General features: G+C 66.0%; 197 protein-coding genes, 2 tRNA genes and 30 pseudogenes (2 of these 229 running past the window's edge). 87 read left to right on the top strand and 142 right to left on the bottom strand.

Annotated elements, in window-relative coordinates:
* Both ACQ858_RS03825 and ACQ858_RS03820 read right to left on the bottom strand, forming a co-directional pair.
* Positions 1–394, bottom strand: the 5' portion of a protein-coding gene (locus ACQ858_RS03825; RefSeq protein WP_431275485.1) for a DUF3306 domain-containing protein. The gene continues 230 nt to the left of window position 1, outside the view; 394 of the gene's 624 nt are visible here — the first part of the coding sequence; it begins with the start codon at positions 392–394; its stop codon lies off the left edge, out of view.
* Positions 387–974: a DUF3305 domain-containing protein gene (locus ACQ858_RS03820; RefSeq protein WP_431275484.1), complete on the bottom strand. Its 588-nt coding sequence runs from the start codon at positions 972–974 to the stop codon at positions 387–389. Before ACQ858_RS03820 ends, ACQ858_RS03825 begins: the two co-directional genes overlap by 8 nt.
* 202 nt (positions 975–1,176) lie before the next feature.
* On the opposite strand from ACQ858_RS03820, the gene ACQ858_RS03815 reads away from it, so the two are divergent.
* Positions 1,177–1,701: a hypothetical protein gene (locus ACQ858_RS03815; RefSeq protein WP_431275483.1), complete on the top strand. Its 525-nt coding sequence runs from the start codon at positions 1,177–1,179 to the stop codon at positions 1,699–1,701.
* Here ACQ858_RS03815 and ACQ858_RS03810 read toward each other — a convergent pair whose 3' ends face one another.
* The 7 genes and pseudogenes from ACQ858_RS03810 to apbC all read right to left on the bottom strand — a co-directional run bounded on the left by ACQ858_RS03810 (position 1,702) and on the right by apbC (position 11,810).
* Positions 1,702–2,067 carry an FHA domain-containing protein gene (locus ACQ858_RS03810; RefSeq protein ID WP_431275482.1) on the bottom strand — a complete coding sequence of 122 codons (366 nt, stop codon included), beginning with the start codon at positions 2,065–2,067 and terminating at the stop codon, positions 1,702–1,704.
* A 149-nt stretch (positions 2,068–2,216) separates the two neighbouring features.
* Positions 2,217–3,119 (bottom strand): LysR family transcriptional regulator, encoded by a 903-nt coding sequence (locus ACQ858_RS03805; protein ID WP_431275481.1) that lies wholly within the window; start codon positions 3,117–3,119, stop codon positions 2,217–2,219.
* Positions 3,101–6,016 carry a formate dehydrogenase subunit alpha gene (gene fdhF / locus ACQ858_RS03800; protein ID WP_431275480.1) on the bottom strand — a complete coding sequence of 972 codons (2,916 nt, stop codon included), beginning with the start codon at positions 6,014–6,016 and terminating at the stop codon, positions 3,101–3,103. Before fdhF ends, ACQ858_RS03805 begins: the two co-directional genes overlap by 19 nt.
* Positions 6,013–7,854, bottom strand: a complete 1,842-nt coding sequence (locus ACQ858_RS03795) for an NADH-ubiquinone oxidoreductase-F iron-sulfur binding region domain-containing protein (protein ID WP_431275479.1) — start codon at positions 7,852–7,854, stop codon at positions 6,013–6,015. Before ACQ858_RS03795 ends, fdhF begins: the two co-directional genes overlap by 4 nt.
* Before the next feature lie 42 nt (positions 7,855–7,896).
* Complete coding sequence (locus tag ACQ858_RS03790; protein WP_431275478.1) at positions 7,897–9,591, bottom strand: OFA family MFS transporter; 1,695 nt, start codon at positions 9,589–9,591, stop codon at positions 7,897–7,899.
* 167 nt (positions 9,592–9,758) lie between these two features.
* Positions 9,759–10,703, bottom strand: a complete 945-nt coding sequence (locus ACQ858_RS03785; RefSeq protein WP_431275477.1) for a LysR substrate-binding domain-containing protein — start codon at positions 10,701–10,703, stop codon at positions 9,759–9,761.
* A gap of 16 nt (positions 10,704–10,719) precedes the next feature.
* A pseudogene (gene apbC / locus ACQ858_RS03780) lies at positions 10,720–11,810 on the bottom strand (iron-sulfur cluster carrier protein ApbC).
* Between the two features lie 157 nt (positions 11,811–11,967).
* Between apbC and ACQ858_RS03775 the strand changes: the two are divergent.
* Positions 11,968–12,909, top strand: a complete 942-nt coding sequence (locus ACQ858_RS03775; protein ID WP_431275476.1) for a CysB family HTH-type transcriptional regulator — start codon at positions 11,968–11,970, stop codon at positions 12,907–12,909.
* Positions 12,910–12,942: 33 nt separating this feature from the next.
* On the top strand, positions 12,943–14,208 hold the full coding sequence (locus ACQ858_RS03770) for a patatin-like phospholipase family protein (RefSeq protein WP_431275475.1): 1,266 nt from the start codon (positions 12,943–12,945) through the stop codon (positions 14,206–14,208).
* Here the strand turns inward: ACQ858_RS03770 and ACQ858_RS03765 are convergent.
* Entirely contained in the window at positions 14,183–14,650 is a 468-nt protein-coding gene (locus tag ACQ858_RS03765; protein ID WP_431275474.1) for a GNAT family N-acetyltransferase, read from the bottom strand. The two genes, ACQ858_RS03770 and ACQ858_RS03765, sit on opposite strands and share 26 nt — an antisense overlap.
* A 130-nt stretch (positions 14,651–14,780) precedes the next feature.
* Between ACQ858_RS03765 and metG the strand changes: the two genes are divergently transcribed.
* Together metG and ACQ858_RS03755 are read left to right on the top strand one after the other, a co-directional pair.
* Positions 14,781–16,859, top strand: a complete 2,079-nt coding sequence (gene metG / locus ACQ858_RS03760) for a methionine--tRNA ligase (RefSeq protein WP_431275473.1) — start codon at positions 14,781–14,783, stop codon at positions 16,857–16,859.
* Positions 16,859–17,077 (top strand): hypothetical protein, encoded by a 219-nt coding sequence (locus ACQ858_RS03755; RefSeq protein ID WP_431275472.1) that lies wholly within the window; start codon positions 16,859–16,861, stop codon positions 17,075–17,077. The genes metG and ACQ858_RS03755 overlap by 1 nt, the downstream gene beginning before the upstream one ends.
* An 82-nt stretch (positions 17,078–17,159) precedes the next feature.
* Here the strand turns inward: ACQ858_RS03755 and ACQ858_RS03750 are convergent, their stop codons facing one another.
* Both ACQ858_RS03750 and ACQ858_RS03745 read right to left on the bottom strand, forming a co-directional pair.
* Positions 17,160–17,609, bottom strand: coding sequence for an outer membrane protein assembly factor BamE (locus ACQ858_RS03750; protein ID WP_431275471.1), 450 nt, complete (start codon positions 17,607–17,609; stop codon positions 17,160–17,162).
* Between the two features lie 99 nt (positions 17,610–17,708).
* Positions 17,709–18,382: pseudogene (locus ACQ858_RS03745) on the bottom strand (hypothetical protein).
* A gap of 104 nt (positions 18,383–18,486) precedes the next feature.
* On the opposite strand from ACQ858_RS03745, the gene ACQ858_RS03740 reads away from it, so the two are divergent.
* Positions 18,487–18,693, top strand: coding sequence for a DUF3460 family protein (locus ACQ858_RS03740; protein WP_088955972.1), 207 nt, complete (start codon positions 18,487–18,489; stop codon positions 18,691–18,693).
* 126 nt (positions 18,694–18,819) lie between these two features.
* A complete protein-coding gene (locus ACQ858_RS03735; protein ID WP_431276778.1) occupies positions 18,820–19,617 on the top strand; it encodes a segregation and condensation protein A in 798 nt (265 codons plus the stop codon).
* A 17-nt stretch (positions 19,618–19,634) separates the two neighbouring features.
* On the opposite strand, the gene ACQ858_RS03730 is transcribed toward ACQ858_RS03735, so the two are convergent.
* From ACQ858_RS03730 to ACQ858_RS03715, 4 genes are all read right to left on the bottom strand, one after another.
* Entirely contained in the window at positions 19,635–20,636 is a 1,002-nt protein-coding gene (locus ACQ858_RS03730) for an NAD(P)H-dependent glycerol-3-phosphate dehydrogenase (RefSeq protein ID WP_431275470.1), read from the bottom strand.
* Between the two features lie 22 nt (positions 20,637–20,658).
* Positions 20,659–21,126 carry a protein-export chaperone SecB gene (gene secB, locus ACQ858_RS03725; protein ID WP_431275469.1) on the bottom strand — a complete coding sequence of 156 codons (468 nt, stop codon included), beginning with the start codon at positions 21,124–21,126 and terminating at the stop codon, positions 20,659–20,661.
* A gap of 98 nt (positions 21,127–21,224) precedes the next feature.
* Positions 21,225–21,485, bottom strand: coding sequence for a glutaredoxin 3 (gene grxC, locus ACQ858_RS03720; protein WP_431275468.1), 261 nt, complete (start codon positions 21,483–21,485; stop codon positions 21,225–21,227).
* Between the two features lie 20 nt (positions 21,486–21,505).
* Positions 21,506–21,913 (bottom strand): rhodanese-like domain-containing protein, encoded by a 408-nt coding sequence (locus ACQ858_RS03715; protein ID WP_431275467.1) that lies wholly within the window; start codon positions 21,911–21,913, stop codon positions 21,506–21,508.
* Between the two features lie 72 nt (positions 21,914–21,985).
* On the opposite strand from ACQ858_RS03715, the pseudogene gpmA reads away from it, so the two are divergent.
* The 4 genes and pseudogenes from gpmA to ACQ858_RS03695 all read left to right on the top strand — a co-directional run.
* A pseudogene (gpmA, locus tag ACQ858_RS03710) lies at positions 21,986–22,723 on the top strand (2,3-diphosphoglycerate-dependent phosphoglycerate mutase); the annotation flags it as partial.
* A 107-nt stretch (positions 22,724–22,830) separates the two neighbouring features.
* Positions 22,831–24,272 (top strand): annotated as a pseudogene (locus tag ACQ858_RS03705) (S41 family peptidase).
* Between the two features lie 52 nt (positions 24,273–24,324).
* Entirely contained in the window at positions 24,325–25,083 is a 759-nt protein-coding gene (locus tag ACQ858_RS03700) for a HesA/MoeB/ThiF family protein (protein WP_431275466.1), read from the top strand.
* 181 nt (positions 25,084–25,264) lie between these two features.
* Positions 25,265–25,669 (top strand): response regulator, encoded by a 405-nt coding sequence (locus ACQ858_RS03695; RefSeq protein WP_431275465.1) that lies wholly within the window; start codon positions 25,265–25,267, stop codon positions 25,667–25,669.
* A gap of 20 nt (positions 25,670–25,689) precedes the next feature.
* Here the strand turns inward: ACQ858_RS03695 and ACQ858_RS03690 are convergent, their stop codons facing one another.
* Positions 25,690–26,322: a response regulator gene (locus ACQ858_RS03690; protein ID WP_431275464.1), complete on the bottom strand. Its 633-nt coding sequence runs from the start codon at positions 26,320–26,322 to the stop codon at positions 25,690–25,692.
* 107 nt (positions 26,323–26,429) lie between these two features.
* Between ACQ858_RS03690 and ACQ858_RS03685 the strand changes: the two genes are divergently transcribed.
* From ACQ858_RS03685 to ACQ858_RS03670, 4 genes are all read left to right on the top strand, one after another.
* Positions 26,430–27,788: a CHASE3 domain-containing protein gene (locus ACQ858_RS03685; protein WP_431275463.1), complete on the top strand. Its 1,359-nt coding sequence runs from the start codon at positions 26,430–26,432 to the stop codon at positions 27,786–27,788.
* A 131-nt stretch (positions 27,789–27,919) separates the two neighbouring features.
* A complete protein-coding gene (locus tag ACQ858_RS03680; protein WP_431275462.1) occupies positions 27,920–28,294 on the top strand; it encodes a hypothetical protein in 375 nt (124 codons plus the stop codon).
* A 55-nt stretch (positions 28,295–28,349) separates the two neighbouring features.
* The gene (locus tag ACQ858_RS03675; protein WP_431275461.1) at positions 28,350–28,736 is read left to right on the top strand and encodes a phage holin family protein; all 387 of its coding nucleotides are present in this window, start codon (positions 28,350–28,352) and stop codon (positions 28,734–28,736) included.
* Positions 28,726–29,142: a hypothetical protein gene (locus tag ACQ858_RS03670; protein ID WP_431275460.1), complete on the top strand. Its 417-nt coding sequence runs from the start codon at positions 28,726–28,728 to the stop codon at positions 29,140–29,142. Before ACQ858_RS03675 ends, ACQ858_RS03670 begins: the two co-directional genes overlap by 11 nt.
* A 79-nt stretch (positions 29,143–29,221) precedes the next feature.
* On the opposite strand, the gene ACQ858_RS03665 is transcribed toward ACQ858_RS03670, so the two are convergent.
* The 17 genes from ACQ858_RS03665 to serA form a co-directional block, all read right to left on the bottom strand.
* Positions 29,222–30,046 (bottom strand): DUF429 domain-containing protein, encoded by an 825-nt coding sequence (locus tag ACQ858_RS03665; protein WP_431275459.1) that lies wholly within the window; start codon positions 30,044–30,046, stop codon positions 29,222–29,224.
* A 41-nt stretch (positions 30,047–30,087) separates the two neighbouring features.
* Positions 30,088–30,510, bottom strand: a complete 423-nt coding sequence (locus ACQ858_RS03660; protein ID WP_431275458.1) for a BLUF domain-containing protein — start codon at positions 30,508–30,510, stop codon at positions 30,088–30,090.
* Between the two features lie 5 nt (positions 30,511–30,515).
* A complete protein-coding gene (folE, locus tag ACQ858_RS03655; RefSeq protein ID WP_431275457.1) occupies positions 30,516–31,247 on the bottom strand; it encodes a GTP cyclohydrolase I in 732 nt (243 codons plus the stop codon).
* Between the two features lie 70 nt (positions 31,248–31,317).
* Positions 31,318–32,076, bottom strand: coding sequence for an endonuclease/exonuclease/phosphatase family protein (locus ACQ858_RS03650; RefSeq protein ID WP_431275456.1), 759 nt, complete (start codon positions 32,074–32,076; stop codon positions 31,318–31,320).
* Entirely contained in the window at positions 32,073–32,549 is a 477-nt protein-coding gene (gene nudB, locus ACQ858_RS03645; protein ID WP_431275455.1) for a dihydroneopterin triphosphate diphosphatase, read from the bottom strand. Before nudB ends, ACQ858_RS03650 begins: the two co-directional genes overlap by 4 nt.
* Positions 32,550–32,569: 20 nt before the next feature.
* Positions 32,570–34,375 carry an aspartate--tRNA ligase gene (gene aspS, locus ACQ858_RS03640; RefSeq protein ID WP_431275454.1) on the bottom strand — a complete coding sequence of 602 codons (1,806 nt, stop codon included), beginning with the start codon at positions 34,373–34,375 and terminating at the stop codon, positions 32,570–32,572.
* 29 nt (positions 34,376–34,404) lie between these two features.
* Positions 34,405–35,025: a DUF502 domain-containing protein gene (locus ACQ858_RS03635; protein WP_431275453.1), complete on the bottom strand. Its 621-nt coding sequence runs from the start codon at positions 35,023–35,025 to the stop codon at positions 34,405–34,407.
* 13 nt (positions 35,026–35,038) lie between these two features.
* Positions 35,039–35,353 carry an FmdB family zinc ribbon protein gene (locus tag ACQ858_RS03630; RefSeq protein WP_431275452.1) on the bottom strand — a complete coding sequence of 105 codons (315 nt, stop codon included), beginning with the start codon at positions 35,351–35,353 and terminating at the stop codon, positions 35,039–35,041.
* An 84-nt stretch (positions 35,354–35,437) separates the two neighbouring features.
* The gene (locus ACQ858_RS03625) at positions 35,438–36,886 is read right to left on the bottom strand and encodes a sodium:solute symporter family protein (RefSeq protein ID WP_431275451.1); all 1,449 of its coding nucleotides are present in this window, start codon (positions 36,884–36,886) and stop codon (positions 35,438–35,440) included.
* A 15-nt stretch (positions 36,887–36,901) separates the two neighbouring features.
* Positions 36,902–38,467 carry a ubiquinone biosynthesis regulatory protein kinase UbiB gene (ubiB, locus tag ACQ858_RS03620; protein ID WP_431275450.1) on the bottom strand — a complete coding sequence of 522 codons (1,566 nt, stop codon included), beginning with the start codon at positions 38,465–38,467 and terminating at the stop codon, positions 36,902–36,904.
* The gene (locus tag ACQ858_RS03615) at positions 38,464–39,018 is read right to left on the bottom strand and encodes a ubiquinone biosynthesis accessory factor UbiJ (RefSeq protein ID WP_431275449.1); all 555 of its coding nucleotides are present in this window, start codon (positions 39,016–39,018) and stop codon (positions 38,464–38,466) included. Before ACQ858_RS03615 ends, ubiB begins: the two co-directional genes overlap by 4 nt.
* A gap of 136 nt (positions 39,019–39,154) precedes the next feature.
* Positions 39,155–40,195 (bottom strand): Tim44 domain-containing protein, encoded by a 1,041-nt coding sequence (locus ACQ858_RS03610; RefSeq protein WP_431275448.1) that lies wholly within the window; start codon positions 40,193–40,195, stop codon positions 39,155–39,157.
* 35 nt (positions 40,196–40,230) lie between these two features.
* Positions 40,231–40,962: a bifunctional demethylmenaquinone methyltransferase/2-methoxy-6-polyprenyl-1,4-benzoquinol methylase UbiE gene (gene ubiE / locus ACQ858_RS03605; RefSeq protein WP_431275447.1), complete on the bottom strand. Its 732-nt coding sequence runs from the start codon at positions 40,960–40,962 to the stop codon at positions 40,231–40,233.
* A 74-nt stretch (positions 40,963–41,036) separates the two neighbouring features.
* Entirely contained in the window at positions 41,037–41,450 is a 414-nt protein-coding gene (locus ACQ858_RS03600) for a gamma-butyrobetaine hydroxylase-like domain-containing protein (protein WP_431275446.1), read from the bottom strand.
* Positions 41,450–41,890, bottom strand: a complete 441-nt coding sequence (locus tag ACQ858_RS03595) for an HIT family protein (RefSeq protein ID WP_431275445.1) — start codon at positions 41,888–41,890, stop codon at positions 41,450–41,452. Before ACQ858_RS03595 ends, ACQ858_RS03600 begins: the two co-directional genes overlap by 1 nt.
* A 2-nt stretch (positions 41,891–41,892) precedes the next feature.
* The gene (locus ACQ858_RS03590; RefSeq protein WP_431275444.1) at positions 41,893–45,783 is read right to left on the bottom strand and encodes a DUF3683 domain-containing protein; all 3,891 of its coding nucleotides are present in this window, start codon (positions 45,781–45,783) and stop codon (positions 41,893–41,895) included.
* 86 nt (positions 45,784–45,869) lie between these two features.
* Positions 45,870–47,099: a phosphoglycerate dehydrogenase gene (serA, locus tag ACQ858_RS03585; RefSeq protein ID WP_431275443.1), complete on the bottom strand. Its 1,230-nt coding sequence runs from the start codon at positions 47,097–47,099 to the stop codon at positions 45,870–45,872.
* 161 nt (positions 47,100–47,260) lie between these two features.
* On the opposite strand from serA, the gene ugpB reads away from it, so the two are divergent.
* The 6 genes and pseudogenes from ugpB (at position 47,261) to ACQ858_RS03555 (ending at position 54,711) form a co-directional block, all read left to right on the top strand.
* The gene (ugpB, locus tag ACQ858_RS03580; protein ID WP_431275442.1) at positions 47,261–48,574 is read left to right on the top strand and encodes a sn-glycerol-3-phosphate ABC transporter substrate-binding protein UgpB; all 1,314 of its coding nucleotides are present in this window, start codon (positions 47,261–47,263) and stop codon (positions 48,572–48,574) included.
* Positions 48,575–48,657: 83 nt separating this feature from the next.
* Positions 48,658–49,538, top strand: a pseudogene (ugpA, locus tag ACQ858_RS03575) (sn-glycerol-3-phosphate ABC transporter permease UgpA).
* Between the two features lie 48 nt (positions 49,539–49,586).
* Positions 49,587–50,436, top strand: a pseudogene (gene ugpE / locus ACQ858_RS03570) (sn-glycerol-3-phosphate ABC transporter permease UgpE).
* 22 nt (positions 50,437–50,458) lie between these two features.
* Positions 50,459–51,466 carry a sn-glycerol-3-phosphate ABC transporter ATP-binding protein UgpC gene (gene ugpC, locus ACQ858_RS03565; protein WP_431275441.1) on the top strand — a complete coding sequence of 336 codons (1,008 nt, stop codon included), beginning with the start codon at positions 50,459–50,461 and terminating at the stop codon, positions 51,464–51,466.
* A complete protein-coding gene (ugpQ, locus tag ACQ858_RS03560) occupies positions 51,463–52,251 on the top strand; it encodes a glycerophosphodiester phosphodiesterase (protein WP_431275440.1) in 789 nt (262 codons plus the stop codon). The genes ugpC and ugpQ overlap by 4 nt, the downstream gene beginning before the upstream one ends.
* Positions 52,252–52,290: 39 nt before the next feature.
* Positions 52,291–54,711, top strand: coding sequence for a DUF3772 domain-containing protein (locus ACQ858_RS03555; RefSeq protein WP_431275439.1), 2,421 nt, complete (start codon positions 52,291–52,293; stop codon positions 54,709–54,711).
* Positions 54,712–54,715: 4 nt separating this feature from the next.
* On the opposite strand, the gene ACQ858_RS03550 is transcribed toward ACQ858_RS03555, so the two are convergent.
* Positions 54,716–54,994: a hypothetical protein gene (locus tag ACQ858_RS03550; protein WP_431275438.1), complete on the bottom strand. Its 279-nt coding sequence runs from the start codon at positions 54,992–54,994 to the stop codon at positions 54,716–54,718.
* Between the two features lie 72 nt (positions 54,995–55,066).
* On the opposite strand from ACQ858_RS03550, the pseudogene hemA reads away from it, so the two are divergent.
* The 7 genes and pseudogenes from hemA (at position 55,067) to ACQ858_RS03515 (ending at position 61,743) form a co-directional block, all read left to right on the top strand.
* Positions 55,067–56,352, top strand: a pseudogene (gene hemA / locus ACQ858_RS03545) (glutamyl-tRNA reductase).
* Between the two features lie 82 nt (positions 56,353–56,434).
* Complete coding sequence (prfA, locus tag ACQ858_RS03540) at positions 56,435–57,529, top strand: peptide chain release factor 1 (RefSeq protein ID WP_431276777.1); 1,095 nt, start codon at positions 56,435–56,437, stop codon at positions 57,527–57,529.
* Positions 57,526–58,380 carry a peptide chain release factor N(5)-glutamine methyltransferase gene (prmC, locus tag ACQ858_RS03535; protein WP_431275437.1) on the top strand — a complete coding sequence of 285 codons (855 nt, stop codon included), beginning with the start codon at positions 57,526–57,528 and terminating at the stop codon, positions 58,378–58,380. Before prfA ends, prmC begins: the two co-directional genes overlap by 4 nt.
* 29 nt (positions 58,381–58,409) lie before the next feature.
* Entirely contained in the window at positions 58,410–58,727 is a 318-nt protein-coding gene (grxD, locus tag ACQ858_RS03530) for a Grx4 family monothiol glutaredoxin (RefSeq protein ID WP_431275436.1), read from the top strand.
* A gap of 10 nt (positions 58,728–58,737) precedes the next feature.
* Positions 58,738–59,238, top strand: coding sequence for a cupin domain-containing protein (locus ACQ858_RS03525; protein WP_431275435.1), 501 nt, complete (start codon positions 58,738–58,740; stop codon positions 59,236–59,238).
* A gap of 99 nt (positions 59,239–59,337) precedes the next feature.
* A complete protein-coding gene (locus ACQ858_RS03520) occupies positions 59,338–60,330 on the top strand; it encodes an AAA family ATPase (RefSeq protein ID WP_431275434.1) in 993 nt (330 codons plus the stop codon).
* A gap of 73 nt (positions 60,331–60,403) precedes the next feature.
* A pseudogene (locus tag ACQ858_RS03515) lies at positions 60,404–61,743 on the top strand (hemolysin family protein).
* Here the strand turns inward: ACQ858_RS03515 and ACQ858_RS03510 are convergent.
* Together ACQ858_RS03510 and ACQ858_RS03505 are read right to left on the bottom strand one after the other, a co-directional pair.
* Positions 61,721–62,380, bottom strand: a complete 660-nt coding sequence (locus ACQ858_RS03510; protein WP_431275433.1) for a lytic transglycosylase domain-containing protein — start codon at positions 62,378–62,380, stop codon at positions 61,721–61,723. The pseudogene ACQ858_RS03515 and the gene ACQ858_RS03510 sit on opposite strands and share 23 nt — an antisense overlap.
* Before the next feature lie 61 nt (positions 62,381–62,441).
* Positions 62,442–64,190, bottom strand: coding sequence for a proline--tRNA ligase (locus tag ACQ858_RS03505; RefSeq protein WP_431275432.1), 1,749 nt, complete (start codon positions 64,188–64,190; stop codon positions 62,442–62,444).
* A 121-nt stretch (positions 64,191–64,311) separates the two neighbouring features.
* Between ACQ858_RS03505 and ACQ858_RS03500 the strand changes: the two genes are divergently transcribed.
* Together ACQ858_RS03500 and ACQ858_RS03495 are read left to right on the top strand one after the other, a co-directional pair.
* The gene (locus ACQ858_RS03500) at positions 64,312–64,968 is read left to right on the top strand and encodes an RNA pyrophosphohydrolase (RefSeq protein WP_431276776.1); all 657 of its coding nucleotides are present in this window, start codon (positions 64,312–64,314) and stop codon (positions 64,966–64,968) included.
* 135 nt (positions 64,969–65,103) lie between these two features.
* Positions 65,104–65,454 (top strand): CNP1-like family protein, encoded by a 351-nt coding sequence (locus tag ACQ858_RS03495; RefSeq protein WP_431275431.1) that lies wholly within the window; start codon positions 65,104–65,106, stop codon positions 65,452–65,454.
* Positions 65,455–65,458: 4 nt separating this feature from the next.
* On the opposite strand, the pseudogene proB reads toward ACQ858_RS03495, so the two are convergent.
* From proB to rplU, 4 genes and pseudogenes are all read right to left on the bottom strand, one after another.
* Positions 65,459–66,605: pseudogene (gene proB, locus ACQ858_RS03490) on the bottom strand (glutamate 5-kinase).
* 65 nt (positions 66,606–66,670) lie between these two features.
* Positions 66,671–67,725, bottom strand: a pseudogene (gene cgtA / locus ACQ858_RS03485) (Obg family GTPase CgtA).
* Positions 67,726–67,792: 67 nt separating this feature from the next.
* Positions 67,793–68,050 (bottom strand): 50S ribosomal protein L27, encoded by a 258-nt coding sequence (gene rpmA, locus ACQ858_RS03480; RefSeq protein WP_093163771.1) that lies wholly within the window; start codon positions 68,048–68,050, stop codon positions 67,793–67,795.
* A gap of 12 nt (positions 68,051–68,062) precedes the next feature.
* Complete coding sequence (rplU, locus tag ACQ858_RS03475; RefSeq protein ID WP_093163773.1) at positions 68,063–68,374, bottom strand: 50S ribosomal protein L21; 312 nt, start codon at positions 68,372–68,374, stop codon at positions 68,063–68,065.
* Positions 68,375–68,561: 187 nt separating this feature from the next.
* On the opposite strand from rplU, the gene ACQ858_RS03470 reads away from it, so the two are divergent.
* The 10 genes and pseudogenes from ACQ858_RS03470 to ACQ858_RS03425 all read left to right on the top strand — a co-directional run bounded on the left by ACQ858_RS03470 (position 68,562) and on the right by ACQ858_RS03425 (position 78,246).
* A complete protein-coding gene (locus ACQ858_RS03470) occupies positions 68,562–69,554 on the top strand; it encodes a polyprenyl synthetase family protein (protein WP_431275430.1) in 993 nt (330 codons plus the stop codon).
* Between the two features lie 37 nt (positions 69,555–69,591).
* Positions 69,592–69,668 (top strand) — tRNA-Pro (locus ACQ858_RS03465).
* Between the two features lie 384 nt (positions 69,669–70,052).
* The gene (pilB, locus tag ACQ858_RS03460; protein ID WP_431275429.1) at positions 70,053–71,786 is read left to right on the top strand and encodes a type IV-A pilus assembly ATPase PilB; all 1,734 of its coding nucleotides are present in this window, start codon (positions 70,053–70,055) and stop codon (positions 71,784–71,786) included.
* A gap of 20 nt (positions 71,787–71,806) precedes the next feature.
* Positions 71,807–73,030, top strand: coding sequence for a type II secretion system F family protein (locus ACQ858_RS03455; RefSeq protein WP_431275428.1), 1,224 nt, complete (start codon positions 71,807–71,809; stop codon positions 73,028–73,030).
* Positions 73,030–73,986, top strand: coding sequence for a prepilin peptidase (locus tag ACQ858_RS03450; protein WP_431275427.1), 957 nt, complete (start codon positions 73,030–73,032; stop codon positions 73,984–73,986). The genes ACQ858_RS03455 and ACQ858_RS03450 overlap by 1 nt, the downstream gene beginning before the upstream one ends.
* An 11-nt stretch (positions 73,987–73,997) precedes the next feature.
* Positions 73,998–74,600 (top strand): dephospho-CoA kinase, encoded by a 603-nt coding sequence (gene coaE / locus ACQ858_RS03445; RefSeq protein ID WP_431275426.1) that lies wholly within the window; start codon positions 73,998–74,000, stop codon positions 74,598–74,600.
* A gap of 76 nt (positions 74,601–74,676) precedes the next feature.
* Positions 74,677–76,169, top strand: a pseudogene (locus ACQ858_RS03440) (MBOAT family O-acyltransferase).
* A gap of 1 nt (position 76,170) precedes the next feature.
* Positions 76,171–77,184 (top strand): hypothetical protein, encoded by a 1,014-nt coding sequence (locus tag ACQ858_RS03435; RefSeq protein WP_431275425.1) that lies wholly within the window; start codon positions 76,171–76,173, stop codon positions 77,182–77,184.
* 30 nt (positions 77,185–77,214) lie between these two features.
* Positions 77,215–77,970: a cell division protein ZapD gene (gene zapD, locus ACQ858_RS03430; protein WP_431275424.1), complete on the top strand. Its 756-nt coding sequence runs from the start codon at positions 77,215–77,217 to the stop codon at positions 77,968–77,970.
* 60 nt (positions 77,971–78,030) lie between these two features.
* Positions 78,031–78,246, top strand: a complete 216-nt coding sequence (locus ACQ858_RS03425) for a DNA gyrase inhibitor YacG (RefSeq protein WP_431275423.1) — start codon at positions 78,031–78,033, stop codon at positions 78,244–78,246.
* Between the two features lie 8 nt (positions 78,247–78,254).
* Here ACQ858_RS03425 and ACQ858_RS03420 read toward each other — a convergent pair whose 3' ends face one another.
* The 4 genes and pseudogenes from ACQ858_RS03420 to secA all read right to left on the bottom strand — a co-directional run bounded on the left by ACQ858_RS03420 (position 78,255) and on the right by secA (position 83,668).
* Entirely contained in the window at positions 78,255–78,689 is a 435-nt protein-coding gene (locus ACQ858_RS03420) for an NUDIX domain-containing protein (protein WP_431275422.1), read from the bottom strand.
* Between the two features lie 4 nt (positions 78,690–78,693).
* On the bottom strand, positions 78,694–79,563 hold the full coding sequence (locus ACQ858_RS03415) for an ATP-binding protein (protein ID WP_431275421.1): 870 nt from the start codon (positions 79,561–79,563) through the stop codon (positions 78,694–78,696).
* Positions 79,564–79,638: 75 nt separating this feature from the next.
* Positions 79,639–80,867: pseudogene (gene argJ / locus ACQ858_RS03410) on the bottom strand (bifunctional glutamate N-acetyltransferase/amino-acid acetyltransferase ArgJ).
* Between the two features lie 22 nt (positions 80,868–80,889).
* Positions 80,890–83,668, bottom strand: a pseudogene (gene secA / locus ACQ858_RS03405) (preprotein translocase subunit SecA).
* A gap of 2 nt (positions 83,669–83,670) precedes the next feature.
* Here secA and ACQ858_RS03400 point away from each other — a divergent pair.
* Positions 83,671–83,820, top strand: a complete 150-nt coding sequence (locus ACQ858_RS03400; RefSeq protein WP_431275420.1) for a hypothetical protein — start codon at positions 83,671–83,673, stop codon at positions 83,818–83,820.
* 23 nt (positions 83,821–83,843) lie between these two features.
* The gene (locus tag ACQ858_RS03395; protein ID WP_431275419.1) at positions 83,844–84,149 is read left to right on the top strand and encodes a DciA family protein; all 306 of its coding nucleotides are present in this window, start codon (positions 83,844–83,846) and stop codon (positions 84,147–84,149) included.
* A 62-nt stretch (positions 84,150–84,211) separates the two neighbouring features.
* Here the strand turns inward: ACQ858_RS03395 and ACQ858_RS03390 are convergent.
* The 6 genes and pseudogenes from ACQ858_RS03390 to petA all read right to left on the bottom strand — a co-directional run bounded on the left by ACQ858_RS03390 (position 84,212) and on the right by petA (position 88,422).
* Positions 84,212–84,287, bottom strand: a tRNA-Thr gene (locus ACQ858_RS03390).
* Positions 84,288–84,326: 39 nt separating this feature from the next.
* A pseudogene (locus tag ACQ858_RS03385) lies at positions 84,327–84,904 on the bottom strand (ClpXP protease specificity-enhancing factor).
* A gap of 19 nt (positions 84,905–84,923) precedes the next feature.
* Positions 84,924–85,535, bottom strand: coding sequence for a glutathione S-transferase N-terminal domain-containing protein (locus ACQ858_RS03380; protein WP_088955903.1), 612 nt, complete (start codon positions 85,533–85,535; stop codon positions 84,924–84,926).
* A gap of 91 nt (positions 85,536–85,626) precedes the next feature.
* Entirely contained in the window at positions 85,627–86,382 is a 756-nt protein-coding gene (locus tag ACQ858_RS03375) for a cytochrome c1 (RefSeq protein ID WP_431275418.1), read from the bottom strand.
* A 15-nt stretch (positions 86,383–86,397) separates the two neighbouring features.
* A pseudogene (locus ACQ858_RS03370) lies at positions 86,398–87,797 on the bottom strand (cytochrome b).
* 10 nt (positions 87,798–87,807) lie between these two features.
* On the bottom strand, positions 87,808–88,422 hold the full coding sequence (gene petA, locus ACQ858_RS03365; RefSeq protein WP_431275417.1) for a ubiquinol-cytochrome c reductase iron-sulfur subunit: 615 nt from the start codon (positions 88,420–88,422) through the stop codon (positions 87,808–87,810).
* 181 nt (positions 88,423–88,603) lie between these two features.
* Between petA and mscL the strand changes: the two genes are divergently transcribed.
* A complete protein-coding gene (mscL, locus tag ACQ858_RS03360) occupies positions 88,604–89,026 on the top strand; it encodes a large conductance mechanosensitive channel protein MscL (protein ID WP_431275416.1) in 423 nt (140 codons plus the stop codon).
* A gap of 18 nt (positions 89,027–89,044) precedes the next feature.
* Here the strand turns inward: mscL and pdxA are convergent, their stop codons facing one another.
* The 3 genes and pseudogenes from pdxA to ACQ858_RS03345 form a co-directional block, all read right to left on the bottom strand.
* Positions 89,045–90,082 carry a 4-hydroxythreonine-4-phosphate dehydrogenase PdxA gene (gene pdxA / locus ACQ858_RS03355; RefSeq protein ID WP_431275415.1) on the bottom strand — a complete coding sequence of 346 codons (1,038 nt, stop codon included), beginning with the start codon at positions 90,080–90,082 and terminating at the stop codon, positions 89,045–89,047.
* 5 nt (positions 90,083–90,087) lie between these two features.
* Positions 90,088–90,861, bottom strand: coding sequence for a Nif3-like dinuclear metal center hexameric protein (locus ACQ858_RS03350; protein WP_431275414.1), 774 nt, complete (start codon positions 90,859–90,861; stop codon positions 90,088–90,090).
* Positions 90,858–92,209 (bottom strand): annotated as a pseudogene (locus ACQ858_RS03345) (MFS transporter). The gene ACQ858_RS03350 and the pseudogene ACQ858_RS03345 overlap by 4 nt, the downstream one beginning before the upstream one ends.
* 286 nt (positions 92,210–92,495) lie before the next feature.
* Here ACQ858_RS03345 and ACQ858_RS03340 point away from each other — a divergent pair.
* Positions 92,496–93,658, top strand: a pseudogene (locus tag ACQ858_RS03340) (S1C family serine protease).
* An 18-nt stretch (positions 93,659–93,676) separates the two neighbouring features.
* Here ACQ858_RS03340 and tatC read toward each other — a convergent pair.
* The 9 genes from tatC to ACQ858_RS03295 all read right to left on the bottom strand — a co-directional run bounded on the left by tatC (position 93,677) and on the right by ACQ858_RS03295 (position 98,529).
* Positions 93,677–94,474, bottom strand: coding sequence for a twin-arginine translocase subunit TatC (tatC, locus tag ACQ858_RS03335; RefSeq protein WP_431275413.1), 798 nt, complete (start codon positions 94,472–94,474; stop codon positions 93,677–93,679).
* A 58-nt stretch (positions 94,475–94,532) separates the two neighbouring features.
* Positions 94,533–94,991: a Sec-independent protein translocase protein TatB gene (gene tatB / locus ACQ858_RS03330; RefSeq protein WP_431275412.1), complete on the bottom strand. Its 459-nt coding sequence runs from the start codon at positions 94,989–94,991 to the stop codon at positions 94,533–94,535.
* A gap of 13 nt (positions 94,992–95,004) precedes the next feature.
* Positions 95,005–95,241, bottom strand: a complete 237-nt coding sequence (gene tatA, locus ACQ858_RS03325) for a Sec-independent protein translocase subunit TatA (RefSeq protein WP_431275411.1) — start codon at positions 95,239–95,241, stop codon at positions 95,005–95,007.
* Between the two features lie 65 nt (positions 95,242–95,306).
* On the bottom strand, positions 95,307–95,666 hold the full coding sequence (locus tag ACQ858_RS03320; RefSeq protein WP_431275410.1) for a histidine triad nucleotide-binding protein: 360 nt from the start codon (positions 95,664–95,666) through the stop codon (positions 95,307–95,309).
* A complete protein-coding gene (locus tag ACQ858_RS03315; RefSeq protein WP_431275409.1) occupies positions 95,656–96,045 on the bottom strand; it encodes a DUF4870 family protein in 390 nt (129 codons plus the stop codon). The genes ACQ858_RS03320 and ACQ858_RS03315 overlap by 11 nt, the downstream gene beginning before the upstream one ends.
* 9 nt (positions 96,046–96,054) lie before the next feature.
* On the bottom strand, positions 96,055–96,444 hold the full coding sequence (locus tag ACQ858_RS03310) for a phosphoribosyl-ATP diphosphatase (protein ID WP_431275408.1): 390 nt from the start codon (positions 96,442–96,444) through the stop codon (positions 96,055–96,057).
* On the bottom strand, positions 96,441–96,842 hold the full coding sequence (gene hisI, locus ACQ858_RS03305; RefSeq protein ID WP_431275407.1) for a phosphoribosyl-AMP cyclohydrolase: 402 nt from the start codon (positions 96,840–96,842) through the stop codon (positions 96,441–96,443). The genes ACQ858_RS03310 and hisI overlap by 4 nt, the downstream gene beginning before the upstream one ends.
* A 44-nt stretch (positions 96,843–96,886) precedes the next feature.
* Positions 96,887–97,666: an imidazole glycerol phosphate synthase subunit HisF gene (gene hisF / locus ACQ858_RS03300; RefSeq protein ID WP_431275406.1), complete on the bottom strand. Its 780-nt coding sequence runs from the start codon at positions 97,664–97,666 to the stop codon at positions 96,887–96,889.
* 20 nt (positions 97,667–97,686) lie between these two features.
* Positions 97,687–98,529, bottom strand: coding sequence for a D-hexose-6-phosphate mutarotase (locus ACQ858_RS03295; RefSeq protein WP_431275405.1), 843 nt, complete (start codon positions 98,527–98,529; stop codon positions 97,687–97,689).
* 133 nt (positions 98,530–98,662) lie between these two features.
* Between ACQ858_RS03295 and ACQ858_RS03290 the strand changes: the two genes are divergently transcribed.
* The gene (locus ACQ858_RS03290) at positions 98,663–99,970 is read left to right on the top strand and encodes a dicarboxylate/amino acid:cation symporter (protein ID WP_431275404.1); all 1,308 of its coding nucleotides are present in this window, start codon (positions 98,663–98,665) and stop codon (positions 99,968–99,970) included.
* Positions 99,971–99,978: 8 nt separating this feature from the next.
* A complete protein-coding gene (locus ACQ858_RS03285) occupies positions 99,979–100,917 on the top strand; it encodes an amino acid ABC transporter substrate-binding protein (RefSeq protein WP_431275403.1) in 939 nt (312 codons plus the stop codon).
* Between the two features lie 12 nt (positions 100,918–100,929).
* On the opposite strand, the gene hisA is transcribed toward ACQ858_RS03285, so the two are convergent.
* The 31 genes and pseudogenes from hisA to ACQ858_RS03130 all read right to left on the bottom strand — a co-directional run bounded on the left by hisA (position 100,930) and on the right by ACQ858_RS03130 (position 132,041).
* Entirely contained in the window at positions 100,930–101,676 is a 747-nt protein-coding gene (hisA, locus tag ACQ858_RS03280; RefSeq protein WP_431275402.1) for a 1-(5-phosphoribosyl)-5-[(5-phosphoribosylamino)methylideneamino]imidazole-4-carboxamide isomerase, read from the bottom strand.
* A 136-nt stretch (positions 101,677–101,812) separates the two neighbouring features.
* Positions 101,813–102,463: an imidazole glycerol phosphate synthase subunit HisH gene (gene hisH / locus ACQ858_RS03275; RefSeq protein ID WP_431275401.1), complete on the bottom strand. Its 651-nt coding sequence runs from the start codon at positions 102,461–102,463 to the stop codon at positions 101,813–101,815.
* 31 nt (positions 102,464–102,494) lie between these two features.
* On the bottom strand, positions 102,495–103,124 hold the full coding sequence (gene hisB / locus ACQ858_RS03270; RefSeq protein ID WP_431275400.1) for an imidazoleglycerol-phosphate dehydratase HisB: 630 nt from the start codon (positions 103,122–103,124) through the stop codon (positions 102,495–102,497).
* Positions 103,121–104,212, bottom strand: a complete 1,092-nt coding sequence (gene hisC / locus ACQ858_RS03265) for a histidinol-phosphate transaminase (RefSeq protein WP_431275399.1) — start codon at positions 104,210–104,212, stop codon at positions 103,121–103,123. Before hisC ends, hisB begins: the two co-directional genes overlap by 4 nt.
* Before the next feature lie 5 nt (positions 104,213–104,217).
* Positions 104,218–104,544 (bottom strand): Rap1a/Tai family immunity protein, encoded by a 327-nt coding sequence (locus ACQ858_RS03260; RefSeq protein WP_431275398.1) that lies wholly within the window; start codon positions 104,542–104,544, stop codon positions 104,218–104,220.
* 115 nt (positions 104,545–104,659) lie between these two features.
* On the bottom strand, positions 104,660–105,976 hold the full coding sequence (gene hisD, locus ACQ858_RS03255) for a histidinol dehydrogenase (RefSeq protein ID WP_431275397.1): 1,317 nt from the start codon (positions 105,974–105,976) through the stop codon (positions 104,660–104,662).
* A 7-nt stretch (positions 105,977–105,983) separates the two neighbouring features.
* The gene (hisG, locus tag ACQ858_RS03250; RefSeq protein WP_431275396.1) at positions 105,984–106,625 is read right to left on the bottom strand and encodes an ATP phosphoribosyltransferase; all 642 of its coding nucleotides are present in this window, start codon (positions 106,623–106,625) and stop codon (positions 105,984–105,986) included.
* A complete protein-coding gene (murA, locus tag ACQ858_RS03245) occupies positions 106,622–107,908 on the bottom strand; it encodes a UDP-N-acetylglucosamine 1-carboxyvinyltransferase (protein WP_431275395.1) in 1,287 nt (428 codons plus the stop codon). Before murA ends, hisG begins: the two co-directional genes overlap by 4 nt.
* Positions 107,909–107,926: 18 nt before the next feature.
* On the bottom strand, positions 107,927–108,181 hold the full coding sequence (locus ACQ858_RS03240; protein WP_431275394.1) for a BolA family protein: 255 nt from the start codon (positions 108,179–108,181) through the stop codon (positions 107,927–107,929).
* A gap of 272 nt (positions 108,182–108,453) precedes the next feature.
* Positions 108,454–109,218 carry an ABC transporter permease gene (locus ACQ858_RS03235; protein WP_431276775.1) on the bottom strand — a complete coding sequence of 255 codons (765 nt, stop codon included), beginning with the start codon at positions 109,216–109,218 and terminating at the stop codon, positions 108,454–108,456.
* Positions 109,218–110,165: an ABC transporter ATP-binding protein gene (locus tag ACQ858_RS03230; RefSeq protein ID WP_431276774.1), complete on the bottom strand. Its 948-nt coding sequence runs from the start codon at positions 110,163–110,165 to the stop codon at positions 109,218–109,220. The genes ACQ858_RS03235 and ACQ858_RS03230 overlap by 1 nt, the downstream gene beginning before the upstream one ends.
* A 34-nt stretch (positions 110,166–110,199) precedes the next feature.
* Positions 110,200–110,473, bottom strand: a pseudogene (locus ACQ858_RS03225) (STAS domain-containing protein).
* A 7-nt stretch (positions 110,474–110,480) separates the two neighbouring features.
* Entirely contained in the window at positions 110,481–111,134 is a 654-nt protein-coding gene (locus ACQ858_RS03220; protein ID WP_431275393.1) for an MlaC/ttg2D family ABC transporter substrate-binding protein, read from the bottom strand.
* Between the two features lie 118 nt (positions 111,135–111,252).
* Positions 111,253–111,990 carry an MlaA family lipoprotein gene (locus ACQ858_RS03215; protein ID WP_431275392.1) on the bottom strand — a complete coding sequence of 246 codons (738 nt, stop codon included), beginning with the start codon at positions 111,988–111,990 and terminating at the stop codon, positions 111,253–111,255.
* Entirely contained in the window at positions 111,987–112,475 is a 489-nt protein-coding gene (gene mlaD / locus ACQ858_RS03210; protein WP_431275391.1) for an outer membrane lipid asymmetry maintenance protein MlaD, read from the bottom strand. Before mlaD ends, ACQ858_RS03215 begins: the two co-directional genes overlap by 4 nt.
* A gap of 25 nt (positions 112,476–112,500) precedes the next feature.
* Positions 112,501–113,283 (bottom strand): lipid asymmetry maintenance ABC transporter permease subunit MlaE, encoded by a 783-nt coding sequence (gene mlaE / locus ACQ858_RS03205; protein ID WP_431275390.1) that lies wholly within the window; start codon positions 113,281–113,283, stop codon positions 112,501–112,503.
* Positions 113,284–113,338: 55 nt separating this feature from the next.
* The gene (locus tag ACQ858_RS03200) at positions 113,339–114,163 is read right to left on the bottom strand and encodes an ABC transporter ATP-binding protein (protein WP_431275389.1); all 825 of its coding nucleotides are present in this window, start codon (positions 114,161–114,163) and stop codon (positions 113,339–113,341) included.
* Between the two features lie 114 nt (positions 114,164–114,277).
* The gene (locus ACQ858_RS03195; RefSeq protein WP_431275388.1) at positions 114,278–115,756 is read right to left on the bottom strand and encodes a glutamate synthase subunit beta; all 1,479 of its coding nucleotides are present in this window, start codon (positions 115,754–115,756) and stop codon (positions 114,278–114,280) included.
* Between the two features lie 33 nt (positions 115,757–115,789).
* Positions 115,790–120,533: pseudogene (locus ACQ858_RS03190) on the bottom strand (glutamate synthase-related protein).
* A gap of 175 nt (positions 120,534–120,708) precedes the next feature.
* A complete protein-coding gene (locus tag ACQ858_RS03185) occupies positions 120,709–121,410 on the bottom strand; it encodes a transposase (RefSeq protein WP_431275387.1) in 702 nt (233 codons plus the stop codon).
* 21 nt (positions 121,411–121,431) lie between these two features.
* Positions 121,432–122,292: a class I SAM-dependent methyltransferase gene (locus tag ACQ858_RS03180; protein WP_431275386.1), complete on the bottom strand. Its 861-nt coding sequence runs from the start codon at positions 122,290–122,292 to the stop codon at positions 121,432–121,434.
* The gene (locus ACQ858_RS03175; protein WP_431275385.1) at positions 122,289–122,861 is read right to left on the bottom strand and encodes a DUF1415 domain-containing protein; all 573 of its coding nucleotides are present in this window, start codon (positions 122,859–122,861) and stop codon (positions 122,289–122,291) included. Before ACQ858_RS03175 ends, ACQ858_RS03180 begins: the two co-directional genes overlap by 4 nt.
* Positions 122,858–124,123 carry a CynX/NimT family MFS transporter gene (locus ACQ858_RS03170; RefSeq protein ID WP_431275384.1) on the bottom strand — a complete coding sequence of 422 codons (1,266 nt, stop codon included), beginning with the start codon at positions 124,121–124,123 and terminating at the stop codon, positions 122,858–122,860. The genes ACQ858_RS03175 and ACQ858_RS03170 overlap by 4 nt, the downstream gene beginning before the upstream one ends.
* Positions 124,120–125,250: a deoxyguanosinetriphosphate triphosphohydrolase gene (locus ACQ858_RS03165; RefSeq protein WP_431275383.1), complete on the bottom strand. Its 1,131-nt coding sequence runs from the start codon at positions 125,248–125,250 to the stop codon at positions 124,120–124,122. The genes ACQ858_RS03170 and ACQ858_RS03165 overlap by 4 nt, the downstream gene beginning before the upstream one ends.
* A gap of 8 nt (positions 125,251–125,258) precedes the next feature.
* Positions 125,259–126,359, bottom strand: coding sequence for a 3-dehydroquinate synthase (aroB, locus tag ACQ858_RS03160; protein ID WP_431275382.1), 1,101 nt, complete (start codon positions 126,357–126,359; stop codon positions 125,259–125,261).
* A gap of 35 nt (positions 126,360–126,394) precedes the next feature.
* Positions 126,395–126,940: a shikimate kinase gene (locus ACQ858_RS03155; RefSeq protein ID WP_431275381.1), complete on the bottom strand. Its 546-nt coding sequence runs from the start codon at positions 126,938–126,940 to the stop codon at positions 126,395–126,397.
* Between the two features lie 22 nt (positions 126,941–126,962).
* Positions 126,963–129,140 (bottom strand): type IV pilus secretin PilQ, encoded by a 2,178-nt coding sequence (gene pilQ / locus ACQ858_RS03150; RefSeq protein WP_431275380.1) that lies wholly within the window; start codon positions 129,138–129,140, stop codon positions 126,963–126,965.
* The gene (locus ACQ858_RS03145; protein WP_431275379.1) at positions 129,137–129,676 is read right to left on the bottom strand and encodes a pilus assembly protein PilP; all 540 of its coding nucleotides are present in this window, start codon (positions 129,674–129,676) and stop codon (positions 129,137–129,139) included. The genes pilQ and ACQ858_RS03145 overlap by 4 nt, the downstream gene beginning before the upstream one ends.
* A complete protein-coding gene (locus ACQ858_RS03140) occupies positions 129,673–130,347 on the bottom strand; it encodes a type 4a pilus biogenesis protein PilO (protein ID WP_431275378.1) in 675 nt (224 codons plus the stop codon). The genes ACQ858_RS03145 and ACQ858_RS03140 overlap by 4 nt, the downstream gene beginning before the upstream one ends.
* 9 nt (positions 130,348–130,356) lie before the next feature.
* Positions 130,357–130,965 (bottom strand): PilN domain-containing protein, encoded by a 609-nt coding sequence (locus ACQ858_RS03135; protein ID WP_431275377.1) that lies wholly within the window; start codon positions 130,963–130,965, stop codon positions 130,357–130,359.
* Positions 130,962–132,041 carry a pilus assembly protein PilM gene (locus ACQ858_RS03130; RefSeq protein ID WP_431276773.1) on the bottom strand — a complete coding sequence of 360 codons (1,080 nt, stop codon included), beginning with the start codon at positions 132,039–132,041 and terminating at the stop codon, positions 130,962–130,964. The genes ACQ858_RS03135 and ACQ858_RS03130 overlap by 4 nt, the downstream gene beginning before the upstream one ends.
* A 241-nt stretch (positions 132,042–132,282) precedes the next feature.
* Here ACQ858_RS03130 and ACQ858_RS03125 point away from each other — a divergent pair, with 241 nt between their 5' ends.
* On the top strand, positions 132,283–134,685 hold the full coding sequence (locus ACQ858_RS03125; protein ID WP_431275376.1) for a penicillin-binding protein 1A: 2,403 nt from the start codon (positions 132,283–132,285) through the stop codon (positions 134,683–134,685).
* Here the strand turns inward: ACQ858_RS03125 and cyaY are convergent, their stop codons facing one another.
* Complete coding sequence (gene cyaY, locus ACQ858_RS03120) at positions 134,686–135,018, bottom strand: iron donor protein CyaY (RefSeq protein ID WP_431275375.1); 333 nt, start codon at positions 135,016–135,018, stop codon at positions 134,686–134,688.
* Positions 135,019–135,033: 15 nt separating this feature from the next.
* Here cyaY and lptM point away from each other — a divergent pair, with 15 nt between their 5' ends.
* Entirely contained in the window at positions 135,034–135,276 is a 243-nt protein-coding gene (gene lptM / locus ACQ858_RS03115; protein WP_431275374.1) for an LPS translocon maturation chaperone LptM, read from the top strand.
* Positions 135,273–136,555, top strand: a pseudogene (gene lysA, locus ACQ858_RS03110) (diaminopimelate decarboxylase). Before lptM ends, lysA begins: the two are co-directional and overlap by 4 nt.
* Positions 136,556–136,577: 22 nt before the next feature.
* On the opposite strand, the gene ACQ858_RS03105 reads toward lysA, so the two are convergent.
* From ACQ858_RS03105 to ACQ858_RS03085, 5 genes are all read right to left on the bottom strand, one after another.
* Positions 136,578–137,225, bottom strand: a complete 648-nt coding sequence (locus tag ACQ858_RS03105) for a sulfite oxidase heme-binding subunit YedZ (protein ID WP_431275373.1) — start codon at positions 137,223–137,225, stop codon at positions 136,578–136,580.
* A 13-nt stretch (positions 137,226–137,238) separates the two neighbouring features.
* Positions 137,239–138,237 (bottom strand): protein-methionine-sulfoxide reductase catalytic subunit MsrP, encoded by a 999-nt coding sequence (gene msrP, locus ACQ858_RS03100; protein WP_431275372.1) that lies wholly within the window; start codon positions 138,235–138,237, stop codon positions 137,239–137,241.
* A gap of 104 nt (positions 138,238–138,341) precedes the next feature.
* Entirely contained in the window at positions 138,342–139,658 is a 1,317-nt protein-coding gene (gene ccsB / locus ACQ858_RS03095; RefSeq protein ID WP_431275371.1) for a c-type cytochrome biogenesis protein CcsB, read from the bottom strand.
* Positions 139,655–141,796, bottom strand: coding sequence for a cytochrome c biogenesis protein ResB (locus ACQ858_RS03090; RefSeq protein WP_431275370.1), 2,142 nt, complete (start codon positions 141,794–141,796; stop codon positions 139,655–139,657). The genes ccsB and ACQ858_RS03090 overlap by 4 nt, the downstream gene beginning before the upstream one ends.
* Before the next feature lie 106 nt (positions 141,797–141,902).
* Positions 141,903–142,571 (bottom strand): c-type cytochrome, encoded by a 669-nt coding sequence (locus ACQ858_RS03085; RefSeq protein ID WP_431275369.1) that lies wholly within the window; start codon positions 142,569–142,571, stop codon positions 141,903–141,905.
* A 70-nt stretch (positions 142,572–142,641) separates the two neighbouring features.
* Between ACQ858_RS03085 and yihA the strand changes: the two genes are divergently transcribed.
* Both yihA and ACQ858_RS03075 read left to right on the top strand, forming a co-directional pair.
* Positions 142,642–143,379: a ribosome biogenesis GTP-binding protein YihA/YsxC gene (yihA, locus tag ACQ858_RS03080; protein WP_431275368.1), complete on the top strand. Its 738-nt coding sequence runs from the start codon at positions 142,642–142,644 to the stop codon at positions 143,377–143,379.
* Between the two features lie 51 nt (positions 143,380–143,430).
* Positions 143,431–144,342, top strand: coding sequence for an alpha/beta fold hydrolase (locus tag ACQ858_RS03075; protein ID WP_431275367.1), 912 nt, complete (start codon positions 143,431–143,433; stop codon positions 144,340–144,342).
* A gap of 107 nt (positions 144,343–144,449) precedes the next feature.
* Here ACQ858_RS03075 and ACQ858_RS03070 read toward each other — a convergent pair whose 3' ends face one another.
* Positions 144,450–145,334 (bottom strand): lysophospholipid acyltransferase family protein, encoded by an 885-nt coding sequence (locus tag ACQ858_RS03070; RefSeq protein ID WP_431275366.1) that lies wholly within the window; start codon positions 145,332–145,334, stop codon positions 144,450–144,452.
* Positions 145,335–145,389: 55 nt separating this feature from the next.
* On the bottom strand, positions 145,390–146,313 hold the full coding sequence (locus ACQ858_RS03065; RefSeq protein WP_431276772.1) for a lysophospholipid acyltransferase family protein: 924 nt from the start codon (positions 146,311–146,313) through the stop codon (positions 145,390–145,392).
* Between the two features lie 144 nt (positions 146,314–146,457).
* On the opposite strand from ACQ858_RS03065, the pseudogene metK reads away from it, so the two are divergent.
* Positions 146,458–147,640, top strand: a pseudogene (gene metK, locus ACQ858_RS03060) (methionine adenosyltransferase).
* A 69-nt stretch (positions 147,641–147,709) separates the two neighbouring features.
* On the opposite strand, the gene ACQ858_RS03055 reads toward metK, so the two are convergent.
* Complete coding sequence (locus ACQ858_RS03055; RefSeq protein WP_431275365.1) at positions 147,710–148,342, bottom strand: phosphoribosyltransferase; 633 nt, start codon at positions 148,340–148,342, stop codon at positions 147,710–147,712.
* A gap of 22 nt (positions 148,343–148,364) precedes the next feature.
* On the bottom strand, positions 148,365–150,476 hold the full coding sequence (locus ACQ858_RS03050) for a TonB-dependent receptor domain-containing protein (protein ID WP_431275364.1): 2,112 nt from the start codon (positions 150,474–150,476) through the stop codon (positions 148,365–148,367).
* A gap of 186 nt (positions 150,477–150,662) precedes the next feature.
* On the opposite strand from ACQ858_RS03050, the gene ACQ858_RS03045 reads away from it, so the two are divergent.
* The 8 genes from ACQ858_RS03045 to msrA all read left to right on the top strand — a co-directional run bounded on the left by ACQ858_RS03045 (position 150,663) and on the right by msrA (position 157,027).
* Positions 150,663–152,375 carry a phospholipase D family protein gene (locus ACQ858_RS03045; RefSeq protein ID WP_431275363.1) on the top strand — a complete coding sequence of 571 codons (1,713 nt, stop codon included), beginning with the start codon at positions 150,663–150,665 and terminating at the stop codon, positions 152,373–152,375.
* Positions 152,357–152,746, top strand: coding sequence for a hypothetical protein (locus tag ACQ858_RS03040; protein ID WP_431275362.1), 390 nt, complete (start codon positions 152,357–152,359; stop codon positions 152,744–152,746). Before ACQ858_RS03045 ends, ACQ858_RS03040 begins: the two co-directional genes overlap by 19 nt.
* 145 nt (positions 152,747–152,891) lie before the next feature.
* Positions 152,892–153,053 (top strand): hypothetical protein, encoded by a 162-nt coding sequence (locus ACQ858_RS03035; protein WP_431275361.1) that lies wholly within the window; start codon positions 152,892–152,894, stop codon positions 153,051–153,053.
* 26 nt (positions 153,054–153,079) lie between these two features.
* Positions 153,080–153,466, top strand: a complete 387-nt coding sequence (locus ACQ858_RS03030; RefSeq protein WP_431275360.1) for a hypothetical protein — start codon at positions 153,080–153,082, stop codon at positions 153,464–153,466.
* A gap of 127 nt (positions 153,467–153,593) precedes the next feature.
* Positions 153,594–154,001, top strand: coding sequence for an FHA domain-containing protein (locus ACQ858_RS03025; protein WP_431275359.1), 408 nt, complete (start codon positions 153,594–153,596; stop codon positions 153,999–154,001).
* A 188-nt stretch (positions 154,002–154,189) separates the two neighbouring features.
* Entirely contained in the window at positions 154,190–154,480 is a 291-nt protein-coding gene (gene groES / locus ACQ858_RS03020) for a co-chaperone GroES (protein ID WP_340359119.1), read from the top strand.
* 48 nt (positions 154,481–154,528) lie between these two features.
* A complete protein-coding gene (groL, locus tag ACQ858_RS03015; protein WP_431275358.1) occupies positions 154,529–156,181 on the top strand; it encodes a chaperonin GroEL in 1,653 nt (550 codons plus the stop codon).
* 108 nt (positions 156,182–156,289) lie between these two features.
* The gene (msrA, locus tag ACQ858_RS03010; RefSeq protein WP_431275357.1) at positions 156,290–157,027 is read left to right on the top strand and encodes a peptide-methionine (S)-S-oxide reductase MsrA; all 738 of its coding nucleotides are present in this window, start codon (positions 156,290–156,292) and stop codon (positions 157,025–157,027) included.
* 3 nt (positions 157,028–157,030) lie between these two features.
* On the opposite strand, the gene ACQ858_RS03005 is transcribed toward msrA, so the two are convergent.
* The 7 genes from ACQ858_RS03005 to ACQ858_RS02975 form a co-directional block, all read right to left on the bottom strand.
* The gene (locus ACQ858_RS03005) at positions 157,031–157,384 is read right to left on the bottom strand and encodes a DUF805 domain-containing protein (RefSeq protein WP_431275356.1); all 354 of its coding nucleotides are present in this window, start codon (positions 157,382–157,384) and stop codon (positions 157,031–157,033) included.
* Positions 157,385–157,467: 83 nt separating this feature from the next.
* Positions 157,468–159,024 carry a glucose-6-phosphate isomerase gene (pgi, locus tag ACQ858_RS03000; RefSeq protein ID WP_431275355.1) on the bottom strand — a complete coding sequence of 519 codons (1,557 nt, stop codon included), beginning with the start codon at positions 159,022–159,024 and terminating at the stop codon, positions 157,468–157,470.
* A 1-nt stretch (position 159,025) separates the two neighbouring features.
* The gene (tal, locus tag ACQ858_RS02995; RefSeq protein ID WP_431275354.1) at positions 159,026–159,973 is read right to left on the bottom strand and encodes a transaldolase; all 948 of its coding nucleotides are present in this window, start codon (positions 159,971–159,973) and stop codon (positions 159,026–159,028) included.
* 7 nt (positions 159,974–159,980) lie between these two features.
* Positions 159,981–160,706 (bottom strand): HAD family hydrolase, encoded by a 726-nt coding sequence (locus ACQ858_RS02990; RefSeq protein ID WP_431275353.1) that lies wholly within the window; start codon positions 160,704–160,706, stop codon positions 159,981–159,983.
* On the bottom strand, positions 160,703–161,749 hold the full coding sequence (locus ACQ858_RS02985) for an ABC transporter ATP-binding protein (RefSeq protein WP_431275352.1): 1,047 nt from the start codon (positions 161,747–161,749) through the stop codon (positions 160,703–160,705). The genes ACQ858_RS02990 and ACQ858_RS02985 overlap by 4 nt, the downstream gene beginning before the upstream one ends.
* A gap of 13 nt (positions 161,750–161,762) precedes the next feature.
* Positions 161,763–164,012 carry an ABC transporter permease gene (locus ACQ858_RS02980; RefSeq protein ID WP_431275351.1) on the bottom strand — a complete coding sequence of 750 codons (2,250 nt, stop codon included), beginning with the start codon at positions 164,010–164,012 and terminating at the stop codon, positions 161,763–161,765.
* Positions 163,990–165,021: an ABC transporter substrate-binding protein gene (locus ACQ858_RS02975; RefSeq protein WP_431275350.1), complete on the bottom strand. Its 1,032-nt coding sequence runs from the start codon at positions 165,019–165,021 to the stop codon at positions 163,990–163,992. Before ACQ858_RS02975 ends, ACQ858_RS02980 begins: the two co-directional genes overlap by 23 nt.
* Before the next feature lie 138 nt (positions 165,022–165,159).
* On the opposite strand from ACQ858_RS02975, the gene zwf reads away from it, so the two are divergent.
* Positions 165,160–166,629, top strand: coding sequence for a glucose-6-phosphate dehydrogenase (gene zwf, locus ACQ858_RS02970; RefSeq protein ID WP_431275349.1), 1,470 nt, complete (start codon positions 165,160–165,162; stop codon positions 166,627–166,629).
* Between the two features lie 15 nt (positions 166,630–166,644).
* Here the strand turns inward: zwf and ACQ858_RS02965 are convergent, their stop codons facing one another.
* From ACQ858_RS02965 to ACQ858_RS02935, 7 genes and pseudogenes are all read right to left on the bottom strand, one after another.
* Entirely contained in the window at positions 166,645–167,637 is a 993-nt protein-coding gene (locus ACQ858_RS02965; RefSeq protein WP_431275348.1) for an ABC transporter ATP-binding protein, read from the bottom strand.
* Positions 167,634–168,617 (bottom strand): ABC transporter ATP-binding protein, encoded by a 984-nt coding sequence (locus ACQ858_RS02960; RefSeq protein WP_431275347.1) that lies wholly within the window; start codon positions 168,615–168,617, stop codon positions 167,634–167,636. Before ACQ858_RS02960 ends, ACQ858_RS02965 begins: the two co-directional genes overlap by 4 nt.
* A 16-nt stretch (positions 168,618–168,633) precedes the next feature.
* Positions 168,634–169,545 carry an ABC transporter permease gene (locus ACQ858_RS02955; protein WP_431275346.1) on the bottom strand — a complete coding sequence of 304 codons (912 nt, stop codon included), beginning with the start codon at positions 169,543–169,545 and terminating at the stop codon, positions 168,634–168,636.
* A gap of 111 nt (positions 169,546–169,656) precedes the next feature.
* A pseudogene (locus tag ACQ858_RS02950) lies at positions 169,657–171,248 on the bottom strand (ABC transporter substrate-binding protein).
* Positions 171,249–171,277: 29 nt separating this feature from the next.
* Positions 171,278–172,530 (bottom strand): annotated as a pseudogene (locus ACQ858_RS02945) (M20 aminoacylase family protein).
* Positions 172,530–173,509, bottom strand: a pseudogene (locus ACQ858_RS02940) (ABC transporter permease). The pseudogenes ACQ858_RS02945 and ACQ858_RS02940 overlap by 1 nt, the downstream one beginning before the upstream one ends.
* 175 nt (positions 173,510–173,684) lie before the next feature.
* On the bottom strand, positions 173,685–174,998 hold the full coding sequence (locus ACQ858_RS02935; RefSeq protein ID WP_431275345.1) for a porin: 1,314 nt from the start codon (positions 174,996–174,998) through the stop codon (positions 173,685–173,687).
* 282 nt (positions 174,999–175,280) lie between these two features.
* On the opposite strand from ACQ858_RS02935, the gene coq7 reads away from it, so the two are divergent.
* Positions 175,281–175,910: a 2-polyprenyl-3-methyl-6-methoxy-1,4-benzoquinone monooxygenase gene (gene coq7 / locus ACQ858_RS02930; protein WP_431275344.1), complete on the top strand. Its 630-nt coding sequence runs from the start codon at positions 175,281–175,283 to the stop codon at positions 175,908–175,910.
* A 28-nt stretch (positions 175,911–175,938) separates the two neighbouring features.
* Here the strand turns inward: coq7 and ACQ858_RS02925 are convergent, their stop codons facing one another.
* Complete coding sequence (locus ACQ858_RS02925) at positions 175,939–176,388, bottom strand: OsmC family protein (protein WP_431275343.1); 450 nt, start codon at positions 176,386–176,388, stop codon at positions 175,939–175,941.
* 261 nt (positions 176,389–176,649) lie between these two features.
* On the opposite strand from ACQ858_RS02925, the gene ilvA reads away from it, so the two are divergent.
* Positions 176,650–178,215 carry a threonine ammonia-lyase, biosynthetic gene (ilvA, locus tag ACQ858_RS02920; protein WP_431275342.1) on the top strand — a complete coding sequence of 522 codons (1,566 nt, stop codon included), beginning with the start codon at positions 176,650–176,652 and terminating at the stop codon, positions 178,213–178,215.
* A 10-nt stretch (positions 178,216–178,225) separates the two neighbouring features.
* On the opposite strand, the gene ACQ858_RS02915 is transcribed toward ilvA, so the two are convergent.
* Positions 178,226–178,717 carry a type II secretion system protein N gene (locus tag ACQ858_RS02915; RefSeq protein WP_431275341.1) on the bottom strand — a complete coding sequence of 164 codons (492 nt, stop codon included), beginning with the start codon at positions 178,715–178,717 and terminating at the stop codon, positions 178,226–178,228.
* 167 nt (positions 178,718–178,884) lie between these two features.
* Here ACQ858_RS02915 and gspG point away from each other — a divergent pair, with 167 nt between their 5' ends.
* From gspG to gspE, 11 genes and pseudogenes are all read left to right on the top strand, one after another.
* Positions 178,885–179,325 carry a type II secretion system major pseudopilin GspG gene (gene gspG / locus ACQ858_RS02910; protein ID WP_431275340.1) on the top strand — a complete coding sequence of 147 codons (441 nt, stop codon included), beginning with the start codon at positions 178,885–178,887 and terminating at the stop codon, positions 179,323–179,325.
* Positions 179,300–179,795 (top strand): annotated as a pseudogene (locus tag ACQ858_RS02905) (pilus assembly FimT family protein). The gene gspG and the pseudogene ACQ858_RS02905 overlap by 26 nt, the downstream one beginning before the upstream one ends.
* Positions 179,792–180,157 carry a type II secretion system minor pseudopilin GspI gene (gene gspI / locus ACQ858_RS02900; RefSeq protein ID WP_431275339.1) on the top strand — a complete coding sequence of 122 codons (366 nt, stop codon included), beginning with the start codon at positions 179,792–179,794 and terminating at the stop codon, positions 180,155–180,157. Before ACQ858_RS02905 ends, gspI begins: the two are co-directional and overlap by 4 nt.
* A gap of 1 nt (position 180,158) precedes the next feature.
* On the top strand, positions 180,159–180,806 hold the full coding sequence (locus ACQ858_RS02895) for a PulJ/GspJ family protein (RefSeq protein WP_431275338.1): 648 nt from the start codon (positions 180,159–180,161) through the stop codon (positions 180,804–180,806).
* A complete protein-coding gene (gspK, locus tag ACQ858_RS02890) occupies positions 180,803–181,894 on the top strand; it encodes a type II secretion system minor pseudopilin GspK (RefSeq protein ID WP_431275337.1) in 1,092 nt (363 codons plus the stop codon). The genes ACQ858_RS02895 and gspK overlap by 4 nt, the downstream gene beginning before the upstream one ends.
* Before the next feature lie 131 nt (positions 181,895–182,025).
* Positions 182,026–182,730: pseudogene (gene gspL, locus ACQ858_RS02885) on the top strand (type II secretion system protein GspL); the annotation flags it as partial.
* Between the two features lie 92 nt (positions 182,731–182,822).
* Positions 182,823–183,233, top strand: a complete 411-nt coding sequence (locus ACQ858_RS02880; RefSeq protein WP_431276951.1) for a hypothetical protein — start codon at positions 182,823–182,825, stop codon at positions 183,231–183,233.
* The gene (gene gspM / locus ACQ858_RS02875) at positions 183,230–183,805 is read left to right on the top strand and encodes a type II secretion system protein GspM (RefSeq protein WP_431275336.1); all 576 of its coding nucleotides are present in this window, start codon (positions 183,230–183,232) and stop codon (positions 183,803–183,805) included. Before ACQ858_RS02880 ends, gspM begins: the two co-directional genes overlap by 4 nt.
* 3 nt (positions 183,806–183,808) lie before the next feature.
* Positions 183,809–184,609 carry a type II secretion system protein N gene (gene gspN / locus ACQ858_RS02870; RefSeq protein WP_431275335.1) on the top strand — a complete coding sequence of 267 codons (801 nt, stop codon included), beginning with the start codon at positions 183,809–183,811 and terminating at the stop codon, positions 184,607–184,609.
* 2 nt (positions 184,610–184,611) lie between these two features.
* On the top strand, positions 184,612–186,888 hold the full coding sequence (gene gspD / locus ACQ858_RS02865; protein ID WP_431275334.1) for a type II secretion system secretin GspD: 2,277 nt from the start codon (positions 184,612–184,614) through the stop codon (positions 186,886–186,888).
* Positions 186,889–186,904: 16 nt separating this feature from the next.
* A complete protein-coding gene (gspE, locus tag ACQ858_RS02860) occupies positions 186,905–188,326 on the top strand; it encodes a type II secretion system ATPase GspE (RefSeq protein WP_431275333.1) in 1,422 nt (473 codons plus the stop codon).
* 93 nt (positions 188,327–188,419) lie between these two features.
* Here gspE and ACQ858_RS02855 read toward each other — a convergent pair whose 3' ends face one another.
* The gene (locus ACQ858_RS02855; RefSeq protein WP_431275332.1) at positions 188,420–188,989 is read right to left on the bottom strand and encodes a hypothetical protein; all 570 of its coding nucleotides are present in this window, start codon (positions 188,987–188,989) and stop codon (positions 188,420–188,422) included.
* Positions 188,990–189,054: 65 nt separating this feature from the next.
* Here ACQ858_RS02855 and gspF point away from each other — a divergent pair, with 65 nt between their 5' ends.
* From gspF to ACQ858_RS02835, 4 genes and pseudogenes are all read left to right on the top strand, one after another.
* On the top strand, positions 189,055–190,287 hold the full coding sequence (gene gspF, locus ACQ858_RS02850) for a type II secretion system inner membrane protein GspF (protein ID WP_431275331.1): 1,233 nt from the start codon (positions 189,055–189,057) through the stop codon (positions 190,285–190,287).
* Between the two features lie 3 nt (positions 190,288–190,290).
* Positions 190,291–191,190 (top strand): 5'-nucleotidase, encoded by a 900-nt coding sequence (locus ACQ858_RS02845; RefSeq protein ID WP_431275330.1) that lies wholly within the window; start codon positions 190,291–190,293, stop codon positions 191,188–191,190.
* Between the two features lie 38 nt (positions 191,191–191,228).
* Positions 191,229–192,638 (top strand): 8-oxoguanine deaminase, encoded by a 1,410-nt coding sequence (locus ACQ858_RS02840; RefSeq protein WP_431275329.1) that lies wholly within the window; start codon positions 191,229–191,231, stop codon positions 192,636–192,638.
* Between the two features lie 99 nt (positions 192,639–192,737).
* Positions 192,738–194,505, top strand: a pseudogene (locus tag ACQ858_RS02835) (ABC transporter ATP-binding protein/permease).
* On the opposite strand, the gene queC reads toward ACQ858_RS02835, so the two are convergent.
* Genes queC through ACQ858_RS02820 form a run of 3 tightly spaced genes read right to left on the bottom strand, consistent with a single transcriptional unit; the run spans position 194,484 to position 197,973 of the window.
* Positions 194,484–195,185, bottom strand: a complete 702-nt coding sequence (gene queC / locus ACQ858_RS02830) for a 7-cyano-7-deazaguanine synthase QueC (RefSeq protein ID WP_431275328.1) — start codon at positions 195,183–195,185, stop codon at positions 194,484–194,486. The pseudogene ACQ858_RS02835 and the gene queC sit on opposite strands and share 22 nt — an antisense overlap.
* Positions 195,186–195,244: 59 nt before the next feature.
* The gene (locus tag ACQ858_RS02825; protein WP_431275327.1) at positions 195,245–195,709 is read right to left on the bottom strand and encodes a DUF1854 domain-containing protein; all 465 of its coding nucleotides are present in this window, start codon (positions 195,707–195,709) and stop codon (positions 195,245–195,247) included.
* Positions 195,706–197,973 carry an ABC transporter ATP-binding protein gene (locus ACQ858_RS02820; RefSeq protein WP_431275326.1) on the bottom strand — a complete coding sequence of 756 codons (2,268 nt, stop codon included), beginning with the start codon at positions 197,971–197,973 and terminating at the stop codon, positions 195,706–195,708. Before ACQ858_RS02820 ends, ACQ858_RS02825 begins: the two co-directional genes overlap by 4 nt.
* Positions 197,974–198,112: 139 nt before the next feature.
* On the opposite strand from ACQ858_RS02820, the gene cphA (ACQ858_RS02815) reads away from it, so the two are divergent.
* From cphA (ACQ858_RS02815) to ACQ858_RS02795, 5 genes are all read left to right on the top strand, one after another.
* The gene (cphA, locus tag ACQ858_RS02815; protein ID WP_431275325.1) at positions 198,113–200,353 is read left to right on the top strand and encodes a cyanophycin synthetase; all 2,241 of its coding nucleotides are present in this window, start codon (positions 198,113–198,115) and stop codon (positions 200,351–200,353) included.
* A gap of 4 nt (positions 200,354–200,357) precedes the next feature.
* Entirely contained in the window at positions 200,358–202,925 is a 2,568-nt protein-coding gene (gene cphA, locus ACQ858_RS02810; protein ID WP_431275324.1) for a cyanophycin synthetase, read from the top strand.
* A gap of 164 nt (positions 202,926–203,089) precedes the next feature.
* Positions 203,090–203,530, top strand: a complete 441-nt coding sequence (locus ACQ858_RS02805) for a hypothetical protein (RefSeq protein WP_431275323.1) — start codon at positions 203,090–203,092, stop codon at positions 203,528–203,530.
* A gap of 104 nt (positions 203,531–203,634) precedes the next feature.
* Entirely contained in the window at positions 203,635–203,886 is a 252-nt protein-coding gene (locus ACQ858_RS02800) for a hypothetical protein (protein WP_431275322.1), read from the top strand.
* A gap of 92 nt (positions 203,887–203,978) precedes the next feature.
* Positions 203,979–205,424, top strand: a complete 1,446-nt coding sequence (locus ACQ858_RS02795) for a CHAD domain-containing protein (protein WP_431275321.1) — start codon at positions 203,979–203,981, stop codon at positions 205,422–205,424.
* On the opposite strand, the gene ACQ858_RS02790 is transcribed toward ACQ858_RS02795, so the two are convergent.
* The 10 genes and pseudogenes from ACQ858_RS02790 to ACQ858_RS02745 all read right to left on the bottom strand — a co-directional run bounded on the left by ACQ858_RS02790 (position 205,425) and on the right by ACQ858_RS02745 (position 218,170).
* A complete protein-coding gene (locus ACQ858_RS02790; RefSeq protein WP_431275320.1) occupies positions 205,425–206,354 on the bottom strand; it encodes a dihydrodipicolinate synthase family protein in 930 nt (309 codons plus the stop codon). It lies immediately after the preceding gene.
* A 9-nt stretch (positions 206,355–206,363) separates the two neighbouring features.
* Positions 206,364–208,097: an IlvD/Edd family dehydratase gene (locus ACQ858_RS02785; RefSeq protein ID WP_431275319.1), complete on the bottom strand. Its 1,734-nt coding sequence runs from the start codon at positions 208,095–208,097 to the stop codon at positions 206,364–206,366.
* Between the two features lie 8 nt (positions 208,098–208,105).
* Complete coding sequence (yjfF, locus tag ACQ858_RS02780) at positions 208,106–209,131, bottom strand: galactofuranose ABC transporter, permease protein YjfF (protein ID WP_431275318.1); 1,026 nt, start codon at positions 209,129–209,131, stop codon at positions 208,106–208,108.
* Positions 209,128–210,192, bottom strand: coding sequence for an ABC transporter permease (locus ACQ858_RS02775; protein WP_431275317.1), 1,065 nt, complete (start codon positions 210,190–210,192; stop codon positions 209,128–209,130). The genes yjfF and ACQ858_RS02775 overlap by 4 nt, the downstream gene beginning before the upstream one ends.
* Entirely contained in the window at positions 210,189–211,709 is a 1,521-nt protein-coding gene (locus ACQ858_RS02770; RefSeq protein WP_431275316.1) for a sugar ABC transporter ATP-binding protein, read from the bottom strand. The genes ACQ858_RS02775 and ACQ858_RS02770 overlap by 4 nt, the downstream gene beginning before the upstream one ends.
* A pseudogene (gene mmsB, locus ACQ858_RS02765) lies at positions 211,706–212,970 on the bottom strand (multiple monosaccharide ABC transporter permease). Before mmsB ends, ACQ858_RS02770 begins: the two are co-directional and overlap by 4 nt.
* Complete coding sequence (gene mmsA / locus ACQ858_RS02760; RefSeq protein WP_431276771.1) at positions 212,967–214,481, bottom strand: multiple monosaccharide ABC transporter ATP-binding protein; 1,515 nt, start codon at positions 214,479–214,481, stop codon at positions 212,967–212,969. Before mmsA ends, mmsB begins: the two are co-directional and overlap by 4 nt.
* A gap of 88 nt (positions 214,482–214,569) precedes the next feature.
* On the bottom strand, positions 214,570–215,643 hold the full coding sequence (gene chvE, locus ACQ858_RS02755; RefSeq protein WP_431275315.1) for a multiple monosaccharide ABC transporter substrate-binding protein: 1,074 nt from the start codon (positions 215,641–215,643) through the stop codon (positions 214,570–214,572).
* 54 nt (positions 215,644–215,697) lie between these two features.
* Entirely contained in the window at positions 215,698–216,663 is a 966-nt protein-coding gene (locus tag ACQ858_RS02750) for an ABC transporter substrate-binding protein (RefSeq protein ID WP_431275314.1), read from the bottom strand.
* A gap of 55 nt (positions 216,664–216,718) precedes the next feature.
* Entirely contained in the window at positions 216,719–218,170 is a 1,452-nt protein-coding gene (locus ACQ858_RS02745) for an aldehyde dehydrogenase family protein (protein WP_431275313.1), read from the bottom strand.
* An 88-nt stretch (positions 218,171–218,258) separates the two neighbouring features.
* Here ACQ858_RS02745 and ACQ858_RS02740 point away from each other — a divergent pair.
* The 3 genes and pseudogenes from ACQ858_RS02740 to ACQ858_RS02730 all read left to right on the top strand — a co-directional run bounded on the left by ACQ858_RS02740 (position 218,259) and on the right by ACQ858_RS02730 (position 220,944).
* A pseudogene (locus ACQ858_RS02740) lies at positions 218,259–219,216 on the top strand (LysR family transcriptional regulator).
* 21 nt (positions 219,217–219,237) lie between these two features.
* Positions 219,238–220,138: pseudogene (locus ACQ858_RS02735) on the top strand (SMP-30/gluconolactonase/LRE family protein).
* 104 nt (positions 220,139–220,242) lie between these two features.
* On the top strand, positions 220,243–220,944 hold the full coding sequence (locus ACQ858_RS02730; RefSeq protein ID WP_431275312.1) for a response regulator transcription factor: 702 nt from the start codon (positions 220,243–220,245) through the stop codon (positions 220,942–220,944).
* 31 nt (positions 220,945–220,975) lie between these two features.
* On the opposite strand, the gene ACQ858_RS02725 is transcribed toward ACQ858_RS02730, so the two are convergent.
* The 3 genes from ACQ858_RS02725 to ACQ858_RS02715 are packed head-to-tail and all read right to left on the bottom strand — an operon-like array spanning position 220,976 to position 222,618.
* Complete coding sequence (locus ACQ858_RS02725; RefSeq protein ID WP_431275311.1) at positions 220,976–221,536, bottom strand: hypothetical protein; 561 nt, start codon at positions 221,534–221,536, stop codon at positions 220,976–220,978.
* A 21-nt stretch (positions 221,537–221,557) separates the two neighbouring features.
* Positions 221,558–222,187, bottom strand: a complete 630-nt coding sequence (locus ACQ858_RS02720) for a hypothetical protein (protein WP_431275310.1) — start codon at positions 222,185–222,187, stop codon at positions 221,558–221,560.
* A gap of 35 nt (positions 222,188–222,222) precedes the next feature.
* On the bottom strand, positions 222,223–222,618 hold the full coding sequence (locus ACQ858_RS02715; RefSeq protein WP_431275309.1) for a hypothetical protein: 396 nt from the start codon (positions 222,616–222,618) through the stop codon (positions 222,223–222,225).
* A 363-nt stretch (positions 222,619–222,981) separates the two neighbouring features.
* On the opposite strand from ACQ858_RS02715, the gene ACQ858_RS02710 reads away from it, so the two are divergent.
* Positions 222,982–223,365, top strand: a complete 384-nt coding sequence (locus ACQ858_RS02710; protein WP_431275308.1) for a hypothetical protein — start codon at positions 222,982–222,984, stop codon at positions 223,363–223,365.
* 11 nt (positions 223,366–223,376) lie between these two features.
* On the opposite strand, the gene ACQ858_RS02705 is transcribed toward ACQ858_RS02710, so the two are convergent.
* The 5 genes from ACQ858_RS02705 to ACQ858_RS02685 form a co-directional block, all read right to left on the bottom strand.
* Positions 223,377–223,712, bottom strand: coding sequence for a hypothetical protein (locus ACQ858_RS02705; RefSeq protein WP_431275307.1), 336 nt, complete (start codon positions 223,710–223,712; stop codon positions 223,377–223,379).
* A gap of 94 nt (positions 223,713–223,806) precedes the next feature.
* Positions 223,807–224,700, bottom strand: coding sequence for a hypothetical protein (locus ACQ858_RS02700; protein WP_431275306.1), 894 nt, complete (start codon positions 224,698–224,700; stop codon positions 223,807–223,809).
* A gap of 111 nt (positions 224,701–224,811) precedes the next feature.
* Complete coding sequence (locus ACQ858_RS02695; protein WP_431275305.1) at positions 224,812–226,257, bottom strand: NAD-dependent succinate-semialdehyde dehydrogenase; 1,446 nt, start codon at positions 226,255–226,257, stop codon at positions 224,812–224,814.
* A gap of 133 nt (positions 226,258–226,390) precedes the next feature.
* Positions 226,391–226,999, bottom strand: coding sequence for a hypothetical protein (locus ACQ858_RS02690; protein ID WP_431275304.1), 609 nt, complete (start codon positions 226,997–226,999; stop codon positions 226,391–226,393).
* Positions 227,000–227,085: 86 nt separating this feature from the next.
* Positions 227,086–227,747 carry the 3' portion of an efflux transporter outer membrane subunit gene (locus ACQ858_RS02685; protein ID WP_431275303.1) on the bottom strand. It continues 814 nt past the right edge of the window, so only the last 662 of its 1,476 coding nucleotides appear in the window; its start codon lies off the right edge, out of view; it ends in the stop codon at positions 227,086–227,088.

Raw genomic sequence — 227,747 nt, 5'->3', positions numbered from 1 at the left:
TGACCATCTGGCGCAAGACGCCCTCGGGCAGCGGCGAGGCCTTGGAGTAGTCGTCGATGTAGGTGTCCAGGCCATCCATCACGTTGAAGTGCGGATCGGAGAAGAGTTTCCTGAAGGCGGCGTTGCGCACCTCGGGCGCCACGTCCTGCGCCACGAAGGGCCGGAAGTCCGAGTCCATGGGCAGGGCCCTCACGTCGTCCAGCGTGAGCGGCGGCGCTTCGGCGGCTTCGGCGGACGACCGATCGGCGGGGATTGCGGGCTCGCCCGGCGACGGCGGCGCCGGCCGGTCCGACTCGCGTGGTGCCGCTTGCGGCGCCCGGGGCTCGTCCGGCATCTCCCCGCTGCGCGCCTGCTGCTTGCGGCGCGACCACCGGTCGAAGAAGCCTTCAGACATCGCCGGCTCCCCGGCCGCGCGGCTTTTCGGTGGACACGCTCGCGGCGTTGCCGAAGCGGTCGGTCAGCGAACGGAAGCTCTCCGGGCGCTTGCGGCGCTTGGGCTCGATCACATAGTGCTCATCGACGAAGGCGCGCAGCCACGCCACGACCTCCGCGGGCGCCGGTACCTGCTCGACGGTTTCCTGCGCGTCGAGCCACCGTCCGGCTTCGTCATAGCTGAGGGTCACGACCACCGGACGCGGGATCGGCTCGGCGGCCACCGTGGCCTCCTCGTCCATCCGCCAGAGCACGAACCAGCAGGGGGCGGGCGACGAGGCGTTCAGGTGATAGCCCTCGGCCTCGTCGCGGAACAGTTCGACCTTGAAGCCCGGGTGCAGCCAGCGCTGCACCTCTTCGCCGTCGCGCAAGAGACGCGGCTCACGGCCGAAGCCCGGTTCGTCGGGCACCACGTCGTCGAGCGTCCAGCGCCACGGCTGCCAGTGGCTCGACGGCCCGTGCAGGCGCTCACGCCGCATCACGACCGCGACGTCGAGGGGCGACTCGTGGCCGCCCGGGGGTTGAATTTCGGATTGCGCCATGCGGCGGACGATAGCCGATGCGCCGGAAACGACAGGCGATCGCGGGAATCGGGCCGCCGAGGGTAACAAAGTAGTACATCCTGTAGTACTTTTGTGACAAATTCGGCAATACACCAGAAACCTAAGTTCTCATTTTTTGGAAAACGGGGTGCTATGCGGTTCAATAGAGCCATTCACACAAAGTAACAAGAAGGTTCTGCTCATGAGCTACTACGACTGCGATTTCGCCCCCGGCGCCCTCGAGGTGACGGTGTCGGACCTGCTCATCGCCACGCCGACCTACTGCGATCCGCTGATCGATCCGGGCGTCCATCAGGTGCTGAAGCTGCTGCGCGAGCAACAGGGCATGGACGCCGCCTTCGTCTGCGAGGTGGTCGACGGCCAGCGCGTGACGCACCGCCCGCAGGCCCTGCAGCGCGCCCAGTTCATCGACGAGCAGGCGGAGCCGCTGGAAATGGCCTTCTGCCGGCAGGTGCTCAACGCCCGCGTGCCGGCCGGCTGCTACCTCAGCGCCCCCGTGGTGGTGAATGGCGGGATCTACGGCACCCTGTATTCGTTCAGCTTCAATCCCGATCCGGCCGTCGAGGCGCGCGATCTCAAGAAGCTGGAAATGGCCGCGCAGCTGGCGGCCCGGTTGATCAGCGAGCGCCGTCCGCGGACCGCAGCGCCCGTCACGCAAAACGCCGTGGCGCCCGTGCAGCACCGCGCCGAAGCGCGCGCCGCCTGATCAGCGAACGGGAACGAGCTGGAGGAACTCGCCCGGCGCCGGCATCAGCCGCAGCGCATCGACCGGCACCTCGACCCGCCTGTTGCACAGGAAGCGAAGCTGGCAGTCGCCGACGAGGATCACGTCGCCATTGCTCAGTTCGTGCGCGCGGACTCTCTCGCGATTCACGTAGGTGCCGTTGCGGCTGCCCATGTCCGTGAGGATGTAGTGCTCGCCGGTCCACTGGATGGCGGCGTGGTGGCGGCTCACCCGGTCGCTGTCGATGCACACGTTGTTGGAATGCGAGCGCCCGATGGTGGTGATCGGGCCCGCGAGGTTGACCTGCCGCACGCTGCCGTGCCGGGCCAGGATGATCAGTCTTGCCATGCCAGTTCCTGTAATTCGTTTGACTTGCATCGAAGCTTAGGACGGCAAGTCCAAACCGAAAGACAGAAACAGAAGGCTTAATCCCGCGCATTTCGAAACGCGTGGGTCAGTCAAGAGCATTACTTCACGAACGCCGTCCACACGCCGGCTTAGCGCGCGCCCTTGTTCTGCCGCTTGAAGCTCATTTCGAGGAAGTCGAGGAACGCCCGCAGCGCCGCGCTGTTGTGGCGCCGCTGGAGGTAGGCGGCCGAGAGCCACATGTCGCTGCGCGTGTAGGCCTGCAGCGCCGGCACCAGCTCGCCGTGGTCCACGTGCGGCTGCACCAGCATCTCGGGCAGGTAGATCACGCCGAAGCCCTGCATCGCGACCTGGATGAGCGGTGCGGCCTCGGTCGCATCCATGCGCGACTTCACCGCCACGTCGAAGGGCTTGCCGTCGACCTCGAAGCGCCACTGCGGGTGCGGGCCCAGGCGCGAGTGCGTGAGCGCGTCGTGGGTGGCGAGCTCGCTCGGATGCGTGGGCTTGCCGTGCTTCTTCCAGTACAGCGGCGAGGCACACACCACGAGGCTGCGGCGGGCGAGCTTGCGCACGATCAGGTTCTCGTCCTCGATCGGCCCGAAGTGCAGCGACAGGTCGATGCCCTCCTCGGCCATGTCGATGCTGCGGTTGGTCAGGTGCAGGCTGATGCCGACGTCAGGGTAGTGGCCCATGAAATCGCCGATCAGCTTCGGCAGGTCGCCTTGCCCCGCGCCGAGCGGCGCCGACAGGCGCAGGCGGCCCGTCGGCCGGCTCGCGTGCTCCTGCACTTCGGCCTGGGTGTCCTCGAACATCTCCATCATCGGCTTGCTGCGGTCGAGCAGCAGCGCGCCGGCATCGGTGAGGCTCACCGCACGCGTGGAGCGGTTGAGCAGCCGCACACCGAGCCGCGATTCGAGCTCGGCGATGTACTTGCTGACAGTGGCCTTGGAGACGTCGAGCTTGCTCGCGGCCCGGGAAAAACTGCCGTACGAAGCGACTTCGCGAAAGGTTCTGATCAGTTCGAGGCTGTCCATGACTGGGGTGGATTGTCCCCCGTCGCGCCGGTTCCGTAACCCGCTGCCGGCACCGGCACGCCGCCGCGCTCGATCTTCACCGCGCAGTACTTGAACTCCGGAATCTTGCCGAAGGGGTCGAGCGCCGCGTTGGTCATCAGGTTCGCCGCCGCCTCGTAGTACGCGAAGGGCACGAACACCGCGCCATGCGGCGTGCCGTCGTCGCGGCGCACATGGATCGCGACTTCGCCACGCCGCGAGCGGATGGTGATCACGTCACCGGCCTGAAGGCCCATCGCGTCCAGGTCGGCCTGGTTCATCGACGCGGTCGCCATCGGCTCCAGGGCATCGAGCACCGTGGCACGGCGCGTCATGCTGCCGGTGTGCCAGTGTTCGAGCTGGCGGCCGGTGATGAGCACGCAGGGGTAGTCCGCATCGGGCCGCTCGGCGGCCGGGATGATGTCGGCCGGCACCAGCTTCACGCGGCCGTCGGCGGTCGGGAACCTGTCCACGAAGACGATCGGCTGGCCCGGGTCGTCCTCGGAGAGGCACGGATAGGTCACGCTCGATTCGCGCTGCAGCCGCTCCCAGCTGATGCCGCTGATCGCCGCATGCATCGCCTGCCGCATCTCCTCGTAGACCGCCGCGACGCCGGATTCGGGGCCCTCGTAGTTCCAGGGCAGGCCCATGCGATTCGCCAGCTGCTGGATGATCCAGAGATCGGGTTTCGCATCGCCCGGCGGATCGAGCGCCCGCTTGCCGAGCTGCACCATGCGATCCGTGTTGCTCACGGTGCCGGTCTTCTCGGGCCAGGCGCTCGCGGGCAGCACCACGTCGGCGAGCCACGCGGTTTCGGTCATGAAGATGTCCTGCACCACCAGGTGCGCGAGGCTCGCGAGTGCGTGGCGCGCGTGGTTCAGGTCGGGGTCGCTCATGGCCGGGTTCTCGCCCATGATGTACATGCCGCGCACCTTGTGGGGATCGTCGTCGGGTGCGAGCGCCTTGTGCATGATCTCCACCACGGTGTAGCCCGGCTTGTCGTCCAGCGGCACGCCCCAGAAGTTCTCGAACCACGCATGCGCGCCCGCGTTGTCGACGCGCTGGTAGTTGGGGAACATCATCGGGATCAGCCCCGCGTCGCTCGCGCCCTGCACGTTGTTCTGGCCGCGCAGCGGGTGCAGGCCCGAGCCCGGCTTGCCGATCTGGCCGGTGACGGTGACCAGCGCGATCAGGCAGCGCGCGTTGTCGGTGCCGTGCACATGCTGGCTCACGCCCATGCCCCAGAGGATCATTGCGCCCTTGGCGGTCGCGAAGGCGCGCGCCACCTCGCGCAGGGTCTCGGCCGGGATGCCGCAGATCGGCGCCATCGCCTCCGGGCTGTAGCCCTTCACGTTCTCGCGCAACGCCTCGAAATTGCTGGCGCGATCGCGGATGAAGGCCTGGTCGACCAGCCCTTCGTCGATCACCGCATGGATGAGCGCATTGAGCATCGCGACGTCGGTGTCGGGCTTGAACTGCAGCGTGCGCCACGCATGCTTGCTGATGTCGGTGCGGCGCGGATCGGCCAGCACGATCTTCGCGCCGCGCCTGGCCGCGTTCTTCATCCAGGTGGCGGCCACCGGATGGTTCGCGGTCGGGTTGGAGCCGATCACCATGATCAGGTCCGCGTGTTCGACGTCGTTGACCTGGTTGCTCACCGCGCCGGAGCCCACGCCTTCGAGCAAGGCCGCCACGCTCGATGCATGGCACAGCCGCGTGCAGTGGTCGACGTTGTTGCTGCCGAAACCGGTACGCACCAGCTTCTGGAACAGATAGGCCTCCTCGTTGCTGCCCTTGGCGGAGCCGAACCCGGCCAGCGCCTTGCGGCCATGCGTGTCCCGCAGGTCCTTGAGCTTGCCGGCCGCGAGCGCCAGCGCCTCGTCCCAGCTTGCCTCGCGGAAGGCCTCGCTCCAGTCGCCGGGGCGGGGTGCGTCGTCGAAGGTCTTGGGCACGCCGGGCTTGCGGATCAGCGGTTTGGTGAGGCGCTGCGGATGGTGCGCGTAGTCGAAGCCGAAGCGGCCCTTCACGCACAGCCGGCTGTGGTTGGCCGGGCCGTCGCGGCCGTCGACGCTGACGATCCGGGCCGGGACGGCCCCTGTCGGGTCCGGGTCCTTGACGTTGTAGGTGATCAGGCAGCCCACGCCGCAGAACGGGCATACCGAATCGACCTTGCGATCCACCTTCTGCGAACCGATGTGGCTCTTGGGCATCAGCGCACCCGTCGGGCAGGCCTGCACGCATTCGCCGCAGGCCACGCAGGTGCTGTCGCCCATCGGGTCGTCCAAGTCGAAGACGATCTTCGAGTCCTGCCCGCGCAGCGCATAGCCGATCACGTCATTGACCTGCTCCTCGCGGCAGGCGCGCACGCAGCGGTTGCACTGGATGCAGGCATCGAGATTCACCGCCATCGCCGGGTGCGACACATCGGGTGCAGGCTGTTCGCGGCGCAGCGCCTTCAGCTCGGGCCGGACCGCGACATCGAGTTTGGCGGCCCATTCGCTGAGCTCGCCGTGCTGCCGGGTGGCGTCGTCGCCGATCCACTTGTAGCCCGCGTCGGGCATGTCCGAGAGCAGCATCTCGACGACCATCTTCTGGCTCTTCATCGCGCGCTCGCTGGTGGCTTGCACTTCCATGCCGGCCGCGACGGTGCGGCAGCAGCTCGGCGCGAGCGTGCGTTCGCCCTTCACCTCGACCACGCAGGCACGGCAGTTGCCGTCGGGGCGCAGGCCCTCCTTGAAGCACAGATGCGGGATGTCGACCCCGTGGCGCTTCGCGGCCGTGAGGATGGTCTCGCCCTCGAAGGCCTCCACGGTCTTTCCGTCGAGCTGGAACTCGACCGTCTGCGGCAGCAGTTCGGCGATCTTGGCAGGCGCGTTCATCCGGCGACCTCCTGGGGAAAGTACTTCTGGATGCAGCGGATCGGATTGGGCGCAGCCTGCCCCAATCCGCAGATGGAGGCATCACCCATGACCTGCGCGAGGTCTTCAAGCGTGGCGTTGTCCCACACCGGCGCCTCCATCAGCGCCGCCGCCTTCGCAGTGCCGACACGGCACGGCGTGCATTGGCCGCAGCTCTCGTGCGCGAAGAAACGCATCACGTTGAGCGCGGCGTCGCGCGCGCGGTCATGCTGGCTGAGCACCATCACCGCCGCGGATCCGATGAAGCAGCCGTGCGGCTGCAACGTGTCGAAGTCCAGCGGGATGTCGTTCATGCGCGCGGGCAGGATGCCGCCCGACGCGCCGCCCGGCAGGTAGGCGTAGAGCGTGTGGCCCTCCTGCATGCCGCCGCAGTATTCGTCGATCAGCTCCTGCACCGTGATGCCTGCCGGCGCCAGCTTGACGCCGGGCGACTTGACGCGCCCGCTCACGCTGAAGCTGCGCAGCCCCTTGCGGCCATGGCGGCCGAAGGCGCTGAACCATTGCGGTCCCTTCTGCACGATGTCGCGCACCCAGTAGAGCGTCTCGAAGTTGTGCTCCAGCGTCGGCCGGCCGAACAGGCCCACCTGGGCGATGTAGGGCGGACGCATGCGCGGTTCGCCGCGCTTGCCTTCGATGCTTTCGATCATCGCGGACTCTTCGCCGCAGATGTAGGCGCCCGCGCCGCGTCGCAGTTCGATGTGCGGCAGCGGGCAAGGCGGATCGGCCCGCAGCCCGGCGAGTTCCGCCTCGAGGAGTTCGCGGCAGTCGTGGTATTCGTCGCGAAGGTAGAGATAGCAGGCGTCGATGCCGACGATGCGCGCGGCAACCAGCACGCCTTCGAGGAGGCGATGCGGATCGCGCTCGAGGTAGACCCGGTCCTTGAAGGTGCCGGGTTCGCCCTCGTCGATGTTCACCGCCATGAGCTTCGGCGCCGGCTGGTCGCGCACGATGCGCCACTTGCGCCCGGTCGGGAATCCCGCGCCGCCCAAGCCGCGCAGGCCCGAGTTCTCCATCGCGCGGATGACCGTCTCCGCTTCCTTCTCGTTGCCGACCAGGGCCGCGGCGAGCTGGTAGCCGCCCTGCTCACGGTAGGTGGCGTAGTCCGTATAGGCCGGGTGCACTTCGATCTGACCCGAAAGCGGCGAGACGCTTCGCTGCGCCAGCTCGGCGGGCTCGAAGCGCGCAACAGACCTCCTGGCAGGCGGCCCGGCCTGAAGCGATTCGCCGGAAAGAACGGTGGCCAGCACCTTCTCCGCGGTCGCGCACGGCACTGCCCGCTGGTGCACCGCCACCGCAGGCGCCTGCTCGCAGCGGCCGATGCAGGGCGCGGAGATCACCCGCACGTCGTCGCGTCCGGCCTGCCCCAGCAGCGCGGGCAGCCGCGCGAGCAGATCCTTCGCACCGGCCATCTCGCACGAGAGGCTCTCGCACACGCGCACCGTGAGGCCCGGCGCGTCCTCGCCGCCACGCACGATCTCGAAGTGGTGATAGAAGCTCGCGACCTCGAACACCTCCGCCATCGGGAGGTTCATGAGCTTCGCGAGCGCGACCAGATGGTGGTCGCGCAGGCAACCGTGCGTGTCGTTGATCCTGTGCAGGTACTCGATCAGCAGATCGCGCGGATAGCCGTCGGCGGCTGTACCGGGCGGCGGGCCGATCAGCTCGCGCACCTGCTCCAGCGAGGCTTCCTCGGGCTGTCGGCCCTTGAGCTTGCTTTTTCGCCGGATGCGCTCCCGCAACTGGTCGGGCGTTGCGACCGCGACTTCCCTGATTCTTTTTTCGGTGCCTGTGTCATTCATTTGGCTTGGCGCCCGGCGTGGGCCGGGCGCCTGTCTCTCACGTCAATTGAAGAATTTCGCAGCGGCCACCAGTGTGCGATAGACGCCCCAGGCCAGCGGGACGCCGACTGCCAGCCAGGCCAGCGCCACCACGGCGGGGCTGGCCGCACCGCTGCCGCCCGACGAAGCCGAGCCCGCCTCGGCCGCGAGGGCCTTTTCGTGCGCGAGCCTCTTCTCGTGGGCCAGCTCTGCATCGCTCATGAAGTGCTTGTCCGCCACCGGGCGCACCAGCAGATTGCAGATCAGCCCGATCACGAGCATGCCGACCAGGATGTACATGGTCTGGTTGTAGACCTGCTCGCGCGGAATGCCAAGCCCGAGCTGGTATTCGCGCATGTAGTTCACCACCACCGGGCCCAGGATGCCCGCCGTCGCCCATGCGGTCAGCAGCCGGCCGTGGATGGCGCCCACCATCTGCGTGCCGAACAGGTCGGCCAGGTAGGCCGGCACCGTCGAAAAGCCGCCGCCGTACATCGACAGGATGATGCAGAACGCACCGACGAACAGCAGCTTGCTGCCCGCGCCGGCGGACGAGGGGATGCTCCAGTACAGCAATCCGCCGAGCACGAAGAACACCGTGTAGGTGAGCTTGCGGCCCAGCTTGTCCGACAGGCTCGCCCAGAAGAAGCGCCCGCCGATGTTGAACAGAGACAAGAGTGCCGCGAAGCCGCCCGCCACCGTGGCGATGGATGCGAGCTGCGTCTTGTCGAGTTCTCCGAACTTCTTGGCCACGCCGATCAGGTTGCCGCCGAAAACCTCCTGCAGCATCGGGCTGGCCATGCCGATCACGCCGATGCCGGCGCTCACGTTCATGGTGAGCACCATCCACACGAGCCAGAACTGCGGGATGCCCCACACCTTCTTCACGTGCACATGGCGCTGCGTGATCATCGCGTTATGGGTCTGCGCGGGCGACGGGGTCCAGCCCTCGGGCTTCCACCCGGTCGCCGGCACGCGGTAGCCGAGCGCGCCGCCCATCATGAACACGAAGTAGACCAGCGCCATCACGACGAAGGTCTGCATCACGCCGACGTCCGTGGGGCTGGAGAAAGCCTTCATCAGGTCCACCGCGAGCGGCGAGCCGATCATCGCGCCGCCGCCGAAGCCCATGATCGCCATGCCGGTCGCCATGCCGCGCCGGTCGGGGAACCACTTGATGAGCGTGCTCACCGGCGAGATGTAGCCGAGCCCGAGCCCGATGCCGCCGATCACGCCGGAGCCGACGATCATCATCCAGAACTGATGCAGGTGAATGCCCAGTGCCGAGAGCAGCATGCCGCCGCACCAGCACACGGCCGACACCACGCCGGCCTTGCGCGGACCCGCGCGTTCGAGCCAGCCGCCCCACAGCGCCGCGGCGCAGCCGAGGAAGACGAAGAACAACGTGTACATCCAGCCCAGCGTGGCGATGCGCCAGTCGCAGCCGGTGGCGAAAAGCTCGGCGAAGAAGCCCATGTCGCTCGGACAGGCCTTGGCGCCGGTCCCGGCGGTGGACAGCGACTTCGACAGCGGCAACCAGAACACCGAAAAGCCATAGGCCATGCCGATGCAGAGATGGATCGCCAATGCGGCCGGCGGGACCAGCCAGCGGTTGAAGCCCGGCCCCGCGATGATCCGTTCCTTGTCAAGAAAGCCCGGCTCCGGCACAGCCACGCCGATGCCGTTACCGCCGAGGACGCCTGCAGTTGAACCTGTCATTCGATTTGTCTCCTGTTATGGTCGTGAGCGCCCTCTGTGGGGCCCGCGGAGTGTCATTGGGCCTGTTACAAATCGTCAAATAGATTCAATACATAGGGCGATTCAATAAATAAATGGACGTGACAAAGCCGGCCTCGGGGGCCGGCCTGACCAGGTTCAGCCGGGCATCAGGCGCCCAGCGCGCCGCTGTGCTGCTCGACCTGCTCGCGCCACTGTGGCGTCTGCAAGAGCGCCAGCGCCGCCTCCAGCGCACGCGAAGGCCGCACGCCCTGCTGCGTCATGAAGCCGATGGGCGTCTTCACATGGGGCTCGACGAGCGGCAGCGCTTCGAGCTCGCGATGGTTGCGCACCGCCGCGACCATCGCGCCCGGCAGCACGCTGCAGACATTGCCTGCGACCACGCCGAGCACCAGCGTCAGCACCGAGTTCGTCTCGATGGCCGGCGCCACCGTGTTTCCGCTCGCACGGAAAGCCTGGTCGATGATGTCGCGGTTGTGCATGTCCGGCGTGAGCAGGCACAGCGGCAACTCGGCCACCTCGGCCCAGGTGGTCGGCTTGCCGATGCGCAGCATGTCCGCCGCCGGCCGCCCGGCGCGGCGCAGCAGGAAATAGTGCTCGACGGTCTGCGGCCGGGCATCGAGCTTCACGTCCCGAAGGTGCATGCGCTCGATGTAGCCCAGCGCCAGATCGAGCGAAAGGGTTTCGAGGCCGGTCTCGAGCTGCTGCGAGCTCATCGTGAGCACCGACGGCACGATGCCCGGATGCCGCTGCTGCAGCATCGCCGCAAAGCGCGCCAGCACCGGGATGGCCGTGGGCACCGCCGCCATGCGCAGGTGGCCGCAGGGCTTGCCCTCCTCGCTGCGCAGCTCCTGCTGCAGCACCTCGCTTTCGCGCAGCATGCGCTGCGCGGTCGCCAGCACGAGTTCGCCTTCGTGCGTGAGCCCGACGTAGGTGCGGCCTCGCCGCACGATCACCACGCCGTATTCGGCCTCCAGCGCGCGCAGCGCATTCGACAGCGCCGGCTGCGTGATGTGGCAGGCCTGCGCGGCGCGGCCGAAGTGGCGATGCTCGTCGAGCGCGACGAGGTAGCGCATCGAGGCGAGCAGGTTCATGCGAGCGCTGCCGGCCTCAGGTGTTCTTGCTGATCGTGATCGTCGGGAACTTGGCCGAGAAGTCCTTGGCCTTCTCGGCGATGCCCACCGCGACCCGTCGCGCGACCGCCTTGTAGAGGCCGGCCACCTCGCCGTCGGGGTCGGCCACCACCGTCGGCTTGCCGCTGTCGGCCTGCAGCCGGATATTGATGTCCAGCGGCAGCGCGCCGAGGTACTCCATCTTGTACTGCTCGGCCATCTTCTTGCCGCCTTCGGCACCGAAGATGTGCTCGACATGGCCGCAGTTCGAGCACACGTGCACCGCCATGTTCTCGACGATGCCGAGGATCGGCACGCCGACCTTCTCGAACATCTTGATGCCCTTCTTCGCGTCGAGCAGCGCGATGTCCTGCGGCGTGGTAACGATCACCGCGCCCGTCATCGGCACACGCTGCGAGAGCGTGAGCTGGATGTCGCCGGTGCCGGGCGGCATGTCGACGATGAGGTAGTCGAGGTCCTTCCAGTTGGTCTGGCGCAGGAGCTGTTCCAGCGCCTGCGTGGCCATCGGGCCGCGCCAGATCATGGCTTCGTCCTGGTCGACGAGGAAGCCGATCGACATGACCTGCACGCCGTGGTTTTCCAGCGGCTCCATGGTCTTGCCGTCCTCGCTTTCGGGGCGGCGGTCAATGCCGAGCATCATCGGCTGGCTCGGACCGTAGATGTCGGCATCGAGGAGCCCCACCTTCGCGCCCTCGGCAGCGAGTGCCAGCGCGAGATTGGCCGCGGTGGTGCTCTTGCCGACGCCCCCTTGCCCGATGCGACCGCGATGATGTTCTTCACGTTGGGCATCAGCTGCACGCCGCGCTGAACCGCATGGCTGATCACTCTCGTGGTCACGTTGACCGAGACGTTCTCCACGCCCGGCACCGCCTTCGCGGCCGCCACGAGTGCCTTGCGGATCCCGGGCACCTGGCTCTTGGCCGGGTAGCCGAGCTCGATGTCGAAGGCGACGTCGCCACCGTGGATCTGGACGTTCTTCAACGCCTTGGTGCTGACGAAATCCTTGCCGGTGTTGGGGTCCTGGACCGCCTGGAGCGCGCTTGCGAGCGCTTCTTGTGTAACTGCCATCTGGGTAACTCCTGAATGGCGGCTAGTCTAGTGCGACGGCGCCAGGCGCCCCGGCCGCGCGGCGCTTGCCCATGGAGGCCAAAGATCATTTCGCCATTTGGAACCAACGATTCGTTCGTTCTCGATCGGCTCGCCGCTGCGGACAATGAAAACCGCCATGAATTTCCAACAACTGCGCTCGGTGCGCGAGGCCGTGCGCTGCGGCTTCAACCTGACCGAAGTCGCGCATCAGCTTCACACCTCCCAGCCCGGCGTGAGCCGGCAGATCCGCGAGCTCGAGGAAGAGCTGGGCATCGAGCTCTTCGTGCGCGCCGGCAAGCGCCTCACCGGGCTCACCGAGCCCGGCGGCCATGTCCTGCCGATCATCGAGCGCATGCTGATGGAAAGCTCGAACCTGAAGCTCGCGGGCCAGGAGTTCGTCGCGCGGCAGACCGGGCTGCTCTCGATCGCGGCCACGCACTCCCAGGCGCGCTACGCGCTGCCGGTGGCGGTGCAGGATTTCCGGGCGCAGTTTCCCGACGTGAAGCTGCATCTGCACCAGGGCTCGCCGAAGCAGATCGCACAGATGCTGCTCGACGGCGAGGTCGACGTCGGCATCGCGACCGAGGCGCTCGGCGACTACCCGCAGCTCGTCGCGCTGCCGTGCTACCGCTGGACGCACTCGGTGGTGGTGCCGCAGGGACATGCGCTGCTCGACGAACCGCTGACGCTGGAGGCACTCGCGAAGCATCCGCTGATCACCTACGACACCGGTTTCACCGGACGTACGCGCATCGACAAGGCCTTCGAGGAACGCGGCCTCGCGCCCCATATCGTGCTGACCGCGATGGACGCGGACGTCATCAAGACCTACGCGCAACTGGGCATGGGCGTGGGCATCGTCGCCGGCATCGCCTACGAGGCCGAGCGCGACACGCAATTGCAGGCACTCGACGCGGGCGCGCTGTTCGGCATCCACCTGACCAAGCTCGCGGTGCGGCGCGGAAGCTATCTGCGCGGCTATGTGCATACCTTCATCGAATCGTTTGCGCCGACGCTGTCGCGCGAGGTGGTGGAAAAGGCGCTGGCGGACGATCCCGCCACCCAGATCGAATCCTGATCCGCCGAGACGGGGTACGCTTGCGCCCAGCGCATGCCTTCCGTCCCGAACGATCCACCCAGCGCCGAAACCTCGCCGACCGGTCTGGTCCTGACCGGCGGCGGTGCGCGCGCGGCCTACCAGGTCGGCGTGCTGCAGGCGATCGGCAGGCTGCGGCGCAGCGCCGGCGAGCGGCCGCGCAGCAATCCCTTCCAGATCATCACCGGCACCTCGGCGGGCGCGATCAATGCCGCGGCACTCGCCTGCGGGGCCGACGACTTCGAGGCCACGGTGCGGATGATCGGGCGCGCCTGGTCCGGCCTCGGGCCCGGCCAGGTCTACCGCGCCGACGCGCTGAGCGTGGTGCGCAGCGACGCGCCGTGGGCCCGCCTGCTTTCGGCGGGCTGGCTGATCGCCAGATGGCGGCGCAGCGGCCTGCGCTCGCTGCTCGACAACTCACCGCTGCGCCAGCTGCTGGAGCAGATGGTGCCGCTGGATCGGCTGGACGATCTGATGGCGAAGGGCCATCTCGATGCCCTGGCGGTAACCGCATCGAGCTACGGGTCGGGCGAGCACGTGACCTTCTATCAGGCCGGCCCGCACCAGCAACCGTGGGTCCGGTCCAAGCGCATGGCGGTGCCTGTGCGCATCACCTACGACCATCTGCTCGCTTCGTCGGCCATTCCATTCGTGTTCCCGGCGAGGGCGCTCGACATGGGCGCGCACGTGGAGTACTTCGGCGACGGGTCGATGCGGCAGTCCGCGCCGCTGTCGGCGGCCATCCACCTGGGCGCGCGGCGCGTCCTCGCGATCGGCTCCGGCCGCATCCAGGAGCCGCAGGAGGCGCTGGCGCCGAATGCGCTCAGCGGCTATCCGTCGCTGGCGCAGATCGCCGGCCATACGCTCTCGAGCATCTTCCTGGATTCGCTGACCGCGGACGTCGAACGCCTGCGCCGCATCAACCAGACCCTGTCGCTGATCCCGCTCGAAGCGCGCGCACGTACCGCGCTGCGGCACGTCGAGCTGTTGCTGATCGCGCCATCGCAGCGCGTGGACCTCATCGCCGCGCGGCACGCACACGCGCTGCCCCCGGCCGTGCGCAGCCTGCTCGGCGAGCCCTCGATGCCGCGTGCCGCCGAAGAGCTCAAGGGCGCAGCGCTCGCGAGCTACCTGCTGTTCGAGAAAGCCTTCACGCGCGAGCTGATCGCGCTCGGGCGGTCGGATGCGATGGAGCAGCGCCACGCGATCCGCAGGTTCTTCGGCTGGAAGCGCAACGAAGCCTTGCCGGACGGCCTCAGGGCGCCATGCCGAGACGCTTGACCATCCGCACCGCGTCCTCGACGTCCTCGTAGTAGCCCGGGCTGGACGCATATTCCGTGAAGCCGTGCCGCCGATAGAAGGCCTTGGCCGTCGCGTTGCCGATCCGCGCCTCGAGCCGAATCGCGCGCATGCCCGCCACGGCGGCGGTGGTTTCGAGCCATGCCAGGAGTGCGGAACCCACGCCCGAGCGTCGTTGCTGGGCGCGCACGGCGAAGAGCGCGATGTGCGCCTCGTCGTCCCCGTACTGCATGATCCCGAATCCGAGGAGCATGCCGTCCCGCCGCGCCACGGCCACGTTGGTCTCCTCGCTGCGGATGGCGCGCAATACGCGGCGTTCGGTCCAGCGCCACGAAAGACCCCGCTCGATGCTGTCGCGGGACAGCTCCGCGATCGCCCCGGCATCGGCCGCCCGGGCAAGGGTGATTTCGTAGGCGGTGATCACGTCGGAACTCCGGTTGGCGGGACGACTATAGCCCCGGCACCTAAAATGCGTGTCCTCCCGCTGGCCCCGGCGGCTGCCGCCGCCCCTCGAGCCAGCACGTTTTCTGATCTCCCCGAAAGCGCACCACGCGATGTCCCAGCGCAAACTCTTCGTCACCACCGCCCTGCCCTACGCCAACGGCAAGTTCCACGTCGGCCACATCATGGAATACATCCAGGCCGACATCTGGGTGCGCTTCCAGCGCATGCAGGGGCACATGGTGCACTTCGTGGGTGCCGACGACGCGCACGGGGCGCCGATCATGATCGCGGCCGAAAAGGCCGGCAAGACGCCGCAGGAATTCGTCGGCGAGATCGCCGTGGGCCGCAAGGAATACCTCGACGGCTTCCACATCCGTTTCGACAACTGGCACTCGACCGACAGCGTGGAGAACACCGAGCTTGCCCAGGGCATCTACAGGAAGCTCCGGGACAGCGGCATGATCGCCACCCGCACCATCGAACAGTTCTACGACCCGGTCAAGGGCATGTTCCTGCCCGACCGCTACATCAAGGGCGAATGTCCGGTGTGCCACGCCAAGGACCAGTACGGCGACGCCTGCGAGGTCTGCAGCAGCGTCTATTCGCCGACCGAACTCATCAACCCCTACTCGACGCTGACCGGCGCCACGCCCGAGCTGCGCAGCTCGGAGCACTTCTTCTTCAAGCTCTCCGACCCGCAGGTGGTCGATTTCCTGAAGGCCTGGACGCAGGACGGCAAGCTCCAGCCCGAGATGGCGCGCAAGGCCGGCGAGTGGTTCGAGGCCGGCATGGCCGACTGGGACATCTCGCGCGAGGCGCCGTACTTCGGCATCGAGATCCCCGACGCGCCCGGCAAGTACTTCTACGTGTGGCTCGACGCGCCGGTCGGCTATCTCGCGAGCCTGAAGAACCACTTCGACAAGGGCCGGGCGGCCCACCACTGGCACGCGCCCTCGCGTACCGCGCAGAGCTTCGACGACTTCGTGGCCGATCCCTCCGTCGAGCAGGTGCACTTCATCGGCAAGGACATCGTCTACTTCCACACGCTGTTCTGGCCCGCGATGCTGAAGTTCAGCGGCCGCAAGACGCCGAGCCAGGTCAACGTGCACGGCTTCATCACGGTGTCGGGCGAGAAGATGAGCAAGAGCCGGGGTACCGGCATCGATCCGCTCAAGTACCTCTCGATCGGCATGAACCCCGAGTGGCTGCGCTACTACATCGCGGCCAAGCTCAATGCGAAGGTGGAAGACGTCGACTTCAACCCCGACGACTTCATCGCGCGGGTGAACGCGGACCTGATCGGCAAGTACATCAACATCGCGAGCCGCGCGGCGGGCTTCATCGCCAAGCGCTTCGGCGGCAAGCTGGGCGCGGTGGCGGCGGACGGCACCGCGCTGCTGTCGGCGCTGCAGGCGGCTTCGGCTTCGATGCAGACGCTCTACGACACCCGCGACTACGCACGCGCACTGCGCGAGATCATGGCGCTGGCCGACAAGGTCAACGAGTACGTCGACCAGAACAAGCCCTGGGAACTCGCGAAGAAGGAAGGCATGGATGCGCGCCTGCACGATGTGTGCACCGCCTGCATCGAGGCCTTCCGCCTGCTGACGATCTATCTGAAGCCCGTGCTGCCGGCGCTTGCCGTGCAGGTCGAGACTTTCCTTGGCACCGCGCCGCTGGTGTCCGCGGATGCCGGCAAGCTGCTCGGCGCGGGCCATGCGATCAACGACTATAAGCACCTGATGCAGCGCGTCGATGCCAAACAGCTCGACCAGCTTTTCGAAGCGCCCGAACCGGCCGCGGCACCTGCCGAAGCAACGGAGCTGCCCGGCGGTGAAGGCATCGCGCCGACGATCACCATCGACGACTTCGCGAAGATCGACCTGCGCATCGCGAAGATCGTGCAATGCCAGAAGGTCGAGGGCTCGACCAAGCTGCTGCATCTCACGCTCGATGTGGGCGAAGGCAGGACACGCAATGTCTTCTCCGGCATCGCCTCGGTCTACCAGCCCGAGCAGCTCGTGGGCAAGCTCACCGTCATGGTCGCCAACCTGGCACCGCGCAAGATGAAGTTCGGCGTCTCCGAAGGCATGGTGCTGGCCGCCAGCCACGCGGACGAGAAGGCCACACCGGGCATCTACGTGGTCGAACCCTGGCCGGGCGCCATCCCCGGCATGAGGGTCCGTTGATGATGCGGCGGCTCGTTCTGCTGGTTGCGCTCGCATGTTCCGTCGTGTTGGGCGGATGCGCCGTCGCGAGCGCCGCAGTCACCGTCACGAGCACGGCCGTCAGCGTGGGCGCCGGCGCCGTCGGCCTTGCGGCCGATGCCGCGATCGGTACCGCGCGCATCGCCGGCAAGGCGGTGGGCGCAGCCGCCGATGCGGCGCTGCCCGGCGACTCGAACTAGCGTATTCGCCACAAGGGCGCATCCACAAAAGCGCCCATGACCCCGCCCCCGAAGGCATGCCGCACGCGGACGGGCACGAAGGCTAAGGCGCCTCCACGCCGCGGTCGGGCGACGAGCCGGCGCTGACGACGCGCTGCGCGTCGTCGACCGCGGCAGTGAACACCATCGGCGAATTCAGCGGCTGGACCCAGCGCCATTCCCATTCGGTCTGGCTCTTGAGCGGGTACGGCGTGCGCCTGGCGGGCTTGCCGAGCAGCCGGCGCACATCCTCCACCGGCATGCCGGGCGAGACCTTGGCGAAGTTCTCCGGCGTGAGCACCTGCCGCAGCGCGCTCATCTTGCCGTCGGGGCCGATCGTGATCATGTAGTTCTTCTGGCCCTGCGGCTGGCGGTTGTATTCGAAAACGCGGCCGGCCGGCGTGTCCCAGACGTTCTCGGGCTCGCCGAAGCGCGCGCGGACGTCGGCCTCGGTGGAAACGCCCTCCTCCAGTTCGCTGATGCGCTTCGAGTCACAGCCGAAAAGCCAGAACATGGTCGTCAGAAGCAGAAACGGCGTGATGCCGCGGCGGATTGTCGATGGCTGCATACCGTCCCAGTCAATTGCACGGGACGATCAGTCTAGCCGTCGAAATCAGTTCGCCGCGAAGCAATACATGAGGCCCGCGCCGCCGGTACTCCTGAACCCTTCCAGGCTGCAGCCCCGGGTGGCGTGCGAGGAGTTCCACGACATCGACGCCGGCGGCGCGTTCGTGCCCATGCGGTTGTGATGGCCGACGATGGCGGAGCCCTCGCCGCTTCGGGTCCAGTTGCCGCAGGTCGTGTCCTTGCTGGTGTCGGTGGAAGCGCGCCCGTCCGGCATCGAGCCGGTCAGGATGTCGTGATTGTTGACGGGGTCCCCACTCGCGCTGACGATCTCGCCCTTTTCCGTCAGCCCGGTCTGCTTGTCGATGTTGTTGGTGCCATGCAGATCGTCGAGGTTGTTGGCGATCGTCACGCCTTTCACATTGACCCACGGCCCGTTGCCGATGCGATCGCGGGCGTTCACCGCCGGACTTCCGGCCGTCGCGGTCGTGCTCAGGTACGCACGCCGGTGCGGCCGCCGGCGCCGACGCTTTCGGCAAGACTCTGGCAATAGCGATCGGCGCCCGCGAGACCACCGAAGTCGCCTCCCTTGCCCGGATTGGCGCTGGTGATGAAGAAGCTCATCTTGTTCTTCGGTGCGGACGAGCCACCAGTCGCACAGGCGGCCACCAGCGCGGCGGCAGCGATCGTCGAAGCAAGGAATAGCGTGGATCGGCGTTTCATCGACAGGCTCCTCGGTGTTTGGGAGCCGCCACGCTAGCGCATGCCGCGGCGGGCTTCAATGCGGAATCCACCCGGTAAAATCCTGCGCCAAAGGTTCAATCGCCATGCCCATCTTCGCCCGCCCGCACTACACCTCCGAGATCACCAACTTCATCGAAGAGATGAAGGAAAAGAAACCGACGCTCGAAGCCGAGCAGCGCGCCGGACGCGCTCTGCTGTGGGACAAGCACCTCGACCCCAGCCTGCAGGAAGAATTCAGCGAAGGCCGGGTCCCGCAGCAGCCCTACGTCTACCAGACCCAAGCCAAGTAAGTGACCATCCGCGCCGTACCGGGTACCGGCACCCGCCGCCAGGGCGACGGCGCTGAAGCGGACGAGCACGCCCTTTCGGCACAGGACGTGGTCACAGCGGAGGACGGCGCCGCCGTGGTGCCGCCGATGCCCGATGTGATCGACCAGGTCGCGCTCGCCCGCCTGTACGGCGAGCCGCTGTTCGCGCTGCCGAACGACCTCTACATTCCGCCCGACGCGCTGAAGGTCTTCCTGGAAGCCTTCGAGGGGCCGCTCGACCTGCTGCTGTATCTCATCCGCAAGCAGAACTTCAACATCCTCGACATCCCGATGGCAGGGCTGACTCGGCAGTACCTCAGCTACGTCGACGAAATCCGCCAATCCAATCTCGAGCTCGCCGCCGAGTACCTGCTGATGGCCGCGATGCTCATCGAGATCAAGTCGCGGATGCTGCTGCCGCCCAAGAAGACGGCCGACGGCGAGGAAGCCGAAGACCCGCGCGCCGAGCTCGTCCGCCGGCTGCTCGAATACGAGCAGACCAAGCTGCAGGCCGCCGCGCTGAGCGCCCTGCCGCAGGCCGGGCGCGATTTCTGGAAGGCGCAGGTCTACATCGAGCAATCGCTGAAGCCGCGCTTTCCGGACGTCAACGTCGTCGACCTGCGCGAAGCCTGGGCCGACATCCTCAAGCGCGCGAAGCTGGTGCAGCACCACAAGATTTCGCGCGAGGAACTGAGCGTGCGCGAACACATGAGCATCGTGCTGCGTCAGTTGCAGGGTCGGCAGTTCGTCGAGTTCGAGAAGCTCTTCGATATGTCGCGGGGCACGCCGGTGATGATCGTCACCTTCATCGCGATGCTCGAACTCGCCAAGGAAACGCTGATCGACATCACGCAGGCCGAAGCCTTCGCGCCGATCTACGTGCGGCTGGCCTATACGCCGGCCTGAGCGCGGTCCGTCCGGGCTCAGCCGGATTCGCTGCCGGGCTCGCGCGCCATGAGTTCGGCGACTGCATCCGCCGGGCGCACCCGGCCGTCGAGCACCGCCACCACGCCGGCCGAAATCGGCATCTCGACGCCCAGATGCCGCGCGCGTTGCACCACGGTGCGCGCGCAATAGACGCCTTCGGCCACGTGGCCGAGCGAATCGACCGCTTGCGACAGCGTATGGCCCTGTGCCAGCAGAAGCCCCACCTTGCGGTTGCGTGACAGATCGCCGGTGGCGGTCAGGACCAGATCGCCCAAGCCGGAAAGGCCCATGAAGGTCTCGGGACGCGCGCCGAGCGCCACGCCGAATCGTGTCATTTCGGCGAGGCCGCGCGTGATGAGCGCCGCCCGGGCATTGAGCCCCAGAGAGAGCCCGTCGGCCAGCCCGGTCGCGATGGCGAGGACGTTCTTGACCGCACCGCCGACTTCGACACCGACGATGTCGTCATTCGCATAGACCCTCAGGGCGGGACCATGGAACGCCTCCACCAGCGCTTTCCGTACATCGGCGCGTCGACTGGCCGCCACCAGTGCCGTGGGACGGGCCTGTGCCACTTCCTGCGCGAAGCTCGGCCCGCTCAGCACGCCGGCGGCGAGCCGCGGCGCGACCTGGGCCTGAATTTCGTGGGCCAGCAAGCCTTCCCCGCCGACCCCGGCGAGCGCCGGTTCGACCCCTTTGGAAAGCCAGGCGACAGGGGACGACAACCCGGCGAGCATGCCGAGCTGTTCGCGCAACGCCGCCATCGGCGTTGCCACGATGACGAGATCGGCAGCTTTCGCCGCGGCGAGCGCATCGCCGGACGCAAGGGTGATGGAGGGAGGAAGCGCAATACCCGGCAGGTAGCGCGCGTTCTCGCGCGCCGCTGACATGGCTTGCGCCTGAGCGGCGTCACGGGCCCAGAGCGTGACCGCGTGACGGCTCGAAGCATTGACCGCCAGCGCCGTCCCCCAGGCGCCGGCGCCGAGGACGCAGATTTTCATCAGCGGCGGCGGGCGGTACGGATTACTGCGTGATGATCGGCGAGGCCTGATTGGCGGCGGCCTGCGCCTGCTGCTGCTCGAACATCGCCTGGAAGTTGATTTCGGCCAAGTGCACCGGTGGGAAGCCGCCGCGCTGGATCACGTCGGCGACGTTGCCGCGCAGGTAGGGATAGACGATCTGCGGGCAGGCGATGCCGAGGATCGGGCCCATCTGGTCTTCGGGCAGGTTGCGGATCTCGAAGATGCCGGCCTGCTTGGCCTCGACCAGGAACACCGTCTTTTCGCCGATCTTGGTCTGCACGGTGGCCGAGACGGTGATCTCGAAGATGCCGTCAGCCACCGGCTGAGCGTCGACGCCGAGCTGGATATCGACCGTGGGCTGCTGCTGCTCGAGCAGGATGGCCGGCGAATTGGGTTGTTCGAGCGAGAGATCCTTCAGGTAGACGCGCTGGATCTGAAAGACGGGATCTTGTGCTTGCTGGTCGGCCATGGCTGAACTTTCTAGGGTCAAAACAAGGCCCGCCTGGGAAATCCCCAGAGCGGGCTTCTGGATGTAGCGGGCCGATTATCGCCCGTGGAAACGACGCTTCAGGCGCCTTGGAGCAGTGGCACCAAGCCGCCGCGACCATCGAGCGCGATCAGGTCGTCGCAGCCACCGACGTGCGTCTCGCCGATGAAGATCTGCGGCACCGTGCGGCGCCGGGTGACATCCATCATCGTGGCGCGCGCCTGAGGGTCGCTGTCGATGCGGATCTCTTCGATCTGCTCCACGCCTTTGGACTTGAGGATTTGCTTCGCGCGAATGCAGTAGGGGCAAACGGCGGTGGTGTACATCTTGACGGCTTGCATGGGTCGTAAGTCAGGAAAGTTCAGGCCTTTTCAACCGGAAGGTTAGCTTCTTTCCACGACTTGAGTCCGCCGGAGACCGCTTGGGCTTGCTCGTAGCCGAGCTTCTTCGCCGTCGCCACGGCGCGTTGCGCGCGTGCGCCACTGGCACAAATCAGCAACAAAGGCAACGATTTGTTCTTCACCGCGCTGGGGAGCTTCTGTTCCAACTCATTGAGCGGCACGTTCTTGGCGCCGGTGACATGGCCGGCCGCAAACTCCTCCGGCTCCCGGACATCGACCACCACGGCACGCTCGCGATTGATCAACTGCACCGCCCCTTGCGCCGTCAGCGAGCCGCCGCTGGCCCCGCGCAGCATCGGCCAGAAGAGCATGCCCCCCGAGGCCAGTGCGATCAGGATGAGCATCCAGTTGTCGACGATGAATTTCACGGTGTTCCTTGAGTGGCAAACCCCGGATTTTAGAATGTCGGGTTTACGACCGCGTTCCCAAAGGCCTCCCCCATGCACAAACTGGTATTGATCCGCCACGGCGAATCGACCTGGAATCTCGAAAACCGCTTCACCGGCTGGACCGATGTCGATTTGACCGCCACCGGCGTCGAACAGGCCAAGCAGGCCGGCCGCCTGCTCAAGGCGGAGGGCTACGACTTCGACGTGGCCTACACCAGCGTCCTCAAGCGTGCCACCCGCACCCTGTGGCACACGCTCGACGAACTCGATCGCACCTGGCTGCCGGTCGTGCATTCCTGGCGCCTGAACGAGCGCCACTACGGCGCCCTCCAGGGCCTCGACAAGGCGGAAACCGCCAGGAAATACGGCGACGAGCAGGTCCTGATCTGGCGCCGCAGCTACGGCACGCCGCCGCCGCCGCTGGAGTCGAACGACCCCCGGAGCGAACGCACCGACATCCGCTACGCCAAGCTGCCGCCGGAACAGATCCCGCTGACCGAGTGCCTCAAGGACACCGTCGCGCGCGTGCTGCCCTTCTGGAACGAGTCCATGGCGCCCGCGATTCGCGCCGGCCGCCGGCTGGTCGTCGCGGCGCACGGCAATTCCATCCGCGCCCTGGTCAAGTATCTGGACGGGATTTCCGACGACGCCATCGTGGGCCTCAATATTCCCAACGGAATTCCTCTGGTCTACGAACTGGACGATGATCTGAAGCCGCTGCGCCACTACTACCTTGGCGACGCGGAAGCCGCCGAGAAGGCAGCCGCCGCGGTCGCTGCGCAAGGCAAAAAGGTTGAGCAAAGTCCTCCAGAGTTCGAGTCATTCACGGAACCCGGGCAGACAAGTAGCTTCCAAGCTGTGTATATTGAATTGACAGGCGACAAGGACTCTTACACATGGGCCAGAAACTGAAAATTGGCGGCTGGATTGCCGCGGGCGCCGTTGCAGGCGCGCTGACCACGGTGTCATTGCAGACCGTCGCACGCGGTTCGCTGGCCCCCCTGCCGCTGGAGGAACTGCAGCAACTCGCCGCGGTTTTCGGCATGGTCAAGACCGACTACGTCGAGCCGGTCGATGAGAAAAAGCTCATCTCGGATGCCATCTCCGGCATGGTCGCCGGGCTCGATCCGCATTCGCAGTACTTCGACAAGAAGTCGTTCAAGGAATTTCGCGAAGGCACCACCGGCCGCTTCGTCGGCGTGGGCATCGAGATTTCGCAGGAGGACGGCCTGGTCAAAGTCGTGTCCCCGATCGAGGGCTCCCCGGCGTTCCGCGCCGGCCTGAAGCCGAACGACCTGATCACCAAGATCGACGACACCGCCGTGCGCGGCCTCACGCTCAACGAGGCGGTCAAGCGCATGCGGGGCGAAGCCAACACCAAGGTGCTGCTGACGATCTACCGCAAGGACGAGAACCGGACCTTCCCGGTCACCATCACGCGCGAGGAAATCCGCACGCAATCGGTGCGCGGCAAGGTCATGGAGCCAGGTTACGCCTGGATCCGCCTGTCGCAATTCCAGGAGCGGACCGTCGACGATTTCGTCAAGAAGGTCGAGGAAATCTACAAGCAGGAGCCGAATCTCAAGGGCCTGGTGCTCGATCTGCGCAACGACCCGGGCGGCCTGCTCGACGCCGCGGTTGCGATTTCCGCCGCGTTCCTGCCCGAGAACGTGACCGTCGTGTCGACGGACGGGCAGCTCGCCGAAAGCAAGGCCGTCTACAAGGCCGCGCCCGAGTTCTATCAGCGCCGCGCCGGCAGCGACCCGCTGCGCGGCCTGCCGCCCGCACTCAAGACCGTGCCTCTGGTCGTGCTCGTCAACGAGGGGTCCGCCTCCGCCAGCGAAATCGTCGCCGGCGCGCTGCAGGACCACAAGCGCGCGACCATCATGGGGAGCCAGACCTTCGGCAAGGGCTCGGTCCAGACGGTCCGTCCCCTGGGCCCCGACACCGGCCTGAAAATCACGACGGCGCGTTACTACACGCCCAGCGGCACCTCGATCCAGGCCAAGGGGATCGTTCCGAACGTCCTGGTGGACGAAAGCGCCGAGGGCAGCCCTTACGCGGCCCTGCGCATGCGCGAGGCCGACCTCGAGAAGCACCGGCCAGCGGCCAGGGCCCCGAGGTGAAGGACCCCGAGCGCGAAAAGGCACGTGACGAAGCGCGCAAGCGCCTCGAGGACGAGGCCAAGAAGCCGCCGCAGGATCGCAAGGTGCCGGAGTTCGGCGCCGACAAGGACTTCCCGCTTGTCCAGGCGCTCAACCGGCTCAAGGGCCAGCCGGTGCTCGTGAGCAAGACGCAGGTGATCGTCGACAACAAGGAAGAGAAGAAGGAAAACTGACCCTCGGGCGGCCCGGCATCGCGCCGCGGCCACCGGGCGTCGTGCGCGGCGCATGGAAGACGAACACCTCCTGCGCTACTCGCGCCACATCCTGCTCGAAGAATTCGGCATCGATGGCCAGGCGCGCGTGAGTGCGGCGCACGCGCTGGTCATCGGTGCCGGCGGGCTGGGCTCGCCGGTCGTGCTCTATCTCGCGGCTGCCGGTGTCGGCCGCATCACGCTCGTCGACCATGACGAGCTCGACCTGACCAACCTCCAGCGGCAGATCGCACACACCACCGCGCGCGTGGGCATGTCCAAGGTCGATTCGGCCGCGGAAGCGATGCGCGCCATCAACCCGGACATCTCCATCGAAGCCGTCAAGCTGCGCGCCGACGACGAGCTGCTGTCCAGGCGGGTCGCCGAAGCCGACGTGGTGGTCGATTGCAGCGACAACTTCCAGACGCGGCATGCGGTCAATCGCGCGTGCGTGATCCATGCGAAGCCCCTGGTCGCTGGCGCGGCCATCCGCTTCGACGGGCAGTTGAGCGTCTACGACACGCGCGATCCGGCATCGCCCTGCTATGCCTGCATCTTCCCGCCCGACGCCGACTTCGAAGAAACGCGATGCGCCGTGCTCGGCGTGTTCGCGCCGGTGGTCGGGACCATCGGGACCCTGCAGGCCAACGAGGTCCTGAAGCTGCTGGCAGGGATCGGTCCCTCTCTTGCAGGCAGTCTCCTGATGTTCGATGGCCGGCGATCGGCTTTCGACAGCCTCCGTGTCGCACGCGATCCGGGATGCAGCGTGTGCGGACATCGCCCCGCCACCTGACCGATGGGCGGTCATTTCAAGCGCTGCGAGGACGGACCGCAACCGTCGTAAGAACAAGCCTACAGCGGCTGGACGCGGTTCCCTGCATCATCGGGCCCTAATGATCCGTAGCATCTGAAACGATAGCTTTCCTTGGAGGCAAGCCTCTTCGCCAAGCCCGCCGAGGGGGCGAGCGGTTCTCATGGACCCCAGATTGAAAACCTACATCGTCGAAGACAACGTCACGATCCGAGAGAATCTCGTCGGCACCCTGGAGGAGCTCACGTGCATTTCGACAATCGGCTTCGCAGAGACGGAAGCCGAGGCGGTCCGGTGGCTGAGCGAAAACAGCGACGAGTGGGAGCTCGCCATCGTGGACCTCTTCCTCAAGCAGGGGAGCGGCCTGGGCGTCCTCCAGGCCTGCATGTCGCGCCGCCCCGATCAGAAGGTCGTGGTGTTGAGCAACTATGCGACGCCGGACATCCGCAAACGCTGCGCACAGTTCGGCGTCGATGCGGTCTTCGACAAATCGAACGAGATCGACGGACTCATCGACTTCTGCATCGCACAGGCCGCCACGCTGCGGCAGACGGCCAGCGGAACCTGACCGCCCCACAAGCAGCAGCTTCAGTCGATCAGCTTGTTCTTCAGCGCGTAGTAGGTGAGATCGCTGTTGGAGGAGAGATTCATCTTCTCCATCAACCGTGTGCGATACGTACTCACGGTCTTCACCGACAGAGACAAGGTCTTCGCAATGTCGCCCGCGGTCTCGCCCTTCGCCAATTTGAGGAACACCTGGAACTCGCGCTCGGAGAGCTGTTCGTGCGGCGCGGCGTCATCCTTGCGATCGAGCTGGCGAGCGAGCAGCTCTGCCACGGCCGGTGTGATGTAGCGACGGCCCAGCGAGATGGTGCGGATCGCATTCACGATCTCGATCGGATCGCACTCCTTGTTGAGGTACCCGCTCGCCCCCTGGCGGATGAGGTTCATCGCGTAGTGCTCTTCGGGATAGCCGCTGAGGATGAGAATCCCGACATCGGGCGCCTTTGCGCGGATCATCGCAAGCGCATCGATGCCGCTCTGACCGGGCATGGAGAGGTCCATCACGAGCACATCGAGTTCAGTCGTGCGAACGAGCTCGATCGCCTCGCGTCCGCTCGCGGCCTCACCCACCACGCGCAGATCGACATGCTCGGAAAAGAAATTGCGCAAGCCGGAGCGAACGATGGCATGGTCGTCCACAATTCCAATCTTGATCATCTGCTACCTTCACTGTTGAATCGCGGCTTCTTGCGTCGCAACATGTCGGTCCCTGGCCCGTTTCGATTATTCCCGAATTTGATTTTTGGGCATCGCCCGGAGACCCCATGCGCTGGCTAGCTTTTCCGAAGATGGCGCTGAGCCTCACGCTGGCGACCCTCGCGGCCCTCGTGCTCGTGGGCATCAACGAAGCCGGCTATCACCAGTCCCGCCAAGCCCTCACGGAGGTGAGCGACGCGCAGCGTGCGCGCGTGGTGCTCAACCTCATGCTTCAGAACATCCTCGATGCAGAGACGGGCCAGCGCGGCTATCTGCTGACAGGTGAGCCCCGCTATCGCGAGCCCTATGACGCCGCGGTCAGGCAGGTCGATGGTCACCTTGCCGCACTCCAGCTTCTCTATGCCAATCGACCGATCCAGCTCGCGCAGTTGAATCAGCTCGCAAAGCACGTCTCGAAGAAGCTGGCCGAGATGGACATGAGCGTACGCCTGCGGCAGAGCGGCAACGAGGATGCCTGGAAGATCCTCATCACGACCGACGTCGGCCGCGAGGAGATGGATGCCATCCGCAACGAGGTCGGAGACCTCGTTGCCATCAGCAGCGACGAGTTCACGCGCGGACAACTGCAGGTCGTGAAGTCATTGCACTTCGCACGCCTTGGCATCGCGATCATCGCGATCGCGGCGCTCGTCGCGTTCTACCTCTACCTGCGACAGACGCACGCATTGCGCCAGGCAGGAGAGCAGCAGCAGCAAGCCCTCGAAAGCGAGCGCAATGCGCTGGAAGACGAAGTGCGCGAGCGCACCGCAACGCTCGCCGAGCTCGCGACCCACCTGCAGCAGGTGCGCGAGACCGAGCGCGGCTTTCTCGCGCGCGAGCTGCACGACGAGCTGGGCTCCCTGCTCACGGCGGCCAAGCTCGATGTCGCGCGGCTGAAGTCGCGGATGACCGATTCGCCGGACGCGATCCAGCGGCTTCAACACCTCAACGACCTTCTCAACAGCGGCATCGCGCTCAAGCGCCGCATCATCGAGGACTTGCGGCCTTCGTCGCTCTCCAACCTGGGGCTGGTCGCATCGCTGGAAATCCTGGGCCGCGAATTCTCGGAGCACTCGAACATCGGGATCGAGATGGAGCTCGAACCGGTGACGCTGAACGAGGCGAACCAGCTCACGGTCTACCGGATGGTGCAGGAGGGCCTGACGAACATCGGCAAGTACGCGCAAGCGACCGAGGTCGGCATCGCCATGAAGAACTACGGCAATCACGTCGTCGTCGAAGTGACGGACAACGGCAAGGGCTTCGACCCGCAGCGCAACCGGCCTTCGAGCCACGGCCTCGCGGGCATGCGCCATCGCGTCGAGGCAGCCAAGGGCCGGCTCACCGTCACATCGAAGCCGGGGCAGGGCACGCGATTGCGCGCGGTGCTGCCGGCCGACTCCGTGCCATCCGCCGCCGTGGCGTAAGCCCCGCACCACGCAGTCGTGTACCTGGTCTCTCGCACTCGCGAGTTTCATCGCGGGCTTGATACGACGCCGGTAGCGTCGGTACGATGAGCAGGTCTTCGCAACCATCTTCCCGGAAGGATTTTTTCATCATGAACACGACCATCAAGACTCCCTCGCAACTGGCCGAAGACGCGCGGCAGACCGCGGCCGATGCGATCGACACCACGCGAGCCTATGCGCAGAATGCCGTGAACGCGGCGGGGGAAAAGGTGCGCGACCTGCGCCATGACGCGGAGCCTGCCGTGGAGCAGCTTGCAGCGCGCGTGCAGCAGGCCGTGCAGCGCGGACTGGACGCGGCATCGACCACCAGCGCCCGTGCGCAGCGACGCCTGGAACAAGCGGCCGACGTGACGGGCAAGTACATCGCCGACCAACCCGTGCGCTCGGTGCTGCTCGCCGCCGCTGCCGGCGCAGCCATCACCGCGCTCATCGTGCTCGCAAGCCGCCGTCGGGACGACAATTGATCTGAGTCCCTGACGTTCATCTGCGGCTCCGAGCGAGCCTCAACTGCCCGGCACCATGCTTCATCCCATCTATTCCACGGTGCTCGGGCATCCCGAGCTGATCGCCGATCATCTGGCCAACTACGGCGCGCTCCTGCGGGAAGAAGCGCAGGAAGCCACCCGCAGCCTCATCGCCCGATTGGTCGCGGGCGTTCTGGCTGTGATGAGCGTCATGCTGGCGCTCGGCCTCATCGGCGTGGCGATCATGCTCGGTGCGATGCACGACCGATTCCACTGGGCGCTCGTCGCCGTACCCGCCGTCGCGATGCTGATCGCACTGGTTTGCGCGCTCTACCTTTACGCATCCCGGCAGCGCGATGTTCATGGTTTCGTGGAGTTGCGGGCGCAGATCGAGGCCGACATTCATGCGCTTCACCTCGCGGGCGAACGCCATGAGCACTGAGCGCGAGCAGCTCACGCCGCAGCAGCGCCTTTCGCTGTCGCGCCGTGCCTTGATCGCGCAACTGCAGCGAGGCGACGAGGACGAGTCGCCGCGACAATTCGACGTGCAGCACGGCAATCCGTGGAGCCAAGTGGCAAGCCACGTGGTGCGACGCTGGTGGCGCCGTCATCCGGCCAACGCGGCGGGTCGACTCGCCCTGCCCCTGCTCGAGCGCTATGCGCGCGAGCAGCCCGCCAAGCTCATCGCGGCAGCCGCTGCGACGGGCGCGCTCGTCGTGCTGATCAGACCATGGCGGCTGCTGCCGATCACCGCCATCCTGGCTGCAGTGTTCAAGACATCGGACATGGCCGACCTCGTGACCACGCTGATGAAGAAACCAGCTCGTCCGCCAAAGGATGCCCCATGAACACCGCAACGGCTCTGCTGGCCGTTGAAGGCGCCGCGCCCCACGACCTTGGCCGCCGCTTCCTGTAGGGCAGGGGCCCTCAGGCCGTCACGATCCAGCCTTCGAGCGGATCGATGTCGGGCGGCAATCCATAGCCCGGCCCTTCGCTCGTCCGGCGGGCCGTTCCCCAGGCGGCTTGCATGAGGCACAGGACTGCGTCGATGGAATCACCCTTGGCGTCGGCCAGCAGGCCCTCGCGCAATTCGCCGGGCACGACGAGCCGAAGGCCCAGCCGGGGAGATCCCCGCTCCAGGGTCGCCAAGAGCTCGCCGCGGACGAGCCGGCGCTCCGCCGTCTGCGCGGCGGCCTGGTCGCTCTTGTAGCTGCGGCGACCGACCAGTTCACGCGCCAGCAAGCCCGGATAGCCCTCCAGCGCGATACGGCTGCCGCCCTCCGCCGGCATGTGCAGGCCCGGCAGCGAAGCGCCCGCGTCGATCAGCCGCGGCACGCCGGCGTGGAGCATGAACGCCACCGGCGGATTGACCCACTTCATCGACGGGCTGGAGCCGGCCGGACGGTCTGTCGCGCGATGCGCGAACTTGCCGCCCGCCGGACGTGCGGCACAGAACGCCGCGAAGATCTCCCGGATCCTCGCGCGCTCGATGGCCGCGTAGTGCTCGATGAGCGGCTTCCACTCCGAAGGCCATCCGAATTCCACGACGAGCTCACGCGGGAGACCGAACGGGAAATCGAATGCGCCGACCCACTGCGGCGTCACCGCCAGCCAGCGTCCCCACGAATCCAGTGACGAGAAGCGCTCGAAGCCATGAAGTTCGACCGCGCCATCGCCCGATGTGCCGAGCGCAACCACGATCGGCTTGCGGGCAGTCGGCGCGCTCGAAAAATCGCAGCCGATCAGAAGCATGGTGATTCGCCGCGACCCGCGCGGCGGTGAACACCGGCGGCTCAGTGCCGCCCGACGATGGCGGCGGTCGCCATCAATTCTTCGAGCAGCGCCAGCGACACCTTGCCCGAGACCGAATACGGGTCGAGCTCCGGCCGCTCGGAATACTTGAGCAGCGTCGACGCGTTGAGCTTCGACAGGTTGACCTGCCCCATGGTCCAGCCACCGAAGCGGCGCTCCGAGATCTCCTCGTAGTGCAGCAGCACCACGTCCTTGTGGCGGGGGTCCCTCTGGATATGGCCGTACAGCTCGCTGATCGCCGTGCGACCACCCTCGATCGCCTGCAGGAACACGCCGCCGCCGTAGCAGAGGATGCCGGTGATGCCGCAGGTCGTGTTGTGCGACCGCGACTGGGCCAGGATCGCATCGATCGCCGCCTGGCTGGTATCCACGGCGCGGCTGGCGTAGAGAAGGCGTACGAGCATGGCGTTCAGCGCTGGCGCGGAAGAAGAGAGAGAAATTCTCGGCGAAGGTTCGGGTCCTTCAGGAACACGCCGCGCATCACGGAGTTGATCATCTTGCTGTCCATCTCCTTGACGCCGCGCCACTGCATGCAGAAGTGCTCCGCCTCCACCACCAGCGCGAGGCCGTCGGGCTGAGTCTTCTCCTGGATGAGATCGGCGAGCTGCACCACTGCCTCTTCCTGGATCTGGGGACGGCCCATGACCCACTCGGCAAGGCGCGCGTACTTCGAGAGGCCGATCACGTTCGTCTGCTCGTTGGGCATGACGCCGATCCACAGCTTGCCGATGATCGGGCAGAAATGGTGCGAGCAGGCGCTGCGGACCGTGATCGGCCCGACGATCATCAGCTCGTTGAGATGCTCCGCGTTGGGGAATTCGGTGAGCGAGGGCTGGTTCACATAGCGGCCCTTGAACACCTCCTGCAGGTACATCTTGGCAACGCGCCGGGCGGTGTTGTCCGTGTTGTGATCGTTCTCGATGTCGATCACGAGACTGCGCAGCACGTCCCGCATCTTGTCCTCGACCTCGTCGAGGAGATGCTCGAGCTCGCCCGGCTCGATGAATTCGGCGATGTTGTCGTTGGCGTTGAAGCGTCGTCGCGCGGCCAGCAGGCGCTCGCGAATCTTCACGGACACGGGTGTGCCCTCGTCTTCATCCCCTTCCACGGGGCGCCGTGCGGCGTCGATGGTCCTTAGCATCCAAGCATCCTAACAGCGAATGGACGGCGAGCGATAAGCCCGGCAACGCCCTACCCGCCTACGGTTGTTGCTATTTTTTCGATAGCAAAAAGTCAGTCACGAGCGGCAGATGGTCGGACATCCGCGACCAGATCGGACCGCGAGGCACCGAACAGGCAACCGGTTCGAGCCGCCGCCCGTAGATGAAATCGAGCTGCGTGACCGGCAGCCGCGACGGATAGGTCAGGATGCGCGGCCCGCGCAGGTCGCTCGAATCGCGCAAGCCCATGGCGTTCATCGCGTAGCGCATGCGGGCGCCCCAGTCATTGAAGTCGCCAGCCACCACCAGCGCCTCGTGCGACGGGATCTCGCGGTCGATGAACTCCCGCAACTGGGCCACCTGGCGGATCCGGCTGCCTTTGATCAGGCCCAGGTGCACCACGATCGCGTGCACCGGCCGGCCTTCGACGTCGATCACCGCGTGCAACAGCCCGCGCTGCTCGAAGCGGTGGTCCGAAATGTCCTGATGCGTCGTTTTGAGCACTGGCCAACGGGTGAGCAGCGCGTTGCCGTGTTCGCCATGCCTGGTGATCGCGTTGGTCTCGTAGACCGCGGTATAGCCTTCAGGCGCGAGGAAGTCCGCCTGCGGCATTTCCGGCCAGTGCTGGAACCGCCGCGCGGCCTGCCGGTTCATCTTGCGCACTTCCTGCAGGCACACGATGTCCGCGTCGAGCTGCTCGACGGCGTGGCCGAGATTGTGGATTTCGAGACGCCGCGCCGGCCCGATCCCCTGCACACCCTTGTGGATGTTGTAGGTGGCCACGCGGAGGGTGTTCGCCTGCGAATTCATCGCGCAAATTGTGGCAGGAGCAGGATGGCCTCGGCGTTCGACGGAGAAAAACAGGCGTCCGCCGCTTCGCGGTACGGCAGCCAGCGCCAGTCCGTATGCTCGCGCGGGTCCAGCCGCGGCGTCACGCGATCGGGCACGCGCAGGCCGAAAAGATGCTCCGTGTTGTGCGTCACGCCCGGCGCATAGCGCGACCGCCAGCGCGGGTAGATCTCGTAGATGTTTTCCAGGCCCCAATCGACCAGCTGTGCCGCCAGTTCGGAGCCTTCACCGCAGTCGATGCCGGTTTCTTCCGCGACCTCGCGCGCCGCGGTGAGCGCCAGGGGCTCGTCTTCGGAATTCCTGCTGCCGGTGACCGACTGCCAGAAATCCTCGGCGTCGGCACGGCGGATCAGGAGCACGTCGAGTGCCGGCGTGTGAATCACGACCAGCACCGATTCCGGGATTTTCCAGGGGCGACCCGACGCGGCGCTCATCTTCGCCGCCCCTCCCTCGATCAGTTCGCGGGTTGAGGGTTGCGCAGCTTGATATGCAGCTCGCGCAACTGCTTCTCGTCAACCGGGCTCGGCGCCTGCGTGAGCAGGTCTTGCGCGCGCTGGGTCTTCGGGAAGGCGATCACGTCGCGGATCGATTCGGCGCCGCTCAGGAGCATCACGAGGCGGTCCAGGCCGATCGCGATACCGCCGTGCGGCGGCGCACCGTACTGCAGCGCGTCCAGCAGGAAACCGAACTTGTTCTGCGCATCCTCGGCGCTGATCTTGAGCGCACGGAAGACCTTGCTCTGGACTTCCTCGCGGTGGATACGGACCGAGCCGCCGCCCATCTCGATGCCGTTGAGGACCATGTCGTAGGCCTTGGCGATGCACTTCTCCGGTGCGCCGTCCATGAGGTCTTCGTGGCCGTCCTTGGGCGCGGTGAACGGGTGGTGCACCGCCGACCAGCGTTGGCCTTCCTCGTCGAACTCGAACATCGGGAAGTCAACGACCCAGAGCGGTGCCCAGCGATCATCGAACAGACCGGCCTTCTTGCCGAAAGCGCTGTGGCCGATCTTGACCCGCAGCGCACCGATCGCATCGTTGACGACCTTGGCCTTGTCGGCGCCGAAGAACAGGATGTCGCCATTGCGCGCGCCGGTGCGGGCGATGATCTCGGCCAGCGAAGCATCGTCGAGGTTCTTGACGATCGGACTCTGCAGGCCTTCGCGGCCGTTCCCGGCGTCGTTGACCTTGATGTAGGCGAGACCCTTGGCGCCGTAGATCTTGACGAACTCGGTGTAGGCGTCGATGTCGCCACGCGAGAGGCCGCCTTCGGCGCCGCCGCCCGGCACCCGCAGTGCGACCACGCGGCCGCCCGTCATGCTGGCAGCCTGTGCGAACACCTTGAACTCGACGTTGCGCATCACGTCGGTCAGCTCCGTGAACTCGAGCTTGACGCGCAGGTCCGGCTTGTCCGAGCCGTACTTGAACATGGCGTCGCCGTAGGTCATGACCGGGAACGACGGCAGCTCGACTTCGGCCGCGGCACGGAATACCTTGCGGATCATGCCTTCGAACATCTCGCGGATCTCTTCCTCGGCCATGAACGAGGTCTCGATGTCGATCTGCGTGAACTCGGGCTGGCGGTCGGCGCGCAGGTCCTCATCGCGGAAGCACTTGACGATCTGGTAGTAGCGATCGAAGCCGGACACCATCAGGAGCTGCTTGAAGAGCTGCGGCGACTGCGGCAGCGCGAAGAAGCTGCCGTCATGCACACGGCTGGGCACGAGGTAGTCCCGCGCACCTTCGGGTGTGGACTTGCCGAGCATCGGCGTCTCGATGTCGATGAAGCCGTTGGCGTCGAGGAACTTGCGCGTCTCCATCGTCACCTTGTAGCGCAGCATCAGGTTGCGCTGCATCACGGGGCGGCGCAGGTCGAGCACGCGGTGCGTGAGGCGGGTCGTTTCCGAGAGGTTGTCGTCGTCGAGCAGGAACGGCGGCGTCACGGAAGGATTGAGCACCTTCATCTCGTGGCACAGCACCTCGATCTTGCCGCTCTTGAGGTTGTCGTTGGTCGTACCCTCCGGGCGCGCACGCACGAGGCCCGTGATCTGCAGGCAGAACTCGTTGCGCAGGCCCTCCGCTGTCGCGAAAGTGGCGGCGCGATCCGGGTCGCACACGACCTGGACGTAGCCTTCGCGGTCGCGCAGGTCGATGAAGATCACGCCCCCATGGTCACGCCGGCGATTGACCCAGCCGCAAAGGGTGACGGTTTGCCCCAGAAGGGCTTCGGTCACGAGACCGCAATAGTTTGTACGCATGGCCATAGATGGATTCCGGCGCCTGAGGGCGCGTTTTATTTGATCGCGATCGCTGCGGGGCCGCCGGGTACGACGACCCCCATCGAGACGATGTACTTGAGCGCGTCGTCCACGCTCATCCTGAGTTCGATGCAGTCGCTGCGCTTGAGCATCACGAAATAGCCGCCCGTCGGGTTGGGCGTCGTCGGCACGTACACGCCGAGATAGTCGCCGCCGCCCAGGTGGTCGACAACCTCCTGGCCGGGCGTGCCGGTCACGAAGGCGATGGTCCAGACACCTTCGCGCGGCCACTGGACCAGCACGGCGGTGCGAAATGCGTTGCCGCTCTCGGAGAAGATCGTGTCGGAAACCTGCTTGACGCTCGAGTAGATCGACCGCACCACGGGGATGCGCCGGACCACCGCGTCACCCCAGCCGAGCAGGCGCTTGCCGACGAAGTTGCTCGCGACCGCGCCGACGCTCAGCAGAATGGCCAGCGTCAGCAGCACCCCGAGCCCGCGCACCTTGTGCTCGCTGAGATAACGCTGCCACTCCTCCGGCAGCAGCCACAGCGTCTGGTCGAGCGTGCCGATGATCCAGTTCAGCACGGCCAGCGTGATGGCCAGCGGAACGATGACCAGCAAGCCGGACAGCAGCCATTTGCGCAGCGCGAGCATGGCGGTGGCGGCCTCAGTCCGAGCTGGGCGCGGGCGGCGCCGCGGCAGGCGCGGGCGCCGGTGCGCTCGCGGGAGCCTCGGCCGGCTTGGCGGAAGCGCCGTCGGAGGGAGAGCTGGCGGAAGTCTTGTTGCCACCGCCCTTGCCGCCATCGCGGAAGTCGGTGACGTACCAGCCCGAGCCCTTGAGCTGGAAGCCGGCGGCGGTCACCTGCTTGCTGAACGCATCGGCGCCGCAAGCCGGGCACTCCGTCAGGGGAGCATCGGACATTTTCTGCAGCACATCCTTGGCAAAGCCACAGGCGCTGCACTTGTATGCGTAGATAGGCATGGATGGGGAATGAAAGAAGCGGCCGGCGGCCGCTCGCAAAGCCCTCGATTATAGGGGCGCCCCTCCGGCTGGGCGCCGTTGCCGTCAGGCCGGGTCGGCCGCCAGAGGCCGGTGCGGCGTGCGCGTGTTGGCCACCCATTGCGGCGCCAGCGATCCCACCACCATGCCGCCAAAGGAGGCGAGCACGCCCGCCAGTTGCGCAGGAAACGCCTCGCTCCACGACGTCGCCAGGAACACCAGCCACACCCCGACGCCGAGCAGCACCGCGGCCACGGCGCCCTGGGTGGAGGCACGCCGCCAATAAAGCCCGCACACCAGCGGCACGAAAGCGCCCACGAGCGGCACCTGATAGGCGCCGGACACCAGTTCGTAGATCGGCGTCCCCTGCATGCGGATCGCGTAGGCCAGCACACAGACGCTGAACACCAGTACGGTGAGGCGCATCGTCATGAGGTTCGAGTGGTCGGTACCAGCCGGGCGGAACTGGCGCCAGATGTTTTCGGTGAAGGTGACGCTGGGCGCCAGCAGGGTCGCCGAAGCGGTGGATTTGATGGCGGAGAGCAGCGCCCCGAAGAAGAACACCTGCATCACGAAGGGCATCTTCTCGAGCACCAGCGTTGGCAGGACCTTCTGCGGATCTTCCTTGAGCAGGGTCGCGGTTTCGCCCGGCATGATGAGTAGCGCGCTCGCCACCAGGAACATGGGCACGAATGCGAAGAGGATGTAGGCCACGCCGCCGATGACGGGCCCGAGCGTCGCGGCCCGGGTTCCGTTGGCCGACATCACGCGCTGGAACACGTCCTGCTGCGGGATCGAGCCCAGCATCATGGTGATGGCCGCCGCGAAGAAGAAGATCATGTCCCTGAGCGTCGGCTCCGGCCAGAACTTGAACAGATCCTTGCTCACCGCGAAGCCGACCACCTTCTCGGCGCCGCCCGCCATGTGGCCCGCGAAGACCGCGATCACGGCCAGGCCCAGCACGAGGATGATCATCTGGATGAAGTCGGTCACGGCCACCGACCACATGCCGCCGAAGAGCGTGTAGGCCAGGATCGACACGACACCGATCACCATGCCCATCGACACCCCGATCGCGCCGCCCGACAGCACGTTGAACACCAATCCCAGCGCCGTGACCTGCGCGGACACCCATCCGAGGTAGCTCAGCATGATGATCAACGAGCAGGCGATCTCGATGAACCGGCCATAGCGCTCGCGGTAGTAGTCGCTGATCGTGAGCAGCGTCATGCGATAGAGCTTGCCGGCGAAGAAGAGGCCGACCAGGATCAGGCAGGTGCCGGCGCCGAAGGGGTCCTCGATCACCCCGTTCAGCCCGCCCTCAATGAACTTCGCCGGGATGCCGAGCACCGTTTCCGAGCCGAACCACGTCGCGAAGGTGGTGGTCACGATCATGTAGAGCGGCAGGTGGCGTCCCGCAATCGCGAAATCCGTGGTGTTCTTGACCCGCTTGGCCGCGTACAGGCCGATGGCGATGGTGACGAGCAGGTAGGCGACGACCAGGGTCAACAACACGGCGAATTCTCCAAATCAGAAAAGACGCACGCGCACCAGCACCTGCATCGCAAGCAATCCCAATACAAAACCCATGCCACCGTAGATGATTGCCTGCAGGAGGCGGTTGGTCCGCTTCTGGGCGGCCAGCAGTTCGAGCAGTTCGCGCCGGTGGTCGGCGGGGCGATTCTCCAGGAAATCGTGCATGAGGCGCGGCAGCTGGGGCAGCAATTTGGCGTACCGCGGCGCTTCGGCGCGCAATTGTTCGAACAGCTTGCGTGGGCCGATCTGCTCGCTCATCCACTTTTCGAGGAACGGCTTGGCGGTGTTCCAGAGATCCAGCTCGGGGTCGAGCTGCCGGCCCAGCCCCTCGATGTTGAGCAGCGTCTTCTGCAGCAGCACCAGTTGCGGCTGGATCTCGACGTGGAAGCGGCGCGAGGTCTGGAAGAGTCGCATCAGCACCATGCCGAGGGAGATCTCCTTGAGCGGCCGGTCGAAGTAGGGCTCGCAGACCGTGCGGATCGCGGCTTCGAGCTCGTCGATGCGGGTGCCGACCGGCACCCAGCCGCTTTCCAGGTGCAGCTCGGCCACGCGCTTGTAGTCGCGCCGGAAGAAGGCCACGAAGTTCTGCGCGAGGTACTCCTTGTCGGACTCGGTCAGCGTGCCGATGATCCCGAAGTCGAGCGAGACATAGCGGCCGAAGGTCTCGGGCTCGAGGCTCACCTGGATGTTGCCGGGGTGCATGTCGGCATGGAAGAAGCCGTCGCGGAAGACCTGCGTGAAGAAGATCGTGACGCCGTCGCGCGCGAGCTTCGGGATGTCGACGCCGGCCGCGCGCAGGCGGTCGAGCTGCGCGATCGGCACGCCCTTCATGCGCTCCATCACGATCACCTCGGGATGGCAGAAGTCCCAGAACATCTCCGGGATCAGCACCAGCTCGAGCTGGTCCATGTTGCGGCGAAGCTGGGCCGCGTTGGCCGCCTCGCGCACGAGGTCGAGTTCGTCGTGCAGGTACTTGTCGAACTCGGCGACCACCTCGCGCGGCTTCAGCCGCTTGCCGTCGGCGGAGAGGTTCTCGACCCACCCCGCCATCACGGCCATCAGCGCGAGGTCCTTTTCGATGATGTCGCGCATGCCCGGGCGCAGCACCTTGACCGCGACCTCGCGCACGGTGCCGTCGGGCGTACGCAAGGTGGCGAAATGGACCTGCGCGATCGACGCGCTCGCCACCGGCGTCTCGTCGAACTCGACGAAGACCTCGCCCACGGGCCGCCGGAAGGCGCGCTCGATGGTCGCGATGGCCACCTTCGAGGGGAAGGGCGGCACCCGGTCCTGCAGCCACGCGAGTTCGTCCGCGATGTCGGGCGGCAGCAGGTCGCGGCGCGTCGACAGCACCTGGCCGAATTTCACGAAGATCGGACCGAGCCGCTCCAGGGCTTCCCGCAGGCGCTGACCGCGCGGGGCATCGAGATTGCGGCCGAACGAGACGATCCGGGCCACCACGCGAAGCCAGGGCTTCTGGAGGCTCGTGAGCACGAGTTCGTCGAGGCCGTAGCGAAGCGCGACCCAGACGATGAAGATGCCGCGATAGATGCGCCTCATTCGGCGCCCGCGGAGCCACCGGCCTTGCCGGAACGCTCGCCGACAAAGCGGCGCAGTGCGTCCACCACCCGGCGTGCACCGGTCGCGATCGTGTGCGCCGGCACGTCGCCGATCAGGCGGGCAAGGTCGTCCTCGACGTCCCACCGCACATGGTCGACGAGCCAGTTGACTTCCGCTGCCAGTTGCACGTCGCCCTCGATGCGCACCGCCGGCTTCTCACCGCTGAACGCGGCCCGGGCAAGGCCGAAGGGCGATTCCTCCGTCACGGTCACGGTGAGCTCGGGCTCGGCGCCCTCGGGGGCGAGATCCAGCAGCCCGGCGGGCGTCGCGACAAACCTCATGGTCACGAAGCGCCATTGGAAAAGCGCCACCCTGCCCTGCTGGCGTATCAGCCGCTGCTGAGCCTCCGGCTCCTGTTGCAGGACGTGGTTCAGGAAGAGCACCGTCCGGTGCTGGATTTCGCGAATCGCCCAGTCCGGCGGCTGCATGCGGCTGCTGACGCGATTGAACAGGTCGTCTAAAAAAGAAAAAGGGGACGATGGTGTAACCATGTGCCGATTATCGGCTCACCCCCAGCCTCGCCCACTGCGTGTGGCTCGGGCACCCCCTTCCAGGGGCAACACCTGCGGCCCGGCGAAGCCGGTTCCGCGGTGTTTCACCAACAGGCCTGGCTGCGCCGGTCCGCGTTCATTGCAAGGCTTGTACGCCTGCCACCAGCCACCCGCCGCCGGTGGTGGGCTTGGTCATGTTCCAGACTTCGCGGAACGGGCTCGGGCCGGCGGAAATGTCCTCGCGGATCATTCCGGAGAACTCGACACTCGCCAGATAGGCGTCCGGCAGTTCCTCGATGCCCAGGAGCTTTGCGTCGAGCATCACGACCTCGGTCTTGTTCGGCTGGCCACCGGTGTGGCTCTCACGCTCCGCCAGTTGCTGGCGGATCTCGCCGACCATCTCATCGGTCATCATCGAACGCAGCGAGCTGATGTCCGCGCGATCCCAGGCGTCCTGCAGGGTGACGAAGTTGCGCTTCGCGGCAGCGAGGAAGCCATCGGCGTCGAAGCCCGCCGGGATGCCCCAGGACTGCGATCCCGCCAGGGCCGACCCGATCATGCTGCCACCGGCAGCGGCGGCACCGGCCATCGACGAACCGGCCGGGTGATCGAGCTGCTTCGCAGGGGTCGAATCGAAAGGCACGTGGTTGCGTTCCCACGGCCGGGCCGAGGCATCGTTGCCGACGTTCCTGGGGCTGTACTGCGCCGGTGCCGTCGCTTCGGCAGGACTGCCGGCGCCCTGGAACGCAAAGCCGCCGGTGCGCGGTGCGGCCGTGCCTCGCGAGCGCGCGGCAAAGACACGCCATACGACTAGCGCGGCCAACGCCAGCAGGAGAATCAGCAGGACGTTGCCGAAGGCGGCACCGAGACCGAGGGAATGGGCAAGCCACGCAAGGCCGAGGCCCGCGGCGAGGCCGCCGAGCATGCCCGCCCAGGGGCGCTTGGGTGCTGCAGGCGCGGTTTGCGGCGCAGCCGGCGCCGGCTTCGTCGTGGTGTTGTTCGCGTTCTGGGCGGGTGCGCCAGACTGTGCGGGCGCCGCCGGCGGTGTTGCCTGACGCTGGGTCACATTGCTCGACTGCTTGCCGAACGACTTCCCGCCACCCAGGCGTGCAGCGTCGGCATCGATGCTCACGACGGCCAGCGCACACACCAGCATGACGGACCACAAATTCTTCATGACGTCTCCTCTACGGCAAACAAAACAACTCGGACTCAGCACTTGATTCCAACATGCAGCGCGACGACACCGCCGGTCATGTTGTGATAGTCCACATGCCCGAAACCGCCCTCCTTCATGAGGGTCTTGAGTTCTTCCTGGCCGGGATGCATGCGGATCGACTCCGCGAGATAGCGATAGCTGGCGTCGTCGCCCGCGACGACCTTGCCCAGGCGCGGCAAGACGCTGAACGAGTACCAGTCGTAGACCTTCTCAAGCGGCTTGGCGACCTTCGAGAACTCGAGCACCAGCAGCTTCCCGTGCGGCTTGAGCACACGGTTCATCTCCTTGAGCGCGAGGTCCTTGTGGGTCATGTTGCGCAGACCGAAAGCGACGGTGACGACATCGAAGTAGTTGTCGGGGAAAGGCAGCTTCTCGGCGTCGCAGACCATGGTGGGCAGCACGACACCGGCATCCAGCAGGCGGTCGCGGCCGGTACGCAGCATGGCCTCGTTGATGTCGGTGTGCACGACCTGGCCCGTGGCGCCGACCTTCTTCGCGAAAGCGAGCGCGAGGTCGCCGGTGCCGCCCGCGATGTCGAGCACCTTCGAGCCTTCGCCCACGTTCGCCACCATGATGGTGTAGGCCTTCCATGCCCGGTGAAGGCCCATGGACATGAGGTCGTTCATGAGGTCGTAGCGCGAGGCGACCGAGTCGAACACGCCGCGCACGCGCCGTGCCTTGTCGCTCTCTTGGACCGATTCGAATCCGAAGTGGGTGGTAGTCATCCGCTCGATGTTAGGCCGGAAGCGTTCACTCTGCGCCGACGACCCCGTGGGGACACCGGGCATTTCTCACTGGATCAGTGGCTGCCGCAGGCGTGTCCGCCCTTCTCGGGCATTGGTGCGTCGCGATCGACTCCCGCAGCGGCGAGGCGCTTTTCGTACTCGGCCCACAGCTCGTCCTGGCGCGCGCCGAGGTCGTAGAGCAGGTCCCACGAGAAGATGCCGCTCGCGTGGCCGTCGCTGAAGGTGGGCTGCACCGCGTAGTTGCCGACGGGCTGAAGATCCAGCAGCTCGACGTCGCGTTTGCCGGTCTGGAGCACTTCCTGACCCGGGCCGTGGCCCTGCACTTCCGCCGAGGGCGAATAGATGCGCATCAGCTCGAAGGGAATCCTGAAGACCGCGCCGTCGGAAAAGCCGATCTCCAGCACGCGTGAGCGGCTGTGCACGGTGATCGATTTCGGCGTCGGTGCGCCTGCCTGCAAACCTGCCATCAGAAACTCCTGCTCGAGAGGCGCCGGACTATGTCGCGCTCGATCGCGGGCAGCGCCGCCTCGATGGCTGCTTCGCGCGCGGCATCGCGTTTGCGCTGCGCGGGCGCCCACACCGCCGCAGGAAAGTGCGTGTCCCAGTCGAAGCGCGCAATCACGTGCCAGTGAAGATGCGGAACCATGTTCCCAAGTGCCGCGAGATTGATCTTGGCCGGTGCCAGCGCATCGCGCAGGCACTGCTCCACGACCGCGACGGCCTCCATGCAAACGCCGCGATCCTCAACCGAAAGATCGGACCACTCCGCGACATGCTCCTTCCACACCACACGATAGAACGCGGGGAAGCCCGCTTCCGCCGCGTGGATCACTCGGAACTTCGCGGCTTGGTGGACGAGACGTCCGCCGGTTTCGTCACACAGCGGGCAGCCTTCGACGCGCTTCATCGTCACACCAGTACGCGCTCGATGCCGCCCTGGTTCGCGGCGGCCACGTAGTCGGGCATCCAGTTCTCGCCGAGGATGCGATTCGCCATCTCGACCACGATGTAGTCGGCTTCGAGCAGGCCGTTGTTCAGGTCGTTGCCGTAGCGGCTCAGGCCCTGCAGGCAGCTCGGGCAGCTGGTCAGGATCTTGATGTTGCCTTCGGGCGCGACCTTGCCAGACGCACGCAATGCCGACTCGCCCTTCTGCAGCTCCTCTTCCTTGCGGAAGCGGATCTGCGTCGAGATGTCCGGCCGGGTCACGCCGAGCGTGCCGGATTCGCCGCAGCAGCGGTCGCTCTTGAGCACGTTGTCGCCGACCAGCGCCTTCACCGTCTTCATCGGCTCCTGGAGCTTCATCGGCGTGTGGCAGGGATCGTGATAGAGGTAGCCCGCGCCACCCGCATCGCCCAGCGTGATGCCCTTTTCGAGCAAGTACTCGTGGATGTCGACGATGCGGCACCCCGGGAAGATCTTGTCGAACTGGTAGCCCTGGAGCTGGTCATAGCAGGTCCCGCAACTCACCACCACGGTCTTGATGTCGAGATAGTTGAGCGTATTGGCGACGCGATGGAAGAGCACCCGGTTGTCGGTGATCATCTTCTCGGCCTTGTCGTACTGCCCGCTGCCGCGCTGCGGGTAGCCGCAGCACAGGTAGCCCGGCGGCAGCACCGTCTGCACGCCGGCATGCCACAGCATGGCCTGCGTGGCGAGACCGACCTGAGAGAAGAGCCGCTCCGAACCGCAGCCCGGGAAGTAGAACACCGCCTCGGTGTCAGGCGTGGTCGCCTTCGGGTCGCGAATGATCGGCACGTAGTCCGCGTCCTCGATGTCGAGCAGCGCGCGGGCCGTCTTCTTGGGCAATCCACCGGGCATCTTCTTGTTGATGAAGTGGATCACCTGCTCCTTGATCGGCGCCGGGCCGAGCGTGGCGGGCGGCGCCGCAGTCTGCTTCTTCGCGAGGCCGCGCAGCACGTCGTTGGCGAAACGCTGCGCCTTGAATCCGATGTCGACCATGCCGGTGCGCATCGCCTTGATGGTCTGCGGATTCGTGGCGTTGAGGAAGAACATCGCCGCCGCGTTGCCCGGCCGGAAGGACTTCTGGCCCATCTTGCGCAGCAGGTTGCGCATGTTCATCGACACGTCGCCGAAGTCGATCTTCACCGGGCACGGCGTCAGGCATTTGTGGCAGACGGTGCAGTGGTCGGCCACGTCCTCGAACTCTTCCCAGTGCTTGATGCTCACGCCGCGCCGCGTCTGCTCTTCATAGAGGAAGGCCTCGACGAGCAGCGAGGTCGCCAGGATCTTGTTGCGCGGCGAATAGAGCAGGTTGGCGCGCGGCACGTGCGTGGCGCACACCGGCTTGCACTTGCCGCAGCGCAGGCAGTCCTTCACGCTGTCGGCGATCGCGCCGATATCGCTCTGCTGCATGATGATCGACTCGTGCCCCATCAGGCCGAAGCTCGGCGTGTAGGCATTGGTCAGATCGGCGTGCAGCGCGCGGCCGCGCTCCGCGAAGCCCGCGTTGTCGCGCAGCAGCTTGCCCTTGTTGAAGCGGCCTTCCGGGTCCACGCGGCGCTTGTAGTCCGCGAAGGGCTGCAGCTCGTCCTCGCTCAGGAATTCGAGCTTGGTGATGCCGATGCCGTGCTCGCCCGAAATCACGCCGTCGAGGCTGCGCGCCAGCACCATGATGCGGCCCACCGCCTCGTGCGCCGTCTGCAGCATCTCGTAGTTGTCGCTGTTGACCGGGATGTTCGTGTGCACGTTGCCGTCGCCGGCGTGCATGTGCAGCGCGACCCACACGCGGCCCTTGAGCACGCGCTTGTGGATGGCATTGCACTCGGCCAGGATCGGTGCGAATTCCGCCCCCGTGAAGATCGACGCGAGCGGCTCGCGGATCTGCGTCTTCCAGCTCGCGCGCAGCGAATGGTCCTGCAACTGCGGGAACAGCGTGTCGACGCTGTCGAGCCAGCCTTGCCACAGCGCACGCACCTCGGCCACCAGCGCAACGGCCTGCGCCACGCGGTCTTCCAGCAGCTCGGCCGTGGGAATGTCGTTCGCGTCGTCACTTTTGCCCAGCGGCAGGTTGCCGCGCGCGAGGAACGCTTCGAGTTCGTCGGCGAGCGCAATCTTGTTGCGCAGCGACAGCTCGATGTTGATCCGCTCGATGCCGTCGGTGTACTCGGCCATCCGCGGCAGCGGGATCACCACGTCTTCGTTGATCTTGAAGGCGTTGGTGTGGCGGCTGATCGCGGCGGTGCGCTTGCGGTCGAGCCAGAACTTCTTGCGCGCCTCGGGGCTGATCGCGATGAAGCCCTCGCCGCTGCGCGAATTGGCGATGCGCACCACCTCGGAGGTGACACGCGCCACCGCATCGGCATCGTCGCCGGCGATGTCGCCGAAGAGCACCATCTTCGGCAGGCCACCGCCGTGGCGCTTGGACTTGGTCGCGTAGCCAACCGCCTTGAGATAACGGTCATCGAGATGCTCGAGGCCCGCGAGCAGCACGCCCGAGCGCTTCTGCTCGGCGAACATGAAGTCCTTGATCTCGACGATGCTCGGCACCGCGTCTTTGGCGTTCCCGAAGAATTCGAGGCAGACGGTGCGGGTGTGCGCCGGCATGCGATGCACCACCCAGCGCGCGCTGGTGATCAGGCCGTCGCAGCCCTCCTTCTGGATGCCCGGCAGGCCCGAGAGGAACTTGTCCGTCACGTCCTTGCCGAGGCCTTCCTTGCGGAAGCTCCTGCCAGGGATTTCCAGGCGCTCGGAACGCAGCGCGGTCTTGCCGTCGGCCGCGAAGTACCGCAGTTCGAAGACCGCGCTTTCGGCGTCGTGGATCTTGCCGAGGTTGTGGCCGACGCGCGTGACTTCGAGCCACTCAGCCTGCGGCGTCACCATGCGCCACGAGGCGAGGTTGTCGAGCGCCGTGCCCCAGAGCACCGCCTTCTTGCCGCCCGCGTTCATCGCGACATTGCCGCCCACGCACGAGGCTTCGGCGGAGGTGGGATCGACCGCAAAGACGAAGCCCGCGCGCTCCGCCGCATCGGCCACGCGTTGCGTGACGACGCCGGCCTCGGTCCAGATCGTCGGCACCGGTGCATCCAGACCCGGCAGGGAGACCATCTCGACCTCGGTCATCGACTCGAGCTTTTCGGTGTTGATGACCACGCTGTTCCACGTCAGCGGAATCGCACCGCCCGTATAGCCGGTGCCGCCGCCGCGCGGAATGATGGTCAGGCCGAGCTCGATGCAGCCCTTGACCAGGCCCGCCATCTCGGCCTCGGTATCGGGCGTGAGCACGACGAAGGGGTATTCGACGCGCCAGTCGGTCGCATCGGTCACGTGCGACACGCGCGACAGCGCGTCGAACTTGATGTTGTCCTTGGCCGTCAGCCGCCGGAGCGTGCGCGTGGCCTTGCGCCGCAGCGCCGCGACGTCGCGGAACAGGGTGTCAAAGGCGGCAATGGCCCGGGCGACGAGGTCGACCAGCTCGCCCACCAGCGCGTCGCGCTGCGGATCGCTGTCGGGCGTGCGGCGCTTCTGCACTTCGGAGAGGCGGTGATTGAGCGCGTCCACCAGCTGGCCGCGCCGGCGCGGGTTGTCCAGCAGGTCGTCGACCAGATAGGGATTGCGCTGCACCACCCAGATGTCGCCCAGCACCTCGTAGAGCATGCGGGCCGAGCGGCCGGTGCGGCGCTCGGATCGGAGGGTCTGCAGCAGTTCCCAGCCCCGTTCGCCAAGCAGGCGGATCACGATCTCGCGATCGGAGAAGCTGGTGTAGTTGTATGGGATCTCACGCAATCGCGCGGGCTCTGCGGCCTGCGACAACAACGCCGTCAACGCGGTCGGAGCATTCATCGGGGAGTCGGCCTCGGTCGGGCGCTGCGCGCCCCTGAACCAGGGGCATGGATTTTAAGGCAGCCCCGAAGGGCCTTGCAGGCGGGTCAGAACAGCACGCGGCTGCGGATGGTTCCGGGTACTTTGGCCAGCTTTTCGAGCGCCAGGTCCGAGGAGGCCGCATCGATGTCCGTCACGACGTAGCCGACCTTCTCGTTGGTCTGCAGGTACTGGGACGCGATGTTGATGTTGTTGTCGGAGAAGATCCGGTTGATCTCCGACAGCACCCCCGGCACGTTGCGATGGATGTGCAGCAGCCGGTGCTTGCCCGGGTGAGCCGGCAGCGCCACCTCGGGGAAGTTGACCGACGAGGTCGAGGTGCCGTTGTCGCTGTACTTGACCAGCTTCTCGGCCACTTCGAGGCCGATGTTGGCCTGCGCCTCCATGGTCGAGCCGCCGATGTGCGGCGTCAGGATCACGTTGTCCAGCCCGCGCAGCGGCGACTGGAATTCGTCCTTGTTGCTGCGCGGCTCGACAGGGAAGACGTCGATCGCGGCGCCAAGCAGCTTGCGCTCCTTCAGCGCCGCGGCGAGCGGCTCGATCTCGACCACCGTGCCGCGCGAGGCGTTGATCAGGATCGCGCCCGGCTTCATCGCGGCGATCTGGGCCGCGCCGATCATCCATTGCGTCGCCGCCGTCTCCGGCACGTGCAGGCTCACGATATCGCTCAGGGAGAGGAGTTCATCGAGGTCCCTCACCTGCCGCGCGTTGCCCAGCGGCAGCTTGGTCACGACGTCGAAGAACACGACCTGCATGCCCAGCGCCTCGGCGAGCACCGAGAGCTGCGCGCCAATCGAGCCGTAGCCGACGATGCCCAGCGTCTTGCCGCGTATCTCGAAGGCGTTGTCCGCCGACTTGAGCCAGCCGCCGCGGTGCGCGACGGCGCTCTTCTCGGGCACGCCGCGCAGCAGCAGGATGGCCTCCGCCAGGACGAGTTCGGCCACGGAACGGGTATTGGAGAAAGGCGCGTTGAACACGACGACGCCATGCTCGCGCGCGGCATCGAGATCGATCTGGTTGGTGCCGATGCAGAAGGCGCCCACCGCCACGAGTTTGTGCGCGGCGGCGAACACATCCGCCGTCAGCTGCGTGCGCGATCGGATGCCGAGGAAGTGCACATCGGCGATGCGGGCCTTGAGCTCCGCGTCCGGCAAGGCACCCGGGAGCGCCTCGACGTTGGTGTAGCCAGCGGCACTCAACACCTCGACCGCCGAAGGATGGATGCCTTCGAGCAGGAGGAACTTGATCTTGCTTTTGTCGAGGGAGGTCTTGCTCATGGACCCGGATTGTGCAGTGCGACAAAGAGGCCTGCAGCGGAGAGTCCGGAAAAGGGTTTTCCCGCTTCGTAGGGCCCGGACAGGCAGGAAAGAATGTGACGCTGCCGTGTCACATAGACCACCTAGCATCCGCGCTTTTGATTTCTATAGAGAGAGTTCTCATGCGATTCAAGACCCTCGCCTTGGCAGCCGCCTCGGCACTGGCCGCGACATTGACAATGCCGGTCCAGGCCCAAACCGAGATTCAATGGTGGCATTCGATGGATGGCGGGTTGAACGACTGGGTCAACGACCTCGCCAAGGGCTTCAATGAGAGCCAGAAGGAGTACAAGGTCGTCCCCACGTACAAGGGCGAATACGACCAGTCGCTCGCCGCCGGCATCGCCGCCTTCCGTGCCGGCAATGCGCCGGACATCCTGCAAGTCTACGAGGTCGGCACGGCCACGATGATGTACTCCAAGGGCGTGGTGAAGCCCGTGGCCGAGTTGATGAAGGAGGCCAACGTTCCCTTCGACCCCAAGGCCTACATCCCCGCGGTCGCCGGCTACTACACCGCGCCGAACGGCCAGATGATGTCCTTCCCATTCAACAGCTCGACGACCGTCTTCTACTACAACAAGGATGCGTTCAAGGCTGCGGGCCTGGACCCCGAGAAGGCCCCCGTCACATGGCCGGATGTCGTCTCGTTCGCGGCGAAGCTCAAGGCTTCGGGCAATGCCTGCCCCTTCACCACCTCGTGGATGACCTGGGCGCAGCTGGAAAGCTTCTCCACCTGGCACAACGTCTCCTACGCAAGCAAGAACAACGGCTTCGATGGACTGGACGCCCGGCTGGAATTCAACTCGCCGCTGCACGTGCGCCACTTCGAGAACCTGGCCAACATGTCCAAGCAGGGCCTGTTCGCCTACAAGGGCCGTTCCAGCAAGGCGACCTCGGCCTTCACCTCGGGCGAATGCGCGATGTTCATCGGCTCGTCTGGCAGCTACGCGGCGATCAAGAAGGACGCCAAGTTCCAGTTCGCGGAATCCACCCTGCCTTACTACCCCGATGTGGCCGGTGCACCGCAGAACACCATCGTCGGTGGCGCCAGCCTCTGGGTGATGACGGGCAAGAACGCCGACCACTACAAGGGCGTGGCCAAGTTCTTCCAGTACCTGTCGGATCCGAAGATCCAATCCGCGAGCCACATGCGCACGGGCTACCTGCCCATCACGACCGCGGCTTACGAGCTGACGCAGAAGTCGGGCTTCTACCAGGAAAATCCGGGCACGGACGTCGCGGTGAACCAGATGATCCGCAAGACCACCGTCAAGTCGCGCGGCGTGCGCCTGGGCAACTTCCCGCAGATCCGCGCCATCCTCGATGAGGAAACGGAACAGATCTGGAGCGGCAAGAAGACCGCCAAGGAAGCCCTGGACAGCGGAGTGAAGCGCGGCAACGAGCTGCTGGCGAAGTTCCAGGCCGCGAACAAGTAAGCTGGCGGCCTGACTGACCGACGCGGATTTTCCGCCCCAAGGCGACCGGCGCCCTGGGGCGTCTGCGCAACACGTATCCCGCAATGGAAAAACGCGTCCTCTTCCGCTCGACCTCGTTGCCGTGGGCTCTGATCGCCCCCCAGTTGATCATCGTCGGCGTCTTCTTCTTCTGGCCCGCCGCCCAGGCGCTGATCCAGTCGATGCAACAGCAGGATGCCTTCGGCTCCTCCATCACCTGGGTCGGGCTGGACAACTTCCGCAGCCTCTTCGCGGACGAAACCTACCTCGCGTCGTTCAGGATCACGCTGATCTTTTCCGCGCTGGTGGCCGTGTGGGGCCTCGGCATCTCGCTGGTATTGGCCGTCTTTGCCGACCGGGTGATCGGCGGCGCCACCTTCTACAAGACCATCCTGATCCTGCCCTATGCGGTGGCGCCGGTGGTCACGGGCGTCTTGTTCGCCTTCATGTTTTCTTCCTCCTCGGGGTGGTCGCCTACTGGCTGCGCCAGGTCGGAATCGACTGGAATCACCTGCTCAATGCCAACGACGCGATGGCGCTGGTGGTGATGGCCGCCGTCTGGAAGCAGATTTCCTACAACTTTCTCTTCTTCCTCGCAGGCCTGCAGTCGATTCCCAAATCTCTGATCGAGGCTGCCGCGATCGACGGCGCCCGCCCGCTGCGGCGCTTCTGGACCATCCAACTGCCGCTCCTTTCGCCCACGACCTTCTTCCTGTTCGTGATCAACATGGTGTATGCCTTCTTCGACACCTTCGCGATCATCGATGCCGTGACCCAGGGAGGGCCAGGCAAGGACACGGCCATTCTGGTCTATCGCGTCTACTTCGACGGCTTCCGGGGCATGGACTTCGGCAGCGCTGCCGCGCAGTCCGTGGTGCTGATGGCGATCGTCATCTCGCTCACCATCCTGCAGTTTCGCTACGTCGAGAAGAAGGTCCATTACTGATGCAAGCCCTTCACCTGCGAACCCCGCTTGCGCCATCGGAGCTGTTGCGTGGTTGAACGTCGCCCCCTCCTCAACCTGCTGGCGCATGCCGTGATGATTCTGGGCGTGCTCCTGATCGCATTCCCGATCTATCTCGCATTCGTCGCATCCACCCACACGGCGCAGGAGATCATCCAGGTGCCGATGCCGCTGCGCCCTGGCAGCAACTTCTGGGCGAGCTACCAGTGCGGCGCTGACCGGAGGCGGCCGCACCAGCGGCGGCGGTTCCGTATCGCGAATGATCTGGGTCAGTTTCGTCGTGACCTTCATCATCACCTTCGGCAAGATCTTCATCTCGCTGCTGTCGGCTTTCTCGATCGTCTACTTCCGGTTTCCGTTTCGCAATCTGTGCTTCTGGCTCATTTTCATCACCCTGATGCTGCCGGTGGAAGTTCGCATCGGGCCGACCTACCAGGTCGTCGCCAATCTGGGAATGATCAACACCTACGCCGGCCTCTCGATTCCGCTGATCGCCTCCGCCACGGCCACCTTCCTGTTCCGGCAGTTCTTCCTGACGGTTGCCGACGAACTGGTCGAGGCGGCGCGGATGGACGGCGCAGGGCCGATGCGATTCTTCTTCGACATCCTGCTCCCCCTGTCGACCACCAGCATCGCTGCGCTGTTCGTGATCCAGTTCATCTACGGCTGGAACCAGTACCTTTGGCCCCTCATTGCCGCGACCAGCGAGGACATGTACCCCGTGGTCGTCGGCATCAAGCAGATGATCGGCAACGGAGAAGCGGCGGTCGACTGGAACGTGGTCATGGCGACGGCGATCATGGCCATGCTGCCGCCAACCGTCGTCGTGGTGCTGATGCAGCGTTGGTTCGTCAAGGGCCTCGTCGACACCGAGAAATGAACTCCCCGAGCCCACTTAATCCATGGCTGCAATCTCACTACGCAACGTCATCAAGCGCTACGGCAAGGGTCCGAAGGCGAACCAGGTCATTCACGGCGTCAGCGCCGAGGTCAACGCCGGCGAGTTCGTCGTCATCGTCGGGCCCTCGGGCTGCGGCAAGTCGACCTTGTTACGCATGGTGGCCGGTCTCGAAGAAATCAGCGCCGGAGAAATCTTCATCCGCGACCGCCTGGTCAACCACCTCGAACCGGCGGAGCGCGACATCGCGATGGTGTTCCAGAACTATGCGCTCTACCCGCACATGTCGGTGTTCGACAACATGGCCTACGGCCTGAGGATCGCAAAGGTCCCCGTGCCCGAGATCAAGGCTCGCGTCGACAAGGCGGCCAAGATCCTGGAACTCGGCCACCTGCTGACCCGCAAGCCGCGCGAGCTCTCCGGCGGTCAGCGGCAGCGCGTCGCGATGGGCCGCGCGATCGTCCGGCAGCCACAGGTGTTCCTGTTCGACGAACCGCTGTCGAACCTCGACGCCAAGCTGCGCGCGCAGACCCGCCTGGAGATCCAGAAGCTGCACCGCGAAATCGGCGTCACCTCGCTCTTCGTCACGCACGACCAGGTCGAGGCCATGACGCTCGCGCAGCGCATCATCGTGATGAACGGCGGCGTGATGGACCAGTTCGGCACGCCGGAGGAGGTGTATTCGCGCCCAGCGACCACCTTCGTCGCCAGCTTCATGGGCTCGCCGCCGATGAACCTGCTGAAGCACGCGCCGGGCGTGCGGACGGGAATGATCCTCGGCATCCGGCCCGAACACTTGGCGCTCGGCGCCAGCGGCTGGTCGGTACAGGTCGAGTACGTGGAAATGCTGGGGGCCGAACGGCTGATCTACGGCCGCATCGGCGAAGAGCAACTGGTCATGCGCGCCGACGAAAGCCAACCGCCGCCGGTCGCAGGCGACACCCTCAAGATCGCCGCGCGGCAAGACAAGCTGCACTGGTTCGACGCCGGCTCCGGGAAGCGCGCCGCATGAGCGGCGCCGGACCGAGCCGCGAGGGGCCGGGCATCGGGGCAAGCATGAACCCCTGGCCCTACCCGCGCTGGATCGCGCATCGCGGTGCCGGCAAGCTGGCGCCCGAGAACACGCTGGCCGCCTTCCGGCTCGGCGCGGAGCATGGCTTTCGGATGTTCGAGTGCGATGCGAAGATCAGCGCCGATGGCGTACCCTTCCTGCTGCACGACGCGACGCTCAAACGCACGAGCAACGGACGCGGCGTCGCCGGCGACCAGCCGTGGTCCGCGCTGTCGCAACTCGATGCCGGCAGCTGGCATTCGCGCCGATTTGCCGGCGAGCCGCTAGCGACCCTCGAAGCCCTCATCCGCTTTTGCCTGGCCAACCGCCATGCGCTCAACATCGAGATCAAGCCGACGCCCGGCCTCGAACGCGAGACCGGCGAGGTCGTCGCGCACCGGGCGGCGCAGGGGTGGTCCGACGCGACGCTGCCGCCGCCGCTGCTCACCTCCTTCCAGCCCGCCTCCCTGCGCGGCGCGATGGCGACGCAGCCCGAGCTGCCACGCGGCCTGCTGCTCGACACCCTGTGGGACGGCTGGCTCGACACCGCCCTGCAACTCGGTTGCAGGGCGATCGTCTGCAATTACGCGCTGTGGGACGTGCAGACGGTCGCCAGCGTGCATGCCGCCGGCCTTCGCGCCCTGAGCTACACCGTCAACGACGAGTGGGTGGCCGAGCGGCTGACCGCGCTCGGCACGGACGGGATCATCACGGACCGGGTCGACAGGTTCAGCCCGGCCGGCTGACGCTTCCGGCGGCCGGCGGATGCCTTCTATGATGAAGTGATGAGCTGGTTCCCCCGCCTCGCGGCCCTGCTGCTGGCCGCCTTGTTTTGCTGCGCCTCGTTCGCCCAGGCCGACTCCCAGCGGGTCGAGCCCACGATCGCGGCGCTGCGCGCCGAACTCGAGAAGATGCCGACGGTGGTCGAGAGCTCGGACGATGTGAGCGCCCTGATCGCGCAGCTCAACAGCATCACCGCCGCGACCGAGAAGTTCATCGCCTCTCGCACCAGCGCACTCAACGACCTCAATGCACGACTCGGAGAGCTCGGACCCGTGCCGGCCGGAGGCGCCGCGGCCGAAACACCCGACATCACGCGGCGACGCGCCACGCTCACCAAGGAACGCAACGCCGTCGACGCCGACATCCGGCTGGCCCGGCTCGTGGCGGTCGATGCCCGGCAGCGCGCGACCGATCTGCTCGCCAAGCGCAGAGCCACCTTCGAAGCGCAGCTCACCGAGCGCGCCCCCACGCCGCTGGGACGGGAGTTCTGGGGCGATCTCGCCGAAGCGTGGTCCGGCGACGTCGACCGGCTCCAGGCGCTCGGTTCGGAACTCAAGGACAGCGCGGACGTGGCGACGCAGCCCGAGCACATCACGGCGGTGGTCTTCAGCCTGATCCTCGCCGTCCTGATCGCACTGCCCGGCAACTGGCTTGCAGAACGCGCACTCACCCAGCTTGCGGCGCGCATCCTTCCGTCGGGTCGATTGAGACGCTCGCTGCTCGTGATCGCCATCGTCGCGGCCAACGTCCTCCTGGTCTTCCTGGCCGTCCGCAGCGTGTACACGACCTTCGAGTTGCACGGCGTGTGGGGCGACCAGACGCGAAGGCTCGGGGATGCCATGGTGCAGGCGAGCATCTTCATCGCCTTCGTGGTCGGGCTCGGCCGAGCGCTGCTGTCCAACGGACATCCCTCGTGGCGGCTGCCGCCGATACCGGACGCGCTGGCGGCGCGGCTGGCGCCCTTCCCCTGGCTGATGGCCCTGGTCGCGGCGCTGGTCTGGCTGCCGACGCAAGTGAATGCCGTCGTGGAAGCCAGCTTCGCGGCCGTGGTCGCAGCCCATGTCGTGGTGGCGCTGGCGCTCAGCGGCATGATCGGCGCCATGCTCCTGCGCCTGCGCGCCTCGCAAGCGGCGCCGCAGGAAGCAACGGCCGCCGCCGCTGCGGCGCAGGAAGAAGCGGAGCGCCCCCTCTGGGTGGGCATCGTGCTGGGCCTGGTCGCGCTGATCCTGGTCGTGATCTGGGTGCTGGTGGCCATCGGCTACGTCGCGATGGCGAGCTTCCTGGCGCTGCAGCTGAACTGGTCGTGCATCGTTCTGGCGGCGTTCTACGTGCTGTTCAAGTTCGCGGACGACCTCTTCATGGCGGTGGTCTCGTCGCACAGCAGCTTCGGCCAGCGGCTGCAGGCGAGCTTCGGGCTCGCGTCGAGGACGCTCGATCAGGCGGCGGTCGCGCTGTCGGGCCTGAGCCGCGTCGCGCTGTTCTTCTACATGCTCATCGCGCTCGCGCAGCCTCTGGGCACGAGCCCGGGCGAGGTCTTCCAACGCAGCGGCAAGTTCGGCACCGGTGTGACGGTCGGCGAGATCCAACTGGTGCCGAGCGCGATCTTCAGCGCGGTGGCCGTGCTGGTCGCGGGCTTCATCGCCTTGCGCATCCTGAAGAACTGGCTGGACCGGCGATTCCTGCCGACCACGGCGCTCGAACCGGGCATGCAGAGCTCGATCACCACGCTGCTCGGCTACGTGGGCGGCATCACGGTGATCGCGTTCGCGCTCTCCGCGCTGGGCATCGGCATCGAGCGCATCGCCTGGGTGGCGAGCGCGCTGTCCGTGGGCATCGGCTTCGGCCTGCAGGCGATCGTGCAGAACTTCATCTCGGGGCTGATCCTGCTGGCAGAGCGGCCGGTCAAGGTCGGCGACTGGGTGGTGCTGGGCAATGCCGAGGGCGACATCCGGCGCATCAATGTGCGGGCCACAGAGATCCAGCTCGGAGACCGCTCCACAATGATCGTGCCGAACTCGGAGTTCATCACCAAGACCGTGCGCAACATGACGCTGGCCAACGCGGAAGGCCGCGTGCTGATCCGGTTGCCGATGCCGCTGACCACCGACGCGACGCGCGCGCGGGACGTGATCCTCTCGGCCTTCTGCAACCACCCCGGCGTGCTGTCGACCCCGGCGCCGAGCATCACCCTGGAAGGGGTCGAGGTCGGCTTCCTCATCTTCCAGGCGGTGGCCTATGTACAGAGTCCGCGCATCGCCGGCACGATCCGCAGCGACTTGCTGTTCGCGATCCTCGACGGCCTGCGCGAGGCCGAGCTCCCGATGGCCGCGTATCCGGGGATACCGTCGGCGACCGGTGCACCAGCCCCGGCGCCAGCGGTAGCCGCTCCTGCCCCGGGAATCCTGCCCGGCACCACCGCCTAGCGGCTCAGCGCCGCCAGGCGCCGGAGACAAGCCATTGGCTGGTGGCGCATGCGACCACCAGCGCGGCATAGGTCGCCATCCGGCCGTCCTGCCCGAAGACGACCAGACCCGCCGCCAGCACGGCGATGCCGACCCCGAAATTGACGGTGCCCTGCACCCACCAGGCCATCCGCTGGCCCGGCGGCCGCAGGCCGAACCGGCCGAGCAGCGCGCACAGGAAGCCGACGGCAAAGGCCGGGGCGATGAAGTTGAGGAGGTGGTCGAGGAAGTCCAGCGGGGCCATGCGAGTCGGCGCGCAACGGGCATTTCGGGATGCCTGGGCGTCTGCGGGCGGCGGATTTTATAATCCCGGGCTATGTCAGTCTGGGCCTTGGGCTTGAACCACACGACCGCGCCGCTCGACCTGCGCGGTCGTTTTGCGTTCGCCATCGACCAGATCGCCCCCACGCTGCACAGCCTGCGGCACTCCTTCGGCTCCAGCCGGCATCCGGACGTCGAGGCCGCCATCATCTCGACCTGCAACCGCACCGAGATCTACTGCGCGGCCGAACACCTCGCACTCGACCACACCGTCGACTGGCTGGCCCAGAGCGGCGGCGTTTCACCGGCGCTGCTGCGCTCGCACGCCTACACCCTGCACGACGACGAGGCCGCGCGTCACGCCTTCCGCGTCGCAAGCGGGCTGGATTCGATGGTCCTCGGCGAAGCGCAGATCCTCGGCCAGATGAAGGACGCCGTCCGCGCGGCCGAAACCGCCGGATCGCTCGGCAGCACGCTGAACCAGCTGTTCCAGCGCTCCTTCGCGGTCGCGAAGGAAGTCCGCACCGCCACTGAGATCGGCGCCCATTCGATCAGCATGGCCGCCGCCGCGGTCCGGCTTGCCGGCCAGCTCTTCGAGGATCTCCAGCACACGCGCGTCCTCTTCGTGGGCGCCGGCGAGATGATCGACCTCGCGGCGACGCATTTCGCCGCCAAGCAGCCCAGATCCATCGTGATCGCCAACCGCACGCTGGAGCGCGGCGAAAAGCTCGCTTCGCGCTTCGGCGGCGAAGCCATGCGCCTGGCCGAGCTGCCGGCCCGTCTGGCCGAGTTCGACATCGTCGTGAGCTGCACCGCGAGCACGCTGCCGCTGATCGGCCTCGGCGCGGTGGAACGCGCGCTCAAGCTGCGCAAGCATCGCCCGATGTTCATGGTCGATCTGGCCGTGCCGCGCGATATCGAGCCCGAGGTCAGGGCGCTCGAAGACGTCTACCTCTACACCGTCGACGATCTGGCGCAGGTCGTGCAGCAGGGCCATGCCAACCGGCAGGCCGCGGTGGCGGAGGCTGAGGTCATCATCGACGCGGGCGTGCAGAGCTTCATGCACTGGCTCGACCAGCGCGGCACCGTGCCGCTGATCCGCCAGCTCAATGCGCAGACCGACGAATGGCGCGCGACCGAACTGGCGCGCGCGCGCAAGCTGCTGGCCCGGGGTGAAAGCGTCGACGCCGTGCTCGAGGCGCTGTCGCGCGGCCTCACGCAAAGATGCTCCACGGCGCGATGGCCGAACTGCATGCAGGCGATGCCACCGCGCGCGAGCACACGGCGCAGGCGATCTCCCGCCTCTTCCTGCGCAACGACCCGCGCAACAAAGAGCGTTAGCGACGCCCGTTGCTTCCGGCGCTGCGCGCCGACCCGCCGTTGCCGCAGCGCCTGCGGTCAGCATCTTCCGTAATCTGCCCCGATCTCCCGTGAAACCCTTTTGCGTCACCAGCTCGAGCGCTATGCGCAACGCCTCGGCGAACTCGATTTCCTGCTCTCGCGCGAGGACATCATGTCCGACATGGCGCAGTACCGCACCATCTCGCGCGAGCATGCGGAGGTGACGCAGATCGCCGGCCGCTACAGCCGCTACAAGCAGCGCGAAGCCGACCTCGCCGCCGCGCGCGAGATGCTCGAAGACCCCGACATGGCCGAGATGGCGCAGGAGGAGATCGCGAGCGCCGAAGCGGAGCTGGTGCAGCTCGAGGACGAACTCCAGCGCCTGCTGCTGCCCAAGGACCCGGACGACGCGCGCAACGCCTTCCTCGAAATCCGCGCCGGCACCGGCGGCGACGAATCCGCGCTGTTCGCCGGCGACCTGCTGCGCATGTACACCCGGTATGCCGACCGCGCGGGCTGGCGCTGCGAAATCGTGAGCGAAAGCGAAAGCGAACTTGGCGGCTACAAGGAGGTCGTGGTCCGCATCGTGGGCGACGATGTCTTCGGCCGGCTGCGGTTCGAATCGGGCGGCCATCGGGTGCAGCGCGTGCCGGCGACCGAAACGCAGGGCCGCATCCACACCAGCGCCTGCACCGTCGCCGTGCTGGCCGAACCGGACGAGGCGCAGGCCGTGCAGATCAACCCGGCCGATCTGCGCATCGACACCTTCCGCGCGAGCGGCGCCGGCGGACAGCACATCAACAAGACCGATTCGGCGGTGCGCATCACGCACATCCCGACCGGCATCGTGGCCGAATGCCAGGACGACCGCAGCCAGCACCGCAACAAGGCCAAGGCGCTGCAGGTGCTGTCGGCGCGCATCCAGGAAAAGGAACGCAGCGAGCGTGCCGCCAAGGACGCCGCACTGCGCAAGGGACTCGTCGGCAGCGGCGACCGCAGCGACCGGATCCGCACCTACAACTTCCCGCAGGGACGGCTGACCGACCACCGCATCAATCTCACGCTCTACAAGCTGCTCTCGATCATGGAAGGCGACCTCGGCGAAGTGCTGGACGCGCTGAAGGCCGCGCGCGAGGCCGAGCAGCTTGCGGAGCTCGAAGCCAGCTTGCCGGCGTGACGTCCACCGACCCGCTCTCCCCCACGACGCCGGCCGCGATGCTGTCCGCGGCGGCGTCCATGGGCGTCGACCGGCTCGATGCCCAGCTTCTGCTGCTGCATGTGCTCGGGCGGCCATCGACCGATCGGGCCTGGCTGCTCGTGCACGACACCGATCCGCTCGACGACGCGATCTGGCCGGCCTACGCGCGCCTTTGCGCCCGCCGCAAGGCCGGCGAGCCGGTGGCCTACCTGGTCGGGGAAAAGGAGTTCCATGGCCTGCGCCTGCAGGTCGACCGCCGCGTGCTCGTGCCGCGCCCCGATACCGAAACGCTGGTCGAGTGGGCGCTCCAGTGCATCGACGGACGGGCGGCGCCGTCGGTGCTCGACCTGGGCACGGGCAGCGGCGCCATCGCACTCGCGATCCAGAACGCGCGGCACGATGCCAGGGTCACGGCGGTCGACGCCAGCGCAGAGGCCCTGGCGGTCGCGCGCGGCAACGCCGAGCGCCTCGGGCTGCCAGTGCGCTTCCGGCAAGCAAACTGGCTTGACCGTGCGGATGCGGGCTATGACCTGATCGTGTCGAACCCACCGTACATCCCCCGCGACGACATCCATCTTGCGGCGCTGCAGCATGAGCCCCAGGGCGCACTCGTCTCCGGCGACGACGGTCTCGACGACATTCGCCGCATCGTCGATGCCGCCCCGGCGCACCTTGCCGCCGGCGGGTGGCTCCTGCTCGAACACGGCTACGACCAGGCCGAAGCGGTCCGGCAACTGCTCTCGCAGCGCGGCTTTGCCGAAACCCAAAGCCGCGACGACCTCGCCGGCATCGCGCGATGTTCCGGCGGGATCTGGCGTGCGGTGAAATAATCCGCCCAGCCCAATTTCAGGAGTGCCCCATGTCCAATGCCCAGCAACGCATCGACGATCTCGTCAAGACCAACGACCTTGTGCTCTTCATGAAGGGCAACGCCAGTTTTCCGATGTGCGGCTTCTCCGGTCGCGCGATCCAGATCCTCAAGGCCGTGGGTGTGGACACCAAGGCGCTGAAGACCGTCAACGTGCTGGAAGACGATGCCATCCGCCAGGGCATCAAGGAATACAGCAACTGGCCGACGATTCCGCAGCTCTACGTCAAGGGCGAGTTCGTCGGCGGCTCGGACATCATGATGGAGATGTACGAGTCCGGCGAGCTCCAGCAGATGTTGAACGCATGACTCGCCTGACATGAGTCACGACCGGGCCGATCATGGCCACGCGCACCACGAGGGCGCCTGGAAACACGACGGCGTGCGCGTCGTCCCCGGCAACCAGCTCGACACCCACACCGCCCAGACGCCGGGCATGAACCGCGCGGCCGCGATCAATTTCGCGCGCGTCGGTGCACAGAAGCTCTGGGCCGGCACCGTCACCATCCACGCGAATGCGAAGACCGGTGCCCACCATCACGGCCATCTCGAATCCGTGATCTACGTCGTGCGGGGCCGCGCCCGCATGCGCTGGGGCGAACACCTGGAATACACGGCAGAAGCCGGTCCCGGCGATTTCATCTACGTGCCGCCCTACGTGCCGCACCAGGAAATCAACGCCAGCGAGACCGAAGCGCTCGAATGCGTGCTGTGTCGCAGCGACGGTGAAGCGGTCGCGATCAACCTCGCCATCGAGCCCGTCGAGAAGCCCGAATCGGTGCTGTGGGTCGATCCCACGCACCCGCAAGGCGGTATTTGACCGCCGCGCGACGAATCGGCAAATCCGAGAAAACATAGACACCTGCGGACGTTGGGCACGGCTTATGCTGTGCTCGAGTGTCCGAAACCGGAGGTGTCCATGGATTCCCGCAGTCTCGTGCCAGCGTCGTCGTTCCAACTGCCGGTCGCTCACCTGCGCAGCGTTTTCCAGACGCAGGATGTCGAGCGCAAGCTCGCGAAGCTTCCGGATCACGATCACGAACACCTGCGCACCACCTACGAACGCATGCTGGAGCGCGGCCCCGAACGCTTCCAGGTCAAGCCCAGCGGTGTGCCGGAAATGTCCGGCCTTTACGCGCAGCTCCCCAACTTCACCGAGGTGCTCGACGACGTGCGCCGCCATGTGGCCCTCTCGCAGGACAGCCGCGACGGACTCGAAGTCACGCCGATGCTGCTCTTGGGGCCGCCGGGCATCGGCAAGACCCACTTCGCGCGCAAGCTCGCCGAACTGCTCGGGACGGGCATGTCGCTGGTGCCGATGAACTCGATGACCGCTGGCTGGCTGCTGTCCGGCGCCTCTTCGCAATGGAAGGGCGCCAAGCCCGGCAAGGTGTTCGAGGCGCTGGTGGATGGGCAGTACGCCAATCCGGTGATGGTCATCGACGAGATCGACAAGGCCGGCGCGGACACCCAGTACGACCCGCTCGGTGCGCTCTACAACCTGCTGGAGCACGACACCGCGCACGCATTCATCGACGAATTCGCCGACGTGCCGATCGACGCCAGCCAGGTGATCTGGATCACGACCGCCAACGACGAGCGCCACATCCCCGAGCCGATCCTGAACCGCATGAACGTGTTCGAGATCGAAGCGCCCTCGCCCGAAGCCTCGCGCCAGATCGCGCACCAGCTCTATGCATCGATCCGCGGCGACCACGACTGGGGCCGGCTCCTCGCGCCCGAACCTTCGAGCGACGTGCTGGACCTGCTCGCCACGCTGGCGCCGCGCGAGATGCGGCGCGCGCTGATGACCGGCTTCGGCAATGCACGGCTTGCGGGCCGCGACGAGGTGCGCATGGAGGATCTTCCGCGCGCCGGCGCGCAGCGCGGACGCATGGGTTTCGTGCAGTAGCCCCGCGGCCTCACGGCTTCACCGCTGAGCGCCCGCCGCTCATGGCACCATGTCGGTCTTCGATGACCGACCTATGACCCTGACCCAAAGCCTGCTCGTCATCGTCGCGCTGATCGCGACGAGCGCCTTTTCTCGCTCGCCGAGATATCCCTCGCGGCTTCGCGGCGTCTGCGCCTGCGGCAAATGGCCGACGAGGGCGATCCGCGTGCCGAGCGAGTCCTGCGCGTGCAGGAGCAGCCCGGTCACTATTTCACCGTGGTCCAGATCGGGCTCAACGCGGTCGCGATCCTGGGCGGCGTCGTCGGCGAAGGGTCGCTGAGCCCTTATTTCGCGGATCTGTTCGATCTGTGGCTCAGCCCCAAGGCATCCCAGACCGCGGCGTTCCTCGCATCGTTCATCACGATCATCGCGATCTTTCTCGTCTTCGCCGACCTCTTTCCGAAGCGGCTGGGCATGAGCAATCCCGAGCAGCTCGCCGTGAGGATGGTCGGGCCGATGGGGATGCTGATCACCGCGTTCAAGCCGCTGGTCTGGCTCTTCACCGTCAGCACCGACCTGCTCTTCAAGCTGCTTCGCATGCCGGCGCAGCGCGACGAGAAGATCACCTCGGCCGACATCCTCGCGATGACCGAAGCCGGCGCCCGGGCCGGGGTGCTCGCGGAGCGGGAACAGCAGGTGATCGCGAACGTCTTCGAGCTCGACACCCGGCTCGTCAGCAGCGTGATGACCTCGCGCGACCGCATCGCCTGGTTCCTCAAGGACGACGCCGAGTCGGTGTTGCGCGCCCGGATCAAGGCCGAACCCTTTTCCGCCTACCCGGTATGCGACGGGGATATCGACCATGTGCTCGGCTACGTGGACGCCAAGGTCATGTTCCAGCGCGTGCTGGCCGGCCAGCCCCTCTCCTTCGATCACGGTTTGCCGCTGCACAAGGCGCTGGTGGTCCCTGACCGGCTCTCGCTCACCGAGATGCTCGAACAGTTCCGGCAGGCGCACGAGGACTTCGCGATCATCGTCAACGAGTACAGCCTGGTGGTCGGCGTGATCACGCTGAACGACGTCATGAGCACCGTGATGGGCGACTTCGTCGGCGTGCAGGACGAAGAGCAGCAGATCGTCAAGCGCGACGAGAACTCGTGGCTGATCGACGGCGTCACGCCTATCCAGGACGTGGTGCGCGCACTCGACCTCGAAGAACTGCCGCACCGCGACGAATACGAGACCCTCGCCGGCTTCCTGATGGTGATGCTGCGCCGCGTGCCGAAGCGGACCGACAGCGTGACCTGGGCCGGCTACACCTTCGAAGTGATGGACGTGGACAGCTTCCGCATCGACCAGGTGATGGTCACCCGCGGCAAGCCGGCGGCAGCCGCCGATCTGGCCGCCAGCCTCAGTCCGGACGGGGGTCCTTGAACACCCACAGGCGCTGGTTCGCGAAGACAGCGCTCGGATAGGGCGATTTGCCGCGGCTGCCGTTGTACCGGCCGAGCGTCATGAACAGATCGCCGGCCTCGCGGTCGAGGTAGTGCCGCAGGATCACGCAGCCGAAGCGCAGGTTGGTCTGCATGTGGAAAAGCTTCGATGAATCGCCATCGCCGATCGAGCGCGTCCAGAACGGCATCACCTGCATGTAACCCCGCGCCCCGGCGCTCGAGACAGCAAATTTGCGGAAGTTGCTCTCGACCTGGACCAGCCCCAGCACGAGGCTCACGTCGAGCCCCGCACGGCGCGACTCGTACCAGACGGTCTGCAGGAATTCCTTGCGCGTGGGCCAGTCGGGAAGCTTCTTCTTGAGCCGTTCGCTCATCTCGCCGAGCCAGCGCAGATAAGCCAAACGCGATTCGGTGTCCTTGAACTCGGGAACCGGCGGCGCGCCGCTCCGGATCGCCGCGCTCAATGCGGTTCGCACCGAGTCGATCAGGGGTTCCTCGATCTGAGCGCCGGCCAGCGCCGGCGTCGGCAGCGCCAGCGTCAGCGCCCCGGCTGCGGCGCCGCCCAGGCACAGGCGGCGCGAAAGTCCGGGCGCATTCGTCGGCGCCACGGGGTTCATTGGGTGACCTGCGTGCTTCGCACTGCGGTGCGAGCCCCCTTCGGAACGGCCGGGCGGGGGCTCATGCGGCAGCCAGTCGGCCAGTGATGAATTCCGCGATGCCGGCGGCCGGCACCTTGGTCGCGGACGTCTCGCGTCGGTGCTGGTATTCGAACTGGCCTTCCTTCAGGCCACGATCGGAGATCACCACGCGGTGGGGCACACCGATCAGCTCCCAGTCGGCGAACATCGCACCGGGCCGCTCGCCACGGTCGTCGAGCATCACATCGACGCCGGCCGCAAGCAACTGGTCATGGAGCGCTTCGGCCGCGGCCTTGACCTCGGCGCTGCGGTCCATGCCGATCGGGCAGATGACCACGGTGAACGGCGCGATCGCATCGGGCCAGATGATCCCGCGCTCATCGTTGTTCTGCTCGATCGCGGCGGCCGGCAGGCGCGTGATGCCGATGCCGTAGCACCCCATTTCCATGAACTGGGGCTTGCCCGCTTCGTCGAGGAAGGTCGCGTTCATCGGCTTGCTGTACTTGGTGCCGAGCACGAACACGTGGCCGATCTCGATGCCGCGCTCGATGGCCAGCACGCCCTTTCCATCGGGCGAGAGATCGCCGGCAACCACGTTGCGGACGTCGGCGACAACCTCGGGCTCGGGCAGATCGCGGCCCCAGTTGACGCCGGTGATGTGGAAGTCGACTTCGTTGGCGCCGCAGATCCAGTCCGCCATCACGGCCACCTCGCGGTCGGCGACGATCTTGACGGGCCGCTTCAGGTTCACCGGCCCCAGATAGCCGGGCTTGCAGCCGAAGTGGTCCTCGATCTCGGCGGTGGTCGCGAAACGGAAGCCCTGGTCCAGGCCCGGCACCTTGCCGACCTTGATCTCGTTCATGTCATGGTCACCGCGCACGAGCAGCAGCCAGACCTCGGCACCCTTGATCTCGCCGGCTTCGTCGAGGACGTCGGTTGCGAGGACCAACGACTTCACCGTGGTCGAGAGCGGCACGCCGAGCAGTTCGGCGACCTCTTCGCAGGTGGCCTTGCCCGGCGTCGCCGTCCTGGTCATCGGCTCGGCCGCGGCGGGGCGGGGGCCGGCCGGCGCCAGCGCCTCGGCCTTTTCCATGTTGGCGGCGTAGTCGCTGCCGGGGCAATAGACGATCGCGTCCTCCCCCGTGGCCGCGATGACCTGGAACTCCTGGCTGACATCGCCGCCGATCGCGCCGCTGTCGGCGGCCACCGCCCGGTAGCGCAGGCCGAAGCGGTCGAAGATCTTCCGGTAGGCGTCGGCCATGACTTTGTAGCTGGCCTTGGCGCCATCCAGGTCGCGGTCGAAGCTGTAGGCGTCCTTCATGATGAATTCGCGGCCACGCATCAGGCCGAAGCGCGGGCGGCGCTCATCGCGGAACTTGGTCTGGATCTGGTAGAAGTTCCTCGGCAGCTGTTTATAGCTGCGGATCTCCTGCCGGGCGATGTCGGTGACGACCTCCTCGCTGGTCGGCTGGATCACGAAGGAGCGCTCGTGCCGGTCCTTGATGCGCAGGAGCTCCGGGCCGTAGGCCTGGAAGCGGCCGCTCTCCTCCCAGAACTCGGACGGCTGGACCACCGGCATGGTCAGCTCGACGGCGCCGGCGCGGTTCATTTCCTCGCGCACGATCGCCTCGACCTTGCGGATCACGCGCAAGCCCATCGGCATGTAGGTGTAGATGCCGGTGCCCAGCTTCTTGATCATGCCGGCCCGCATCATGAGGCGGTGGCTGACGACTTCGGCATCTGCCGGCGCTTCCTTGAGGGTGGAGATAAAGAACTGGGAAGCTTTCATCGGGTGCGCAGACGTGGAGAGGTAGGGTGCAACGGATGGGCCCTGGGGCCCGGGACTGGCCGCTTGCCGTGCGCAACTCGGCAGGCATAATCGACTCAGTTCAAAAAATTGGGGTTTGATTATGCTCGACCGGGACGGCTTCAGGCCCAACGTCGGCATCATCCTGCTCAACCAGAGAAACCAGGTTTTCTGGGGTAAGCGAATTCGTACACACTCCTGGCAGTTTCCTCAAGGCGGCATCGATCGCGGCGAAAGTCCCGAGCAGGCCATGTTCAGGGAACTGCACGAGGAAATCGGCCTCCACCCGGAGCACGTACGGATCGTGGCCCGTACCCGCGACTGGTTGCGCTACGAGGTGCCGGATCGGTTCATCCGCCGTGACGCGCGCGGCCACTACAAGGGCCAGAAGCAGATCTGGTATCTATTGCAATTGATCGGCCACGACTGGGACCTGAACCTGCGTGCCACCGATCACCCGGAATTCGACGCATGGCGCTGGCACGACTACTGGGTGCCGCTGGACGTCGTCGTCGAGTTCAAGCGCGGCGTCTATGAGATGGCGCTGACCGAACTTGCCCGCTACCTGCCCCGGCAGGATTTCCGCAACCGCTTCCTGCGCAGCAATGTGCGCGCCCGCGAATTCGAGCGACATCCGCCCGGGCCGGGCCACGAGCCGACTTTCGAGCTGCCGCCCGGCGCCAGCTTCGATCCCAATCCGAATGCCAATCTTGCGAATGAGCCTCCCTCGACAAGCGACCCGTTATCTGCTCCGCGCTAGCCGGGGCGCTGTACTTGCCTGTGTTGTCGGCGCCTCGGGTCTCGCGAATGCCGAGCTGTTCGGAGATTCCGACTGGAAGGAATCGGAGGCCCCCCGCCTCCCGCGTTCAACCAGGACAAGCTGGTCGACCTCGAGATGCCGCGCTATTCGAGCCTGAAGTTCGGCGTCGATCCGAACACCATCAAGGTGACCGGCGATGGCGTCGTGCGCTACGTGGTCGTCGCCACGAACAAGGAAGGGGGCGGATTCAACGCCTTCTACGAAGGTGTGCACTGCGCCACCGATGAATACAAGACCTACGCGCGCTTCACCAGCAACGGGACGTGGGAACCCGTCCAGAATCCTGAATGGAAGAGGATCAACGATCGGACCTCGCGCTATACCCAGGCCCTGGCCTACCAGGGACTGTGCCGCGGCCATGCACCGCGTCTGTCGGTCGGGGAGATGATCAGGTTCCTGAAGGCACCGATCCGCGAAGTCGAATAGGCGATCAGCGGCCGTCGGGCATCAGGACCATGTTGTCCCGATGGACCATTTCGGCCTCGGCGACATAACCGAGAAGGCGCTCGAATTCGGAGGACGGCTTGCGGCACAACAGGCGGGCCTCGGCGCTCGAGTAGTTCGCCAGCCCGCGGGCGAGTTCGAAGCCTTGCTCGTCACGAATCGCGATCACATCGCCGCGAGAGAAGTCCCCGTCAACCCCGGTCATGCCGATCGGCAGCAGGCTCTTGCCTTCGCCGCGCACCTTGGCTGCCGCGCCGGCATCCACGGAGACGGCCCCGCGCAACTGCAGATGGTCGGCCATCCAGCGCTTGCGCGCCTGGTGCTTGGCGGTCTGTGCAACCAGAAGCGTCCCAATGGACTCCCCGCGCGTCAGCCGCAGGAGCGCATCGGGCTCGCGCCCCCAGGCGATCACGGTCGAAGCACCGGAACCCGCTGCGCGCTTGGCCGCGAGAATCTTGGTGATCATCCCGCCCCGCCCGATGCTGCTGCCCGCGCCGCCGGCCATGACCTCCAAGGCGGGATCGCCCGCCGTGGCTTCATGCACGAAGCGGGCATCCGGGTCCTTGCGCGGGTCCGCGGTGAACAGGCCCTTCTGGTCCGTCAGGATGACGAGCGCATCGGCCTCGACGAGGTTGGCGACCAGCGCGCCGAGCGTGTCGTTGTCGCCGAACTTGATCTCGTCGTTGACGACGGTGTCGTTTTCGTTGATGACCGGCACCACGCCCAGCGCAAGAAGCGTCACGAGAGTCGTGCGCGCATTCAGATAGCGCTCCCGATCGGCGAGGTCCGCGTGGGTGAGCAAGACCTGCGCACTCCCGAGGCCGTTCTCGCGCAGCTTGGTTTCGTAGATCTGCGCCAGGCCCATCTGGCCAACGGCAGCGGCGGCCTGGAGCTCATGGACTTCGTTCGGACGAGCCCGCCAGCCGAGCCGCTTCATTCCTTCCCGCGATCGCGCCGCTCGACACCATGACCACTTCGCGACCGTCGCGCACCAAGGTCGCCAGCTGACGGCACCATTCGCCGATGGCGTTCTCATCCAGGCCCCGGCCTTCGTTGGTGACGAGGCTCGAGCCCACCTTGACGACGATGCGACGGGCGTCACGAAGTGCGGCGGAACCGGAACTTGATGTCATGGAGGCGGTGGCCATCTTGATGCTATTGGGCCGGCCGCAACGGAGCGACCGGGGAAATTACAGACTCACGAAAACCGCGGATCGACTTGCGCAGGCGGCTGCTCGGCTTCCTGCTGAGCCTTGACCTGCTGGTAGATCGCCTGAACGAGCGGCTCGCAACCCTCCCGCGTGAGGGCGGAGATCTCGAAGACCGGCCCCTTGAAGCGCAGGCGCTTGACGAAGTCCTTCACGCGCGCAGCGCGCTCGTCGACCGGGATCATGTCGAGTTTGTTCAGGACCAGCCAGCGCGGCTTTTGGTACAGCGCAGGGTCGTACTTCTTGAGCTCGGCGACGATCGCCTTCGCCTGCGCGACCGGATCGACGCCCTCGTCGAACGGTGCGAGATCGACCATATGCAGCAACAAGCGCGTGCGCTGCAAATGGCGCAGAAACTGATGCCCGAGCCCGGCACCGTCGGAGGCCCCTTCGATCAGACCGGGCAGGTCGGCCACGACGAAACTCTGCTCGGGCCCCACGCGGACGACGCCCAGATTGGGGTGAAGCGTGGTGAAGGGGTAGTCGGCGATTCGCGGACGCGCGTTGGATACCGCGCTGATGAACGTCGACTTGCCGGCGTTCGGCATGCCCAGCAGGCCGACGTCCGCCAATACCTTCAGTTCGAGCTTGAGATTCTTCTTCTCGCCGGGCCAACCGGGCGTCTTCTGGCGGGGGCGCGGTTGATCGCGCTCTTGAAGCGCATGTTGCCGAACCCGCCGTCGCCGCCCTTGGCGATGGTGATCACCTCACCCGGATTCAGCAGCTCGTACAGCACTTCGCCGGTCTCGGCGTCGGAAATGATCGTTCCGACCGGCATCTTGAGGGTGATGTCGTCGCCGGCGGCGCCGAACATGTCCGACCCCATGCCGTGCTGGCCCCGCTTGGCTTCGTGGCGGCGCGAATAGCGGAAATCGACCAGGGTGTTCAGGTTCGGATCGGCAACGGCGAACACATGGCCGCCTCGACCGCCATCGCCGCCGTTCGGGCCGCCGAACTCCTTGTATTTCTCATGGCGGAACGACACACAGCCGTTGCCGCCATCGCCAGCGGCGACGTCGATGAAGGCTTCGTCCACGAACTTCATGAGATATCCAGTTTACAAATGAAGAAGCCCCGGCAAAGCGGGGCTTCGAAAGATCGAAGTGATCGGCTTAGGCCGGGGTCACGTTGACCGTCTGCTTGTTGAGAGCACCCTTGGTGCCGAACGACACATGGCCGTCGACCAGTGCAAACAACGTGTGATCCTTGCCGACGCCGACGTTCACACCGGGGTGGAACTGGGTGCCGCGCTGGCGCACGATGATCGAGCCCGCGCTGATCAGTTCGCCGCCGAAGGCCTTCACGCCGAGCATCTTGGGCTTCGAATCGCGCCCGTTTCGCGTAGAGCCGCCGCCTTTTTTCTGTGCCATGGAATCAGCTCCTTAACCGGCGATCGCGCCGATTTGCAGCTCGGTGAACTGCTGGCGATGGCCTTGACGTTTCTGATAGTGCTTGCGACGGCGCATCTTGAAGATGCGAACCTTGTCGTGCTTGCCGTGCGACAACACCGTTGCCGTGACAGTTGCACCGGACACCAGGGGCGTACCAACCTTGATTGCGCTGCCGTCGCCGACCGCGAGCACTTGGTCAATCACGATTTCCTGGCCTACGTCCGCAGCAATCTGTTCTACTTTGATTTTCTCGCCGGAAGCAACGCGATACTGCTTGCCGCCGGTTTTTATGACCGCGTACATGTGGACCTCTTGGGAAAAGATGGCTCTACGGCGAATTCCGCAGAGCCGGCGATTCTAGCATGCTGACAGTCTCCGCGCACCCACAGCGGCCGCGCAACTGCGTGGGCGGCTCCATCCCTCCCTATAATCACAAGCTTCCGGCCTCGCGCCATCGTCGCACCTCACGCAGCGCGCAAGCGCCCTCGCCTTGTCAGTTTCCGCCTCAGACACCTCTCCCGCCGCCGGCGTACTCCGCCTGATCGCCGAAGACATGGCGGGGGTCGATCGCGTGATCGCGCGCCGCCTCGACACCGGAGTCCCGCTCGTGAGCGAGGTGTCGAAGTACATCATCTCCGCCGGGGGCAAACGGCTGCGCCCGGCCCTGCTTCTGCTGATGGCAGGCGCACTAGGCTACCGCGAGGACCAGCGCTTCAACCTGGCCGCCGTTGTCGAATTCATTCATACGGCAACGTTGTTGCACGACGATGTGGTCGACGAATCCACGCTCCGGCGCGGGCGACCGACGGCCAACGAATCCTTCGGAAACCCCGCCAGCGTGCTGGTCGGTGATTTCCTGTACTCGCGCGCATTCCAGATGATGCTGGACGCGCATGACATGCGCGTCATGGAAATCCTCGCGGAAGCAACGAATGTCATCGCCGAGGGCGAAGTCCTCCAATTGATGAACATGCACGACGCCTCGCTCGATGAGGAAGCCTATCTGCGCGTCATTCGCTCGAAGACCGCGAAGCTGTTCGAGGCCAGCACGCGACTCGCCGCCGTGCTCGCCAAGGCGCCGCCGCAAATCGAGGAGGCGTGCGCGACCTACGGCCAGGCGCTCGGCACGGCATTCCAGGTCATCGACGACGTGCTCGACTACGCCGGCGACGCAAGCGAAACCGGCAAGAACGTCGGCGACGACCTGCGCGAAGGGAAGACGACGCTGCCCCTGATCCTGGCGATGCAGCGCGGAACGGCCGAGCAGCGCGACCTCGTTCGCGCCGCAATCGAGGCGGGCGATACCAGCCAACTCCCCCAGATCGTCTCGATCGTCCGCGAAACCGGAGCACTGGAAGCCACGAGATCGGCCGCTGCGGCAGAGGCTCAGCGTGCAATCGACGCACTTTCTGGCTTCCCAGAGAATTCTTACTCCAGAGGTTTGCTACAATTAGCGGCTCAGTTGCTTGAGCGACGCGCCTAAGTCACCACGAAGGACGACTCACTTTTCTTGCAACCATCGGGGTGTAGCTTAGCCTGGTAGAGCGCTACGTTCGGGACGTAGAGGCCGGAGGTTCGAATCCTCTCACCCCGACCAGATTTCTGGTCCTGCTCAATTCACGGATCGCCGCAGCGCGGACATCGAGCAGATCTCCGCAAACCACACGACCGCCATTGCGCAACCGCTGTTGGGCATCGACAACATTTCCCCAAGCGTAACGACGCCGGTTTAGCGTCGCGCTTCGCAGGACTGCTGCTAAGATGACCTTCCCCTCTGCCGTTGTGGTGAAGTGGGCCCGATCGTCGCCATGACCCGCTCGGGCTTTGGAAGCCGGAGGTATTAATCCCCGCTCAGCCCAACCCGCCTTTTGCGCTGCAACTGCCAAATGCTGCTCGAGCGGAGCCGCATCGGCGGTTTACAGCCCGAAGGCGATCAGCGATGATTGTTGAAGCAAATTCTCACGTTTTTTACATTCGTTGAATGGCCGCTGCCGAACCCCTAGTCAAAGAAAGCTCGCCAGTCGCCTTGCCGGGACTCGCGCGCGCGTTGGTTTCGGCCGGAAAGCTCCCCGCCAAAGTTGCCGAGGACATCTACCAGAAGTCGCTCAGCGGGCGGACCAGCTTCATTGCGGAACTGACCGGCACCGGAGCGGTATCGGCCGCCGATCTGGCGCACACGTTGTCGAGCGCGTTTGGGGCCCCTCTTCTCGACCTCGACGCGATCGATCCTCAACGCCTTCCCAAAGATCTTCTGGACGCCAAGCTCTGCCAAGCCTATCGCGTGGTGGTCCTGAGCAAGCGCAACAACCGGCTCATCGTCGCGACCGCAGATCCGTCGGACCAGCAGGCGGCGGAAAAGATCAAGTTCGCCTCGCAGATGGGCGTGGACTGGGTCATCGCCGAGTACGACAAGCTCTCGAGAATGATCGAGGCGGCTGCGGTGACCGCTTCCGAATCCATCGACAACATCATCGGCGCCGAGTTCGAGTTCGATGAGGTTTCGGCAGAGGCCGCCGGCGATACGGCCGAGCAGGCAGTGGCGGAAGTCGAGGATGCGCCCGTCGTCCGTTTCCTGCACAAGATGCTGCTCGACGCATTCAGCATGCGAGCGTCGGACATTCACTTCGAACCCTACGAGCACAACTACCGCGTGCGCTTTCGCATCGACGGCGAACTGCGCGAGATCGCCAGTCCGCCGACGGTCATCAAGGACAAGCTCGCGTCGCGGATCAAGGTGATCTCCCGGCTCGACATCGCGGAGAAGCGCATCCCGCAGGACGGGCGGATGAAGCTCAAGATCGGTCCCGACCGCGTGATCGACTTCCGGGTGAGCACGCTCCCCACGCTTTTCGGCGAGAAGATCGTCATCCGTATCCTCGACCCGAGCAGCGCGCGCATGGGCATCGACGCGCTGGGCTACGACGCCGACGAAAAGGAGCGCCTGCTTCACGCGATCAATCGACCCTACGGAATGGTGCTGGTCACCGGGCCCACCGGCTCGGGCAAGACAGTGTCGCTCTACACCTGCCTGAACCTGCTCAACAAGGCCGGCGTGAACATCGCAACGGCCGAGGATCCGTCCGAAATCAACCTGCCGGGCGTGAACCAGGTCAACGTCAACGAGAAGGCGGGTCTCACGTTCGCGGCCGCGCTGCGCGCCTTCCTGCGGCAGGACCCGGACATCATCATGGTCGGCGAAATCCGTGATCTGGAGACGGCGGACATCGCGATCAAGGCAGCACAGACGGGCCACCTGGTGCTCTCGACGCTCCACACCAACGACGCACCCACGACGCTCACGCGGATGCGCAACATGGGCATCGCACCCTTCAATATCGCTTCGAGCGTGATCCTGATCACCGCCCAGCGGCTTGCCCGCCGCCTATGCACGGTATGCAAGGCGCCCTCGGACGTTCCCAGGCAGGCGCTGCTCGACGCAGGCTTCCGGGAACACGAGCTCGATGGCACCTGGAAGCCGTACCACCCGGTCGGCTGCTCCGCATGCAACGGCGGCTACAAGGGACGCGTCGGCATCTATCAGGTGATGCCCATCAGCGAGGAGATCCAGAAGATCATTCTTCGGGACGGGTCGGCGCTCGATATTTCAAAGCAAGCCGAAGCCGAAGGCGTTCGTTCGTTGCGCCAATCGGGATTGAAGAAGGTCATGCAGGGACTGACGTCACTTGAGGAAGTGCTCGCAGTCACCAACGAATAGCATTCAACGGCGGAGAACCCATGGCAACGGCAGCAGCATCAAACCGCACGCTCAAGGAATACATCTTCGAGTGGGAAGGGAAGGACCGCAACGGCAAGGTGGTGCGCGGCGAACTTCGTGCCGCCGGCGAGAACCAGGTCCAGGCTGCGCTGCGGCGTCAGGGCGTCCTCACGACGAAGATCAAGAAGCGGCGGATGCGGTCCGGCAAGGCGATCAAGCCGAAGGACATCGCGATCTTCACCCGCCAGCTCGCCACCATGATGAAGGCCGGCGTGCCTTTGCTGCAAGCCTTCGACATCGTCGGACGCGGCAATGCCAACCCGAGCGTCGGGAAGCTGCTCAACGACATTCGCAGCGACGTCGAAACGGGTACGTCGCTGTCGGCTGCGTTCCGCAAATTCCCGAAGTACTTCGACAGCCTCTACTGCAACCTCGTCGAAGCCGGCGAGGCTGCCGGTATTCTTGAAGATCTGCTCGACCGCCTCGCCACCTACATGGAGAAGACCGAGGCCATCAAGTCGAAGATCAAGTCGGCACTGATGTATCCGACGTCCGTGATCGTGGTGGCCTTCGTGGTGGTGGCGATCATCATGATCTTCGTGATCCCCGCCTTCAAGCAGGTGTTCACCTCCTTCGGAGCGGACCTGCCCGCGCCGACGCTGTTCGTCATGGGCATGAGCGAATTCTTCGTTGCCTACTGGTGGTTGATCTTCGGCGTGGTCGGCGGAGGGATCTACTTCTTCCTCCAGGCCTGGAAGCGCAACGAGCGCGTGCAACAGGTCATGGACCGCCTCCTGCTTCGCATGCCGATCTTCGGCGCGCTCATCGACAAGTCCTGCGTCGCGCGCTGGACGCGCACGCTCGCCACCATGTTTGCGGCTGGCGTGCCGCTCGTCGAGGCACTGGACTCGGTGGGTGGCGCGTCCGGCAATTCGGTCTACTCGGAAGCGACGACCAAGATCCAGCAGGAGGTGTCGACCGGTACCAGCCTGACTGCGGCGATGACCAATGCCAACCTCTTTCCATCGATGGTTCTGCAGATGACCGCCATTGGCGAGGAATCCGGGTCCATCGATCACATGCTGGGCAAGGCGGCCGACTTCTACGAACAGGAAGTCGATGACATGGTCGCAGGGCTGTCGAGCCTCATGGAGCCGATCATCATCGTGTTCCTTGGCGTCATCATCGGTGGCATCGTGGTGTCGATGTACCTGCCCATCTTCAAGCTCGGCCAGGTCGTCTGATGCTCGTCTCGCAGGGCGTGGACGCGGCACTGGCCGGCGTCCTCGGGTTATTGATCGGCAGCTTTCTGAACGTGGTCGTCTACCGGACGCCCGTGATGATGTACAGGGACTGGCTGTTCGACGCCGTCGGCCATCTCATGACCTCGCCCGACGGCGGGCCGTCGCTATGGGCGCGCGCACTGGCGCCCGCGTCGCCCGCTGACGCGCGACTCAGGGCGGCGGCGGACGACGCCGTTCCGGTGCTCGAGGCGCTGCCGCCTTTCGACCTCGCACGGCCCGCATCCCGCTGCGGTCACTGTGGCCAGCCGGTGCGCTGGTATCGCAACGTCCCGGTGATCAGCTATCTGGCGCTTCGCGGCCGTTGCGGCGATTGCAATGCGCGCATCAGTCCGCGCTATCCCGTCGTCGAGCTCGTGACCGGCCTGTTGTTCGCATGGTGCGGATGGCGCTTCGGTCTCACGCCGGTCGGTGCGTTGTGGGCGGCATGCGCAGCGCTTCTTGTGTGCCAGTTCCTCATCGATCTCGACACGCAGTATTTGCCCGACAGCTACAACTACATGCTGCTCTGGCTGGGCCTGATCGGCGCGGCCCTGGGATGGACTGGTGTTTCACTCGCTTCCGCGGTCTGGGGTGCGGTGGCCGGCTACGGGAGTCTCTGGCTCATCTACCAGGCTTACCTGCGGCTCACCGGCAAGGAGGGCATGGGCTTTGGCGACTTCAAACTCCTGGCCGCGCTGGGTGCCTGGTTCGGGGTCGAGTTCCTTCTGGCCATCGTGCTGGTCTCCTCGCTCGTCGGCGCGGTGATCGGCGGCTCGCTGCTGCTGGTCGGCAAGCTCGCGCACAAGGACGTGCCGATCTCGTTCGGCCCCTTCCTCGCCGGCGCGGGCCTGGTCTGCCTGGTCGCCGGACCGGCGCGCGTCCAGGATTGGCTGCCATTCGCCTTTCCTTTCCACTGAGAGCTGCTGCCATGCGCATCGGCCTGACCGGCGGCATCGGCAGCGGCAAGAGCACCGTGGCCGCAATGCTGGTCGCACGCGGCGCGAAGCTGGTGGATACCGATGCCATTGCCCGGTCGATCGCACAGCCGGACGGCGCGGCGATACCTGCACTCGAAGCAGAATTCGGCCCCTCCATCCTGACCGCTGAAGGAGGCATGGATCGGGCCCGGATGCGGGAACTCGTGTTCGGCGATGCTCACGCAAAAAAGCGCCTCGAGGGCATCCTTCATCCGCTGATCGGCGCCGAGTGCGAGCATCAGGCGGCCTCCGCCCAGCCTGGCGAGCCTGTCGTCTTCGACGTGCCGCTGCTGGTGGAATCGAAGCGCTGGCGCTCCATCGTCGATCGCGTCCTGGTGATCGATGCGAGCGAGCAGACGCAACTGGAACGCGTGGTCGCCCGCTCCGGCTGGGCGCCGGATGCGGTCCGCGCCGTCATCGCGCAGCAGGCGCACCGTGCCCTGCGCCGAGCTGCAGCGGACGCCGTGATCTACAACGATGGCCTGGGGCTGGCGGAACTCTCCTCGCACGTCGAGGGTCTCTGGGAGCTGTGGACTGGCGCAGGCACGCGATAATCCACGGTTGGCCGGCCCCGGCGCCGGATAACAAGAAGCGGCGAGCCAGCGAGCCCCGCGGCAACGCTCCCCCAAGATGCTCTTCAACTCCTACGCGTTCATCTTCTGCTTTTTCCCGATCGTCCTTTTCGGGTTCTTCCTCATCGGAAAGCGAAATGTACGCGCCGCAGCAGGGTTCCTCGCGCTGGCGTCGCTGTTCTTTTACGGCTGGTGGAGCGTCGAGGCCCTGCCACTGCTGGTGGCATCCATCTGCTTCAACTACTGGGCCGGATTGCGCCTGACACGCGGCCCCGGCCGCACCGACGAGGGCCGAAAACGCATGCTCGTGTTCGCGCTTGTCGTGAACCTCGGCGTGCTTGCCACCTTCAAATACGCGAACTTCTTCCTCGGCAACGTGAATGAAGGGATCGCAGCGGCGGGGTTCACGCCGCTGCCGATGCTGCACATCGCCCTGCCGATCGGCATTTCCTTCTACACGTTCACGCAGATCGCGTTCCTGGTGGACTGCTGGCAGGACAAGGTCCACGAACGCAGCTTCGTGCACTACCTGCTCTTCGTCACCTACTTCCCCCATCTGATCGCGGGCCCGGTGCTGCATCACGCGCAGATGATGCCGCAGTTCGCGAATCCGGCGACCTACCGCGCCGATCTCAACAAGATCTCGCTCGGCCTGGCGATCTTCGTCTTCGGTCTCGCCAAGAAGCTCCTCATCGGCGACAAGGTCGGCGAGTACGCCGACCTCATGTTCAACGGCGTTCACAACGGCACGGCGCCCATGCTCTACACGGCATGGCTCGGCGTGCTGGCCTACACGCTGCAGATCTATTTCGATTTCTCGGGCTATTCGGACATGGCCGTCGGCCTGTCGTTGTGCCTGGGCGTGAAGCTGCCTCTCAACTTCAACTCGCCCTACAAGTCGACCAACATCATCGAGTTCTGGCGCCGCTGGCACATCTCGTTGTCCACGTTCCTGCGGGACTACCTCTACATCCCGCTAGGGGGAATCGCAAGGGACCGACGCGCCGCTACCTGAACCTGTTCATCACCATGCTGCTGGGCGGCCTCTGGCACGGCGCCGCATGGACCTTCGTGATCTGGGGCGGCCTGCACGGCATGTACCTCGTGATCAACCATCTCTGGAACGGCAAGGTTCGCCGCGACTCGAAGCCCGGCCGACTCGCGAAGGTCCTCGGGTGGTTCCTCACGTTCCTCTGCGTCATGCTTGCCTGGGTGGTCTTCCGCGCGGAAAGCATGCATGCGGCGATGGAGATCTACAAGGGCATGCTCGGCTTCCACGGAACTGCGCTGGAGGCGTTCACCGAGTTCGGACCCGTCCCGTCCCGCAAGCCGGAATTCTTCCAGACCTTGCTCGTCGGGCTATTCATCTGCCTTGCGCTGCCGCCGACCATCACACTGCAACGCTGGGTCCCGCAAGCCCAGTCGCTGGCCGGCCGGCCGCGCGCGTCCCTCGTCTTTGCCGCAGTCATGGGGCTCGTGACGGTCCTCTTGCTCGGACTGTGCGTCTCGAAGCTGGGCTCCTACAGCCCGTTCCTCTATTTCCAGTTCTGATATGACGCCCGCAAAACTCTGGCTGCAAGTGTTCACGGCTGGCTTCGCTGTGATCGTTGCCATGCTGATCGTCACGTTGAACACGCCGATCCCCTACGGCGACCTGTCGCGAATCGGCCTGGTCTCCGACTACGAGTTCGGATGGCAGCTCGAGCCACCGCACGTCGAGCGAAAGTACCTTCATGCCTCGCCGATCAACGAAGCCGACATCCTCGTGATCGGGGATAGCTTCTCCATGACCCACCGCTGGCAATCAGTGCTGCAGAAGCAAGGCTACCGCTTGTCCACAATCTACTGGGGCGAATTCCAAGAGGCGCTTTGCGAAGACTTCGACGAGTGGCTCGACCGCGCAGGCTTCAAGGGCAAGCTGGTTGTCATCGAGAGCGTCGAGCGCCTCCTCGCCGACCGTCTGGCCAATACGCAGAAGTGCAAGGCGATGAGCAAGCCGCCCGAGTCGCGGACCGAGCCCTTCTTCGAGTCGCCCGACCGGGTGCCGGGCTTCGCCCTCAACTGGAAAGCCAAACTCACCTCGGGCTACATCACCTATCGCAACACGCAGGAAGCGAAGGGGGCCGCGGGGCCGACGCTGGCCTCGAACGAGACGTGGGTGCGCCCCGTGCCCGATGGCTGCTCGATGTTCAGCAACCGCTTTTGCAGCAAGGTCCTGTTCTTCAGAGACGACGACGACAACGGCGAACTCACTGCCCTGCACGTCGAGCAGATGCGCGCCTTCTCCGAGACGCATCGCGCCCGGTCCATCATGTGGATGGTGATCCCGAACAAGACGACGACGTATGTCATGCCGGATCATTCGAAAGACTTTGTGACCGCATTTGCGAAGGCCGGGCTCGGGCCCGACCTCTTCACGTTCGCCCGAGAGCAGAAATCCAGGATCCGGGACTTCTATTTCCCGAACGACACCCATCTGTCGATGCATGGACAACTGGCTCTGGGGGACCTCATGCTCGACGCCGTCCGGAAGATCATTCCGCAGCCTCCCGCGAAGCCTTCTTGAGGCTATGATCATCACCGGAAGCCGTCACGCGTGATCCTTTACGAGTACCCATTCAACGAGCGCATCCGGACCTATTTGCGGCTGGAGCACTTGTTCCGCCGTCTTGGCGAGTTGGTGCCGGCCGAATCGGCGTTGCTGCATCACTATGCGCTCGTCACGATCTTCGAGATCATGGATGTGGCGGCCCGCGCCGACCTCAAGGCGGACGTGCTGAGAGACCTCGACAAGCACAAGAACGTGTTCAACAGCTATCGCGGCAACCCCGCGATCGCCGAGACGGTGCTCGATCAGGTCGTCGGCAAGCTCGAGAGCAACTTCAACACGCTGAATACGGTGCCGGGCAAGGCCGGCCAGGCGCTCACCGAGAACGAATGGCTGATGAGCATTCGCAGCCGCGCGAGCATTCCCGGCGGAACCTGTGAATTCGACCTGCCGGCCTATTACGCGTGGCAGAACCGCCGCGCCAACGATCGGCGTGCCGATCTGGAACGCTGGTCGTCGACGCTCGCTCCGCTGGCCGAATCGATCTATCTGCTGCTCAAGCTTCTGCGCGATGCGGATGTTCCCTACAAGGTCATTGCATCGAAAGGGCAATTCCAGCAGGCGCTTCCGCAAGGGCGGAGCTTCCAGTTGCTGCGCCTGCGAATCGACCCGAAACTGGGGCTCATCCCGGAAATCAGCGGCAACCGTCTGATGGTGTCGGTGCGGCTGATGCGGCAGGAATCGGATGACCGCCTGCATCAAAGCGCCGAGGACACCCCGTTCGAACTGACGCTCTGTGCATGAGCCCCCGCCCGGCCGCTCCGAAGGGGCTCGCGCCGCAGTGAGGAGCACGGAGGTTACCCAATGAGCACCATCTCTTCCCCATCCCTCGGCGAACGCATCGTCAAGTGCCCGGCGTGCGGGAAGGACAGCCTCTACGCCGAACGAAACCCTTACCGTCCCTTTTGCAGTGCGCGATGCAAAGGGATCGACCTGGGCGCCTGGGCGAGCGAGGAATTCAGGGTGCCTGCAGAGTCACCGCCGGATGATGACCCGTTCGGCGATCCGAAGCGGCAGTAGGCGTCCAGTTACGCCGCCGGCGTGACCACCGTGTCCGGCAGCCCACGTTCTTCGGCAAGCCACGCCAGCACCGGGAGCGCCCCCGGCAGCACCGGGGACACATCGAGCGGCAATTGCTGCCAGCGCATGGCCTGTCCCTCGCGCATTTCGAAATCGCCCGACCAGTCGGTCACCTTGCACCAGTGCAGGCGAACCAATGCATGGGGATAGTCGTGCTCGGTCACCTTCCATACGTCGGCACCAGCGATCGTGATGCCGAGTTCTTCGTGCAGTTCGCGGCGCAGCGCCTGTTCGACCGTTTCACCCGCTTCGATCTTGCCGCCGGGGAACTCCCAGTAGCCAGCGTAAGGCTTGCCTTCCGGCCGAGTGGAAAGCAGCAGCGCGTCATCCCCGCGAATGAGGATGCCGACCGCCACCTCCGTGTGTTTTCGAGGCGCGTTCATGACGTCAGCTGCGACCCGCGTAGTCACGAGCAAACTGATAGGCGACGCGCCCGCTGCGCGACCCGCGTTCGAGCGCCCAAACGAGTGCTTCGGGCCGCGCCAACTCGATCGCTTTTGCGTCTACACCAAACGACGACAACCACTGTGCGACGATCGTCAGATATTCGTTCTGCGTGAACGGATAGAAGCTCACCCAAAGGCCGAAGCGTTCGGAGAGGGAAATCTTCTCCTCGATCACCTCGCCCGGATGCACCTCGCCGTCCTCGGTGTGGGTGTAGCTGAGGTTCTCCTTCATGTACTCGGGCAGCAGGTGGCGCCGATTGCTGGTCGCGTAGATCAACACGTTCGGCGTCGCCGCGGCAACCGAACCATCGAGGATCGACTTGAGCGCCTTGTACCCAGGTTCGCCTTCGTCGAAGCTCAGGTCATCGCTGAAAACGATGAACTTCTCGGGTCGGTTGGAAACCACCTCGACAATGTCCGGCAGATCGGTGAGCTCGGCCTTGTCGACCTCGATCAGCCGCAGGCCCTGGGGCGCGTAGGCTTGAAGACAGGCCCGGATCAACGACGACTTGCCGGTGCCGCGCGCGCCGGTCAAAAGGACGTTGTTGGCCGGCTTGCCTTCGACGAACTGGCGGGTGTTGCGTTCGATCTTCTCTTTCTGAAGGTCGATTTCCTTCAGCGCATCGAGCGGCATCGACGCCACATGCCGGACCGGCTCCAGCGTCCCATGCCCCGAGCTGCGGCGGCGATAGCGCCAGGCGATGGAGGCATTCCAGTCCGCCGGCGCAGCCAATGGTTGCGGAAGAATCGATTCGATCCGACCGATCAGTTGTTCGGCGCGCTCGATCAGACGCTCGAACTTCTCGTTCATGACAGCACCCGCCCGGACGCCCGAAGGGCGCTGAGCTCCCCTCGGGGGGCAGCGAGCAAGGCGAGCGTGGGGGCCTCATGATCTGTAGTCGGCGTTGATCGAGACGTAGTCGTGGCTCAGGTCGCAGGTCCAGACCGTGTCCGCCGCGTTCCCGCGACCGAGCGCGATGCGGACGGTGATCTCGCTCTGCTTCATGACGCGCTGTCCGTCTTCCTCGCGATAGGATGGATTGCGGCCGCCCTTCACCGCCACGTGTACGTCGTCCAGGAAGAGATCGATGCCCGTCTGATCGAGGTCCGCGATGCCGGCGTAGCCGACGGCCGCAAGGATGCGCCCCAGGTTCGGGTCGCTCGCGTAGAAGGCGGTCTTCACCAGCGGCGAATGTGCGACGGCATAGGCGACCTGCCGACACTCGGCTTCGTCGCGGCCACCTTCGACGCGGATGGTGATGAACTTGGTCGCCCCTTCGCCGTCACGCACGATCGCCTGCGCGAGCTGCCGAGCCACGTTCTGCATGGCCTGCAGCAGCACCTGACCGGCAGGGGATTCGAGGGAAGTGATCGTCGGGTGCGCCGCCTTCTGCGTGGCGATGACGACGAAGGAGTCATTCGTCGACGTATCGCCGTCGATCGTGACGCGGTTGAACGACGCATCGGCCAGCGCCTTGGAAAGCGGCTGGATCAGGGCCGGATCGATCTTGGCATCCGTCGCCATGAAGCCGAGCATGGTGGCCATGTTCGGGCGGATCATGCCGGCGCCCTTGCTGATGCCGGTGATGGTGACGGTCGCGCCGTCGATCTGCACCTGCCGGCTGAAGGCCTTGGGCACGGTGTCCGTGGTCATAATGCCCTCGGCGGCGCGCGCCCAGTGCGTGGGCGATGCATCGGCGAGTGCCGCCGGCAATCCGGCTTCGATCCGGTCGATCGGCAGCGGCTCCATGATCACGCCGGTGGAGAACGGCAGGATCTGCTCGGGCGCCAGATTCAGCTTGCGCGCCAGCGCGATGCAGGTCGCCCGCGTGCGCGCCAGGCCGTCTTCACCGGTTCCGGCATTGGCATTGCCCGTATTGATCACCATCGCGCGGATACCGAGATTGCGTGCCAGATGATCGCGGCAGACCTGGACCGGCGCCGCGCAGAAGCGGTTCTGCGTGAACACGCCGCCCACGGCAGCGCCTTCGTCGATCAGCACCACCGTGAGATCCTTGCGGTTGGCCTTGCGCACACCGGCTTCGGCGACGCCGATACGAATACTGGCACCGCATGCAGCGCGGCGGGATCGGGAGCGGAGAGATTCACGGGCATGGCGGTGTCCTGCGGATCAATATCAAGTGAGCTTGCCGTGGCAGTGCTTGAACTTCTTGCCGCTGCCGCACGGGCAAGGATCGTTGCGGCCCACGCGCGCGAAGGCCGCCGCGCCGGCGCTCAAGCCGCTCGCGGCCTGTCGGTTGACGCTGTCTTCGTCCAGGCGCACCTCGACCTCACCGGTCTCGGTCGGTGCGCTGTAGGTGATGTTGGAAAGATTCTCGCCACGGCTTTCCATGGCTTCGGCGGCCTGCTCGAGCTGCTCGCTGGACTGCACGCGAACCGTCATCAGCTGGCGGGTGACCTCGTTCTTCACGGAGTCGAGCAGCTGGCCGAAAAGCTCGAAGGCTTCGCGCTTGTATTCCTGCTTGGGCTGCTTCTGCGCATAGCCGCGCAGATGAATGCCCTGACGCAGATAGTCCAACGAGGCGAGATGCTCGCGCCAGTGCGTATCGATGCTTTGCAGCAGCACCATGCGCTCGAACTGCGTGAAGTTCTCCTTGCCGATCAATGCGACCTTGGCATCGAATGCTTCGTTGGCCGCTGCGCTCACCTTCTCGACGACGTCTTCGTCGCTGACCGCACTGGCGGCCTCCACGTCCTTGCGCAGCGGCAGCTCGATCTGCCAATCCTCCGCAAGCACCTTTTCGAGACCGGCGAGATCCCATTGCTCCTCGACCGATTCGGCGGGCACGTACTGGCGCACCAGATCGATGAAGCAACCTTCGCGCAGCGCCTCGATCTGCGCAGTCAGGTCGCCCGCGTCGAGGATGTCGTTGCGCTGCTGGTAGATCACCTTGCGCTGGTCGTTGGAGACATCGTCGTACTCGAGCAGCTGCTTGCGGACGTCGAAATTGCGCGCCTCGACCTTTCGTTGCGCGCTTTCGATGCTGCGCGTGACGATGCCGGCTTCGATGGCCTCGCCATCGGGCATCTTGAGCCGGTCCATGATGGCCTTCACGCGATCGCCCGCGAAGATGCGCATCAAGGGGTCGTCCAGGCTCAGATAGAAGCGCGAGGAGCCCGGATCGCCCTGCCGGCCGGAACGGCCACGCAACTGGTTGTCGATGCGGCGCGACTCATGGCGCTCGGTGGCGATGATGCGCAGGCCACCGACGGATTTGATGAACTCGTGATCCTTTTCCCACTGGGCGCGCAATCGCGCGACTTCAGCCGCCTTGGCCGATGGATCGGCCGCCTCGTCGGCTTCGACGGCCTCGATCGCCTTTTCGATGTTGCCGCCCAGCACGATGTCGGTACCGCGGCCCGCCATGTTGGTCGCGATCGTGATCATCTTGGCCCGACCCGCCTGGGCCACGATCTCGGCTTCGCGCGCGTGCTGCTTGGCATTGAGCACCTGGTGCTCCAGGCCGGCCTTCTGGAGCAGGGCGGAGATGATTTCGGAGTTCTCGATCGACGAAGTCCCGACCAGCACGGGCTGGCCCCGCTCATTGCATTCGCGAATGTCCTGGATGGCCGCTTCGTATTTCTCGCGCGTGGTCTTGTAGACGCGGTCGAGCTGGTCTTCGCGCTTGCTCGGCCGGTTCGGCGGAATGATCACGGTCTCCAGGCCGTAGATCTCCTGGAATTCATAGGCCTCGGTGTCGGCGGTGCCGGTCATGCCTGCGAGCTTGCCGTACAGGCGGGAAGTAGTTCTGGAAAGTGATCGAGGCCAGCGTCTGGTTCTCGGACTGGATCTCGACGCCTTCCTTGGCTTCGACAGCCTGGTGCAGCCCATCGCTCCAGCGCCGCCCGGTCATCAGGCGGCCGGTGAACTCGTCCACGATGATCACCTCGCCCTGCTGGACGACGTAGTGCTGATCGCGGTGGTACAGGTGCCTCGCCCGCAGTGCCGCATTCAGGTGATGCATCAGCGTGATGTTGGCCGGATCGTAGAGCGACGCGCCCTCCGGCAACAGCTTGAACTCCGAGAGGAGCTGTTCGGCCTTTTCATGGCCGTCCTCGGTCAGGAACACCTGATGCGTCTTCTCGTCGACCGTGAAGTCGCCTGGCTTGGTGACGCCTTCGCCGGTGCGCGGGTCGGCTTCGCCCTCCTGGCGCACGAGCAGCGGCACGACCTTGTTGATCGCCAGATAGAGGTCGGTGTGGTCCTCGGCCTGACCGCTGATGATCAGCGGGGTGCGGGCTTCGTCGATCAGGATCGAGTCCACCTCGTCGACGATGGCGTAGTTCAGTCCGCGCTGAACCCGGTCGCCGGGCTCATACACCATGTTGTCGCGCAGATAGTCGAAGCCGTATTCGTTGTTCGTGCCGTAGGTGATGTCGCTGCCGTAAGCCTGCTGCTTTTCCTCGCGCGGCATCTGCGGCAGGTTGATGCCCACCGACAAGCCGAGATAGTTGTAGAGGCGCCCCATCCAGGTCGCATCGCGGCTGGCGAGATAGTCATTGACCGTCACCACATGCACGCCCTTGCCGGTGAGCGCGTTGAGATACACGGGCAGCGTCGCGGTCAGCGTCTTGCCCTCGCCCGTCCGCATTTCCGAAATCTTGCCGTAGTGAAGCGCCATGCCGCCCAGCAACTGGACATCGAAGTGGCGCATCTTCATGACCCGCTTCGACGCCTCGCGCACCGCAGCAAAAGCCTCCGGCAGCAACGAATCGAGGGATTCGCCCTTGGCGATGCGGTCCTTGAACTCCTGGGTCTTGGCGCGGAGCGCGGCTTCGTCCAGCTTCTCGAACGACGGCTCCAGCGAGTTGATGCGTTCGACCGTCTTGCGATACTGCTTCAGAAGGCGATCGTTGCGACTGCCGAAAATTTGAGTCAGGAAGTTGGTGGCCATGAATGGAGATCGAAGCACACTCGCCGCATGCGGATGCTTCGACCGAAATCCCTAAGATAGACGAGAAGGAACTTGGGCGCGCTTTGCTGCAATACAAGCCGATCGGCTCGCAGGATTGCCGGCAAACCGCGCATTTTAGCCCTCTTGTTTGATTCCCCGATTTCAAAGCATTCCCATGAATCGCCGCTTCAATGCCGTCACCGTTTTCCAGGCCACGGAGGAGTCTCCGACCCTTGCGACCCTCGCGGCGCGGGCGCGCGACGCGGCTGAAAGACTCGCCGCCATCCAGGATCTCATCCCCGCAGAGTTGCGCCCGAGCGTCAAGCCCGGCCCCGCCGAAGACGACGTCTGGTGCGTCCTCGTCACCGGCAACGCCGCGGCGGCCAAGCTGCGCCAATTGACCCCCGCGTTCCTGTCACGACTAACGGCCCGCGGCTGGCGCGTCGCAACGCTCCGTATCAAGGTTCAGGCGCGAAACTGACGGACGCACGCAGCCCGGCAACAAAAAAGCCCCGGACAGCAGAGCTGCCCGGGGCTTTTGACTGGTGCCGCTTGTCGGAATCGAACTGACGACCTACCGCTTACAAGGCGGTTGCTCTACCAACTGAGCTAAAGCGGCGAAGTATCGGATTCTAGCGAGGCGACGTTCGCGGGAATCTCACTTGATACGCTTCAACGAGGGGCGGGAACCCCCTCCCGCAGGCGGCCTTGGCGGGTCCTCCGGGGGGTCGGCGCAGGGCCGGCGTCCACGGTTTCCTCGGCTCCCTCGCCGGTGACGAGGTGAACGACACGTCCGGGATCGCCTTCCGCGCCTCGTGTGGCGTCGCGCAAAGGCGCGCGCGGCGAGGCAGACGCGGGCGCGGGGAGCGGCGCCGCGGCAACCGGATTGCCCTCGGACGACTGGACGACCGGAACAGGCGCGGGAAACGCCATCCCCTGCCCGTTCTCGCGCGCATAGATCGCAATCACGCGGCTGACCGGCACGATGATCTCGCGAGCCGTGCCCGCGAAACGCGCCTTGAATTCGATGAACTCGTTGCCGAGATTCAGCGAGCTCGTCGCGTCGAAGCTGATGTTCAGCACGATCTCGCCGTTCTTGACGTACTCGCGCGGGACCTGGACCGTGTCGTCGACCTGCACCGCGACATACGGCGTGAAGCCGTTGTCCGTGCACCATTCATACAGGGCCCGAATGAGATATGGGCGTGTCGAGGACGATTCGAGCGCGTTGATCATGACCGGCTTCGCCAGCGTTTCACTTCCGCATGACCTTTTCGGACGGGGTCAGTGCTTCGATGTAGGCCGGACGGGAAAAGATTCGCTCAGCGTACTTCAAAAGCGGCGCCGCGTTCTTGCTGAGGTCGATCCCGTAGTAGTCCAGACGCCACAGCAGCGGCGCGATCGCGACGTCGAGCATCGAGAAATTGTCGCCCAGCATGTACTTGTTCTTGAGGAACACGGGCGCGAGCTGCGTGAGACGGTCGCGAATGTGCGAACGAGCCTTTTCGAGGGCCTTTTCATTGCCCTTCGAACTGCGGTTCTCGAGCGTGGAAACGTGCACGAAGAGTTCCTTCTCGAAGTTGAGCAGGAACAGGCGAACGCGCGCGCGGTCGACCGGGTCGCCCGGCATCAACTGCGGATGCGGGAAGCGCTCATCGATGTACTCGTTGATGATGTTCGACTCGTACAGGATCAGGTCGCGCTCCACGAGGATCGGCACCTGCCCGTACGGATTCATCACGCTGATGTCTTCCGGCTTGTTGTAGAGATCGACGTCGCGAATCTCGAAATCCATGCCCTTTTCGAACAGCACGAAACGGCAGCGGTGAGAAAAAGGGCAGGTCGTTCCCGAATACAAGACCATCATGGCGAAAGGCTCCTAAAAATCAAAAAGAGTGGGTCGCGTACGCAACCCACTCTGCGGGACCAGGTACCCGAGGCACCCGATCGGGATGGCGTTACTTGACGTCCTTCCAGTACGCGGCATTCAAGCGCCAAACAAAAACCACTGCCATGACAAGGAACAGCAGCACCCAGACACCCACGCGGATGCGCGTGTTCTGCGCCGGTTCGGCCATCCATTGCAAGTAGCTGACGAGGTCGCCCACGGCCTGGTCGTACTGGACCGGCGTCAGGGTTCCGGGCGTGATCTGCTCCCAGCCCTTGAACACTTCGGCTTCATGCCCGTGCGATTCGACCTTGTCGAAAATGGGCCGGCGCTCGCCCTGCAGCTCCCACAGCACGTGGGGCATCGCGACGCTCGGGAACGTCAGGTTGTTCCAGCCCGTGGCCTTCGTGTCGTCGCGGTAGAAGGTGCGCAGGTAGGTGTAGAGGTAGTCCGCACCCGTGCCGCCGTGGCCGGCACGAGACCGGGCGACCAGGGTCAGATCGGGAGGAATGGCGCCGAACCACTCCTTCGCCTGGCGCGGATCGATGTTGGCCTTCATGGTTTCACCGACCTTGTCGGTCGTGAACAGAAGGTTGTCCTTGATCTGCTGCTCGGTGATGCCGAGGTCCTGCAGCCGGTTGTAGCGCATGAACGCCGCCGAGTGGCAGTTGAGGCAGTAGTTGACGAAAAGCTTCGCGCCGTTCTGCAGCGCCGCCAGGTCGGTCGTGCGGTTCGGCGCCTTGTCCCAGGGCATGCCGACTTCCGCGGCATGCGCGCCGGCCACGAAACCAAGCGCCGCGATCAACGTGAGGATCAGTTTCTTCATTCTTCTTTTCTCCGGTCAGTGGGCAGCGAAGGTCACGCGCTCAGGGACCGGCTTGAACTCGCCCAGACGGCTCCACCATGGCATCAGCAGGAAGAAACCGAAGTAGAACAGCGTCCCGACCTGCGACACGCGCTCGCCGACGGGCGACGGCGGCTGCACGCCGAGGTAGGCGAGCACCACGAAGTTGATCACGAAGATGCCGTACATGACCTTGTGCCAGCCCGGACGATAGCGGATCGACTTCACGGGGCTGTGATCCAGCCATGGCAGGAAGAAGAGGATGATGACGGCGCCGCCCATGACGACCACCCCCAGAACTTGGCATCGATCGACAGCATCATGGCCGCGACGACGACGGCCGCCACAACGATCAGGCCCTTGAAGATCGAGGGGATGCGCGCCTTCAAGACGCCGAACGCAGCCCCTGCAACCACGCACGCGATGAGCGCATACATCATCTCGCTCGTGATGGCGCGAAGCATCGAATAGAACGGCGTGAAGTACCACACCGGCGCGATGTGCATCGGCGTCTTCAGCGAATCGGCGGGAATGAAGTTGTTGTACTCGAGGAAGTAGCCGCCGGCCTCGGGCGCGAAGAAGATCACAGCCGAGAAGATCGTCAGAAACACAACCGTGCCGAAGATGTCGTGCACCGTGTAGTACGGATGCGACGGAATGCCGTCCACCGGGTGGCCGTCGGGGCCGCGGTTGGCCTTGATCTCGATGCCGTCGGGGTTGTTCGAGCCCACTTCGTGCAGCGCGATCAGGTGAGCGACCACGAGACCCAGAAGCACCAGCGGCACCGCGATGACGTGGAAGCTGAAGAAGCGGTTGAGGGTCGCGTCGCTCACCACGTAGTCACCGCGGATCAGGAGCGCCAGATCCGGACCAATGAACGGGATCGCGGAGAACAGGTTGACGATCACCTGCGCGCCCCAGTAGCTCATCTGGCCCCACGGCAGCAGATAGCCCATGAACGCCTCGGCCATCAGGCAAAGGAAGATCGCGCAGCCGAAGATCCAGACGAGCTCGCGCGGCTTGCGATAGCTGCCGTACATGAGCCCGCGGAACATGTGCAGGTACACCACGATGAAGAACGCCGAGGCGCCCGTGGAATGCATGTAGCGGATCAGCCAGCCCCAAGGGACGTCGCGCATGATGTACTCGACCGACGCGAAGGCCAGCGCAGCGTCCGGCTTGTAGTGCATCACCAGGAAGATGCCGGTCACGATCTGGATCACCAGGACCAGCATCGCGAGCGAGCCGAAGATGTACCAGATGTTGAAGTTCTTGGGCGCGTAGTACTTGCCCCACTGGTCCTCCCAGAGCTTGGTCAGCGGGAAGCGGTTGTCGACCCAGTTGAGGAGCTTCTCGCCTGCCGGCGCGTTGGGGGAGATTTCCTTGAAGTCAGCCATGTCGTTCTCCTCAAGCCTTCTTGTCTTCGCCGATCAGCAGGCGGGTGTCGGAGAGGTACATGTGGGGAGGGACTGGCAGATTGTCCGGCGCCGGCTTGTTCTTGAAGACCCGGGCCGCGAGATCGAAGGTGGAGCCGTGGCAAGGGCAGAGAAAGCCGCCTTGCCAGTCGTCGGGCAGCGAGGGCTGGGGACCGGCCTGGAACTTGTCGGTCGGGGAGCACCCGAGATGAGTGCAGATCCCGACGACCACCAGGATCTCGGGCTTGATCGAGCGATGCTCGTTGCGCGCGTACGGGGGCGTGAACTCGTCCGGATTGCGCTTGGATTGCGGATCGGCGAGCAGCGGATCGAGCTTGGGCAACTCGGCGAGTTGCTCAGGCGTGCGCTTGAGGATCCACACAGGCTTGCCGCGCCATTCGACGGTCATCTTCTGGCCTGGCTGAAGGCCGCCGATGTCGACCTCTACCGGAGCTCCGGCAGCCTTGGCTCTTTCAGATGGCTGGAAAGTGCTGACGAACGGCACGGCAACCGCCACTCCGCCCACCGCTCCTGCACAACCTGATGCGATCAACCACGTCCGCTTGCTAGTGTCAACCCGGGCGTGGCCGGCTGCGCTATCACTCATGGGGGATCCTCAATGTTCTTCGCTAAGGTCTTGGGGTCAACCGAAGATTGTAGCGGAGCGTAAATCGCGAATTCAATGCGGCAAGACGCGCATAAGCGACAGATCGCGTTTGTATTAATGCACGTCAAACGCACCCCTATACTGGCCGCCGTTTCGCAATTCCGGACACAAGGTACCCGACATGAGCTTTCTCAAGGAGTTTCGTGAATTTGCCGTCAAGGGCAACGTGGTCGACCTCGCGGTCGGCGTGATCATCGGGGGCGCTTTCGGCAAGATCGTCGAGTCCTTGGTGGGCGACGTCATCATGCCGATCGTCGGGCTCGTGTTTGGCAGACTCGATTTCTCGAATCTCTATATCCTGCTCGGACCCAAACCGGCAAATGTGGCCGACACGCTCGTCGAACTGAAGAAGGCCAACGTTCCCGTGCTGGCTTATGGCAATTTCATCACCGTCGCGGTCAACTTCGTGATTCTTGCCTTCATCATTTTCCTGATGGTCAAGCAAATCAACAGGCTGCGGAAGACGCAAGAGGCACCGCCGCCAGTGACACCAGAGGACACCGTGTTGCTGCGCGAGATCCGAGACAGCCTCAAGCAGCGCTGAACGCCGGGCCGGCGAATCTCAGCCGGCCTTCACCCTCTCGCGTGAAAGCGATCGCGCCACGCGAACCGCTTCGATCAGGCTCGACGCATCGGCGCGTCCAGTCCCCGCGATATCGAACGCGGTGCCGTGATCGGGGCTCGTGCGCACGAGCGGCAGCCCCAGCGTCACATTGACGCCCTTCTCGACACCGAGGTACTTCACCGGGATCAGCCCCTGGTCGTGATACATCGCGATCACGACATCGAACTCACCGGTCCGCGCGCGCATGAAGATGGTGTCGGGCGCGTGCGGGCCGTCCGCATCGATGCCCTCTTTGCGCGCCGCGGCGATCGCCGGCGCGATGATCTCCCGCTCCTCGGTGCCGAAGAGACCGCCCTCCCCCGCATGAGGATTGAGACCCGCGACACCGATCCTTGGCGGCTTGCCGAGCACGGCGCTCAATGCGCGGTGCGTGATCCGCAGCGTCTCCAGAACACCGTCGAAGGTCACCGCCTCGATGGCTTCGCGCAGCGACACGTGAATGCTCACGAGCACCGTCCGCAACTCGTCGTTGGCAAGCATCATCCGCACCGGCACCTCCGAAACCGGGCGGCCGAGGTGGGCCGCCGCCTCGGACTGGAGCAATTCGGTATGACCAGGGAAACCGAACCCGGCTGCGGCGAGGGCTTCCTTGTGCAATGGCGCGGTCACGATGGCCGCGATGTCCCCGCGCAGCGCCGCGCGGGCAGCCCAGACCACGCAATCGCCGGCAACGCGCCCCGCCAGGGCGCTGACCTCGCCGAGGGGAATGGACGCATCGGCCTCCTTCACCACCTGCAGCACTGGCACGCAGTTCGGAGGGACGCCGGCCACATCTGCAAGCGATTCGATCTCGCTGACAGGCAATGCGAGGGAGCCGGGCGCCGCGAGCCGTCTTGCGGCACGCCGGACAAGGGCAACGTCCCCCGCGACGAAGCATCCGCGCATGTCGTCGCCCGCATCCCGGAATGCCTTGACGATGATCTCGGGGCCGATGCCTGCGGGGTCACCCAGGGTGACGGCGATGGGAAGCGACACGGTACTCAGGCGGGGTTGTCGATGTCGATGAATTCGTGCGCCAGCCCCAGTTGCTGCGCCACGTGGCCCGCTACCGCCGGCGCGCCGTAGCGCTCGGTCGCATGATGCCCGCAAGCCAGGAATGCGACATTCATCTCGCGCGCGTAGTGGGCCTGCGGCTCGGAAATCTCGCCCGTGATGAAGGCATCCGCCCCGGCAGCGATTGCAGCCTCGAAGTAGCCCTGCGCACCGCCCGTGCACCACGCAACGTTTCTGATCGGGCGGGCGGCACCCTCGACGAGCGTGACCGACTTTCCGAGCGCCTTCTCCACCTGCGCGGCCAGGGCTTTTGCATTGGCGAAAGGCTCTCCATTGCTTCGTGCACCGAAAAAGCCCAGTTCCTGTTCGCCGAATCGGCCCGCCGATCCGGCATGCGCTGCCAGCCCCAGTTTGGCGCCAAGCTGCGCGTTGTTGCCGAGTTCGGGATGCGCATCCAGCGGCAGGTGGTAGGCGAACAGGTTGACGTCGTCGCCGAGCAGCAAGCCCAGGCGCTGGCGCATCCACCCCGTCACGCGGCCGTCCTGTCCGCGCCAGAACAGGCCGTGGTGCACGAAGATCGCATCGGCTTCGGCATGGATGGCGGCCTCGATCAGCGCGCGGCTCGCGGTGACGCCGGAAACGATCTTGCGGACCGTGGTGCGGCCTTCGACCTGCAGGCCGTTCGGCCCGTAATCCTTGAATCGCTCGGGGGCGAGCAGCAGGTCGAATGCGTGAAGGAGTTCGTGGCGGGTCGTACTCATTGCGCCATTGTGGCCCCGGCCGGCGCGGCCCGCATGGCATGGCCGCGCGCCGCGAGGGCAACAGCCCGAGCACGAAGCCCAGCACCGCCAGCAAGCCGACGTAGTGCGCCGGCGCCATCGGGTCCTTCGCGAGCCACAGCGTCAGGATGACCGGTGTCAGGCCGCCGAAAACCGCATACGACATGTTGTAGGCGAACGAGAGTCCGGTGAAGCGCACCGGCGCCGGAAAGGCACGGACGCCGGCGATCGGCACCGTGGCGATGGTGCCGACGAAGAGGCCTACGAGACCGTAGTGCCACGCGAGCGAAGCCGGTGTGCCGGGCAGGCTCGTATAGAACAGGTACGAGGTGACGAACAGGCCACCCCAGCCGATCAGCATGGCCGCGCGCGTGCCGATGCGGTCCGTCGCCCAGCCCGCAAGGATGCAGCCGAGCGTGAGCATCAGCGTGGCGACCGCGTTCGCCTCGAGCGCAAGCGTTGCGGGCACATGGTGGACCTTCTGCAGGTAGGTCGGCGTGTAGAGGACGACCACCACGATCGCCGCCGACAGCACCCAGGTCAGCAGTGCGACGAGCACGCTGGCGGCGCGATGTTCGCGAAGCACCGTCTTCAGCGGAAGTTCGCGCGCGACACTGCGGCGGTCTGCAAGCTCCCGGAAGACCGGCGTCTCGTGAAGGAAGCGCCGCAGGTAGACCGACACCAGCCCGAACACCCCACCGAGGATGAACGGGATCCGCCAGGCGAAGTCGGAGACCTCGGCCGGCGAATAGCGCCTGTTGATGGCCACCGCGACTAGCGAACCCAGCAGGATGCCGCCCGTGATGCCCGAAGTGAGCGTACCGATCCCGAAGCCGTAGCGGCGCGCAGGCACGTGCTCGGCCACGAACACCCAGGCGCCCGGCATCTCGCCGCCGATCGCCGCGCCCTGCAGCACCCGCATTGCCAGCAGCAGCAGCGGCGCCGCCACGCCGATGCCGGCGTAAGTCGGCAGCAGACCGATGACCAAAGTCGGCAGCGCCATCAGGAAGATCGACAGGGAAAACATGCGCTTGCGGCCAAGCTTGTCGCCGAAATGTGCGATCACGATGCCGCCCAGCGGCCGGGCCAGATAGCCGGCGGCGAAGATGCCGAACGTCTGAAGCTGGCGCAGCCAGTCCGGCATGTCGGCCGGGAAGAAAAGCGCCCCGAGCACGGTGGCAAAGAAAACGTAGATGACGAAGTCGTAGAACTCGAGGGTGCCACCGAGCGCCGATAGCGCGAGCGTCTTGTAGTCGCGGGCATCGAGGGTGCGCATCGAGGCGGGCGCGGATGGCGCCGAAGCACCTTCGACAAAGGCATGTGCAGTCATGGGCAGACGAAAGAGAAGCCGAAGAGAAAGCGGCGCTCGGCGGACCGAGGCCTGGGGCTCTTGCGAATGCGGCTTCTCGCTGTAGGGTTTTGCGCGCCGCGCCGAAGAAGTCCCTGTAAGGCGCCCGGCTGCAAGCTGCTCGATTTTAGGGTTTACCCTTATTTCTTGCCTTCCACTGGGATGAAGCCCCTACGCGCGCGCCTGCGAGCCGGATCGAGCGGCTGGTGGACAATCGACCTTTTTGGCGCCCGCACGGGCGCCGCTTTCACCTTCCCTCCGCTTTTTCATGAAACGCACCTGGCTGCTGTTCTCACAGGCCGTCACCGTCCTTCTCGCGGCCTATTTCGTGGTCGCAACGCTCAAACCCGAATGGCTCGACAGAAGGGGAACTTCGCTCGGCGGCGTGGTTTCGGTCGTCGAGGCGCCGCCGGCCAACCCCTGGCCGTCGCGGCCGGCAGCATGAGCGCCGCGGCGAAAAAGGCCTCCCCGGCCGTGGTCAGCATCAACACTAGCAAGGCGGCCCAGCTCAATCCACGCAACAGCGATCCCTGGTTCCGCTTCTTCTTCGGCGACCAGGGCGCGGATCAGCCCCAAGTCGGCCTCGGCAGCGGCGTGATCGTGAGTGCCGAGGGCTACATCCTGACCAACAACCATGTCGTGGACGGCGCGGACGAGATCGACGTCACGCTCAACGATGGCCGACACGCGCTCGGAAAGGTGATCGGCACGGACCCCGAGACCGATCTGGCGGTCCTCAAGATCGAGCTCGACAAGCTGCCGGTGGTCGTCCTGGGCAATTCGGACGCGCTGCAGGTCGGCGACCAGGTGCTCGCCATCGGCAACCCGTTCGGCGTCGGCCAGACCGTCACGAGCGGCATCGTCTCGGCGCTCGGCCGCAACAAGCTGGGCATCAACACCTTCGAGAACTTCATCCAGACCGACGCCGCGATCAACCCGGGCAATTCGGGCGGCGCGCTGATCGACGTGAACGGGAATCTCGAGGGAATCAACACCGCGATCTATTCGCGCTCGGGCGGCAGCATGGGGATCGGGTTCGCCATTCCGGTCTCGACGGCCAAGCAGGTGCTCGAGGACATCGTGAAGTCCGGCCGGGTCACCCGCGGCTGGATCGGGGTGGAACCGAACGATCTTTCGCCGGAATTGGCAGAAACGTTTGGCGTGAAGGCCCATACGGGCGTCATCATCACCGGCGTGCTGCAGAACGGCCCGGCGGCGAAGGCCGGCGTGCGCCCCGGCGACGTCATCACCGGCGTCGGCGACAAGAACATCGGCAATGTTCAGGAGCTGCTGACGGCCGTCGCCGGGCTCAAGCCGGGAAATGCCACGCGCTTCGCGCTGCAGCGCGGCGGCGACAAGCTGGAGCTGGATGTCACGCCGGGTTCGCGGCCGAAGTCGCAGACCCGACGCGCGCCCGACCAGCCCGAATAGCGCCCCGGGAGTCCCCGCTCAGGGCTGGGCGGAATCGGCGCTTTCTTCCGGCGCCTTGCTGTACTTGGTGAAGTAACGCGCTCCGATGATGCCCACCTCGTACAACAGGCACATCGGGATGGCCAGCGCCAGTTGCGAAACAACGTCCGGAGGCGTGAGCACCGCCGCGACGACGAACGCGACGACGATGAAATAGCCGCGGAAGGAGCGCAGCTTCTCGACCGTGACCATCTCGAAGCGCACCAGCAGCATCACCACGATCGGCACCTGGAACGCCACGCCGAAAGCGATGTAGAGCGAAAGAATCGCCTCCACGTAGGAAGCGATGTCAGGTGTGGCCGCGACGGCCGCGGGCGTGAATCGCTGGATGAAGCCGAACATCTTGTCCAGCACGAAAAACTGGACGAAGGCAATGCCGGCATAGGCCAGCAGGCTGCCGAAGATGATCAGTGGCAGCGCGAAACGTTTCTCATGGCTGTAGAGCCCCGGCGCCACGAACATCCAGCACTGGTACATGAGCCACGGCAATGCCAGCAACACCGCGGTCATCAACAGCACCTTCAGCGGCACGAAAAAGGGCGAGAAAACGCCGATCGCGATCAGCTTCGCGTCGTGCGGCATGTGGGCACGGATCGGCACCGCGATCAGGTCGATCAGCCCGCTGGGACCCGGCCAGATCGCGAGCAGCACGCCGGCCACCGCAAGACCATAGATGCAATAGAGCAGGCGGTCCCGCAGCTCCATCAGGTGTTGGACGAAGGGCTGCTCGGTGCCAGCCAGTTCGTCTTCTTTGTTCTTGTCTGTGGGGTCGGCCATGTGGGGGGCGCGGTCGGGAACTCGGGACGCGCTCGACGCCGCCGGATCGACGCCGGAGCTAGTTGATCTTGTGGGGACGGTAGCGTGCCACGCGCGCCGCGCCTGAAAGCGCCTTGGTGCGCACGCCGTTGCGGGCCTTGTACCACTGCGGCGTCGCGCCCTGCTTCAGGCGCCAGTTCTTGCGCGGGTGCTTGTACTCGGGGTAGACCGGCGATGCCTCGGCCGATTCGGAGGACGACTGACCGATATCGGCGAACTGCTTTTCAAGCTCGCTCGCGCCGGACTGGATGCTGTGCTCGACCTCGCGGGCGGCATCCTGCACCGTGTCCTTCATCTTGCGAAGCTCGTCGAGGTCCATCGATCGATTGACCTCGGCCTTGACGTCGTTCACGTAGCGCTGCGCCTTGCCGAGCAAGGTACCGACCGTGCGCGCCACTCGCGGAAGCTTTTCAGGCCCGAGAACGATCAGCGCAATCGCGCCGATCAGCGCAAGTTTCGAGATGCCGAGATCGATCACGGACGGCCGCTGCTCAGGACTTCTGGCGCGCTTCGACGTCGATCGTCGTCTTGTCGGCCGCCGCGTTGTTGGTGACCTGCGCGTTCGGGGCCGGCGGCGTTTCGGCGGCGGAGCCGTCCTTCATGCCGTCCTTGAAACCCTTGACGGCGCCGCCGAGGTCAGACCCGATATTGCGAAGCTTCTTGGTGCCGAAAATCATCACGACGACCAGCAGCACGATCAGCCAGTGCCAGATGGAAAGAGAGCCCATGGATTACTCCTGAAGAATGTGAACAATTTTAGTCGGCGCGCAAATGCCGCCGGGCAAGGCGGATATCAGCCTCTGAGCCATGGACGCGGACCGCCCATGACGTGGACATGCAGATGGTGGACTTCCTGGCCGGCTTCGGCACCGGTATTGACCACAATGCGGAAACCACCCTCCGGATAGGGCCCGCACCCCTGCTCGATCGCCAGCTTCGGGGCCAGCGTCATGATCCTTCCAAGCAGTGCGGCATCGTCCGAAGTCACCTGGGCCATCGAGGGAACGTGGCGCTTGGGCACGATCATGAAGTGCACCGGCGCCCACGGCGCGATGTCATGGAACGCAACGAGTTCCTCGTCCTCGTAGACCTTTCGGGAGGGAATCTTGCCTTCGATGATCTTGCAGAAGACGCAGTTGGGGTCAGAGGACATTCGTCGGCTCCATGGATCGGCCCGCATTCATTCGCACCATCCCCTTGACGATGCGATAGAGGAACCAGAGGGAAATGAGTGCCCAGGCAGCCCAGCCCGGCACCAGGAACAGCAACCACAGCCAGGAGGTCAGCAGGTACAGGACGCCGGCCCAGAGCACGGAGCGGATGCGCCAGCTGAAATGCGACGCCTGCCACGTCCCCGCGGCATCGTCGCGCTTGACCAGGTCGATGACGAGCGCGATCAGCAAAAGCCCGATCGAAGCCTGAGCGCCCGGGAGCACGGCGCCCACGGCCACCACCAGGTGCAGGATGTAGCTGACCCAGCCCCAGGTCTTGAGCGAGTCATCGGGGTCCACGGTAACGATGTCGTTGGGCATGGCGTCCTCTCAATCGTTCGAGGCTTCGCGCGCCTGCGCCTTGCGCAGGGCCTTTTCCTCGATCCCGCTCGTGCCTTCGCGGCGCTCGAGCTCCGCCACCACGTCACTCGGTGCGAAGCCGTAGTGCGCGAGGGCGATCATGCTGTGGAACCACAAATCGGCGACTTCGTTCACCAGTTTCGCGCGATCGCCGCCATGGTCGGCGTCTTTCGCGGCCATCACGACCTCGGTCGCCTCCTCGCCGATCTTCTTCAGGAATGCGTCCGGGCCGCGGTGCAGCAGCCGGGCGACGTAGCTTTTCTCGGGGTCGCCGCCGCGCGCAGGCAGGCGGCTTTCGATGACGGCGGCGAGACGCGCCAGCGCGTCTTCGGCATTCCGCCCAGGGGTATCGGTGCTCATCTTGGGGTCGGTGTGTAGATCGATGCGGGGTCTTTCAGTACCGGTTCCGTCACGACCCAGCGGCCATTCTCGTACTTGCTGAAGAAACAGCTGTGACGGCCGGTATGGCAGGCAATACCCGGCTCATGGCCGAGCTGCGTGATCTTGAGCAGCACGACATCGTTGTCGCAGTCGAGGCGGATCTCGTGCACGGTCTGGACGTGGCCGGACTCCTCGCCCTTGAACCAGAGCTTGGCGCGCGACCGGCTGAAATACACGGCACGGCCGGTCTCTGCGGTCTTGGCCAGCGCCTCGCGGTTCATCCAGGCGAACATCAGCACGTCATTGCTGCCTTGCTCTTGCGCGATGACCGGCACGAGGCCGTTCGCGTCCCATTTCACTTCATCCAACCAGTCCATTTGGCTATTGTCGGTGCAATAGATGTCACACCGCCGGCAGTCGGTTACCGCCGCACGGGAATGCCGCGCGCGGCCAGCTGCGCCTTGGCTTCGCCGACGGTGAATTCGCCGTAGTGGAAGATGCTGGCCGCGAGCACGGCATCCGCGCCGCCGATCTGGATGCCGTCCGCCAGATGCGCCAGGCTGCCGACGCCGCCGGAAGCGATCACGGGGACGCTGACCGCATCGCTCACCGCCCGGGTGAGTTCGAGGTCGAAGCCGCTCTTGGTGCCGTCGCGGTCCATGCTGGTCAGCAAGATCTCGCCGGCACCGCGACGGGCCATCTCGACCGCCCACTGCACCGCATCGAGGCCGGTGTTCTTGCGGCCGCCGTGGCTGTAAACGTCCCAGCCCGGCCCGCGCGTCGCCGCGTCCTCGGCACTGCGGCGCTTGGCATCGATGGCCACCACGATGCACTGCGCGCCGTACTTGTGGGACGCGTCGTCGATGACCTGCGGATTGGCGATCGCGGCCGAATTGAAGCTGGTCTTGTCCGCCCCGGCATTCAGCAGCCGGCGCACGTCCGCGACCGTCCGCACGCCGCCGCCGACGGTCAGCGGAATGAACACCTGCGAGGCGACCGCCTCGATGATGGGCAGGATCAGGTCCCGGTCGTCGCTGGTCGCCGTGATGTCGAGGAAGGTGAGTTCGTCGGCGCCCTGCGCGTTGTAGCGGGCCGCGATTTCGACCGGGTCGCCGGCGTCCCGCAGCTCGACGAAATTGACGCCCTTGACGACACGGCCGCCGGTGACGTCGAGACAGGGAATGATGCGTTTGGCAAGCATGGGAGATTCGGAACAAAGGTTCAGGAGACGGTGAACTGCTGCCAGCCCTGCCACTGCGCGCCGGGCGCCAGCAGAACGGGCTCGTCGATCCGCGCGGCCTCGACGCAAAGCATGTGGCGCCAGCCGTCGTCCGGCAAGTCGTCGAGCTTGGCGCTCAGCGCCGGGCCGGGGTTCCACACCACGGTTTCGGTGCAGCTCGCTCCCTGGGCGATTTCGAGCGCGCCGGACGGCTGCTCGAGCCGCAACGGCCGCGCGGGGGACGCATAGACGCTGTCGAATTCGCTACCGAAGCGAAGCGCCGGCGCCACTTCGACATGGCGGTCGTCGCGCACCGCGTCCCAGCGGTTGGCGCCTTGCAAGCCTTCGAGCCGGGCGGCAGTGACATCGTCGACGCGCAGATACGAATGAAGCGCCGCGGCGAACGACCATGGCCCGCTGCCGGTGTTGCCGATCGTTAGTGCAATTCGCAACGAATGCGGCTCCAGCGTGACGACGAGACGCGCGCGGAACGAATGGGGCCAGATCGCCCGCGTCGCCGCATCGTCGTGCAGCGCAAGCGTCGCGGTGGCGTGCCTGCCGTTCACCTCGACCGATTCCGCCTGCCAGGCGACGTTGCGCACGAAGCCGTGCTTCGGCAGGGAGCCGCGCATGTTGAACTGCGGCCAACAGATCGGCACGCCGCCGCGGATGGCACTCCGGCCGTCGAAGCGCGCGTCGGGGCTCAGGTAGAGCCGCTCGACGCCGTCGGCCGTCACCCAGGACAGCACATGCGCGCCGTGCAGCGCCACCATGCAGCTGTCGCCGCCGGGCAGCGCGAAGCGCACCACCGGCTGGCCGCGAAAGGTCGACGTTTGGACAGACATGGCCCGATTCTAGGTTTGGCCCGCGTCAGGATTGCGGCCGGCACTGTTTTCGCTTGAAATCCCACCGGCGGACGCTCGCGGATGCGGTCGTCGGCCAGGAACGATTCGCCGGTCCCGATCACGAGGAGAACCCATGAGAAGAAAGCTGCCGCCCGCCGCCTGGATCCTGATCGCGATGGTGATCGGGATCATCGTGGGCTACATGGTCTTCGTGAACTTCCCCAACAAGCGGACGGCGGCGGAGATCGCGGGCTACATCTCGATCGTCTCGGACGTCTTCCTGCGGCTCATCAAGATGCTGATCGGCCCGCTGGTGTTCTCCACGCTGGTGGTGGGCATCGCGCACATGGGGGATGCCGCTTCGGTGGGGCGGGTGTTCGGCAAGGCGCTGGCGTGGTTCGTCACCGCGTCGCTGGTCTCGCTGGTGCTGGGCCTCATCATGGCCAACCTGCTGCAGCCGGGGCACAACCTGGGGCTGCCACTGCCCGACATCGGCGCCTCGGCGAATCTCGCGACTTCCAAGTTCACGCTGAAGGACTTCGTCGCCCACATGGTGCCGAGGTCCTTCGTCGAGGCGCTCGCGAACAACGAGATCCTGCAGATCGTGGTGTTCTCGATGTTCTTCGGCGTCGCCCTCGCCTCGCTCGGCGAGAAGGGCAAGACGCTGGTCGCGTCGATCGACGAGCTCTCGCACGCCATGCTCAAGATCACCGGCTACGTCATGAAGCTCGCGCCGCTCGCGGTGCTGGCGGCCATGGCGGCGACGGTGGCGGTCAACGGCCTGGACATCCTGATCAAGTTCGCGGTGTTCATGGGCGGCTTCTATCTGAGCCTGTTGCTGCTGTGGAGCCTGCTGGCCTTGGCCGGCTTCGTGTTCCTCGGCCCGCGCATCGTGAAGCTGCTGCAGTACATCCGCGAGCCGTTCCTGCTGTCTTTCGCCACCGCAAGCTCGGAAGCCGCCTACCCGAAGATCCTGGTGGCGCTCGACCGCTTCGGCGTCAAGCGCAAGATCTCGAGCTTCGTGATGCCGATGGGCTATTCCTTCAATCTCGACGGCTCGATGATGTATTGCACTTTCGCGGTGCTCTTCGTCGCGCAGGCCTACGACATCCATCTGACGATCGCCACCCAGTTCACGATGCTGCTGATCCTGATGCTGACCTCCAAGGGCATGGCCGGCGTGCCGCGCGCCTCGCTGGTGGTGATCGCGGCGACGCTGAACCAGTTCAACATCCCCGAGGCCGGGTTGCTGCTGATCCTCGGCGTGGACACCTTCCTGGACATGGGCCGTTCGGCCACCAACGCGGTGGGCAATTCGATCGCCACCGCAGTGGTCGCGAAGTGGGAGGGCGAGCTGATGTCCGAGAGCGAGGCCGACGCCAACGCGCGCTCCATGGACAAGGAGAGCGCCGCCACCCTGGCCAATCCGATGCACGCCTGAGGCCCGCGATGACGCTCACGCGGACACTGCCGGCCATCGCGGCCCTGTGGCTGGGCCTCGCCGGCGTCGTGCCGCAGGCGTCGGCGCAGACCGAGCCGACGCCTGCAACGCCCGCGGCGCTCACCGGCACGCTGGCGAAGGTGCGCGACGCGGGCGCCGTGACCATCGGCTACCGCGAATCGTCGATCCCGTTCTCGTTCCTGTCGCCGCGCAACGAGCCGATCGGCTACTCCATCGAGCTGTGCAAGGCGCTGGTGGAAGCCATGAGCGATGCGGTGCACAAGACGCTCGCGACGAAATGGGTGCCGGTGACCGCGGAATCACGGCTCGACGCAGTGGTCAGTGGGCAGGTGGACCTCGAATGCGGCTCGACCACCAACAACCTCGAGCGGCAGAAGCGGGTCGCGTTCTCGCCGACGATCTTCGTCTCGGGCACCAAGCTGCTGGTGCGCAAGGATTCGCCGATCAAGTCCTTCAGAGACCTCGGCGGCCGCGCCGTCGCGGTGACCAGCGGCACGACCAACGAGAAGACGATGCGCGACATCGCCGCGCGCTTCAAGATCGGCATGAACCTGCGGGTCTCGCGCGACCACGCCGAATCGTTCGCGCTGGTGAAGTCCGGCAAGGCAGAGGCGTTCGCGACCGATGACGTCCTGCTCTACGGCCTGATTGCGCAGGACCGGGGCGGCAGCGACGGCGAGAGCAACTACCAAGTCGTCGGCGAGTTTCTTTCGTACGACCCGTATGGCGTGATGTACCGCAAAGACGACCCGCAGATGACGCGGGTCGTGAACGACACCTTCCATGACCTGGCCGAGGATGGCGAGATCGAGCGGCAGTACAAGCGCTGGTTCCTGCGCAAGCTGCCTTCGGGGACTGCGCTGAACCTGCCGATGAGCCCGCAGCTCGAGACCATCATCCAGACGATGGCGGTGCGCTCCGAGTGACCCGGCGAGGCGTCAGGCTGCGTCGGCCAGCTCGTCGGCGCGGGCCTGCGCAGCGGTGAAGTCGAGGTCGCCCGAGTAGATCGCACGGCCGCAGATCACGCCTTCGACGCCCTCGTCCTCGATGGCGCAGAGCTTTTCGATGTCGGCCATGTTCGACAGGCCGCCCGATGCGATCACCGGGATCGTGAGTGCCTGCGCCAGACGCACCGTGGCGTCGATGTTGATGCCGGAGAGCATGCCGTCGCGGCCGATATCGGTGTAGATGATCGACTCGACACCGTAGTCCTCGAACTTCTTGCCGAGATCGGCGACCTCGTGGCCGGTCAGCTTGCTCCAGCCATCCGTCGCCACCTTGCCGTCCTTGGCGTCCAGGCCGACGATGATGTGGCCGCCGAAGGCGCTGCACGCATCCTTGAGGAAGCCGGGATTCTTGACCGCGGCGGTGCCGATGATCACGTAGCGCAGGCCGTCGTCGATGTAGCGCTCGATGGTGTCCAGATCGCGAATCCCGCCGCCGAGCTGCACGGGGATCTCATCGCCGACTTCACGCAGGATCGCCTTGATCGCGGCATGATTCTGCGGCTTGCCCGCGAAAGCCCCGTTCAGGTCGACCAGGTGCAGCCGCCTGGCTCCGGCCTCCAGCCATTTGCGCGCCATCGCGGCGGGATCTTCACTGAACGTGGTCGACTGGTCCATATCGCCCTGCTTGAGGCGAACGCAGTGGCCATCTTTGAGGTCGATCGCAGGAATGAGGAGCATGATGCGGGACTGCTTGGAACGAGCGATGAAGTCGCGGGAAATCTAGGCGGGGTGAGGGAGTGGAAGGCGGCAATCGTACCCAGAATCCGGCGCGCGCAACCGCTGCCCGGGCCGGTCGGTCGATGCGTCGACTGTCTCAAGGATGCCAGTGGAGGAAATTTCGATAGAGCTGCAACCCATGGTCCGCGCTCTTCTCGGGGTGGAACTGGGTGGCAAAAATATTATCGCGTGCAATGGCCGCGGTAAAGCGGTCGCCGTAGTCTGCCTCGCCCACGCTGTGGGCGGGATCGGCAGGCTTCGCATAGAAGCTGTGCACGAAATAGAAGTAGCTCTGGTCCGGCACCCCGGCCCACACGGGGTGCGGGTGCGTCTGGATGACCTGGTTCCATCCCATCTGCGGGACCTTGTAGCGGCTGCCGTCGGGCTGCCTGCGGCCCTCGAGTTCGAACCGCCGAACCTCGCCGGGGATGAGGCCGAGCCCCTCGGTCGGCCCCTCGTCGCTACGCGACAACAGCATCTGCATGCCGACGCAGACGCCGAACAGCGGCTTGGTGGCCGCCGCTTCAAGCACGGGCTCCAGAAGGCCCGAATCGCGCAGTTCGCGCATGCAGTCGGGCATGGCGCCCTGCCCCGGCAGAACGACGCGGGTGGCGCGGCGCACCACGTCCGGATCGGAGGTGACGAACACCTCCACCCCGACCTGATCCGCCGCATGCTGGACCGCCTGCGACACCGACCGCAGGTTGCCCATGCCGTAATCGATCACGGCGACTGTGTTCTTCGTCATGGATGAGTCTCCGAGCAGCAACGGTTCCGGTTCAGAGCGATCCCTTGGTCGAAGGAATGACGCCCGCCGAACGCGGATCGAGCTCCAGCGCCGCGCGCAGCGCCCGGGCGAAGGCCTTGAACACCGTCTCGCACTGGTGGTGCGCGTTGACGCCCTTCAGGTTGTCGATGTGCAGCGTGACGAATGCGTGATTGACGAAGCCGTGGAAGAACTCGGAGGTGAGCTGCGTGTCGAAAGTGCCGATCATGCCGCTCGTGAAGGGCACATCCATCACGAGTCCGGGGCGGCCCGAGAAGTCAATCACCACGCGGCTGAGCGCCTCGTCGAGCGGCACGTAGGCATGGCCGTAACGTCGGATGCCCTTCTTGTCGCCCACGGCCTTCGCGACCGCCTGGCCGAGCGTGATGCCGACGTCTTCCACCGTGTGGTGACCGTCGATGTGCAGGTCGCCCTGGCAGTCGATGTCCAGATCGATCAGGCCATGGCGGGCGATCTGGTCGAGCATGTGGTCGAAGAAGCCGATGCCGGTCGACAGCTTCGCCTTGCCGGTGCCGTCGAGGTTGACGTGGACCGTGATCTTCGTCTCGGCCGTGTTGCGGGTGACGGTTGCCGTGCGTGCACCGGCGGCGATGACTGCCTCGGGGGCCGTGGGGGTGTTCATAGTGAAGATTCCAGCGCCGCGATCATCCGCGCATTCTCGTCGGCGGTCCCGACGGTCAGCCGCAGACAGTTTGCGAGCAACGGATGCATTTTAGAAACGTTCTTGACCAGCACGCCGGCGGCCTTCATGCCCTCGAAGGTCCTGGCGGCATCGGGCACGCGGATCAGGATCATGTTCGCTTCGCTCGGCCAGCTCTTGACAGCGGGCAGCCGCGCGAGGGCTTCGAAGATCCGCGCGCGCTGGCGGCGGATGTCGGCCGCCTGCTCGGCGAACACGTCGGCATGTTCCAAGGCGAACAGGGCGCACTCGCAGTTCAGCACGCTGATGTTGTAGGGCGGCCGCACCTTGTCGATCTCCGACACCAGTGCGGCCGGGCCCATCATGTAGCCGAGGCGCACACCGGCCAGGCCGAACTTGCTGAGCGTCCTCATCAGCAGCACGTGGTTGTGGCGCGTCACGCGGTCGATGTAGCTCTTGCCGGCGAACGGCTGGTAGGCCTCGTCGATCACGACCAGGCCGCCCTGCTCGCCCTGGGCCTCGATGATCCGCTCGATCGTCGCGTCGTCCCAGAGGTTGGCCGTCGGGTTGTTCGGATAGGCGAGGTAGACGATCGCGGGCTTCTCGCGCGCGATGGCGTCCAGCATCGCGCCTTCGTCGAGCTCGAAGTCGGCGGTCAGCGGCACGCCAACGAAGCGCAGGCCCTGCAGTTGCGCGCTCATCGCGTACATCACGAAGCCGGGAACCGGTGCGAGGATGGCTGCGCCGGGCAGATCGCAGGCCATGGCCAGCAGCGAAATCAGCTCGTCCGAGCCGTTGCCCAGCATCAGCGAGAAGCCATCCGGCATGCCGGCGTACTCGGCCAGGGCGCGCTGCAGGTCGGCACCGCGCGCGCCGGGGTAGCGGTTCAGCGCGAGCGCACCCAGGCGTTCGCCGAGTGCGGCCTGCAGCGCCGGCGGCAGGCCATGGGGGTTCTCCATGGCATCGAGCTTGAGCATGCCTCGCGCGTCCTGGACGGCATAGGCGTGCATCGATTGCACATCCGCGCGGATACGGCCGAGGGCGCGGTTCGTCTGGGTGGTGGATTTCATTCGGTTCAGGGACAGCGGTAGCTGTTGCGCAAAGCCGCGGCGAGCACGAGCTGCACCGGCATGTCGGCCTCGTAGTTGTCGGCGTTGCGCGCCAGTTCGGTCTGGAAGAGCGCGCGCGCCATGGCCGGCTCGAGCTTGCGCCCATTGACGCAGAAATGCGGTTTGAGCCCCGCGCGCTGGTCTGCGTCGCTGGCTTCGCGCAGACCCTCCATGACGCCGACCAAGTAGTAGTTCGCGTAGGTCTTGCCGTCCTTCTCGTTGGCTTCGAGCGTGCGCAGTTCGCGGATGGACATCGCCTGCGCACCGGCGGCGAACACCAGCGCGGCGAACAAAAGCAGCCTCGATGCGAACGGTCGCCTGAAACCCCTGGAACCGGCTTCGCCGGGCCGCCGGGGTTGCCCCCTGCAAGGGGATGCCCGAGCCACACGAAGTGGGCGAGGCTGGGGGTCATTTCAATCTCATACGCGCCGCTTCCGCGTGCGCGGTCAGGCCCTCGCCTTCCGCCAGCGTCACGGCCACCCGCCCCAGGGCCTGGGCGCCCGCTTCGCTGACTTCGATGAGGCTCGAGCGCTTCTGGAAGTCGTAGACGCCCAGCGGCGAGCTGAAGCGCGCGGTGCCGCTCGTGGGCAGCACGTGGTTGGGGCCCGCGCAGTAGTCGCCGAGGCTTTCGCTGGTGAAGGCGCCGAGGAAGATCGCACCGGCATGCCTGAGCAGCGGCTCCCAGCGATGCGGCTCGCGGCTGCTGACTTCGAGGTGCTCGGGCGCGATCCGGTTGCTGATCTCGCAGGCCTCCTCCATGCTGCGCGTGTGAATCAGCGCGCCACGCCCGTTCAGCGAGGCCGCGATGATTTCCGCACGCGGCATGGAGGGCAGGAGCCGATCGATCTCCTGTTGCACTTGTTCGATGTAGCCGGCGTCCGGACACAGGAGGATGCTCTGTGCGAGCTCGTCGTGCTCGGCTTGGCTGAAAAGATCCATGGCGACCCAGTCCGGCGGCGTCGTGCCGTCGGCCAGCACCAGGATTTCGCTCGGCCCCGCGATCATGTCGATGCCGACCGTACCGAACACCCGGCGCTTCGCGGCGGCCACGTAGGCATTGCCGGGACCGGTGATCTTGTCGACCGCCGGGATCGCGGCCGTTCCGTACGCGAGCGCCGCCACCGCCTGGGCGCCGCCAATCGTGAAAGCGCGGCTCACGCCGGCCACGTGTGCCGCGGCCAGCACGAGCGGGTTCTTCTCGCCGCCGGGCGTCGGCACGACCATGATGATCTCGCCCACGCCAGCAACGTGCGCCGGGATCGCGTTCATCAGCACGCTGGACGGATAGGCTGCCTTGCCGCCGGGCACGTAGATGCCGACACGGTCCAGCGGCGTGACCTTCTGGCCCAGCAGCGTGCCGTCCGCGTCGCGGTAGCTCCAGCTTTCGCCGCTCGCCTTCTTCTGCGCCTCGTGATAGCTGCGCACCCGCCTTGCCGCGGCCTCGAGCGCGTTGCGCTGCTCGGCAGGCAGCGATTCGAAGGCGCTGCGCAATTCGGCGGCGCTGAGTTCGAGCGCCTCCATGCCGGCGGCTTCGAGCCGGTCGAAGCGGCGCGTGTAGGCCAGCACCGCCTCGTCACCCCGGCGCAGCACATCCGCGAGGATGTCCGCCACCACCTGCTCGATGGCCGCGTCCGCCTCGGCGGACCAGTGCAGGCGTGCCTTGAAGTCGGCTTCGAAGCTGGCCGAAGCGGTCGACAGGCGAAGAGGGGTGGCTTTCGGATTCATTGCGATGTCACGAGGAAGGAATGGCCGACTCGAACGCATCGACGATACGCCGGATCGCTTCGCGCTTGAGCTTCAGCGCCGCCTGATTGACGACCAGCCGCGCGCTGATGTCCATGATCCGCTCGACCTCGACGAGGTGGTTGGCCTTGAGGGTATTGCCGGTCGAGACCAGGTCGACGATGGCATCGGCCAGCCCGGTCAACGGCGCCAGCTCCATGCTGCCGTAGAGCTTGATCAGGTCGACGTGCACACCCTTGCTGGCGAAGAAGTCGCGGGCGAGCCCGACGTACTTGGTCGCGACCTTGATGCGCGAGCCCTGCTTCACGGCCGAGGCGTAGTCGTAGTCGGCGCGCACCGCCACGCTCAGTCGGCAGGCCGCGATGCGCAGGTCCAACGGCTGGTACAGGCCCTGGTTGCCGTGTTCGAGCAACACGTCGAGCCCCGTCACGCCCAGGTCCGCGCCGCCGTATTGCACATAGGTCGGCACGTCCGAGGCGCGCACCAGCACGACGCGAACGTCCGGCCGGGTCGTCGCCAGGATGAGCTTGCGGGACTTTTCGGGGTCCTCGGTCACCTCGATGCCGGCAGCGGCGAGCAGCGGCATGGTTTCCTCGAATATCCGCCCCTTGGAGAGCGCGAGCGTGATCATGGCTGCACCTCGGCAGGACCGGCCACGCGCTCGATGTCGGCCCCGATGCCGCGCAGCTTGGCCTCCATGCGGTCGTAGCCGCGATCGAGGTGATAGATCCGGTCGACCAGCGTCTCGCCGTCGGCCACGAGCCCGGCGATCACCAGGCTGGCCGATGCGCGCAGATCGGTCGCCATCACGGTCGCACCCGACAGTTGCGACACCCCTTCGATCACCGCCACCTTGCCGTCGGTCTGGATGCGCGCGCCGAGGCGCAACATCTCGTCGACGTGCATGAAGCGGTTCTCGAAGATCGTCTCGGTCACCGCCGAGGTGCCCTCGGCGATCACGTTCAGGGCCATGAACTGGGCCTGCATGTCGGTCGGGAATCCCGGGTATTCAGTCGTTCGGAAACTCTGGGCCTTGAGACGCCCATCGCGACGGACGCGGATGCCGTCGTCGGCGGGCATCACTTCGGCACCGGCCGCGCGCAGCTTTTCGATCACGGCGTCGAGATGATCGGCACGGCCATGCTTCAGGAAGACGTCACCGCCGGTGGCGGCCACGGCGCACAGGAAGGTGCCCGTCTCGATGCGATCCGCCACCACCTGGTGCGTGCAACCGCCAAGCTTTTCCACGCCCTGGATGCGGATGCGGCTGGTGCCATGGCCTTCGATCTTCGCGCCCATCGCGATCAGCATCTCGGCCAGATCGGCGATCTCCGGCTCCTGCGCGGCGTTCTCGAGCACCGTCTCGCCTTCGGCGAGAGCGGCCGCCATCAGGAAGTTCTCCGTGCCGGTGACGGTCACCATGTCGGTCGTGATGCGCGCACCGTGCAGCCGTTTCCGGCCGGCGCCGATGCGCGCGACCATGTAGCCGTGCTCGACCACGATCTCGGCGCCCATCGCCTGCAGGCCCTTGATGTGCTGGTCGACCGGCCGCGACCCGATCGCGCAGCCACCGGGCAGCGAGACCTTGGCACGCCCGAAGCGGGCGATCAGGGGGCCCAGCGCGAGCACGGACGCACGCATGGTCTTGACCAGCTCGTACGGCGCCTCGGGCACTTCGAGCGAGCGGGCGTTGATGCGCACCGTTCCGTTGTCGTCGCGCTCGGCCGCCACGCCCATGTTGTGGACCAGCTTGAGCATGGTCTCGACGTCTTTCAGCCTGGGCACGTTGTACAGCGTGACCGGCTGATCGGTCAGCAGCGCTGCACACAGTTCGGGCAGGGCGGCGTTCTTGGCGCCGGAAATGCGCACCTCGCCGCGAAGCTTGCGCCCGCCGCGAATCAGAAGTTTGTCCATGAAGAATCCAGCGGAGGTCTAACGGGAGGGCGAAGGAGACTGGCTCGCCCATTCGGTGGGCGTGTAGGTTTTCATCGAGAGCGCATGCACCTCGTCGGTATGCATTTTGGCACCCAGGGTGGCATAGACGAGCTGATGGCGCTGGATCGCGCGCTTGCCCTCGAACGCAGGCGAGACGATGGTGGCATACCAATGACGTCCGTCGCCCTCGAGCGTGATGTACTCGCAGGCGAGGCCCGCCTGGATGATGGATTGGAGTTCTTCCGCAGTCATGATTGTTGCTCGCCCCCAGGCTTCGCGCACTTCGTGTCGCTTCGCCACCCCCTGCCGGGGGCAACGCCAGCGGCCCGGCAAAGCCGGTTCCGCGGTGTCTTGCGATCACGTCTGGCTTCGCCGACGGGGCTCCATTTCCATAGTTGTCAGCCGCGCGCAGCACGCTTGTTCGCGGGCTGCCGTGGAACCGGCTTCGCCGGGCCACTGGCAGCGCCCCCTCGAGGGGGTGGCGAAGCGACACGAAGTGCGCGAAGCCTGGGGGTGTCTCATGTTCATCCGCGAATCTTGTAGCCGATGCGCAAGAGGTGCACCGCAATCGCACTCACCACGAGCCAGGCGGCGCTGACGATCGCCAGGCTCACCCACGGCGACACGTCGCTCACGCCGAAGAAGCCGAAGCGGAAGCCGTCGATCATGTAGAAGAACGGGTTCAGGTGGCTCACCGTCTGCCAGAATGATGGCAACGATCCGATCGAATAGAACACGCCCGAGAGGAACGTCATCGGCATGATCAGGAAGTTCTGGAACACCGCCATCTGGTCGAACTTCTCGGCCCAGAGCCCGGCGATCAGCCCCAGCGTGCCGAGCATGGCGGCCCCGAGCAGGGCGAAGATGACGATCCACCACGGCGCGACGAAGCCCGGCATCGCGAAGAGCGCCGTCACCACGAACACGCCGAGCCCGACAGCCAGCCCGCGCACGATCGACGAGCCGACGTAGGCCAGGAACCATCCCCAGTGCGACAGCGGCGTGAGCAGCACGAACACCAGGCTGCCCATGATCTTGCTCTGGATGATCGACGACGAGCTGTTGGCGAAGGCGTTCTGCAGCACGCTCATCATCACGAGGCCCGGCACGAGAAAGGCCGTGTAGCTGACGGTGCCGTAGACCTTGACGTGGTCCTCGAGCACATGTCCGAACACCGTCAGGTAGAGCAACGCGGTGAGCACCGGCGCCCCGACGGTCTGGAAACCGACCTTCCAGAAGCGCAGGATTTCCTTGTAGAGCAGCGCGCGCCAGCCCAGCGCATTGATCATCATCTGGCAACCTCCAGTGGCGTCTGCTCGCCAGCCATCAGGTCGATGAAGACATCTTCCAGATCGGCCTTGCGCATTTCGACGTCCTCGACGTCGAGTCCCGCCTCACGGATGGCCGCCAGCAGTTGCTCGACCTCGTGCGCGTTCTGTGCCGGGAGCTGAACAATGCGGCCGGTGACGCGCGCATGCTGCGCAATCGACCAGGGCAGCATGCCGTCGGTCTTGAAGCGAAGGACATTGCTCGCTGCGGAGCGGAGCAGCTCGCTCGTGCGGTCGAGCGCGATCACCCGGCCCTGCTTCAGCATCGCGATGCGATGGCACAGCGCCTCGGCCTCTTCCAGGTAATGCGTGGTGAGCAGCACGGTGCTGCCCTGCTTGTTGAGCTTGGCGACGAACTGCCAGAGGGTCTGCCGCAGTTCGACGTCGACGCCGGCGGTCGGCTCGTCGAGCACGATGACCGGCGGCTTATGCACCAGCGCCTGCGCGACGAGCACGCGGCGCTTCATGCCGCCGGAGAGCTGGCGCATGTTGGCACTCGCCTTGTCCGCGAGTCCGAGGCTATGCAGGAGCTCGTCGATCCAGTCGTCGTTCTTGCTGATGCCGAAGTAGCCGGACTGGATGCGCAAGGTCTCGCGCACATTGAAGAAGGGGTCGAAAACCAGCTCCTGCGGCACGATGCCGAGGTGGCGGCGGGCCTGCGCGTACTCGCGCTGGACGTCGAAGCCGTGCACCGTGATCGTGCCCGCGCTGGGACGTGAAAGGCCCGCAAGCATGCTGATCAGGGAGGTCTTCCCGGCGCCGTTCGGGCCCAGAAGACCGAAGAATTCGCCTTCCTCGATCTCGAAACTGACGTTGTCGACAGCACGCAGACCCGGTTGTCCCTGGGCCCGTTGCTGGCGTGAAGCGGGATAGGTCTTCGAAACCGATTGAAAGCAAATCGCGGGCATGGGAACCCGCGATTTTACGGGGCTCAGGTCTTTTCTATGGCGCAGCCGGCAAAAGACCGGCAACACCGTACAACGAAGCGAGTTCGCGCAGGCGCGGCGGGAGCCCCTTTACCGCGAAGCCGCGCCCGAGCGCTGCGGACTCGCGCCGGCATTCGAGCAGCACCGCCAGCGCCGAAGAATCGAACTGAACGAGCGCCGTGGCATCGACGACGGTCGCGCTGCCCGTCTGGCCGGCCGAGGCCCCGCTGAAGCATGTAGACGCAGGCGGAGGCCTCGTCATGGGTCAACTTCGGCGGCAGGACAAGCATGATCCGGTCAGCCCTTGCTGTTGGACTTGTTGCGCGCAACGAGGGCGGCGATCAGGCCGTCGATGCCGTTGCTGTTGATCTGCTGCGTGAACTGGCTGCGATAGGTATCGACCAGCCACACGCCGAGGACATTGATGTTGTAGATCTTCCAGCCGTCCCCGTCGCCAGGGATCTTTTCGAGGCGGTAGTCGAGTTGCACCGGGTCGCCATTTCCGCGGACCTCGGTCCGGACGAGCACTTCCTTATCGTCCAGAGGCCCGCGGAGGGGCCGAACGTTGACGCTCTGATCGCTGACCTGGCTGAGCGCACCCGCGTAGGTGCGCACCAGCAGCGTCTTGAACTCCTCCTCGAGACGCTTTTGCTGCTCCGGCGTCGCCTGGCGCCAGGCCGGACCCACCGCGGAAGCCGTCATGCGCTGGAAATTGACGTGCGGCATGATCTTGGAGTCGACCAGCGCCATGATCTTGTTGACGTCGCCGGCCTTGATGGACTTGTCGGCCTTGATGGTTTCGAGCACGTCGACGGAGAGGCGCTTGACGAGCGCATCCGGTGCCTCGTCGGCCGCGTGGGCCGGGCGCACGAATGCGACCGCAGCACCGACGAGCAGCAAGCCAGCCATCGCAAAACGCCCAAAGGTGCGGCGTTGAAGAATCTGGTTCATCAAAATATTCCCTGTTTCAAATCGCAAAATCGCTGAGGCGGACAGTTGGAGACAGCGTACCCGCCGGGGTTCCTCCGGCCAAGCCGCCGCTGCAACCGAATGCAAGCAAGGTGCCGCTTCAGTTTTCGTCGTCCGGCAGGTTACCGTCGTGCACTTCGCTGCGGCGACGCTGGAGGAAAGCATCGCGTGTGAACGTATACCGATCGAGCGCCGCGTCCTCGAGCAACTGGCTCGCCCGCAGCAGGTTGGACCGCAGATCGACCAGCCGGAGTGCAATGAGCGAGTTGCGCACCGGAATATCGGACACGTGGCTCAGTGCATCACCCCGGAAATCCACTGTAAGCGCGACCGTGTCGCGCAGGGTCGAGGGGCCGAGCAACGGCAGCACCAGATAGGGGCCGCTGGGAACGCCCCAGCGGCCGAGCGTCTGACCGAAGTCCTCGCTGTGCCGGTCCAGGCCGGCTTCGGTGGCGATGTCGATCAGACCGCCCAGACCGAAGAAGGTGTTGACGTTCACGCGCGCGAAGGTCTGTGCGCTGTCCTGCAGCTTCAGCTGCGCGACGCTGTTGACGAAGCTCCAGATGTCCGAGAGGTTGCCGAAGAAGTTGTTGACGCCCGTGCGCACCGGGGAAGGCAGCACGCGCTGGTAGGCCGTGGCGACCGGCCGCAGCACTGCGTCGTCGACCGTATCGTTGAATCGCGCGACCTGCCGGTTGAGCGGCTCCAACGGATCCGCCGGATTGGCGTTCGGGCCAGTTGCGCAGCCGGTGACCAGCGCAAGGGCCGCGACGGCAGACGCCGCGCGCACGGCAGACCCGCCGGCGGAACGCGCAGCGGAGGGAGATCGTGGTTTCATTTCTTGCTTGAGTTGCCGGGCGGATTGCTTCCCTCGGCCGCCTTGCTGTAGAGGAACTGTCCGATGAGGTTCTCGAGCACCACCGCGGACTGGGTCGCTGTGATGACGTCGCCCGGCTGCAGGTTCTTCTCGTCGGCGCCCGCCTCGATGCCGATGTACTGTTCGCCGAGCAGGCCGGCGGTCAGGATCTTGAGGGAGCTGTCCTTCGGAAAGCTGTACCGGCTTTGCAGCGCGAGCGTCACGCTCGCCTGGAAGTTCTTGTCGTCGAACGCGATCGACTCGACGCGCCCGACCACCACGCCCGCGCTCTTGACCGCCGTCTGCGGCTTCAGTCCGCCGACGTTGTCGAAACGGGCGATCACCGGGTAGGTCTTCTGGAAGCTCAGGCTCAACAGGTTGGCCGACTGGAGCGCGAGGAAAAGCAGCGCCGCCGCGCCGATCAGCACGAACAGGCCGACCCAGATATCTTTGTTGGAACGTTGCATTTCTTGCACTCTCCTGATCGTTTCTCTAGATGCTGAACATCATGGCGGTCAGCATGAAGTCGAGCCCGAGGACCGCGAGCGATGCCACCACCACCGTTCGCGTCGTGGCGCGCGAGACGCCCTCGGGGGTCGGTTGGGCCTCATAGCCCTCGAGCAGCGCAACGAACGTGACGGTCAGGCCGAAGACGATGCTCTTGACGACGCCATTGCCCACGTCTTTCCACACGTCCACGCCGCCCTGCATCTGCCCCCAGAACGCGCCCGGATCGACGCGCAGCATCAGCACCCCAACGACGTAGCCGCCCAGCACGCCCACCGCACTGAAGACAGCAGCGAGCAGCGGCATGGTGATGACGCCGGCCCAGAACCGCGGCGCCAGGATGCGCTGCACCGGATCGACCGCCATCATCTCCATCGCGCTCAGTTGCTCGCCGGCCTTCATCAGTCCGATCTCGGCAGTGAGCGAGGTGCCGGCGCGGCCGGCGAACAGCAGCGCCGCGACCACCGGGCCCAGTTCGCGCACGAGACTCAAGGCCACCAGCAGGCCGAGCGCCTCCGACGACCCGTAGCGCTGCAGCGTGTAGTACCCCTGCAATCCGAGCACGAAGCCCACGAAGAGGCCCGACACCGCGATGATCGCCAGCGAGTAGTTCCCCAGAAAGTGGATCTGGTCGCGCACCAGCCCGAACCGTCGGAAGCTGCGCATGCCGCCGATGAAGAGGCGCAGGAACAATCGCGCACCCAGGCCGAGGTCCGAGAGCTTGCTGCGCACGGCGAAGCCGACGTCCGACGGGCGATACCAGCTCATTGGGTCACCTCCGCGCAGCAGCGCTGCGGAATTCGCCTTGGGGCGGCCCAGCGTCTCATGCCCGCCCTCCGTGGTTGTTGCCGAAGTCGTCCTCCACCGTCATGGCCGGATAGTGGAAATGAACCGGTCCTTCGGGCAGCGCGTTGACGAACTGGTGCACCAGCGGATCGTCGCTGCGGCGGACGTCGTCCGGCCGCCCCTGCGCCGCGATGCCGCCGTTGGCGAGGACGATCACGTGATCGGCGATGCGGAAGGTCTCGTCGAGATCGTGCGAGACGATGATGCTCGTCAACCCCAGCGTGTCGTTGAGTTGCCGGATCAGGCGCGCGGCAGTCCCGAGCGAGATCGGATCGAGTCCCGCGAAGGGCTCGTCGTACATGACCAGGTCCGGGTCCAGCGCGATCGCACGCGCAAGCGCCACGCGACGCGCCATGCCGCCCGAAACCTCGCTGGGCATCAGCTCGCGCGCACCGCGCAGGCCGACGGCGTCGAGCTTCATCAGGACGATGTCGCGGATCAGCGCTTCGGACAGGTTCGTGTGCTCGCGCAGCGGAAAGGCCACGTTGTCGAACACGCTCATGTCGGTGAAGAGCGCGCCGAACTGGAAAAGCATGCCCATGCGGCGCCGCGCCGCGTAGAGTCCCGCGGTATCGAGCTTGCCGACGTCCCGGCCGTTCACGAGCACCTCGCCGCGTTGCGCCCGAAGCTGGCCGCCGATCAGCCGCAGGACGGTCGTCTTGCCGCCGCCGGAGGCGCCCATGAGCGCGGTGACCTTGCCTCGAGGAACGGCGAAGGAGATGTCATTGAGGATCGCGCGCGAGTCATAGCCGAAAGCGACGTGACGGAACTCGACGAGCGATGTATCTGGTGTTGGGTCCATGGCAATAAAAAAGCCGGGGCGTCTTCGACATCCCGGCTCGCGGTAACCCAATGATACGGGAAGCCGTCCGGCCTCGCCGTGGGGCTTCCCGGGCGTTCCGCCCCAACAACAGTCTCAGCGCGGCAGGTCGCTGAATCCCATCAGGAATTCATCCACCGCGCGCGCGGCCTGACGGCCTTCGCGAATCGCCCAGACAACCAGCGACTGACCCCGGCGAATGTCGCCGGCGGCGAACACCTTCGGCACGCTGGTCGCATAGCCGCCGATGAAGTCGACGCTGGCCTTGGCGTTGCCGCGCGCGTCCTTCTCGACGCCGAATGCGTCCAGCACGCTCGCCACGGGGCTCACGAAGCCCATCGCGAGGAGCACCAGGTCCGCCTTCAGCACCTGTTCGCTGCCCGGGACTTCGACCATCTTGCCGTCCTTCCACTCGACACGGACGGTCTTCAGGCCGGTGACCTTGCCCTTCTCGCCGATGAATTCCTTGGTCGAGATCGCGAATTCGCGCTCGCAGCCTTCTTCGTGGCTGGAGCTGGTCCGCAGCTTGTAGGGCCAGTAGGGCCAGGTCAGAGGACGGTTTTCTTCCTCGGGCGGCTGTGGCATCAGTTCGAACTGCGTGACGCTGGCCGCGCCATGGCGGTTGCTGGTGCCCACGCAGTCGGAGCCGGTGTCGCCGCCGCCGATGACGATCACGTGCTTGTCGTCCGCGCGGATCTGGCCCTTGACCTTGTCGCCGGCATTGACCTTGTTCTGCTGCGGCAGGAACTCCATCGCGAAGTGAATGCCGTCGAGATCACGGCCCGGCACCGGCAGGTCGCGCGACTGCTCGGCACCGCCGGTCAGCACGATGGCGTCGAACTCCTTCTGGAGCTGCTCGGGCGTGACGGTCTCCTTGGCCCAGTTCGTGACCTTGGAGCCCTTGCCAAGCGGGTCCTTCGCGGCGCCGACCATCACGCCGGTACGGAATGTGACGCCCTCGGCCTTCATCTGCTCCACGCGGCGATCGATGTGCGACTTCTCCATCTTGAAGTCGGGGATGCCGTAGCGCAGCAGGCCGCCGATGCGATCGTTCTTCTCGAAAAGCGTCACGTCGTGGCCGACGCGCGCGAGCTGCTGCGCGGCCGCCATGCCGGCCGGGCCGGAACCGACCACCGCGACCTTCTTGCCGGTCTTGTGCTTCGGCGGACGCGCTGCGACCCAGCCTTGCTCCCAGGCGCGATCGATGATCGCGTGCTCGATCGACTTGATGCCGACCGCGTCGTCGTTCACGTTGAGCACGCAGGCCGCCTCGCAGGGCGCGGGGCAGATGCGGCCCGTGAATTCCGGGAAGTTGTTGGTCGAATCGAGCACCACGAAGGCGCTCTGCCAGTCGGCGCGATAGACCAGATCGTTGAAGTCCGGAATGACGTTGTTGACCGGGCAGCCGCTGTTGCAGAACGGCGTGCCGCAGTCCATGCAGCGCGCGCCCTGGACCTTGGCCTGGGCCTCGTCCAGTCCGACGACGAACTCCTTGTAGTGCTTGACCCGTTCCTCGACGGGCCGATAGCCCTCCTCGATACGTTCATGCTCCATGAAGCCGGTGATTTTTCCCATCGTGCTTTCCTCTGTTCTTCGTTCGGGTGGTCGTCAGACTGCCGCCACCGGCTTCGCGGACGCGTGGGGCTCCATGCCCGCATGCGCGTTGTTGCCGCTGCTCGTGAGCTCGACCTCGCGGTCGTGCATCTCGGCCAGTGCCCGCTTGTATTCGTTGGGGAACACCTTCACGAACTTGGTGCGTGCGACCGCCCAGTTGTCCAGCAGCTCGCGCGCGCGCTTGCTGCCGGTCCAGCGGTGGTGTTCTTCGAGCAGCTTCTTCAGGCGCGCTTCGTCGGTCTCGCCCTCGTGCCACACCTTGCGATGCACGCTCGCGGTCTGCTCGGCCGAGGTCAGGACCTTGTCGAGCGACACCATCGAGAGATTGCAGCGCGAGGCGAACTGGCCGTCTTCGTCATAGACGAAGGCGACGCCGCCGCTCATGCCGGCCGCGAAGTTGCGGCCGGTCTTGCCGAGCACGGCCACCGTGCCGCCGGTCATGTATTCGCAACCGTGGTCGCCGGTGCCTTCGACGACCGCCGTGGCACCCGACAGGCGCACCGCGAAGCGCTCGCCGGCCACGCCACAGAAGTAGGCTTCTCCGGTGGTCGCGCCGTACAGCGCGGTGTTTCCGACGATGGTGTTGCGCATCGCTTCGCCGCGGAAGTCGAGGCTCGGACGCACCACCACGCGGCCGCCCGAGAGGCCCTTGCCGGTGTAGTCGTTGGCATCGCCGATCAGGTACAGCGTGATGCCGCGCGCGAGGAAGGCGCCGAAGGACTGGCCGCCCGTGCCTTCGAGCTGGATGCGGATCGAGTCGTCCGGCAAGCCTTGCGGATGCACCTTGGTGAGCGCGCCCGACAGCATCGCGCCGACCGAACGGTTCACGTTGCGGGCCACCTCGATGAACTGCACCTTCTCGCCCTTGTCGATAGCGGGGCGCGAACGCTCGATGAGCTTGTTGTCCAGGCTCTTCGCCAGACCGTGGTCCTGCTCCTCGACGTGGAAGCGCGGCACATCGGCCGGCACGTTCGGCTGGGCGAACAGGCGGCTGAAATCGAGGCCGCGCGCCTTCCAGTGCTCGATGCCCTTGCGGGTGTCGAGCAGATCGGCCCGACCGATCAGGTCGTCGAACTTGCGAACGCCCAGCTGCGCCATGATCTGGCGCACTTCCTCGGCGATGAAAAAGAAGTAGTTCACCACGTGCTCGGGCTTGCCCGAGAACTTCTTGCGCAGCACCGGGTCCTGCGTGGCCACGCCCACCGGGCAGGTGTTGAGGTGGCACTTGCGCATCATGATGCAGCCCTCGACGACCAGCGGTGCGGTCGCGAAACCGAATTCGTCCGCGCCGAGCAATGCGCCGATCGCGACATCGCGGCCGGTCTTCATCTGGCCGTCGGCCTGCACACGGATGCGGCCGCGCAGGCGGTTGAGCACCAGCGTCTGCTGCGTCTCGGCCAGCCCGATTTCCCACGGGCTGCCCGCGTGCTTGATCGACGACCAGGGCGAAGCGCCCGTGCCGCCGTCATGGCCGGCGATCACGACGTGGTCGCTCTTGCACTTGGCGACGCCCGCGGCGATGGTGCCCACGCCCACTTCGCTCACCAGCTTGACGCTCACGCTCGCATGCGGCGCGACGTTCTTCAGGTCGTGGATCAGCTGGGCCAGGTCCTCGATCGAATAGATGTCGTGGTGCGGCGGCGGTGAAATGAGGCCCACGCCCGGCACCGAGTAGCGCAGCGCGCCGATGTATTGCGACACCTTGCCGCCCGGCAGCTGGCCGCCCTCGCCGGGCTTCGCGCCCTGCGCCATCTTGATCTGGATCTGGTCCGACGACGACAGGTATTCGGCCGTGACGCCGAAGCGGCCCGAAGCCACCTGCTTGATCTTCGAACGCAGCGAATCACCTTCCTTCAGCGGAAGATCGACTTCCACATTGGCAGCGCCGATCACGCTCTTGAGCGTGTCTCCCTTCTTGATCGGAATGCCCTTGAGCTCGTTGCGATAACGCGCCGGGTCCTCGCCGCCTTCGCCGGTGTTGCTCTTGCCGCCGATGCGGTTCATGGCAATCGCCAGCGTCGAATGCGCCTCGGTGCTGATCGAGCCGAGCGACATGGCGCCGGTCGCGAAACGCTTGACGATCTCGCTCGCGGGCTCCACCTCGTCCACCGGAATCGCCTTGGCCGGATCGAACTTGAACTCGAACAGGCCGCGCAGCGTGAGGTGGCGGCGGCTCTGGTCGTTGATGATCTGCGCGTATTCCTTGTAGGTGCCGAAATTGTTCGCGCGCGTGCTGTGTTGCAGCTTGGCGATGGCGTCCGGCGTCCACATGTGCTCCTCGCCGCGCGTGCGCCAGGGCGTATTCGCCGCCGGCGTCGAGCATGTGCGCGAGCACCGGGTCGTCGCTGAACGCCGCCTTGTGCATGCGGATCGCTTCCTCGGCGATGTCGAACACGCCGATGCCTTCGACGCGGCTCGCGGTGCCGGTGAAGTACTTCTCCACCGTCTCGGTGTTCAGGCCGATGGCTTCGAACAGCTGGGCGCCGCAGTAGCTCATGTAGGTGCTGACACCCATCTTCGACATGATCTTCGACAGACCCTTGCCGATCGCCTTGACGTAGTTGTAGATGGCCTTCTCGGCGCTCAGATCGCCCGCGAGGTCTTCGTGCATCGCGGCCAGCGTTTCCATCGCGAGGTACGGATGCACCGCTTCCGCGCCGTAGCCGGCGAGCACGCCGAAGTGATGCACCTCGCGCGCGGAACCCGTCTCGACCACGAGGCCAGCGGTGGTGCGCAGGCCTTCACGCACCAGGTACTGATGAATGGCCGACAGCGCGAGCAGCGCCGGAATCGCGATCTGCGTCGGGCCGACGTTGCGGTCGCTCACGATCAGGATGTTGTGGCCGAGCTTGATCGCGTCGACCGCTTCCGCGCACAGCGACGCGAGCTTGGCTTCGACGCCCTCTTCGCCCCATGCGAGCGGGTAGGTGATGTCGAGCGTGTAGCTCTTGAACTTGCCCTGCGTGTACTTGCCGATGTCGCGCAGCTTCGCCATGTCGGCGAAGTCGAGGATCGGCTGGCTCACTTCGAGCCGCATCGGCGGGTTGACCTGGTTGATGTCCAGCAGGTTCGGCTTCGGGCCGATGAAGGACACCAGCGACATCACGATCGCTTCGCGGATCGGATCGATCGGCGGGTTCGTCACCTGCGCGAACAGCTGCTTGAAGTAGTTGTAGAGCAGCTTGTTCTTGTTGGAGAGCACCGCCAGCGGGCTGTCGTTGCCCATGGAGCCGATGCCTTCTTCGCCGGCCGCAGCCATCGGGCTCATCAGGAACTTGATGTCCTCCTGCGTGTAGCCGAAGGCCTGTTGACGGTCGAGCAGGCTGACCTTGCTGGTCAACGGCCGAACCGGCTCGGCCTCGACGCTGTCGAGCTTGATGCGCAGGTTCTCGATCCACTGCTTGTAGGGCTTGCTGTTCGCGAGGGTGGCCTTGACCTCCTCGTCGTCGATCATGCGGCCCTGCTCGAGGTCGATCAGGAACATCTTGCCGGGCTGCAGGCGCCACTTGCGGACGATCTTCTGCTCGGGAACCGGCAGCACGCCGGATTCCGAACCCATGATGACGAGGTCGTCGTCGGTCACGCAGTAGCGCGACGGGCGCAGGCCGTTGCGGTCGAGCGTGGCGCCGATCTGGCGGCCGTCGGTGAAGACGATCGAGGCCGGGCCGTCCCACGGTTCCAGCATCGCGGCATGGTATTCATAGAACGCGCGGCGGCGCGTGTCCATGGTGGCGTGCTGTTCCCACGGCTCGGGGATCATCATCATCACGGCCTGGCTGATCGGGTAGCCGGCCATCGTGAGCAGCTCGAGGCAGTTGTCGAAGGTGGCGGTATCGGACTGGCCGGCGAAGCTGATCGGATAGAGCTTCTGCAGGTCGGCGCCGAGCACCGGCGAGGACATCACGCCTTCGCGCGCCTTCATCCAGTTGTAGTTGCCCTTGACCGTGTTGATCTCGCCGTTGTGCGCGACGTAGCGGTACGGGTGGGCCAGCGGCCATTCGGGGAAGGTGTTGGTCGAGAAACGCTGGTGCACGAGGCCGAGCGCCGAGATGCAGCGCTTGTCCTGCAGGTCGAGGTAGTAGGTGCCGACCTGGTCGGCCAGCAGCAGGCCCTTGTAGACCACCGTGCGGCTCGACATGCTCGGAACATAGTATTCCTTGCTGTGCTTGAGCTTCAGTCGCTGGATGTTGGCGCTGGCGGTCTTGCGGATCACGTAGAGCTTGCGCTCCAGCGCGTCCTGCACGATCACGTCGTTGCCGCGGCCGATGAAGATCTGGCGCAGGAGCGGCTCCTTGGCGCGCACCGTCGGCGACATCGGCATCTCATGGTTGACCGGCACGTCGCGCCAGCCCAGGAGAACCCGGCCTTCGGCCTTGACGGCGCGCTCCAGCTCCTGCTCGCAGGCCTCGCGGGAGGCGTGCTCCTTCGGCAGGAAGATCATGCCGACGCCGTATTCGCCCGGAGGAGGAAGGGTGACGCCCTGCTTCGCCATCTCCTCGCGATAGAGCAGATCGGGCAGCTGGATCAGGATGCCGGCGCCGTCGCCCATCAGTTTGTCAGCGCCGACTGCGCCACGGTGATCCAGGTTTTCGAGGATCTTGAGCGCCTGGCCAACGATGGCGTGGCTCTTTTCGCCCTTGATGTGGGCCACGAAGCCGACACCGCAAGCGTCGTGTTCGTCAGCGGCGGAATAAAGACCGTGTTGTTGGAGATGCTCGATCTCGGCAGCCGTCGTCATGGCGTGCTCCTTCAGTTTTCGCAGGGAAACGGAGCATATTGCTTTGCACAAATAATGCCAAACGGTTTAATTGGGGTCAGATTGGAATTAAATGCCGCCAATTTTTGTCAACATTTAAATAGGGACACATCAAAAAAGATAGCACCGGATCCTTTTCTGGCAATGAGTTCCCCCTCTAGCCGCCGTGTTTCCGATGGACTCGCGGGCGCCCCGGACGCGCCTTGTGCACGCGCCGCTCTGTGGCTTTTTGTAACGACTCGAGGAACTGGCTGTCTCCCACGGCCCATCCGTGCAGGACGCCCTCGGTCAGCAACGCCCGATCGGCATCCGAAATGCCCGCGCGCACCAACTCAGCGTAGGCCGCTTCGCGCGCAAACGGCGTATTGCCGAGCCCCCAGTAGCGCGGATGCGGCGTCACCAGCTTGTCGTGGCGCAGGCCGGCGTAGTGGCCATAGCTCGACCACGGGTAGTCACGGACATCGGCCACCAGACCGGCGCGCACCGGGTTGAGGTCCATGTAGACCATGCAGGGCAACAGATAGCGATCCGTCTGGATCAGGGTCGACTTGTAACGCCCTTCCCAGAGCGTGCCGGTACGGCCATGGCGGTCGTTGAAATAGCGCACATAGCGCCGTCCGACGGCCTGCATCCACTGCGGCAGCCCGTCGACGGTCGAAGGCGTGGCGAGCAGATGGAAGTGGTTCTCCATCTGCACGTAGGCATGAAGCGCCACGCCGTGGCGTGCCGCGTTCTCGCCCAGGAGGGCCAGCATCGTTTCGTGGTCGGCGCGGTCCACGAAGATCGGCTGGCGGTTGTTGCCACGCTGGACGATGTGGTGCGGCTGGTTGGCCAGCGTGAGGCGGGGCAGTCGGGCCATGGCGCGGAAAGCGGCGGTCGCTCAAGAGAGCCGGAAGCGCGTCTCCATCAGCGACTCCAGCCCGAACTGGGCCAGCAACTCGCGCAGCCTCGCCGCGGCACTGGCTTTTCGCTGACCGGTGTGACGGGCGATGATGAGTTCGTTCTTCAGGCTGTGCTCCCAACCGACGAGTTCGGTCACGGTGACCTGGTAACCGTTCGCCTCGAGATAAAGGCAGCGCAGCACGTTGGTGAGCTGGCTGCCGATCTCGCGCGTATGCAGCGGGTGCCGCCACAACTCGGCCAGCGGCGTGCGCGACAGCGCGAGCGCCTTGGTCTGGCGCAGGCAGGCGGCCACCTCGGCCTGGCAGCAGGGCACCAGCACCATGAAGCGCGCCCGCTTGGCAAGGCCAAAGGCGATGGCGTCGTCCGTGGCGGTGTCGCAGGCGTGCAGGGCGGTGACCACATCGATCCGCTCCGGCAGCTCGGCGGCGTTCGCGGATTCGGCCACGGTCAGGTTGAGGAACGACATGCGCTCGAAGTGCAGGCGCTCGGCCAAGGCCCGCGACTTGTCGACCAGATCGGCGCGCGTCTCGATGCCGTACACATGACCCCCGCTCCGCGCGCGGAAGAACAGGTCGTAGATGATGAATCCGAGATACGACTTGCCCGCACCGTGATCCGCCAGCGTTGCGTCGGCGCCATTCCCGGGCAGCTCCAGCAGCAGCTTCTCGATGAACTGGAAGAGGTGCAAGACTTGCTTGAGCTTGCGCCGCGAATCCTGGTTGAGCCGGCCTTCGCGCGTGAGGATGTGCAGTTCCTTGAGCAGCTCGACCGATTGCCCCGGCCGCAGCTCGCTCAGCACCTCGGCCTCGGCCTTCGCAGACTTGGCGAGCTTGCTCATCGCGCGGCTCCCGGCCCGACGTCGAGCGTTGCCCATCCGTCGGCGCCCAGCGCCTCGAGCTTTTCCATGTTTCGCCCGAAGATCTCCTCGGCATCCGGAAAAGCTTCGACCGCCCGGTCCAGGCTGTCCTCGCGCAGCAGATGCAGCGTGGGGTAAGGCGCCCGGTTGGTCGCGTTCGTGATGTCGCCCGCGTCCGTGCCGGCGAACTGGAAATGCGGGTGGAAGCTGGCCAATTGGAGTTCGCCCTCGAAACCTTCGCGCGCGAGCCGCCGTTCGGCACGCCCGATGAAATCGTTGAAATCGAAAAAATCGGCCAAGGTGTTTGGGGCGATCAACAAGGTGGTGTCCCTTTCGGCGCCGCTGATTTCGTGGAGCGCCCGCGCCTCGGCGACCAGGGCGTCGATCAACTCGGCGGCGTCGGACGGAAGGTACACCGCATAGTGAATCTGTCCACGGACGTGGACGGCTTTCGCGAACGGACACAGGTTGAGCCCGATCACGGCGCGCTCGAGCCAGCGGCGCGTGTCGGCTTCGGCCTGCTCGGCGGTTACGGTGGAGGGTTCGTTCATGATGCGGTCCCCGCTCGCGGCAGGGTCGGTGACAGCCGGCTGGCCAGCGCGATGCCCACCATCGAGCAGGCGAAGGTCACGACCCAGGTCCATTCCCAGCCGCCCACCCGGTGCGCAATCCAGGCGACGAACGGCGGCGCGACGAACTGGCCGAGCGACGACGCCTGCTGCATGAGGCCGATCGTGGTCGATACGGTCGAGGGCCCCGGCGCGAGCCGGACGCCCAACATGAACAGGGTGGCGGGCACCATCCCCCCGGCGAGCGAAAACATGCACACGGCCAGGTAACGCAGCGCAGGCGGGAGGCCCAGCGCACCCTGCGGCGCACCGATCTGGGCGAATGCGGCGACGCTGCCAAGCGCCATCACGGCGAAGCCCCAGCGAAGCAGGCGGTCCGGCGCGACGCCGCGCTGCAGCAGGCGACCGCCGGTCACGTTGCCGACGATGTTGGTCGCTGCCGCAAAGGCCGTCAGCGCCGCCGTCCAGCTGGCCGGAACCCCGGCATCGACGTAGATCGCCGGCAGGAATCCGATCACCGCCATCCACTGCGACGAATAGACGGCGAATGCGAGCGCGAGCGTCCACGGACCGCTGGCGCGAGCGGTCTCGCGCAGGCGTCTTGTCCATCCTTCGGCAGTTCCGGCCGAAGCTCGGGCCCGGACGCTGTCGCTCGGCACCACCCATGCCACCCATGCAGCCGCTGCGAGCGACGGCAGGGCCAGCGCCCACCACCAGCCCGGCCAGTCGAACCATGCAATGAACGCCGGGCCCGCGAGCAAGGCAAGGGCAACCCCCAAGGGCATGTACGCACCCCAGAGCCCCATGGCGGCCTTCTCCGCATTCGGCGGCACCACGGTGCGGATCAGGCCCGGCCCGGGCATGGCCGCGAGGAGGAAACCGAAGCCCTCGAGGGCGCGCAGCACGAGAAGCAGCGGGAGCGCCTCGGCCTTGTCGTGCAGCGACACGCCGACGAAGCCGCCCAGGAGGCTCGCCAGTGAAACAAGGACCAGCCCCAGGAGCATGCTCCGGCGCAGGCCGATCGTGTCCGCAGCCAGTCCGACGAAGATGCCCAGGCTCATGCCGGCGAGCTGCACCAGCGACAGCAGGAAACCGGCCTCGACCAGGCTGATGCCGAGTCCCGACTGGAGGGCCGGCACCGCCGGCGGCAGCTTGCCGATGTGCAGCGCCGCGGCAACCCCGGCCGTCACGACGGCAAGGGCGGCGCCGGGCACATGGACGCCGGGATGGGTGCTGCTGCTCATTCGATCCACCGCCGTCCGGTCAGGCGCTCGTACTCACGGATCGCGAATCGATCGGTCATCCCGGCAATATAGTCCGCCACCGCGCGATGCCGGTCGGCGCGCTCCGCGTAGCGTTCGGGCATCTGAGCCGCATCGGCGAGGTAGGCGTCGAACAGGGCGCGAACCACGTCCTTTGCCTGGTCGGTCGTCGCCGAGACCCGCGGATGCCGGTACAGATTGCGAAACAGGAAGCGCTTGAGCTCGGACGACTCCCGGCGCATGGTTTCGCCGAACAGAACGAGCGGGCCGGCCTTCCGCGCTGCCTCCGCATTGGAAGGCCCCGCGGATCGGATCGCCACCGACGTGGCGTCGATCACGTCATACACCTGCGCGCTGAGCATGCGCCGGATCGCTTCGTAGAGCACACGTCTTCCGTGAAGCTCGGGGTACTCGGCCAGCGCCTCCCTTCGGTAGCGCTCGAACAGGTCGAGCTCGCCCAGCAACTCGATATCGATCAGCCCCGACCTGACGCCATCGTCGATGTCGTGTGCGTTGTAGGCGATCTCGTCCGCGAGGTTGCACAGCTGCGCCTCCAGGCTGGGCTGCGTGCGATCGCAGAACCGACGGGCCACGCCGCCCGGCTCCGCCGCTTCGAGGCGCTCCGCGTTCGCGCGGGAACAGTGCTTGAGGATGCCCTCGCGGGTCTCGAAGCTCAGGTTGAGCCCGTCGTACCGGGGATAGCGGTGCTCGAGTTCATCCACCACGCGCAGGCTCTGCAGGTTGTGCTCGAAGCCGCCGTGGCCCTGCATGCAGGCATCGAGCGCGTCCTGGCCTGCATGACCGAACGGGGTATGCCCAAGATCGTGCGCGAGAGCGATCGCCTCGACCAGATCCTCGTTGAGCCGCAGCGCCCGCGCGATCGAGCGGCCGAGCTGCGCCACCTCGAGCGAATGCGTCAGCCGCGTCCGGAAAAGATCACCCTCGTGATTGAGGAACACCTGCGTCTTGTAGACGAGGCGACGGAACGCGGTCGAATGCACGATGCGGTCGCGATCGCGCTGGAACGCATCGCGCGTGGGGGCCGGCGCTTCGGCATGCCGGCGCCCGCGGGACAGCGACGCATGGCTGGCGTAAGGCGCAAGAGGCATCCCGCCGCTCAGCCCGCGCAGCACTGCGCGAGCACCTCGCGCACCATCGCTTCGGGCGCACTGCGCATCACGGCCGAGCCCGGCTTGTCGATCACGACGAAACGGATTTCGCCGGCCTCGGACTTCTTGTCGATGCGCATCAATTCCAGATAGCGGTCCGCGCCCAGCGCGGGCCCGGTGACCGGCAGGCCAGCCCGCCGGATCAATGCGGTGAGCCGCTGCACGAAGGCTTCGTCGACACCGCCGAGGCGCTTCGAAAGGTGCGCAGCCATGACCATGCCGCAGCCGACCGCCTCGCCGTGAAGCCATTCGCCATAGCCCAGACCGGATTCGATCGCGTGCCCGAAGGTGTGGCCGAAATTGAGAATCGCGCGAAGACCCGTCTCCCGCTCGTCCTGTCCCACGACTTCGGCCTTGATCTCGCAGCTGCGCTTGACGGCGTGTGCGAGCGCCGAAGGATCGCGCGAGACCAGCGCATCGATGTTCGCTTCGATCCAGTCCAGGAACGCCATGTCGTGGATGGGGCCGTACTTGATGACCTCCGCAAGCCCCGCACTCAGTTCGCGCGGCGGCAGCGTCGCCAGCGTGGAGAGATCGCACAGCACCAGCCGGGGCTGGTAGAACGCGCCGATCATGTTCTTGCCGAGCGGGTGATTGATCGCCGTCTTGCCGCCGACGGAAGAATCGACTTGCGCCAGCAAGGTCGTCGGCACCTGCACGAACGGCACGCCCCGCATGTAGCTCGCGGCGGCAAATCCCGTCATATCCCCGACGACGCCCCCTCCAAGCGCGAACAGCACCGTCTTGCGGTCACAGCCGTGGCCAAGCAGCGCATCGAAGATCAGGTTCAGGGTCTGCCATTCCTTGTAGGCTTCGCCGTCCGGCAGCTCGAGGACGTGGACCGCGCGGAATCGCTCCGCCAGTGTCGCCCGCAAGGTGTCGGCGTAGAGTGGAGCGACCGTGGTATTCGTGACGATCAACGCCGTGGCGGCTGCAGGAAGCGTCGCAAAACTGCCCGGCTCGCGAAGCAGGCCGCTCGCGATCAGGATCGGGTAACTCCGGTCGCCGAGCTGGATCTCGACGCTTTCAGGTGGGGCGGACAATGGCATGCCCCGAGTTTAGGTGCATGCCGAATCACGCTCTCTCAGTCGGGAAGATCACTCTCGGGCGGCGGCGATGCGACCCCCGCGAGTTCGAGCTGCATCACGATGATGTTGACCAGCATCGCAACCGTCGGACGCCCGGTTTCGACCACGTCATGAGCGGTTTCCCGATACAGGGGATCTCGCGCGGCGTAAAGCTCGCGCAAGCGCCCGAGCGGATCCGCCACCTGGAGCAGCGGACGCTTGACATCGTGCCGGAGCCGTCTGAACAGGTCTTCCGGCGCCGAGCGAAGGTAGATCACGTGAAAGCCCGAACGCAAGGCGGTCCGATTGGCCTCACGCAGAACGGCGCCGCCGCCAGTCGCGACGATGCCATGGGGCGCCGCGGCGAGCTCGGCAATGACAGCTTGTTCGAGATCGCGGAAGCTCGCCTCGCCCTCGCGCTCGAAATAGTCGCGGATCGAACAGCCGATCCGCTCCTCGATCACATGATCGCTATCGATGAACGGGACCTGGAGGCGTTGCGCGAGGCGCCGGCCCACTGCAGATTTGCCGGCGCCGGGCAATCCGACGAGTGCGACCGCCACGCGGTGCTGCGAACACCGCGCGTCAACGCGCGGCGTTACGGTCGGTAATCATCTTCGGGGTGATAAAGACGAGCATTTCAGTCTTGTTGGCAACGCGATTGCGCGTACGGAACAGTGCGCCGAGATAGGGCACTTCACCCAGGACCGGTATGCGCGATTCGTCGTTGGTTTCGGTGAGCTCGAAGATACCACCAATGACGACCGTGCCGCCGTTCTCCACCAGCACCTCGGTCTGGACGTGCTTGGTATTGATCGCAAAACCGGCCGTGGTCGCCTGACCCACCGTGTCCTTGTTGACGTCCAACGACAGGATGATGTTGCCCTCGGGCGTGATCTGGGGCGTGACCTCGAGCTTGAGGTTGGCCTTGCGGAAGGCGATCGAGGTCGCACCGCTCGACGTTGCAACCTGGTACGGAAGTTCCGTGCCCTGTTCGATCAGCGCCTTGGTCTGGTCAGCCGTCACCACCCGCGGGCTCGACACCACCTTGCCCTTGCCGTCGGCTTCGAGGGCGGAGATTTCGAGGTTCAGCATGCGCGAGAAAGCCGAATTGAACAGCGAGATCGCGAAGGTGCCCGGCGCATTGCCGTTGCCCGAGACGCCGGTGGACGGCAGGTTGACGAAGTTGCCCTGCGTGAACGACGGGAACGTCACCGTCGGCAGCGTCGTGGTACGCGTGATCGAGCTGGTGCCGTCCGAGTTCAGCGTCGTGCTGCCGGTCGTTCCCCCGCCGGTCACCGACGGGAACGTGCCCACGCTGTTGTTGTTGTTGATGACGCCGCCGCCCATCTTCACGCCGAGGGACTTGCCGAAGGTATCCGACGCCTCGACGATCCGGGCCTCGATCAGCACCTGGCGCACCGGCACGTCGAGCTTCTGGATCAGCTCGGCCACCTGCGCAAGGCGCGACGGAATGTCCGAGACGAAGAGCTGGTTCGTCCGCGCTTCGGCAAGCACGCTGCCGCGCGGGCTCAGGATACGGGTCGTCGTACCCGCACCGCCGCCGGCGCCGCCACCTGCACTGCCGGTACCGGTCAGGCCCTGGGCGATCGTCACCGCCTTCGTGTAGTTGAGCTGGAAGGACTGCGTGCGCAGCGGCTCGAGATTCTGAATCGCGTTCTCGGCCTCGAACTGGAGCTTTTCCTTGGCGTTGATCTCGTCCTTCGGAGCAATCCAGAGAACGCTGCCGTTCTTGCGCATCCCAAGGTTCTTGGCCTGCAGGATGATGTCCAAGGCCTGATCCCACGGGACGTCCTTCAGACGAAGGGTCAGTGCGCCCGTGACCGAATCGGACGTCACGATGTTGAAGTTCGTGAAGTCGGCGATCACCTGGAGCAGAGAGCGAACCTCGATGTTCTGGAAGTTCAGCGAGAGCTTTTCGCCGTTGTAGCCCACACCCTGGGTCAGCTTGGTCGGGTCCACCTTGCGCGGCCGGACCTCGACGACGAACTGGTTTTCGCTCTGATAGGCGCTGTGCTCCCACTCGCCCTTGGGCTCGATGGTCATGCGCACCCGGTCGCCCACCTGCTGGGTCGTCACCATCTGAACCGGCGTACCGAAATCAGCCACGTCAAGGCGGCGGCGCAGGCCTTCCGGCAGCGTCGACTTGGTGAACTCCACGACGAGGTTCTTGCCCTGCTGGCGAATGTCGACACCCACCTGGTTGTTGGCCAGATCGACGATCACGCGGCCGGTGTTGTCGGAGCCGAGGCGGAAATCCACATCCTTCAGAGGCAGCATGTCGCGATTGCGGCTTTCCGCAAAGGCGCCCTGAGCCGACTGGGCCAGTGCAACACCGGGCACAGGCTCCAGCGCGACCAGCAGGGACTTTCCTTGAATCTCGGTCTTGTACGCGGTCGCCTGCTTGAGGTTCAGCACGAGGCGCGTGCGCTCTCCGGCCTGGACCACATTGATGGAGCGCAGATTGCCTTGGTTGACGTCGATGGCGGAACGGCCGATCGCATTCGTCACACCGGGAAAATCGAGCGCGACACGTGCGGGGGTCTGGATCGCGAATCCGGTGGGCGGCGCGGCCAGCGGCTGCGAGAAGTCGATCCGGACGACCTCCGACCCCGACTGCATCGAACTCGTGACCGACTCGATGGCGTTCTGGGCATGCACGACGGCAGCGGCGCTGAATGCCAGCACAGCCGCACCCGCAGCGCGCAGCCAGTGCGCGAGCATCGATTTCCGTTGATTCATTTCGTCCTCTCTTGCAACTGCAGCGTCGCCACGCGTTCGATCCACTCACCGGCGGCGTCCTGCACGATTTCACGCAAGGCGAGTTCGGTTTCGGTAATACGGGTGATCTTCCCGTAGTTGAGTCCCAGGTAGTTGCCCACCTTCACTTGGTAGAGCAGCTTGTCGACGCTGATCAGGGCCACCGGCTGTCCGTTGCGATTCAGGCTGCCCACCATCGCCATCGAGTCGAGCGGGAAGGCTTCGAGCGCCTCTTTCCGGCGAGTCAGCTCGGGCGCGATCAGGCCGGACGTGCTGGGCTGGTTCGAATCGCGGCGCAGTGCCTGCGTCAGCTTCTGCATGTTGAACGGCTCGATCGCACCGGCCTCGGTGTACGGCTGCGGCGTGAACTTCTTGGGTTCGGCAATGGGCGGGACGTTCGGCTTGACCTGCGCACGCTGCTCCGACATCCAGGTTCGCAGTTCATCCTGATCCGAGCCGAAGCAACCGCTCAGCCCCACGACGGCGGCACAAAGCCCTAGAAATCCGAGCGTTCTCATTTCTTCTTCGCCGCGGCTGCTGCGCGCCTTTGCATGTCCTGCTCCTGCTCGTCCAGATAGCGGTAGGTCCGTGCGGTCGCGTCCATCACGAGCGCACCATCCTTCGTCGGCGTCACGGAGAGATTGTTCAAGGTCACGATGCGCGACAGGTTCGCGACGTCCGCGACGAATGCGCCCATGTCGTGATAGCGACCGGTCACGCGCACCGCAATCGGGAGCTCGGCGTAGTAGTCCTTGACCGAGACCTGCCCGGGCCTGAACAGTTCGAACTGCAGGCTGCGACCAAGACCCGCCTGATTGATGTCCGACAGCAGAGCATCCATTTCAGCCTTGCTCGGAAGCTGCTTCTCGAGCAGCGTCACGTACTGCTGGACTTGCTCGCGTTGCTTCTTCAGCAACTCGAGATTGGCCGCCTGGGCGACCTTCTTCTGATAGTCCGCCCTGAGCGTAACCTCCTTCGCGCGGGCGGCTTCCAGCTCGTCGTTCGAATTGGTGAGCCACACGAACCAGAGCGCCACCACCATGGCGGCCGCCACAGCAACGCAAAGGGCATAGCGCGGAATGGCGGGCCAGGCCGAAGGATCATTCGGGTTGAGGCCCTGGAATTGCTCGCCGAAGCGCCGCAGCGCGGCACCGACGTCGATCTTGGGAGAGGAGCGTTTGGTTGGCATGATGAACGCTTACCCCTTGGCTGCCGGTGCGGCCGCGCCGGCCGGCTTCTGAGCATCGGTGGGCCGCTTCAGGCCGATGCGCATCGTGAAGTTGGCGACGCGGCGCTGATCGCGGGGACTCAGGTTGATATTGGTCGACGTGATCTCGACCAACTCAGGCTTCACCAGCCACGGACTGTTGTTACCGAGATTGCGCAGCAGCTCGGAGACGCGCTCATTGGACTGGGCCATGCCTTGCAGCGTGACCGTCTGGTTTTCCTGCTTCATGCTGGTCAGGTAGACCCCGTCGGGCAGCTGGCGAACGAGCTCGTTCAGCAGGTGCACGGGCATGTTGCGATCACCCTGAAGGTCTTCCACGGCCTGCTGACGCGCGCGCAGGGCGGCGATCTCCGCCTGCAGTGTCGAAATTTCCTTGATCTCCGCATCCAGCTTGGTGATCGCCGACTGCAGGATGTTGTTCTTCTCCTGCTGATTGGAGATTTGCGCCTGGAACCAGAGATAGGCGGCACCGGCGACCAGCACTCCGGCGACCGCGGCCAAGCCCAGGGTCGCGTAGAAGGTCTCGCGACGACGCTTGCGCGCCGCCTCGCGATGGGGAAGAAGGTTGATGAGGATCACTGCAGGAACCTCCGCATCGCGAGGCCGCAGGACGTCAGATAGGACGGAGCCTCACGACGCACCTTCTTCTCGCGAATGGCGCTGCCGATTTCCATGCCGTCGAACGGATTCACGAGCGAACACGCAAACGAGGTCTGGCGCGTGACGGCGCTGGTGAGGCCGGGCAACGATGCGGAGCCTCCCGCCAGCAGCACGTAGTCGACGCGGTTGTGCGGCGTGCTCGTGAAGAAGAACTGAAGGGCGCGCGCGATTTCTTGCGCAATGCTCGCCACGAAAGGCTTGAGCACACCCGCGCCGTAGTCTTCGGGCAGGTCGCCGCTGCGCTTCTTGGCTTCGGCCTCTTCAGCGGAGAAGCCGTACTGGCGAACGATAAGCTGGGTGAGCTGCGCGCCGCCGAAAGCCTGGTCGCGGTCATACAGCACTTCCTGGTTCTTCAGCACCTGCATGCTGGTGGTGAATGCACCCACCTCGAACAAGGCCACGACGGCATCGTGTCCCTGGCCTGGCAACTGTTCGATCAAACGCGCGGTCGCGAGACGCGATGCATAGGATTCGACATCGAGGATCACGGCCTTCAGTCCCGACGCTTCGGCAAGGCCTTGACGATCCTGAACCTTTTCCTTGCGCGAGGCGGCGATCAGGACTTCGACATCGCCGGCGGAGGTCGCGCTTTGTCCCATCACGCAGAAATCGAGGCTCACCTCGTCCAGCGAAAAGGGAATGTATTGGTTGGCTTCGGACTCGACCTGAATCTCGAGTTCCTGCTCGCTCATGCCACCGGGCAGAACAATCTTCTTGGTGATGACCGCGGATGGGGGCAGCGCCAGGGCCACGTTCTTGGTACGGGTGCCGCTCTTGCGCACCACGCGCCGCACAGCCTCGGCCACCTCGTCGAACTTCTCCACGTTGCCATCGGTGATCCATCCGCGCTCCAGCGGCTCGATGGCGCAACGCTCAAGCACGAGCTTGCCGCTTGCGTCGCGGCCGAGTTCGACAAGCTTGACGCTGGAAGAACTGACGTCCAGCCCGAGCAGAGGCGCGGGCTGACGGCGAAATAACGATCCCAGGTCAATCAAGTTCAATCCCATCCGTTTGTAACGATTGGAAAAATTTGCGTGTGGTTGCATGCTAGCAGCAAGGCGCAATGCCAACCAAGCGCCGAATCCCGACCGCAGTGCCAATCGTTGTCAAAAGTCGACGTAACAGTTCCCTTCTGCAACTTTCGTCACAAATAAGAGTACTTGGGTCCTAACCGCTACGGACCGGACCTCACCAAGGACCGCGTTTTTATAATGGTCGCAGACTCCGATCGCCTCAATGCCCGAAACATCCCGAACCAAAGGGCCCGCAAAAGCCCCTCCTCCTCAACGCGCGACGTGGCTGACATGGGTGATGCGGATCGTACTGTGGGCCTTGGGGATCGCAGCGGCCGGCGCAGTCGCCATCGTGTGCATCATCGCCGTCGCGCTCGCGGTGGCCTATCCCAATCTTCCCGATATTTCAGAGCTGTCGGACTATCGGCCGAAGCTGCCGTTGCGTGTGTTCTCGTCCGAGGGAATATTGATCGGCGAGTTCGGCGAGGAGCGGCGAAATCTGACGCCGATTTCCACCGTTCCCAAGGTCATGAAGGACGCAGTGCTCGCTGCCGAAGACGCGCGCTTCTATGACCACGGCGGCGTCGATTACAAGGGAATGCTGCGCGCCGGAATCGCGAACCTGAATCGCGTGAAAAGCCAGGGCGCATCGACCATCACGATGCAGGTAGCGCGAAATGTTTACCTGAGCTCCGAAAAAACACTGACCCGAAAAGTCTATGAAGTTCTTCTGACCTTCAAGCTGGAGCACCTCCTGACAAAGGACCAGATTCTCGAAATCTATTTGAACCAGATCTATCTGGGCAATCGGTCATACGGATTCGCGGCGGCCTCCGAAGCCTATTTCGGCAAGCCGCTCCAGGACATCACGATCGCGCAGGCGGCGATGCTGGCCGGCCTGCCGAAGGCGCCGGGCGCCAACAACCCCGTCAACAACCCTGCGCGCGCACGTGCACGGCAGCTCTATGTGATCGACCGCATGCAGGAAGCCGGCTTCATCACGGCGGAGCAGGCGGCGCAGGCAAAGAAGGAAGATCTCCATCTGCGCGACGCGGCCGACCCCTCGCGGCTGCATGCCGAATACGTCGCCGAAACGGTTCGCCAACTGATGTATGCGCAGTACGGCGACAGCACGTACACGCGCGGCCTCAAGGTCTACACGACACTGGTCGCTGCCGATCAGGCCGCAGCCTATCGAGCGCTTCGGAAGGGCATCATGGACTACGAGCGCCGCCAGATCTACCGCGGCCCCGAGAAGTTCGTCGACCTCCCCAACGACCCCAAGGAGCTCGACGAAGCCGTGGACGACGCGCTGGCCGAGCACCCCGACAACGGCGACGTGATGTCGGCCGTGGTGCTCAAGGCCAATGCCAAGGAGATCAACGCAGTCCGTGCCAACGGCGATGCGGTCCAGATCGTCGGCGAAGGCCTGAAGCCCGCCCAGTCCGGGCTTTCGGACAAGGCGCCGCCCAACATCAGGATCCGCCGCGGTGCGGTCATCCGCGTCGTGAAGACGCCGAAGGGCAGCTGGGAGATCACGCAGTTGCCGGAAGTCGAAGGTGCGTTCGTCGCCACGGATCCGCGTGACGGCGCGGTGAAGGCCATGGTCGGCGGCTTCGACTTCGACAAGAACAAGTTCAATCACGTCACGCAGGCCTGGCGCCAGCCCGGATCCAGCTTCAAGCCCTTCATCTACTCCGCCGCGCTCGAGAAGGGTTTCACGCCCAGCACGGTCATCAATGACGCGCCACTGTTCTTCGACGCCGGCACCACGGGTGGCCAACCGTGGGAGCCGAAGAACTATGACGGCCAGTTCGAAGGCCCGATGCCGATGCGGCGCGCGCTGATGAAGTCGAAGAACATGGTCTCGATCCGCATCCTGCAGTCGATCGGGACGCGCTACGCGCAGGACTGGATCACGAACTTCGGCTTCGAGCGCGAGAAGCATCCCGCCTATCTCCCGATGGCACTCGGCGCCGGCTCGGTCACGCCGATGCAGATGGTGACCGCCTATTCAGTCTTCGCCAATGGCGGCTACCGCGTGAACCCGTACCTTGTGACGCGCGTGACCGACCACAAGGACAGGGTGCTGGTCGACCGGCAGCCGCCCCTGCTCAACGAGTCGATGCGCGCAATCCCGCAGCGCAATGCCTTCATCATGGACAGCCTGCTGCAGTCGGTCGCGAGCGGCGGCACGGCAGCCAAGGCGCAGGCGACGCTCAAGCGTACCGATATCTATGGCAAGACCGGCACCACGAACGACTCGCTGGATGCATGGTTCGCCGGATTCCAGCCGACGATGGCCGCGGTCGCGTGGATCGGCTACGACACGCCGCGCAAGCTCGGCGACAAGGAGACCGGCGGCGGCCTGGCCCTGCCGATCTGGATCACCTACATGGAAACGGCGATCAAGGGTGTTCCGGTGGCCGAGGTGCCCGCGCCGGCCGGCGTGGTCAGTGTCGGCGGCGAGTGGTACTACGACGACTACGCACCGGGCCGCGGCGTCGCGAGCCTGGGTGTCGAGTCCGGCCCGACGCCGCCGGCCGAGGCGATCTCGGCGCCGCCGATCGGTGCGCCACCGCCGCCCGAAGAACGCAGCAAGATCCTCGATCTGTTCCGGAACTGATCAACCGGCGGAAAACGTCAGCGGCTGCCCGGCCTGCAGGGTCGCTTCGCGCGTGAGGTTGCCGAAGAGCTCCTCGCGCGTCTTGGTGTCGACCCAGGCATTGCCGTCATGGCGGTAGTGGTAGCCACCGGAGCGCGCCGCAAGCCAGATTTCCTGCAGCGGCTTCTGCAGGTTGACGATCAACTGGCTGCCGTTGCGGAAGGTGATCGTGATCATTCCACCCACGCGCTGATTGTCGATGTCGGCGTCGGTCACATCGTTGATGCGATCGCAACTGCGTTCGATCGCGGCCAGCGCGGCCTCGGCGCGATCCATGTACTCGGGGTCGGTCATATCTACAATTTCGCCATGTCTGTTCGCCAAATTTTAGTGAGCGCCATTGGCCTCGCACTCGTTGGGGTCGGTTTGTCCGGCTGTGGTCAGAAGGGTCCGCTGTATTTGCCGACCGATCCCGCCGCAAAGGATCGCGCCACCCTGCCTCAGGTCCTGATACCCGGCCGCACCACGACCGAGACGCCGACGAAGCCCGCGCAGGCTCCAGCCTCGCAAAACGAAAAAGATGCTCCGGCATCCACCGGAGCCAACAAATGAGTCAGCCGGCACGTCTTCCGGGACATCCGCACATCGCACGCAAGAACGGCGACCTGCAGGTCGAATCCGTTTCCCTTGCCTCTCTTGCACGCGAGCACGGCACCCCCTCTTCGTCTATTCGAAGCAATGGATGCTCGATGCACTCGCAGCCTATCAACGCGGCTTCGAGGGCCGCGATGCCATGGTCTGCTATGCGATCAAGGCCAATTCCTCGCTCGGCGTTCTGCGCGTCTTCGCGGAAGCGGGCTGCGGCTTCGACATCGTCTCCGGCGGCGAACTCGCGCGTGTGCTCGCGGCGGGCGCCGATCCGGCCAAAGTGATTTTTTCCGGGGTCGGCAAGACGCGCGCCGAGATGCGGCAGGCGCTCGCCGCCGGCATCGGCTGCTTCAACGTCGAAAGCGAGGCCGAGCTCGAGGTGCTCAATGCGGTCGCGCTCGAGGAAGGCCGGCGCGCAGCCATCAGCGTGCGGATCAATCCCAACGTCGATCCGAAGACGCACCCCTACATCTCGACCGGCCTGAAGGGCAACAAGTTCGGCGTGGCCCACGACCGCGCGGTGGCGATCTATCAGCACGCCGCTTCCCTCAAGGGCCTCCAAGTGGTCGGCATCGACTGCCATATCGGCTCGCAGATCACCGACGTGTCGCCCTATCTCGAGGCGCTGGAGCGCGTGCTCGATCTTGTCGAGGCGATCGAGAAGACCGGCATCCGGCTCCACCACATCGACTTCGGCGGTGGCCTGGGCATCGACTACAACGGCGACACACCACCCGGCGCCGATGCGCTCTGGCGGCAGATGCTGGCACGCCTCGATGCGCGCGGCTTCGGGCAGCGGCGGCTCATCGTCGAACCCGGCCGTTCGCTGGTGGGCAATGCCGGTGTCTGCGTCACGGAGGTGCTCTACACCAAGCCAGGCGAAGAGAAGAACTTCTGCATCGTCGATGCAGCGATGAACGATCTGCCCCGGCCGGCGATGTACCGGGCTTTCCACCAGATCGTTCCGGTGAAGGATCGACAGGATGGATCACCCGTCCTCTACGACGTAGTCGGTCCGGTGTGCGAAAGCGGCGACTGGATCGGGCGCGACCGCGCGCTGCGGGTCGAACAGGGCGACCTCCTCGCCGTGCTCTCGGCTGGCGCGTACTGCATGGCGATGGCGAGCAACTACAACACACGCGGCCGCGCGGCCGAAGTGCTGGTCAGCGGCGAGCGTGCCACGCTCATCCGCCGCCGCGAAACGCTCGACGACCAGTTGCGCGCGGAACGATTCGAAGATTGAGCGATACGCCGCGGCGGCCGAGTCAGTCGGTCGGCTGCGGCCGCACGCCCATCGGGCGTGCCGGCTGCTGCTTCTTCTTGCCGGCGAAATTCCACACCCGCCATGCGAGCAGGACGCCGATGATCGCGGCATAAACGAAGACTTCGCTGAAGTTGTTCTTGCCCGCCCGCATCCAGAAGAAGTGCAAGAGGCCCAGGCCCGCAATCAGGTAGACCAGCCGATGAAGCAGTTGCCAGCGCTTTGCGCCGAGCGCCTTGATCGCGCGATTGAACGACGTGGCAGCCAGCGGCGTGAGCAGCAGGAAGCCGCTGAAGCCCACCAGGATGAACGGCCGCTTGGCGATGTCCTTGGCGATGTCCTGCAGCTCGAAGCCCATGTCGAACCAGCTGTAGCTGAGCAGATGGACGACGACGTAGAAGTAGGCGAAGAGCCCCAGCATCCGGCGCAAGCGCGCCAGCGCGTTGGTCTTGGTGATGACCCGCAACGGCGTGACGGCCAGCACGATGCAGATGAAGCGAAGTGTCCAGTCGCCTGTCGAGCGGATCAGGTGCTCCGCCGGGTTCGCGCCGAGGCCGTCGGTGAGCGCGCCGTAGAACAGCCACGCGAACGGCAGAAGGCAAAGCACGAAGACGACCGGCTTGGCCGCCGGGTGCATCAGAAGCTTGTTCACGGCACGGCCCGGGTCAGTAGTACTTCTTCAGGTCCATGCCCGCGTAGAGCTGGCCGACCTGCGCCTCGTAGCCGTTGAACAGCAGCGTCTTGGTGCGCTTGGCAAAGAGGCCGCCGCCATCGCCGATGCGGCGCTCGGTGGCCTGACTCCACCTCGGATGATCGACGTTGGGGTTGACGTTCGAATAGAACCCGTATTCCTGCGCCGCAGCCTTGTTCCACGCGGTGCCCGGCTCCTTCTCGACGAAGCGGATCTTGACGATCGACTTGCCGCTCTTGAAGCCGTATTTCCACGGCACCACGATGCGCACCGGTGCGCCGTTCTGGTTGGGCAGCACCTCGCCGTACATGCCGAACGTCAGGAGCGTGAGCGGATGCATCGCTTCGTCCATGCGCAACCCTTCGGTATAGGGCCAGTCGAGGATGCGCGACCCAACGTACGGCATGGTCTTCGGGTCCGCCAGCGTCACGAACTCGACGTACTTGGCGCTGCCCTGCGGCTCCACCCGCTTGATCAGCTCGGCCAGCGAATAGCCGACCCAGGGGATCACCATGGACCAGCCCTCCACGCAGCGCAGCCGGTAGATGCGCTCTTCCTGCGCACTGAGCTTGATCAGGTCCTCGATGCCGAACTTGCCGGGCTTGTTGACGAGCCCTTCGACCTCGACGGTCCACGGACGGGTCTTGAGCGCGCCGGCGTTCTTGACCGGGTCGCCCTTGTCGGTGCCGAACTCGTAGTAGTTGTTGTAGCTGGTGGCGTCCTTGTAGTCGGTCAGCTTTTCCATCGTCTGCGCGCCCGGAACGGCCGACTTGGCGCCGTGGAGCGGCGGCAGCTTTCCGGGTCCGGCCGCCTGTGCAAGCGCGTCGCGCGATGCCCATGACGCCATCGCGGCGCCGGCAACGCCGGTCGCCAGCCACTTGAGCATGTCGCGACGTCCCTCGTAGACGCCGCGCGGCGTGATTTCGCTCGAATTGGGATGAATGAAGCCGCTGTCGCGGGATTGAATCAGCATGGATCGCCTTTCACCAGAAACTGCCGTGCAAGGATAGATTCGTTGCCAGCCTCGATTTGGTTACGCGCGATCCGGATTCAGTTCACGCCGATTCGCCGTTCCCGCTAGAGGGTGCCGTAGCTGTGCAGGCCGCTCAGGAACATGTTGACGCCCAGGAAGGCGAAGGTCGTGACCGCCAGCCCGCCGAGCGCCCACCAGGCCGCGACCGTTCCGCGCAGGCCTTTCACCAGCCGCATGTGCAACCAGGCCGCATAGTTGAGCCAGACGATCAGCGCCCAGGTTTCCTTGGGGTCCCAGCTCCAGTAGCCACCCCACGCATCGGCCGCCCACAGCGCGCCGAGCACCGTGGCGATGGTGAAGAACGCAAAGCCGACGGTGATGGACTTGTACATCACGTCGTCCAGCACCTCGTTGGACGGCAAGCGCGCCGCGATGCGCCGGCGCCCAAGCAGGATGCCCGCCGCGATCAGCGCCGAGATGACCGCATAGCCCACCCAGTAGCTTCCACCGGCTTCCTGCGCGCGCTGGCGGAACGCCACCGGCACGAAGCACAGCGCGACGCCGAACAGCCAGATCGGCGTCAACTTGTACCAGCGCGTCTCCTCGGCCTGCTCCTTGATCAGGTAGGCGAATGCCACCATCGCGGAGAGCGAGAAGGTTCCGTAGCCGATGAAGTTGGCAGGCACGTGCAGCTTCATCCACCAGCTTTGCAGCGCCGGCACCAGCGGCTGGATCTCGTGCGCATCGCGCACCAGCGTGTACCAGAGCAGAAAGCCGACCGCCGCGCTGACCACCAGCATCACGAACGCGCCCAGGGCACGGGTGCGATAGCGCGATTCGAAATAGAGATAGAACGCCGCCGTCAGCCAGCAGAAGAGGACGAAGACCTCATACAGGTTGCTGACCGGGATGTGCCCGATGTCCGGACCGAGTTGATGGCTCTCGTACCAGCGAACCATCGTGCCGATCAGCGCCATGGTCACGGCGGCCCACGCGAGACGCGAGCCGATGAGCTCCATGGTGTCGCCCTGCCCGGCGACAAGAAAGCCGATCCAGTAGAACAGCGTGCTCATGAAGAAGAGCACGCTCATCCAGAGGATGGCCGACTGGCTCGACAGGAAGTACTTGAGCCAGAAGACGGAGTCGGCGCGCGCCAGATCGCCCTGGTAGGACGCAATCGCCAGCAGCGACGCGCCGGCCACCACGATCGCGAGCACCCGCAGCGGACGCCAGAACCAGCCGAGCCAGATGGCCGCGGCCACCGCCGCGACCAGGATGGTCTTCTCGTAGTAGTCCATCGACGCCGCGTAATGCGAGAAGGCGAAGAGGCCGCCAGCGAGCACGAACACGGCGAAGACCCAGTCGAACACGCTGCGCCGCGAGAGCCAGCTGTCATTGAGCGTGAGGGTGGTGGTGGTCATGACGCGGTGTCTTTCCTGATGGCGAGCAGCTTGTCCTTGAGGTGCTCGAATTCGCGATCGCTGTCCATGGTCTTGCGGTTGACCGAGAAGGCCATGGTGGCCGCGGTGCCGTCCGCGGATGTGCCGTCCTTCGCGAGCCACACCCAGAGTCGGCGCTCGCGGATGTAGAGCATGGCAAAAATGCCGATGATCAGCAACAGGCAGCCCAGATAGACGATGTTCTTGCCGGGGGCACGCGCCACCTGGAAGACGCTGGCCTGCACCTGCTTGAAGTCCGTCATCATCATCGCCACCGGCGCCGGGTAGAAGTGCGCATCGCTGATCGCCAGCACCGCCTGCGTGAGATAGGCCTGCGTCTTTTCATCGGCAGGCAGCGCCGCGAGGCCCGCCTTCTCGCGGCTCACGTTGAGCACCTCGAAGAGCACGTCGTTGAGGATCCGCACCAGCACCGCACCCGCGCGCTCCCGCTCGCCTTCCGGCACGTTGGCTTCCATGAATTCGGCAATGGCCTGCCAGCCGCCGGTGCTGACCGCATTGGCCTTGGCGCGCTCCGCGCCGGCGAAGAGCGCGAGGGCGCGACCGGCCGAAACACGAAGCTGCTCGGCGAGCTCCGGCCGCTTGGGATCGGTCGCGCGCGCGATGTAGCGGTCGATGGCGCGCGAGCGCGCCGCGCCGTCCGCCAGCGTCTCGCGCATGCGCACGAAGTCGTCCATCGTGCCCCTGTCGTCGGCAGGAACGCGAAGGTAGCGGAAGGGCTCGTCCGGCCGCTCGCGCACGCCGAGCAGGAACACCGGCTGCCCGTCGCCGGTGTCGACCGGCACCATGTAGTTCTGGAATTCGCGCGCCTGCCCCGCTGCGTCGCGCAGCTTGTAGCCGATGCTGGGCCCGATGTTGCGCAGCACCTTCGGCTTGTTCGTCTTGTTGGCGGCGCCGAGCCGCGATTCGAGCTCGCCGCGAAGGTCGACCTTGCGCACGTCGGCACCGCTGGTCATCGCACCGTTGGCACTTTCGCCGAAGTTCTCGACGTTGATCACGCGCAGTGCGGTGTATTCGAGCGTGAGCCGATCGGTGCCGTTGGTGATCTCGGTGCTGTTGCCGATGATGCCTTCGACCTCGAAGGGCTTGGCGGCCGCAGCCATCGGAACGGCCTTGAGCTTCACGCTCGAACCGCCGTCGTCGAAGCTCGACTGGTAGATCTCGATGCCCTTGTAGCTCGCCGGATGGTTCACTTCGATGCGCACGGGGACCTGTTCGCCGGTCTCGCGATCGTGCAGCACGACTTCGCTCGCGAACAGCTTGGGCATGCCGGTCGAGTAGTAGTCGACGATGAACTTCTTCAGCTCGATCGAGAACGGCAGTTCCTGCAGCAGCACGCCGTCCGACTGGTTGAGGATCGCGACCGCCGACTGCCCGCCTTCGGGCACCAGGATGTTGCCGCGGAAGGTCGGGTTGTTCGGCGACAGACGGTGCTGGGGCGGTACGTCGGCGATCAACCCGCCACCCGTGTAGATGCTCTTGCCGTTGAACCACGTCTGTGCACGCACGATCAGGTCGCCATCGAGCAGGCCGCCCAGGCACACCAGCACGATCGCGCCGTGCGCTGCGATGTAGCCGAGCTTGTGCGCGCCGCCCGCGCGTGCAGCGACCATCCAGCCGTCGCCCTCGCGGTGCTGCAGCTTGACTTTCCATCCGCCGCTCGCCAGAAGCTGCCCGATGCGATTCGCAGCGGCGTCGGGCGTCTCGCCAAGAACCGTCTCGGCGCGCTGCCCGAAGGCCCGCAGGCCCTGCACGCGGATGCCTTCCTTGTAGGTTCGCAGGTCCGCAACGATGCGCGGCGTATTGCGTGCGATGCACAGCGAGGTGCTGATCACCAGGAACGCGAGGATCAGCAGGAACCACCAGGCGCTGTAGATCGAATCGAGCCGCGCCGTCCGGAAAAGCTCGGCCCAGAACGGCCCGAACTGATTGATGTAGTTGTTGATCGGTTCATGCTGCTTGAGCACGGTCCCGATGATCGACGCAATACAGATGACGGTCAGCAACGTGATCGCGAAGCGCATCGACGAGAGCAACTCCACCGCCGCCCGGGCCGCGCGGGGACCGTGGTGGACTCGAAGACCGTGGGTGTAGACCGACATGGGGAGCGAACTCTCGAAAAGCAAACAGGCGGGCCATCCTCGCTGGATCGGCCCGCCTGTTTGGGGTTTGTTATCGGCGGTTAGTTCACGGGCGAACCGCGGGGATTCATCGCAGCCCGGCGATGTAGTCGGCCACGGCCTTGATCTCGCGATCGCTGAGCTTGGCGGTGACGCCGGTCATCTGCGGCGAGTTCAGCCGGGCGCCGTCGCGAAACAGCGTGAGCTGCTGCACCGTGTAGTCGGCATGCTGGCCGCCCAGGCGCGGATATTGCGACGGGATGCCTGCGCCGTCGGGGCTGTGGCAGCCCGCGCAGGCGGGAATCTGGCGATCGGCCAGGCCGCCGCGGAAGATCTTCTCGCCGAGCGTGACGAGGTCCTTTTCCTTGGCGAAGCCGGTCTTGACCTTCTTCGAGCCCACGAACGCCGCGATGTTGCGCATGTCCTCCTCGGACAGCGACGCCACCATCGGCTTCATGATGGCGCTCTTGCGCTTGCCGGACTGGAAGTCCTGGAGCTGCTTGAAGATGTATTCGGGGTGCTGCTGCGCCAGCTTGGGGTTGGTCGCGATCGCGGAGTTGCCGTCTGCGTTGTGGCAGGAAGCACAGGCCGCGCCATTGGGAGGCGCCGTGGTGAAGAGTGCTTCGCCTTTCGCCGGGTCAGGCTTCTTGGCGGGCGCCGCAGCGGCCGGCTTTTCGGTTGTCTCGCCGGCCGCAAAGCTGACGTTGACGACGGCGCTCAGAAAGGCCGCAAGCAGAAAATTGGCAAACAACTTCATATCGGGGGCTCGAATTTATGGCGCAAAACCGGGCAATTCTACAATGGCGCCCCGCAAAGAAAGCCCATCGATGACCACCCCGCCGCGCAAGCCGGCCTCCGCCTCCCGCACGAAATCCGCCGTCGACCCGGCGGCGGCCGAACGCACCCGCACTGCGCGCGGCTGGCTGCATACGGCTCATTTCCTCATGAGCGCACCGCAGCTCGAGCACCTGCCGCAGATCGACCTGCCGGAAATCGCCTTCGTCGGCCGCTCCAACGCGGGCAAGTCCACCGCGATCAACACGCTCACGCAGCAGACCCGCCTGGCCTTCGCGTCGAAGACGCCCGGGCGCACGCAGCACATCAACCTGTTCGGCGTCGGCAAGCAGAAGGTCGACGATGCGGTGCTCGCCGACCTTCCGGGCTACGGCTACGCGGCGGTCCCACGCGAAGCCAAGCTGCGCTGGCAGCGCGTGATGGGCAACTACCTGATGACGCGCGAGAACCTGCGCGGCGTGGTGCTGATGTGCGACCCGCGGCTCGGCCTCACCGAGCTCGACGAGATCCTGCTCGAAGTGATCCGCCCGCGCGTCGAACAGGGCCTCAAGTTCCTCGTGCTGCTCACCAAGGCCGACAAGCTCACACGCTCCGAAGGCGCCAAGGTGCTGTCGATCGTGCGACTGCAAGCCGGCGGCGGAGAGGTCAAACTGTTCTCCGCGCTGAAGCAGCAGGGCGTCGACGAGGCGGCCGAATTGCTGTGGCGCTGGACCCACCCCGAAGAACCCGGCCAGGCAGGCGAACCGGGGCCGGCAGCCCAGGGAGACTGAATCCACGGTCGCCGGGCGCCTCATCCGACAGAGCAACCAAGGAGACCACCCGTGATCGAGACTTTCACCCGCGCATTGCCCAACGGCACCACGCTCAGCTGCCGCGCGTCGGGCGCCGCGGGGCGTCCGCTGATGATGTTCCTGCACGGCTTCCCCGAAGCCGCGTTCATCTGGGACGAACTGCTCGAGTATTTCGCGCGGCCCGAGAATGGCGGCTTCCGCTGCGTCGCCCCGAACCTGCGCGGATTCGAGGCATCGAGCTCGCCCACCGACGTGGCCGCCTATCGCCCGCATCTGCTGGTGCAGGATGTCGCCGAGCTCGCCGCGAGCGAGAACCCGCAAGGCCGGATCGACGTGCTCGTGGCGCACGATTGGGGTGGCGCCTTCGGATGGGGCTACGCGAACCAGCACGCCGACCGGCTCGGGAAGCTGGTCATCATCAATTCCCCGCACCCCGGCACCTTTGCGCGCGAGCTGCTGAACAACCCGGCGCAACAGGCCGCGAGCGCCTACATGAACTTCCTCGCGCGGCCCGACGCCGAAGCACTGCTGGCCGAGGACGACTTCCGGCGGATGTGGACGTTCTTCGAGCGGATGAAGGCCGGGCCCGACGGCTACGGCTGGCTGACCGAGGAAGTCAAGAACCGGTACCGGGAGGTCTGGCGCGCAGGCCTGACCGGCGCCTGCAACCTGTACCGCATCACGCCGCTGAAGCCGGCCATGCCCGGCCAGACCGCGCAGATCCCGACACTCCCCATCGAGCGCCTCACGGTCGCCGTGCCTACGCTGGTGCTGTGGGCGCTCGACGACGCGGCGCTGCTGCCGGGCCTGCTGGAAGGGCTCGAAGCGTACGTGCCCCAGATCGAGATCCGGAGGATTCCCGATGCAACCCACTGGGTGGTCCACGAGCAACCGAACCTCGTCGCCGGCGAGATCAAGGCCTTCCTGGAACGCCCCAGGTAATCCCCAAAGCCCAGAGACACCGTGGAACCGGCTCCGCCGGGCCGCCGGTGTCGCCCCCGGAAGGGGTTGGCGAAGCGACACGAAGTGCGCGCAGCCTGGGGGCGAGCTCAATACACCGAAGGCTCGCCCTCGGGGCGCGTCTTGAAGCGCCGGTGCACCCAGTAGTACTGCGAGGGCATGGCGTCGATGTACTGCTCGAGCCGCTTGTTCATGAGGGCCGTGTCGGCCATCACGTCATCGGTCGGGAAGTCTTTCCATGCCGGCAGCAGCTCGATCTCGTAGCCGCCCTTCACGAGCTTCGAGATCACCGGCACCACCTTCGCCCGACCCAGCCGGGCGAATCGCGAGAGCGAGGGCATGGTCGCCGCCTGCACACCATAGAACGGCACGAACACCGTCTGGTCGCGACCGAAGTCCATGTCGGGGAGCAGGTACAGAAGACCGCCCTTGCGAAGCGCCGCGATGATCGGCTTGATGCCGTCGACGCGATTCAGGGTCGTCACGTTGCCGAAGCGCCTGCGGCCCTGGCTGACCCATTCGTCGATCATCGGATCGCGCTGGGTCGTGTAGATGGTGGTGGAGGGGCGCGAGGTCCGCATCGTGAGCGCCGTGGCCGCCGCATCCAGGCCGTAGAAGTGCGGCGCGAACAGGATGGTCGGCTCATCACCGTTGGCGAGCGCGTCGATCTCGCTCACCGATCCCACGACCTTCAGTCGGCTGGCCACCACCTGCTCCGGTGCGTGCCAGAGCCAGCCCCGGTCGAGCCAGGACTGGGCGACGTAGACGAAGGTCTCGCGCGCGATCCGCTTGCGCTCGGCGGCCGACTTCTCGGGAAAGCACAGCGCCAGATTGGCATCGACGACGCGCCGGCGAGGTTTCGCGAGCACGTACAACAGCGGCCCCATTGCCGCGCCGAGGCCGCGCACCAGGGGCAGCGGCACACGGGCCAGTGCGCGCATGAAGCCAATGCCGAGCCGCGATGTCAGGCTCATTGGGTAGCCTCCGCGCAGCAGCGCTGCGGCATTCGCCTTGGGGCGGCCCGGCGGCTCATGCAGCCCCCTTCGGGCTGTCGGCCGTCACGACCTCATCGCGCGGCTGCTTGTAGCGCGCGTAGTCCCAGACGTACTGGCCCGGAAGGCCGCGGATCAGTCGCTCGATGCCCTCGTTCATCGCGGTCGCGGCAGCCTCGGGCGTGGCTTTGGGGTCGCTCATCGCGGTGCCGTCGAAAGGCTCGAAGCGGATCGCATAGCCCGCGCCGCGCGGCAGCCGCTCGCACACGCCCAGGAACACGCGCGCGCCGGTCTGCTGCGCGAGACGTGGGAGCAGCGTCATCGTGTAGGCGGGCCGGCCGAAGAACGGCGCCCAGACGCCCTGCCCGAGCGGCGGCACCTGGTCCGGCAGGATGCCGGTGTAGCCGCCGTTGCGCAGCGTGCGGATCAGGCCGCGCACGCCGGCCACGGTCGTGGGCAAGGTCTGCAGGCCGGGCCGGTCGCGCGAACCGGCGATCAGGTCCGCCATGAACCTCTTGCGCGCCGGACGGAAGAGCGCAGTGATCGGCCCGTAGGTTTCAAAGAAGCGCTCGCCCACCGCCTGCCCGAAGGTTTCCCAGCTGCCCAGGTGCGGCGATACGAGGATCACGCCCTTTCGTGCCGCGAGCGCGGCCTCGAATTCCTCGATGCCGTCCCAGCGCACGATGTGCGGCAGCAGGCTCTGCCCCTGCGGCCGCGACCAGACCAGGGGAAGCTCCCCCACCATCTTGCCTGCCGCGGCGATCGCCGGGCGGTACTGCTCGGGCGTGAAGCCGGCCGCTTCGGCGTTCTCCCTGAAGCGCCGGCGATAGTCCGGCGCCATCCACCAGACCAGCCACCCGATGCAGCCCCCGATCGCATGCATCCAGGGCAGCGGCACGCGCGCGAGCAATCGAAACAAGATGATCATCGAGACAGGGGTGAAAAGACGGCGCGCGCGCAACAAGGGCGCGGCTCGAATAGAATTCAAATTGTCGCCGAGTTATGGAACTACTTGCAGGGCGACGTTAAACCCAACTGCTAAAGCGTTCGCCAAGGCTCCATGAGGCTGGCAACGCGCCAACCAACTGACGTGGAGTTTATTCAAATGGCGAACGACTTTCTCTTCACCTCCGAATCGGTTTCCGAAGGCCATCCCGACAAGGTCGCCGACCAGATCTCGGACGCGATCCTCGACGCGATCTTTGCCCAGGACCCCCGCTCGCGCGTCGCCGCGGAGACGCTGACCAACACCGGCCTCGTCGTCCTGGCCGGCGAGATCACGACCAACGCGCATGTCGACTACATCCAGGTCGCGCGCGACACCATCAAGCGCATCGGCTACGACAACACCGACTACGGCATCGACTACAAGGGCTGCGCGGTCCTGGTCGGCTACGACAAGCAGTCCAACGACATCGCCCAGGGCGTGGACCACGCGAGCGACGACCACCTGAACACCGGCGCCGGCGACCAGGGCCTGATGTTCGGTTACGCCTGCGACGAGACGCCCGAGCTGATGCCGGCGCCGATCTACTACGCGCACCGCCTCGTCGAGCGCCAGTGCCCAGTTGCGCAAGGATGGCCGCCTGCCGTTCCTGCGCCCCGATGCCAAGAGCCAGGTCACGATGCGCTACGTCAACGGCAAGCCGCACAGCATCGACACCGTCGTGCTCTCGACGCAGCACCATCCCGACCAGAGCGAGACGCCGACCAAGATGAAGTCCTCGTTCATCGAGGCCGTCATCGAGGAAATCATCAAGCCGGTGCTCCCGAAAGAGTGGCTGAAGGAAACCAAGTACCTGATCAACCCGACCGGCCGCTTCGTCATCGGCGGCCCCCAGGGCGATTGCGGCCTCACCGGCCGCAAGATCATCGTCGACACCTACGGCGGCGCCTGCCCGCACGGCGGCGGCGCGTTCTCCGGCAAGGACCCGAGCAAGGTGGACCGCTCGGCCGCCTACGCTGCGCGCTACGTGGCCAAGAACATCGTCGCCGCGGGCCTCGCACGCCAGTGCCAGATCCAGGTCGCCTACGCGATCGGCGTGGCCCGCCCGATGAACGTGACCGTCTACACCGAAGGCACGGGCGTCATTTCCGACGAAAAGATCGCCGAACTGGTGCAGGAGCACTTCGACCTGCGCCCGAAGGGCATCATCCAGATGCTCGACCTGCTGCGCCCGATCTACAGCAAGACCGCCGCGTACGGCCACTTCGGCCGCGAGGAGCCCGAGTTCACCTGGGAGCGCACCGACAAGGCCGCGACCCTGCGCGCCGCCGCCGGCCTCTGACGCGATCAACGCCGGGCCTCCATCGAAGCCTGCGGATGCTCCAGCATTCGCAGGCTTTTTCATGGAGGCTCAGGCGCTGCCGGACAGCAGCTTGTCCACCTCTTCGTCGCTCGTCTGGCCGAAGTTCTCGTACCACAGCCCCACCGCGCGAAAGTACTCGGGCGTGAAGAGGCAGACCACCTCGTCGGCCAGCGCGCCCACGCCCTGGACGGCCTCGGCCGAGGCGACGGGCACCGCGACCACGATCCGCTTCGGGTTGGCCGCTCGCGCCGCCTTCACCGCGGCGCTCATCGTCGCGCCGGTGGCCGGGCCGTCATCGACAACGATCAGAGTCCGTCCGGCCATTTCGAGCGGCGGACGACCTGCGCGATAGCGTTGCTCGCGCCGCAGCAGCTCGGCCTGTTCGCGCGCGACGACGGCCTCGAGCTCCCGCTCCGATACCGGCCAGGCGCCCTCCGGCTCGCTCATCACGCGAATGCCGCCGGACGCGATGGCGCCCATCGCGAACTCTTCCTGGCCCGGGAAGCCCAGCTTGCGGACCACGAGCACGTCGAGCGGCACACCGAGCGCCTGCGCCACTTCCCACGCCACCGGCACGCCGCCACGCGGCAGGCCCAGCACCAGCACATCAGGCCGCCCTCGCCAGACGGCGAGCGCCTTGGCGAGCCGGCGGCCCGCATCACGCCGATCCTTGAATTGCATCCGAACTCCTCGTGGCCGGAACTCAGAAACGATAGGCCCCGCTCATCCCGACCGTCCAGTTACGCCCTGGCGCCGGCTCGAAGTAGCGGGCATTGCCCTCGTTCACGATGACCGAGCCGATGTAGCGCTTGTCGAACAGATTGTCGACACGCGCAAAGCCATTGAACTCCCAGCGATCCCAGCGCTTCACATAGCCGGCGAACAGCGCCACCACACCATAGCCCGGCGCGCTGACCGTGTTGCGATCATTGGCTTCGAGGCTGGAGGCGGCGCGCAGTTCGGTGCCGGCACGCCACCCCTCCGGCGGCACCCAGCCATAGGAGGCGAAAAGCGTCTGCGACGCGATGCCGGGGATCCGATTGCCGCCCGGCACGAAGCTGCTGACGGCGCAGGGCAGCGTCCCGCAGAACGGGTCGCTGTAGCGGGCGTCGAGCCAGGTGTAGGCAAGCTGGGTGCGCCAGTGGTTCTCGGTTTCGTGCTGCCAGGCCAGTTCAAAGCCGTCGCGCTTGGTGCGGCCGGCATTCTGGTAGGTGGCGCGGCCGCCGACGTTGGTGGCGGTCACGATCTCGTCCTGGGTGCGGGTTTCGAATACCGCGGCGGTCAGCAGGCCGCCGGCGAGACGCGCCTTGGCGCCGACCTCGAAGCTGTCATTGGTCGCGGGTTGCAACGCGAAATTGAGGCCGCTGCGGCCATCCGGACGATAGGAAAGCTCGTTGAGCGTCGGCGTCTCGAAACCGCGCCCCACCGAGGTGTAGAACGCCAGATCGCGCGTGGCCTCATAACGCAGGGAGGCCACCGGGAGCGTCTTCTCATAGCGCGCGCTGCCGCTGTCGTCGCGATTCGCGCCCACGATGTAGTGATCCTGCGAATCGAAATCGACCTTGCTGCGGCGCACGCCGACTTCGAGCGTCCACTGGTCGGCGAACTTCCAGTTGGCTTGCGCATAAGGGTCGACGTTGTAGACCTTGTTGATCTCGTTGCGCCGCAGGCGGCCCTGCACGCCGAGGATCGGGTTCAGGGCGCTGCCGATGTAGTTCTCGTAGCCGGTGCGGTGCTCGCGCAGGTCGTCGTAGCCGAGGCCCGCGACGATCTCGAGGGGACGATCGGCCAGCGTCATCCGCGAGGTCCATCGCACATCGGCACCGCCATAGTCGCGCTGAAGGCCGATCACGCCGCCGGCGCTCGTCGGGCTCACTTGCGCCGACGGCGGGATGGCCTGGAACTGCGTGGTCTTGCGCTCCCCGGTGTAGAGCATCAGCCGCAGCGCATTGGCCGAATCGATGCGGCGCTCGTACAGCAGGCCGCCTTGCGTCTGGTCCACGGTCTTGCGGGTGTTGAACTGCGTCGCGATCGTGGCGCTGCGCGGATTCAATGCGTACTGATCGGCCGTGAGGCCGAGCGGGTCCTGCGCATTGATGTTCACGCTGTTCACGATCAGCGTGAGCCGGCTTCCATCGTCGAGCGCGAAGCCCATCTTGCCGTTGACGATGTTGCGCCGCGCTTCGCTGTGGTCGCGCCAGCCGTCGGTGGAGAAATGACTTCCGCTCAGCAGGTAGTCCACCGCGCCGGACGAGCCGCTCACCTGCGAGCTGATCCGGCTGGTGCCGAAGCTGCCGCCCGCCATCGAGAAGCCCAGCCGCGGCGGCCCCTCGCCCGTCTCGGTGAACGACTGCACCACGCCGCCTGACGAGTTGCCGTAGAGCGCGGAAAAAGGCCCGCGCATCACCTCGACGCGATCGAGCGAGCCGATGTCGATGTTGGAAGTCTGCCCCTGGCCGTCGGGCATGGTCGCGGGAATGCCGTCGACATAGAGCCGCACGCCGCGGACGCCGAACGTCGAGCGCGCGCCGAAGCCGCGAATCGACAGTTGCAGGTCCTGCGCGTAGTTCTGCCGGTTCTGGATCTGCAACCCCGGCACCGGGCCCAGGCCTTCGGACAGGTTCACGCCAAGACGGCTGTTGCGGATGTCATCGCCTTCCACGCGGTCGACCGAGCCCGCCACGTCGAAAGCGGGTGCCGGGCCGCGCGGCGTGGACACCGTGACTTCGCTCAGCGTCGGCGCGGCCACCTGCGCACGAAGCGTGGGCGATGCCGCGAACAGCACGCAGGCCCAGGCGACGACGGTTTTTTTCATCGCCGCGATTCTGCGGTGATGCACCGCGTCGCAATGGGGGGACTGACCCTAGGAGGCGCCGCGAGCGCGGGCCGGCGCCGACGTACTGCGTCCACTCGGCCGGCCGGCTACGATCGTCGCGCCAAGCCTTTTCGGCGAGCCATGCCCCAACTTATCCTCCGGCTATTTCCACTTTTTCGGTGTTTCGTGTTCGCGCTGGCCTGCCTGCTCACGGCTTGCGCGAGCGCTCCACCGCGCACGGTCACGCCGTACGCGCCGGGGCTTCCGCCGTCGGAGGGGACCGAGCTGGGCCGGCTCACCGCGGGATTCCGATACGACCCCGACGGCATGTCCGGCGCTCGGGTCCTGCCGCAGGCCGCCTTTGCGCTCGATGCCCGGCTCGCGCTCATCCGCCGGGCCCGGTCGTCGCTCGATCTGCAGTATTACCTGCTCGGCAACGACAAGACCGGCAAGCTGATCGCACGCGAACTCCGTGACGCCGCCGCGCGCGGCGTGCGGGTGCGGCTCTTGCTCGACGACTTCTACACCACCGGACTCGATCCGATGCTGCTGGGCCTCGCGGCCCACCCGAACGTCGAGATCCGCCTGTTCAACCCGTTCGCGGCCGGCAGGGAGCACGCCGCGACGCGCTGGCTGAGCTTCGCTACCGACTTCCACCGTCTCAACCACCGGATGCACAACAAGCTGTTCATCGCCGACGGCGCCCTGGCGGTGGTCGGAGGCCGGAACCTTGCGGACGAGTACTTCCTGCGCGCGAGCGGCGCCAACTTCATCGACCTCGACGCGATGCTGGCGGGGCCGGTCGTGGCCGAACTTCAGACGATCTTCGACAACTACTGGAACAGCGAAGTCGTGTTCCCCTTGCACGATATCGTGCAGAGCACCAGGCCGCCCGACGAGTTGCGCAGACGGTTCGACGCAATCGCTCCCGCGGCGCAAGCACCCCCGCCACCCGACCCGCCGGAATCCGACATGTTCGGCGAACCACCCGTGAGCACCGCCATCGCGCAAGGCAAGCTGGACCTGAGTCCGACGCGAGCCGCCGCGATCGCGGATTCGCCCGACAAGGCGCTGGTCGACACGGACAGCGACGACCCGCACCGGCGCCGCCCACCGACCGTGGCCGAGCGCATGCGCGCGCAGCTCGACCACGCACGGTCGGAGATCAACATCATCTCGCCCTACTTCATCCCCGGCGAGGAGGGCATGAACCACTTCGCGCAGCTTCGCGCACGCGGCGTCCGCATCACGGTCGCGACGAACTCGCTGGCCGACACCGACGAACCGCTCGTCAACATCAACTACAACCGCTTCCGCGTCCAGATGCTCAAGCTCGGCATATCGCTCTACGAGGTGAGCTCGGAGCAGATGAAGCGCAGCCTGAACCTGCGCAAGATCTTCCGCGAGTCGCGCGGGGCGCTCCATGCCAAGCTCGCGCTGATCGACCGCGAATGGGCGCTCGTCGGCTCGCTGAACTTCGATCCGCGCTCGGCCTACCTCAACACCGAACTCGGCGTGCGCCTGGACAGCTACGATGTCGCGCACCGGCTGCTCGAAGCCTTTCAGATCGACAACGTCGAAAGCGTGTACGAAGTCCGCCTGAAGCCAGTGCACGGATTCGATCCAGTGGGTGACGACGGACGGCGAGAACATCGTGCTCGACGAGGAGCCGGACGCCAATGCGCTGGTGCAGCTGAAGCTGCTGCTGTTCTCGTGGTTCGTGCCCACCGACCTGCTCTAGCACCGTGGCCCGCAGCGCCGGCGACATCGACGCGGTATCCGGCGTCTTTTGTCGATCGAACGGCCAGGCGCTCGCAACTACCTTGGCCGAAACGCACTCTCACCGCGCAGACGCTTCTTCAGCGAATGCGAGGTTTCTCATGGATGCGCGTTTCGTGATCGTCGCGTGCCTGTCGATGGCCGCCGCCGGTGGGCCTTGGCTGGCGCATGCTCAAACGCCGAGCGAAGCCGCCGTCTCCGCCGAATCGGGAGAACAGCGCGAAGCCGACTTGCGCGTGATCGCCGCCCGTTGCGGAACTCCCGCTTTCGAGAAGTCCTTCTACAAGCAATCGAAGGCCGCGGTGGCCGCCGGCCTGGTCACCCGGCACCGCGACCCCGCGCAAGTCGAAAAGAGCGTGACCGCGCTGCGGCGCAACCCGGTGGTGCTGATCGGCGCACAGTCCGACTGTCCGGCCCAGATCGAGCGCCTGAAGGAAGTCCAGAAAGAACGCGCCAAGGCACTCCGCAAAGGCGGCGCAGCCAGAGCATGAGCCACACATCAACCACGTACCCCGGCCTGGTGCGCGATGACAAAAGCTGTAGGCCGTCGGTCGACAACACCGGTCGATTGGCCGATTTCCAATCCCGCCGGCCCCAAGCAGACTGCCGGCATCGGAATCGTTAGGGATGCGGATCATGGAAACTGACCTCTACACGCTGGGCGTACTCGGGATGGTGTTGATGTGCGGCTGGCTCGTGGACCATGCCAATCCCTGGAGCGCCTCGGAACTCGCGCGGGAACTGCGGCTTCAACTGGTCCGATCCACCGACGCCATTCGCGGCGCGCCGCACCGCTGATGAGACCCCCGCGGCCTGGCGCCGCCATGGCCTCGGTACGCCGCAGGTCGGCGCTGCTCGCCGCCGCGTCGCTCCTCCTCGCGGCCTTGGGCTTGCAAGCCTACGCGGCGGGGTATCCGATGGGGATGGCGCTCCTGGCGGCCGCCACTGTGCAGGCGCTGATCTGTTCCGCGATGTTCCGCAGCCGGCTCCTGGTTGCCGCGGTCGTGACCAACCTGTTGCTCTTCGTGATCCACGCCGTCGTGCTCAGCCCATTTCTCGAACTGCCGGACCCGCAGCCGGTCTTCATGTTCGGCGACTTCTGCCTCGCCGTGTTCGCGGGGGCCTCGCTGGTCTTCACGCCGGTGGAGACGATGGCGCTGATCGTGCGCGATGCCTATCTCAGGCGGCCCCGACACAGGACGCCGAACTGAGGCGGCCCCCATTTGCCGGAGCGACATAACCCACCACGTGCATAGGCAACCCGGGCTGTGAAATCATCGGCGGAAAGAACAAGCGAGGGAGAAAAAGAATTAGCGCCGCCCCATCCAAAGTCCCGACATGCCGCAATTGATGCTGACGACGGCTTCCGGCGAAACCACGCCGATCACGCTCAAGCCCGACGAGAACACCCTCGGCCGGAGCCCCAAAAACGACATCGTCATCGATTCCCCGCAGGCGAGCCGCGTCCACGCGGTGATCACGGTCGAACCGGCGTTCGTCACCATCCGGGACCTCGGCAGCCGCAACGGGACCTACGTCAACGACCACCGCGTCCAGAGTCAGATGCTCGTTCACGACGACACGATCAAGCTTGGAACCTACGAAATGCGCTTCGTCTCGGGCGATCAGGAATTCAGCCATGTCGAAGCCGAGCGGGTGTCGATGGAGCCCCGGCTGCTGCAGTTGGACCCGGAACACGACCCCACCGCGCCCGAACTGCCGGCGACGAGCCCGGGAAAACCCTGATTCAAGAACCTGCACTCCGGCCAAGCAGCTTCGGAAACGTGGTCGCGCCGCCCTTGAAACGACACAAAACACCCTTATGATTAGCACTCGTTGAAGTTGAGTGCTAACAACCACGGCGCTCTCGACAATGCGGTGCAGGCCTGGTGCCGGGCATCGAACCCAACCCCCGTTTCTTATCAGGAGATGCAATGAAACTTCGTCCTTTGGCCGATCGCGTGATCGTCAAGCGCATTGAAAGCGAAACCAAGACCGCCTCGGGCATCGTGATCCCCGACAACGCGGCCGAGAAGCCGGATCAAGGCGAAGTCCTGGCCGTCGGCCCGGGCAAGAAGAACGACAAGGGTGAACTGAGCGCGATGAGCGTCAAGGTCGGCGACCGCGTCCTCTTCGGCAAGTACAGCGGCCAGACCGTCAAGGTCGACGGCGACGAACTCCTGGTCATGAAGGAAGACGACCTCTTCGCAGTCGTCGAGAAGTAATCCCTTCCTCCTTCATCCCCCACACAAACTGAATCTCGGAGAAATCACATGGCAGCAAAAGACGTAGTCTTCGGCGGCGAAGCCCGCGCCCGCATGGTCGAAGGCGTGAACATCCTCGCCAACGCAGTCAAGGTCACCCTCGGTCCCAAGGGCCGCAACGTGGTGCTCGAGCGCTCCTTCGGCGCCCCCACCGTGACCAAGGACGGCGTGTCGGTCGCCAAGGAAATCGAACTCAAGGACAAGTTCCAGAACATGGGCGCCCAGCTCGTGAAGGAAGTGGCCTCGAAGACCTCGGACAACGCCGGTGACGGCACCACCACCGCGACCGTGCTGGCCCAGGCCATCGTTCGCGAAGGCTTCAAGTACGTGGCCGCCGGCATCAACCCGATGGACCTGAAGCGCGGCATCGACAAGGCTGTCGCAGCCCTGGTGGAAGAGCTGAAGAAGGCTTCGAAGGCCACCACGACCTCGAAGGAAATCGCGCAAGTCGGCTCGATCTCGGCCAACAGCGACGAAACCATCGGCAAGATCATCGCTGACGCGATGGACAAGGTCGGCAAGGAAGGCGTCATCACCGTCGAAGACGGCAAGTCGCTCGACAGCGAACTCGACGTCGTCGAAGGCATGCAGTTCGACCGCGGCTACCTGTCGCCCTACTTCATCAACAACCCCGAAAAGCAAAGCGCGATCCTCGAGAACCCGTTCGTGCTGCTGTTCGACAAGAAGATCAGCAACATCCGCGACCTGCTGCCGACGCTGGAACAAGTCGCCAAGGCTGGCCGTCCGCTGCTGATCATTGCCGAAGAAGTCGAAGGCGAAGCCCTCGCGACGCTGGTGGTCAACACGATCCGCGGCATCCTGAAGGTCGTGGCCGTCAAGGCGCCCGGCTTCGGCGACCGCCGCAAGGCCATGCTCGAAGACATCGCCATCCTGACGGGCGGCAAGGTCATCGCCGAAGAAGTCGGCCTGACCCTCGAGAAGGTGACGCTGGCTGACCTCGGCCGGGCCAAGCGCATCGAAGTGGGCAAGGAAAACACCATCATCATCGACGGCGCCGGTGCCAACGCCGACATCGAAGCCCGCGTGAAGCAGATCCGCGTGCAGATCGAAGAAGCCACCAGCGACTACGACCGCGAAAAGCTGCAAGAGCGCGTGGCCAAGCTGGCCGGCGGTGTGGCAGTGATCAAGGTCGGCGCCGCCACCGAAGTCGAAATGAAGGAAAAGAAGGCGCGCGTCGAAGACGCCCTGCACGCTACCCGCGCCGCAGTGGAAGAAGGCGTCGTGGCTGGCGGCGGCGTGGCTCTGCTGCGTGCCAAGCAAGCCGTGGGCGACAAGGTCAAGGGCGACAACGTCGATCAGGACGCCGGCATCAAGCTGGTGCTGAAGGCGATCGAAGCGCCCCTGCGTGAGATCGTGAACAACGCCGGCGGCGAAGCCTCGGTGGTCGTGAACGCTGTGTTGGCCGGCAAGGGCAACTACGGCTTTAACGCCGCCAACGACACCTACGGCGACATGCTCGAACTGGGCATCCTGGACCCGACGAAGGTCACCCGCACCGCTCTGCAGAACGCTGCCTCGGTCGCTTCCCTGCTGCTGACGACCGAAGCCATGGTCGCCGAAGCACCGAAGGAAGAAGCCGCTGCCGGCGGCGGCATGCCCGACATGGGCGGCATGGGTGGCATGGGCGGCATGGGCATGTAATTCACGCCCGGCTTCCAGCCAACGAAAAACCTCGCAGCGAAAGCCGCGAGGTTTTTTTCGCCCATGGTTTCTGGAAAGCGCTCACACTGGGCACTCAGGAGACAGGCGATGAACACTCACATCGAATCCCCCGCCGTAGGCGTCACCTCTCGCCGGCCGGCGATCCTCGCACTGGCACTTGTTGCCGCGCTGGCGTTCTGCCCTTCAGGCGCCGTGCTTGCGACCGAAAAGGCGGTCGTGATCCCGCCGCCGGCGGACGACGCGGTCGCGGCCAATGCATCGACATCGGAGACAGCCGTCCTCGCTGGAGGCTGTTTCTGGGGCGTGCAGGGCGTGTTCCAGCACGTCAAGGGCGTCACCAACGCGGTGTCGGGCTATGCCGGCGGCGAGGCCGGCACCGCCCACTACGACATGGTCGGCATGGGCCACACGGGCCATGCGGAATCGGTCCGCATCACCTTCGATCCGAAGCAGATCAGCTATGGGCAGATCCTGCAGATCTATTTCTCGGTCGCCCACGACCCGACCGAGCTGAACCGGCAAGGACCGGACGTCGGCATGCAGTACCGCTCGACGATCTTTCCCTCGAACCCCGAGCAGACGCGCATCGCCAAGGCCTACATCGCGCAGCTCGACCGCGCGAAGGTGTTCGGCAAGTCGATCGCCACCACGGTCGAACCGCTCAAGGCCTTCTACCCTGCCGAGGCCTATCACCAGGACTTCATGACCCGAAACCCGGACCACCCATACATCTCGTACAACGATCTGCCGAAGGTTGACAACCTGAAACGGGTGTTTCCGGATCGCTATCGCGCGAAACCGGTGCTGGTGGGCACCGGTGCCTGAAGCTCAGACGCCCGCCGGCTGCGGCTGCTGCGGCGGCGGCCCATAGGCGTTGGATTCGGTCTGGCTCGGCTGCACCGTGAAGTAGAGGAGCACCAGCCCGCCGACGACGGGAACCAGGCCGATCAGCAGCAGCCACGCCGTCTTGCCCACGTCGTGCAGACGCCGCGCGCCTGCCGCCAGCAGCGGCAGCAGGAAGACCAGCACCACCAGCAGGTAGAGGTAGTCGTTGATGAAGCGGGCAACGAACGACAGGATCACGTACGCCAGGACGAACCACCAGTACTCCGGCCGCGATGCTCGGCCTGAAAAGTCGACGTACTTGCGAAAGCAGGTCTGAACGGCCTGTTGAAAGTTCATGAGCAACTCCTCTCTCAGTGATTCCCACGGGACAGCCCCGCGGCCATCATATCGAGCAGCGCTGCGAATGCTGATGACGAGCGTCAACTGCGCGGTCGCAGCCGCTGAAGCAGCCCCGCCGTCGATGCGTCCAGCCCCTCGACATGGCCGGAAGCCAGCCGCGGCTCGATGTCCCTGGCCAGCACCTTGCCGAGCTCCACGCCCCACTGGTCGAAGCTGTTGATGCCCCACACCGAGCCGCTCGTGAACACGCGATGCTCGTAGAGCGCGATGAAGGCGCCGAGCGATTCCGGCGTCAGCTTGTCGAGCACGAAGAAGCTGCTCGGCCGGTTGCCCGGGAAGTTCCTGTAACCGCCTGCATCTGCCTGCCCGACCATCAGCGCCTGGGCCTGGGCCAGCGCGTTCGCAAGCAGCTTGGGGTGGTGGCCTTCGAGGTCGTGGGCCGCATCGCGCACCGCGATGAACTCCAGCGGAATGACATCCGTGCCCTGGTGCAACATCTGAAAATAGGCGTGCTGCCCATTGGTGCCCGGTTCGCCCCAGAGAACCGGCGACGTGCCCGCCGATACCGGCTTGCCATCCATGTCCACCTGCTTGCCATTGCTCTCCATTTCCAGCTGCTGCAGATAGGCCGGCAGACGTCTGAGCGAGCTGTGATACGGCGCGATGCAGCGGCTGGTGAAGCGATGGAAGTTCCGGTACCAGACATCGAGCAAGCCGAGCCGCACCGGCAGGTTCTGTTCGAGCGGCGCGGTGAGGAAGTGTTCATCCATCGCACGCGCACCGGCCAGCAGACGCCGGAAGCCCTCCGCGCCGATCGCCAGCGCAATCGGCAGTCCGATCGCGGACCACAACGAGTAACGCCCACCGACCCAGTCCCAGAAGCCGAAGGTGGTCTCGATGCCGAACTCGCGCGCCGCCTCGACGTTGGTGGTGAGCGCCGCGAAATGGCGCGCGATGTCGACGCTGCCCGACTGCTCGAACCAGCGCTTGGCGGAACGCGCGTTCGCCATTGTCTCGGCGGTGGTGAAGGTCTTCGAAGCGATCAGGAACAGCGTGTGCTCCGGCGCCAGCCCGCGCAGCACCCCGTCGAGCTCATGGCCGTCGATGTTGGAGACGAAGTGGAAGCGCTTGCCCCGCGCGACATCGGCTTCGAGCGCGAGCACCGCCATCTGCGGTCCGAGGTCGGAGCCGCCGATGCCGATGTTGACCACGTCGGTGATCGTGTGGTCCGCGCGCACCTCTTCGGCGAAGGCCAGCATCGCGGTCAAGGTCGCCTGCACGTCGTTGAACGCCGACACAAGGCTCGCATCCACCGCGGCGCCTTGTGGCGTGCGCAGCAGCGTATGGAGCACCGCGCGGTTCTCGGTGGCATTGATGTGCTCGCCAGCGAACATCGCGTCCCGATGCGCTTCGAGACCGGCTTCGCGGGCCAGTGCCATGAGCAAGGCCTCGGTGCGGGCGTCGATCAGGTTCTTCGACAGGTCCGCGAAGACATGGGGCGCCGACTGGCTCAGCGCCTCGAAGCGCTTCGCATCTTCCGCGAAGGCCCGCCGCAGATCGAAACCCTTGCCGCTCGCCTCGTAGTGTGCCTGCAGCGATGTCCAGGCGGCCGTGCGGTCTCCGCGGGTGCGTTGCATATCAGGCTCCCATGAGTCTTTCGAGCTTCACCGCGTCGGCGGCGAAGGCGCGGATGCCTTCGGCGAGCTTCTCGGTGGCCATGGCGTCTTCGTTCAGCGTATAGCGGAATGCCGGCTCGTCGAAGTCGACCTTCGCGATGTCCTTGCGCTTCGCCGCTTCGGCGTCCAGTGCGTGCACGAGCGGCGCATCGCTGGTGGCGAGTTCCGAGAGAAGCTCAGGGCTGATGGTCAGCAGGTCGCTGCCGGCCAGGGCGGCGATCTGGCCCACGTTGCGGAAGCTCGCGCCCATGACCTCGGTCCGGATGCCGTGCCTCTTGTAGTAGTCGAAGATCGTGCGCACGGACTTCACGCCCGGATCGTTGGCGCCGGCGTTCTCCGCCTCGATCCAGCTGCTGCCGGCCGACTTCTTGTGCCAGTCGTAGATGCGCCCGACGAACGGCGAGATGAGCTGCACCCCCGCCGCCCCGCAGGCCACCGCCTGCGCGAACGAGAACAGCAGCGTCAGGTTGCAGTGGATGCCCTTCTGCTCGAGCCGGCGAGCCGCCTCGATGCCCTCCCAGGTGGAGGCGATCTTGATCAGCACGCGGTTCTCGACGTCGATGCCTTCGGCGCGGTACAGCGCCACGATGCGCTCCGCGCGCGCGATCGTCGCCTCGGTATCGAAGCTCAGCCGTGCATCCACCTCGGTGGAGACGCGGCCGGGAATGATCGAAAGGATCTCGGTGCCGAAGCGCACCAGCAGGCGGTCGATGACCTCGTCGATGGCCATTCCGTCGTGCTTGCGGACCGCCTCGTCGAGCAGCGGCCGGTATTCCGGCTTCTGCACCGCCTTCAGGATGAGCGACGGATTGGTCGTCGCATCGCGCGGCTTGAATTGGGCGAGCTGGCGAAAATCACCGGTGTCGGCTACCACGGTGGTCCATTGACGGAGGGCATCGAGTTGGTTCATGCGGCCATTATCCCGCCGCAAAACGACAGCTCGTGTGGTCCCCGGCCGACGCGGGCCCGGCGCGAACCCGACTACGCGCGCACGCTCGGCTTCGATGTCGACAAGGCGGAGCTCGCTGGCAGATGGGCCGCGAGTTGCGCGGGCACCGGCTCGGCCGCTCGCAGTGGATCGCCTTCCAGCCGAACTCGCGCGCGGCGGCGACGTTGGCGGCGGAATCGTCGATGAAGACTGTCTCCGAGGCTTCCAGCCCGTAGCGCTGCGCCAGAAGTTCGTAGATGCCGCGCTGCGGCTTCATCACCTTCACGTCGCCGGAAAAGATGCCGCCGTCGAACCACGCGAAGAAGGCATGGCGGTATTCGAGCACCCGCGCATAGGGCGCCGGCATGTTCGAGAGGTAGTACAGGCGCAGGTCCTCGCCGGCGTCGCGTCGGTCGCGCAGTTTCGCGAGCAGGTCCACCGTCACCCCGATGGGCTCCAGCCGCTCCCCCATCGGCGCGAGCACCTCGGTCAGCCGATCGCTCGGCAACGAAAGGCGCAAGGCCATCCGGCCGATCGCATCATCGAGCGAATGCGTGCCGCGATCGAAGCCGAGCCAATCCTCGTGGTGGAACATCTGGCCCGCGAGCGCGTGCGCCGCCTCGGCCGTGGGCGCGTGCGCCCGGAAGTGGGTCTGCACCAGTGCCACGGGCTCCCAGGTCAGAAGAACGGCACCGAGGTCGAATACGACATTCATAGGACAACCGGCACGATGGAAACGCCCTGGTTGGCCAGGGACAGGTGGGTCTGCGCGCCGGCGGCAAGCGGATGCACGAGGTCAGTGGACACGACGAACACCGAACCGAGCGCGGTGTCGAAAGCATACTCGTAGAAGTTGCCGAGGAAAGACGCCTTGCGCACCGTGGCAGGCAGGCCCACAGCGGCACCGATGTACCAGGCTTCCGGCCGCACCGCGACCTTGACGATGCCAGGCGCAACCGCATGGCGCGGCGTGAGGATCAGCGGCCCCATCTGCACCCGCCCATCGGGATGCGCGAGCGCCGGGAACACCATCGCCTCGCCCATGAAGCCCGCGACGAACTCGCTTTCCGGATTGGCGTAGAGCTGCTCGGGTGTGCCGCGCTGTGCGATGACGCCATGGTCCATCACGATGATCTGGTCGCTCACCGCCAAGGCCTCGCTCTGGTCGTGCGTGACATAGGCCACCGTGAGTTGCAGGCGTTGCTGCAGGTTGCGGATCTCCTCGCGCATCTCGCGGCGCAGGCGTGCATCGAGATTGGACAGGGGCTCGTCGAACAGCAGCACCGCAGGCTCCAGCACCAGCGCACGCGCGAGCGCCACGCGCTGCTGCTGCCCGCCGGACAGCTCGCTCGGCAGGCGCTCATCGAAGTCGACCAGCCCGACGCCCTTGAGCGCATCGCGCGCCCGGGCACGGGCCTCGTCCTTGCGCATGCCGCTCATGCGCAGGCCGTAGCTGACGTTCTCGATCACATTCATGTGCGGGAACAGCGCGTAGCTTTGGAACATCATGCTCACGTTGCGCTCGGCGGGGCCGAGGCCGGTGACGTCGCGCCCGCCCATGATGATCGAACCCGAGGTGGGCGACTCCAGGCCCGCGATCATCCGCAGCGTGGTGGTCTTTCCGCACCCCGAAGGCCCGAGGATCGTGGTCAGCGTGCCGGCGGGCACCTCGAAGCTGATGCCCTTGACCGCGAGCGGCGCGTTCGCGTTCTTGCCGTAGCGCTTGGTGACGTTGCGGAATTCGATGCCGTTGCTCATGGTTTCCTTCGTTTCATGTCGCGACCGGAACGAGCGCCGGCGCGTCGGCCCTGCGGCGACCGAGCTTCCGCTCGCCGACGACAAGCTGCACGAGCACGATCGCCGCCGCCATCAGGATCATGAGCACCGTGCAATAAGCGAGCGCGACGCCGTAGTCGCCGTTGCCGACGCGGCCGATGATGTAGGTGGTTGCGAGTTCGTTCTCGGCCGTGACCAGGAAGATCACCGCGCTCACCGTCGTCATCGCGCGCACAAAGCTGTAGACCAGCGCCGCCGCCAGCGCCGGCTTCAGCAGTGGCAGCACCACCTTGAAGAGCGTCTGCGAAGTCGATGCGCGCAGCATCAGCGAGGCTTCGTCGAGCGAGCGGTCGATCTGCTTGAACGCCGCGGTCCCCGCCCGCACGCCGACCGGCAGGTTCCGGAACATGAAGCACAGCACGATGATGAGCCCGGTGCCCGTAAGTTCGAGCGGCGGCACGTTGAAGGCGAGGATGTAGCTCACGCCAAGCACCGTGCCCGGTATGGCAAAGGCCAGCAGCGCCGCGAACTCGAAGGCGCCCTGGCCCCTGAACTCGTTGCGCGAGAGCAGCCACGCGATCAGCAGGCCCAGCCCGGCGGTCAGCGGCGCGGAAATGCCCGCGAGCTTGAGCGTGGTGATCAGCGAATTCCACGCGGTGCCCGCCCACACCACGCCGAACTGGCCCCATTCGAGCGCGAACGCCTTCCTGAAGTGATCGAGCGTGAAGGTGTAGTCGCGCCCCCAGGTGTGCACGAAGCCGCCCGCGAAAGCAAAGAGATAGACCACCACCGTGAACACGATCCACGGCAGGGCGATGCAGTAGATCGCCCGCTGCACGCCGTCCGGCAGCGGCATCGCGATCCCGGCATCGCCCTTGCCGCTCACCGTGGCGTAGCTGCGCCGCCCGAGCAGCCCGCGCTGGAGCGCGAACACCGCGAGCGCGAAGATCGTCAACACCCATGCCAACGAAGCGGCGCGGCCCTGGTCGTACTGCGCACCGACGATGGCAAAGAAGATGTCCGTCGACAGCACCGAGAACTGCCCGCCGACGACGATCGGGTTGCCGAAGTCCGCGATGCTTTCGATGAAGCCGACGAGGAACGCATTGGCGAGCCCCGGCTTGATGAGCGGCAGCGTGATCGTGAAGAAGGCACGGCGACGGTCCGCGCGCAGCATCAGCGCCGCTTCCTCGAGGCTCGGGGCCACGCCCTGCACCACGCCGCGCATGATCATGAATGCGATCGGCGTGAAGGCGAAGAGCTGCGCGACCAGCACGCCCGGCATGCCGTAGAACCAGCGCGTGGGCTCGATGCCGAAGGCGCTTTCGAGCAACTGGTTGACCACGCCCGCACGGCCGAACAGCAGGATCAAGCCCAGCCCGACCACGAACGGCGGCGTGATGATCGGCAGCAGCGCGAGCACGCGCAGAGGCGCCTGCCAGCGCCGGCTGCCACGCTCGGCCATCAGCGCCATCAGCGTGCCGAGAAAGGTCGTGCCCGCCGCGGTGAGCAGTGCGAGCATCAGCGTGTTCCATGCCACGCCACAGCGAACCCCGCCCGAAAGGCAGCCCAGCCCCCAGACCCGCTCGGTGGCGATGCGGGCGAGGAACGCAGCGGACGACCAGCGCCCGTCCTCGTCGAGAAAGGCCCCGGCCAATGCCTTGCTCACCGGGTAGGCGATGAACACCGCCATCAGCACGCCGGACGCGATCACCGCGCCCGAGACGAAAAGATCGCCCTTGAAGAAGCCCAGCCGCGCGATTCCGAATGCCGCAAGCAGCACCAGTGCCGAGAACGCCACGAACCCGCCCGCGCCCATCCCGAACTGGTTGACTGGCAGCTCGCCGAGCTGGGTGTTGAGGACCGCGAGCGACCAGCCGCGCGCGCCGATCAGAAAGCCGCTCAACGCCAGGCCGATGCTCCCCACTGCGCCGCCGATGAACAACAGCCGCCCCTGCGCGCGCCCGGCGCGAAGCAGGCCGCCGAGCAGGCACAAGGCCCATCCGATGAGCCCGATGTAGAGCCAGCTGCGGCCCTGGAACGCCGCCTGCATCACGCCGTTGGCGGCTTCGCCTTCGCCGAACACCTGCGGCATCACCTCGTACCACGCAGCGTCCTGGATCGCATACCAGGGCAATGCGAGGTAGCCGATGAGACCCGCAACGATGCAGGTCCAGATCGATCGGTTGGGGCTGCGCCGCCCTGGCGAGATCGACGACACGCTAGCGCGGCAGCGAGTTGACATCCTTTTCCCAGCGCGCGATCAAGCGCTTGCGCTCGGCACTCGCGCCGTACTTCGCATAGTCGTAGTTGATCAGCTTGATCTTCTTGAAGTCGGGCACGTTGGGGTCGACTGGCGTGGCCTTGTTCGAAGGCAGCTGATACTGCTTCGCTGCCGCGCCGAAAGTCTGCGCCTGCGGCGTGAGCGCCCATTCGTAGAACTTCTTCGCCTGTTCGAGATTGCGCGCACCCTTCACGATGCTCATCGAGCCGATCTCCGCGCCAGTTCCTTCGGAGGGCGTGGTGGTCTCAACGGGGAAGCCCTGCATCTTCTCCTGCGGTGCGTCGTGGATGAAGCTGACCGACACCGCGGTCTCGCCACGCGCCACCGCCTTGATCGGACCGGTGCCCGAGCGCGTGTACTGGCCCACGTTGCGATGCAGACCCTTGAGGTATTCGAAGGCCTTGTCCTCGCCCATCAACTGGACGAGCGTCGCGATCATGGTGTAGGCCGTGCCGCTCGATGCCGGATTGGCCACCTGGATGTCGCCCTTGTATTCGGGCTTGAGCAGATCGGCCCAGCTGCGCGGCACCGCAAGCTTCTTCTTCTGGATCAGCTCCGTGTTGTAGCCAAAGCCCAGCGGGCCCGAGTAGATGCCCACCGTCCTGTAGCCCGATTGCTGCGCCTGCTGCTGCGCCCATGGATAGAGCTGCGGCAGCGTCGGCGACTTGTATTCGAGCGTGAGGCCCATCTCGGCCGCCTGCAGGTGCGGATCGCCGGTGCCGCCGAACCACACGTCGGTCTTCGGGTTGTCCTTCTCGGCGATGAGTTGCGCGAGCGCTTCGCCCGAGCCCTTGAGCGACATGTTGAGCTTGACGCCCGTGGTGCGCGCGTACACGGTCGCAATCATGTTGCACCACTCGGCCTGCACCGAGCAGATCACGTTCACTGTCTGCGCCGATGCGCCCGCAGAAGCGCCGACCAATGCCGCTGCAGTTGCCATCCGAAAGGTTTGCACGAGCTTGTTCTTCATGGGGTCCTCGTTGAAAACAAAAATGGCCCCCGCGGGCCGTTTTCAGCTTATCGCGGAGTCAGCAATGGCCGGATCGGTACAAGTACCATTCGCTGGCAGGCTTCATGCTCGCGCCTTCGCAACCCTGGGGATGTATCCATGAGTTTCGATCTCGTACTTTTTGGCGGCACCGGCGACCTCGCATGGCGAAAGCTGATGCCTGCGCTGTTCCAGGCATTCCGGCACGGCACGTTGCCCGAGGGTGGCCGCATCATCGGCGTCGCGCGCGATGACCTCGACGACGACGCCTATCGCAAGCTCATCCAGGACCGCTTCAGCGCGGTCGAAGGCGCCAAGCGGCCCTCGCCCGAAGAATTCAAGAAGTTCGCCTCCCTGCTCTGTTACCAGCGCATGGATCTTTCACAGCCGGCGCACTACCAGAAGCTCGCGGAGATGCTGAAGACGCGCAACGCCAACGTCGTCGTGATGTACCTCGCGACCGCGCCCGCGCTCTTCACCCAGGTGGTCGAGCAGATCGCGGCGGCGGGCCTGAACGGACCGCAGACGCGTGTGGTGCTCGAAAAGCCGCTGGGCCACGACCTCGCCTCCAACCGCGCGATCAACAGCGCGGTGTGCAAGGTGCTGGCCGAGCACCAGGTGTTCCGCATCGACCACTACCTGGGCAAGCCCTCGGTGCAGAACCTGTTCGCGATGCGGTTCGGCAATGCGCTGTTCGAGCCCATCTGGCGCCGCGAGCACATCGCCAACATCCAGATCACCATCGCGGAAGACCTCGGCGTCGAGAAGCGCGGGGCCTTCTACGACCAGACCGGCGCGCTGCGCGACATGGTGCAGAACCACGCACTGCAACTGGTCTGCGCGATCGGCATGGAGCCGCCGATCAACGCGCACGCCGACGCCATCCGCGACGAGAAGCTCAAGGTGCTGCGCGCGCTCAAGCCTTGGACCGCCGAATCGATCGGACTGCACGCGATCCGCGGCCAGTACACCGCCGGCACCGCCTACGGCGAACGGGTGCCCGGCTATCGCGACGAGCCGGGCGTCGATCCCGACAGCCGCACCGAAACCTTCGTGGCGCTGCGGACCGAGATCGCCAACTGGCGCTGGGCCGGCGTGCCGCTCTACATCCGCACGGGCAAGCGGCTGGCGTCGCGCGACGCTCGCATCGAGGTCAGCTTCCGGGAGACGCCGCACGCGATCTTCCGCGCGCCGGCGAATTCGGTGAACAAGCTGGTCATCAACCTCCAGCCCAAGGATGGGCTGGAGCTTCACATGCTCGCGCAGGCGCAGGACAACCGCCAGCGCAACGGCAACCGCCATGCGGGACCGCAGCTCGCGCCGGTGCAGCTCGATCTCGACTTCGACACGCGCTTCGGTGCGGAGCGCGTGGGCGCTTATGAGCGTCTGCTGCTGGATGTGATCGACGGACGGCTGAACCTCTTCGTGCGCAGCGACGAACAGGAACAGGCGTGGCGCTGGGTCGAGCCGCTGATCGAGAGCTGGCGCTCCGACGGTGTACCGCGCCCCTACGCTGCCGGCACCTGGGGCCCGAGCGCATCGAGCGCCATGATCGCCCGCGACGGCTACGCCTGGGGGGAGGAACAATGACCCCCAGGCTGCGCGCTAAGCTCTTCCTTCCTCCACTGCATGGCAGGCCACCTGCACGTCGCGCAATGACTGCAGCGGCGGGCGTTCGGTCTTGCAGCGCTCGTTGGCGAGCGGGCAACGCGGATGGAAGGTGCAGCCCGACGGCGGATTGAGCGGGTTCGGCACCTCGCCCTGCACCGGGGTGCGCGAGCGGCCCACGTGCTTCATCTGCGGGATGGCATCGAGCAGCATCCGGGTGTACGGATGCTGCGGCGATTCGAACAGCCGGTGCTTGTCCGCGAGTTCGACGAGCCGCCCGAGGTACATCACGCCGACGCGATCGGCCACATGCCGCACCACCGCAAGGTTGTGCGAGATGAAGAGATAGGTCAGCCCCTGCTCGCGCTGCAGGTCCTTCATGATGTTGAGCACCTGCGCCTGCACGCTCACGTCGAGCGCCGAGGTCGGCTCGTCGCACACCAGAAATTCCGGCTGGGTCGCCAGCGCACGGGCAATCGAGATGCGCTGACGCTGACCGCCGGAAAACTGGTGCGGGTACTTCACCATGTCGGCCGAGCTCAGGCCCACGGACTTCAGCAGCTCGCCGACGCGCGCCTTCAGCTCGGGACCCTCCTTCAGGATGCCGTGCTCGCGCAGCGGCTCGCCGATGATGGCCTCGACGGTCCATCGCGGGTTGAGGCTCGCATAGGGGTCCTGGAAGATCATCTGGATGCGGCGCCGCAGCGTGCGGCCTCCGGGACTCTTGTAGGCCGCATGCACGTCCTGCCCGTCGAAGCGCATGCCACCGCGCGAGGGCTGGTACAGGCCCACGAGCAAACGCGCCACGGTGCTCTTGCCACAACCGGATTCGCCAACCAGCGCCATCGTCTTGCCGCGCTCGATCGAGAAACTCACGCCATCGACAGCCCGCAGCAGCACGCGCGGCTTACGCTCCAGTACCCGGTTCAGCCAGGGCGGCGAGACGTCGAAGTTCTTGGCCAGGTCGCTGGCCTGCACCAATGCGGTCATGCGACGTCTCCATGGGCCGGCGCGGCCTCGTGCAACCAGCAGGCAGCCCGCGTGGCGCCCGCATTCATCAGATCGGGGCGGTCGATCCCGCAACGGTCGAAGGCGCGTGGGCAGCGCGGATTGAACGCGCAGCCGCTCGGAATCGCGTTGAGCCGCGGCATCGCGCCGTCGATCTGGTTGAGGCGCTCACGGTCCATCGTCATGTCGGGAATGGAGGCCATGAGCCCCGAGGTGTACGGATGCGCCGGCTGGTGGATCACTTCCTGCACGGGCCCGATCTCCGCGATGCGGCCGGCATACATCACGGCCACGCGGTCGCAGGTCTCGGCGATCACGCCCATGTCGTGGGTGATCAGCATCACCGCCGCGCCTCGGTCCTTGCAGATGCCCTTGAGCAACTGGATGATCTGCGCCTGGATCGACACGTCCAGCGCGGTTGTCGGCTCGTCCGCCACGATCAGCCTGGGCTCAGCCGCAAGCGCCAGCGCGATCACCACGCGCTGGCGCATGCCGCCGGAGAACTGGTGCGGATAGTGGTCGATGCGCTGCGCGGCGCCGGGAATGCCGGTGTCCTCCAGCAACCCGATCGCGCGCCGCCGTGCTTCCTGCGCGCTGACGGGGAGGTGAGTGCGAATGGTCTCGGTGAGCTGTCGGCCGATGGTATAGAGCGGATTGAGCGAAGTCAGCGGGTCCTGGAAGATCGCGCCGATCTTGCGCCCGCGGATGTGGCGCATCGCCTCGTTAGCCAGATTGTCGATGCGCTGCCCTTCGAGGCGGATCTCGCCGCCGGCCACACGGCCGGGCGGCTCCAGCAGGCCGATGATGGCAGAGCCGGTGAGAGACTTGCCCGCGCCAGACTCGCCGACCACGCCGAGGATTTCGCCCGGCGAGATGTCGAAAGAGATGTCGTCGAGCGCACGCAGCGTGCCGTGCCGGTGCGGGAACTCGACGACCAGATTGCTGACTTGAAGAAGGCTCATTCGATCGGCTCCAGGCTCAGCGCAGACGTGGATTGAGCGCGTCGCGCAGCCAGTCGCCCAGGAGATTCACGCTCAGCGCGATCAGCACCAGCATGAGCCCCGGGAAGACCGTGATCCACCATTCGCCGGAGAACAGGTAGTCGCGCCCGGTGTTGATCAGCGTTCCCAGCGAGGGCGAGGTCGGCGGCACGCCGACGCCGAGGAAGGACAGCGTGGCCTCGGTGATGATCGCGGTGGCGACGTGAATCGTCGCCAGCACCATCACCGGCCCCATCACGTTGGGCAGCACGTGCCGCAGCATGATGCGAACCGGCGGCACGCCGGTGACGCGCGCAGCCTGCACGTATTCCTTGTGGCGCTCGACGAGCGTGGAGCCGCGTACCGTGCGCGCGTACTGCACCCAGCCCGCGAGCGAGATCGAAATGATGAGCACCCCGAAGGCCAGCGAGCCGTGCGCGTCGGGAAAGAGCGCACGTCCGATGCCGGCGATCAGCAGCGCGATCAGGATCGGCGGAAAGGACAGCATCACGTCGCACAGGCGCATCAGGAAGGCATCGAGCCATCCGCCGAAGAAGCCCGCGGCGAGGCCGAGTGCGACGCCGACCACTACCGACAGCAGCACCGACACCAGGCCGACCACGAGCGAGATCCGCGCGCCGTACATCAGCGCCGAGAGGATGTCGCGGCCCTGGTCATCGGTGCCGAGCAGGTACTTGGTCGTGCCTTCGGCGCTCCATGCGGGCGGCAGGCGCGCATCGCTCAGCTCGAGCACCGCGAGATTGAACGGGTCGTGCGGCGACACCCAATTGGCGAAGACCGCGCAGAAGACGCAGACGAAGGCGATCACCGCCGCGAGCATCGCCACGGGCGAGCTGCGGAAGCTGTGGCCGACATCGCTGTCGAGCCAGCGGGCAATTCTTTTGTTCATCGTTGTGTTCTACCGCCTGGAATCCCGCGGAACCGGCTTGGCCGGGCCGCCGGGATTGCCCCCTGCAAGGGGTGTCCGAGCCACACGTCGTGGGCGAGGCTGGGGGTGAGATCAAGGCTGCTGCGATTTAATGCTCATCCACTTGAAGAACATGAAGTTGTCGGCCAGCTGCGTCAGCTCGACCTTCTTGCTCACCCCCATGCGAGCGATTGCTGATGCAGCGGCAGGTGGCCGATGTCGTCCGAGTGGATCTTGAACGCTTCCTTGATCATCTCGTTGCGCTTGTTCTTGTCGGTCTCGGACTGGATCTTCCGGGTCAGCTCGTCGAGCTTGGGATTGCAGTACGAACCGAGGTTGAACTGGCCGGTGCCCTTGTCGTCGGGGCAGGCCATCAGCGAGCTCAGCGCGTTGTGCGAGTCGTAGGTGGTCGGTGTCCAGCCCAGCATGTAGAAGCTGGTGTCGCGGCGCAGCACCTTCGGGAAGTAGCTGCCCTTGGTCTCGGCCACCAGATTGATCTTGACGCCGATGCGTGCGAGGCCGGCGGCGACGCCCTGGCAGATCTGCGCGTCGTTCACGTAGCGGTCGTTCGGACAGTTCATCGACACCTCGAAGCCGTTCGGGTAGCCCGCATCGGCGAGCAGCTTCTTGGCCGCGTCGATGTCGTAGGGCAGGCGCTTGTCCTGCTCCGCGGTCCAGCCGTTGATGCCGGGGCCGACCATCAGCGCGGTCGGGCGCGACGCACCGCGCATCACGGTGCGCTGGATGCCGGCGATGTCGATGGCCTGGTAGAAAGCCTGGCGCACGCGCTTGTCCTTGAAGGGGTTCTTGCCCTTCACGTTCGAGTACAGCAGCTCGTCACGCTTCTGGTCCATGCCCAGAAAGATCGTGCGCAGCTCGGGGCCGGTGATCACGCGGGCGTTCGGGCTGGCGTTGATGCGCGCGATGTCCTGCACCGGCACCGGCTCCATCACATCGACCTCGCCGGAGATGAGCGCGGCAACGCGCGTCGCGGGGTTGGCGATCGGGGTGAAGACGATTTCCTGCGCGTTGCCTTCGATCTTGCCCCAGTAGTTCGCATTGCGCGTGAACACCGTTCGCACGTCGGGCTGGCGCTCACGCACGCGGAACGGGCCGGTGCCGTTGGCCTTGAACGATGCGGTGTTCTCGACACCCTTGCGTTTGTCGACCGGCTTGGCGGCGCCGTTTTCCTCGCACCACTTCTTGCTCATGATCATCGTCAGCGTGATCACGTCGGGCAGGATCGGGAAAGGGCCGTTGGTCTCGATCTCGACCGCGTAGTCACCGGCCTTGCGCACTTCCTTGATGTCGCTGAGCGTGGCCTTCATGTCGGAGCCGTCGCCCTTCGCGCGTGCAAAGCTGAAAACCACGTCGTCGGCGGTGAACGGCGTGCCGTCATGGAACGTGACGCCCTTGCGCAGTTCGAAGCGCCACACGTTCGGCGCCGTCTGCTTCCAGCTCGTGGCGAGCAGCGGTGCAAGGCTCAGGTCCTTGTTGCGGCCCACGAGCGGCTCGTAGGCGTTCGATGTCACGCTCAGTTGCAGCGATTCGTTGAGCGAGTGCGGGTCGAGCGAAAGAGCGTCTCCCTGGTTCGCGATGCGAATGGTCTGCGCGCCGGCCACCAAACTCGTGGCCGTCAGCACGGACAGGATCGCCGCAGCAATCACGTTTTTCTTCAGACTCATGAGAAGCACTCCTCTGGGTTGGGAAAGGTTCAAGAGGCCGTGTGGGCCATCTTGCTTCTTGGACTGCCGGCCTCGGCGGCCAGCGGCATGCCCTGCTCGATCAGACCCGCATGCAGTGCGGCGCCGAGCGGCAGGATTTCATCGTTGAAGTCGTAGCGGCTGTTGTGCAGGAAGGCGCCGCCCTTCGCGTCCTGGCCGATCCGCAGGTAGGCGCCCTTCTTCTGCTGCAGCATGAAGGAGAAGTCCTCAGCGCCCATGCTGGGCTCCATGTTGCGCTCGACGTTGTGCGCGCCGACCAGCGACTGCGCGACGTCGCCCGCGAACTGCGCCTCGGGCGCGGTGTTGATGGTGGCCGGATAGATGCGCTCGAACGTCACGTGCGCCGTGGCGCCGAAGCCCGAGGCAACCGCCGAGCACAGCTCGGCAAGACGGCGCTCGACCTGCTCCTGCACGCGCGAACTGAAGGTGCGCACCGTGCCCACCAGCGTCGCCTTGCCCGGCACCACGGCCATCGCGCCGAGATCGCCGGCCTGCACCGCGCAGATGCTGATCACCGCCGCGTCGATCGGCCGCACGTTGCGCGAGACGATGCTCTGCACGGCCGTGATGATGTGCGCCGCCACGACGACGGGATCGATCGTGAGATAGGCGTGCGCGCCATGCCCGCCCTTGCCAGCGACCTCGATCGTGATGCGGTCCGCCGCCGCCATCATCGCCCCCGGTTGATGCCGACGGTACCGGCCGGCAACCCCGGCCAGTTGTGCATTGCATAGACCGAGTCGACCGGAAAGCGGTCGAACAGGCCGTCCTCGATCATCACTCGCGCGCCCGCGAAACCTTCCTCGCCGGGCTGGAAGATCAATACCGCGGTGCCGTCGAAGTTGCGCGTCTCGGCCAGATATCGCGCGGCGCCGACGAGCATCGCGGTATGGCCATCGTGTCCGCAGCCATGCATCAGGCCGTTCTTGGCCGAGCGCCATGCGAAGTCGTTGTCCTCGCACATCGGCAGGGCATCCATGTCGGCGCGCAGCCCCATCATGCGGCCGCTTTCTGTCGTTCGCCCGCGGATCACGCCGACCACGCCCGTCCTGCCGATGCCAGTGTGGATCTCGTCGACCCCGCAGGCTCGGAGCGCCTCGGTCACGCGCGCGGAGGTGTAGACCTCCTCGAAGCCCAGCTCGGGATGCGCGTGGAGATCGCGCCGGAACGCGGTGATCTCGGGGTAGAAGCGGGCGATATGGGCAAACGCTCTTCCAGAGGCCTGCAAACGTGGTTCAGTCATCAATGTCCTCCTGCAATGCCGACACGCAAGCGCGGGTCGACGACGAAATAGAGCAGATCGACCACGAGATTGATGACGACGAAGATCAGCGCGATCAGACAGAGGTAGGCCGCCATCACCGGAATGTCGGCGAAGGTCACCGCCTGGATGAACAGCAGTCCCATGCCCGGCCACTGAAAGACCGACTCCGTGATGATCGAGAAGGCGATGAGGCCGCCGAGTTGGAGCCCCGTGATGGTCATCACCGGCACCAGGGTGTTCTTCAGCGCATGGCCGAAATGGATCGTGCGATCGGAGAGCCCGCGTGCCCGAGCGAACTTGATGTAGTCGGTGCGCAGCACTTCGAGCATCTCGGCACGGACCAGACGCATGATGAGCGTGAGCTGGAAGATCGCCAGCGTCGCTGCCGGCAGCACGATGTGCGTCCAACCGTCCGCGCGCAACAGACCGGTGCTCCACCAGCCGAGCCGAACGACCTCGCCGCGACCGAAGCTGGGAAGCCACCCGAGCAGGACCGCGAAGACGAGGATCAGCAGGATGCCGACGAGGAAAGGCGGCAGCGAAACGCCGAGCAGCGAGAGCGTCATGAACACCTGGCTCATGAAGGTGCCACGCCGCAAGGCGGCGTAGACACCCATCGGGACGCCGATCACGAGCGCCAGGATGGCGGCCACCATCGCCAGTTCGAGCGTGGCCGGGAAGCGCTCCGCGATCAGCCGAGACACCTTCGCGCCCTGCCTGAGGCTCAGGCCGAACTCCCCTGCGACGCATTGACGAGGAAATGCCAGAACTGGACGAAGAAGGGTTGGTCGAGCCCCAGGGCAGTACGCAGTTCCCGGATTTGTTCGGGCTTGGCATCCTGCCCGAGCAGGAACACCACCGGATCACCCACGTACTGGAAAAGGAGGAAGGCGATGAAGGCGACCGCGACCATGACGATCACGGCCTGAATCAGGCGGCGCAGGACGAAAGCGATCATTCAGCAGATGAAGTGTCCATCGATGCTAGCAGCAGCAAGGTGTATGCCCATGCAGGAGTTCCCCAGTGTGGTGCGACGGCACACAACATCGTGGTCGAAATGAAAAAAGCCACCCGACTTTCGTCGAGTGGCTTTCAAGAACTTCCCGTTGATGCTGGCTTACGCCAGCGTCAGATCAGAAAGCGTGACGGATACCGATGTCGTAGCCGAGCGAGCTGGTCGGGCGCGTAGCACCGATCGCAGCTTGAGCGGCAGCGTTGTTGGCGGAGAGACCCGTCGTCGCCGTCGCCGGCGCGTAGAAGGCGCCGCTGGCGGAGAGGCCGGAACCGTACAGCTCGTTGTCCTTGTTGTTCACGTAGGCAACGGTGGCGTACAGGGCGGTGCGCTTCGACAGGTTGTGCACGTAGCCGAGCGAGAACTTGTCTGCCTTCGGATCCTTCAGACCGAAGATCTGATTGACCGTGCCGATGGCAGCAGCGGGGACCGGCAGGTCGCTGTACTTCACGCCCGAGTACGAAGCGCGGATCAGGCCAGGGCCGACCGGAACGGTCGCGCCGATGAGCCAGCCCTTAGCACCCGGATCGGTGAAACCGAAGATGTTCACGAAGTTCGGAGCCGAGCGATCGGTCTTGTTCTTGGCCTGCGAGTATTCGCCGAAGAGCTTCACGACGCCGAAGTCATACGAAGCGCCGAGGTTGAACGTGTCGAGCTTGCTCGTCGTGCCAGCGAAGAAGTTGTCCGAGTTCGTGGCTTCGCCGTAGGAAGCAGCGACGTCCAGCGGGCCGTTGGCATAACCGAAGCGGCCACCGACGTAACGGCCAGCGCGCTGGGTATCAGCCAGGTCAGGCGTCAGAGCAGCGTTGTCGTACTTCGTCGCTTCGTTGAACGAGTACATGACTTGGCCGTAGAAACCACCCAGGTTCGGCGGCAGGAAGTAGCCGACCGAGTTGCTGGCGCGAACGTACATCTGGTTGGTCGTGAAGCCGGTCGGAGAACCAGCACCGTAGCCATTGGCCGTCGAGATCAGGTTGGTACCAACGCCGTTGGTGCCGAACGGATCGAACACGGTGTCGTTCCAGAACGTCGGGGTGTAGTCACGGCCCAGACGAACTTCACCGAATGCGCCCGACAGGCTCACGGTCGAACGACGGTTGAAGAGGCCAGTCACGGTCCTGCTCGAGCCAGCAACGTTCGAAACATTGCCACCCGTCGTACCGTCATCATTGCCCAGCGAAGCTTCGAGCCAGAAGCTGGCAGCGAGGCCACCACCCAGGTCTTCCGTGCCACGGAAGCCCAGACGGCTGCTGTTGTAGCCCGAGTTCGTCAGTTGGTTCTTCGTGAGCTTGACGCTTTGGCCGAAGATGTTCTCCGACTTGTTCGAGTAGCCGCTGAACGTAGCGTCGACCACGCCGAACAGCGTCACGGACGACTGAGCCGAAGCAACACCGGCGACAGCCAGAGCAGCCAGGGCAACTAGAGATTTTTTCATTGCAAGTTTCTCCAAGGTTAAACATAGGGCTCCGGTGCGAAGGGCTCACCGTGACTGGCACTTCTGTGCACCCACCGGACCCCGGGCCAACCTCCTTTTGGGAAGTTGACGCTATTGCACCAGAGGCGCTTCGCAAGGGCAAAACAAATCGCCCGAAATGTCGGCTCGGCTCGACGTTTCGTTGCACGACTGCAACAAAGCATCTCGAACGAGCGGCGCACCGCAATGCGAAACCTGCCGGGCTGCACCTGTATCTTTTTGTAGATCGGTTCCAATTGCCCGATGAACCGATCGCTCGACTCCGTCCTGTCGGTGGCAGACGCGGCACTGCGCACCCTCTTCGCCAAGCCGCACGCGACGCGGCCGACACCCTCGCCAGGCACCCCGCCCGGCGCATTGACCGACGCGGAACGCCGCGAAACCGGCGCACTGATGCGCGTCAACCATGTCGGAGAGGTCTGCGCTCAGGCGCTCTACACCGCGCAGGCCGCGGTGACCCGGGACGCGGCGCTGCGCATGCACTTCACTGACGCCGCGCGCGAAGAAACCGACCATCTCGCGTGGACGCAACAGAGACTGGATGAGCTGGGTGCGCGTCCGTCGGTGCTGAATCCGATCTGGTACATCGGCGCCTTCGGCCTCGGCCTGGTCGCGGGAAAACTCGGCGATGCGCTGAGCTTGGGTTTCGTCGCGGAGACCGAACGGCAGGTTGAAGCCCACCTCGATGGTCATCTGGACCGGTTGCCCGTCGGCGACACCGCATCGCGGGCGATCATCGACCAGATGAAGCTGGACGAAGCGCGCCATGCCAGCCAGGCATGGAGCGCGGGCGCCAAGGAGCTGCCGCCGCCGGCCAAGGCGCTGATGCGCGCCGCGGCCAAGGTGATGACGACGGTCGCGCACCGCGTCTAGCTGGCTGGTCGCCAGGGCCGTCGCTGCTTCAGAGGTCGATCAGATCGAAGCTGGTCGTGATCTCGGCCGTCTTTCCCAACATCACGCTGGCCGAGCAATAGGTGTCGTGGCTCAACGCGATGGCCCGCTCCACCGCAGCAGCAGGGATGCCCCTGCCCGCCACGGTGAAATGCATGTGGATCTTCGTGAAGACCTTGGGGTCCTTCTGCGCACGCTCACTGGTCAGCTTGACGCTGCACCGCTCGACCTGATGCCGACCGCGCTTGAGGATCAGCACGACATCGTAGGCAGTGCATCCGCCCGTGCCGGCGAGCAGTGTTTCCATGGGCCGCGGGGCCAGGTTCTGACCGCCGTTCTCGGGCTTTGCCGCGTCGGGTGCGCCATCCATCGTCAGGACATGGCCGGTTCCGGTCTCGGCGACGAAGCCCATCGCCGATCGCGCGCCCGAATTTCCGGTCCAACTCACAGTACATTCCATCTTCACTGGCTCCAAAGGGGTTCACGAACGCACGCAGAAACAGAAAATTCGTACGACGGCGTGAATTTGTGTTCGAAAAGCATCACTCGCTTGTTGCAATGCAACAAACAGTCGATATACTTTATTTCATCGCACACGAAGCCGTGTGCACCGGTTGTCTCCTCCACCCTCCCAATTGGTGGATTTAGCCCCGAGCCGCAAGGCCCGGGGCTTTTTCTTGGCGCAGCCGACCGCGGGTGAGAGGCCTATGATCGCGGCCCTATGTCCAGCAACCCGAATCCGCCAGCCCACACGCTCACCTCCGCCGACTATCTCAAGCGAATCCTGACCGCGCGCGTCTATGACGTTGCCGTCGAATCCGCGCTCGAACCGGCGCGCGCGCTGAGCGCAAGGCTCGGCAACACCGTGCTGCTCAAGCGCGAAGACCAGCAGCCGGTCTTCAGCTTCAAGCTGCGCGGCGCCTATAACAAGATGGCGCATCTGAGCCCCGAGCAGCTCGCCAGTGGCGTGATCTGCGCCTCGGCAGGCAACCATGCGCAGGGTGTGGCCCTCGGGGCCCGGAAACTCGGCACCCGGGCGGTCGTTGTGATGCCGGTCACCACGCCTCAATTGAAGATCGACGCCGTGCGAGCGCTCGGCGGCGAGGTCCATCTGCATGGCGACAGCTACTCCGATGCCTATGTCTATGCCCTCGAGCAGCAGAAGACGCATGGCATGACCTTCGTCCACCCCTTCGACGATCCGGACGTGATTGCGGGACAGGGCACGATCGCCATGGAGATCCTGCGCCAGCACCAGGGTCCGCTCGACGCGGTCTTCGTCGCCATCGGCGGCGGTGGCCTGATCGCCGGCGTCGCCAGCTACATCAAGGCCCTCCGCCCGGAGATCAAGGTGATCGGCGTGCAGATGAACGATTCGGACGCCATGATCCAGTCGGTCGTCGCGAAAGAGCGCGTGGCGCTCCCCGACGTGGGCCTTTTCTCCGACGGCACCGCCGTCAAGCTGGTCGGCGAGGAAACCTTCCGGCTGGCGTCGGAACTGGTCGATGAGTACATCGCCGTCGATACCGATGCCGTCTGTGCCGCGATCAAGGACGTCTTCATCGACACCCGCAGCATCGTCGAACCCGCGGGGGCACTCGCGGTCGCCGCGATCAAGCAGTATGTCGAGGAACGCGGAACGCGCGGCGAGACCTACGCCGCCATCCTGTGCGGCGCCAACATGAATTTCGACCGGCTGCGCTTCGTCGCGGAGCGCGCAGAGGTCGGCGAGGAGCGCGAGGCACTCTTCGCAGTCACGATTCCCGAGGAACGGGGCAGCTTCCGTCGCTTTTGCGAGCTGGTCGGGCAACTGCCCGGCGCTTCGCGCAACGTCACCGAGTTCAACTACCGGATCAGCGACTCGAAGGAAGCACACGTCTTCGTCGGCCTCACCACCACGACGCGAGGCGAATCCAGGACGATCGCGGACACCTTCGTGGCGCATGGCTTCGGCGCGATCGACCTCACGCACGACGAGCTCGCGAAGGAGCACATCCGCCACATGGTCGGAGGGCGCACGGGCCTCGCGCACGACGAACGGCTGCTGCGCTTCGAGTTCCCGGAGCGACCCGGCGCGCTGCTGAAGTTCCTGAGCCTGCTGCGGCCGAACTGGAACATCAGCCTCTTCCACTACCGCAACCAGGGCGCCGACTACGGGCGCATCCTCGTCGGGCTGCAGGTTCCCGCGGCCGACGACGCGGCTTTCGATGAGTTCCTCCAGACGCTGGGCTACCCCTTCGTCGAGGAGACCCAGAACCCCGCGTACCGTCTGTTCCTGCAGGCCTGAGCGGGCGCGCTCAGGTCGGTTCGGCCGGAGGCGCCATCACCGGCGCGACCCCCGGCGCGGGGAAATTCGGCGGGAACGGCTGTGGCGCCGTCACGGCGGGCGGCGCGGCCGACGGTGACGGCGGTGCTGCCACGGCCGGTTGCGACGGGATGGCGAGCGGCCGCGTCGGCATCTGGAGCGTCAAGGCCGCCTTGCCATCCACGCTCGGGCCGAGCGCAGCCGCGCGCGTCGTCACCGACTGAAGCACAAATCCCTCCGCAACCTTGGTGCCGACCTTGAACGGACGCGCGGGCTTTCCGTCGACCGCGATAAGCGCAGCGCCCTGCTCGTCCGCATCCGACACCACGCCGAGCAGCGCGAAGCGGCTCGCCGCTTCGGGCGCGACGGCAGCCACCGGCTGATTCGAGACAGCGCCCAGCATCTGGGCCACGGCGGACGGATCGGGCTCCAACGGCGTCTTGATGACCGCAGGCGGGGCCACCGCGTCGGAAGGGGCCGTCAATCGCAGGCCCCAAAACACGACGCTCGCCGCCGCGAGCGCCCAGATGCCGGCCGTCGCAGTGGCTGCGGGCCAACGGGCAGGTGCGTAAGGGACTGACATATGCCCGGATTATCATTCAGAGAACACGGCGAGCTTCGCCCTCCCTCACGGGTTTCTCATTCAAATCCATGCCCCTTTCCTACCGCTCCATTTCACGCACCCTGCAGCGCGGCTTCACGCTGATCGAACTGATGGTGGTGCTGGTCATCATCGGCGTGCTGGCCGCACTGATCGTGCCCAATGTCATCGAACGCGCGGACGACGCGCGCGTGACTGCGGCGAAGACCGACATCAACAACCTGATGCAGGCGCTCAAGCTCTACCGGCTGGACAACCAGCGCTATCCGACGGCGGAGCAAGGCCTGCAGGCGCTGGTCGCGCGTCCGACCACCGGACCGGCGGCACCCAACTGGAAGCCCTACGTCGACAAGTTGCCCAACGACCCCTGGGGCCACCCCTACCAGTACATGAACCCGGGCATCAAGGGCGAGGTCGACGTGCTTTCGCTCGGCGCCGATGGCCAGCCCGGCGGCGAGGGCAAGAATGCCGACATCGGCAGCTGGCAGTAGGCGCGGCCGCCGTCCCTTCCAGCGAGCCCATGGCGGCTTCACGCTGCTCGAGCTGCTGGTCGTCATTGCGATCATTGCGGTGGCCACGGCGGGCGTGAGCTTCGCGCTGCGCGATTCCGGCCAGTGCCGCGCTCGACCGCGAGGCGGAAAGGCTCGCGGCCCTGCTCGAATCGGCGCGTGCGCAGTCGCGTGCCAGCGGCATCGTCGTGCGCTGGCGACCGACGCCGGAAGGGCCCGGCAATTTCAGCTTCGACGGGCTGCCCGTCGGCACGCTTCCGAACACGTGGCTCGCCGAAGGCATCACGGCGCAGCCGATGACGGCGGGCCGGGTAGCGGTGCCAGCGCTTCAGCTCGGGCCCGATCCGATCATCGCGTCCCAACAAGTGCTGCTGACATCCGAGACGCTGCCCGACCGCAGCGTGATCGTCGGCACCGATGGCCTGCGGCCGTTCACGGTGATGACGCCATGAAGCGCGTACGCCACGCCGGCTTCACGCTGATCGAGGTGCTGGTCGCGCTGGGCATCGTCGCGATCGCACTGGCCGCCGGCACGCAGGCGACGATGGCACTGACACGCAATGCGCAGCGCCAATCCGACGTCATGCTGGCCCAGATGTGCGCTGAGAACGAGCTCATCAAAGCCCGCCTCGCACGGCAGTTGCCCGCAGTCGGCGATGCCGGTTCCACCTGCGTCCAGGCCGATACGGCATTCGGCGTCACCGTCTCGACCACCCCCACGCTGAACCCCAACTTCCGGCGCGTGGACGTGCAGGTCGTCGACGCGGACCAGGCCCCGGTGCTGAAGATTTCGACCGTGGTGGGGCGCTACTGATATGCGCCGCTCGAACGGCTTCACGCTCATCGAGCTCCTGGTCGCGATCGCGGTCATGGCGCTGCTCGCGATCATGAGCTGGCGCGGCCTGGACGGCATGGCCCGCGCTCAGGCGCAGAACCGCGAGCGCGGGGATGCGGTCCTGACCCTGCAGACCACCCTGACCCAATGGGGCGCCGACCTCGACGCCACGGTGGCGCTGTCGCGGATACGCGCCATCGACTGGGATGGCCGTGTGCTGCGCCTGACCCGACGCAGCACCGATGGCGACGTGCCCCGGATTCATGTCGTGGCCTGGACGCTGCGAACGGACCCTGCCACGGGCACGCGGTGGCGCCGCTGGCAGTCGCCGGGCTTCACCACCCAGGCCGAGTGGCAGCAGGCATGGGACCGTGCCGCGGCGTGGGCGCAAGGCGGCTCCCGCGATGCCGGCGATGCCGAGGTCGACCTGCTGCCGGTCGCCGGATGGCAGGTCTACTACTTCCGCAACGACGGCTGGAGCCCGGCGGTCAGCGCCGAGGCGCTCGGCACCAGCACGCCCCTGCCCGATGGCGTCAGGCTGGTCCTCGGCATTCCTCCGGGCGCATCGCTTTCAGGCACGATCACGCGCGACTGGGTGCGTCCTTCCGTCACGGTGCCCAAATCATGAAGCGGACCCAGCGCGGCGCGGCCCTGTTGACCGCCATGCTTACCGTGACGCTGGTCGCGACCTTCGCGGCGGCCGCGCTCTGGCAGCAGTGGCGTGCCACGGAAATCGAGGGCGCCGAACGGGCGCGCGTGCAGTCCGGCTGGTTGCTGATCGGCGCACTGGACTGGTCGCGGCTGATCCTGCGCGAAGACGCGCGCGCAAGCGCGAGCAGCGGCGGCGCCGACCACCTCGCCGAGCCCTGGGCCGTTCCGCTCGCGGAGGCGAAGCTGTCAAGCTTTCTCGCGGCGGACAAAAACATCTCCAGCGACGAGCTCGAAGGCCTTCCGGAAGCCTTTCTCTCAGGCCGGATCATCGACGCGCAATCCAAGCTCAACGTGCTGAATCTGGTCGAGGGCGGCAAGCCGGTGGACTCGGCCGTGAAGGCGTTCGCCAAGCTGTTCCAGCTGCTGGACTTGCCGGCCGGCGAGGTCAATGTGCTCGTCAGCAATCTGCAGCAGGCACTGCCGCCGGCTGCGACCGCGAGCACGAGCAGCACGGGAACGGGCAGCGCCGCGACAACGACGACGGGGACGACCTCGACCGGATCGACTTCCACCAGCTCCACGGGTTCGACGACCGGCACCGCGACGGTGAGCGACAGTCCAGGCACCGGGCCGCTGATGCCCCAGCACACCTACCAGCTGGTCTGGCTCGGCCTGTCGTCATCGACCGCAGCGGCGCTGGAGCCGTACGTGACGGTGCTTCCGGTACGAACGCCGCTCAACCTCAACACCGCCAGCGCCGAGGCGATCTACGCGAGTGCTCCGAAGCTTGATATGGCCGGCGCCAAGCGGCTGGTCGAACGCCGCTCCCGAAGCTATTTTCGAAGTACGGCCGATGCCAGTGCGCTGGTACAGGAAAGCGCCACGCAGTTCACCGACACCAACCAGTACAGCATCGCCACCAGCTACTTCGAAGTGCAGGCCCGCCTGCGGCTCGACAACGCCTGGGTCGAGGAGCGAACCCTGCTCCGGAGAGACAACCTCGACGTCCGCATCGTGTGGCGGGAGCGTGGCGCCGGCGCCACGGTCCTGCCGCCTAAATCCTGACGGCTCAATCCCCCTGACATGGATTGGGTCAAGAATATTTGCAACGCGCGCAGCTTCTGTATGGGACGCTATCAAATTTGTAGCGGCAATTGTCGTCCCGCACCTAAAATGACGACCCTTTTTCTCCGTCCATGTCCTTGCTGCTTGTAACCATTCCTCTCACACCCGGTTCGGCGACCGCCGAATACGGCTGGGCGGACTGGTCCAGCGACGGGCGCAAGCTGCGTGCCCAGGGGACCGCGCCCGCGGCTCTGTTGCCTCCCAGCGACGAACTCGTCCTCGGCGTGCCGGTCGCGGCGCTTTCGTGGCACCAGGTCACCCTGCCGCAGGGCAGCATGAGCGGCGGCGCACGACTGCGCTCCGTGCTCAATGGTCTGCTCGAAGACCATCTGCTCGACGATCCCGAATCCCTGCATTTCGCGCTGGAGCCGGGCGCCCAGGTCGGCACCCCGATCTGGGTCGCGGCATGCAACCGGCTCTGGCTGCGCGGCGCCGTGCAGGCGCTGGAGGCGGCCGGCCGCCGCGTCACCCGCATCATTCCCGAATTCGCCCCGGCACCCGCGGACGGCCCCTCGATGCTCTTCGTCATCGGAGAGCCCGATGCGGCGGTCTGCGTGATCACCGGTCCGGAAGGCGTGGCCACGCTGCCCTTCGACAGCACGGGCCTCGCGCTAGCCGGCACGCTTCCGCCCAACACCAGCGCATTGGCCGAGCCCGCGGTTTCCGAGCTGACCGAAAGCGTCCTCGGCCAGCGCGTGCCGATCGTCAAGCCGGCGGAGCGCTGGCTCCAGGCCAGCGAATCCCCTGGGACCTCGCGCAGTTCGATCTCGCCTCGACGGGACGCGCCCGCGCGAGCAAGAAGCTGGCGGCGATTTCGCGCGAGCTGTGGCGCGGCCGCCGGTGGCGCGCAGCACGCTGGGGCGCGCTGGTGCTGCTGCTGGCACAGTTCGTCGGTCTCAACGCATCGGCCTGGAAGGAGCGCAGCGCGCTCGAAGCCAAGCGCGGCGCGGTGCGCAACGTGCTCACGCAGACTTTTCCGGCAGTGCAGCTCGTGGTCGATGCACCGGTCCAGATGTCGCGCGAGGTCGCGGCGCTGCAGCAGGCAACCGGCGGTGTCACCGCCAGCGACTTCGAGCCGATGCTGGGTGCACTGTCGGCAAGCCTCCCCCGCGGCCGCGTTCCGACGACCATCGATTTCAGCGCCGGCCAGCTTCGCCTGCGCGGCCTGGGCTTGCAGCCTTCCGAGCTGACCAACGTGACCGCGGCGCTTTCCTCGCGCGGCTACAGCGCGCGCAGCGAGGGTGACCTGCTCCTCGTGCAAGCGGAGGCGACGCGATGAAGTGGACCGAAACCCTCGAAGCGCGCTGGCAGGCGTGGTGGCCCGAACTCGGCGCGCGCGAGCAGCGCCTGGTGATCGCTGCCGGCGTGCTGGTGTCGGTCGCCTTGTTCTGGTGGATCGGGCTTGCCCCGGCACTGCGCACATTGTCTTCGGCCCCCGCCGAACACGCGCAGCTCGACGCGCAGTTGCAGAACATGACGAACCTGCAGGCGCAGGCCAAGGCCCTGCAATCGCAACCCCGCGCGAGCCGCGACGACGCCATGCGCAGCCTCGAAGCCTCGGTGCGCGAAGACCTGCACGGCGCGGGGCAACTGCAATCCGCGGGCGCCGGCGAAGGCGCGACCATCGCAGTGCGCGGCGCCTCCGCCGAGACCCTGGCGCAATGGTTCGCGCAAGTTCGCAGCAACGCCCGCGCGGTGCCTCGCGAGGTTCATCTGACGCGCAACAACACGCAGCAGGGCGGCAGGTCGACGGCACAGCGGCCCACGCCGGGCGCGGCCGGATCGACGGGCGGCGAGCCGTCGGGCGCGCGATGGGACGGCACCCTCGTCATGAGCCTGCCGGCGCGCTGACCCATGGCCGCGCGACGTCCCCCCAACTCCGACGGCGCCTCCGGCTGGCGCTGGGCCGTGCTCGGCGGGCTGATCGGGGTCGCATTCGCGCTCGCCTTCTTCGCGCCGGCACGGTGGCTGGCGGCCGGGCTGTCCCAGTGGAGCAACGGCCATCTGAAACTCGTCAACGCGCGCGGAACAGTCTGGACCGGCACCGCCGGACTGGTGTTTTCCAGCGGCGCGGGCGGCGCCGAGGCGATCTCGCTGCCGGGCACGCTCGGCTGGACCCTGCGCCCGCGCTGGGACGGCTTCACGGCCGCGCTCGACATTCCCTGCTGCGCCGCCCGGCCGCTCGAATTCCGGGCACGCCCGCGTCCGGGCGGCCTCGAGCTCGCATGGCGCGACGGCCAGTCGCGCTGGCCCGCCGCGCTGCTGACCGGCTTCGGTGCACCGTGGAACACGCTCAAGCTCGACGGCACAATGGACGTCTCGATGCAGGCCTTCACCCTGCGCTGGAACGGCCCTCAACTCGCGCTGGCCGGCCGCGCGATCCTCGACGCAACCGATATTTCCTCCAGTCTCTCGACCCTGAAACCCATGGGCAGCTACCGGGTGGCCCTCGAAGGCGGTCCGTCGCCGACCCTGCTCCTCACCACCCGCGAAGGCAGCGGCCTGCAGCTGAGCGGCAGCGGCCGATGGAACGGCAGCACGCTGCACTTCGATGGCGAGGCCAGTGCCGCTCCGGGACGGGAAGACGCACTTTCGAATCTGTTGAACATCATCGGGCGGCGCGAAGGCGCACGCTCGCTCATCACACTGGGATGACCATGAAGAAGCCTGAGACTTCGTACGGTGCGCGCATCGGCACCATCGCGCTTGCCGCACAGATGTTGATCGCCGCGTGCATCCCGTCAGCCTACGCGCAGGATCTTCCGCGCCGCGGCGAACCGATCACGCTGAACTTCACCAACGCCGAGATCGAATCGGTCGCCCGAACCATGGCGGTCGTGACCGGCCGCGACGTGGTGGTCGATCCGCGCGTGAAGGGCACCGTCACGCTTCAGACCGACCGCGCGATCCTGCCCGAGGCAGCATTCAACCAGTTCGCCGCGGCGCTGCGGCTGCAGGGCTTCGCGGTTGTGCAGTCCGAGGGGCTCTACAAGATCGTGCCCGAGGCCGATGCCAAGCTGCAGAGCACGACGGTGACCACGGCCACGCCCGTCACGTCAAGCGTGAGCGGCAACCAGATCGTCACGCAGATATTCAGGCTCAACTACGAGTCGGCCAACAACCTGCTGCCGGTGCTGCGTCCCCTGATCGCGCCGAACAACACGATCAACGTGAACCCCGGCAACAACTCGCTGGTCATCACCGACTACGCCGAGAACATGCGCCGGCTGGCCCGCATCATCGCCTCGCTCGACCTGCCGAATGCATCGGACATCGAAGTGATTCCGCTCAAGCATTCGGTCGCGACGGACCTGGTGCCGCTGGTGACCCGCCTCATCGAAGGCGGCTCGGGCACGGCCGGCGCCACGGGCGCCGCTCCAGGCACCGCCGACGCGTCGTTCCGGACCGCGCTGCTGGCCGAGCCGCGCAGCAATTCGCTGATCCTGCGCGCCGCCAATCCGGCCCGCGCGCAACTCGTCCGCACATTGGTCGAGAAGCTCGACCGCCCGCCCGCCGACAACGGCAACGGCGCTGCGGGCAATGTGTACGTGGTCTACCTGAAGAACGCCGACGCGGTGAAGCTCGCGGCGACGCTGCGCGCGGCCATCGCCGCGCAGGGCGGCGATCGAAGCGCCGGCGCGAGCAGCGTAACCCCGGTCACCGGGGGCGCCCAGCCGGCGGCGCAACTCAGTGCGGCGCAGGGCGCCTCCGGGGCCTCGATGCAGGCGACCGCACCGGTGAACAACGCGAACCAGCCATCGACCGGCGGCCAGATCCAGGCCGACCCCTCGACGAACTCGCTGATCATCACTGCGGCGGAGCCCCTGTACCGCCAGTTGCGCGCCGTCATCGACAAGCTCGACGGCCGCCGCGCGCAGGTCATGATCGAGGCCCTGATCGTCGAGGTCAGCGCCACGCGGGCCGCCGAGTTCGGCGTGCAGTGGCAAACCGCGGTCGGCAACCGCGGCGTGATCGGCACCAACTCCAGCCTCACCGGCGCGAACATCCTCGCGCTGACCGCGGCGCTCGCGGGCGGCACCACGTCGGCGCTGACGACCCTCGGCACCGGCATGAACATCGGCATCGGACGCCAGACCTCCAGCGGCTTCGTGATCAACGCGATCGCCAACTTCCTCGCCCAGAACAAGGAAGGCAACCTGCTCTCGAAGCCGAACCTGCTGACCCTCGACAACGAGGAAGCAAAGATCGTGATCGGCCAGAACGTGCCCTTCGTCACCGGCCAGTTCACGAACACCGGCGCCTCGAACGGCTCGGTCAACCCGTTCCAGACCATCGAGCGCAAGGACGTCGGCCTGACCTTGCGGGTGCGCCCCCAGATCAACGAGAACGGCACCATCAAGATGACCGTCTTCCAGGAAACATCGACGGTGCAGGCGGGTACCGAGAACGCGGTCAACGGCCCCACGACGAACAAGCGCTCGATCGAGTCGAGCGTGCTGGTCGAAGACGGCGGGCTCGTGATGCTGGGGGGCCTTCTGTCGGACAACTACAGCAACAGCCTGGAGAAGGTCCCGCTCGCCGGCGACATCCCGATCGTGGGCAATCTGTTCAAGAACGAGACCCGCTCGCGCGAGAAGGTCAACCTCATGATGTTCCTGCGCCCGGTGGTGGTGCGCGACGGTGCCGCCACCGAGAGCCTGGCCTACGATCGCTACCAGATGATTCAAAGCGCCCAGCAGCAAGTGCAGCCCGAAGGCGGCAACGTCATGCTGAACAACGTGCCCGAGTCCGGCGTGCTGCCGCCGCCGCCCGTTCGCCCGACCAGCAGCAGCAGCAGCAGTGGCAGCGGCGGCTTCGAGGGCACGGTGCTCATTCCACCGCCCACGCCGACGTCGACGCGGCTCGCGCCGTCGCCGCTCAGGGGCGCCCTGCCGGCGACGGCCGACCCCGCGAGCTCTCGCGAATTGCCGTAACGAAGTCAAAGCACCGATGCGCTACCCACTTCCCTACGCTTTCGCGCGCAGCCAGCAGTTGCTGCTCGAAGAAACGGACGACGGCAACCTGACGTTGTGGATGCCGAAGGTGCCGCCGCGCAGCGCGCTCGGCGAGGTGCTGCGCAAGTTCCAGGTCAAGACCTTCGAGCCGCTCGCGCCCGAGCAACTCGCCAAGCGCATCAGCGCGGCTTATGCGCAGGGCGAATCCAACGCCGCCGCGGTGGTCAGCGAGGTGCAGAGCGACGCCGACCTCTCGCGCATGATGCAGGAGCTGCCCGCGGTCGAGGACCTGCTCGAATCCGCCGGCGACGCACCGATCATCCGCATGCTCAACGCGCTGCTCACGCAGGCGGCGCGTGACGGCGCGAGCGACATCCACATCGAGCCCTACGAGCGGACCTCATCGGTGCGCTTCCGCATCGACGGCACGCTGCGCGAAGTGGTGCAGCCCAATCGCGCGCTGCATGCGGCGCTGATCTCGCGGCTGAAGATCATGGCCGACCTCGACATCTCCGAGAAACGCCTGCCGCAGGATGGTCGCATCAGCCTGCGCATCGGCACGCGGGCGGTGGACGTGCGCGTCTCGACGCTGCCTTCGGCGCACGGCGAGCGCGCGGTGCTGCGTCTGCTCGACAAGTCCGAGAACAAGCTCACACTCGAATCGGTCGGCATGCTGGGCGACACGCGCGCGCGCTTCGAGCAGCTGATCGGACAGCCGCACGGCATCATCCTCGTGACCGGGCCGACCGGCTCGGGCAAGACCACGACGCTCTACGCGGCGCTCGGCCAGCTCGATGCGAGCAGCAGCAACATCATGACGGTGGAAGACCCGATCGAATACGAGCTGCCCGGCGTCGGCCAGACGCAGGTCAACGCGAAGATCGACCTGACTTTCGCCAAGGCCCTGCGCGCGATCCTGCGGCAGGATCCGGACGTGATCATGATCGGCGAGATCCGTGACTTCGAGACCGCGCAGATCGCGATCCAGGCCTCGCTCACCGGCCACCTCGTGTTCGCGACCCTGCACACCAACGACTCCGTCAGCGCGGTCACCCGGCTGACCGACATGGGCGTCGAGCCTTTCCTGCTGAGTTCATCCCTCCTCGGCGTGCTCGCACAGCGGCTGGTGCGAAAGCTGTGCCCCGTGTGCTCGGCGCCAGGGCCGGGCGGCGGCGAAGCGGTGCCGGTCGGATGCGACGCCTGCGGCCAGACCGGCTACCAGGGCCGCACCGGCGTCTTCGAGCTGCTCGTGGCCGATGACACGGTGCGATCGCTGATCCACAACCGCGCGCCCGAAAGCCAGATCTTCGTGGCGGCCGAACGCGGCGGCCTGCGCTCGATGCGCGAGGACGGCGAACGGCTGGTCAAGGCCGGCATCACCTCCCGCGCCGAGCTATTGAGAGTGACCCGCGAGTAAGTCGGGAGCCGCCGCGGAACCGGCTTCGCCGGGCCGCAGGGCGGCGCCCCCTGCAAGGGGTGCAGAGCCACACGAAGTGGGCGAGGCTGGGGGTTAGTCCATCACCACCGGGTTCTTGGTCTGCGGATCGGTCACGATCTCGCGGACCTTGCCGGCCTTGTCGAAGATGACCTGGTATTCGGCAAAGCTGCTGATCCACATGCGCCACATCTCGGCGTCGAGCTTCGGGTTCTCGCTGCTGATCGGCCAGCCGACCGCCATCGCGACCTGTTCCCGCGTCATGCCCTTGGTCACGCGCGCTTCCTTGATGGCGGCCTGGATCTTCGGCGGGAAGCTCGCGATCTTGGCGGCCGGGTCTTCCTGCACCACCCAGCGCTGGGCGAAACCGCCGAGGTCGATGTCGCGGCTGTAGTCGTTGCCGATGTCCTGCCTGCCGCCATTGATTTCGACATGCACCCGGTAGCGGCCGTAGCCGGTGACCTTCACCGGCGTGCCGACGGGAATGATGCGCTTACCACTTTCGGCATAGTTGCTGTCGCTGGCCCAACTTCCGTCGGTGCGCAGGTTGCAGCACAGGTAACCGCTGAAGGTGGGCTGCGCCCAGGCGGGAATCGCAAGGGCGCCGAGCAGGGTTGCAACGACGGCGACATGGCGGATCGGCATGATGAACTCCTCCGATTGGCATTGCCCCGACAATGCGGGCTCGCGCATTCTGCAACCCGTCCCCCATGCCTGCCTATTCCTTCGAAGCCATAGACCAACAGGGACAGCCCCGAAAGGGCGTACTCGAAGCCGACACCGCCCGCAGCGCGCGCGGCATGTTGCGTGCCCAATCGCTGATCCCGCTCGAGGTGACGGTGGTCGGCAGCGCCGAAAGCGGCGCACCGGCCGCTGGCGGCTGGAAGCGCGTGATCGGCGGCGGCCGCGTCTTCAACTCGACCACGCTGGCCGTCTGGACGCGCCAGCTCGCCGGACTGGTCTCGTCAGGCCTGCCGCTCGAACGCGCGCTGACCGCGCTCACCGACGAGGCGGAGAACGAGCCGCAGCGCGACCTCGTTGCCTCGCTGCGTGCCGAAGTCAACGCCGGCTCGCCCTTCGGACGCGCGCTCTCGCAGCATCCGCGCGAGTTCTCCCCGATCTACACCGCCGTGATCGGCGCCGGCGAGCAGAGCGGCAATCTCGGCCTGGTGCTTGAACGCCTGGCGGACGACCTGGAGCAGCGGCAGGCGCTGCAGCAGAAGCTGGTCGGCGCGGCGCTGTACCCGGCGATCGTGACCGTGGTCGCGATCGTGATCGTCGTCTTCCTCGTGAGCTACGTGGTGCCGCAGGTGGCGAACGTGTTCGCGGGCACCAAGCGCGCCCTGCCGATCCTCACCGTCGGCATGCTCGCGATCAGCGACTTCGTGCGCAACTACGGGTGGTTGATGCTTGGCGCGATCATCCTCGCGGCCGTCGGCGGGCGGGTCGCGCTGTCGCGTGCCGCGTTGCGCGAGAAGTTCGACGCGGCCTGGCTCAACCTGCCGCTGGTCGGCAAGCTCTCGCGCGGCTACAACGCGGCGCGCTTCGCAAGCACGCTCGCGATGCTGGCCACGGCCGGGGTACCCATCCTGCGCGCACTGCAGGCAGCCTCCGAGACGCTGGGCAACCGCGCCATGCGCGCCGATGCGCTCGACGCGCTGGTGCTGGTGCGCGAAGGCGCGCCGCTCGCATCCGCGCTGGCGCAGAAGAAGCGCTTCCCGGGCATCGTCTCGATGTTCGCGCGGCTCGGCGAACAGACCGGCACGCTGCCGCTGATGCTTCAGCGCGCGGCCAACCAGCTCGGCGCCGAAGTGCAGCGCCGCGCGATGCATCTGGCGACGATCCTCGAGCCATTGCTGATCGTGGCGATGGGCGGGGTCGTGATGCTGATCGTGCTGGCGGTGCTGATGCCGATCATCCAGCTCAACCAGTTCGTCAAGTAGCGTATGCCGGTCACTCTTGAAGACAAGCTCGTGGTCGCGATCTCATCGCGCGCGCTGTTCGATCTCGAAGAAGAGAACAGCATCTTCGAATCGGGCGATCACGAGGGCTACATGCGCCTGCAACTCGAACGGCTGGACGTGCCCGCGCGGCCGGGCATTGCGCACGCGATGGTGCGCAAGCTGCTGCGCTTCAACGAAGACGGCGTGCAGCGGGTGGAAGTCGTGATCCTCTCGCGCAACGACCCGGTCTCCGGCATGCGCATCTTCCAATCGGGCGCGGCGGCCGAGATGCAGCTGCAACGCGGCGTCTTCACGCAAGGGCGGGCGCCCTTCGGCTACCTGCGACCGCTCAACGCCGACATCTTCCTGTCCGCCAACCCGCACGACGTGCGCGAGGCACTGGCCGCCGGCTTTCCGGCCGCGCACGTGATGGTCGAGGCGGTGCGCGCCACCGACCACTACCCTGACGAGTTGCGCATCGCGTTCGACGGCGATGCGGTGCTCTTCAGCGACGAGGCCGAGCGCGTGTTCCAGCGCGACGGCCTCGCGGCCTTCCAGCAGCATGAATCGAGCAAGGCCGACGAGCCGCTGTCCGAAGGCCCCTTCAAGCCCTTTCTCGTGGCGCTGCACCGGCTGCAGCAATCGGGCACATCGCGCATGCGCATCCGCACCGCACTGGTCACCGCGCGTGGAGCCCCGGCGCACAAGCGCGCCATCCGCACCCTCATGAAATGGAACATCAAGGTCGACGAGGCGATGTTCCTCGCCGGGTTGCCCAAGGGCGAGTTCCTGCGTGAGTTCGAACCCGACTTCTTCTTCGACGACCAGACCGGCCACGTCGACGCGGCCGCGCGGCACGTGCCGGCGGGCCATGTCGCGAGCGGCATCAGCAACGAGCGTTGATCGCACCGCGGCACGCAGCTCTCAAGGAAGCGAATGACATGACCGCCGCCCATCGCCCTCTGATCCTTCGCCATGCCGACGTGCTCGTCACCGTGGACGCCGGCCGGCGCGAGATCGCGGATGGCGCGGTGGTCGCCGAGGGCCCGGCCATCGCGTGGGTGGGCGCCACGTCCGAGCTGCCGGCCGTCTATGCCGATGCCGCGCGAGACAACCGCGCCGATGCGTTCGACATGCGCGGGCACGTGGTGATGCCCGGCCTCGTCAACACGCATCACCACATGTACCAGAGCCTGACGCGGGCGGTGCCGGAAGCGCAGGATGCCGAGCTTTTCGACTGGCTCGGCAACCTCTACCTGCTGTGGGCGCGCATCACGCCTGAAATGATCCGCGTGTCGACACGGACCGCGATGGCCGAGCTGATGCTCTCCGGATGCACCACCACGAGCGATCACCTCTACCTCTTCCCGAACGGCGCGCGGCTCGACGACTCGATCGAGGCGGCCGAGGCGATGGGCATGCGCTTCCATGCGTCGCGCGGGAGCATGAGCGTGGGCAAGAGCCTCGGCGGGCTGCCGCCCGATGAAGTGGTCGAGACCGAGGACGCGATCCTGCGCGACAGCGAACGGCTCATCGGCCGCTGGCACGATCCGTCGCGGCACGCGATGCGCCGTATCGTGCTCGCGCCGTGTTCGCCCTTCTCGGTGTCGCGTGACCTGATGCGCCTGTCGGCCGAGCTGGCGCGCGAACGCGGCGTGTCGTTGCACACCCACCTGGCCGAAAACGACAACGACATCGCCTACTCGCGCGAGAAGTTCGGCATGACACCGGCCGAATATGCCGAAGACCTCGGCTGGGTCGGCCATGACGTCTGGCACGCGCACTGCGTGAAGCTCGACGAGGCCGGCATCGCGCTCTTCGGCCGCACGGGGACGGGCGTCGCGCACTGCCCCTGCTCCAACATGCGGCTCGCCTCGGGCATCGCGCCGATCGGTGCGATGCGCCGTGCCGGCGTGCCGGTGGGGCTGGGGGTGGACGGGAGCGCCTCGAACGACGGCGCGCACATGCTCGGCGAAGCACGGCAGGCCATGCTGCTGCAGCGCGTGGGCTTCGGGCCTTCTGCAATGACGGCGCGCGAGGCGCTGGAGATCGCGACGCTCGGCGGCGCGCGCGTGCTGGGCCGCGACGACATCGGTGCGCTCGTGCCGGGGATGTCGGCCGACATCGTGGCTTTCGACATGAACGGCGTCGCGCACGCCGGTGCGGGTCACGATCCGGTCGCGGCCCTGGTGTTCTGCCAGCCGGGCGCGGTCGCGCTGAGCGTGATCAACGGGCGCGTGCGCATTCGCGACGGCCGCTTCGAGGACGTCGAGCTCGCGCCGCTTCTGGCACGGCATCGCGACCTCGCGCGCACGCTGTACGAGAGCGCAAGGCACCCGCACACGGGCTGACCCGCCGACTCCACGATTCAGCCTGACCTAAGAAAGACGGGCGGCCCGGCGCTACGATCGGCGCAACGCGCCCGCCCGGGCGGGCCCCATGCTCACGCCATGACAGATCCTGCCGTCTCCCACAACCTCCTCACCACGCTGCGCCGCATCGGCGCGCTCGCTGCGCCGTACTTCCCGCTCGGAAGAGAAATGGAAGGCGCGTGGCCTCCTCGCCGCGATCGTCGCCCTCAATCTCGGCGTGGTCTACATGCTGGTGCTCAACAACCAGTGGTACGCGCGCTTCTACGACGCCCTGCAGAACAAGGACCAGGCGGTGTTCTGGCGCGAGATCGTCTTCTTCTGCTGGATCGCCGCCGGCTACATCGTGATCGCGATCCTCAAGTTCTACCTGACCCAGTTGCTGCAGCTGCGCTGGCGCGCATGGATGACGCGCAACTACCTCGGGCGCTGGATGGCCGACAACACCTTCTACCGGCTCGAACTCGCGCGCTACGGCCGGCAGACCGGCGAGTCGCCCGACAACCCCGACCAGCGCATCCAGGAGGACATGCAGATGTTCACCGACTACACGATGACGCTGTCGATGGGCCTGCTCAACGCGGTCGTCACGCTGGTGAGCTTCATCGGCATTCTCTGGATCGAGAGCGGCACCACGAGCCTCACGCTGTTCGGCAGCACCTACACGGTGCCGGGCTCGATGGTCTGGATCGCGGCCCTGTATTGCACGGCGGGCACGATCATCACCCACTACATCGGCCGCCCGCTGATCGGCCTGAACTTCCAGCAGCAGCGCTTCGAGGCCGACTTCCGGCATCACCTGATGCGCGTGCGCGAATACAGCGAGGCGATCGCGCTCGATCGCGGCGCGCAAGTGGAGCACGGCCAGCTCAAGCTGCGCTTCGGTGCGGTGCTCAAGAACTACCTGCAGCTCATCAACAAGCAGAAGAACCTCGTGGCTTTCACCGCCTCGTTCGGGCAGGCCTCGGTGATCTTCGCCTTCATCGTGCAGGCGCCGCGCTTCTTCAGCGGTGCGATCCAGCTCGGCCAGCTCATGCAGGTCAACTCGGCGTTCGGCCGCGTGCAGGATTCGCTGAGCTGGTTCGTCGACAACTACGACCGCGTGGCCGTGTGGCGTGCCACCGCCGATCGTCTGACCACCTTCGAGGCCGCGATGCGCGCGCATGCCGGTGCGGCCAGCCCGCTCGAACGCACGCCCGCGCCCAGCGGCCAGGGCCTCCGCGCGGCCGATGTGAGCGTCGCGCTGCCCGACGGCGAACCGCTGATCCAGGGCGCCGCGCTCTCGGTGCAGCCCGGTGACAGCGTGATGCTGCAGGGCCCCTCGGGCAGCGGCAAGTCCACGCTGTTCCGCGCCTTCGCGGGCATCTGGCCCTTTGCGCACGGGCGCGTGTCGATCCCGGCGAATGCGATGTTCATCCCGCAGCGGCCGTACGTGCCCAACGGCCGGCTGCGCGACGCGCTGGCCTATCCGCAGCCGGCGGGCGACTACAGCGACGAGCAACTCGTGCAGGCCTTGAACGACGCGATGCTGCCCGACTTCGCCGGCCGCCTCGACGACAGCGATGCCTGGAGCCAGAAGCTTTCCGGCGGCGAACAGCAGCGTCTCGCGATCGCGCGCGTGATGCTGCGCAAGCCGGCGTGGCTGTTCGCCGACGAGGCCACGAGTGCGCTCGACGTCGAGACGGAAGAAACGCTCTACAAGCGGCTCACGGCCGGCGTGAAGGCCGCCGGCGGTGCGATGGTGTCGATCGCGCACCGCGCCTCGGTCGGCGCCTTCCACGACAGGCGCTGGACGCTGGTGCCCGAATCGAACGGCGCCGCGGCCCGCTACAGGGTCGAGGCGATGTAGCGTTCCCAGCCGCGGGCGCGAAGCTCGCAGGCCGGGCAGTTGCCGCAGCCGTAGCCCCAGCCGTGGCGCTGGGCGCGGTCGCCGAGGTAGCAGGTGTGCGTGTCCTCGACGATGAGATCGACCAGCGCGTTGCCGCCGATGCGATGCGCCAGCCCCCAGGTCGCGGCCTTGTCGATCCACATGAGCGGCGTCTCGATCAGGAACCGCCGGTCCATGCCGAGCGAAAGCGCCAGCTGCATCGCCTTCATGGTGTCGTCGCGGCAGTCGGGGTAGCCGGAGAAGTCGGTCTCGCACACCCCGGTCACGATCACGTCGATGCCGCGCCGGTACGCCAGCGCACCGGCGAGCGTGAGAAACAGCAGGTTGCGCCCCGGCACGAAGGTGTTCGGCAAGCCGTTGGCCTGCATCTCGAACGCGATGTCCTGCGTCAGCGACGATGCGCTGATCTGCCCGAGCACATCGATCGTGAGCATGTGGTCCTCGCCCAGCCGCGCGTCCCAGCGCGGAAAGTGCTCGCGCAGATGCGCGAGCACCTTGCCGCGCGCCTCCAGCTCGATGCGATGGCGCTGGCCGTAGTCGAAGCCGACCGTTTCGACGCGCTGGTATTGGTCGAGCGCTGCGGCCGGGCAGGTGGTGGAGTCCTGCCCGCCGGAGAAGAGGACGAGTGCGGTGGTGTGCATGGTGATCTTCGCGTTCCCTGAAAGGGCGCGAGTTTGGCACCATCGACCACAAGCGCTTGTTACAGGAACCGCTCGAGCAGCTTGCGCGAGTGGCGGTCCAGCGCCTTGACGTCCGGAATGCGGAATTGCAGCCCATGCGCGCTCGCGATCAGCAGCGCGCCACCTTCGAGCCGGCGGATGTCTTCCTCGGCCTTGAGCACGAAGCGGGTCTCGCCGCGATCGGTGCTCACGCTCCAGGTGCTCGGCACGCCGAAGCTCGAAACCTTGTGCAGCTTCTGCAGCGTCGGCGCGAAGTCGCGCGCCACGAGCTCCTGGTCGAGCAATTCGCGCATCGCTGCGGGCAGGTCGGCGATCCGGTCGATCCACACGAGCTCGCGCCCGTCGGTTCCCACCAGCGAGATCCCGTGATCCGGCGCCGTGAGCGGAAACGCGCGCACGGGCACGACGCCCGCGTGACGCACGCCCTCGGCATCCGTCAGCACGAGCCGCCCGAAGGCATCGCGTTCGAGTTGAAAGTCGTTCATGCGTCCCCCGCCGGATGGGCTGCGTGCGCGCCGAGCGCGGCGGCCACTGCACCGTGTTCGGCCACGGCGCCTGCGCTCTCTTCGTCGGCCTGCCGAAGTTGCGCCTGATAGAGCCGCCAATAGGCGCCCTGCTTTTCCATGAGCGCGTCGTGCGGGCCCACTTCGACGATCTCGCCGCGGTCCATCACCACGAGGCGGTCGGCCTTGCGCAGCGTGGAAAGCCGGTGCGCGATCGCGATCGTGGTGCGGCCTTGCACGAGGTTGTCGAGGGCCTTCTGGATTTCCTTCTCGGTCTCGGTATCGACCGCCGAAGTGGCCTCGTCGAGGATGAGGATGCGCGGATCGATCAGGAGCGCGCGCGCAATGCTGATGCGCTGCCGCTCACCGCCCGAGAGGCCCTGGCCGCGCTCGCCGACCAGCGAGTCGTAGCCATGCGGCAGGCGCAGGATGAAGTCGTGCGCGTGCGCTGCGCGTGCGGCAGCCACGATCTCCTCGCGCGTGGCATCGGGCTTGCCGTAGGCGATGTTCTGGGCGATGGTGCCGAAGAACAGGAAGGGCTCCTGCAGCACCAGCCCCACGTGCCGGCGGTAGTCGGCCACCGCGAAGCGGCGGATGTCGGTGCCGTCGACCTTGATCGCGCCATCGGTCACGTCGTAGAAGCGGCAGATCAGGTTGACCAGCGTGCTCTTGCCCGAGCCGCTGTGGCCGACCAGGCCGATCATCTCGCCCGGCTCGATCACGAGATCGAGGTCGCGGATCACCGCGCGGCTGCCGTAGCGGAAGCCGACATCCGACATCTCGATGCGGCCCTGCACGCGATCGACCTGCACCGGGTTCGCGGGCTCGGGCACGTTGCTCACATGGTCGAGGATGTCGAAGATCCGTTTGGCGCCCGCTGCCGCCTTCTGCGTGACCGAGACGATGCGGCTCATCGAATCCAGCCGCGTGTAGAAGCGCCCGATGTACGCGATGAACGCCGTGAGCACACCGACCGTGATGCTGCCGCGCGCCACCTGCCAGATGCCGAAGGCCCAGACCACCAGCAGGCCGATTTCGGTGAGCAGCGACACGCTCGGCGTGAACAGCGACCAGGTCTTGTTGAGCTTGTCGTTGACCTGCAGGTTATAGGCATTGGCCGCACGGAAGCGGTTGGATTCGCGCTGCTCCTGCGCAAAAGCCTTCACGACGCGGATGCCGGGAATGGTGTCGGCGAGCACGTTGGTGACCTCGCTCCACACCCGGTCGATCTTCTCGAAGCCGGTGCGCAGCTTGTCGCGCACTACGTGGATCATCCAGGCGATGAAAGGCAGCGGCACCAGCGTGACGACCGCCAGCAGCGGGTTGATCGAGAACAGGATCACCGCGGTCATCGCGATCATCAGCACGTCGGTGAGGAAGTCGAGCGCATGCAGCGACAGGAAGACGTTGATGCGGTCGGTCTCCGAGCCGATGCGCGCCATCAGGTCGCCGGTGCGCTTGCCGCCGAAGTAATCCAGCGGCAACGTCAGCAAATGTTCGTAAGTGGTGGTGCGCAGGTCGGCGCCGATGCGTTCGGACACCAGCGCCAGCAGGTAAGTGCGCGCCCACCCCAGTGCCCAGCCGACCAGCGCGGCCGCCAGCAGCGCGGAGAGGAACAGCACCACCTTGTGGACCGCGATCTGCTGCCCGTTCTGGAACGGGATCAGGATGTCGTCCATCAGCGGGATGGTCAGGTAAGGCGGGACCAGCGTCGCGGCGGTCGAGGCCAGCGTCAGCAAGAAACCGGTGATCAACTGCCGGCGATAGGGCTTGGCGAAGCGGCCGAGCCGCAGCAGCACCCAGGTCGAGGGCGGCGTCTGGCGTTCGGTTTCGCCCGCCTCGTCCGCGTCGGCGCCCGGCAGTGTCACTTGCGCGACACGCTCGGCGTGCTGCTCGAACAGCTTCTGCACCTTCAGCGCCGCGGCCTGGTGCGCCAGGGTGTAGCGCCACCGCGCCAGCCGGCCCTTGTCGTCCAGCAGGTCCAGCGTGCCGATGCCGGCATGGTCGGAAAGCTGCAATTCCAGTCCCGGCGCAGGGAGCGCCCACTCGAACCAGGCCCCCGGGTTGCGCACCAGCAGGCGCCGGTCGGTCAGGGCGAGCAGGCCGGAGGCAAACCGAAGTTCCTCGTCAAGGTCAACCGGCAGAGTCGCCAGAACGTTTTCCGCCGGTATGAGCCGGCTCTCCAGCGCCGCTGAAGCCTCCTCAGATTCGCCCCCCGGGGTGCCGACTGGATCGTGATGTTGCATTGTGTTTCTATATCTCCGGCCCGCTGCCGGACCCTTCATGGCGCCCAGAACCTGTTTCCGAGGGCGCCGATTCTGACCGATCGCCATGGGTGCGCCTGAGGGCGCCGCCGTGCTCGGCCAAAGCACATCGAACGTTTTCATGACCCGTTTCGACGACATCCGACTGCTGCGCATCAACTATTTGCGCGGCCCGAACCTCTGGACCTACCGACCCGTGCTGGAAGTCTGGCTCGATCTCGGCCGGCTGGAGGACCATCCGTCCAACACGATCCCGGGCTTCACCGACCGGCTCACGGCCCTGCTGCCGGCACTGATCGAGCACCACTGCGGCGTCGGCGAGCGCGGCGGCTTCATCCAGCGCCTGACCGAAGGCACCTGGGCCGGCCACGTGCTGGAGCACGTGGTGATCGAGCTCTTGAACCTCGCCGGCATGCCCACCGGCTTCGGGCAAACCCGGAGCACGTCGGAACATGGCGTCTACCGCATGGTTTTCCGCGCGCGTGACGAGCAGGTCGCCCGGGTCGCGCTGGCCGAAGGCCACAAGCTGCTGATGGCGGCGATCAACAACGACCCCTTCGGCGCGGCGGACGTGCAGAAGGCGGTCGACGCGGTCAAGGCCAAGGTCGAGGACTGCTACCTCGGTCCGAGCACCGCCTGCATCGTCGGCGCCGCCACCGACCGCGGCATTCCGCACATGCGCCTGAACGACGGCAACCTCGTGCAGCTCGGCTACGGCGCGAACCAGCAGCGCATCTGGACCGCCGAGACCGACTACACCAGCGCCATCGGGGAATCGATCGCGAGCGACAAGGAACTGACCAAGTCCCTGCTTGCCAGCTGCGGCGTGCCGGTGCCCGAGGGCCAGGTCGTCGCCAACGCCGAGGAAGCCTGGGAAGCGGCCGAGGACATCGGCCTGCCGGTGGCGGTCAAGCCCTCCGACGCCAACCACGGCCGCGGCGTTTCGTTGGAACTGAACACGCGCGAGGAGGTCATGGCCGCCTTCGCGGTCGCCGAGCCCGAGGGCAGCGACGTGATGGTCGAGCGCTTCATCCGTGGCGCCGAGCATCGCCTGCTGGTGGTCGGCGGCCAGGTGGTTGCGGCCGCACGCGGCGAAATCATCACCGTGACCGGCGACGGCCGCGCCACCGTCGCCGAACTGATCGACAGCCAGCTCAACAGCGACCCCCGCCGCGGCGCGGAAGAGGAATACCCGCTGGACGTCATCGTTCTCGAGACCGACGCCAAGCTGCAGCTCGAGCTCAAGCGCCAGGACCTCGACGGCACGTCGGTGCCTGCGGCCGGGCGTGTCGTCACGATCCAGCGCAACGGCAACATGTCGATCGACTGCACCGACCAGGTCCACCCCGAAGTGGCGCATGCCGCAGTGCTGGCCGCGCGCGTGGTGGGCCTCGACATCGCCGGCATCGATCTGGTGGCGCAGGACATCTCCAAGCCGCTCGCGGTGCAGGGCGGCGCCATCGTCGAAGTCAACGCCGGCCCCGGCCTGCTGATGCACCTGAAGCCGGCCGTCGGCTCGCCGCGCCCGGTGGGCCGCGCGATCTGCGATCACCTCTTTCCGGACGACGCCCCGGGCCGCATCCCGGTCGTCGGCGTCGCCGGCTCGCGCGACACCGCGGTGCTGGCGCGGCTGGTCGCGTGGCTGATCGGCCTCGGCGGCCGCCATACCGGGCTGGCCTGCCGCGACGGCCTTTTCCTCGAGCGCCGCCGCGTCGACGCGCGCAACAGCGCCAACTGGGAAGCCGGCCATCGCCTGCTGGTCAACCGTGCGGTGCAGGCGGTCGTCATCGAGAACGGGGCCGACACCATCCTGCGCGATGGCCTGGCCTACGACCGCTGCGAAGTCGGCATCGTCACGGACCTCGAAGGCTCCGAAGCCCTCTCCGAATTCGACATCACCGAGAGCGACCAGATGGTCAAGGTGCTGCGCACGCAGGTCGACGTAGTGCTGCCCGAAGGTACCGCCGTGCTGAATGCGGCGGACCCGCGCGTGGCCGGCCTCGCGCCGCTGTGCGACGGCGACGTGATCCTCTATTCGACCGACCCGCAGGCCGAAGCACTGGCCGGGCATCAAGCCGACGGCGGCAAAGCCGTACTGGTCCGTCAGGACCGCGTGGTGCTAGCCAACGGTTCCAGCGAATCCTTCCTGCCCGGCCTCGGCCGCCTGACGATCTGGCGCGCAACGCATGCCGGCGTCAGCCTCGAAAGCCTGCTCGCGGCGGTCGCCGCGGGCTGGGCGATGGGCATTCCGCTGAACCTCATCGGTGCCGGCGTCGAAGCCTTCGAGGCCGATCTGCAAGCGGCGCTCGCGTCTTTGCAGCTGTCGCAGACGCTGCTGTCTCCTGAACAACAACTCGCCTGAGCTCATGGAAGTCATCCGTACCCGCGCTCTGCGCGGCCCCAACCTGTGGAGCCGCCACACCTGCATCGAGGTCATCGTGCGCTGCGAAGGCGACGAGAACGCCGTCGAGCGGCTGCCCGACTTCGAGAACCGCCTGCGCGCACTCTTCCCCACCATCGGCGAGCTGCACCCCATCGTGCTCGGCCAGCCGCTGGCGCTCGCGCACGTGCTCGAGAACGCTGCAGTGGCGCTTCAGGCGCAGGCGGGTTGCGCGGTCAATTTCGGCCACACCTCGCGCACGGTCGAGGAAGGCGTCTACCAGGTCACCTTCCAGTACAGCGAGGAAGCCGTCGGGCGCCGCGCGCTGGAGCTCGCACTCAAGCTGATCGACGCCGTGCGCACCGGGGGCGAATTCGATGCCACCGCCGCGATCACCGAACTGCGCGACCTCGACGAAGACGAGCGACTCGGCCCCAGCACGGGCTCCATCGTGGACGCGGCCGTCGCGCGCGGCATTCCCTATCGCCGGCTCACCCGCGGCAGCCTCGTGCAGTTCGGCTGGGGCTCGAAGCAGCGCCGCATCCAGGCCGCCGAGGTGGACAGCACCAGCGGCGTCGCCGAATCCATCGCGCAGGACAAGGAGCTCACCAAGCAACTGCTGAACGCGGCAGGCGTACCGGTGCCGCTCGGCCGTCCGGTCGCGAACCTCGAGGACGCCTGGGCCGCCGCGCTGGAGATCGGCCTCCCCGTCGTCGTCAAGCCGCAGGACGGCAACCAGGGCAAGGGCGTGACGGTCAACATCACGGCGCGCGAGCAGCTCGACGCGGCCTATGCCTCCGCCGCGCACTACGGCGAAGTCATGGTCGAGAAATTCCTGCCCGGTTTCGACTTCCGCCTGCTGGTGGTGGGCAACCGCCTGGTGGCGGCCGCCCGTCGCGATCCGCCGCAGGTGATCGGCGACGGCGTGAAGACGGTGCGCGAACTGGTCGACATCGTCAACCAGGACCCGCGCCGCGGCGAAGGACACGCGACCTCGCTGACCAAGATCCGCCTCGACGACATCGCCGTCGGTCGCCTCGAAGCGCAAGGCCTGACGCCCGACAGCGTGCCAACGCTCGGCCAGCGCGTGGTGCTGCGCAACAACGCGAACCTTTCCACAGGCGGCACGGCCACCGACGTGACCGACACCGTGCACCCCGAAGTCGCGGCGCGCGCGGTCGACGCGGCCCAGATGGTCGGCCTGCACATCTGCGGCGTCGACATGGTCTGCGAGAACGTCCTGCGCCCGCTCGAGGAACAGCACGGCGGCGTGGTCGAAGTCAACGCCGCGCCCGGCCTGCGCATGCACATCTCGCCTTCGTTCGGCCGCGGCCGCGCGGTCGGCGAGGCGGTGATGGACACGCTCTTCGCCCCTGGCGACGACGGGCGCATCCCGGTCGTCGCGGTCACTGGCACCAACGGCAAGACCACCACCGCGCGGCTGATCAACCACCTGCTCGCTGGCAGCGGCCTGCGCACCGGCATGACCAACACCGACGGTGTCTATGTCGACGGCCGCCAGACCGACAGCGGCGACTGCAGCGGCCCGAAGAGCGCCCGCAATGTGCTGCTGCACCCCGACGTCGACGCCGCCGTCTTCGAAGTGGCGCGCGGCGGCATCCTGCGCGAAGGCCTCGGCTTCGATCGCTGCCAGGTGGCGGTGGTGACCAACATCGGCAGCGGCGACCACCTCGGCCTCAACTACATCACCACCGTGGAAGACCTCGCGGTGCTCAAGCGCGTGATCGTGCGCAACGTGGCGCCCGGCGGCTACGCGGTGCTCAACGCGGCCGACCCGAACGTGGCCGCGATGGCGACCACCTGCCCCGGGAACGTGATCTTCTTCGCCGCCGACAAGCAGCATCCGGTGATGGCCACGCACCGCGCGCAGGGCAAGCGCACCGTCTACGTCGACCACGACGCGGTGGTTGCGGCCGAAGGCTCGTGGCGCGAACGCATTCCGCTGCGCGACGTGCAAATCACACGCAACGGCACGATCGGCTTCCAGGTCGACAACGTGATGGCCTCGGTCGCTGCCGCATGGGCGGTCGGGCTCGACTGGGACACCATCCGCAGCGGGCTCGCGAGCTTCAAGAACGATGCCGCCGGCGTGCCCGGCCGCTTCAACGTGATGGACTACCGCGGCGCGACCGTGATCGCCGACTACGGCCACAACACCGACGCGATGCGCGCGCTGGTGGCCGCCGTCGACACCATGCCGGCGAAGAGGCGCTCGGTCGTCATCAGCGGCGCGGGCGACCGGCGCGATTGCGACATCCGCGACCAGACCGCGATCCTCGGCGAGGCGTTCGACGACGTCATCCTCTACCAGGACGCGGCGCAGCGCGGCCGCGCCGACGGCGAGGTGATGGCGCTGCTGCGGCAGGGGCTCCAAGGGGCCGGGCGTACCCGCCACATCGAAGAGATCCGCGGTGAGTTCATCGCGATCGACGCCGCGCTCGCGCGGCTGCAGCCCGGCGATCTGTCGCTGATCCTGGTGGACCAGGTCGAGGAAGCGCTCGCTCACCTGGCAAAGCGCATCGCCGAAGCCTGAGCCTCAGCAAGACGCTCGCGCGACCGCGAGCCGGTCTTGTCCGACACGAACGCGCGCCGGTGGGCGCTGGCTCCGCGCCGGCTCCGCTCGCATACTTTGATCTCCTGGCACGGCCGCACCGCCGCAGGTGCCGTCGCGCCGCGTCTCAAAGGAAAGGAGTGATCATGAAGAGCGCTGTTCGATCGTCTCTTGCCGTTCTTGCCGCCGCCGCGGGTCTGGCCGTGACGTCCTCGGCCCTGGCCCAATCCGGCTCCCTCCCTTGCGATGGCGTCATGCAGGACCGGGCCGCCTGTCTGCGCGAAAGAGGCGCTGCCGCCCAGACCGCGCGCCGGGGCGGCTTCCCGAAGGTGGATGAAGCCCAGTTGCGCCAGAACGCACTGGCCCGCTGCGCCCGCCAGCCCCCATCCGACCAGACCGCCTGCGAGCAGCGCGTGCTCGGCACCGGGCAGACCACCGTCACCGGCAGCGTGCTCGGCGGCGGGGTGATCCGCACGACGGAAACGCCAGTTCCCGCGCCATCGGCGGCGCCGATGCCAGCGACGCGGCCCGCTCCGATGCAAAGCCCGATGCCAATGCCAATGCCAATGCCTGCTCCACCCCGATAGGCGCCCACTCGTTACTGCTCGCCCGCGCCTGTCACACAACGGTAACAAACGGAACGGAGGCGCTGGCTATAGTCATGGGCTTGTCTCAATGAGGAGAGCATCCCATGAATGCCATCAAGGTCGCGCGTCGCTTCATCGAAACCGACCCGGCCAACGACTCGGCGAAAATTCTTGCGAGGCTCGTGCTCGCGCTTGAGTCGGAAAGCAGCTTCGAGCTCGTCCACCTCTACGACCTCGACTACAAGAGCTTCCAGCTGGCGATCGACATCCTGAAGGAGTGGCGGCTCGACCGGTACTACGCGAGCAAGTCCAAACTGTTCGATCTTTCGCTGCAGGTCCGCGAATTGCAGGAGTGATCCAGGCCGAAGCGGCCTGCTGACCGACCAGTGACCGAATTCGAACTCAAATTCCAGATCAGCCCCCGCAGCGCGCAGCGGTCGAGGCGGCCGTGGGGCGGGGCCGGTCGCATGTCGCGCGCCTGCGCGCGCGCTACTTCGACACCGCCGACGGCGCGCTGGCCGCACAGCACATCGTGCTGCGGCTGCGCAAGGAAGGCCGTACCTGGTGGCAGACCGCGAAGGCACCGGGCGGTACGCTGCTCGAGCGTCACGAACACAACGTCGAGCTGCCGCCCGCGAGCGCGCGCGAAGTGCCGGTGCCCCGCATCGAGCGCCATGAAGGCACGCCGGTCAGCAGGCTGATCCACGACGCGCTCCTCAAGGCCGGACACGATCCCGCGACGGCCGAGCTCACCGCGGTCTACGGCACGGACGTCCGCCGCACCACGCGCGAAATGCGCACCGGCGACGCCCTGGTCGAGCTCGCCTTCGACCACGGCGAGGTGAGTGCGGGCGAACGCTCCCACCCGCTGTGCGAACTCGAGATCGAGCTGAAGAGCGGCGGCCCGCATTCGATGCTCGAACTCGCCCATCGCTGGCGCAACCGCTACGCGCTCTGGCTCGACACGGTGCCGAAGTCCGCGCGCGGCCAGCGTCTGGCCAAGGGTGAGGTGTTCGGCGGCCCGGTCAAGGCGGAGCCACCCAGCCTCGACGACCATTCCGACGGGCCACAGGTTCTTCGCGCGGTCATCCAGGCCTGCCTGTCGCAGATCCTCGCCAACGCAAGCGAAGTCGCGGCCGGCAGCGCGAACCCCGAACACGTCCATCAGTTGCGCGTGGGCATCCGGCGACTGCGCACGGCGTTGCGCGAAATGGAAGCGCTGGCGCCCTCGCTGATCGATCCCGCGTGGGAATCGACCCTGGTGAGCGCGTTCCGCGCACTCGGCCGCCAGCGCGACCGGGACCAGCTGCTGCACGTCGTCCAGCCCCGACTCGAGGCGGTCGGCGGGCCGCCGATCGCGTGGGCCGAAGCAACCCCGCCGCCCGATCCGGTCGACGTGGTCCGCAGCGCCGAATTCCAGAACGTGCTGCTCGCACTCGTCGCCGCCACCCTTCCGACCGAAACGGCAGACGGCGACGAGGACCCAAAGCCGGCCGTGCAACCCGCTTCCGCGCGCAAGCACCTGCGCATGCGGCTCTCGAAGCTGCATCGCCAGGTCGTGCGCGATGGCCAGCGCTACGAGACGCTGGAGCCGGCCGCGCAGCACCGCGTGCGCAAGAGGCTCAAACGCCTGCGCTATCTCGGCGAATTCGTCGCGCCGCTCTTCGGCTCGCGCGATGCGAAGCGCTACCTCAAGAAGCTCGAACCCGCGCAGGACGCACTCGGGCAGCACAACGACAACGCGGTCGCGATGGCCGCCTACCGCGACAACACGGCGCACGACGGGCGATCGTGGTTCGCCGTCGGCTGGCTGGGCGCACGTCAGCCCGCGAGCGCCGCTCTATGCCGCGAGGCGCTCACCGAAATCGCGAAGGCCCAACCCTTCTGGAAATAGTCAGCGCCCCCAGCGCAGCACCAGCGGATCGAGCCGCCGCGCGGTCTCGATCAGCCCGGCGCGCGTGTCCGGATGCATCGGCGGGAGCGGATGCCGCGGCGCTTCGCATGCGATCACGCCGCCCTCCTTCATCAGCGCCTTGCAGGCAAGCAGTCCGGCCTGCCGGTTCTCGTAGTTGATCAGCGGCAGCCACTGCCGATAGCGCTCGAAGGCCTGTTCGCGCCGGCCCGCGAGGTGATCGAAGATGATCGCGCGCAGCCCGTCGGGGTAGCCGCCGCCGGTCATCGAACCGGTCGCGCCCGCATCGAGATCGGCCATCAGCGTGATCGCCTCCTCACCGTCCCACGGCCCTTCGATCGCATCGCCGCCGAGGCGGATCAGTTCGCGCAGCTTCGATGCGGCGCCAGCCGTTTCGATCTTGAAGTACGCGACGTGCTCGATCTCCTTCGCCATTCGCGCAAGGAACGGCGCCGAGAGCACAGTGCCGCTCGCCGGTGCGTCCTGGATCATGATGGGAATGTCCACCGCGTCGGACACCCGCGCGTAGAAGTCGAAGATCTGCGGCTCCGGCACGCGAAAGGTCGCGCCGTGATAGGGCGGCATCACCATCAGCATCGCCGCCCCCATGTCTTGCGCACGACGGCTGCGCTCGGCGCACACCCGGGTGCTGAAGTGCGTGGTGGTGACGATCACCGGCACGCGGCCCGCCACGTGCTCCAGGATCGTGCGCGTGAGGACCTCGCGCTCTTCGTCCGACAGCACGAACTGCTCTGAGAAGTTCGCGAGGATGCAGATGCCGTCCGAGCCCGCGTCGATCATGAAGTCGATGCAGCGCTTCTGGCTCGCGAGATCGAGCTCGCCCGATTCGGTGAAGGTGGTCGGGGCGACCGGGAAGATGCCCTGGTGGCGGCGTTGCGTCGATGGGGTCATGGTCGTGTGTCAGTGGGAATGCTTCGGCACCGCTGCACCGCGGCAGCCGACGAGGAAATCGAAATCGCAGCCCTCATCGGCCTGCAGCACATGGTCGATGTAGAGCCGCTGGTAGCCGCTGCCCTTCTCGCGCGAAGGTGCGATGGACTGGAGGCGGTCGGCCAGTTCGTCATCGCTGATGTCGAGATGCAGCCGGCCCTGCTCGCAATCGAGCTCGATCCAGTCACCGTCGCGCACCACCGCGAGCGGCCCGCCAGCCGCGGCTTCGGGCGCGACATGAAGCACGACCGTGCCATAGGCCGTGCCGCTCATGCGCGCGTCGGAAATCCGCACCATGTCCTTGATGCCCTGACGCAGCAGTTTCGGCGGCAGGCCCATGTTGCCCACCTCGGCCATGCCCGGGTACCCCTTGGGGCCGCAGTTCTTCATCACCAGGACCGAGCTGGCATCGACATCGAGCGACTCATCGACGATGCGCGCCTTGTAGTGCTCGAAGTCCTCGAACACCACCGCGCGCCCGCGATGCCTGAGCAGTTCGGGCGATGCCGCCGACGGCTTCAGCACCGCGCCGCGCGGCGAGAGATTGCCGCGAAGAATGCACATGCCGCCGTCCTCGATCAGGGGTTTGTCGATGGGGCGGATCACTTCGTCGTCGTAGCTCGGCGCCTCGCGCACGTTGTCCCACAGCGATCGGCCGTTGACCGTCAGCGCGTCCGGGTGCGGCAGCAGGCCGTTTTCGCCGAGCCTGCGCAGCACAGCCGGCAAGCCGCCGGCGTAATAGAACTCTTCCATGAGGAAGCGGCCCGAGGGCATCAGGTCCACGAGCGTTGGCGTGCCGCGACCGATGCGCGTCCAGTCCTCCAGTTCGAGCGGAACGCCGATGCGCCCCGCGATCGCCTTGAGGTGGATGACCGCATTCGTCGACCCGCCGATCGCCGCATTGGTGCTGATCGCGTTTTCGAAGGCCTCGCGCGTGAGGATCTTCGAGAGCGTCAGCCCCTCGCGCGCGATCTCCACCGCGCGCATGCCCGACATCTGCGCGAGCACGTAGCGGCGCGCATCGACCGCCGGGATGGCCGCGTTGTGCGGCAGCGCGACGCCGAGCACCTCGGCCATGCAGGCCATCGTCGACGCGGTGCCCATGGTGTTGCAGGTGCCCGCCGAGCGCGACATGCCCGCTTCCGCCGAAAGGAACTGGTGCACGTCGATCTCGCCCGCCTTCATCGCCTCGTGCAGCTGCCAGACGGCGGTGCCCGAGCCGATGTCGCGGCCTTCCAGCTTGCCGTTGAGCATCGGTCCGCCCGACACCACGATCGCGGGGATGTCGCAGCTTGCCGCGCCCATCAGCAGCGCGGGCGTGGTCTTGTCGCAGCCGGCCAGCAACACGACCGCATCGATCGGGTTGCCGCGGATCGCTTCCTCCACGTCCATGCTCGCAAGATTGCGCGTGAGCATCGCCGTGGGACGCAGGTTGGACTCGCCGTTGGAGAACACGGGAAACTCCACCGGAAAGCCGCCTGCTTCTGATATACCGCGCTTGACGTGCTCGGCGATCTTGCGGAAGTGCGCATTGCAGGGCGTGAGCTCGGACCAGGTGTTGCAGATGCCGATGATCGGCCGGCCGTCGAACTCATGGTCGGGAATGCCCTGGTTCTTCATCCAGCTCCGGTACATGAAGCCGTTCTTGTCGGCCGGGCCGAACCAGTCGGCGGAACGAAGTTTCCTGGGTTTCTGATCGGACATTCGTGTTCCTAGCGCTCCGCGGCACGCGCGGAAAAAAGTCGTTGAAGCAGGCAGAAGATGAGCAGCAGCACGCCGACCACGATGCGGGTCCACCATGAGCTCAGCGTGCCGTCGAAGGAAATGAGCGTCTGGATGATCCCCAGCATCAGCACGCCGAACAGCGTGCCGACCACGTAGCCGACGCCCCCGGTGAGCAACGTGCCGCCGATCACCACCGCCGCAATGGCATCGAGCTCCAGCCCCACCGCGTGCAGGCCGTAGCCCGACAGCATGTAGAAGGTGAAGACCACGCCGCCCAGCGCCGAGCAGAAGCCCGACAGGGTGTAGACGCCGATGATGGTCGAGCGCACCGGCAGCCCCATCAGCACCGCCGATTGTTCGTTGCCACCGATCGCGTACACCGCGCGACCAAAGGGCGTGTAGTGCGCGACGAACACCGCGATCGCCACCACCCCGAGGGCGATCAGGCCGCTGAGCGAGATCGATGCGCCGCCCCACACCGGCAGGCGCCACTGCGAGACCTCCGAATAGAACTCGTCGGTGATGCTGATCGAATCGATGCTGATGAGATAGCACAGCCCACGCGCGAGGAACATGCCCGCGAGCGTCACGATGAAGGGCTGAAGCCGGAAGCGCTCGATCAGGACCCCCATGAAGGCGCCGAAGAGCAGGCCCATCGCCAGCACGAGCGGGATCACGATCGCGGGGCTTACGCCGTGCTTCTCGATCAGCGAGGCCGACACCATGGTGGTGAGCGCGATCACCGAGCCGACCGAGAGATCGATTCCGCCCGAGAGGATCACGAAGGTCATGCCCACCGCGACCACGCAGAGAAAGGCGTTGTCGATCAGCAGGTTGAGGAACACCTGCAGCGAGAAGAAGCCGTCGTAGAACACCGAGCCGAGCGTCGCCATCAGCACGAACAGCGAGATGGTCGCGGTCAGCGGCAGGTACTTCGGATTGAAGCGCGTGCGCGGGCGCGTTTCGGGCGCGGTGTTGACCTTCGCGCGCATATCGGGCACCACCGCGCTCATCGCACCCACTCCCCGCGCGCCGGGCGCTGCACGAGCTGGCGAAGGCTCGCGCGGAACTCGGCCGACTGCATCAGCATGACGACGAACACCACCGCCGCCTTCACTACCAGGTTGATCTCCGGCGGCACGCCCAGCGAATAGATGCCGTAGGTCAGCGTCTGGATGATGAGCGCTCCGATCACGCTGCCCACGAGGCTGAATCGCCCGCCGGTGAGCGCGGTACCGCCGAGCGTGACCGCGAGGATCGCATCGAGCTCCAGCAACTGTCCGGCGTTGTTGCCATCCGCGCTCTTGACGTTGGAGCTGATCAGCAGCCCGGCCACGCCCGCGCAGAAGCCGCAGAACACGTAGGCACCGGCGATGATGCGCCGCGCGCGGACGCCGGCCACGCGCGCCGCGCCCGGGTTGATGCCGACCGACTGCACGAACAGGCCCAGCGCCGTGTGCGTGATCGCGAGGTACACCAGCGCGAACACCAGCGCCGCGATGTAGACCGAGAACGGCAGGCCGAAGAGATAGCCGCTGCCGATGAAGAAGAACGGCGCGTAGTAGATCGTGATGATCTGCCCGCCGGTGATGAGCTGCGCGATGCCGCGCCCGGCCACCATGAGGATCAGCGTCGCGATGATGGGCTGCATGCCGACGCGCGCCACCAGGAGCCCGTTCCACAGCCCGCAGATCGCGGCCACGCCGAGCGCCGCCAGGATCGCCATCCACATCGGGAAGCGGCTCACCTCGGCGGCGGCGCCGTCGCTCACGACCAGCGAGCCGCCGATCATCCATGCGGCCAACGCCGCAGCGATGGCGACCACCGCGCCCACGGAGATATCGATGCCGCGCGTGGCGATGACCGGCGTCATCCCGAGCGATACCAGCACCAGCGGCGATGCGCGGTTGAGGATGTCGACCAGGCTGCCGTAGAGGTGCCCGTCGCGCACCTCGATGTGCACGAAGCTCGGGTTGAACGCAGCGTTGATCGCGAGCAGGATCACGAGCGTGATGACAGGCCACGCGAGCCGGTGCCGGAAGATGCGTGCGATGCGCTCGGTCATGTCGCTCATGCCTCCGCCGCGATGAGGTCGTAGACGGCATCCTCGCTCGTCCCAGCAGGCAGCTCGCCCACCTTGCGCCGCTCGCGCAACACCACGATGCGGTGCGAGACACGCACCACCTCGTTCATCTCCGACGAGATGAAGATGACCGCCATGCCGCCGCGCGCGAGGCGAAGGATCTCGTTCATGATTTCCTGCTTGGCCGCGACGTCGATGCCGCGCGTCGGTTCGTCGAGGATGAGCAGACGCGGCTCTGTCGCGAGCCAGCGCGCCAGCAGCGCCTTCTGCTGGTTTCCGCCCGAGAGCAGGCCGATGGGCGTGTCGACGCTCGCGGTCTTGATGCCCAGCGCCTCGACGAAGCGCTGCGCCAGCGCGGTCTGCTCGGTGCGCGTCATTGCGCTCAGCACGCCGCGACGCGCCTGCAGCGCCAGTGCGATGTTCTCGCGCAATGAAAGATCGGCCACGATGCCGTCGGTCTTTCGCTCTTCGGGGCACAGTGCGAGTCCGTGCCGCACCGCATCGGCCGGGCTGCCCAGATCCACCGCGACACCGTCGATCCGCAAGGCGCCGCAATCGGGCTTCGCCAGACCAAAGAGCAGTCGCGCGAGTTCGGTTCGACCCGAGCCGAGCAGCCCCGCGAGGCCCACCACCTCGCCGTTTCGCACATGCAGATCGACGGGCTGCAGCTGGCCGTGCTGGCCCAGTCCTTCGGCTTCCAGCACGTTGCCTGCCGCTTCATCGATGACGGGCAATTGCGCGGGCCCCGTCGCCTGCGCGGCAAGCTCGCGACCGACCATCGCCGAGATCAGCGCCTGCGGGCCCAGCTCGCGAGTCGGCCATTCGCCGAGCCATGCGCCGTTGCGCAGCACCGTGATGCGATCCGACACTGCATAGACCTGGTTGAGGAAGTGCGTGACGAACAGGATCGCCATGCCCTCGCCGCGCAAACGCCGAAGCACCGCGAAGAGGCTCTGCACCTCGTCATCGTCCAGGCTCGACGTCGGCTCGTCGAGGATCAGCACTTTCGACGACACCCCCAGTGCGCGCGCGATCGCGACCATCTGCTGCACAGCCACCGAATAGCTCGACAGCAACCGCGACACGTCGATGTCCACCTCGAGCCGGGCGAGCAGCGCGCGCGCCTCCTGATTGACGGCCGCCCAATGGATGCGCAGGCCCCGACGCGGATAGCGGCCTGCCAGGATGTTCTCCGCCACCGACAGGTTCGGGCAGAGGTTCACTTCCTGGTAGACCGTGCTGATGCCCATCTTCTGCGCCTCGATCGGCGAGGCGGGGCGGACCGGCTGGCCCGACAGGGCCATCTCGCCGCTGTCGGCCGCATACACGCCCGTGAGCACCTTGATGAGCGTGGACTTGCCCGCGCCGTTCTGCCCGAGAAGCGCGTGGATCTCGCCGGCACGCAGCCGCAGCGACACGCCGCGCAGCGCCGCCACCCCGCTGAACTGCTTGTCGATGCCCGTGAGCTGGAGCACCGGCGCATCGGTGGATGCTGTGGTGCTCGTCATTTGTTCTTGTTGTAGACATCGATGAACACGGCGGCGAGCAGCACCAGTCCTTTGATGACCTGCTGGTAGTCGATGCCGATGCCGAGGATCGACATGCCGTTGTTCATCACGCCCATGATGAAGGCGCCGATCACCGCGCCCATGACCTTGCCCACGCCGCCCGATGCCGAGGCGCCGCCGATGAAGCAGGCCGCAATCACGTCGAGCTCGAAGCCCAGACCGGCCTTCGGCGTCGCGGTGTTCAGCCGTGCCGCGAACACGAGCCCCGCCAGCGCCGCGAGCACGCCCATGTTCACGAAGGCGAGAAAGGCCAGCCGCTGGGTCTTGATGCCCGACAGGCGGGCCGCCTTCTCGTTGCCGCCCAGCGCGTAGATGCGGCGGCCGATGGTGGTTCGGTTGGTGACGAACTCGTAGGCGACGATCAGCACCGCCATCACGATCAGCACGTTGGGCAGGCCCTTGTAGGTGGCGAGCAGGTAGCTCAGCAGCAGGATCGCGCCCGCGAAGAACAGGTTCTTCACGAGGAAGAAGGCGTAGGGCTCCTGCGCCATTCCGTGCTCCGCGAGCCGCGCGCGCCCTCGCATCTTGAAGAACACCAGCGCCGCGGCGGCGAGCACGCCGAGCAGCAGCGAGGTGGTGCGCAGGCTTTCGCCGCCGATCACGTCGGGCACGAAGCCCGAGCTGAGCTTCTGGAAGGCTTCGGGGAACGGCCCGACGGACTGCCCCGCGAGCAGCGCCAGCGTGAGCCCCTTGAACACCAGCATGCCGGCCAGCGTGACGATGAACGACGGAATCCTGAAGAAAGCCACGAACCATCCCTGCGCCGCGCCGATCGCCCCCCGGCGATGAGGCACACGATGAAGGTCGGCACGAAGTGCCAGTCGTACTCCACCATCAGCACCGCGGCCAGCGCGCCGATGAAGCCGCACACCGAGCCGACCGACAGGTCGATGTGCCCCGCGACGATCACCAGAAGCATGCCCAGCGCCATGATGACGATGTAGCTGTTCTGCAGCACCAGGTTCGTGAGGTTCAGCGGCCGCATCAGCGTGCCGTCCGTCAATACCTGGAACAGCACCATGATCGCGATCAGCGACAGCAGCATGCCGTAGTCGCGCAGGTTGTTCTTGATGAAGCCCGCGTGCTCGGCCGCCGGGCCCAGGAACCCCGCAGAACCGGCTTCGCCGGGCTGCTGGGGTTGCCCCCGGAGAGGGGGTGTCCGAGCCACACGAAGCGGGCGAGGCTGGGGGTGATCGATCATTCATTGCTCCCGGATGCGACGATGACTCTCATGATTTTTTCCTGCGAGGCTTCCGCCACGGGGAACTCAGCGACGAAGCGCCCTTCGTTCATCACATAGATGCGGTCGCACATACCGAGCAGCTCGGGCAGTTCCGATGAAATCATCAGGATGCCTTTGCCTTCGCTCGCGAGCCGATCGATGATGCTGTAGATCTCGTACTTGGCGCCCACGTCGATGCCGCGCGTTGGCTCGTCGAGCATCAGCAGCTCGGGCTCCGTGAAGAGCCACTTGCTCAGCACCACCTTCTGCTGGTTGCCGCCCGAGAGATTGACCACGCGCTGGTTCACGCCGGGGCAGCGGATGTTGAGCGCGCGGCGATAGTCGTTCGCCACCTTGAACTCGCGTGCATCGTCGATCACCCCGCGCTCCGAGATCGCCGCGAGATTCGCCAGGCTCACGTTCCTGCGGATGTCCTCCTCGAGCACCAGCCCCGCGCTCTTGCGGTCTTCGGTGACGTAGGCGATGCCGTGGTCGATCGCCTTGCGGATCGTGCTCACATCGACTTCCTTGCCGTGCATATGCACCGAGCCGCGGATGCGCTGCCCGTAGGAGCGCCCGAACACGCTCATCGCGAACTCGGTGCGCCCCGCGCCCATCAGGCCCGCGATGCCGACGATCTCGCCGCGCCGAACATGGAGATTCACGCCCTTGATCTGCTCGCGATCGGCATGCAGCGCATGGTGCACGCGCCAGTCGCGCACCTCGAAGATGACTTCGCCGATCTGCGGCGTGCGCTCCGGGTAGCGATGCGCCATGTCGCGCCCGACCATGCCGCGGATGATGCGGTCCTCGCTGATCGGCACGGCGCGGCAGTCCATGGTCTCGACCGTCGCGCCGTCGCGCAGCACGGTGATCGAATCGGCCACCTTGGCGATCTCGTTGAGCTTGTGCGAGATGAGGATCGACGAGATGCCCTGCGCCTTCAGCTCCAGCAGCAGCTTCAGCAATGCATCGCTGTCGCTTTCGTTGAGGCTCGCGGTCGGCTCGTCGAGGATCAGGAGGCGCACCTCCTTCGACAGCGCCTTCGCGATCTCCACCAGCTGCTGCTTGCCAACGCCAAGGTTGGTGATGAGCGCGGTGGGCGGCTCGTTGAGCCCCACCTTCGCGAGCAGTTCGCGGGTGCGCGCATAGGCCTCGAACCAGTCGATCACGCCACCCTTGGCCGTCTCGTTGCCGAGGAAGATGTTCTCCGCGATCGACAGGAGCGGCACCAGCGCAAGCTCCTGGTGAATGATGATGATGCCGAGCGCCTCGCTGTCGGCGATGTCCCTGAAGCGGCGCAGCTCGCCGTCGAAGTGGATCTCGCCCGCGTAGGATTCGCAGGGATACACGCCGCTCAGCACCTTCATGAGCGTGGACTTGCCCGCGCCGTTCTCGCCGACCACCGCATGGATCTCGCCGGCGCGCACTGCGAGGTTGACGTTGTCCAGCGCGTTGACCCCCGGAAAGGTCTTGGTGATGCCGCGCATCTCCAGAATCACATCGTTCACCCTGTCTCCTTCGAACCTGCGGGGCCGATGAGCCGGCCCCGCATCGCGTTCATCGCTTCCGCAGCGGCTACTTGATCTGACTCTCCTTGTAGTAGCCGGTGTCGACCAGCGCCTGCTTCCAGTTCGTCGCATCGACGCTCACCGGCTTGAGCAGGTACGAAGGCACGACCTTCACGCCGTTGTTGTAGGTCTTGGTGTCGTTCACTTCCGGCGCCTTGCCCGCCATCATCGCGTCGACCATGTTGACCGTCACCTTCGCCAGTTCGCGCGTGTCCTTGAACACCGTGGAAGTCTGTTCCTTCTTGAGGATCGACTTGACCGAAGGGACTTCGGCGTCCTGTCCCGTCACCACCGGCATCGGCTGCTGCGGCGTGCCGTAGCCCACGCCCTTGAGCGAGGAGATGATGCCGATCGAGAGCCCGTCGTAAGGCGACAGCACCGCATCCACGCGATCCTTCGTGTAGAAGGCCGACAGCAGGTTGTCCATGCGTGCCTGCGCCACGGCACCATCCCAGCGCAGCGTCGAGACCTTGTCCATGCCCATCTGCTTGCTGCGCACCACCAGCTTGCCGCTGTCGATATAGGGCTTGAGCACCGACATCGCGCCGTTGTAGAAGAAGAAGGCGTTGTTGTCATCCGGCGATCCGCCGAAGAGCTCGATGTTGTACGGCCCCTTTCCCTCCTTGAGCTTCAGCGCCTGCTCGATGTACTGCGCCTGCAGCACGCCGACCTGGAAGTTGTCGAAGGTCGCGTAGTAGTCGACGTTCTTCGAGCCGCGGATCAGCCGGTCATACGCGATGACCTTGATCCCCTTGTCCGCGGCCTTCTGCAGCACGTCCGACAAGGTCGTCCCGTCGATCGCCGCGATCACCAGCACCTTCGGCCCCTTCGTCACCATGTTCTCGATCTGCGCGAGCTGGTTCGGAATATCGTCCTCCGCGTACTGCAGATCGGTCTTGTACCCCTTCTCGTTGAAGTACTTGACCATGTTCCCGCCATCCGCGATCCACCGCGCCGACGACTTCGTCGGCATCGAGATCGCGACCATCCCCTTGTCCTGCGCGTAGGCCACAGGCCCGAGCCCCAACACCACAACGGCCGCCACGCCGCCCAACAAGGCCTTCAGAAATTCTCTTTTCATCAACGTCTCCTCTGAGTGAATGCAAAGTGGCCGCGAAGTGCGCGAGCCTGGGGGTTAGTACTTCCTGCTGGGGAATTCGGCCTTGGCGACCTCCATCGGGAAGATGCCCTCCTTCGTCAGGATGCGCTTGGGCAGCGGCTTGCCGGCCTTGATGTCCTTGACCGCGCTCATCAGTTGAGGGCCGAGCAGCGGACTGCATTCGACCGAGACGTTGAGCTTCCCGGCCATCATGGCCTCGAAGGCGCCCTTCACGCCGTCGATGGAGATGATCACGATGTCCTGCGCCGGCTTCATCCCCGCCTCTTCGATGGCCTGGATGGCGCCGATCGCCATGTCGTCGTTGTGCGCGAAGAGCACATTGATGTTCTTGCCCTCGGCCTTGAGGAAAGCCTCCATCACCTCCTTGCCCTTGGCACGGGTGAAGTCGCCGGTCTGCGAACGGATGATCTTGTACTTCGGATCGCTCTTGATGATCTCCTCGAAGCCCTTCTTGCGGTCGATGGCCGGCGCGGAGCCCACCGTGCCCTGCAGCTCGACGATGTTCACCGGCCCCTTGTTGTCCTTCATCTTCTCGACCAGCCAGCGGCCGGCCTTGCGGCCTTCCTCGACGAAGTCCGAGCCCATGAAAGTCACATAGAGCGTGTCGTCCTTGCTGTTGACCGCGCGATCGGTCAGCACCACCGGGATGTTCGCGGCCTTGGCTTCCTTCAGCACGGTGTCCCAGCCCGACTCGACCACCGGCGAGAAGGCGATCACGTCCACCTTCTGCGCGATGTACGAGCGGATGGCCTTGATCTGGTTCTCCTGCTTCTGCTGCGCGTCGGAGAACTTGAGGTCGATGTCGGCCTCCTTCGCGGCCGACTTGATCGACTCGGTGTTGGCGGTGCGCCATTCGCTTTCCGCGCCCACCTGGGCGAAGCCCAGCACGATCTTCTTCTGCGCGAACGCCGTGACAGGCAGCAGCGAAGAAAGCGACGCGCTGGCAAGAGCGATGTTGAGCGTGCGACGGTTCAGTTTCATGTTGTCTCCTGGTTGACGTGGTGAAAGAACTCTTTGGTGTTGTTATGGCAGTCACTCAGGCCAGCACGTAGCCGGTCTTCACGGTGGTGTAGAACTCCGCGGCGTACCGGCCCTGCTCGCGCGGGCCGTAGCTGGAGGCCTTCCGGCCACCGAAGGGGACGTGGTAGTCGACGCCCGCCGTCGGCAGGTTGACCATGGTCATGCCGACGCGTGCATGGCGCTTGAAGTGCGAAGCCCGCGCGAGCGAGCTGGTGCAGATGCCCGCGCACAGGCCGAAGGGCGTGTCGTTGGCCACCGCGAGCGCGTGCTCGTAGTTGTCCGCCTGCAGCACGCAGGCGACCGGGCCGAAGATCTCCTCGCGCGCAACGCGGTGCTCGGGCCGCGCGAGGAACAGCGCCGGGCTCATGAAGTAGCCGTCGCTCGCGCGCTGCAGCCGCTCGCCGCCAAAGACGTGCTCGGCACCTTCTTCGATGGCGTTCGCGACCGCGGCGAGATTGAGGTCGAGCTGGGCCGCATCGACCACCGGGCCGATGTCGATCCCGCGTTCCAGCGCATGGCCGACTTTGAGCGCGGCCAGCCGATGCCGCAGTCGCACCACGAAGGCGTCGTGCACCGAAGCTTCGACGACCAGCCGGCTCGACGCGGTACAACGCTGGCCGGTCGAGAAGTAGGCACCCTGCACCGCGCAATCGACCGCACGATCCAGGTCCGCATCCGCGAGCACCACCAGCGGGTTCTTGCCCCCCATCTCGAGCTGCACCTTCGCGCGCCGGCGCGCGGCGGCCTGCAGGATGTGCTCGCCGGTCGGCACCGAGCCGGTGAAGCTGATCGCATCGACCAGCGGGCTGTCGACGAGGGTCTGCCCCACTTCACGGCCGCTGCCCATCACGAGGTTGAAGGTGCCCGCCGGCAATGCCGCGCGGCTGATGATCTCCGCCAGCGCCCAGCCGCAGGCCGGCACCAGCTCGGCCGGCTTGAAGACGACGCTGTTGCCGTAGGCGAGCGCGGGCGCGATCTTCCAGGCGGGAATCGCGAGCGGGAAGTTCCAGGGCGTGATGAGCCCGACCACGCCGACCGGCTCGCGCGTGATGTCGACCTGCACGTCCGGCCGCACGGAGGCCAGCATCTCGCCACCGGCCCGCAAAGCCTCGCCCGCGAAGAACTTGAAGATGTGGCCGGCGCGCGCAGCCTCGCCGACGGCTTCGGGCAGTGTCTTGCCCTCTTCCCGCGCGAGCAGCATGCCGAGCTCTTCGCGGCGCGCGAGCATCTCGCTGCCGATCTGGTCGAGCACGTCGGCACGCCGCTGCGGCGTGGTGTGGCTCCAGTGCGGAAAGGCATCGGCCGCGGCGCGGATCGCGAGATTGGTCTGGTTGCGATCGGCACGCGCATATTCGGCGACCACCTCCCGCGTGTCGGACGGGTTCCGGCTGATGCCGGTGGTGACGCCCGTCTCCCATCGGCCGTTGATGAACTGCCGTGTGCGTTGCTGAAGCTCGTTGCGTTTCAAGGTGGGGCGAGTCTAGGAATCGCCCCGATATCTTTCCAATCAAGATTTGGATGGAATCGATATCAGAACCGGCATTCAGGTAAACCCCATGACCAACTACACGCACTGGTTCATCCGCGCGCGCCTCAAGACCCGGCAGCTTCTGCTGCTGGTCGCGCTCGCGGAAGAAGGCAACATCCACCGTGCTGCACAGGTGCTCAACATGACGCAGCCGGCGGCCTCGAAGCTGTTGAAGGACCTCGAGGACGTGCTGCAGGTGCCGCTCTTCGAGCGCCTTCCGCGCGGCATGCAGCCGACCTGGTACGGCGAGACGATGATCCGCCACGCGCGCATCGCGCTCGCAAGCCTCAACCAGGCGCACGACGAGCTGATGGCGCTGAAGGCCGGCGGCGCGGGGCAGGTGAACATCGGCGCGATCACGGCGCCGGGGTTGGTGCTGCTGCCGCCGGCCGTGGCCGCGGTGAAGCGCGAGCATCCCAACCTGCGCGTGTCACTCGAGATCGAGACCAGCCCGGTGCTGCTCGAGCGGCTGGAGCAGGGCAAGCTCGACCTGCTCGTTGCGCGGCTCTTCGCGGAGCACGACAAGACCAACCTGCGCTACGAGGCCCTCACCGAAGAACCCGTCTGCGCGCTGGTGCGGCCCGGCCATCCCTTGCTGGGCATGAGCGGGCTCGGGCTGCGCGACCTCGGTGTCCGCCGGCTGGATCGTGCCGCCCGCCGGCAGCGTGCTGCGGCACCGCTTCGACCTGATGTTCCAGGAGGAAGGCCTCGCACCGCCGATCAACGTGATCGAGACCGCGGCGCTGCTTTTCATCACGCGCATGCTGCAGCAGAGCGACATGGTGGCGGTGCTCGCGTCCGACGTGGCGCGCTACTACGCGGCGCACGGCATCGTCACGCTGCTTCCGGTGGAGATGCCCTGCCACATGGACGCCTTCGGCATCATCACGCGCACCGACCGCCTGCTCTCGCCCGCGGCCAAGGTGATGATGAAGGCGTTGAAGGCGGAGAGCTTCGCCGCTTACGGCAAGCGCCTGGACGACTGAAACCCATCACGAGGAGCACGCATGCCCACCATCCCCCACACCCTCGATGCACCCCGCTGCATCTGGCCGGCCGCCGCCACGCTGGGCGAAGGCACGCTGTGGTCGCAACGCGAGGAGGCGCTGTACTGGGTCGACATCCTCGAGCGGCGCCTGCATCGCTATCACCCGGCCGGCGAAACCCGCGCGAGCTGGGATTTCGATGAAGAGATCTCCGCGCTCGCGGAACGCGCCGCCGCGCCGGGGCTGATCGTCACGCTGCGACGCGGCTTCGCGCTGTTCGATCCGTCGCGCAACGCGCCGCCGCAGTACCTCCACCAACCGGAACCCGAGCTGACGGCTAACCGCTTCAACGACGGCAAGTGCGACGCAGAGGGACGCTTCTGGGGAGGCACCATGGATTTCGACTGTCAGGCGCCGACCGGCTCGCTCTACCGTTTCGATGCGAATGGCCGCTGCACGAAGCACGACGAAGGATTCGCGGTCACCAACGGCCCGACCTGGTCGCAGGACGGGCGCACGATGTATTTCAACGACACGGTGAAGGGCCGCATCCATGCCTACGACTTCGATGCCGACACCGGCACGCTCTCGAACAAGCGCGAGTGGCATCGCTTCGCGCGGGGCGACGGCTATCCCGACGGCATGACCACCGACGCGGCGGGCCGGCTCTGGATTGCACACTGGGGCGCCGCCTGCGTGAGCTGCCACGATCCGGTGAACGCCGCCGAGCTGATGCGCATCAAGCTGCCCACGAGCCACATCACGAACTGTGCGTTCGGCGGGCCGGACCTGCGCACGCTCTACATCACGAGCGCGACCAGCGGACTCACGCCGGCGCAGCGCGAGGCCGAGCCGCTGGCGGGGGCTTTTCGCGGTGCCGCTCGACGTCGCTGGCTTGCCCGCATCGCCTTTCGCGGGCTGACGCCGATCGCCACGCCCCTTAGTACAAGACAACCATCTTTTCAAGCCTTTGACAGCGGACTAGACCAAAAGGATGGGTTGCATTGCACCCATGCCACGTGTTCAATGCACCGGACATGGCTGAAGAAGCCCCAACAACAACATGCGAACTGGAGAAGAGGAATGAGCGATCCAACCTTGAACCCAGCGGAGGAAATACCGGTCGTCCGGCTCATCGATGACGATGTGGCCTTCCGGCGCGCCGTACGCCGCCTGCTCCAGGCGGCCGGGCATCAGGTCGCGGAGTACAGCTCGGTGGGCGCGATGCTGCTGGAGGGCATCGGGAGCGCACCGGGATGCCCGGTGCTCGACATCCATATGCCCGGGCCCAGCGGGCTCGATCTTCAGGAAATGGTCGCCACGCAGTCCGATCCGCTGCCCGTGATCTTCGTGACCGCCGAGGCCACGGTGCACGAGACGCTGCGCGCGATGAAGGCCGGCGCGGCCGACTTTCTCTTCAAGCCGGTCGACGGCGACACACTGGTGTCGGTGGTCAACAAGGCGATGGCCGAAGACGCCGCGCGGCGCAAGGCTCGCAGGCATCTCACCGAACTGCAGAACCGCTATGCCCGCCTGAGCCCGCGCGAGCGGCAGGTAATGAACATGGTGGTCAACGGCGCGCTCAACAAGCAGATCAGCGCCGAACTCGGCGCGGCGGAGCGCACCGTCAAGGCCCACCGCGCGCACGTGATGGCGAAGATGGGCGTGGGCTCACTGGCCGACCTGGTCCGCGCGGTCGTCCAGCTCGACGCGCCGGTCGGCCACTGACCGCAGGCGTGCAGCACATCGCCGGTCTCCGCTAGCGCTTCAGTCGCAGGCCGGTGACGAGGTAAGTCAGGCCCAGCACCGCGGTCAGCGCGACCACGATCGAGCGGCGGCTGTCCTCGGTCGACAGCCCGAAGATCAGCGCCAGCCCGAAGAGGAGCGTGCCCAGACTGACGATGAACGCCGCCAGTGCGCCGCTGCGGGGGCCGTTCGGCAGGGGCTGCCCGCCCTTCATGTAGACGTAGATGATCCCGACCGCACCCAGCACGATGCAGAAGACGATGACCGCGCCGTAATAGGCCACCGAGCCGAGCACGCGCGACTGGATGCCCGGGTTGGCGAGCCCGAACACGCCGATCACGACGCGCATCGCCGCATCGGCGAAGACCAGCGTGGACAGCCACCGCCCCGGCGGGTACTTGGACACCGTGAACCACAGCGCCATCCCGATCAGCCCGTCGACCAGCGAGAAGTAGCCGTTGCGCCCCAGGCCCTTCTGCGCCTCGACGGAGATGGGTGCGATCAGCAGGTAGGCCACGAAGAGCAGGCTGATCGCCCCCGAAGCAGCAGTACCAGTCGCAGGTTCATGACGCAACTCCCGTCGGGTGGATCGTGCCTACTTCTTCTTGGCGGCCTTGCCGGCCGGCTCGACGAACAACGCCTCGCCCTGGACCAGCGTCGCCTCCACCTGGTCGCCGACCTTCAGCGACTCGAGCAGCTTCGGATCGTCGACCTCGAACTTGCGCGTCTCGTGCACGCCGCGCAGCGTCACCGTCTTCTTCTTCCGGTCGATGGCGAAGACATTGACCACCGCGTGGACCGTGTGCCGCACCCCCACGCCGGGGCTCTGCCCAGGCTGCGAAAGGAACACCTCGACCCAGTCGGTGCGCTGGCGGATGCCGCCGCCTTCCACCTTGCGCAGTTCGACCAGCAGCGCCGCGCCCTGCTTCAGGGTCACGACGTCGCCGACCTTGAGCTTGTCGAAGTTCTTGACCGCGTCGCTGGCCCGGATCGTGACCTCCTGCCCGTCGGGCCGCTTGAGGGTGATGTCGCGCGTCGCGGAATCGATCTTGGTGATGGTGGCCGAGCGCGTGCGCACGCCACCGGCGACCGCCCCGCCCGGCTCGCGGCCGATCACGACCGCGCCGGCGTCCGGCGGCGCGGCCTGGGACTTGTCCTGCGACCAGGCCGGAACCGACAGCGTGGCGGACACCGCCAGCATGAAACCCACAAAGCGCTTGTTCATGAATAAAGCTCCTGATGATGGGAAGAAAGAATCGATCAGTCGCCGGACCAGGGCCCGACCACCTGCCACGGCTGCGCGCCCTTGGCACTGCTCTTGTTCCTGCAGAAGATGTAGTCGCCGGCGTTCTGCAGCGAGCCGTGGCGGTTTTCCACACGCGCGAGCTTGCAGCCGGGGCGACCTTTCGGGTCCTTCGAAGGCGTGACGCTGCCGCTGGCGCTGGCGCCGTTTTCCCACTTGGTGGTGACGCCGTCTTCGCCGTCCAGCGCCTTGTTGATCGTCTTGGTCATGACCTCGACGTCGGCCTTGCTGAACCGCGTGATCGGCGTGTCGCGCATCGCGTTGTAGTTGCTGAGCGGGCGCGCGCCCGCCGATGCCGCGGCCAGCACCGCCGCAGCGGCCACCAGCCATTTGATTCCCTCTCTCCTTTGCATCCTCGCCCCTTTGCTTCGGAAGTCTGACATCGGCCTCGCGATCAGCGCACGAACCTACCGTTCCGATGCGTCGCTGGCCGGGTCATGTTGTAGCCGGCCCGCAGCGCGAAGTCCATCGGGCCATCTTGGGGCTCGCCGCACGGCCTGCAAATCGGCCCGACGGGCAGCGCCCCATGCCCCTTCGGGCAATAGACCGGCTGCGCCCATGCGGGTGAGAGAGCGCGCGATGCCTTTCGGCAACACCGGGCGCCCCGCGCCAAACAGACGGCGCGCCACACCGCAATAGTTCACACGGTCGATGCTGCGAGCCGCCAGGCGCGCATTAGGATGAACGAAACCAGTGCATCGAGGCAGGGAGGCCGCATGAAGACACGTTTCGAGATCGAGTCACTTCTCACCGCCGTCGCCATCGCGGTTCCGCTGACGGCGAATGCGGAGCCGGCGGCCATGTCCGCGGAGCAGCAGGAGGCGGACTACCGCGTGGTCGCCGCGCGCTGCGGCACACCCGCGTACGAGAAGGCGTTCTTCAGCCAATCGAAGGCCGCGGTCGCCGCCGGCCTGGTCGCGAAGAACCGGCCGCCCGCCGAGGTCGAGAAGACCATCACCGCGCTGCGGCGCAGCCCCTTCGTGCTCGTCGCGGCGCAGTCGGATTGCGCGGCACAGCTCAAGCAGCTCGATGAACTTCGCAGCAGCCGTGGCGCGCTGCTCAAGTCCTCGCGCGGCGCGCGCAAGGCGGCCGCGAGATAGCCGGGCGGGCGTCAGAGCCCGCCGTACATGCTTTCGCCGGACGACGCGCGATCGTGCCGCTTCGAGGCGCTGCGCAGGCTCAGTACCCAGAGCCGCGCATGCCGCTGTTCGCGGCTCTCGAAGTGTTCGGTGAAGCGGCGTATGCCGGGCCGCTCGATGGCCGCGAGCGTCATCCAGTCGGTGCCGCCGAACGACGGCGACTCCCCGCTGCGATCGACCAGGGCCGGTCGAAGCGCGGTCACCCATTCGGTGGGAACGGACGGGTCGCGATCCAGTGTGCGCAATGCGATCTTGGCGGCCTTGGGGCTCAACGCCTGGATCTTGTGAAGGTGGAAATCGAGGTCCAAGAGGCTACCCCCTTTCAGATACATCAGGATACATGTGAATGTGAAAATTTCACATGGGTAATCCCCAGGGATTCACTCTGGATTGCGCGCGAGGCTATTCCGAGCTCATTCGTTTGTATTCATTCCGCTTCATCGCGAGGTAGTCCTGCTTCTCGACCTCGTGCAACTGGCGCGCGTAGCGCTCCGTGTTGTCGAACCAAATGGCGAGGCGCTCGGACAGCTGGGCCTTGGCAGGCCGCTCCATGTAGGCGTCGATCGCCAGGTAGTAGCGCATCGTGTTGCGCTCGACAACGCCGAGCATGCCGCCGACGTATTCCGGCTGGCCCGACGCGTCCTTGCCGGTGGAGGTGAAGCCGACCTTGTCGGCGCCGAGCGTCTTGAGATAGGCCAGCATCGCGATCCGCGCCGCCGTGCCGTAGCCGTAGGAGTAGCCGAGATGGATGAAGGTCTTGCCGTCCGGGAGCGGTGTCGCTTCGAGGTCGATGTCGTAGTCATGCGTCGACATCGGCCCCGTCTCCGCGGTCAGCGACACGGCGAGGTAGTCCGGCGAGACCTTCGGCGCATGCCAGACGAAATTGATCCGCTGCGCCTGCGACAGCGGCTGGTCGAACTTGCGGCCCTCCGCAACGTCGAGCTGCGTGACATCGCCCGATGGACGCACGGCGCAGTACTTGGTGTTGAGGTGCAGCATCAGCACGTCGCACCAGACCGCCGGCTGGCTGAGCGATGCGCTCACCTCGCTGAAGGGATGGTTCAGCACCGCGAAAATGCGGCCGCTCAGTTGCCCCGACGCCTCCTTGGATTCCAGTGCCAACGGTCGCCCGAAAGCGTTCTGCGCCAGTTGCGGCTTGACGGCCGCGTGCTTGGCCTGCATGGCTTCGGCGCTGCCGAGCGCCTGCGACTGCGCAAGCGCCACGACCGGCACGAGTGCCGGCAAGAAAAGCATGAACAGCCAGAGCGCCAGCCGGCGGAATGTCGAGTGCTTCATCATGATGAATACATCCTTCCGGCACGGCGTTGCCTGACTTGCAAACGGGCGCTCACCGGGGCGGTGCATGCTGCGCGCCGTGCAATGCGCAGCACGCACCGCCCCGCGGCATCACAAGGCCGTGATCGAGACGGCCTTGGTCACCGGGTAGGCCTCCATGGCTTCGGGGCCGCCTTCCGAGCCATACCCCGAATCCTTCACGCCGCCAAAGGGCATTTCCGGCGTCGGCGTCGCGGGCTGGTTGACCCAGAGCATGCCCACTTCGAGCTGATGCGACAACAGGTGCAAGTTCTTGATCGACTTGGTGTAGGCGTAGCCTGCCGGGCCGTAGGGCAGGCGATTGGCTTCGGCGATGGCCTCCTCGATGGTGTCGAAGCCGCGGATCGCCGCGATCGGGCCGAAGGGTTCGTTGTTGAACACGTCGGCCTCGAGCGAGACGTCGGTCAGCACGGTCGGCGCGAAGAAGTTGCCGTCGGCGCCGACGCGCTCGCCGCCGGTCGCGACGGTTGCGCCGGTCGCGCGGGCGTCGTCGATCACCTTGGCCATCGCGGTCAGGCGGCGCGCGTTGGCCAGCGGGCCGAGCGTGGTGCCTTCGGCCGTGCCGTCGCCGAGCTTGAGGCTCTCGGCGTGCTTCACCATCGCCTTCGCGAAGGCGTCGCAAAGGCTGTTGTGCACCAGGAAGCGGGTCGGCGAGATGCAGACCTGGCCGGCGTTGCGGAACTTGGCCGCGCCCGAGGCCTTGACCGCGAGCTCGACGTCGGCGTCCTCGGCGACGATCACCGGCGCATGGCCGCCCAGTTCCATCGTGGCGCGCTTCATGTGCGCACCGGCCATCGCGGCGAGCTGCTTGCCGACCGGCGTCGAGCCGGTGAAGGTCACCTTGCGGATGATCGGATGCGGGATCAGGTAGCTGGAGATCTCGGCCGGATCGCCGAACACCAGGCCGACGGTGCCCTTCGGCACGCCCGCATCGACGAAGGCCTGCAGCAACGCGGCCGGCGAAGCGGGCGTCTCTTCAGGCGCCTTCGCCAGGAAGGAGCAGCCGCTCGCGAGCGCCGCCCCCAACTTGCGGACGATCTGGTTGATCGGGAAGTTCCACGGCGTGAACGCGGCGACCGGGCCGACCGGCTCCTTGATCACCAGCTGCTGCGCATTCAGGTTGCGCGACGGCACGATGCGGCCGTAGACGCGGCGGCCTTCGTCGGCGAACCACTCGATGATGTCCGCGCCGGCCAGCACTTCGCCGCGCGCTTCGACGAAGGGCTTGCCCTGCTCCTGCGTGAGCACGCGGGCGATGTCGGCGGCGCGCTCGCGCACCAGCCCGGCGGCTTTGCGCATGATCGCGGCGCGCTCGTTGGCAGGCACCTTGCGCCAGGCCTGGAAGCCGCGCTGCGCCGCGTCCAGCGCGCGGTCGAGGTCGGCGATGCCCGCGTGGGCGACCTTGCCGATGGGCTTGCCGGTCGCGGGATTGATCACATTCAAAGTCTTGCCGCTCGCGGCGTCGCACCATTCGTTGTCGATGAGCAGGCGCGTGTCGGGATAACTGGCTGAAGTCATGCTGGGTCCTTGAATCCGTGAGAGGGGTGTGCCGCCTCGAGCGAATCGAACGCGGCGGCGGCCGGATGCCGGATGCGGCGCCGGGCGCAGCGCGCATCCTAGCGCTGTTTGGCAACGGCCCGCCCGCGCCGGGTCACTGCTCGCCGCCGCCGGCGCGCACCCAGTAGAAGGTCTTCGGCGGCACCGGCATGGAAGGCGCACGCAGACGCCACGAGGGGGTGGCGCCAACCTGGCCATCCATCGAGCAATGCAGCGGCTCGCCCTCGGGAAGGCTCCGGTGCGCATCGAGCATCTCCTGCAGCGAAATCTCGGCGCTGTGGCAGCGGGTTTCCACACCGCGGACATAGAAGAGCTCGCGCGTTGCGACGAGCTGGCTGCGCGGCTGCTGGTCACCCTCCGGCCCCATCCAGGTGGCGCCGATGTCGAACGCGAGCATGACCGCATCGGGCGTGTCCATCCCCGCGAGCGAGCCGCTGTGGGCCGCCGACAGCCATCCGAGCAACTGGGGCGTGAGTTCGAAGCTGACCGAATCCGGCCCCGAAGCGCCGGCACCGGGCACTTCGACGAACACCGTCCGGGGCGCACGGCCCGCCGCTTCGGCCGGCAGCGCGCGATGTCGCCGCGCTCGCGCATGAACGACTGCGATCAACCCCGCCAGCGGCCCTGCGGTCGCCAGCACCTCGAAGGCATTGAAGCCCGTCAGCGCCGCATGAACGCCAGCGCCCGCGATTCCCAAGCTCACACCCGCTCCTCACGAGGCAGGCTCGCCGGAATCCGCGAGTGCCTGCCGCTCCAAGGCTATCGGCAGCTCACAGGAAAACTTGAGTGTTACTTGACCGACCCCACCGGCCGGGGCGTCATCGAATCCGCGACGTCCACCCAGCCACCGCCCATCGCCTGGTAGACATTGACCACCTGGGTGTAGCGGTCGGTCATCAGCCCGACCTGCGCGAGCTCGGCCGCAAAGAGTTCGGTGTCGGCCACCAGCACCTCGAGGTAGCCGATGAGCCCGCTCTCGAACTTCAGCCGCGACAACCGCGCGAACTCGCGCAAGGCGAGCACTCGCTCGCGCTGCAGCGCAACACCTTCGATGGTCTTCTGGGTACCGATCAACGCATCGTTGGTATCGCGGAAGGCGTTGAGGATGGCCGACTGGTAGACCAGTTTCGCCTGCGCCTTCTGCGCCTCGGCGGAGCGGACCTGCCCTTCGATCGCGCCGAAGGTGAAGATCGGTCCGGCGAGGCTCGCAGCCGCCTGCCACGCGGTCGCCGGGCCGGTGAGGAAGCTTCCTGCCGCGGTGCTGGTCGAGCCGTAAAGCCCGGTCAGCGAGATGCTCGGGTAGTACAGCGCCCGCGCCGCGCCGATGCTCGCGTTGGCGGCGACGAGGCTCTGCTCGGCCTGCAGGATGTCGGGCCGGCGTTCGAGCAGGCTCGACGGCAGGTCCGCCGGGACCAGCGGTGCGACGAACTCGTCGATGGTCTTGCCGCGCG

Origin of the sequence: Variovorax ureilyticus (assembly GCF_050632185.1) — a bacterium.
Taxonomy (GTDB): Bacteria; Pseudomonadota; Gammaproteobacteria; order Burkholderiales; family Burkholderiaceae_C; genus Variovorax; species Variovorax ureilyticus_A.
Note: the sequence above shows the minus strand (reverse complement) of the source record. Positions and strands in the feature narration are given on the sequence as shown.

Coding starts and splice junctions, on each gene's coding strand:
- ACQ858_RS03770 (WP_431275475.1), top strand. CDS start 12,943: ATGCCTTCCGTCCCGAACGATCCACCCAGCGCCGAAACCTCGCCGACC.
- ACQ858_RS03510 (WP_431275433.1), bottom strand. CDS start 62,380: ATGAACCCCGTGGCGCCGACGAATGCGCCCGGACTTTCGCGCCGCCTG.
- ACQ858_RS03040 (WP_431275362.1), top strand. CDS start 152,357: ATGGATGCGCGTTTCGTGATCGTCGCGTGCCTGTCGATGGCCGCCGCC.
- groES (WP_340359119.1), top strand. CDS start 154,190: ATGAAACTTCGTCCTTTGGCCGATCGCGTGATCGTCAAGCGCATTGAA.
- ACQ858_RS03025 (WP_431275359.1), top strand. CDS start 153,594: ATGCCGCAATTGATGCTGACGACGGCTTCCGGCGAAACCACGCCGATC.
- ACQ858_RS03050 (WP_431275364.1), bottom strand. CDS start 150,476: ATGAAAAAAACCGTCGTCGCCTGGGCCTGCGTGCTGTTCGCGGCATCG.
- ACQ858_RS03170 (WP_431275384.1), bottom strand. CDS start 124,123: ATGAGCAGCAGCACCCATCCCGGCGTCCATGTGCCCGGCGCCGCCCTT.
- ACQ858_RS03610 (WP_431275448.1), bottom strand. CDS start 40,195: ATGAAGAATTTGTGGTCCGTCATGCTGGTGTGTGCGCTGGCCGTCGTG.
- metG (WP_431275473.1), top strand. CDS start 14,781: ATGTCCCAGCGCAAACTCTTCGTCACCACCGCCCTGCCCTACGCCAAC.
- ACQ858_RS03090 (WP_431275370.1), bottom strand. CDS start 141,796: ATGTCGGTCTACACCCACGGTCTTCGAGTCCACCACGGTCCCCGCGCG.
- cphA (WP_431275324.1), top strand. CDS start 200,358: ATGGAAGTCATCCGTACCCGCGCTCTGCGCGGCCCCAACCTGTGGAGC.
- hisH (WP_431275401.1), bottom strand. CDS start 102,463: ATGACGAAGAACACAGTCGCCGTGATCGATTACGGCATGGGCAACCTG.
- ACQ858_RS03700 (WP_431275466.1), top strand. CDS start 24,325: ATGGAAGACGAACACCTCCTGCGCTACTCGCGCCACATCCTGCTCGAA.
- ACQ858_RS03180 (WP_431275386.1), bottom strand. CDS start 122,292: ATGAGCAAGCTCGCCAAGTCTGCGAAGGCCGAGGCCGAGGTGCTGAGC.
- rplU (WP_093163773.1), bottom strand. CDS start 68,374: ATGTACGCGGTCATAAAAACCGGCGGCAAGCAGTATCGCGTTGCTTCC.
- pgi (WP_431275355.1), bottom strand. CDS start 159,024: ATGCAACGCACCCGCGGAGACCGCACGGCCGCCTGGACATCGCTGCAG.
- hisF (WP_431275406.1), bottom strand. CDS start 97,666: ATGCTTGCCAAACGCATCATTCCCTGTCTCGACGTCACCGGCGGCCGT.
- ACQ858_RS03380 (WP_088955903.1), bottom strand. CDS start 85,535: ATGATGGTCTTGTATTCGGGAACGACCTGCCCTTTTTCTCACCGCTGC.
- ACQ858_RS02715 (WP_431275309.1), bottom strand. CDS start 222,618: ATGCAAAGGAGAGAGGGAATCAAATGGCTGGTGGCCGCTGCGGCGGTG.
- ACQ858_RS03005 (WP_431275356.1), bottom strand. CDS start 157,384: ATGAACTTTCAACAGGCCGTTCAGACCTGCTTTCGCAAGTACGTCGAC.
- ACQ858_RS03630 (WP_431275452.1), bottom strand. CDS start 35,353: ATGCCTATCTACGCATACAAGTGCAGCGCCTGTGGCTTTGCCAAGGAT.
- ACQ858_RS03455 (WP_431275428.1), top strand. CDS start 71,807: ATGGCAACGGCAGCAGCATCAAACCGCACGCTCAAGGAATACATCTTC.
- mlaE (WP_431275390.1), bottom strand. CDS start 113,283: ATGAGCTGGTATCGCCCGTCGGACGTCGGCTTCGCCGTGCGCAGCAAG.
- ACQ858_RS03615 (WP_431275449.1), bottom strand. CDS start 39,018: ATGGTTACACCATCGTCCCCTTTTTCTTTTTTAGACGACCTGTTCAAT.
- ACQ858_RS03220 (WP_431275393.1), bottom strand. CDS start 111,134: ATGAACCAGATTCTTCAACGCCGCACCTTTGGGCGTTTTGCGATGGCT.
- ACQ858_RS03675 (WP_431275461.1), top strand. CDS start 28,350: ATGCTTCATCCCATCTATTCCACGGTGCTCGGGCATCCCGAGCTGATC.
- ACQ858_RS03435 (WP_431275425.1), top strand. CDS start 76,171: ATGACGCCCGCAAAACTCTGGCTGCAAGTGTTCACGGCTGGCTTCGCT.
- queC (WP_431275328.1), bottom strand. CDS start 195,185: ATGCACACCACCGCACTCGTCCTCTTCTCCGGCGGGCAGGACTCCACC.
- ACQ858_RS02710 (WP_431275308.1), top strand. CDS start 222,982: ATGAAGACACGTTTCGAGATCGAGTCACTTCTCACCGCCGTCGCCATC.
- aroB (WP_431275382.1), bottom strand. CDS start 126,359: ATGCCATTGTCCGCCCCACCTGAAAGCGTCGAGATCCAGCTCGGCGAC.
- ACQ858_RS02700 (WP_431275306.1), bottom strand. CDS start 224,700: ATGAAGCACTCGACATTCCGCCGGCTGGCGCTCTGGCTGTTCATGCTT.
- ACQ858_RS03290 (WP_431275404.1), top strand. CDS start 98,663: ATGAGAAGAAAGCTGCCGCCCGCCGCCTGGATCCTGATCGCGATGGTG.
- coaE (WP_431275426.1), top strand. CDS start 73,998: ATGCGCATCGGCCTGACCGGCGGCATCGGCAGCGGCAAGAGCACCGTG.
- ACQ858_RS03600 (WP_431275446.1), bottom strand. CDS start 41,450: ATGGCAGGTTTGCAGGCAGGCGCACCGACGCCGAAATCGATCACCGTG.
- ACQ858_RS03790 (WP_431275478.1), bottom strand. CDS start 9,591: ATGACAGGTTCAACTGCAGGCGTCCTCGGCGGTAACGGCATCGGCGTG.
- ugpQ (WP_431275440.1), top strand. CDS start 51,463: ATGAGCGGCGCCGGACCGAGCCGCGAGGGGCCGGGCATCGGGGCAAGC.
- ACQ858_RS02985 (WP_431275352.1), bottom strand. CDS start 161,749: ATGAGCAACGGCATCGAATTCCGCAACGTCACCAAGCGCTACGGCAAG.
- ACQ858_RS03755 (WP_431275472.1), top strand. CDS start 16,859: ATGATGCGGCGGCTCGTTCTGCTGGTTGCGCTCGCATGTTCCGTCGTG.
- gspI (WP_431275339.1), top strand. CDS start 179,792: ATGAAGCGCGTACGCCACGCCGGCTTCACGCTGATCGAGGTGCTGGTC.
- ACQ858_RS03495 (WP_431275431.1), top strand. CDS start 65,104: ATGCCGCGCTATTCGAGCCTGAAGTTCGGCGTCGATCCGAACACCATC.
- lptM (WP_431275374.1), top strand. CDS start 135,034: ATGTCTGTTCGCCAAATTTTAGTGAGCGCCATTGGCCTCGCACTCGTT.
- ACQ858_RS02960 (WP_431275347.1), bottom strand. CDS start 168,617: ATGAGCCTTCTTCAAGTCAGCAATCTGGTCGTCGAGTTCCCGCACCGG.
- hisI (WP_431275407.1), bottom strand. CDS start 96,842: ATGGACTGGTTGGATGAAGTGAAATGGGACGCGAACGGCCTCGTGCCG.
- ACQ858_RS02845 (WP_431275330.1), top strand. CDS start 190,291: ATGCCGGTCACTCTTGAAGACAAGCTCGTGGTCGCGATCTCATCGCGC.
- ACQ858_RS03680 (WP_431275462.1), top strand. CDS start 27,920: ATGAACACGACCATCAAGACTCCCTCGCAACTGGCCGAAGACGCGCGG.
- grxD (WP_431275436.1), top strand. CDS start 58,410: ATGTCCAATGCCCAGCAACGCATCGACGATCTCGTCAAGACCAACGAC.
- ACQ858_RS03285 (WP_431275403.1), top strand. CDS start 99,979: ATGACGCTCACGCGGACACTGCCGGCCATCGCGGCCCTGTGGCTGGGC.
- ACQ858_RS03200 (WP_431275389.1), bottom strand. CDS start 114,163: ATGGACCCAACACCAGATACATCGCTCGTCGAGTTCCGTCACGTCGCT.
- ACQ858_RS02825 (WP_431275327.1), bottom strand. CDS start 195,709: ATGAACGACTTTCAACTCGAACGCGATGCCTTCGGGCGGCTCGTGCTG.
- nudB (WP_431275455.1), bottom strand. CDS start 32,549: ATGAGCGCCGCGTCGGGTCGCCCCTGGAAAATCCCGGAATCGGTGCTG.
- mscL (WP_431275416.1), top strand. CDS start 88,604: ATGAGCTTTCTCAAGGAGTTTCGTGAATTTGCCGTCAAGGGCAACGTG.
- ACQ858_RS03145 (WP_431275379.1), bottom strand. CDS start 129,676: ATGAGAACGCTCGGATTTCTAGGGCTTTGTGCCGCCGTCGTGGGGCTG.
- ACQ858_RS02775 (WP_431275317.1), bottom strand. CDS start 210,192: ATGAGCGACATGACCGAGCGCATCGCACGCATCTTCCGGCACCGGCTC.
- ACQ858_RS03670 (WP_431275460.1), top strand. CDS start 28,726: ATGAGCACTGAGCGCGAGCAGCTCACGCCGCAGCAGCGCCTTTCGCTG.
- grxC (WP_431275468.1), bottom strand. CDS start 21,485: ATGCAAGCCGTCAAGATGTACACCACCGCCGTTTGCCCCTACTGCATT.
- ACQ858_RS03175 (WP_431275385.1), bottom strand. CDS start 122,861: ATGAACGAACCCTCCACCGTAACCGCCGAGCAGGCCGAAGCCGACACG.
- hisC (WP_431275399.1), bottom strand. CDS start 104,212: ATGAAATCCACCACCCAGACGAACCGCGCCCTCGGCCGTATCCGCGCG.
- ACQ858_RS03525 (WP_431275435.1), top strand. CDS start 58,738: ATGAGTCACGACCGGGCCGATCATGGCCACGCGCACCACGAGGGCGCC.
- ugpC (WP_431275441.1), top strand. CDS start 50,459: ATGGCTGCAATCTCACTACGCAACGTCATCAAGCGCTACGGCAAGGGT.
- ACQ858_RS02695 (WP_431275305.1), bottom strand. CDS start 226,257: ATGACTTCAGCCAGTTATCCCGACACGCGCCTGCTCATCGACAACGAA.
- msrA (WP_431275357.1), top strand. CDS start 156,290: ATGAACACTCACATCGAATCCCCCGCCGTAGGCGTCACCTCTCGCCGG.
- ACQ858_RS03685 (WP_431275463.1), top strand. CDS start 26,430: ATGCGCTGGCTAGCTTTTCCGAAGATGGCGCTGAGCCTCACGCTGGCG.
- rpmA (WP_093163771.1), bottom strand. CDS start 68,050: ATGGCACAGAAAAAAGGCGGCGGCTCTACGCGAAACGGGCGCGATTCG.
- ACQ858_RS02980 (WP_431275351.1), bottom strand. CDS start 164,012: ATGTCAACTCGCTGCCGCGCTAGCGTGTCGTCGATCTCGCCAGGGCGG.
- ACQ858_RS02730 (WP_431275312.1), top strand. CDS start 220,243: ATGCACCGGACATGGCTGAAGAAGCCCCAACAACAACATGCGAACTGG.
- ACQ858_RS02840 (WP_431275329.1), top strand. CDS start 191,229: ATGACCGCCGCCCATCGCCCTCTGATCCTTCGCCATGCCGACGTGCTC.
- ACQ858_RS03055 (WP_431275365.1), bottom strand. CDS start 148,342: ATGCAATTCAAGGATCGGCGTGATGCGGGCCGCCGGCTCGCCAAGGCG.
- yjfF (WP_431275318.1), bottom strand. CDS start 209,131: ATGAGCGCGGTGGTGCCCGATATGCGCGCGAAGGTCAACACCGCGCCC.
- pilQ (WP_431275380.1), bottom strand. CDS start 129,140: ATGAATCAACGGAAATCGATGCTCGCGCACTGGCTGCGCGCTGCGGGT.
- ACQ858_RS03185 (WP_431275387.1), bottom strand. CDS start 121,410: ATGGCCCGACTGCCCCGCCTCACGCTGGCCAACCAGCCGCACCACATC.
- ACQ858_RS03660 (WP_431275458.1), bottom strand. CDS start 30,510: ATGCTCGTACGCCTTCTCTACGCCAGCCGCGCCGTGGATACCAGCCAG.
- coq7 (WP_431275344.1), top strand. CDS start 175,281: ATGAACCGATCGCTCGACTCCGTCCTGTCGGTGGCAGACGCGGCACTG.
- tal (WP_431275354.1), bottom strand. CDS start 159,973: ATGAACCAACTCGATGCCCTCCGTCAATGGACCACCGTGGTAGCCGAC.
- ACQ858_RS03740 (WP_088955972.1), top strand. CDS start 18,487: ATGCCCATCTTCGCCCGCCCGCACTACACCTCCGAGATCACCAACTTC.
- hisA (WP_431275402.1), bottom strand. CDS start 101,676: ATGCTCCTCATTCCTGCGATCGACCTCAAAGATGGCCACTGCGTTCGC.
- secB (WP_431275469.1), bottom strand. CDS start 21,126: ATGGCCGACCAGCAAGCACAAGATCCCGTCTTTCAGATCCAGCGCGTC.
- ACQ858_RS02955 (WP_431275346.1), bottom strand. CDS start 169,545: ATGAACAAAAGAATTGCCCGCTGGCTCGACAGCGATGTCGGCCACAGC.
- ACQ858_RS02805 (WP_431275323.1), top strand. CDS start 203,090: ATGAAGAGCGCTGTTCGATCGTCTCTTGCCGTTCTTGCCGCCGCCGCG.
- ACQ858_RS03695 (WP_431275465.1), top strand. CDS start 25,265: ATGGACCCCAGATTGAAAACCTACATCGTCGAAGACAACGTCACGATC.
- ACQ858_RS03550 (WP_431275438.1), bottom strand. CDS start 54,994: ATGGCCCCGCTGGACTTCCTCGACCACCTCCTCAACTTCATCGCCCCG.
- ACQ858_RS03395 (WP_431275419.1), top strand. CDS start 83,844: ATGAATCGCCGCTTCAATGCCGTCACCGTTTTCCAGGCCACGGAGGAG.
- ACQ858_RS03400 (WP_431275420.1), top strand. CDS start 83,671: ATGGAGATCGAAGCACACTCGCCGCATGCGGATGCTTCGACCGAAATC.
- ACQ858_RS03235 (WP_431276775.1), bottom strand. CDS start 109,218: ATGATCAATGCGCTGGGCTGGCGCGCGCTGCTCTACAAGGAAATCCTG.
- mmsA (WP_431276771.1), bottom strand. CDS start 214,481: ATGCGCGGCATCACCAAGACCTTTCCGGGGGTCAACGCGCTGGACAAC.
- ACQ858_RS03520 (WP_431275434.1), top strand. CDS start 59,338: ATGGATTCCCGCAGTCTCGTGCCAGCGTCGTCGTTCCAACTGCCGGTC.
- ACQ858_RS03420 (WP_431275422.1), bottom strand. CDS start 78,689: ATGAACGCGCCTCGAAAACACACGGAGGTGGCGGTCGGCATCCTCATT.
- cphA (WP_431275325.1), top strand. CDS start 198,113: ATGACCCGTTTCGACGACATCCGACTGCTGCGCATCAACTATTTGCGC.
- hisG (WP_431275396.1), bottom strand. CDS start 106,625: ATGATCACGCTCGCGCTCTCCAAGGGGCGGATATTCGAGGAAACCATG.
- yihA (WP_431275368.1), top strand. CDS start 142,642: ATGACCACCCCGCCGCGCAAGCCGGCCTCCGCCTCCCGCACGAAATCC.
- gspG (WP_431275340.1), top strand. CDS start 178,885: ATGCCCCTTTCCTACCGCTCCATTTCACGCACCCTGCAGCGCGGCTTC.
- ACQ858_RS02855 (WP_431275332.1), bottom strand. CDS start 188,989: ATGCCGATCCGCCATGTCGCCGTCGTTGCAACCCTGCTCGGCGCCCTT.
- ACQ858_RS03230 (WP_431276774.1), bottom strand. CDS start 110,165: ATGCCCGCGATTTGCTTTCAATCGGTTTCGAAGACCTATCCCGCTTCA.
- ACQ858_RS03320 (WP_431275410.1), bottom strand. CDS start 95,666: ATGTCCTCTGACCCCAACTGCGTCTTCTGCAAGATCATCGAAGGCAAG.
- ACQ858_RS03590 (WP_431275444.1), bottom strand. CDS start 45,783: ATGAATGCTCCGACCGCGTTGACGGCGTTGTTGTCGCAGGCCGCAGAG.
- ACQ858_RS02785 (WP_431275319.1), bottom strand. CDS start 208,097: ATGTCCGATCAGAAACCCAGGAAACTTCGTTCCGCCGACTGGTTCGGC.
- ubiB (WP_431275450.1), bottom strand. CDS start 38,467: ATGAGGCGCATCTATCGCGGCATCTTCATCGTCTGGGTCGCGCTTCGC.
- ACQ858_RS03085 (WP_431275369.1), bottom strand. CDS start 142,571: ATGAAGTTGTTTGCCAATTTTCTGCTTGCGGCCTTTCTGAGCGCCGTC.
- ACQ858_RS03450 (WP_431275427.1), top strand. CDS start 73,030: ATGCTCGTCTCGCAGGGCGTGGACGCGGCACTGGCCGGCGTCCTCGGG.
- ACQ858_RS03125 (WP_431275376.1), top strand. CDS start 132,283: ATGCCCGAAACATCCCGAACCAAAGGGCCCGCAAAAGCCCCTCCTCCT.
- ACQ858_RS03595 (WP_431275445.1), bottom strand. CDS start 41,890: ATGAAGCGCGTCGAAGGCTGCCCGCTGTGTGACGAAACCGGCGGACGT.
- pilB (WP_431275429.1), top strand. CDS start 70,053: ATGGCCGCTGCCGAACCCCTAGTCAAAGAAAGCTCGCCAGTCGCCTTG.
- ACQ858_RS03030 (WP_431275360.1), top strand. CDS start 153,080: ATGGCCTCGGTACGCCGCAGGTCGGCGCTGCTCGCCGCCGCGTCGCTC.
- ACQ858_RS03310 (WP_431275408.1), bottom strand. CDS start 96,444: ATGAGCACCGATACCCCTGGGCGGAATGCCGAAGACGCGCTGGCGCGT.
- ACQ858_RS02895 (WP_431275338.1), top strand. CDS start 180,159: ATGCGCCGCTCGAACGGCTTCACGCTCATCGAGCTCCTGGTCGCGATC.
- ccsB (WP_431275371.1), bottom strand. CDS start 139,658: ATGACCACCACCACCCTCACGCTCAATGACAGCTGGCTCTCGCGGCGC.
- ACQ858_RS02720 (WP_431275310.1), bottom strand. CDS start 222,187: ATGAACAAGCGCTTTGTGGGTTTCATGCTGGCGGTGTCCGCCACGCTG.
- aspS (WP_431275454.1), bottom strand. CDS start 34,375: ATGGCCATGCGTACAAACTATTGCGGTCTCGTGACCGAAGCCCTTCTG.
- gspF (WP_431275331.1), top strand. CDS start 189,055: ATGCCTGCCTATTCCTTCGAAGCCATAGACCAACAGGGACAGCCCCGA.
- ACQ858_RS03415 (WP_431275421.1), bottom strand. CDS start 79,563: ATGAACGAGAAGTTCGAGCGTCTGATCGAGCGCGCCGAACAACTGATC.
- ACQ858_RS03690 (WP_431275464.1), bottom strand. CDS start 26,322: ATGATCAAGATTGGAATTGTGGACGACCATGCCATCGTTCGCTCCGGC.
- ACQ858_RS02975 (WP_431275350.1), bottom strand. CDS start 165,021: ATGAAGAACAAGCTCGTGCAAACCTTTCGGATGGCAACTGCAGCGGCA.
- ubiE (WP_431275447.1), bottom strand. CDS start 40,962: ATGACTACCACCCACTTCGGATTCGAATCGGTCCAAGAGAGCGACAAG.
- ACQ858_RS03500 (WP_431276776.1), top strand. CDS start 64,312: ATGCTCGACCGGGACGGCTTCAGGCCCAACGTCGGCATCATCCTGCTC.
- msrP (WP_431275372.1), bottom strand. CDS start 138,237: ATGCTGATTCAATCCCGCGACAGCGGCTTCATTCATCCCAATTCGAGC.
- ACQ858_RS03195 (WP_431275388.1), bottom strand. CDS start 115,756: ATGGGAAAAATCACCGGCTTCATGGAGCATGAACGTATCGAGGAGGGC.
- ACQ858_RS03635 (WP_431275453.1), bottom strand. CDS start 35,025: ATGCTCGCGCTGCGCAAATGGCTGCTGTCCGGCTTGCTGGTCATCGTT.
- mlaD (WP_431275391.1), bottom strand. CDS start 112,475: ATGCAACGTTCCAACAAAGATATCTGGGTCGGCCTGTTCGTGCTGATC.
- ACQ858_RS03750 (WP_431275471.1), bottom strand. CDS start 17,609: ATGTTCTGGCTTTTCGGCTGTGACTCGAAGCGCATCAGCGAACTGGAG.
- murA (WP_431275395.1), bottom strand. CDS start 107,908: ATGGACAAACTTCTGATTCGCGGCGGGCGCAAGCTTCGCGGCGAGGTG.
- tatC (WP_431275413.1), bottom strand. CDS start 94,474: ATGGCCGACCCCACAGACAAGAACAAAGAAGACGAACTGGCTGGCACC.
- gspK (WP_431275337.1), top strand. CDS start 180,803: ATGAAGCGGACCCAGCGCGGCGCGGCCCTGTTGACCGCCATGCTTACC.
- ACQ858_RS02790 (WP_431275320.1), bottom strand. CDS start 206,354: ATGACCCCATCGACGCAACGCCGCCACCAGGGCATCTTCCCGGTCGCC.
- ACQ858_RS03730 (WP_431275470.1), bottom strand. CDS start 20,636: ATGAAAATCTGCGTCCTCGGCGCCGGCGCCTGGGGGACGGCGCTGGCG.
- ACQ858_RS03350 (WP_431275414.1), bottom strand. CDS start 90,861: ATGAGTACGACCCGCCACGAACTCCTTCACGCATTCGACCTGCTGCTC.
- ACQ858_RS03295 (WP_431275405.1), bottom strand. CDS start 98,529: ATGTCTGTCCAAACGTCGACCTTTCGCGGCCAGCCGGTGGTGCGCTTC.
- ACQ858_RS03070 (WP_431275366.1), bottom strand. CDS start 145,334: ATGAGCCTGACATCGCGGCTCGGCATTGGCTTCATGCGCGCACTGGCC.
- ACQ858_RS02820 (WP_431275326.1), bottom strand. CDS start 197,973: ATGCAACATCACGATCCAGTCGGCACCCCGGGGGGCGAATCTGAGGAG.
- ACQ858_RS02935 (WP_431275345.1), bottom strand. CDS start 174,998: ATGAAAAAATCTCTAGTTGCCCTGGCTGCTCTGGCTGTCGCCGGTGTT.
- ilvA (WP_431275342.1), top strand. CDS start 176,650: ATGTCCAGCAACCCGAATCCGCCAGCCCACACGCTCACCTCCGCCGAC.
- ACQ858_RS03215 (WP_431275392.1), bottom strand. CDS start 111,990: ATGAAACCACGATCTCCCTCCGCTGCGCGTTCCGCCGGCGGGTCTGCC.
- ACQ858_RS02965 (WP_431275348.1), bottom strand. CDS start 167,637: ATGACCGCATTGGTGCAGGCCAGCGACCTGGCCAAGAACTTCGACGTC.
- hisD (WP_431275397.1), bottom strand. CDS start 105,976: ATGAATCCGAAAGCCACCCCTCTTCGCCTGTCGACCGCTTCGGCCAGC.
- ACQ858_RS03375 (WP_431275418.1), bottom strand. CDS start 86,382: ATGAAGAAACTGATCCTCACGTTGATCGCGGCGCTTGGTTTCGTGGCC.
- ACQ858_RS03775 (WP_431275476.1), top strand. CDS start 11,968: ATGAATTTCCAACAACTGCGCTCGGTGCGCGAGGCCGTGCGCTGCGGC.
- ACQ858_RS03035 (WP_431275361.1), top strand. CDS start 152,892: ATGGAAACTGACCTCTACACGCTGGGCGTACTCGGGATGGTGTTGATG.
- serA (WP_431275443.1), bottom strand. CDS start 47,099: ATGAGCAAGACCTCCCTCGACAAAAGCAAGATCAAGTTCCTCCTGCTC.
- ACQ858_RS03735 (WP_431276778.1), top strand. CDS start 18,820: ATGCCCGATGTGATCGACCAGGTCGCGCTCGCCCGCCTGTACGGCGAG.
- petA (WP_431275417.1), bottom strand. CDS start 88,422: ATGAGTGATAGCGCAGCCGGCCACGCCCGGGTTGACACTAGCAAGCGG.
- tatA (WP_431275411.1), bottom strand. CDS start 95,241: ATGGGCTCTCTTTCCATCTGGCACTGGCTGATCGTGCTGCTGGTCGTC.
- gspD (WP_431275334.1), top strand. CDS start 184,612: ATGAAGAAGCCTGAGACTTCGTACGGTGCGCGCATCGGCACCATCGCG.
- ACQ858_RS03165 (WP_431275383.1), bottom strand. CDS start 125,250: ATGCCTCTTGCGCCTTACGCCAGCCATGCGTCGCTGTCCCGCGGGCGC.
- ACQ858_RS02750 (WP_431275314.1), bottom strand. CDS start 216,663: ATGAAACTGAACCGTCGCACGCTCAACATCGCTCTTGCCAGCGCGTCG.
- chvE (WP_431275315.1), bottom strand. CDS start 215,643: ATGAAAAGAGAATTTCTGAAGGCCTTGTTGGGCGGCGTGGCGGCCGTT.
- gspM (WP_431275336.1), top strand. CDS start 183,230: ATGAAGTGGACCGAAACCCTCGAAGCGCGCTGGCAGGCGTGGTGGCCC.
- zwf (WP_431275349.1), top strand. CDS start 165,160: ATGAGTTTCGATCTCGTACTTTTTGGCGGCACCGGCGACCTCGCATGG.
- groL (WP_431275358.1), top strand. CDS start 154,529: ATGGCAGCAAAAGACGTAGTCTTCGGCGGCGAAGCCCGCGCCCGCATG.
- ACQ858_RS03240 (WP_431275394.1), bottom strand. CDS start 108,181: ATGACTGCGGAAGAACTCCAATCCATCATCCAGGCGGGCCTCGCCTGC.
- hisB (WP_431275400.1), bottom strand. CDS start 103,124: ATGAACACCCCCACGGCCCCCGAGGCAGTCATCGCCGCCGGTGCACGC.
- ACQ858_RS03140 (WP_431275378.1), bottom strand. CDS start 130,347: ATGCCAACCAAACGCTCCTCTCCCAAGATCGACGTCGGTGCCGCGCTG.
- ACQ858_RS02800 (WP_431275322.1), top strand. CDS start 203,635: ATGAATGCCATCAAGGTCGCGCGTCGCTTCATCGAAACCGACCCGGCC.
- folE (WP_431275457.1), bottom strand. CDS start 31,247: ATGCTAAGGACCATCGACGCCGCACGGCGCCCCGTGGAAGGGGATGAA.
- ACQ858_RS03815 (WP_431275483.1), top strand. CDS start 1,177: ATGAGCTACTACGACTGCGATTTCGCCCCCGGCGCCCTCGAGGTGACG.
- ACQ858_RS02990 (WP_431275353.1), bottom strand. CDS start 160,706: ATGAATGTCGTATTCGACCTCGGTGCCGTTCTTCTGACCTGGGAGCCC.
- ACQ858_RS03425 (WP_431275423.1), top strand. CDS start 78,031: ATGAGCACCATCTCTTCCCCATCCCTCGGCGAACGCATCGTCAAGTGC.
- ACQ858_RS03810 (WP_431275482.1), bottom strand. CDS start 2,067: ATGGCAAGACTGATCATCCTGGCCCGGCACGGCAGCGTGCGGCAGGTC.
- ugpB (WP_431275442.1), top strand. CDS start 47,261: ATGCGATTCAAGACCCTCGCCTTGGCAGCCGCCTCGGCACTGGCCGCG.
- ACQ858_RS02925 (WP_431275343.1), bottom strand. CDS start 176,388: ATGGAATGTACTGTGAGTTGGACCGGAAATTCGGGCGCGCGATCGGCG.
- fdhF (WP_431275480.1), bottom strand. CDS start 6,016: ATGAACGCGCCTGCCAAGATCGCCGAACTGCTGCCGCAGACGGTCGAG.
- cyaY (WP_431275375.1), bottom strand. CDS start 135,018: ATGACCGACCCCGAGTACATGGATCGCGCCGAGGCCGCGCTGGCCGCG.
- ACQ858_RS03315 (WP_431275409.1), bottom strand. CDS start 96,045: ATGCCCAACGACATCGTTACCGTGGACCCCGATGACTCGCTCAAGACC.
- gspN (WP_431275335.1), top strand. CDS start 183,809: ATGGCCGCGCGACGTCCCCCCAACTCCGACGGCGCCTCCGGCTGGCGC.
- ACQ858_RS02770 (WP_431275316.1), bottom strand. CDS start 211,709: ATGACGAGCACCACAGCATCCACCGATGCGCCGGTGCTCCAGCTCACG.
- ACQ858_RS03820 (WP_431275484.1), bottom strand. CDS start 974: ATGGCGCAATCCGAAATTCAACCCCCGGGCGGCCACGAGTCGCCCCTC.
- ACQ858_RS03795 (WP_431275479.1), bottom strand. CDS start 7,854: ATGAATGACACAGGCACCGAAAAAAGAATCAGGGAAGTCGCGGTCGCA.
- ACQ858_RS03805 (WP_431275481.1), bottom strand. CDS start 3,119: ATGGACAGCCTCGAACTGATCAGAACCTTTCGCGAAGTCGCTTCGTAC.
- ACQ858_RS03650 (WP_431275456.1), bottom strand. CDS start 32,076: ATGAATTCGCAGGCGAACACCCTCCGCGTGGCCACCTACAACATCCAC.
- ACQ858_RS03785 (WP_431275477.1), bottom strand. CDS start 10,703: ATGAACCTGCTCGCCTCGATGCGCTACCTCGTCGCGCTCGACGAGCAT.
- ACQ858_RS03505 (WP_431275432.1), bottom strand. CDS start 64,190: ATGAAAGCTTCCCAGTTCTTTATCTCCACCCTCAAGGAAGCGCCGGCA.
- gspE (WP_431275333.1), top strand. CDS start 186,905: ATGCGCTACCCACTTCCCTACGCTTTCGCGCGCAGCCAGCAGTTGCTG.
- ACQ858_RS03555 (WP_431275439.1), top strand. CDS start 52,291: ATGAGCTGGTTCCCCCGCCTCGCGGCCCTGCTGCTGGCCGCCTTGTTT.
- ACQ858_RS03665 (WP_431275459.1), bottom strand. CDS start 30,046: ATGCTTCTGATCGGCTGCGATTTTTCGAGCGCGCCGACTGCCCGCAAG.